A 225153-nucleotide genomic window follows, 5' to 3' on the forward strand; every position below is an offset into this window, starting at 1 on the left:
ACCTGGGCGCCGAGCTCGCGCAGGGTGGCCAGCCGGCGGCCGCCGATCACGCGCTCGGTGGTGTCGGTGACCGCGGTGAACACGGCCCGCACGCCGCCTTCGTCGTCGTGGAGCGGGCTGTAGGAGTACGTCCAGTAGGTCTCTTCCCAGTAGCCGTGCCGGTTCATCGGTAGCAGCAGGTCCTCCGACCAGGTCGCCTCGCCGGTGGCCATCACGCCCTCGAGCATCGGGCCGATGATGTGCCAGATCTCGGCCCAGACCTCGGCGCCCGGCTTGTCCAGCGCCGGGTGCTTGGTGCCGAGCAGCGGCAGGTAGGCGTCGTTGTAGAGGAACCGCAGCTCCGGCCCCCACCAGACGATCATGGGGAAGCGCGAGGTGAGGCAGATCCGCACGGCCGTCGCCAGGCTGGCCGGCCAGTCCGCCGGGTGGCCGAGCGGCGACGACGCCCAGTCGAACTCCCGCATCCGGGCGGCCATCTCGCTGGTCCCCGGGAAAACGGCGTGCTGGCCGGATTCCTCGCCGACGCTCATCACACTCCCGGTTCACGCGGCCCCGGCTGAGCCTACTCGACCCCAGGAGCCCTTGCCGGGTAGGCGACCCGGGTGCGGCCGCCCGGCCCACCCGGTCAGGAAACCGTGTCGTCCAGCCAGGTCATCGTCACCGTGGTGCCGTCCTCGCGGTGCACCTGCGCGCTGTGGTCGGCGAGGCTGTCGATGAGGAGCAACCCGCGGCCCCGCAAGCCGTTCGTGTCGGCCGGGGTGCGCCAGGCACCGTAGTCGGTGACCGTCACGGTCAGGCGGCCGTGCTGTGCTTCGGCCCGGACGTCGACCGCGCCCGCCGCACCTTCGGCGTAGGCGTGTTCCGCGGAGTTGGCCATCGCTTCGTAGCCGGCGAGGACGACGTCCTCCTGGCGTTCTTCGGTCAGGCCGAGCGTGCCCAGCCACTTCGCCAGCGCTTCGCGCAGTTCCGGCAGCCGGTCGGCGATCGCGACCGTGCGGCGGTGGAACGCCGCCGGGGGCGCGGGCGGCGCGCCCGGGGGGAGGGGGTCCGTCATGGTGCGTCCTCTCCGCGGTTGCGCACGTGGATCAGCGCGATGTCGTCGTCGTGGCGGCCGCGGGTCAGCTCGTCCACCAGCTTGTCCCACGCCGTGCCGAGGTCGGGCGCGGTCAGCACCGCGGGGATGCCCGCCAGCAGCCATTCCACACCCAGGGTGAGGTCGCGCGTACGGCTTTCGACCAGCCCGTCCGTGTAGAGCACCAGGTCCGCCCCGGCCGGGAAGCCGGTGGTGCGCTGGGGGAACTCGGCCCCGACGCCCAGTGGCTGTGCCAGCGCCTCGCCGATCTGCTCCGGCCCGGCGTCCGGGCGGACGAGGATCGCCGGCAGGTGGCCGGCGTTCGCGAAGGTCAGCGTGCCCTCACCGGGCCGGTGCACGGCGTAGAAGCAGGTGACGAAGCTCTCGCCGAACAGCCCGCCCGTCAGCGCGGAGACGGTGCGCAGCACTTCCGAAGGGGACAGCTCGAGCAGCGCGTAGCAGCGGATGGCCGTGCGGACCTGGGCCATCACGGTCGCGGCCGTGACGCCGTGGCCGACGACGTCGCCGATGACGAACGCGGTCGCGCCCGAGGGCAGCGCGATGACGTCGAACCAGTCGCCGCCCACCTTGCCGCCGGTCGCCGCGGGCAGGTACCGCGTGACGACGTCGAGGCCCGGCGGGGCCGGCGCGACCGGCAGCATGCTGCGCGACAGCTCCGAAGCGAGGTTGCGTTCGCGCTCGTAGAGGCGGGCGTTGTCCAGCGCGATGGCCGAATAGCCGGCGATGCCTTCGGCGAGGTACTCGTGCCGCGCGGTGAACCGCCCGGGCCGCGAGTGGCCGAAGAAGAACCCGCCGAGCACGTCTTCGGACGTCGGGCTGATCACCGAGACGGCCAGGTAGCTGCGCACGGGCAGGTGCCCCTCCGGCATCCCGTGGTACGGCGCGTTGTGCCCGAACCGCGGGTCCTGCGTGATGTCCGCGCTGCGGACGGTGCCGGTGCCGTCGAAGGTCGGCGCGAACACGTCGGTGTTGCGCGGCATCGGGAACCGGGTGAACGCCTCGCGCGGCACGCCCGAAATCGTGTAGAGCGTGTAGGACTCGCCGAGCTCGTCGATCAGGTTGTAGAAGAACGCGCCGAACTCCGCGCCGGTCGCCTCGGTGGCCGCGTCCGTCGCGCCCTGCACGATCCGGTCGATGTCGAGCTGGGCGGTCAGCTCGCGGCCGACCGAGTGCAGTGCGTCGAGCACCGCGGCTTCGGCACGGAGGCGGCGCACGACGCCGCTCGAGTGCGCGGTCGCCGCCTCGATCCCGGTGGCGACCGCGTGCGGGGTCCCGCCGACGTCCTCGGTGGTGTAGACCAGCACGTCCTGACCGTCGCCGGTGAGGGCCACCGCGCCGGTGACCGCCCGGTCCGGCAGCAGCTCCGCCAGGACCGCGCGGTCGGTCACGGCGGCCGCGACGTGGTCGCCCAGCACCGCGCGGGCTTCGGCCGGCTCGAGCGGCCGGACGTCCGTGGCCGCCGGGGTGCCCGTGGCGCCGACGAACGCCCGGCGCACGGCGTCGAGCAGCTCGTCGAACCCCGGGGCGGTCATCCGGTGGCCAGCGCCTCGGTCAGCGACGGGTAGATGGCGAGCTCGTCGGTCAGCCGGGTCAGTTCCAAGGGGCGCAAGGTGATCCGGCCGGTGGCGACCACCCGCAGCGGCGCGGACACCGTCCGCCCGCGGTGCGCGCGCACGAGTTCGGCCATCCCCGCCGAAGCCAGGAACGTGACGCCGGTCAGGTCGATGACGACCATCGTGGGGTCCTGGCGCGCCGCGCGTTCGGCCAGCTGCCGGAGCTTGGGCGCCAGCGCGAGGTCGAGCGCGCCGCCGACCCGGAGCACGGCCGCGCCTTCGCGGGTCTCCAAGGCCACCGTGCCCGCTGAGCTGGCGGCGTCGCCGAGGGAGTTCCCGGTCGCGTCCGTTTCGGCCATGATGACCATCCTGCCTGTTCGCGCACGCCGCGCAAAGCCGAAACGGATCCTGAACCGGCGGGGGGTGAGCGGGCCGGGCATGATGGGTCCCGGTTGAGCAGACAGCCTTCGTGATCACGCACGCCCTCCGGACGTTCCCCGGTGGCGTTGCCGAAGGCGAGGAGAACACCATGACGGAACACATCCACGGTGAAGGCCCGGCCACCGCTGTGCCATTCGGAGAGTTCCGGATCGCCCGAACGGAGCAGGACAGCGCGGTCGTCGTCGAGGTCGCCGGAGACGTGGACACGACCACCGCGCCGAAGCTCGTCGAGGCCGCGCAAGCGGAACTGGCGGGCGCCCCGGCGTTGCTGGTGGTCGATCTGACCAGGGTCGAGTTCCTCGCCTCGCCCGGTCTGACGGCGTTGCTGACGATCCACCGCGAAGCCGGTCCCGGCACCGCGGTGCGGATCGTCGCGTCCGGCCGGGCGACGCTGCGCCCGATCCAGCTGACCGGGCTCGAGGACAGTCTTTCGCTGTTCCCGACCAGAGAGGCGGCGCTGGCCGGGGCCTGACCGGTGCCGTCCCGGCCCGTCAGTCCTCGGCCGGGACGGCTTTCCGCTCGATGGCCAGCAGCGCGACGTCGTCCTGGGCCGGCCGGTTGCCGATCATCGCGGCCATCACCTGCGCGCAGACCCGTTCCGGCTCGCCGGCGCGCAGCGTGTCCGCGAGCAGCCGCATCCCGGCGTCCACCGGCCGGTCACGGCGTTCGACGAGGCCGTCGGTGTAGAACGCGAGCACGCTGCCCGGCGGCAGGGGCACCACGGTCGTGCGCCGCTGCGGTTCCCCGATGGTCAACCCGATCGGGGGATCCGGCGGCGCGTCCACCAGCCGGCCGGCACCGCCGGGCAGGGCCTGCACCGGCGGCAGGTGCCCGGCCAGGGACAGCGCGACGCTGTCGCGGCCCGGCTCGACGATCCCGTAGGCGACCGTGGCCATCGCGCCGTGCTCGAAGTGGTTGGCCTTGCGGTCGAGCTTGGCGAGCACTTCGGCCGGGCTTTCGCAGTCCAGCGCGTAGGCGCGCAAGGCGCTGCGGAGCCGGCCCATGATCACGGCGGCCTCCAGACCGTGGCCGGAGACGTCGCCCATCACGACGCCCAGCCGGTCGTCCGGCAGGACGAACAGGTCGTACCAGTCGCCGCCGATGCCGGTTTCCGCGCCGGGCACGTACCGGGCGCCGAAACCGAGGCCGGGCACGTCCGGCAGGCTGCTCGGCAGCAGGCTGCGCTGCAGCGCCATGGTGGCGGTGCGGTTCTCTTCGAGCGCCTCGACCTGGATCGCCATCGCCAGCCGGTCGGCGAGCAGCTGCAAGGTGACGACCTCGGTTTCGGTGAACTGCCGGGCCGCGACCGATCCGACGTGCAGCACCCCGACGAGCTCGCCGCCCGTGATCATCGGCACACCGAGCATGGAGTGCAGGCCGCGTTCCCACAGCAGGGAGTTCACGACGGTGGTTTCGTCGACGTGGTCGAGCGCAACGGGTTCCCGCTCGAGCGCGACCCGGCCGGCGAAGCCGCTGCCCACCGGCACCCGGACGCCCTGGTGGACCTCTTCTTCGATGCCGGACGCCGCGAACGCCACGAGCTGACGGCCGCTGGCCTGGTACCGCAGCACCGTCGCGGTGTCGACGTCCATGACCTCGCGCAGCCGCTGCAGGGTCCCGGCGAGCAGCTCGGGCAGCCCGAGGTGCCCGGCGGGCGCGCCGATGATCGCCTCCAGCTGCTGCAGCCGGTTCTGGGCGTCGAGACTTCGCGACATGGACAGACCCTAGCCGGAACTCCTTTGCGGGCCTAACCATCCCGGGTTTCGACGGCGGGTCCTCGGGGGTACCAGCCGGGCGTGAAGGTCGACTTGGCGTGGGTGGCCGTGCTGCGGCACGGCGAGAGCACCGGGAACGTCGCCCGCGAGGAAGCGGAGGCGGCGGGCGCGGATGTGATCGACATCGCCGAGCGCGACGCCGACGTCCCGCTGACCGACCTCGGCCGCGAACAGGCCGAAGCGGCACGGGAGCTGGTGGCCGGGTTCGCGCCGGACGTCGTCGTCACCTCGACCTACCGCCGGGCCTGGGACACCGCGCGCCTGGCCGCGCCGGCCGGCGTACCGGTCGTCCCGGACGAGCGGCTGCGTGACCGCGAACTCGGCGTGCTGGACCTCCTGACGTCGCACGGCGTGCGCGAGCGGTGGCCCGACGAGCTGCGCCGCAAGCGGCGGCTGGGGAAGTTCTACTACCGCCCGCCGGGCGGGGAGTCCTGGGCGGACGTCGTGCTGCGGCTGCGGTCCCTGCTGGCCGAGCTGAGCTCGGAACGGCCCGGCGCGCGCGTCCTGCTGGCCGCGCACGAGATGACGACCTTCGCCCTGCGCTACCTCCTCGAAGGCCTGCCGGAGCCGGACCTGCTGCGCGCGGCGGCCGCCACCGACGTCCCGAACGCCTCCCTGACCACCTGGGAACGCGACCCCGACGGCGGCTTCACGATGGTCCTGGCCCAGCAGACCCCGCTGTGTCGACCCTTCAATCACGCGTGATGCCCCTCCAATCACGCGTGATGCCTCCCTGATCACACGTGATGCCCGTCCGATCACGGCCGATGCCGTGCGGGAAGGGTCGACACGCGTGATTGACGGGTCGACACGGTGTCAGCGCTGGGCGGTCGGCCGGACCACCAGCTCGTTGACGTCCACTCCGTCGGGCTGGCCGATCGCGTAGGAGATCGCCGCGGCGATGGTGTCCGGGGCGAGGGTCACCGCGCGGTAGGTGCGCATCGCCTCCCGCGCCCCGGGTTCGGTGATCGTGTCGGCCAGTTCGGACTCGACGACGCCCGGTGAAACCGTCGTGACGCGGAGGCCGGGCTCGGCCTCCAGCCGCAGCCCTTCCGTGATCGCCCGGGCCGCGTACTTCGTGCCGCAGTAGACCGCGGCGGTCGGCACGACCTCGTGCGCGCCGGTCGAGGCGATCGTCACGAAGTGCCCGGACCCCTGCCGCCGGAAGTGCGGCAGGGCGGCCGCGATCCCGTGCAGCAGGCCGCGGACGTTGACGTCGATCATCCGGTCCCACTCGTCGACGTGCAGGGAGTCCAACCGCGACAACGGCATCACGCCGGCGTTGGCGACGAACACGTCGAGCCGTCCGTGCGCCCGCACCGCGGCGTCGGCGAACTCGGCGACGTCCGCGCGGTCGGTGACGTCGAGGCGGTGGACGTCGGCCGTGCCGCCCGCGTCGTGGATTTCCTTGGCCAGCTCGGTCAGCCGGTCTTCGCGCCGGGCGCCGAGCACGACGTGGTGGCCTTCGCGGGCCAGTCGCAACGCGGTGGCGTGCCCGATGCCGCTGCTGGCCCCGGTGATGAGGACGGTCTTCACGGATTTCCTTTCACGAACCGGGGAAGTCGGCGCCGAGGGTGACCTCGCGCCAGGTGTCGAAGCCGGCCCGCAGGGTGTCGAGGCGGGCGGTGGCGATGTCGTAGGCGGCCTTGCCGAGGAGCAGCCGCAGCGGCGGTTCGGGGGAGTCGACGGCGGTGAGGATCGCCTCGGCCGCGCGCACCGGGTCGCCGGGCTGGTTCCCGTACGTCGCCGTCGTGGCCGCGCGACGTGCGCCGGCCGTCGCCGCGTAGTCGTCGATGTGCGTCGCCGACTGCTTCATCGACGGCCCGGACCAGTTGGTGCGAAAGGCGGCGGGCTCGACGATCGTCACCTTGATCCCCAGCGGCGCCACTTCCGCGGCGAGCGACTCGGAAAGCCCCTCCACGGCGAACTTCGTCGCGTGGTAGTACCCGGTGGCGCCGAAGGCCGCGAGCCCGCCGAGCGACGACACGTTCACGACGTGCCCGCGCCGCCGCGCTCGCATCCCCGGCAGCACCGCCCTGGTGACGTCGGCGAGGCCGAAGACGTTGGTGTCGAACAACTTCCGGACCTCGTCGTCCTCGCCTTCCTCGACGGCGGCGAGGTAGCCGTAGCCGGCGTTGTTGACCAGGACGTCGATCCCGCCGAACGCGGTTTCGGCCCGCTTCACCGCGGCGGCGACCTGGGTGTGGCCGGTGACGTCGAGCGGCAGCGCCAAAACGCGGTCGCCGTGCGCCGCGACGAGGTCGCCGAGCTGCGCCGGATCACGAGCCGTGACGACGGCGCGCAGTCCCCGTTCGAGCACGGCCGTGGCCAGTGCTCGGCCGAGACCGGTGGAACAGCCGGTGACGAACCAGTTTTCGGGCATGACGAAGTACTCCGTCCATTGTGGAATGAAAAGAAGGTTCAGCTCGCGGCGAGACTGCCGAGCAACGCCAGCGCGGCTTCCGAAGGGCTGCCCGGCGCAGCCTGGTAGACGACCAGCTGCTGGCCGGGCGCGCTGTTCACGGTCAGCGCCTCGTAACTCAGCTCCAGCTCACCGACCTGCGCGTGGTGGAACCGCTTGGTTTCGTGCGTTTTCTGCCGGATGTCGTGGCGGGCCCACAGCCGGCGGAAGTCCGCGCTCTTGACCGACAGCTCGCCGACGGTCTCGATGAGCTGCGGATCGTCCGGGTCGATCCCGGCCGCCGCCCGCAGGCCGCCGACCGTGTTGACCGCGACGCGCTCCCACTCCGGGTAGAACGTGCGCGCGTCCGGGTCGAGGAACACCAGCCGGACGAGGTCGCCGCTGTACGCGTGCCCGCCGAACAACGCCTCGCCGAGCGCGTTGCTCGCGAGCACGTCGAGGCAGCGGCCGAGCACGAGCGCGGGCGTGTCCGGCCAGCCGTCCATCAGGCGCAGGAGGTTCGGGCTGACCTGCTCCCGCCGCCGCGCGCGCCGCCGGGTGGGCCGGGCCAGCCGGTGCAGGTGGGCGGTGGCGTCTTCGTCGAGGGCCAGTCCTTGGGCCAGCGCGTCGACGACCTGCGCCGACGGGTTCCGCTCCCGGCCCTGTTCGAGCCGGACGTAGTAGTCGGTGCTGACCCCGGCGAGCACCGCGACCTCTTCGCGGCGCAGGCCCGCGACCCGGCGCGACCCGCCCGCGGGCAGGCCCAGCGCTGCCGGGCCCACCTGTTCGCGGCGGGCCCGGAGGAACTCCCCGAGTGCGTTCTCCTTGGCCATGATCCGAGGCTAACCCGGAACGAGCCGACCAGGGTGGCCGCGCCGCACCCACCCTCAGGTGAGCCGGACGGTCTCCCCGTCCCGCTCCGGCTGCAGCAGCGTCGCGGTGGCCTCGCGCCCGTCGACGTCCAGCGTCATCACGGCGTTCCCGAAGTGCGGGCCGGAGACGCAACCCCAGGTCAGCGGCGCGGGCGGGACGCCGACGCGGCGGGCCAGCCCGGTGCTCAGCCGGGTCAGCCCGCGCGCCCAGCCCGCGCGGAACAGGCGGTTCATGTACCAGGGCACGGTGTTGTGGATCGGCGAGCAGGTCAGCTGGTGCACGGGCGCGCCCGGGAGGTCGGCTCGCGCGACGTAGGCGTGGTGGACGTCGCCCGAGAGCACGCTCACCGACGCGACATCGGTGTCGGCGACCCGGCCGATCAGCCGGGCCAGCCGGTCGAACGACTCGCGGAAGGCGGGCCAGTGCTCCAGGTCGGCGAGCTGCCGGAACCACTCCGACGCGCGGCCGACGAGCCCCGGCCGGGCGCACAGGCGCTCGTTGACCGACTGCGCGGCCGAGAGCGCGGTCGGCAGCAGCCACGGCAGCGACGTGCCGATGAGCAGGTGGTCGAAGTCGCCGTCGGTCTGCTCCTCGATCCAGCGGAACTCCTCCTCGCCGATCATCGAGCGCTGCCCGCCGTCGAGGATCCGGCCGGCGCGCGAGTCGATGACCAGCAGCCGGACCGGCCCGAAGTCACGCCGGTAGGACCACCGGGTGCCCTTGGCGCCGTCGGCCTCCCGGTCGGCGCGGTCGGCGAACTCGCGCAGCAGTGCGGCGTTGTCGGTCCCGGACTTCGTCACCTGCCGGTAGACGTCGTCCTCGGCCAGCTCGCGCGGCCCGAGGTTCCCCAGGTGCTGGTAGACCCAGTACGACACGAGCGCACCGCGGATCCGCTCCGGCCACCACGACGTGCGGGCCATCTCCGCGCGCCAGGCCTGCGAGGTGTTCCAGTCGTCGCGGACGTCGTGGTCGTCGAAGATCATCGACGTCGGCACCGTCGAGAGCAGCCAGCGCACCGCCGGCTCGCACCACGCCTCGAAGTACAGGTGGCAGTACTCCTCGAAGTCGGCGATCTCGGTGCCCGGCGGCTTGCTCGTGTCACGCCGGGAGGCGAGCCATTCCTGCGTCGCGTCGGTGGTTTCGTCCGCGTAGACCTGGTCGCCGAGCAGGAGCAGCGACTCCGGCCATTCGGCCTCGTCGAGCCCGGCCATCCGGTGGGCGTAGGCGGCGAGCGCGTCCGGGCCGAGCGCGTCCTGCTCCCGCGGCTTGCGGCAGGACCCGAAGACCAGCCGGAACCGCGGGTCGCCGGGTCTCAGCGTGCGGATCCGGCTCGGCGGCAGGGTGCTGTCCGGTTCGGGCCAGACGCGTTCGCCGTCCAGCCGGACCTCGTACGGCGTGCTGCGCCCGGGTTCCAGCCCGGTCAGCACGACCAGCGCGTAGTGGTGGCCGGCGACCTCGAACGTCCTTTCGGAGGCGTCGGCGACCCGGACTTCGCACGGCCCGGAGGTTTCGACCCAGATCGTCGCCGACGTCGCGTCGACGTGCCGGAGCAGGGGACCCAAGAGCAGCTCGGTCATCCCCGGATCCTTTCAGCAGTACGGCCGGTCGGCAGGTCGAAAGGTCCCGAAACATTCCGATAATCGTTGACCGGTTCCGGGCGGTGAACGAACGATCGTGACAGCTGCGCGCCCTGCCCCCGGAAAGGATTTCCTCGAGTGCGAAGAATCATCACGACTCTCCTCGCCGCCGTGGTGCCGATCGTCGCGGCCGTCGTCCTCGTCGTCGCCCAACCCGCGTCCGCGGCCAGTTTGACGCGCGTGACCGGCTTCGGCGACAACCCGAGCAACCTCGCCATGTACGCCTACGTCCCGGACCACGTCGCGGCCCGCCCGGCGCTGCTGGTCGCGCTGCACTACTGCACCGGCTCGGCGTCGGCGGTGTTCAACGGCGCCGCCCGCGACTACGTCACGGCGGCCGACCAGTACGGGTACGTCATCGTGTTCCCCGAAGCCACCCGCAGCGGGCAGTGCTTCGACGTCTCCTCGCCGCAGGCCCTCACCCGGGGCGGCGGCAGCGACCCGGTCGGCATCCTGTCGATGGTCGGCTACGCCAAGGAGCACTACAACGTCGATCCGTCCCGGGTGTTCGTCACCGGGTTCTCCTCCGGCGCGATGATGACGAACGTGCTCGCGGCGGAGTATCCCGACGTGTTCGCCGCGGGGTCGGCGTTCATGGGCGTGCCCGCGGGCTGCTTCGCCACCACGGACGGCTCCAGCTGGAACAGCCAGTGCTCGGGCGGCCAGCTGACGAAGACCGCCCAGCAGTGGGGCGACCAGGCCCGCCGGATGAGCGGCGGGCGCAGCGGCCCGTACCCGCGGATGCAGCTCTGGCACGGCACCGCCGACGACACCCTGCGCTACCCGAACTTCGGGGAAGAGATCAAGCAGTGGACGAACCTCGACGGGGTGAGCCAGACGCCGTCGTCGAGTGACGCGCCGCAGTCCGGCTGGACGCGCACCCGCTACGGCGGCACCGGCACGCAGGCACCGGTCGAGGGGATCAGCGTCCAGGGCGCCGGGCACGTGCTGCCGCAGAACGGGATGGTGGCCTACGCGATCGCGTTCCTCGGCCTGGACAGCGGTTCGACCACCCCCGCGGCGGGCACCACGCTGGGCGGCGCGGCGAGCGGCACCGGCCGCTACTTCGGCACCGCGGTCTCGGCGAGCAAGCTCTCCGACAGCGTCTACACCGGCATCCTCAGCCGGGAGTTCTCCATGATCACGCCGGAGAACGAGATGAAGATCGACGCGACCGAGCCCGCGCAGGGCCAGTTCAGCTACACCAACGCCGACCGGATCGTCGCCCAGGCGGCGAGCCAGGGTGCCCGGATGCGCGGGCACACGCTGGCCTGGCACGGGCAGCAGCCGGGGTGGATGCAGGGCATGGAGGGCGCCGCGCTGCGGTCGGCGATCCTGAACCACATCACGCAGGTCGCAACCCACTACCGCGGCAAGATCTACGCCTGGGACGTCGTCAACGAGGCCTTCGCCGACGGCAGCTCCGGCGCGCGGCGCGACTCGAACCTGCAGCGCACCGGCAACGACTGGATCGAGGCGGCGTTCCGCGCCGCGCGGGCGGCCGACTCCGGCGCGAAGCTCTGCTACAACGACTACAACACCGACGACTGGACCCAGGCCAAGACCCAGGCCGTCTACCGGATGGTGCAGGACTTCAAGTCCCGCGGCGTGCCGATCGACTGCGTCGGCTTCCAGTCGCACTTCAACAGCGCCAGCCCGGTGCCGTCGAACTACCAGACCACGCTGGCGAACTTCGCGAGCCTCGGCGTGGACGTCCAGATCACCGAGCTGGACATCGAAGGCTCGGGTACCACGCAGGCGAACAACTTCCGGACGGTCACGAACGCCTGTCTCGCGGTGGCGCGCTGCACCGGCATCACGGTGTGGGGCATCCGGGACACGGACTCCTGGCGGGCGTCGGGCACGCCGCTGCTCTTCGACGGCAACGGCCAGAAGAAGGCGGCCTACACCGCCGTGCTGGACGCGCTCAACGGTGGCACGACCCCGCCGCCGACCAGCACCACGCCGACCACGCCCACCACCCCGCCACCGGGCGGCTGCACCGCGGTCTACGCGACCACGGCGGAGTGGAACGTCGGCTTCAACGGCCAGGTGTCGGTGTCCGGGTCGGACAACTGGGTGCTCACGATCACCTTCCATGCCCCGCAGAAGGTTATCGGCAGCTGGAACTACACGGGCACCTGGGACAGCACCGGCTACGTGCTGACCGCGCGGCCCAACGGCAGCGGCAACGTCATCGGGTTCACCGTGCAGCATGGCGGGAACCTGACGGCGCCGACCGTGACCTGCGCGGTGGGTTAGAACAGCCGCCCGACCTCGTCCGCGGGCGGTTCTTCCAGGCTGAGGAGGAACCGCTTGCGGGCGAGGCCGCCGGCGTACCCGGTCAGGCCGCCGCTGGTGCCGACCACGCGGTGGCACGGCACGATGACGCTGATCGGGTTCCAGCCGTTGGCGTTCCCGACGGCCTGCGCGGCGCCGGGGTCGCCCAGCTCGGCGGCCAGCTGGCCGTACGTGCGGGTTTCGCCGTACGGGATCTTCGTCAGCAGCGCCCAGACCTGCTTCTCGAACGCGGAACCACGCGGCGCGAGCTCGAGGTCGAACTCGCGCCGCGTGCCGTCGAAGTATTCGCCGAGCTGGGCTTGCGCCGCCGGGAAGGCGTCGTCGTCGCGCGGGCCGAGGTCGGTGAGGCGAGGCGTGCGCAGGTGGCCGTCGAAGTACAGCCCGGCCAGCGCCTCGCCGTCGCCGGCCAGGGTCAGCGGTCCGATCGGTGACGCGATGACGGCGTGCTTCATGGCGTCAGCTTACGGGTCAGCCCTGGCTGGTCTTGACCGAGAGGGAGTCGACGCTCATCTCGGCGCCCGGCGTGATGTCCGCGGACGGGCTCGTGCAGCCGCAGACCTTGTTCGGGTACGAGCCGCCGATGGCGACGTCGAAGATGACGAAGAACCCGTGGTCGACCGCGGCCTTCCAGGTGCCGGCCGAGACTTGGTTCTGCTTCACCGCGTACGTCTGGTTGCCGTCGAGGTAAAAGCGGAGCTCTTCGGCGGCGGCGTCGCGGCGGTCCACGACCACGGAGTAGGTGTGGTAGCCCTCCTGGCAGCCGGGGCAGTCCTGGAGGTCGCTGGTGATGCCGTCCGGGTCGTGGCACTCGCCCTGCCACTGTCCACAGTGGAAGGTCGTGGAGTGCTTGCTCAGCGCGTTGACGTCTTCCATGATGTCGAGCTCGCCGATGCTCGGCCAGTTCGTCGCGCCGACCGGGCGCGCGTCGGCGCCCATCGCCCAGAACGCGGGCCAGTAGCCGAGCCCGCTGGCGGGGGAGGGCTGCTTCAGCGTCGCGCTGATCTCCAGCTGACCGCCTTCGGGCGCGGCGAAGTCGGTGCGCTGGGTTTCGATCCGGCCGGACGTCCAGTTGCCCGACGCATCGCGCAACGGCTTGATCGCGAGGTGGCCTTGGCCGTCGTGGTAGACGTTGTCCGTCGAGTCGGTCGACGTCTCGAGCTCGCCGGTGCCCCAGTTCGCCGCGCCGCCCGGATAGCCGGTTCCCTTGTCGTAGAGCCAGTCCTGGGTGTTCAGCCCGGTGCCGGCGGCGCCGTCGAAGTCGTCCTGGAAGACGGTGGTCCACTCGTCCGCGGCGTGGGCCGGGGCGGCCGTGACGACGAAGGGCAACGTGGCCAGCACGGCGGCCAGCCGGATGTGGGTGCGCATGGGTCCCGCTTTCTGTGGGATGAGCGGTGTTCTGGCCGTCCACCGACCTGCGCGGTCCTCCACTGTCGGCGGCGATCTCCGGTGGCGTCAAGGGATCTGCCCGATCGTCCGGGCCACTCGGGACGGACGGGCAGGATCACCGGGGATTGTTTCGAAATCCGTCCGGCGGGGAAACGCGCGGGCCGTTTGCGACGATGGTCTGGACCTCCTTGGGAGGGGTTGTCAGTCCCGGGAGTGGTGTGGTGCTATTTGTTTACGTCCACAACGAACTGCGCACCGCCCTCGGATGTCCTTTTCGGACTCCGCCGTCTCCTCAACGTGGAGGACGCCATGATCTCCCGCCGCTCGTTCCTCAGCTTCTCCGCGGCCACGCTCGCCACGGCCACGGTGCTGCCCCTCGCCGCGCGGTCGGCCTTCGCCGCCACGCCCGACACCTTCGGCCTCAAGCTGGTGAACAAGTCCGGCTCCGGCACCGTGTACGCCTACGTGACCGGTACGACCCCCGACGGCAAGCTGGTGCTGCTGCGCGCAGACGGCACGCCGTACTACCCGGACTCGCCGAGCGCGCCGACGACACCGCTGCCCGAGGACTGCGCCATCCCGATCGCCTCGGGCGCCCAGGTTTCGGTGCCCAAGATGGGCGGCGCGCGCATCTACGTCGTCACGGACGCGAAGCTGGACTTCTTCCTCGACCCGGGCCCGAACCTGGTCCACCCGAGCTTCCTCAACTCCGGCGACCCGAACTACGGCAAGAACTGGTCGTTCAGCGAGTTCACGTTCAACGACACGCAGCTGTTCGCCAACATCAGCTACGTCGACTTCGTCGGCATCCCGATGGGGCTCGAGCTGACGACCAAGGGCTCGGGGACCTCGACGGTGAACGGGCTGCCGGCGGGGGCGCTCGACCAGATCGCGTCGGAGCTGTCCGGTTTGGGCGGCGAGTGGCCGGGCCTGGTCCAGACCGGGGGCGGCAGCACCCTGCGCGTGCTGTCGCCGCACCACCACGCCGACCAGTTCGGCGGCTACCTCGACGGCTACATCGACCAGGTGTGGCAGAAGTACGCGGGCACGGACCTGGTCGTCGACTCGCAGAACCCGGGACTGGGCAAGTTCACCGGCCGCGTCTCGGGCGGCAACCTGGTGTTCGGGGCGGAGTCGTTCCCGAAGCCGGCCACGAAGGACGTGTGGAGCTGCGACAGCGGCCCGTTCGCCTTGGCGGAAGGAGCGAGCGACGCGCGCAAGAGCATCGTCCCGCGCCTGGCGGCGGCGCTGAACCGCACGACGTTGCTGGACAACCCGAACCAGCCGACGGACGAGGACCCCGCGCGCTTCTACCAGGGCGACACGACCAACCACTACGCGCGGATCGTCCACTCGAAACTCCCGGACAACCGGGGCTACGCGTTCCCGTACGACGACGTGAGCCCGGGCCCGGACTTCAGCGGTGCGGTCTTCGCGGGGGACCCGGACGTGCTGACGATCACAGTGAACGCCACGCACGGCTGAGGCAGTGCGAAAACTGTCGGTGGTGGCGGCTAGCCTCACTGCATGAACACGGACGACGCGACGGTCCCGGCGGACCAGCTGACCAAGGGCCAGTGGTTCTGGCACGAGCCGGCGCCGGGGCTGCCCGCGTGGCAACTGCAGGTGACCTCGGCGGAGTTGCTGGAGGACTCCGTCGAAATCTTCACCACGGACGAGGAGAGGGAGCTGGTTTCGTACCCCCGCACCCGGCTCGTGCGGCTCGCAGGCGCGGCCTGAGGTGCTTGTGAGGTAGGGCACGGCGCTTGGGGGCGGCTGCCCTGGGGGGTGTCCCTATGGGTTGTCAAGCCGCCGCGGGGGCCGGTTGGCCGACCGGTGCCCTGGGGCGGCTAGCCGGGCGGTTGCCCTGGGGCTGGTTGGGCCGGTGCCTGGGGCGGCTGGCCGGCCGGTTTGCCCTGGGGAGGGCGGCCGGGCGGTTGCCCTGGGGGAGGGCAGCCGGGTTGGTGTGCGCCGCGTGGCGAGCGGCTGGGACGGCCGCCGGTGCGGTGAGCGGGGTCCCAGGTTTGTTGCGCTGTGCGAAACCAGCCATCGGCTCGGCCCGCGGGCGAGGATTTCTTCCATCGTGCTGCGTAGTCATCGCCTGCGGAGGCTCCCAAGCCGGAGCCTCCGCAGGCGAGGGGTCTGCCGGAAATCCTTGCGCCGAGCGCAGCGCGGCTACCAGGAAGCGGGCTTGAGCCGGCGCACGATCACCGGCAGGCGGCTGCCCGGCTCTTCCTCGTCACGCCGAAACTCCTTACGCAGTGCCCGTGTCTCGCAGGGCCGCCGGGCGCCAGGTCATGCGGACCGTTGTTCCTTGGCTGCCCGAGTCGATTTCCGCCTGGTCCGTCACCTTGTCGATCAGCAGCAGACCGCGGCCGCCGGTGGTGCGCAAGCCTGGCTGGCGGGGGCGGGTTGGCGGGATTCCGCAGCCCGTGTCGGTGACCGTCACCGTCACCGTGTCGCCCTTGCGTGTGGCCGCCAAGCGGGCCCAGCCGTGGCCGTCCGGGTAGGCGTGGGACGCTACGTTCGCCAACGCCTCGTACGTGGCCAGCGTGATGTCGTGCGTGCTTTCCGGGTCGAGCGGGAGCTCGCCCAGCCACTGGGTCAGCTTGCGACGCAGGCCCGCCATCTCGTTCGGCAGGGCCGGTGCCAGTTCTTCGAACGTCGAAGTGACCACGGCGCCGGCGCTGGTGCGTGCCGGGGACGTGGTCCCGGTTTGGTCGGCGTCGACGCTCTCGCCCGTGTCGACGCCCGGGTCCGGAGTATGTCGGTACACGATCCGCTCCCATCCGTCAGCCGCTGTTCCCCCGTTGTCCGGGCTTCCCCTGTGAGCTACCCACCGCGGTGGAGTCTTACCCGTTGTGCTTTCGGTGACGTCGCGCTAACGTAAAAGTGCTCCTCGCGGATGTCGGCCCCTCGGCCGCCCGGAGGTAGCTCCCGGATCCAGGCCGATCGGCCTCTTTCCTTCGTTGGATCAACCCACCCGGCCGCGCCGTCCGCGCGGGCCGGTCACCTCATCAGGAGACACCCATGCCTTTTCACGGAATCCTTGACCTGTCAGGGAAAACCCCGTTCGTCCGCACCGGCTACCGCCCGGCGCCGGACGACGTCGCACTACCGCTTTCCGTCGTCCGCAAGCACAAGCTGCGCGCCGGCGACGAAATCACCGGCACCGCCGACGAAATCATCAGCGTCAACGGCGCCGACGCCGCCGAGCCGCGGCCGTTGTTCACCGACCTGGTCCCGCTGCACCCGGACCGGCGGCTGCTGCTCGAAACCACGCCGGAGCGCCTGCTGTCGCGCGTCATCGACCTCGTCACCCCGCTCGGCAAGGGCCAGCGCGCCCTCGTCGTTTCCCCGCCGAAAGCCGGCAAGACGACCGTGCTGCGCGAGATCGGCCACGGCATCTCGGTCAACCACCCCGAATGCCGGCTGATGGTGCTGCTGGCCGACGAACGCCCGGAGGAGGTCACGGAGCTGCAGCGCACCATCCGCGGCGAAGTGATCGCGTCCACTTTCGACCGTCCGCCCGCCGAGCACGTCGCCGTGGCCGAACTCGCCGTCGAACGCGCGAAACGCCTGGTGGAGCGCGGTGAAGACGTCGTGCTCCTGCTCGACTCCCTCACCCGCCTCGGCCGCGCGTACAACCTTTCGCTCCGCGCTTCGGGCCGCACGCTGTCCGGCGGTGTCGACGCGGCCGCGGTGCAGCCGATGAAACGCATCCTCGGCGCGGCCCGCAACATCGAGGGCGGCGGCTCGCTCACCATCGTCGCGACGGCGCTGGTGGAGACCGGATCGCTGGCCGACACGCTCTTCTTCGAAGAGCTGAAGAGCACCGGCAACGCCGAACTCAAGCTCGACCGCAAGACGGCCGAACGCCGCGTGTTCCCGGCCGTCGACCTGCCCGCGTCGAGCACCCGGCGTGAAGAACTCCTGGTCACGCCGGGCGAACTGGCCGCGATGCGCGACGTCCGCCGCGCGCTGCAGGGGCCGCACGCGATCGAGCAGCTGATCGACCAGCTCCGCAAGACCGGCTCGAACGCCGAGTTCCTCCTCCGTGTTTCGGGAGCCCCGCTGCCCGCCGCTGCCTGAGCAACGTCACCGAGGCGGCTGGTACGGGGTCGTACGCGGGTACGTCGTCCGTTCAGGCCCGCGATTCAGCGTCGCGACGAGAAAGCCGAGCCCGACGACGGTGACGACGAGCGGCCCGGCCCCGGGCGTGGCGGCCCACCACCCGATCCCGGCGGCAGCCACCACCCAGGCCGCGACGAGAGTGCGTTTCGCCGTCAGGGGATAGGGCTTGGGCAGTTCCGCCAGCGCCGACGCGCCGAGCACCACCAGCCCGGCGAGCGCCACGACAAGCACGGTCAAGTACATGGGGGATGTCCTCCTTCGGGGAGTCGGGCATCTCAGAGGTGATTACCCCCATGCGGGACGGCCATGCCGTGGCGCCGGGCACACCGCGCAGAAGCTCAGCTGCCGCGCCCGGTCGCGCGTTGCAGCTCGTCGATCCGCGCCGACGCCTCCGCTTTCGTCAGGTTGTCCGGCACCTCTTCGCCGGCCTCCTGGGCCAGCGTCTGCAGGTACGACTTCTGCGGACCGGTCATCGGCTCGTCGCCGGTCGTCCAGTCGCTCGGATCCTTCTCGGGGTTCGGTTCCACCTGCTCGTCCATCGTTCCTCCCAACGTGAGTCGAACACCTGTTCGCTTCGAAGTGAAGGGTAACCCCGGGGTCCGACAAAAACCGGTCAAGCGGGCGGGGTGCTGGGGTGGCCCATCTCGTGATCGGGCCGGCCCGGGGTGACGCGCGCTTCCTTCTGCCGCTGTTCCTGCAGGTGGCGGCGGCCGCCGACGAGGGCTTCGCACAGCGAGCGCGTGAACTCGCGGGTCGTGCCGTAGTAACCGTCGTCGTACTCCTCGACCACCTGGAACGTCCACCGCTCGGGCAGGACGTTGAGCCCGATCAGCTCCTCGGCGATCCGGTCGGCCCAGTCGTCGTGGCCCGCGTCCCGCAGCATCTTCATGGCGTCTTCGAACAGCAGGTCCGCGGTTCCGGTCAGCTGGTGGAAGGCGTAGAGGTGGCCGCGCGCACGTTCGATGGTCTCGAAGGCTTCGGTGGCCTTGCCGACGGCGTCCGCGGTCGGCTGGTCGACGTCCAGGTTTTCGGGCATGGACGCAGAATGCCCCGTTCCGGAGGCGCTACACCTGCCGGACGGGGCACTCTGGCCGGAGCGGTCAGGCCGTCGGCCGCGTAGCTCCCGCGTACTCGCTCAGCAGCGGCGAGATCTTGACGACGTCGCCGCTGGTCGGGGCGTGGACCATCTTGCCGTCGCCGATGTACATCCCGATGTGGGACACGGGGGAGTAGTAGGCGACCAGGTCGCCCGGCTGCAGCTGGCTGCGCGACACCGGGGTGCCGAAGCCGGCTTGCGCCGACGACGTCCGGGGCAGCGAGATCCCCGCCTGCTTGTAAGCCCACTGCATCAGGCCGGAGCAGTCGAAGGTGCTCGGCCCGGTGGCGCCCCAGACGTAGGCGCTGCCGAGCTTGCTCAGTGCCGCGTCGACGGCCTTCTGCGCCGCCGCGCTGGGCGCCTTGACGTTCGGGGCCGCGCCGCCCGTGTCCTGCTGGGCGGCCTTGTCGGCGCTGCTGAGGTTCTTGCTCTGCGCCTCGATCTGGTCGATCTGGGCCTGCAGGTTCTTCTTCTTGCCCTCGATGTCCGAGGCCAGCTTCGCCGCCGCGTCACGGGCGTCCTGCGCCTGCTTCGCCGCGTCGGTGGCGGCCTTCTGGGCGGCGGTGGCCTTGTCGGCCGCGCCGCTGAGGTTGTCCATCGCGCCGTTCTTCTCGGTCGCGATGACCTCGAGGGCGGCCGAACGGTCGAGGAAGTCCTGCGTGGACGTGCCCGCGAGCAGCGCCGACAGCTTGTTCAGCTGGACGCCGCTGGTGAACGACGCGCCGGCGAACTTGTCGACCTGCGTCTGGTACTTCTGCTTCGCCTCGGTGGCCTGGGCGCCGGCGTCCTTCGCGGCGGTGGCGTCGGCGTTGGCCTTGTCGAGCTGGCCCTGCTTGGCCTTGAGGTCGTCCTGGGCCTTGAGCAGGTCTTCGTTGAGCTTCTCGGCCTGCGCCGCGAGGTCGCGGTACTTGGCGAGGGCGTCCGACCCGGAGGGCGGGGCCTGGAGGGCGGGGATGGGGGCGGCGGTGGCCGGGGGCTGGGCCATGGTGACGACAGTGATCACCGAGGCCGCGGCGAGGGCACCTGACACCACGCGCTTGACGGGATGCGAACGCATTCTCGCGCGGGTCTCCTTTGCTGTTCGGCCGCCGTCGGGTCCGGAGCCGGCGAGTCGGGGGCCTCGCCGTACCCGGCGCGTGGTCGACCGCAACAGGAAGAGCACGCGGTGGGGTCCGGTACCCGGCAGGGGGGTATCGGCGGCGATCTCGCGTCGCCGTCTCATCGACGACCGGGGGCCGCGAGATCTCGAACAGGTTACGAAAGGAGTACGGAGACGTCCAGTCCGGGCCGCCGGAAACTCTCCGTGACGTCAAGAAACACGGCTGGACCAGTGTGAACCAGGCCAGGTGTGGTCGGGATTACACCTCGTGACCAGGCTTGATTACCCTACCCCCCTAGGGTATCCATGAGGCATGACAGACACCACCTACACCGTCACGGGCATGACGTGCGACCACTGCGCCCGCTCGGTCGAAGAGGAACTCCGCGAGCTCGGCGCCGTCACCGGCGTCGCGGTCGACCTGGCCACCGGCGCGGTGACCGTTAGCAGCACGCGCGAACTCGACCTCGCCGACGTGCGCGGAGCGGTCGAAGAGGCGGGGTACCGGCTGACATGAACACCGCAGCGAAGCTCTCCGCCCGCGGTGCGGCTCTCGCCCTGGTCGCCGCGGGTCACTACACCCTCACCCCGGCGCCGGTCATCTTCAAGATCACCGGCGCCGACGGGGTCACCGCCGCCACCGGGAAAGGGGACCGGCCATGACACTGCAGCTCGACGCGAAGAACGTCGAACTCGCCATCACCGGCATGACCTGCGCGTCCTGCGCCGCGCGGATCGAGCGCAAGCTCAACAAGCTGGACGGCGTCACGGCGACCGTCAACTACGCCACGGAGAAGGCAAAAGTCGTCTACGGCGGCGAAGTCGGCACCCAGGACCTGGTCGCGGAGGTCGAAGCGGCGGGCTACGGCGTGACGCTGCCCGAAGCGGAACCCGAGCAGCCGGCCGAGGATCCGACGAAGGCGGTGCGGCAGCGCCTGCTGGTCTCCGCACTGCTGAGCCTGCCGGTGATCGTCCTGGCGATGGTCCCCGCCTGGCAGTTCACGTACTGGCAGTGGATCTCGCTCACGCTGGCCGCGCCGGTGGTGGTGTGGGGCGCGTGGCCGTTCCACCGGGCCGCGTTCGCCAACCTCCGCCACGGCACCGCCACCATGGACACGCTCGTCTCGCTCGGCACGCTCGCGGCGTTCGGCTGGTCGGTGTACGCGCTGCTGTTCGGCACGGCCGGCACCCCGGGGCTGACCCACCCCTTCGAGCTCACCGTCGAGCGGATGGCCGGCGACGGCTCGAGCTACCTCGAAGTCGCCGCCGGCGTCACGACGTTCATCCTGGCCGGCCGCTACTTCGAAGCCCGTTCGAAGCGCCGCGCCGGTGCCGCGCTGCGGGCCCTGCTGGACCTCGGCGCCAAGGACGTCGCGGTCCTGCGTGACGGCCGCGAGCAGCGGATCCCGGTCGGCGACCTGGTCGTCGGGGACGTCTTCGTGGTGCGGCCGGGGGAGAAGGTCGCCACCGACGGCGTGGTCGCCGACGGCGGGTCCGCGATCGACGCGAGCCTGCTCACCGGCGAGAGCGTGCCGGTCGAGGTCGGGCCGGGCGACGCCGTCGCCGGGGCGACGGTCAACGTCGGCGGGCGGCTCGTCGTCCGCGCCACCCGCGTCGGCTCGGACACGCAGCTCGCGCAGACGGCCCGGCTGGTCGAAGAGGCCCAGACGGGCAAGGCCCGCGTGCAGCGGCTCGCTGACCGCGTCTCGGCGGTCTTCGTGCCGATCGTCATCGCGCTGGCCGTGGCGACACTCGCCTTCTGGCTCGGCGCGGGCGCGACGCCGTCGGCCGCCTTCACCGCCGCGGTCGCCGTGCTGATCATCGCCTGCCCGTGCGCGCTGGGCCTCGCCACGCCGACCGCGCTGCTGGTGGGCACCGGGCGCGGCGCGCAGCTCGGCATCCTCATCAAGGGGCCGGAGGTGCTGGAGTCGACCCGCCGCGTCGACACGGTGGTGCTGGACAAGACCGGCACCGTGACCACCGGGAAGATGACGCTGGTCGACGGGGACGGCGAGGTGCTGCGCCTGGCCGGCGCGGTCGAAGCCGCGTCCGAGCACCCCGTGGCGCGGGCGATCGCGGAGGCGGCGCGCGAGCGCTTCGGCGAGCTGCCGTCCGTAGCGGACTTCCGCAGCACACCGGGCGTGGGTGTCTCTGGGGTCGTCGAGGGACGCGAAGTCGTCGTGGGGCGGGCGGACGCGTCCGAAGCCGCGGTGACCACGGTGGCGGTGGCCTGGAACGGCGAGGTCCGCGGCACGCTGGCCGTCGCCGACACCGTCAAGCCGACGTCCGCCGAGGCGGTCCGGCGGCTGCGCGGGCTCGGCCTGACGCCGATCCTGCTGACCGGGGACCACACGGCCGTCGCCCGCGCGGTCGCCGCCGAGGTCGGCATCGAGCACGTGGTCGCCGAGGTGCTGCCGCGGGACAAGGCCGACGTCGTGCGGCGGCTGCAGGAGGACGGCAAGGTCGTCGCGATGGTCGGCGACGGCGTCAACGACGCGGCCGCGCTCGCCCGGGCCGACCTGGGCCTGGCCATGGGCACCGGCACCGACGTCGCGATCGAGGCCGCCGACCTGACGCTCGTGCGCGGCGACCTGCTCGCCGCGGCCGACGCGATCCGGCTGTCGCGCCGCACGCTGCGCACGATCAAGGGGAACCTGTTCTGGGCGTTCGCGTACAACGTGGCCGCGCTGCCGCTGGCCGCCGCGGGCCTGCTGAACCCGATGCTCGCCGGCGCGGCGATGGCGGTCAGCTCGGTCTTCGTCGTCACCAACAGCCTGCGGCTGCGTGCGTTCCGGGCGGGGTGACGCTTTTGTACGGTCCTTGTATCCGGCTGGGTGATCCTCCCGGACGTACTGATTCCGACCAGTGGAGGACAGGGATGTTCACGAAGGCCGCCGTGCTGACGGCAGTCACTTCCGCGGCGTTGACGGCGTTCGCCGTGGCCGCACCGGCTCAGGCCGCGCCCGCGGCCACGACGGCGCTGCCCACGGCGAACATGGAGGCCGTGCTGAAGGCGGCCCAGATCGACCCCCGCCGCGCCGACACCACGCAGACGCCGGGAGCGCACGACAGCGTCCTGCTGGTCGAGCAGGCGTTGCAGGCCAAGGGGTTGCTCGCCTCTGCCTACGTCGACGGCTACTTCGGCACCACGACGATCACGGCCTACTCCGAGTACCAGAAGTCGTTGGGGTACACCGGAATCGACGCTTCCGGACTGCCGGGCAAGACGTCGCTCGAGAAGCTGGGCGAAGGCCGGTACACCGTGACGTCGACGGTGTCCGCCGGCAGCCGGGTCTCCTTCCGCGGGGTCACGATCAACACCCGCACGAAGGCGATGCTGCTCGAGGCGGAGCGGATCTCGGGCACCACGGTCAGCCTGACGCAGGGCTCGTACAACCCGGGCGGCGTCGACGCGTCGGCCGGGACGCACGACGGCGGCGGCGCGATGGACATCTCGGTGTCGGGCATGTCGTCGACGACCCGGACGAACTTCATCAAGGCCCTGCGCCAGGTCGGGTTCGCGGCCTGGTACCGCACGCCGGCCCAGGGTTTCGCCTACCACGTGCACGCCGAGGCGATCTCCGACCCGGACCTGTCCTCGGGCGCCCAGCACCAGACCGGCGACTACTACCTCGGGATGAACGGTCTCGCCGGGCGCGGGGCCGACGACGGCCCGTCGGTCCCGAAGGTCACCTGGGAGGAGTACCAGCGCGGCTGACGCGCGTGGCGCGCCCGGCCGTGGTGGCACGGCCGGGCGCCCCGGTGGTTTGATCGAAGGACCGACAACCCTGGGGGTGCTCGATGGCCGAGAAGGCGTTCCGGTTCGGCGTGGTCGCGGCGGCCGCGGAGGGCGGCGCGAAGTGGCTCGCCACCGCGCGGCGGGCCGAGGAGCTCGGCTACGCCACGCTCCTCAGTCCGGACAACCTGAACCTGCCGACGCCGACCGCGTCGCTCGCGGCCGCCGCCACGGCCACCACCGACCTGCGGGTCGGGTCCTTCGTCTTCGCCAGCCCGTTGCGCACCGCGCGGGCCGCCGCCTGGGAGGCGCACAGCCTGACCGTCGTCACCGAGGGCCGGTTCGAGGTGGGGCTCGGCACCGGGCTGCCCGCGATGCGGCAGCAAGCCGCGGAACTGGGCCTGTCCTACGGCACCGGCCAAGACCGGCTCGACTCGATCTCCGAGACCATCGACCACCTCCGGCGGCTCGACGGGGACGTGCACACGCCTGTCATGGTCGCCGCCGGCGGCCCGAAGGCCCGGCGGCTCGCCGGGGCGAAAGCCGACATCGTCACCCTCGCCGGCGGCGTCCTGACCACCCGTGACGAAATGGCCGGGTACGTCGAGGAAATCCGGAACGCGGCCGACGGCCGGGACGTCGAGCTCGCGCTGAACCTGTTCGTCATCGGCGAGGTGGTGCCGCCGTGGATCAAGGGCTTCATCGGGGTCGACGCCGAAACCCTCATCGAGCACGACTCGCTCACCATGCTCCGCGGCGACTTCGACGGCATGGCCGCCGAGCTGGAACGGCGGCGCGACGAACTGGGCGTCTCCTACGTCAGCGTCAACAGCGCGTTCATCGAGGAGTTCGCGCCGCTGGTGGCGCGGCTGTCGGGGAAGTGAGCGTCGCGGGGTCGGTGTTGGCGCCGCACAGCAGGACCGCGACGCGCTCGCCGCGCGCGGGGCGGTAGGCGCCCGCCAGCAACGCGGCGTACGCCGTCGCTCCGCCGGGCTCGACAGCCAGGCGGTAGCGGTCCCACAACGCCGCCCTGGCCTCGACGATCGCCGCGTCGTCGACCAGCACCGACGCCGCGCCCGTGCGCGTGGCGACCGCGTAGGCGATGTCGCCGAGCCGGGACGCGCCGAGAGAGTCCGCGGCAACGCCGGACACCTCGACCGGCACCGGCTCGCCCGCGGCCAAAGCCGCGTGCAGTGTCGGTGCCGTCCGCGGTTCGACGCCGACCACCCGGGCCCGGCCCTCGGCCGCGGCCGCGATGCCGGCCAGCAGCCCGCCGCCGCCGACCGCGACCAGGATCGTGTCGACACCGCCCGTCTGCTCCAGCAGCTCCAGGCCGGCCGTGCCCTGCCCGGCGCAGATCTCCGGCTGGTCGTAGGCGTGGCAGAACAGCGCGCCGCGGTCCGCCGCGTCCTTCACCGCCGCGTCGTAGGCGTCGGCGTACTTCTCGCCGACCAGCTCGGCCGCCGCGCCCAGCTGCCGCAGCTTCGCCACCTTCACCGCGGGTGCGTTCACCGGGACGTAGACCCGCGCGGCCACGCCGAACTCGCGTGCGGCGTGGGCGACGGCGAGCCCGGCGTTGCCGCCGGAGGCGGCGACCACCCCGGCCGCCGACAGCTCGCCCGCGGCGAGGATCCGGTTGAAGGCGCCGCGGGCCTTGAACGAGCCGGTGTGCTGCAGGTGCTCGAGCTTGAACCACACGCCGTCGTCCGCGAACACCGGCGTGCGGCGGACCCGGCCCGCGATCCGGGCGGCGGCCTGGTCGACATCCGAAGTGCTGATCACCACCCCAGGATGCGGGGAGACAGCCGTAAGCACCAGCGACGTCTCCTATCCTGACTTCAGCGATGCTTACGGCTGGAGGTCCCGTGCTCGACGCCCACCGCCTGGCCCTGCTCGCCGAGGTCGCGCACGCCGGCTCGATCGCCGGGGCGGCCAAGCGGCTGTCCTTCACGCCGTCCGCCGTCTCGCAGCAGCTGGCGAAGCTGGAGTGCGACGTCGGCACGCCGCTGCTGCACCGCAACCCGCGCGGCGTCACGCTCACCCCGGCCGGGGAAGCGCTGCTCGGCCACGCCGAAACCATCGTCGGCGAGCTGCGCACCGCCGAGCGGACGGTCCGTGCGCTCCGGGACGAGGAGCCGGCGCAGCTCACCGTCGGCACGTTCGCGAGCGCGGGCATGACGCTCGTGCCCGCCGCGCTCGCCGGCTTCCGCCGCGACCACCCGGCGGTGGCGCTGCGGCTGCTGGACCTCGAGCCGCCCGACGGCTACGGGCTGGTCAGCTCGCGCGACCTCGACCTGCTGATCACCCACCGCTATCCCGGGGCGCCGCTGCCCGACCCGCGCGGGCTCGACCGGACGCTGCTGCGCTCGGAGCGGTTCCGGCTGATCCTGCCAGCGGGCCACCCGAAAGCCCGGGTCCGGCGGCTGACGCTGCGTGCCCTGGCCGGGGAGGACTGGATCTCCGGCAGCCCGGGCGTGCCCAACCGCGCCTGCCTCGACCAGCTGGCCGACGCCGCCGGGGTCGAGCTGGGTGTCGCCTACGAAACCCGGGACTACCAGGTGATCCTGGCGCTGGTCGAGGCCGGGCTGGGCATCGCGTTCGTGCCGGAAAGCGTGCTGGAGCGGGTGACGTCGGCGCGGATCGAGGTCCGAGACGCCGCCGACGCCCGGCCGGCGCGCGACGTCTTCCTGGTGCACCACCGGCGGCCGGGGAGGCTGGTCACCGAGATGGTCGCGCGGCTGAGCCGTCCGCAGTAGACACCTCAGCCGACCGGGCGCACGGTGCCCTCGAACCGCGCGGACGCGGCCCGCAGCGCGTCCAGGCACGCGCGGACCGCGCCGTGGTCCTCTTCGCCCGCCCGGCAGATCGCGTAGATGGTGCGCGTCAGCGCCGGGCGCGTGGCGAGGATGCTGACCCCGGCAGGCTGCCGCTCCCGGGCGAGCCGGGGGACCAGGGCCGCGCCGACGTTGCCCGCCACCAGTGCCAGCTGCGTCGGGTAGCCGCCGACCGTGCAGCTGATCCGCGGCTCCAGCCGTTGCTTGCGCAACACCTGGAGCAGCCATTCGTAGCAGCCGGACCCCAGGCTCCAGCCGATCCACGGCAGGTCGTCCACTTCGGACAGGTCGACCGTCTTGCGGTGCGCGAGCCGGTGCCCGGCGGGCAGTGCCAGGTCGGCGACGTCGGAGAACAGCGCGATCCGGGTCGTCGACGGCGGGATCACCGTCGGCCGGTCCTCCCAGCTCTCCAGCACCGCGACGTCGAGGTCGCCGGCCAGCACCCGGGGCATCGTCTGCTCCGCTTCGCCTTCGTGCAGCGTCACCGCCAGCCGCGGGTGCTGAGCGGCGAGCGTGGCCAGCGCGGGCGGCAGGAGCGCGTGCACGGTCGTCGGGATCGCGCCGACCCGCAGCGGCCCGATGACGTCCTCGCGCAGCAGCTCCAGGTCCGCCTTCGCGTCGGCGACCTGGGCCAGGATCCGCTCGGCGTGCCCGGCGAGCACCTGGCCCGCCTTCGTCAGGCGCACGCCCCGGCCACGCGGCTCGAGCAGCCGCTGCCCGGCCTCCCGTTCCAGTTTCGCCAGCTGCTGCGACACCCCGGACGGCGTGACGTGCAGGGACGCGGCCGCCGCGGCGACCGAGCCCTGCGTGGCGACCGCGTGCAGCGCGCGCATCCGCTCAAGTCCGAACACGGTAGCGATCCTACCGAATTCTCCGCAGAAACATTCGCTTGTCCTTGACAGTCGCCGCCCGCACGCTGGAGGCGTGACCACGACCGCGCCCCGCGCCACGACCACCACCCCCACGCCGTTGAGCCAGCGCCTCGACCCGCGCCTGCTCGCCGCGCTGGGCAGCTTCTGCATCTCCCTGTCGTCGGTCTTCATCAAGGTCTCGCACGCCAGCGGCAGCACGAGCGCGTTCTGGCGGTGCCTGCTGGCGCTGCCGGTGCTCGTCGCGCTCGCCGCGTGGGAACGGCGGAAGGCGGGCCCGGCGACCCGCCGCCGCGTGCTGCTGCCGCTGCTGGCCGGCGTCGGCCTCGGCCTGGACTTCGTGCTGTGGGGCGAGGCGATCCCGCGGGTCGGCGCCGGCATCGCGACCGTGCTGCTCGCCGTCCAGGTGATCATCGTCCCGCTGCTCGCGTTCGCCTTCCTGCGAGAGCGCCCGGCGAAGCGGTTCCTGATCGCGGTGCCCGTGCTGCTCGGCGGCGTCGTGCTGGCCGGCGGGTTCGCCGGCACCGGCTCGTTCGGCCCCGATCCGGTCACCGGCGCCGTGGCGGCGATGTTCGCCGGCGCCGGGTACGCCGTCTACCTGTTCCTGATCCGGCTGAGCGGCGGTGCCGGTTCGCAGGCGCAGCCCCTGGTGCTGGCGACGATCTCGGCCGGGGTGGTCGCCCTCGCGCTCGGTCTCCCGACCGGGACGCTCGACCTGAGCCCGAGCCCGGCGACGTTCGGCTGGCTGGTCGCGCTCGCCGTCGTCGGTCAGCTGATCGGGTGGCTCCTCATCTCGGCCGCGCTGCCCCGGATGTCGGCCACCACCGGTGCGACGCTCATGCTGCTGCAGCCGGTCGGCGCGGTGCTGCTGGGGATCGGCCTGCTCGGGGAGACGCCGAGCGTGCTGCAGCTGGTCGGCTGCGCCGGAGTGGTCGCGGCGGTCTGCTTCGCCGGGCGAACCCGGCGCGGATGATCTGCGGGCCGTGGCCCGCCCAACTACCGTCGCGGGTATGCGAGTGCTGGTGGCGGGAGCGTCGGGGTTCGTCGGCAGCCGGTTGTGCCCGGTGCTGGAGGAGGCCGGCCACGACGTCCTGGCGATGACCCGGCACCCGGCGAAGTACCGCGGTGCCGGGACGGCCGTGCGCGGTGACGTCGCCGACGTCGATTCCCTGCGTGACGCGCTCAAGGGCGTCGAGGCCGCCTACTACCTGGTGCACTCCCTCGACAGCGCCGACTTCAAGCGCCGGGACGCCGACGCGGCCCGTGCGTTCGCTCGCGCGGCGGCGGACACGGGCGTGCGCCGGATCGTCTACCTCGGCGGCCTCGGGGACGACGACGATGCCCTGTCGGAGCACCTGGCCAGCCGGCGCGAGGTCGAGCGGCTGCTGGGGGAGACCGGCGTGCCGGTGACCGTGCTGCGGGCCGGGATCGTCATCGGGCACGGCGGCACGTCGTGGGAGCTGACCCGCCAGCTCGTCGAGCACCTGCCGGCGATGGTCACCCCGCGCTGGGTGAGCACGCGCACCCAGCCGATCGCGATCGCCGACGTCGTCCGCTACCTCGCCGGGGTGCTCGACCACCCGGAGGCGGCCGGCCGGACGTTCGAGATCGGCGGCCCGGAAGTGCTGGCCTACAAGGACATGCTGCAACGGGTGGCCGCGATCGAAGGCCGTCCGCTGGTGATCGTGCCCGTCCCGCTGCTCTCGCCGCGGCTGTCGTCGTACTGGCTTTCGCTGGTCACCGACATCGACGTGACGACCGGGCGCGCCCTGATCGACTCCATGACGAACGAGGTCGTCGTCCGCGACGACGCCATCCGCCGGATCGTCGAGTTCGAGCCGATGGGCTACGACGATGCGGTGCTGCAGGCCCTGGGCGAGCGGGCGAAGAGCCGGCGGACCGCGTGAAGCCGTTCCTCGCCGGCGTCACGGCTCTCGGCTCGGGCCTGCTCGGCGCGTCGCTGGCCAGCGAGCCGGGATCGAAGCGGTTCCACGCGCTCACGGCGTCGGTCGCCGCGACCTGGTTCGCCGGGGCCCGCGCGGCCGGGCCCGTGCGGCGGGGCCGACCCGGTGTCGTGCAGCCGGTGCTGGCCGGCGCGGGCGCGTTCGGCGTGTTCTGCGGCGGTGCCCTGGTGGCCCGCCGCATCCCGCTGCTGCGCCGTGCGATCACCGGCGTCCTGGGCCACGCCCACCACGGCTCGACGGCCACGGTGGCGCTCACGACGCTCGTCACCGGCGCGGCCGAGGAGGTCTTCTTCCGCGGCGCGCTCTACGACAGCTTCGGCCCGCGCGGGTCGACCGCGGTCTACGTGCTCTCGACGACGGCCACGCGCAACCCGGCGCTGGTGCTGGCGTCGGCGCTGATGGGTGCGCTGTTCGCGGCGCAGCGCCACCGCTCGGACGGGGTGCAGGCGCCGCTGCTGACGCACGTGACGTGGTCGGCGCTGATGCTCGCCGTCATGCCCCGCTTGTTCCCGCCGAACAGTGGGGAAATCCCCGCCGAGAATGCTTTTGTGCGCGAAAAAAGATTATTGTGACATAACGACGCCGGCGCGTACTCTCAGGCCGAGAGAGGCACGCCATGAATCGTCTTCGTCTGCGTCGAAACGGTTTCGCCGTCTTCGGTTGTGCCGTTCTCCTGGCCGGGTGCGGCGCAAGCCCGACGGCGAATCCGCACCCGGTCGCCACGGTCACGACCACGGCTCCGGGGACCACCGCCTCCACGTCGAGTCCGCCGCCGGTCACCAGCAGCCCGGCCGCCGCGGCGGCTTCGCCCGGGCTCGCGGACGGCACCTACCGGCTGAGCGCCGAACCGCAGTGCGGGGAGTTCGCGATGGACGGCGCGAGCCTGGTGGTGCGAGGCGGAAAGGCCACCCTCACCCCGGGCCTCTGGACCGGTTCGGACACCCGTGGCCAGCCGGCGAGCGGAACCGTGACCACCACGGGGAACAGCGTCCGGATCCACGTGGCCAACGGGACGGCCGCGGTCGTCGACCTCACCGCGACGATCGGCGCGGCCGGCGGCCTGAGCGGCAGCGGCCAGTCCGGCGGCGTGCACCTCAGTGGCGAGACGGGCTGGGCCTGCCAGTTCACCTTCACAGCCACTCCGGGGGCGCCCACCGGGAGCACCGGGAACGTCGGATCGTTCTATTCCCCGACGAGGAACATCAGCTGTCAGATTCTCCCCGATTCCGTTTATTGCCAGACTTGGACGCCCCCGCGGTCGGTGACGATGAAAACCGACGGGTCGTACCAGACCTGCGAAGGGTGCTTGGGGGATCCGGGTGAGCACACGCCGGTGCTGGCGTACGGCAGCTCGACGCGGGTCGGCCCGTTCACGTGCGCGTCGGAATCCGGCGGGGTCACCTGCACGACCGCGGGCAAAGGCTTCGCGATCTCCCGTTCCGGCGTCGTCAAGGTGCCCTGACGCGGCAGGCTCCGGTCAGCCGTTGTCCGGAACGAGCCAGAACCCGTCGGAATCCTTCGGGATCCGGGCGGGAGTTCCTATGCTGGAGCGGACCCCGGTGCGTGGAGAGGGATGTCGATGCGGACATTGCTCGTGCTGCTGCTCGTCTTCGGTGCCCTGACCCCGATCCCCGCCGCCGCGGCCACCGCGGTGTGCGCCACCTCGTGCGACACCCTCGACCCGTCGCGGGCCGCGCGCGATAGCTTTCCCCTGCCCGACAAGGTGATCAACGGCCGGGTCGTGCGCCTGCACGCCTCCGACCCGGACGGCATGGCCTGGGCGAGCATCGACAACGGCGTGGCGAACGACGCCGTCTGGCTCGACCGCTCCTGGGACGGCGGTGCCACCTGGGAAGGCCTGCTCGGCAAGGCGACCATCCCCGGCACGTGGACCGGCACGCGCACGCTCATGTACAACCTGACCGATCCGGCGAACCACCGGCGTGGTCTGGTCCGGGCCTGCGGGGACGCGCAGGGCGTCGGCTGCACGGCGTGGATCTACCCGGACGTCTGCGACGCCGCGTGCGACCGCACCGCGCCCGCCGCCGGGGACAGCCAGCCGGTGGCGCCGACGACGTTGTCCGGCCGCACTATCCGGCTGCACTTCGACGGCCGCGGCATGGCGTGGGCCGGAATCGAAGCAGGCGGTGCGGGCGACGAGATCTGGCTCGACCGGTCGTGGGACGCCGGGGCGAGCTGGCCGGACGGCTCGTCGCTGGGCCGCACGAGCGTGCCCGCGGGCGCGACCGGCACCCACACGACGGCGTTCGCGACGCGCGACCCCCGCGGCCGGCTCTACGGCGGCGCGGTGCGGGCGTGCGGCCGCGAAGCCACGCACGCGCAGGGGAGCTGCACGGCCTGGGCGCGCCCGGCGACGACCCGCGCGGCGGGCGCCGTCGACGCCCTCATGTGGTCCTACGACCCGTACACCGCGTGGTGGCCGTCGAGCTGGTGGAACTCGGCCGTCGCGGTGACGGCGGTGGCCGACGCGGGCGGGTTCGACGCCGCGCTGGCCCGCACCTTCGACGTCAACCGGGTCGCCTTCCCGGCCGGGGTGAGGAGTTCCGACGCCATCGACGGCGACTTCGTCAGCCGGGCCATCGACGACAGCGCGTGGTGGGGCCTGGCCTGGATCGCCGTCTACGACCGCACGCACGACTCGCGGTACCTCACCGAAGCCGTGACGATCGCCGACTACGTCACCGGGTTCTGGGACACGGGCAGCTGCGGCGGCGGGGTCTGGTGGAACCGCGAGCGGACGTACAAGAACGCCGTCACGGCCGGTCTGTACCTGCGCCTGACCGCCTCTCTGCACCTGCGGATCTCCGGCGACACGGTCTGGGGACAGCGGGCCCGGACCGCGGGCGACTGGTACCTGAACAGCGGCCTGATCAACTCCGCGGGCCTGGTGAACGACGGCCTGACGGCGTCGTGCGCCAACAACGGCCAGACCGTCTGGACGTACAACCAGGGGCTCGGCATCGGCGGCCTGCTGGAGCTGTGGCGCGCCACCGGCGTCCAGTCCTATTTGGACGCGGCCGAGCGGCTCGCGGACGCGGCGATGACCCGGCTCACGGCCAACGGCGTGCTCGTCGAATCCTGCGACACCGGCACGGGCTCCTGTGACGACAACCAGAAGCAGTTCAAGGGCATCTTCATGCGCTACTTCGGCGACCTGGCCACGGCGACGGGCTCGGCGACCTACCGCGCGTTCGCCCAGAAGCAGGCGGACGCGCTGTGGGCGGGCGACCGCGACTCGCTGAACCGGATCGGGCAGCGCTGGACCGGCACCACGCCGAACGTGACCGACTGGCGCACGCAGGCGTCCGGGCTCGGAGCGGTCCTGGCGGCCGGGTAGGCACGCACGCCGCGCGCAGGGGCGACCGGACCCGCTGGACTGCCGAGGCGCGGCAGCTCGCGAAGCACATCGGGGGCGGCAGAGGCCTCAGCAGGTCGGCGGCAGGCCTTCCGTGCAGGCTTCGGTGTCGGTCTTGCTCGTCGCCAGGTGCAGGAGCTCGTAGAGCTGCTCGCGCTGCTCGTCGCCGAGCGCGCACAGCACCTCGTCCTCGACCGCGGCGAGCGCGAACTCGGCCCGCGCGAGCAGCTTCGCGCCGACGTCGGTGAGCTCGACCACGTGCCGCCGCCGGTCGACGGCCGAGCGGCGCCGCTCGATCAGGTTCTCGGTCTCGAGGTCGTTGAGCAGCCCGACGACGTTCGTGCCGTCCATCTGCAGGGTCCTCGCCAGGTCCTGCTGCGAGCTGCCACCCAGGTCGCGCAGGACCGTGAGGGCGATCAGGTGCCGCGGCCGCAGCCCGAGCGGCGTCAGCACGGACTCGCTGCGCAGCCGCATCCGGCGCGAGAGGTGGTCGAGCAGCGCCCCGCACCGGTGGGGCGGCTGGTTGACGACCGGCAGCGAGGTCATGCGCCCAGTATATGGGCACCTCAACGGTCGATGTGCTATTAATGGTTTGTCCTACACCAACGATCTATGGGCGGCTAACGACATGGCGCACCTCCTCCACATCGACTCGAGCATCCAGGGCGAGCGCTCGGTGAGCCGCCGGCTCAGCGCGCGGGCCGCCGCCGCGTGGCGGGCCGCACACCCCGGCGGCACGAGCACCTACCGCGACCTGGGCGCGAACCCGCTCCCGCACCTCGACGAGGCGACCGGGTCGGCCCGCGCGATCCCGCCCGAGCAGCACACGGCGGCCCAGGCGGCGTCGTGGGCACTGACCCAGGAGCTCGTCGGCGAGATCAAGGCGGCCGACACCGTGCTGCTGGGCCTGCCGGTCTACAACTACGGCGCGCCGAGCAGCGTCAAGGCGTGGGTGGACCACCTCATCGCGCCGGGGCTCTCGGTCGACCACGAGACGATGACCGGCCTGCTGGGCGGGCGCGAGTTCGTCGTACTGGCCGCCCGCGGCGGCGGGTACGGCGAGGGCACGCCCCGCGAAGGCTGGGACCACGCCGAGCAGTGGCTCCCGCACGGCGTCTCGCTGACGGGCCTGGAGCCGCGGTTCATCACGGCCGAGCTGACCCTGGCGCACGTGAACCCGGCGATGGCGGAGCTCATCCCGCTGGCGGACGCGAGCCTGGCGACGGCCGAGCGTCAGATCGACGAACTGTGGGTCCCGGCGCACGTCTGACGCACGGGCCGGGCGTCACGAATCCGCGGCGCTCGGCCCCACCGTCAGCAGCTGCTCGAAGAACCCGCCGATCTCCCGCGACCGGTCCACCAGGTGCACTTCCAGGATCCAGTGGGACGGCTGCCCGGTGCGGTCCGGCCGGCGCATCGGGCCGTCGCTGCCCGGGGCGATGTAGGAGTCGATCTTCGCGCCGTCGATCGTCTCGTGCGGGAACCGGCCGACCAGGTGCCCCGCGATGTCACCGCCGAACTCCCAGCCGGCTTCGTGCGCCAGCTGGACCATGTGCGCGTACAGCTGCGCGCCCGTGATGTCCGGGATGGCGGCGAAGTACGCCCTCCCGGCGTCGAAGACCGGGCCCAGCGAGTCGCGGAGCCGGTGCTTCACCGGGTCGTCGCCGAGGACGAACGTGCGGCCGAAGTCCGCTTCCCAGTCCTCGAAGATCGGGCCGAAGTCGGCGAACACGATGTCGTCCTCGGCGAGCACCCGGTCCGGCGGGTTCTCGCGGTACGGCCGCAGCGTGTTGACGCCCGCCCGGACGATCCGCTTGTGCCAGTAGCGGCGGATGCCGAGCAGGTCACCGGCCAGGTCGCGGATCGCGTCGCTCGCCTCCGTCTCCCGCACACCCGGCGCCAGGATGCCGCGCTCGGCGACCGCGTCGAACAGTTCGACGGCCTTCGCCTGCGCGTCCAGCAACCGTTCGGCGCGCAGTTCCTCACTCTCGACCAGCTCACCCATGGCCCCGACGGTAGCAACGCGAACCCGGCCGGTAACCTCCGCCGGAAGCCGGGTGGCATGATGCGGGCCCCCGGACGGTCCGCACCTGGGCGAGGAAGGTCAGGTTTGAGCGCGCACACCTCCCAGATGGACGATATCCGGCTGGTCGCGCAGCCCAGCGCGCTGCCGGTCACGGAACTGTTCGTCCGCCTGATTCTCACCGACTGGTCCCTGCTCCCGATGCTGGAGCACACGACAGCGACCGCGAAACGGCTGGTCGAAGCCGTGATCGAGGCCGGCGACCCGAGGTCGCCCGCCTTCGTCACGCTGCGGCTGCGGCTGCGCGCCGAGGTGCTGGTGGTCGAGGTCGACGACGACGTGCCCGGGCTGCCGGAGCCCAAGGTCGTCGGACCGGGCGAGCGCGTGGGCGTCACGCACGGCGCCGCCGGTGCCCGCACGACCTGGTGCGAGCTCGAGCTGCCGGGCGGGATGAACGCGCGGCAGGTGCGCCTGCCCCGGCGGCAGGAGCGCCGGACCCTGGTCGACGAGCCGGTCACCGGCGATCCGGTCGCCGCCGACCCCGAGGTGCTGGAGCGCCTGCTCAACCGCCTGAGCGGCTGGTCCGGCACCGGCTGACCCGCGGCCGCGCGCTGAACGGTTCCGCCCGGATGTCCGTGTTCCCAGCGGGGGACGGGTGGACACGAGGAGGCAGCCGCCGTGCGGATCGTGATCGCGGAAGAAGACGCCCTGCTGCGGGAGGGGCTGGTGCTGCTCCTGCGCAGCGAGGGGTTCCAGGTCGCCGCGGCCGTCGACCACCCCGAAGACCTCGTCGCCGAGGTCGGGGCGCAGGCACCCGACCTGGCCGTCGTCGACGTCCGGATGCCGCCGACCTTCACCGACGAGGGTCTGCGGGCCGCGCTGGAGGCCCGGCGGCGGGTGCCGGGCCTGGCGATCCTCGCGCTCTCGGCGTTCGTCGAAGACGGCTACGCGGGCGATCTCCTGGCCGCAGGCGGGGGCGGCGCGGGCTACCTGCTCAAGGAGCGCGTCGGGAAGCCCGACGAGTTCCTGGACGCCCTGAAGCGCGTCGCCGCCGGAGGCACGGTGCTGGACCGCGACGTGGTCGCCGTCCAGCTGGCCAAGCGCCGCCCCGGCGACCCGGTCGCCACGCTCACCGCGCGCGAACGCGAGGTCGTCGCGCTCCTCGCCGAAGGTCATTCGGTGCCGACGATCGGGCGGCTGCTCGGCATCGGCACCGACGCCGCCCGGCAGCACGCCGGGGACGTCAGCGCGAAGCTGCGCGTCCCCGACGAGGCCCAGGCGATGCTCAGCTACTTGCGAGCGTGAGGAGCTCGGCCTGCTTTTCCTTGTACCGCACGACGTTCGCCAGCTTCACGTCCTCGTAGCCGCGCACGAGGTCGGGCAGCTCGGCCAGGGCCAGCGCCCGGGCGCGGTCGACGTCGGCCGCGCGGAACGCGTCGAGCACCACGCCGCGGTAGTCCTCGATCAGTTCGCGCTCGACCTTGCGCACGTGCGCGCGGCCGAAGGGGTCCAGGCGGGTGCCGCGCAGCCGCCGCAGGGCGTGCAGCAGCCGGAACGCCGGGCGGAACCACGGGCCCAGGCTGATCTTGCGCTTCATCCCCAGCGCGCGCAGCACCGGCGGGTGCAGGCGGTAGGCGTACGTCGTGCCTTCGCCGAACTGCTCGGACAGGCCCTCGGTGAACGCCGGGTCGAGCGAGAGCCGTGCGACCTCGTACTCGTCCTTGTACGCCATCAGCTTGTACAGGTGCTTCGCAACGGCCTCGGTGATCTCCGTCGGCCCGTCCTCCAGCACCCGCACCTGCTCGACGAACGCCGCGTACGCCCGCGCGTACCGCTTGTCCTGGTACGCCACCAGATCCGGGATCCGGACGTCGAGCAGCCGGGCCAGCTCGGACCCCGGCTCGGCGTGCACGAGCTCGCGGGCGGCCGGCTGCGCGACCGGGCGCGCCGGGGTCTTCGGCGCCGTCGGGGTTTCCGGGTTCGCCACGAGCTGACGGCCGCGGCGGAACGCCTGCAGGTTCGCCGCCACCGCGGTGCCGTTCAGCTCGATCGCGCGCTCGATCGCCGCGGCGGGCAGGCCGATCGCGCCGGTCTGGAACGCCGCGCCGAGCTGCAGCACGTTCGCGAACTGGTCGTCGTCGAACAGCTCCTCGGCCAGGCCGCGCGCGTCCAAGGAGACCGTGCGGGCGGCCGCGGCCTCCAGTGGCGCCAGAACGCTGCCGGGGTCCGGGAAGGCCACCGTCGTGTCGACGACCATCCGGCCGGTCGGGACCTCGGTGGTCGAGACGACGGCGGTGGTGCGGGCGGCGTCGCCCATGCCGAGGATCGCCGCGTCCGCGCCGACGTGCGCGTCGCACGCCAGGTAGAGGTCGCATTCGCCGGTCGCGAGCTTCGGCGCCTGCGCCACCGGCCCGGCCGTCACTTTCAGGTCGGAGACGACCGCGCCGCCCTTCTGCGCGAGCCCGGTCTGGTCGAGCGTGCGGACGTGCCGCCCGTCGAGCACCGCGGCCGTCGCGAGGATCTGCGTCACGGTGACCACGCCGGTGCCGCCGATCCCGGTGATCCGGACGGTGAAGTCCTTCGCGCTCGCCGGAGGTGCGGGCACGGCGTCAGCAGCCAGTTCGCCGAGCTTGCGGCGCTGTTTCTTCCCGGTCGGCACCACGGTGACGAACGACGGGCAGTCCCCGGCCAGGCACGAGTAGTCGACGTTGCACGACGACTGGTGGATCGCGGTCTTGCGGCCGAACTCCGTCGCCACCGGCTGCACCGACAGGCAGTTCGACTTCGTGCCGCAGTCGCCGCAGCCCTCGCAGACGCGCTCGTTGATCACCACCCGTGTCGCGGGGGTCCCCTGCTTGCCGCGTCGGCGCTTCCGCCGCTTCTCCGCCGCGCACTCCTGCTCGTGGATCAGCACGGTGACACCCTTGACCACGGCCAGTTCTTCTTGCGTGGCGAGGAGTTCCGTGCGGTCGCGCACCTCGACGCCGGCGGGCAGCCTGCGGCGTCGCAGCTTCGCGGGCGCGTCGCTGGTGATCACGACCCGCTTCGCGCCCTCGATGAGCAGCAGCTCGGCGATCTTCTCGACGGGCAGCCCGCCGACGGCGTCCTGGCCGCCGGTCATCGCCACGGCCGAGTTGTAGAGCAGCTTGTAGGTGATGTTGACGCCGGCGGCGACGGCCGCTCGGACCGCGAGGCTGCCGGAGTGGGTGAACGTGCCGTCGCCGATGTTCTGGACGAAGTGCTCGGCCTCGACGAACGGCGCCATGCCGATCCACTGCGTGCCCTCACCGCCCATCTGCGTCACGCCGAGGACGGTGCCGACCTGGTCGGGCTCCATGAACAACGCCATGGTGTGGCAGCCGATGCCGCCACCGACCAGCGTGCCTTCCGGGACCTTCGTCGAGGAGTTGTGCGGGCAGCCGGAGCAGAAGTACGGCGTCCGCGCGAGCAGCGGCACCGAGATGCGCTCGCGGCGACGGCGCGCCCGGTAGGCGTCGACCGACGGGATGTCCGCGGGCAGCCGCCGGGCCAGGCCGGTGGCGATGCCGTCCGGGTCCAGCTCGCCCAGCTCGGTGAACAGCGTCCGGCCGTCGCGGTCCTTCTTGCCGGTGATCGCGGGGGCGCCGGGAACGCCGTAGAGGACTTCCTTGAGCGCCGCCTCGACAAAGGAACGCTTCTCCTCGACGACGACGATCTCGTCGAGACCGTCGGCGAACTCGCGCACGATCGCGGGCTCGAGCGGGTGGATCGCGCCCAGCTTGAGCACGCGGATGCCGTACCGGGACAGCGTTTCCGCGTCGAGGCCGAGGGAACGCAGCGCCTGCTGGAGGTCCAGATAGGACTTTCCGGCGGCGACGAGGCCGATCCGGTCGGCGGGCCCGCGGGTGACGATCTTGTTGACGCCGCTCACGCGCAGGTACTCGAGGGCGAGGGGCAGCCGGACGGTGAAGAGGCTGCGTTCCAGCTCCGCGAGACTGGTGCCGAGCAGCCGTGACGTCGGCTGGTGGCGGTAACCCTTGTCCAGCACCGGCGCCGTCCACCGGGGATCGACGACGGCGGTGCCGGACGCGTCGGCGACGTTGGCCACGACCTTCAGCGACGTCCACAGCCCGGCCGCGCGCGACAGCTCGACCGCGTGCATGCCGAGGTCGAGGACGTCCTGCGAGTCGGCCGGGAAGAAGATCGGCATGGCGAGGTCGGCGAGCGCGAGCTCGGACGCGCACGGCACGGTCGAGGACTTCGCGTTCGGGTCGTCGCCGACGAGCGCGACCGCGCCGCCGCGCGGGTCGGTGCCCGCGAGGTTGGCGTGGCGGAGGGCGTCGGTGGCCCGGTCGAGACCGGGTGCCTTGCCGTACCAGAACCCGGTGACGCCGCGGCGCCCGCCGGCGCCCGCGACCAGCTGGCTGCCCATCACCGACGTCGCGGCCAGCTCTTCGTTGAGGCCGGGGCGGTGGACGACGTCGTGCTTCTCGAGGAGCTTCGCGCGGCGGCCGAGCTCGAGGTCGTAGCCGGCCAGCGGCGAGCCTTCGTAGCCCGAGACGAACACGGCGGGGTCGCCGCCGAGGGCGCGGTCGTGCCGCACGCGGTCGAACAGCAGCCGGACCAGGGCCTGCACCCCGGTCAGGTGCACGGTCCCCGCTTCCCGCAGGTAGCGGTCCTCCAGCGTGAACGTCTCCACGGCGCGGGCCTCCTTCGCGTCGATGTGCTTCCGGGCACACTGCGACGCCGACCACAGCGACGCAACAGGCGATGCCGGTTCAGCATTCCAGACGCAAACTTCGGCGGAATTTCGCGTCCGCTGGCCCGGATTTTTGCGCGAGGTTACGCTCAGGCGCATGACCGAAGAGCCACTCGACGCGACCGACCACGAGATCCTCGGCCTGCTGCGCGAGGACGCCCGGCGCACGCTGTCGGACATCGCGGGCCGCGTCACGCTGTCGACGGCCGCGGTCAAGCGGCGCATCGACCGGCTGCGCGAGACCGGCGTGATCACCGGGTTCACCGTGCAGGTCGACCACGCGAAGCTGGGCTGGGGGATCGAGGCGTTCACCGAGCTGCGGTTCGTCGGGAACACCAAGGTCGCCGAAATCCTGCGCACGACCACGCGGATGCCCGAGGCGCAGGCGGTGTTCACGATCGCCGGCGACCCGGACGCGCTGGTGTGGCTGCGGGTGCGCGACATGGCCCACCTGCAGAAGACCATCGACGAGATCCGCCGTCACCACCAGGTCACCGGCACGAAGACGTTGATCGCGCTGGAGTCCTGGTCGCGGGGGAGCTGACGTGCTCGTCACGCTGGCGCAGCGGCCGGACCTCGCCGAGGCCGCCTACGCCATCCCGTACCCGCCGGACTCGCCGGAGTTCATGGCGGGCAGCCTCGCGAGCCTGCTGGTGCGCGGCCGCCGGGTCGCGCGGCGCTGGCCGCACCTGGTCGTCGTGCTCCTCGAAGACGGCGAGCCGGTCGCGCGCGGGATCATGGTGCCGTTCCGCGGCCGCGGCTCGCTCCCGGACCGCGGCTGGGACGAGGTGGCCGTCTGGGCGGCGGAAGACGCGCTCGACGCCGTCACCCCCGACACCGCGTGCGCCCTGGAGATCGCGGTGCACCCGGACCACCAGGGCCGCGGCCATTCCGGCACCGTGCTGGCGGGAATGCGCGACGCGGCGGCCGGGCTGGCGTCGCTCGTGATCCCCGTCCGGCCACCGGACAAGGCCCGGGTCCCGGCGGCACCGATGCGCGAGTACGCCGCCGAGACCCGGGCGGACGGCCTGCCCGCCGACCGCTGGCTGCGCACCCACGTGCGCGCCGGCGGCCGCATCGAGGCCGTCGCGCCCTGCTCGGCGACCGTCCAGGCACCCCTCGAAGCCTGGCGGCGCTGGACCGGGCTGCCGTTCGACCACGACGGCGCGGTGTTCGTCCCCGGTGCCCTGGCGCCGGTGTTCGTCTGTCTGGCCCAGGACTTCGCGGTCTACGTCGAACCGAACGTCTGGGTGTCACACCGCGTGGGTCAACCGTGGAGCAGGACCCCGGACGTCCGTTCCCGCTCGAAGAAGAACTCCGGCCACGCGAGCGCGTCCGGCGGCGCGTCGATGGCGGTCGCGCGGCGGCGCAGTTCGTTCATGTAGTCCGTGTCCAGGAGTGCCCGCGCCGACAGTGGTTCGCGCAGCAGCAGGTCGGCCGGGCCCGTGTACAGGTACGCGTCGACGCCGGGGAAACCCTTGGTGCCCGGCGGGTATTCGCGGCCGGTCGGGAAGTACGTCGTGTCGAGCGCGCCCAGCCAGGAATCCTGCAGGGGCACCAATGCCGGCCACGAGCCCAGCCGCCGTTCGAGCCGGGCGTTGTCCGAGGTGAACCCGTAGTGGTCGGCGATGACGTACGCCGCGCCGGGGTATTCGCGCTCCAGCCGCGCGACCGCCGCGCTGCCGCCGTCGTGCTTCAGGTGCCCCAGCCCGAACAGCATCAGGACCTTGCGGTGCTTCTGCAGCGACTGCGTCTTCACCACGGACGCGATCGACGCGTCCCGGTCGTCGAACGGTTCCACGTCGGCCGGGTGGTGGATCCGGCTCCAGTCGATCGGCGGGTCGCACGCGAGCACCCGGATCCGCCGCGCGGCCGGGAGCGTCGTGTTGACCTGCCGCACGAGCGCGAAAAGCTGTTCGTAGTACAGCGAAAACCCGCAGCTCGGCTGGGTCGTGTCCCGCCAGACCTTGCTGACGTCCGGGACGTCGCCACCCGCGGTGTAGGCGTCCAGGAGCGGCTGGTCGAGCGAGTTCCCGCACTCCACGGCGATGTCGTTCACCGTGGCGGGGAAGCGCGGGTCGCGGACGAGGTCGAAGACGAACGTCCCGGGCTCCGGGCTGGACTTCGCGACGATCGAGTGCGTGCCGAACGCGGCGAGGACGGCTCCGACGGGATCGGCCGGCGGCCGGGTCTGGCCCGCGTCGGCGGGTGCGGCCACCAGGGTCGCGGCCGCGAGCACGGCGAGGACGGTACGGAAGATGCGCATGACGGCTCCTAGTTCCCCCACTGTCTTACGACTATAAGACAACTCGGCCAGCATCCAGCTCCGCCCGGGCCGCTGTCAAGGGCGGGTCAGTGCCGGAACGCCTCCGCGAGCCACCACGAACCGCCGTCGTCGGCGATCTTCGCGTCGATCACCAGCGGCGCGCTGCGCGGGCCGGCGACCCATTCCCGCACCGCGAACAGGTCCTCGGCGGACCGCACGGTGACGCCCTCGGCGCCGAAGCCGCGGCCGATGGCGGCGAGGTCGGAGTCGGGGAAGCGGACGGTGGTCATGTCGGCGTCGCCGAAGTGGTGGACCTCCGCGCCGTACGCGGCGTCGTTGTAGACGACCACGACCAGCGGCAGGCCGAGCCGGACCGCGGTGTCCAGTTCGGACAGTGCCATGTGGAACCCGCCGTCGCCGGTGCCCAGCACGGGCAGCCGGTCCGGGCGGGCGAGCGCGGCGCCGATCGCGGTGCCCAGGCCGAGCCCGATGCTCTGGAACGCCTGCGTGAAGCAGAACCCCTGCTCGTCGGGCACCGAGAGGTACGCGCTCGGGTAGCCCATGAAGTTGCCGGAGTCGATCGAGACGATCCGCTCCGCGGGCAGCAGGTCGTCGAGGAGCTTGCTGAGCGTCCGCGGGTCGATCCGGCCGCCCGCGGACAGGTCGTCGTGCTCGACGTCGCGCCAGCGGCCGGTGGCGATGCGGGCGGCGACCTCCTCCGTGCGGTAGCCCTGCTGCTCCTTCGCCACGGCCAGCGTGTCCGTGGCCGTGGCGCCGACATCACCGACGACGCCGAGGTCGATCGGGCGGTGGGCGCCCAGCGCGCGCTGCTCGACGTCGACCTGGACCAGCTTCGCGTGCGGGCTGAGCAGCTTGCCGTGGCGGGTGGTCCACGTGTTCAGCGCGCAGCCCCAGCCGACGACCAGGTCGGCGCCCACGATCAGCTCGGCGGCCAGGGGTGACGCGAACCCGCCCGAGATGCCCAGGGCGAACGGGTCGCCGTGGAAGAGCCCGTGCGCGACGGCGGACGTCGCCAGCAGCGCACCACTGCGCGAAGCCAGTTCCCGCAACGGTTCCCGGCTCCCGCGGGCCCCGCGACCGGCGATGAACACCGGCCGTTCGGCGGCGGCCAGCAGCTCCGCCAGCCCGGCCACCGCCGAAGCGTCCGGGCGCACCACGGCGGGGCCCGGGACGTCCGGCAGGGAAGCCGGCTCGGGGGCGGGCGCGGCCTGGACGTCGAGGGGCAGGTTCAGCACGACCGTCCGGCGCTGCTGCCGGGCGGTGCGGAAGGCCCGCACGGTGTCGGCGAACGCGCTGGCGGCCGAGTGCACCCGCTCGGGCACCGCGCCGACCGCCGCGGCCAGGCCGGCCTGGTCGACCCGGAAGTTCGACAGCACCGACGCGCCCGCGGAGTCGGCGGTGAGCACGATCATCGGCGTCCGGCTCTTGGCGGCCTCGGTGATGCCGGTCATCGCGTTGGTCAGCCCGCAGCCCTGGTGCAGGGACAGCACCGGCACCCGGCCGCTCATCCGCGCGTAGGCGTCGGCCATGCTCGCCGCGCCGCCCTCGTGGCGGGCGGCGACGAACCGGACGCCGCCCGCGCGCAGCGCGTTCGTCACCTTGAAGTTGCCGCTGCCGACCACGCCGAACGCCGTGCCGGCGCCGAGGCCGGCCAAGGTCCGGCCGACCAGTTCCGCGACGTTCACCGCTCCACCAGGGCCAGCACGCGGGCGGGGCTGCCGGAGCCGCCGACGATCGGCAGCGGCGAGACGATCAGCAGCGTCCCGGTCGGCGGCAGCGACGCGAGGTTCCGCAGCTGCGTCAGGCCGTGCTTCCCGGCGCCCAGCAGGAGCTCGTGGCAGGGGAACATCGGCTCGAGCCCGGGTGCCTGACCGGCGTCGGTGCCGACGGTTTCGACGCCCAGCCCGGTGATCGGGGTTTCTTCGGCGAGCCACCGGGCGCACTCGGGGGAGACGCCGGGGGTGTGCGAGCCGGTGTCGTCGACGTTGAGGAACTCCGCCTGGTCTTCGCTGCGCGTGTCCCAGCCGGTGCGGTAGAGCAGCCAGCCGCCGTCGGGCAGCGGGCCGTGCTCGGCCGTCCACGCGCGGACGTCGTCGATCGAGAGCGGGAAGTCCGGGTTCTCGGCCGCCTTCGCCGAGAAGTCCAGCACGACCGCGGGCGCGACCAGCGTCTTCAGCGGCACCCGCGAGACGTCGTGACCGTCCTTTCCGGACACCCAGTGCACGGGGACGTCCAGGTGGGTGCCGGTGTGCTCGCCGGTGTGGATGTCGTTCCAGTACCACCTCGGGCCGCGCTCGTCGTAGCGGCTGATCTCCTCGAGCCGGAACGGGATGGTGTTGGCGAACGGCTCCGGCAGCTGCAGGATCGGCGTGCTCGAGCTCAGGGGCGCGGTGAGGTCGACGACTTCGACCGCCCCGCCGGTGATCGCCTTGCTCAGCCCGTCCAACAACGACATGCCTGCCTCCCGGTGCCGGTGTGCGTCTCGGTCGAGACCCTATGCCCGCCGGACCGGTTCTTGACAGCGCCGGGCTCCCGGTGTTGTCTTAATGTCGTAAGACAATAGAAGGGTGTCGGGTGATCGAGTTCGTCCTGGACGGCCGCTCCAAGGTCGCCACCTACATGCAGCTCGTGGTCCAGGTGAAGCAGGCCCTGCGGGTCGGCCTGCTGCGCCCCGGCGACCAGCTGCCGAAGGTGCGGGACGTGGCGCAGGCGCTGGCGATCAACCCGAACACGGTGCTCAAGGCGTACCGCGAGCTGGTGCTGGAGGGCCTCGCGGAAGGCCGCCCGGGCGTGGGCACGTTCGTCACCGGCAGCCTGGCCGGGCCGTCGCTCGGCAGCCAGGCGCGGCTGCGGGACGAGCTGGTGGCCTGGCTGGAGCGCGCCGAAGCGGCGGGGATGTCGGCCGACGACGTCGCCGCCCTGTTCGAGACCACGTTGCGCGGCACGCCGGTGCCGCGCGACCTTGCGTAGGGAGTTCCTGGATGGAACCGGCCGTACAGGCCCGGGCGCTGGGCAAGCGCTACGGGCGCACGTGGGCGTTGCGGGACTGCGAGCTGGAGGTGCCCGCCGGGCGGATCGCCGCGCTGGTGGGCCCGAACGGCGCAGGCAAGACGACGTTGCTCCACCTGGCCGTCGGGCTGCTGCGGCCCGACGCGGGGGAGGCCCGCGTGTTCGGCCGCGAGCCGCGGTCGATGCTCGCCGAGATCGGGTTCGTCGCGCAGGACACCCCGCTGTACCGGGACTTCACCGCGGCGGAGCTGGTCACCATGGGCGGCAAGCTCAACCGCCGCCGCTGGGACGCCGCGCTGGCCCGCGAACGGCTCGCCGTGCTCGGCATCCCGCCGGACAAGCCGGTGGGCAAGCTCTCCGGCGGGCAGCGGGCGCAGGTCGCGCTGGCGCTCGCGCTGGCCAAGCGTCCTCGGCTGCTGCTGCTCGACGAACCCATCGCGAGCCTGGATCCCTTGGCACGCCGCGAGTTCATGCAGGCGCTGATGGGCGCGGTAGCGGAGAGCGAGACGACCGTGCTGCTGTCTTCCCACCTGCTCGCCGACCTCGAACGCAGCTGTGACCACCTGATCGTCCTGCAGCGGTCCCGCGTCCAGCTGACCGGGTCGGTGGACGAGCTGCTCGAGACCCACCGCACGCTCGTCGGCCCGCGGGCCGGCAGCGCGTCCATCGCCGGCGTGGCGAAGGTGATCCGGGCGAGCCACACCGAACGCCAGTCGACGCTGCTCGTCCGCCGGGGCGACGGCCCGATCGATCCTTTGTGGACGGAGCACGAAGTGACCTTGGAGGACCTGGTGCTGGCCCACCTCGCCGAAGCGGAGACCCGGGTCGCCGCGGCCGCGTGGGAGGTGCCGGCATGATCTGGCTGACCTGGCGCCAGCACCGCAGGCAGGCGCTGTTCACCCTCGGCGCGCTCGTGGCGCTCGCCGCGGTCATGGTGCCCACGGGCCTGGCGATGCACACGAAGTTCGACGGCCTCGGCCTGCCCGCCTGCCAGGCCGCGCTCGGCAGCGCGTCGATGGTCACGGCGACCGAAGCCGCCGGGAACTGCGAGCGCCTCGGCCACCAGTTCCAGCAGCAGTTCGGCGGCATGGTGTTCGTCGCGGTCCTGTTCGTGGTGCTGCCGGTGCTGGTCGGCGTGTTCTTCGGCGCGCCGCTGGTCGCCCGCGAGGTGGAGCAGGGCACCCACCGTCTCGTGTGGACGCAGGGGGTCAGCCGCCTGCAGTGGGCGCTGGCGAAGTTCGGCCTGGTCGGGGCGATCACCGCGGTGCTGGCGGTGGGGTACGCGCTGGGCGTCTCGTGGTGGTTCCAGCCGCTGGTGTCCGCGTCGACGGGCCGGCTGACGTACCTGTCGTTCGACGTCCAGGGCGTCGTCCCGATCGCCTACACGCTGTTCGCGTTGGCACTGGGCATCTTCGCGGGGACGTTCTGGCGCAAGGTGCTGCCCGCCATGGGGATCGCGTTGGTCGGCTTCGCGGCGGTCCGGGTGGCGGTCGAGGTCCTGGCCCGGCCGCGGTACCTCCCGGCGCAGACGCTGTCGTTCGCCCCGACGGGCGGGCAGACGCCGAACCCGGCGTCGGGTGACTGGGTGCTGTCCGAGGGCGTCCGCAACGCGGCGGGGGAGATGGTGCTGCCGGACGCCCAAGTCGGCCCGTGCCCGCCGGGCGGCTGCGGCGACACCGGTGGCGCGGGGCCCGGCGCGTACGACTGGCGGGAGTTCCAGCCGGGCGACCGGTTCTGGACGTTCCAGGCCATCGAGACGGGCATCTTCGTCCTGCTCGCGGCGGCGCTGGTGTACTTCGCGCTCCGCCGCCTCCGCACCCTCGCCTGACCGGCCCCGAGGGGCACCTTCATGGACTTCGAAGCCAGGAAGGTGCCCTTCGTGCCCGTTGGCCGAGCACCGACGAACGGCGGATTTACAACGTTGTATCAGCACGGTAAGACTATTTTTACAACGTTGTAAAGACGAGCGGAGGCTGGTCCCGTGTCGCTGAGCCGCAGGCAGTTCGTCACCGGAGCCGTTGCCGCCACCCTGGTGACCGGCGCGAACGTCTCCACCGCCGCCACGCTTCGCCGGAAGGTCGCTCCCGCCGGCGGCGGGCTCTACACCCCGAACGCCGCGCCGCTGAAGCCCGCCGCTTTCCTCAAGCTCCCGCCCGGCGCCGTCACGGCGAAGGGCTGGCTCGCCGGGCAGCTGAAGCTCCAGCTCGACGGCCTCTGCGGGCACTACCCCGAGACGTCGCACTTCCTCGACTTCGCCACCACCGGCTGGGTCCACCCCGAGCGCACCGGCTGGGAGGAGGTGCCCTACTGGCTGCGCGGGTACGTCGACCTCGCCGCCGTCACCGGGGACGCCACGGCGAAGACCACCGCCGCCCGGTGGATCGACGGCATCCTCGCCACCCAGCAGTCCGACGGCTTCTTCGGCCCGACCGCCCTGCGCACGGCGCTCGACAACGGTCCGGACTTCTGGCCGTACCTGCCGCTGCTGCAGGCCCTCCGCTCCTGGCAGGAGTACACCGGCGACGCCCGCGTGATCCCGTTCCTGACTCGGTTCCTCGAGTACATGAACGCCCAGGGCAAGAGCGCGTTCGACTCCAGCTGGGTGTCCGTGCGCTGGGGTGACGGCCTCGACAGCGTCTTCTGGCTGTTCAACCGGACCGGCGACACGTTCCTGCTCGACCTCGCCGACAAGATCCACTCCTACGGCGCCGACTGGGTGAACAACCTCCCGAGCCTGCACAACGTCAACGTCGCCCAGGGCTTCCGCGAACCGGCCCAGTACGCCATGCGGTCCGGCAACGCGAGCCTGACCCAGGCCACCTACCAGGACTACGCCACCATCATGGCCACCTACGGCCAGTTCGCCGGTGGCGGCTTCGCCGGCGACGAGAACGCGCGGCCCGGCTTCGGTGACCCGCGGCAGGGCTTCGAGACGTGCGGGATCGTCGAGTTCATGGCCAGCCACCAGCTGCTGACGCGGCTGACCGGCGACCCGGTGTGGGCCGACCGCTGCGAGGACCTCGCCTTCAACTCGCTGCCCGCCGCGCTCGACCCGGCCGGGCGCGCCGTCCACTACATCACCAGTGCGAACAGCGTCGACCTCGACAACGTCCCGAAGAGCGAAGGCCAGTTCCAGAACGGCTTCGCGATGCAGGCCTACCTGCCCGGGGTCGACCAGTACCGCTGCTGCCCGCACAACTACGGCATGGGCTGGCCGTACTTCACCGAAGAGCTCTGGCTCGCGACGCCGGACAACGGGCTCGCGGCGGCGATGTACTCCGCAAGCAGCGTCACGGCGAAGGTCGGCGACGGCACCTCGGTGACCATCACCGAGGACACCACCTACCCGTTCTCCGAGCAGGTCACCTTCACGGTCCGGACGTCGAAGCGGCTGGCTTTCCCGCTGTACTTCAGGATTCCGGCCTGGTGCTCGGCGCCGCGGCTGGTCGTGGCCGGGGCGACGGTGGCGGCGAGCGCCGGGCCGACGTTCGTGAAGGTCGACCGGACCTGGGCCGACGGCGACGTCGTCACGCTGACCCTGCCGCAGCGCACGACCACGCGGGCGTGGCCGGCCAACCACGACTCCGTCTCGGTCGACCACGGGCCGCTGACCTACTCGCTGAAGATCGGGGAGAGCTACCAGAGCCTCGGCGGGAGCGCGCAGTTCCCGGAATACGCCGTGCACGCGACGACGCCGTGGAACTACGGGCTCACGGTCGGCGGCGCGCTGACGTTCTCCGCGGCGGGCGGGGCGTTGCCCGCCAACCCGTTCACCCCGGACACCGCGCCGGTCAAGATCACCGCGACCGCCCGGAAGATCGCCGAATGGACGGCGGACGACCAGAACGTCGTCACGCCGCTGCAGGCGTCACCGGCACGAAGTGACGCGGCGGTCGAGACGGTCACGCTGATCCCGATGGGCGCGGCCCGGCTGCGCGTCACGTCGTTCCCGACGGCCGACCCGAACGGCCACCCGTGGGTGCCCGGCGGCGGGGGCGCGGGTTTCCGGATCGTGAACCGCAACTCCGGCAAGGTCCTGGGCGTCGACCAGATGTCCACTGCGGACAGTGCGCGGGTGGTGCAGTTCGCGGACAACGGCACCGACGACCACGTCTGGCACCTCGTCGCGAACGGCGACGGCTGGTACCGCGTCCGCAACCACCACTCCGGCAAGGTCCTCGGCGTCGACCAGATGTCGACCGCCGACAGTGCGAAGGTCGTCCAGTTCAGCGACAACGGCACCGCCGATCACCTGTGGCAGCTCGTCGACAACGGCGACGGCTGGTGGCGGCTGAAGAACCGCAACTCCGGCAAGGTGCTGGGGGTCGACCAGATGTCCACCGCGGACAGCGCGCAGGTGGTGCAGTTCGGCGACAACGGCACGGCCGACCACGTGTGGCGGCTGGTCCCGGACGGCCGGCTGCGCGTCGAGAACCGCAACTCCGGCAAGGTCCTGGGCGTCGACCAGATGTCCACTGCGGACAGTGCGCGGGTCGTGCAGTTCGCGGACAACGGCACCGACGACCACCTGTGGACGTTCGAAGCCACGGCCGACGGCTGGTTCCTGATCCGCAACGTCCACTCCGGCAAAGTACTGGGCGTGGACCAGATGTCCACAGCGGACAGTGCGATCGTCGTCCAGTTCACCGACAACGGGTCCGCGGACCACCTGTGGCGGCTGCGCGACGACGGCAGCGGCTGGTTCCGGATCGTGAACCGCAATTCCGGCAAGGTGCTCGGCGTCGACCGGATGTCCACGGCCGACAGCGCCCAGGTGGTGCAGTTCGCGGACAGCGGGACCGCGGACCACCTGTGGCGCCTGCGCTAGTGCTTGACGCCGACGATCCCGGCCACGCACTTCGCCGAACCCGACAGGGGAGTGAGCCGGGGACCGTCCGGCCACCACTCGTCGCACACGGCCAGGCCGGGCGCCGACGTCGCGTTCGGCTGGACGAACTCCAGCCCGGGCAGCATCGCCTCGATCTCGACGCGGGTGCGGAAGCGGCCGGCACCCAGCGGGCCCTGGACCAGGATCTGCTCGATGCGCTTGGCGATCTCGGTCAGCTCCGGCACCTCGGGGTCGAAGAAGTGCGAAAGCACCACGTACGAGCCCGGGGCGAGCGCGTCGATGTACTCGCGCATGACGTCGACCGCGCCGTCGCCCTCGAAGTGGTGCATCGTGCCGACGTGCAGCAGCGCCACCGGCTCGGAGAAGTCGATGTGCTGCCGCACCTCGTCGCTCTCGAGCACCGCCTCCGGCTTGAAGATGTCCGCTTCGACCATGTGCGTGAAGTCGTTCTCCACGAGCAGCGCCCGGCCGTGTGCGAGGACCACCGGGTCGTTGTCGACGTAGACGACCGTGTGGTCCTTGTCGATGCGCTGGACGATCTGGTGCGTGTTCTCCGCCGTCGGCAACCCGGATCCGCAGTCGAGGTACTGCCGGATCCCGGTCTGGCTCGCCAGCATCCGCAGCGCGCGGTTGTGGAAGCCGCGGTTGCCGCGGGCGATGTCCACCGCTTCCGGGACCGCCGAGCGGATCTTCTCCATCACCACGCGGTCGACTTCGTAGAAGTTGTTCCCGCCGAGGAACCCGTCGTAGATCCGCGCGATGCTCGGCCGGTCGGGGTCGACGCCCACGGGTTTCTGGCTCGGGGACAGCGTTTCGGACATGGCGACCTCGCAGGACCTGGACGGGCGGTGGTGCGCCACCCAGAGTAGTAGCTCGGGTCCGCGCGGTAAACGCGAGGTCAGCCGCTGGGGCGAAGGCGCTGGTCGGGGATGTCGTCCCGGGCGCGTTCGGCGCGTTCGCGGCGCAGGCGGGCGAGGTGCTGCTCGATGCGGCGGTCGAGGTCGCGTGCGGCCTCGGACAGTTCCGTCAGGTCGCGACGGGACCCCGGGTGCCCGACGGCGCCCGTGTCCACTTCGTCCCCTGCCCTGTCCACTACCGGCACCTCCCGGATCGGATCGGATCAGCTCTGACCACCGTTCAAGGCGTTTACTGCCCCAACGGGCGCTTGCCAAAACACCCCCGGTGGTGATGTCGGGCACGCGGCCTCCGCCGTCCGGTGGAGCGGCCGGCAAATCCCTGGTGTCAATTTTGACCAAGTGGTAGAAATTCAGCATCTGCCCCGTGACCCAGGAGCCGGCGATGAGCGAGCTTTCCGTGCAGCTGTACTCGGTCCGCGACGCGTTCGCGGCCGATCCCGCCGACACGCTGCGGCGGCTCGCCGCGATCGGCTTCACGAACGTGGAGCCCTACGGCGTCGTCGAGAACGTCGAAGCCCTGCGCGCGGGCCTGCCCGCGAACGGCCTGTCGGCACCGACCGCGCACGCCCGCCTGCTCGGTGCCGACCAGCCGGCCGTCTTCTCCGCGGCCGCCGAGCTGGGCATCGGCCTGGTGATCGACCCGCTGGTCAAGCCCGAGCAGTGGCAGAACCCGGCCGACGTCGCGGCCACGGCCGACGCGCTCAACGCGGCCGCCAAGGTCGCGGCGGAGCACGGCGTCCGGGTCGGCTACCACAACCACTGGTGGGAGCTGGAGTCCCGGATCGACGGCCGCAGCGCGTTCGAAGTGCTCGCCGGCCAGCTCGACCCGGCCGTCGCGCTGGAGGTCGACACCTACTGGGCCACCGCGGGCGGCGAGGACGCGGCCGCGCTGCTGCGCCGCCTCGGCGACCGCGTCCGGGCGATCCACGTCAAGGACGGCGGCCTCGCCACCGACGCCACCGGCCAGGTCCCCGCAGGGCAGGGCCGGGTGCCGGTCGCCGAGGTCCTGGCCGCGGCGCCGGACGCGCTGCGCGTGGTCGAGTTCGACGCCTACGACGGCGACCTGTTCGAGGCCATCGCCGCCAGCCGCGCGTTCCTGGCCGGCCGGTGACCGGCGGGCCGGTCGGCGTCGGGGTCGTCGGCGCCGGCGTCATCAGCGGCACCTACCTCGAGAACCTGACGAGCTTCCCGGACGTCCGCGTGGTCCGCGTCGCCGACCTCGACGCAGACCGCGCCGAGGCCCGCGCGGCCGAGTACCGCGTGCCTCGCTCGGGCACCGTGGCCGAGCTGCTCGACGACGCCGAGGTCGAGCTCGTGGTCAACCTGACCATCCCGGCTTCGCACGTCGACGTCGGGCTGGTCGCGCTCGAAGCCGGCAAGCACGTCTGGGCGGAGAAGCCGCTGGCCCTCGATCGCCAGACCGGCCGCAAGCTGCTGGACCGGGCACGGGAGAAGAACCTGCGCGTGGCCGGCGCGCCCGACACCGTCCTCGGCGCCGGGCTGCAGACCGCGCGTCAAGCCGTCGAGGCGGGCCGGATCGGGCAGCCGCTCTCCGCGCTCGCCCTGTTCCAGGTGCCCGGGCCGGAGAGCTGGCACCCGGCGCCGGAGTTCCTCTTCCAGGCCGGCGGCGGCCCGCTGCTGGACATGGGCCCGTACTACCTGACGACGCTGGTGCAGCTGCTCGGCCCGATCGGCCGCGTCACCGGGGCCGGCGGGCGGGCGCGCGACACCCGCGTCATCGGCTCCGGGCCGCGAGCCGGGACGGAGTTCCCGGTGACGGTGCCGACCACGGTCACCGCGCTCGCCGAGTTCGAGCGCGGCGGCTCCGCCCAGCTCGTGCTGAGCTTCGACTCGGCCCTCAAGCGGACCGGGTTCGTCGAGCTGACCGGCACGCTCGGCACCGCCGTGCTCCCGGACCCCAACCGGTTCGACGGCTCCACGGCGCTGCACCTGCTCGGGCACGCGGAGCCGGAAGAGCTGACGCCCCGCGGGCACCGGGCGTCGCGCGGCACCGGCGCGCTCGAGCTGGCCCGGGCGATCCGGTCCGGCGTGCCGGAACGCGCGTCCGGCGAGCTGGCCTACCACGTCCTGGACGCGATGCTCGCCATCGACGAGTCCCTGACCCGTGGTCAGACCGTCGAGGTCGCGAGCACGGTCGAGGTCCCGCCCGCGCTGCCGGCGGGCTGGGACCCGTACGCGAAGACGCTCTAGAGCGGGACGGTGAGCAGGTTCTGGAGGTAGAAGCGCAGCGAACCGACCAGGTCGACGTCGCCCGGGACGGTCAGCCACTGCACCTGCAGGCCGTCCATCAGGGCGATGAACGTCAGCGACGCCATCCCGGGGTCGACGCCCGGCCGCAGCTCGCCGCGGGCGGCGAGCGCCTCGAACGACTCGTGGACGCCGTCGCGGGCGGCCCGATAGTGGCGCACGAAGTACTCGTGCGCCGGGTGGTCCGCCGACACCGCTTCGGCGGCGAGGCGCGAGTAGAGGTCGACGATCCCGGGGTGGCGGACGTTGTGCTCGGCGAGCGCGACGAAGTGGCGCAGCACGTCGAGCCCGGGCGGCACGGTCAGCTGCTCGCGCTCGGAGTCCTCGGCGTCGCGCCGTTCGAGGACGGCGGCGAGCAGCGCTTCCTTGGTGGGGAAGTAGTAGAGGAGCCCGGCGTGGGAGATCCCGACGCGCTTGGCGATCTCCCGCAGCGACGAGCCGTGGTAGCCGAGTTCGCCGTACGCCGCGGCCGCCGCCGTGATGATGTCCTCGCGGCGGATCCGGCCCTTCAGGTAGCCCCCGGTCACGGGGTCGCGGTGGTCTCGGCGGCGTGCACGGCACCATCATGCTGCAGCGGTGTTTCGCACAAGCGACGTGAGCGGTCGAACAAATCGGTTGTGCGAACGCGAGCGGCTTGCGAGCATCGCGACGTGAAGAGCGCGGAACGGCAACGGGTCATCGTGGAGCGGCTGCGCGGCGCCGACCAGGTGGCCGTCGCGGAGCTGGCCGAGGCGACCGGCGCGTCGGAGATGACGGTGCGGCGCGACCTCGACCACCTGGCGTCGCGGGGTGTCCTGCGGCGGGTGCACGGCGGGGCCGTCCCCGCGTCGCCGTCGGGGATCGAGCCGCCGTTCGCGGCCCGGGCCACGGCGGAGACGGCGGCGAAGCGGGCCATCGCGGCCGCGGCCGCCGAGCTGATCCGCGACGGCGAGACGATCGTCCTCGACAGCGGCACCACGGCGCTGGAGCTGGCCCGGCTGTTGCGCGGCCGCGCGGTCACGGTCATGCCGCTCTCCCTGCACGCGGTCCGCGAACTCGCCGACGACGAGGGAGTCCGGCTGCTGCTGCCCGGCGGCGAACCGCGGCCGGGGGAGCAGGCGCTCGTCGGGCCGCTGACGCTGGCTTCCCTGCGCGCCCTGCGGTTCGACGTCGCCGTGCTGAGCCCGTGCGCGTTCGACCTCGGCTCCGGGCTCACGGCCTTCGACCTCGGCGACGCCGAGGTCAAGCGGGCGGCCCTCGACGTCGCGGCGCGCGCGATCGTGCTCGCCGACGGCGCGAAGTGGGGCCGCGCCGCGCTCGCCCACGTCTGTCCCGCCGACCGGGCCGACGTCGTGGTCACCGACCCCGGCGCGCCCGAGGACCAGCGTGCCGCGCTGGCCGACCTCGGCGTGCTCGTCCACGTCGCCGTCCCCCTGGAGAGCCGATGACGACCGCTCCGTCCCACCCGCGCGCCGCCCGGTTCGCGACCTTCATGTTCTTCGCCCTCAACGGGTTCGGGATGGGCATGTGGGTCGTGCACATCCCGAACGTCGAGCGCCAGACCGGCATTTCCCACAGCACGCTCGGCGCGCTGCTGCTGGTGCTCGGCGGCGCGGCGTTCGCGGGCATGCAGGTGTCCGGCCCGCTCGTCGACCGGCTCGGCCACCGCCGGCTGGTCCCGGCGGCCGGGGTGTTCCTCGGCCTCGCCCTGTGCGCGCCGGGGTTCGCGAACTCGTGGTGGACGCTGGGGCTTTCGCTGATCCTGTTCGGGTTCGGCAACGGCGCGATCGACGTCGGGATGAACGCGCACGCGGTCGTCGTGGAGCGGGCCTACCCGCGCCCGATCATGGCGGCGTTCCACGCGATGTGGTCGATCGGCGGCGCGTTCGCCGCCGTGATCGGCGCGGCGACGCTCGGCGCGGGCGTGCCGACCGGCGTCACGCTCACCTGCACCGGGCTGCTGTGCGTGGTCCTTTCCCTGGCCTCGGCGCGGTTCCTGATGGAGCCGTCCGAACCCCCCGCGGAGGTCGCGTCGTCGGAGCCTTCGCCGGCGGCCCGCCGCCGCACACCGGGGCGCGTGGTGTGGCTGCTCGGCCTGCTGGCGCTGGCGCTGATGCTTTCGGAGGGCGTCGCGAACGACTGGGCCGCACTGCACATGGAAAAGGTGCTCGGCACGTCCGCCTCGACGGCGGCGCTGGCCTACGGCGCGTTCGCGGTGGCGATGACGACCGGCCGCTTCCTGACCGACCGCGTCGCGGCGTGGGCGGGCCCGGCGGCGATCGTCCGCTACGGCGCGACCCTCGCCGCGATCGGGTTGACCGTCGCGGCGGCCGCGCCGTGGGTCCCGGTCTCCCTGGTGGGCTGGGCGCTGTTCGGGCTGGGCCTGTCGGGCGGCGTCCCGCAGCTGTTCACCGCGGCGGGCAACCTGGACACGCGCGCGTCGGGCGCGTTGATGGCTCGCGTGGTCGGGCTCGGCTACGTCGGCCTGCTCGCGGGCCCGGCGCTCATCGGCGGCCTCACGCGGTGGATGCCGCTGAACGTCACCTTCGCGCTGCCGGTGGTGCTGTGCGTCCTGGCGGCGGTGTTCGCCGGGGTGCTGAGCCCGAAGCCGGCGCCGGTGGAGGAACCCGTCGGCGGTTAGGGCACTGGTTCGGTGTGGACGGTCACCGCCGCCAGGTGGGGCACCGTGTGCACCAGCCGGTGTTCCACCTGGTGCGCGAGCGTGTGGGCCTGCCCGACGGTCAGCTCCGCCGCGACCGTCACGGCCAGTTCGGCCCGCAGCTGGTGCCCGATCCACCGCATCCGGAGATCACGGGCGCCCAGCACACCGTCCACTTCGGACGCCGTCCGCTCGGCCAGTTCGACGGCCGCCGGATCGACGGCGTCCAGCAGGCGCCGGAAGACCTCCTTCGCCGTGTCGCGCAGGACGAACAGGATCGCGACCGTGATGCCCAGCCCGATGATCGGGTCCGCGGCGGGGAAGCCGAACGCCACGCCCGCCGCCCCGGCGACGACGGCCAGCGACGTGAAGCCGTCGGTGCGGGCGTGCAGGCCGTGGGCGAGCAGGGCGGCCGAGCCGGATTCGCGGCCGACCTTGATGCGGTACCGCGCGACGAGTTCGTTGCCGGCGAAGCCGACCACCCCGGCGGCGGCGACCACCCACGGGTGCCCGACCGGCTGCGGGTCGAGCAGCCGCCGCACCGACTCGTACCCGACGGCGACCGCGGAAGCCGCGACGACGAGCACCACGACCACGCCGGCCAGGTCTTCCGCCCGGCCGAGACCGTAGGTGTACCGGCGCGTCGCCGCCCGCCGGCCGAGCAGGAACGCGACCGCGAGCGGGACGGCCGTCAGCGCGTCGGCGAAGTTGTGGATGGTGTCGCCGAGCAGCGCGACCGACCCGGTGACCAGCACGAGCGCCAGCTGCGCGACGGCGGTGACCAGCAGCGCGGCGAACGACCACCCGAGCGTGCGCAGCCCGCGCCGGCTGGTTTCGAGGGCGTGGTCGACGCGGTCGGCGGAGTCGTGGCTGTGCGGCGTGAACGCGTGGCGCAGCCGGTGCCGCCAGGAGGGCCGGTGCCCGTGTCCGTGCCCGTGGTGCTCGTCGGTCATGCTGCGAGTCTATCTGCGCACACACGCAGATACGCAAGTAGTAGGGTAATTGCCATGCACGCGTCGCTGCCGGAGTTCGACATGCCCACCGACGAGCAGGTCCACCTGGCCGCGGAGTCGTTCCGCCTGCTGGCCGACCCGACCCGCATCAAGGTCCTCTGGGCCCTGCTGCAGGGCGAGTCCTCGGTGGCGTGCCTGGCAGAACTGGCGGGCGCCGCCCCGACGGCGGTCAGCCAGCACCTGGCGAAGCTGAGGCTGGCGGGCCTGGTGAAGGGCCGCCGCGAAGGCACGTTCGTCTACTACTCGGCGGCGGACAACCACGTGCGCGGCCTGCTGGCCCAGGCCCTGCACCACGCGGACCACCTGGACCGCGACCTGCCCGCCGAGCACGCCCACGGCCCTTAGCCGACAGCTCCGCGCTTCAAGCCGACCGCCAGCCGTGCGGCCAGTTCCTCGGCCACCTCCTCGGCCGAGCGGCGCAGTTCTTCGACGGGGAACGCCTCTTCGGTTCCGACCCGGATTCGCTGCGGCGCACCGATGGGCAAGGAAGCGCTGTTCGCGGAGGCCTCGGCCAGGCTTGCGAGGCGAGTCATGCCCACCGGTTCAAGGGCGACAGCAGGCGCGAAACTCTCCGGAAGGAGAAGGTCGATCTGCAAGAGCAGGCGGAGCCGGTCGGCGATCTTCACCGCCAGATCGTCGCGGTCGAGGATCCAGCCGATGGTTGCCTTGGGCAGAGCGAACCAACATGTGCGTTGCCCGCCTCGAAGCACCGCGAGGCCGCCCTCGCCCGCACGCCAATCCGTGGTGAGTGCCCAAGCGGCGTCAGCCGAGGAATCGATGGAGACGGATTGCGCCTGGGTGAAGAGCCGCTCGGACCTGCCGGAGGCGGCCAGTTCCTCAGGAATCCGTTCGAGCTGCACCACCCCGTAGCGAGCGAAAGGCTCAGCCGGGACCAGATGGACCTCGACCAGAGGACTCTGTGGCTGGTAGTGCCGCGAAAGGATGTCCGCTCGCCAGCTGACCGGTAGTTCATTCGAAAGGGTGGTCCGGGTTGATTGCGTCCTCGCGGGGGCGGAGCGTGGCGGCAGAATCGGCCGAGGACCGAGTGTCGGCGCGATATCGAGCGGCTGCCCGGTCAGAAGCCGCAGCAGGGAGTCCGCGCCTTCCGGTGTGAACGCTGTGACTTCGTACCAGTCGGCGGCGTTGGGCTGCAGGAAGATCGGGATCTCGCCCTTGTCGTGACCGGGCAGGAGCACCGGAAGGATCTTCGCGGTCCACTTCTCGCGGTCGCCTTGCTGCAGGTCTCGCAGTAGTGCGGCCTCGGCCTGACCGCCGAGGTTCCGGTCGTTGGGCCCGAGCCCGTCGCCCATCCGCCGATATCCCTCGGACGCGATCACCAGCACGTAGTCCGACTCCGTCACGTTCCGGGTCATCCAGGTCTGCCAGTCCCGGCGTTTCCCGGTCGCCCACCGGTCGAGGGTCACGTCGATGCCGTGCCTCACCAGAAAGTCGGCGAACATCAGCACGAGCTCACGGTGCTGCTCGCTGTCGTGGGTGTAGGAAACGAAGACCTTGGGGTGATCGCCGGGTTCGTGACCGTCGTACCGGTCCGCCTGTGCCATCCGGAATCCTCTGTGCTCGGCCGCTGGGCGGCATCGTCCAAGCGGAAAGATACCAACGCACGTGGCGTCGGGTCGCACGCAGGTGCGGGTGATGACCAACGGGAAGACGACAAATACCTGACAGTTTCCTCAAACGGCCGCGAGCCCGGTGATCATTGTGGGAGGGTCCAGGCCGCCGTGATCTTGCGGCGGAACGATCGGAAGGGCAGACGGTGGCGGAACCGGAAACGGCGGGAAACCGGCCCCGCGTCTTCGTGTCCTACGCCCACGATTCGGTGGAGCACGGCGAAGCGGTCCGTGAGTTCGCGACGTTCCTCCGGGAGAAAGCCGGTGTCGACGCTCACTTGGACGTCTGGTACACGGACGCCAGGCGGGATTGGGTGTCGTGGACGATCGACCAGCTCGGCCGGGCGGACTTCGTGTTCGCCATCGCGTCGCCTCAGTACCGGCGCATAGTCGACGGGAGTGTGACCTCGGCGGCGGGGAGGACGACCGACCTCGAAGCCGCCATGCTCCGCGACGACCTCGTTCGGGACTTGCCCGGGGAAACGCGGCGAATACTGCCGGTCCTGCTTCCCGGCCACATCGCGGGCGAGATCCCCGCGTGCTTGTGCGGCCATTCGACGACCCACTACGCCGTACCTGAGCTGACACTTACCGGTGTTGGAGGTCTCTTGTCGGCATTGACCGGTACTCCGCTCCACGAGATGCCCGCGCTCGCTCCGTTCGTCCCGCCGGAGCCCGGAGTCGTCCCGATCGTGGCTGGATCGCCGGCGGAGACGATGCGGACGACGTCGATTCTCACGGCGGAAGCCGAGGTCGAGATCGGCGGGAACCGGTATCTGCTCCATGGCGGCACGCTCGAGACGCGGCCGAGCGAGGACCTCGCGGCGATCGTGCGCCAAGCGCGCGCCTTGCGAATCGGGCCGCCCCATGAGCACGTCTGGGTGCGGCAAGTCGAGCATCGGAAAGAAACGGCCGTCGCGAAGGCCGCTGCGGCCGCGTTGACCCGTGAGCACGACCTCCTTGGCCGGCTTCGCTCCGAAGACCAGGGATTTCCGCAGGTCGAAGAGTTGGTCGACGAGGGCGGTGTCGTGACCTCCGTGCTCGGCTGGCCGAGGTCGCAGCCGGGCGGCGGACCCGCCGAAACCCTCGCCGCCTTCATCCCGCATCGTGGCGAAGCCGTCGACTGCTGGCGCGCCCGCCAGAATCTGCTCGGCTTGGCGGGTCTCTGCCGGACCCTGGCGATCCTGCACAGCCGTGGTGCGACGCACCGGCTGCTCACTCCGGCAAGTCTCATCCGGTTCGACGACGGCGGGATGGCGCTGCGGGACCTCGGGCTGGCCGCGACGACCTTCCGGCCGGGGGAAGGGGCGGAACCATACCGGGCCGCCGAGCAGCGGATTCGCAGCGCCGGCCGAGTCGGTCCGTGGACCGACGTCCACCAAGTGGCTGCCGTCGCCTACCACCTGGTCACCGGATCTCCGCCGGACCCGGCGATCCCGCTGCCGGTCCGCGGATTCGGCGCCGGACTTCCGGCGCGAACCGCCGATGCCATCGACGCCGCGCTCGCCACCGACCCGTCAACACGCCCCGGCATGCCGACCCTCGCGGAGGCTCTTCGGGCGGTCCGTGATCATCGTCAATGAGGGGTGTTTCGCTTGCTACGGGTTGTGGACCTGCCCTGGGTGGTCCTCGTGCCGGGAAAGGCGCTCGATGCGAAGCTGCTTCAGCAGGCCAAGGACCACTCCGGGTTGCCGTCCGGCGTCGGTCAGGTGGCCGCGGACTTGCGCGGGCGGCCGGAGGGGGTGCCTGCCAGGCTCAGCGAGCCGTACAAACAGGGCGGCGACTGGAGTCTGCTCCTCTACACCCACACCTACGTCGTTCGGCTGTTCGCCACCCCATACGGGGACGCCTACACGATCGCCGCGATAAACCCGCTGCGGCTCGAGGATCACGACCGGTTGGCGCACGGGTGCCTCCTGCTCCGGGCGAACTGGCACCTGGTCTTCGACCGTCGCCAGATCCCGGACCGGTCATCGGCGCACTGGCGGCGGATCTCGGCCGCGTGGGAGACGCTGCGCAGAACGCAGGAGGCGCAGCCGCCACCTCGTGAGGTGCCTGGCCACGCACAGTTCCTCGACTGGTTGGACGAGCTGATCGAGGCCGACCGCAAGCTCACCGAGAGCCGGGCGGAAGACACGCCGACCTACCCGTACCGCGCCGTGGAGTCGGTGGGTGAGTGGCGCTACAGCGGTTCGTCGGTCTACGTCTTCCGGATCGTGGGCGGGCAGGTTCCGGATCGCGACAGGTTCGTCCAGCTGCGGGGAGAGCCGGCGCAGCGCGGTCAGGTGACCAGGACCGAGGGAAACGAGGTCACGGTCCGCTTCGACCAGCCGATCAGCTGGGAAAGACTCGCGCAACAGGGAGAGCTCGAGCTCACGGCGAGCGATGTCGTCTTCGCGAAACAACGGGAGGCGGTCGCACGCTTGCGGGCCGGGCAGACCCGCAATCGATCGCTGCTTTCCGTGCTCGTCGACCACCAGGTGCGTCCGTTCCGGGCGGCCCCGGGGATGCCGGGCGAGGAGCTTGACGAGGACCAGCTCGCGGCGTTCCGGAACGCGCTCGCGAGCACCGACATGCTGGTCGTGCTCGGCCCGCCGGGCACCGGAAAGACCCGGACGATCAGCCAGATCGCTCGCGCGTGCGCGCTGACGCCTGAACGGGGCCCGGTGCTGGTCTCGTCGCACACGAATCGAGCGGTCGACAACGTCCTGGCCAAACTGCCGAAAGATGTAGTCGTCGTCCGCGTCGGAAACGAGGGGAAGGTCGACCCGGCCGGTCGGCACTTCCTGCTCGAACGACTGGCCGCTGACCTGCGATCGGAAGTCCTGGGCGCCACAGCGGCGTCCCGCACGAAGTACGAAAGCCTCCCGTTTGCCGTGCAATGGGCGACCGAGCTCGGTCGCCGGATTGCGGAACTGGGGACCGCGATCGAGGCGGAAAGGACAGCCGGTATCGAACTGGCGACCGCACGACGCCGCGCCGGCGGACCCGCGCAAGAACGCGTCGACGCCGCGGTGGCTGCGGTGACCCGGCAGGAAGCGAAGGTAGGCAAACGGCGGCACCGCCTGGACCGTCTCGCCCGCCGAGACGCACGAGCGAGTTCCCGGTCGGCGTGGCCGGGTTTCGCCGGGCTGGCCGCGGCACTGGCACGGAGGCGCGCTCGCCTGCTGGCAGCCGGGCAAGGCGAACTGGCCGGTCTGGTGCGGGTCGCGGACGGGCTTCGCTGTGAGGTCCGGCAGGCGGAACATCTGCTGGACATCGCGACCAGGGAGATCCCTGAGGTGCAAGCGGCCTTCCACGCCCTTCAGGAAAGCGCACGCCGGACGAAGGAACACCAAACGGAAGCGTCGCGGGCCGCGCATGCGACCCGAGCGGCGCTCGGGCCCGTGGAAGCCCTGCCGGATACTCCCGACGAAGGCCACGCCGCGGCGACGATGGCAGCACTGACCCAGCTGCACGCCTGGCTCGGTTCTCGCCTACCGTTGTTGCAGGCTCGCGCGCGGCTGCTCGAGGAGTGGCACGAAGAGGCTTCCGGTGCTGTCGAACAGCTCTACCCGGAGCTGATTCGCTACGCGGACGTGATCGGGGCGACGTGCATCGGGGCGGCGTCACGCTCCGAGATCGCCGAGGTGGAGTTCGACCTCGCGATTGTCGACGAAGCCGGCCAGATCAGCGTCAACAACCTGCTGGTTCCCCTCGTGCGAGCCGAACGCACGGTGCTGGTGGGTGACCATCGCCAGCTGCCGCCGTTCGTCGACGACGAGCTCGAAGCCTGGGCGAAGGAGAACGCCGACTCCGCCGTCCGGGATCTTCTCACGAAGAGTGCGCTCGAGGTCCTGGTGGAGTGCTTGCCGCAGAGCCACATCGTGCAGCTTCGCCAGCAGCGTCGGATGCCGAAGGTGATCGCGGACTTCATCTCGGAAACGTTCTACGACCGGACTCTCACGACCATGGTGGATCGAGTCCACGACGATGTTCTGTTCACGAGCCCGCTGGCCTATGTCGACACGTCAGGCCTGCCCGAGGCGCACAGAGCCGAAACCCCCGCAACGGAATGGGATCCCCGCCTGGCGGGTGGTTCGGTGAACCACGCCGAGGCGCGCATGCTCACGGAACTCGCGGCGTTCTACCACGGCCGGCACCAGGAATGGGCTCTGATCGTTCCATACGCCGCTCAGGTGAAACTGATCAAGCAGCTGCTCCGTGCGGAGATGACCGACCAAGATGCCATCGACACCAACGTGGGGACCGTGGACTCGTTCCAGGGCGGGGAACGTGACGTGATCCTTTACGGCTTCACCCGGAGCAACAACTCGAGGAACGTCGGCTTCCTGCGCGAACTGCGCCGGGCGAACGTGGCGTTCACCCGCGCCAAGCAGCAGCTGGTGCTGGTCGGGGACCTCGCAATGCTCCGCAAGGCCAGTGACCCGGACTTTCGCCGGCTGGCGCGCTCCTTGGGAGACCACGTCGCCGCGACGGGCGATGTCCGTCCGTACCAGGAGATGCGTCGTCTCTTGAACGAGTTCCGGCCGGGAGGCGGTGCCTCATGAACGGCCGAAAGAAGCTGATGCCCTATCCGGAGGAGCGCGCCCTGGAGGACGTGGCCTACGGTCACGGCCTGACGCCGGTTCGGATCTTGGCCGTTCTCCTGCCGATCTGGCAGGTCGAGGTAAAGGCGACGACGACCGACGGCAGGCCGTATGCGTTGATCGATCGGTATCTCGAGCGGGGAATCGTGGAAGCGGGGCTGGGAACGACCGCGGAACTGGCCGCGTTTTTCGCTCTGGACCACGCCTTGGTCGACCGGGCGCTGCGGGTCTTGCACGCGATCGGGCACGTCGAGGTAGCCGGCGGCAGGCTCGCGCTGACTGAGCTCGGCCGGCGTTCCCATCGGGACCAGGTGTGCTACGTCGTCGAGCGGGAGGACCGCCGAAAACTGTACTTCGACGCCTTCCGATCGTGGCCGTTGAGCCGCCCGCACTACGACTCCGGCGTAGCGACCTTCTTGACGTCCCACGAGATCCCGGCGGCGACAGCCGAGGAGCGATATCGAAGTTTCCGGATGCTGCACAGCACCCACGGGTTCCGACGCGAAGCACTGGCCGAACTCACGGCGCGCGCCGACCGCGACCACTACAACCTGCCGGTCCGGATCGACCACCCGGAAAGTCTCGGCGAGAAACTCGTCTACCTGCCGACATTCGTCGTGCGAGCCCTGGATCCCCGCGGACGAGTCCGGCACCTGGTCTACAGCCAGGCCTCCGACGTCGCGGATCCCGATCTCAGCAGCCTCTGTGAAACGACCCCGGAGATCGCCGGGGTGCTCGAGTCGGACGCCCAGGCCGAGAGTGCGGCGCGCGTGGAAACCCGGATCACCGAATGGCTGCGGCGCCGGGGCCTCGACGACTATCCCGCTGTGCGCACGCCGCAAGGTGGATGGCGCGTCGTGTTGCCGGCCGAGTGCTTCCAGCCGAAGGGACGCGTGCCCCTCGCGAAGATGGGATCGTTCGCGGTTTTGCGGACCGACCTGGTACACGTCTGGTGCGTGGAGCGAGACGCCCGTGAACGCGCACTGCTGGAGCGAAGCGACGTCTACTTCGGTCGCCGGACGAGCGGCGATGTGGTTCAGGCGAAGAACTGGATGGCTCGCATTGCGAACCAGTTCGACCTGCGCGAAATGGGTCTCGTCGAGCTTCGTGAGCTGGCGCTGAAGGCCGGGCGGCGCAGCCTGGCATCTCGGCTCAGTGACCTTTTGGACGGTGAAGTGTCGATGTCGTGACCGGGATTTGCCCGCCCCGGTCGACTCGCGCGAGTTGACACTTCCACGCCAGCTTCGCGAAGCCGGCCGGATTCCGTTGGATTTCGGCATTCTGCGGGCTAGCGTCTGCGAACCATGAACACGGGTCTTGAGAGCAACGAGGAACCACCGGAACTCCGCCTCGTCGACGTGAGTCCCTTTCTGACGATCACGGTGCTCGAATGCGTCGGTGACGACCTCGAAACGGGCTTTCAGTCGCTGGCTCGGTTCCTGCGCAGGACAGCGCGTGATCGCGGTCACTCGGAGGGGGTCCGGATCCGAGCCGAGATCACGGCCGCATCCCCTGATTCCATTGAAGACGTGGGGATCTTGGGTGACCTGGGCTTCGACGATCTGTACGGCATCGCCCGCGAGGTGAGCCGTCCGCCCACCTGGGCTGACAAGGACTCGGGCTTCGTCGATGTCAGCAACCAGCTGACCATCGCGGTGCGAAGGCGCCGACTGGTAGCGGTGTGTACAGGCATCACGAGCGAGGCGCAGATCGCGCGATGGATCCACCGTCAGGCCGCGCCGTTCCGCTACCTCCCGGCCGACGTGCTGACCAATACGTTCCGCGGCGACGGGAGGATGTTGTGGACCCGTGGAATGCACCGTCGGCGGACGACCAAGCCGGACAGCAAAGCCGTCTCGGGTCTCCGGGTTCAGGACACACTCACCACGATCGAGGACAGCACGTTCGCATTGACGGCCGTGAAGGTCGTGTACCTGCCGGAAGACGACGGCGCCGTCCTCCGCGATCTTCTCACCGTGTCCGCCGACAAGTCGCGTTTGTCGTGGAAACGGACCTCCTACTTCCCGATGTTCCTCGCAGCCGCTGGCGAGGCCCTCGACCTTCTCGAGAAGGCTTTGGTCGCCGAGGACGAGCCCGAGCCGCCCTTCGCCGAGCTGGCGGTTCGGGAGACCGACCTGAGCCGGGTGCGCGGCGCCTTCGACGTCATGGTCACCGATCCGGACCAGGTCCGCGGCGAACCGGACGCCGACGAAGACCGGGTCGAACGCGCGGAGTTGTTGCGCACGGCCGTGATCGAGGTACGGGGAACGGCGGATTCGGCCACCGCCGAGGTAGATGTCGGGTTCGACGATGCCGTGGCCGGGACCTTGCTGATCAAGCCGGTCGACGCAGGCGGCGCGGTCAGCCTCGACGTGCGGTACCAGGGGGATCCCTCGGCCGAGGCCGTTGCCCGGCAGATCAGGGACGCGGTCGCCGAGGGCGACGTGCTCACGGTGTACTACGAGTCCGGTCACGCTTTCACCGGCCACCAGGTCTTCAAGCAGCCGCTCGTGACGACGCCGTTCCCGAACTTCGACTTCCGGGACTTCACCGGCTTCACGATCAACAAGGAGAAGCCTGCCGCCCGTGGTGACCAGGCGATCCATGACGCGATCGGCCGCAACGGGGACAAGTCCTTGTTCGCGTGGGTCGCCCGCGAGTATGCACACGATTGGCTGCTCTGTGACGACGGTGCCGGCGAGATCGCGGACTTTCTGCATCTCTCGGCCGACGGAACCTTGACCGCTATTCACGTCAAGGCGGCAGGAAGCCTCACGACCACTCGGCGCATTGCCGTAACCCGCTTCGAACAGGTTGTGAGCCAGGCCGAAAAGAACATCCGTCAGCTCCACAACGAAATCTTGATCAACCGGTTGGCGGTGCCTCGGATCGCGAGTCCTGCCGCGTGGTGCGACGGCAAGCGGACGACCAGCGCCGAGTTCGTCGATCGGCTGCGTGGCCGAGCGGCGACAGCGCGGACCAAGGTCGTGGTCGTGCAGCCCCATCTGTTGGAAGCCACTTATCTCGACGCGCGTGAGGCGGTCGAGTCGGGCCGGTCGAATCGTGACACATGCAGTCTCGCCCTGCTGGACAACCTGCTGCACAGCACGCGGCGAACGGTGACTGCCCTCTGGGACGACCTGGTGGTGGTCGGCTGCGAATAGCCGTCAGCCGATCGGCTCCTGCAGCTCCGTCACCCAGCCCGCCGGGTCCGCCGGGCAGTCCAGGTACAGCTCCCGCTGCGGTCCGGCCGACCTGAAGCCGTGGTCGGTGGTCCAGCGGATCAGCGCCTGCCAGCTCGGCAGGACGCCGTCGATCGCGCCGTGGTGGACCAGCGTTGCCGCGCGGACCGGGGGGGGGTCCGCCACTGTCAGGCCGTTGAGGTCGCCCGGGCCGGCTGACGCCGGGACCGCCGCGTGCACCACGACCTCGTCCTCGGCGCGCGGCTCGTAGTAGCACGTCAGCCGGCCGGCCGGGGTGACGTCCGCGGCGGGCAGGCGGCGGCCGAGCTCCGCGCACAGCGGCCGGACCACCGGGCCGATCGCCTCCGGCGCGAACCCCGCCGCCACGCCGGTCAGTTCCACCACCCGCGTCGCGGGCAGCTCCTTGACCACGACGTCGGGGGCGTGCCCCTCCTCTTCGATCGTCCGCAGCCGGGCTTCGACCTGCGCGAGCCGGGCCGCGCCCTCGGCCAGCGAGGCCGCCAGCTCCGCGCGCCGCAAGGCGAGCATCCCGCGCACCTGCTCCACCGGGATCTCGTCGGCCAGCAGCGTCGCCACCTGCTCGAGCGTGAACCCGAGGTCTTTCAGCGCGACGATCCGGTTGAGCCGCGCCAGCTGGCCCGCCGTGTAGCTGCGGTAGCCGGTCGCGGGGTCGACGCGTGCCGGGCGCAGCAGCCCGAGCGCGTCGTAGTGACGCAGCATCCGGACCGACACGCGGCCGTGGCGCGCGAAGTCGCCGATGGAGAACACCGCACGATCATTCCGCAGGCGCCACGAACCCGCCGACGACGTCCGCGGCGAGCTCCGCGAACGTGATCGCCGTGTCGTCTTCGCGCGCCGGCCCGACCACCTGAAGCCCGGCGTCCCCGAGCGGCGCGCTCACGGCCGGCAGCCCGGGCAGCGACGCCTGCGCGATCCAGAACACCTGGTCCTCGTAGCGGTCCCGGTCGTCGTGGCGCGGCGCCGTCGTGAAGACCGTCGGGCAGAGGAAGACGTCGACTTCGGTGAAGTACCGGGCCCACGCCGCCGTCAACGCGAGCCGCCGCTGTTCCTCCTCGTCCGCGCGCGCCGGGGCTTGCGCGGCCAAGAACCACTCGACCTGGAAGCCGAACGCCTCGACCTGGGCCACCGGGTCGACGTCGTCCGGGCCGCCCTCGCGGACGTCGAGCCCGGCCGATGCCAGCGCGTCGACGGCGTCCGAGAACGCCTTGCCGACGTCGGACGTCACCGGGCAGGCCGGATCGTCGAGGACGACGCCGACGCGGAAGCCGGTGACCTTCGACCGTCGCGAGCGCTTCATCGCGCCGCCCGTGACGCTCAGCGCGAGCCGCAGGTCGGCGGCCGAGCGGGCGAGGGGCCCGACGGCCGACGGGAACTCGCGGCTGAGCGGTGTCGCCGGTCCTGGCGGCTGGAAACCCCGCAGTGACACGGTTCCCGGCGTCGGCTTGAGGCCGTAGACGCCGCAGTAGGCCGCCGGGATCCGGATCGACCCGGCCAGGTCCGAGCCGTACTCCACAAAGGACAGCCCGGCCGCGAGCGCCGCCGCGGCACCGCCACTCGAACCGCCGGGTGTGCGGGTGCGGTCCCTCGGGTTGAGCGTCCGCCCGTACACCGGGTTGGCGGTCTGGCCGAAGTCCGCGAGCATGCGGTGGACGTTCGACTTGCCGACGACGATCGCGCCCGCGTCCCGCAGCCGCCGGACGACCTCGGCGTCTTCCCCGGCGACGGCGTGCGCGAACGCGGGCTCGCCCCAGGTCGTGGCCATCCCGGCGACGGCGAAGGCGTCCTTGATCGTCATCGGGACGCCGTGCAGGGGCCCGCCGGTCGTCGCGTCGGCCTTCGACGCGGCTGCCAGCGCGAACTCGCGCCGGGTCGCGACGACGGCGTTGACGTCGGAGGCGTCTATGCGGGCGAAGAGCCCTTCGGTCAGTTCGCGGGACGACAGCGTGCCCCGGCGGATCTCGGCGGCCACCTCGGTGGCGGTGCGGAAGAACGTCATGCGTCCGGGATACGGCCTGACACGGTGTCAGGGTCAACACGACGACCCGGTACCGGCGCGCGACGTCGACGAGCAAACCCGGCTGCTCGCCTTCCTTAGCCGCCGGGGGTGGGCCGTGGTTTCCGTTTCGGGCTCCGGTGGTAACCAGCGGTAACGGCCGTCCGGTCCGCGGACGGCGTGGCGGAGGGAGACCGATGCCGACCGCAGCCCGCATGACCGCACCTCCGGTGCCCGCCGAGCCGGTCCCGCCGGACCCGGTCCCGCCGGATCCGGGATCGCCCGGCCCGGGGCCGGACCAGCCTTCGCCGGAGCCCGGTGTCCCCGTTCCGGACCCGCTTCCGCCGGAGCCGCAGCCCGAACCCGAACGACACTGAGTATGAACCACAGATCATATGAGTTTCATATGAACTGGTGTACGGTCGGGGCATGACAACAGCGCAGAGCTACCGGCGGATGGTCAACGCCGGCAACAAGATCGTCGTGGGCCTCCAGCGGCTCGGGGTGGCGTTCGGCCCGATGCAGCTGCTCACGGTGCCCGGCCGGCGGACGGGCGTCCCGCGCACGTTCCCCATCGCGGTCATCCCGATCGACGGCGAGCGGTACATCTTCCAGGCCTACCCGAAGGCGGCCTGGGTGGCGAACGCCCGGGCGGCGGCCGAGGTGACGCTCACCCGCGGCCGCCGCACGAAAGCCGCCCGCCTGACCGAAGTTCCGGTGGAGGAGCGGCGTCCCCTGCTGCACGAGCTGGTCGCGAGCAGTCCGGCGAGCGTGGGGAAACGCCTGGTGACAACGGGGCTCGCGGAAGCGGCCACCCCGGAAGCGGCCGCGGCCGCGGCGGAGCGCATCGCGGTGTTCCGCATCGACCCGGCCTGACCCGGCACGGTTCGTAGGAGACCTACCGAAGCGACAGCCAGGTCAGGCCGCCCGGCACCGGGCCGACAACAGCTCGAGCCCGGCGCCGGAAAGCCGTTCCAGTGCCGCCTCGCGGCCGGTCATCGCCATCACCAGCGCCAGCATCGGGCCGGTCACCTCGGGGCCACTGCCGGCCGACCACTCGGCGTCGTCCGCTCGGAGCGTCAGCCCGGACACCCGGTTCTTCGCGCCGATCAGCAGGTTGGACCGGCGGTAGAACTCGGCGACGCGGACCAGCGTCGCGGTCGGGAACGCGCGGTCGAGCCCGAGCGGCCACCGGATGTCCGTGCCGTGCACGACGACCTCGCCGAGCCACGAATCGGCCGGGCCCGGCGGGCCGGTGCTGTCGTCGGCGTGGGCGCGCAGCTCGGCGAGCGTCGCCTCCGGGCCGGCCGCGGTCTCGCGGGCGATGTTCTTCGTCGTCATCGAGGTGAACCGGAACCCGGCGCCGGCCAGCCGGGCGAAGAACGCCGGCGGGGTCAGCTTCGCCGTCGAAACGAGGTGCCCGAGTACATCGTGGACCGTCCACTCGCGACACAGCGAGGGCCTCGACCAGGTTTCTGCGGGGAGGCCGGCGAGGTCGTCGGCAAGGGCCGCGCGCTCGCGGTGGATCTCGGGCCAGGGACCGGAACCCGGCATCGGACCTCCTCGGGCCGATCGGGATCGGCGATCCCGATGCACGCAGGTCGTCGGCGATGCCCAGAGCGTTACAGCCGGTCAGCCCGACGTCAATTCGACGTCACGCTCGAACGCCTGCAGCACTTGCTCGGCGGCGGCGCGGGCCGCCACGCCCGGGTGAATCGTGCGCTCGCCGTCCGGCTGCGTTGCCGGCGCGCCGGCGAGCAGTTCCACCAGCGCGACGGCGAGCTCGCGCACCTTGACGTTGAACTGCTGGCTTGCCCGCCGCAGCGTCTCCCAGGCCTCCTCGGGGTCGCACCGGCGCAGCGCGATGACGATCCCCTTCGCCTCCTCCAGCGCCGCCCGCGACTGCAGGAGGTCCAGCATCTGCCCGGTCCCGTCCATTTCCGCGACGGCCAGCGCCGCGGCGGCCAGCTTTGCGTAGCGCTGCAACACCTTCAGCGTCTCTTCGGTGGCAGGGCGGCGGAGCGTCATGGACAGCACCGCGCCGCCCACGTCGCACGCCGCGGCGCCGCGGATGCGCGACCAGTCCACGTCGGAGTGTCGCTCGGCCAGAGCGTCCACGGTGAGCGACGGCCAGCGTTCGTCGGCGAAGACGTCGGCCGTGACGACCGGCTCGCCCGTGCCGGCCGCGACCAGGACCGGGCCGCCGAGCCCGTCCAGCTGGGCCGGGACGAAGGCGGCCGAGAGCCCGCGAGCGGCGGCGACGCGCGGCTTTCCGCCGTGGTACGGGGAAAGGGCCGCGCCGACCGCGTCGGGAACGTCGGCGGTGATCCGGTCCAGCAGCTCTTCGAGCAACGCGGTCACGGGCGCGCGGACGTTCGCCGGGGGTCTTTCGGAGGACACCTGCTCTCCCCGTCACAGTCCGCGGAGGAGCACGCCGGCCGGGATCATCGGGTTCACCATCGGGCTGCACCTCCAGGGGACGGGACGACACTGGTGTGAACACGCGTTCCTGTTCTAGCATGTCATCCGAATGACGACAAGTGTCAGGTCATCGAAAGGATGACGAATGCACCATATGGACCCCGCGGACGGGTTACGCCGGATTCACGAGGTGATCGCGGCCGCTCGCACTGGCACCGCCGGCCGGAACCAGCTGCTGGACGCGCTGGGCGGCCTCCGCGTGCTGCGGGAGGAGCTGGCCGGCTGGGAACCGGAGCTGATCACCGCGGCGCGCGCGGCGGGCGCCAGCTGGGTGGCGCTGGCCCCGGCGCTGGGCGTCGCGAGCCGTCAAGCGGCCGAACGCCGGTACCTGCGGCTTCAGCCGTCGGGCACGGGCGAGACGACGGGCGAGGCCCGGGTCGACGCGGAGCGCGACCGCCGCGCGGGTGACCGGGCGGTCGCCGACTGGGCGCGGCGCAACTCCGCGATCCTGCGCCGCCTGGCCGGGCGGGTGAGCGAGCTCGACGGGCTGGGCCCGGCGGCCCAGGAGAACGCGGACCGGCTCAGCGCGGCCCTGGGTGACGACGACCCGGCGACGCTGCTCCCGCCGCTGGCGGCGGCCCGGACGCACCTCACCGGCGACCACGGCGGGCTGGCCGACCGGCTGGGCGAGATCGCCGACGAGACCGACCGGCTCCGCCGCGCCGCGGCCGGCAACCGCCGTCCCAAGGGGAGTGTCTGAGACCGCCCGAGAACGGGTACGCCGCGTTCATGGACGAGCACGACGAGATTCCCGACCGGACGGAGACCCGCGCCGAACTGCTGCCCGAGGAGCAGGCGGCCGACAGCGCCGACCCCGAGGGCCAGGCCCGCGAGGTGCTGCGCGAGTCCGACCGCCGCACCGAGGCTCCCGAGCCCACGATGCGGCGCCGCCCGGAGGAAACGGCCTAGCCGGCCGAAACCGACGTCAAGGGTGCTTCCGCCGGCCGCCCACCCCGCAGCCACAGCACGGCGACCAGCCCGAGCGCGGCCACGACGGCGAAGAAGTAGAAACCCCACGGGTAGGCGACGCCGGCGGTGACCAGTGCGCCGGTGACGAACGGCCCGAGGATCGAGCCGAGCCGTCCCACCGCGGACGTCAGGCCGAGCGCTGTACCCCGGGCCTGCGCGGGGAACGCCTGCGCGACGTACCCGTAGATCAGTACCTGCGCGGAGAACACGAACACGCCGGTGAGCAGCACGACCGCGTTGAGCACGAACGCGTTCCCGATCTTGAGACTCAGCGCCGCGAGCAGCACCGCCCCCGCCCCGAACCAGATCCGGGCGATCGGCCGGATGCCGAACCGGTCGGCGATCGTGCCGGCCAGCACCAGCCCGAGCACCGCGCCGATGTTGAGCACGAGCAGCAGCGTGATCGACGTCGAGATCGGGTAGCCCGCGGTGCGCATCAGCTGGGGCAGCCAGGTGTTGAGCCCGTAGACCAGCAGCAGTCCCATGAACGAGCCGGTCCACACCGCGATGCTGATCCGCCGGAACCGGGTGCCCAGCAGGTCGCGGAGCCCGACGCGCTCGGCGTCTTCGCGAGCGGCGAGGTAGGCGGCCGATTCGGGCAGGCGCCACCACATCAGCGGCACGGCCAGCAGCCCGACGACGCCGCCGCCGTAGAACAGCCAGTGCCAGTCGTCCTTCACCGCCAGGGCCAGGATCGACGTCAGCACGGCGCCGACGTGGTAGCCGGTCATGGTGAACGTGCTCGCGCTGGCGCGGCGGCTCGCGGGCAGGTTCTCCGACATCACCGTGAGCGCCACCGGCATGCACGCGCCGAGGCCGAGGCCGGCGGCGAACCGGAAGACCCCGAACGTCGCGACGTTCGGCGCCAGCGGGGTGAGCAACGTGAAGAGCGAGAACAGCAGCACCGAGCCGATGAGCATGCCGCGCCGGCCGAACCGGTCGGTGACCGGGCCGAGGAACGCGGCGCCGACGGCGACCCCGACGAGCGAGACCGTGGCGACCAGCGTCGCGCCGGCCGCGGTGAAGCCGAGGTAGTGGCTCTTCAGCAGGGTCGGGATGGTGGCGCCGAGGGCGACCAGGTCGTAGCCCTCGAGCAGGACGGTCAGCCAGCAGAGGACCGCCGTCCACATCGGACGGGCGGGAGACGTCGTCATTGCCGTGCTCCTTAGAAGGGGTAGCCCGCGATGTCCGCGCGGACGGTCAGCCACTGGGTCTCGGTGAAGGCCTCGATGTTGGCCTGCGCGCCGCCGAAGCGGGAGCCGTTGCCGGAGTCGCCGACGCCGCCGAACGGGGCGGTGGGCTCGTCGCCGACGGTCTGCTCGTTGATGTGCACCTTGCCCGAGCGGACCTCGTCGGCCAGCGTCATCGCGGTGCCGACGTCGCCGAGGATGCCGACCGACAGGCCGTACTCGGAGTCGTTGACGATCCGCGCGGCCTCGTCCAGATCGCGGTAGGCGCGCACCGGCGCGACCGGGCCGAAGATCTCTTCGCGCCACGCGGGGTTCTCCTCGGACAGTCCGAAGAGGACAGTCGGCGGGTAGAACGGCGCGTCCGGCTTGCCACCGGCCACCACCTGGGCGCCGGCCGCGACACCGCGGTCGACGACGTCGGTGACGTGCGCGAGCTGCCGGTCGTCGATGATCGGGCCGAGCGCGACCTCCTCGGTGGCCGGGTTGCCGACGGGGAGCCGCCGCGCCTTCTCCGCCAGGGCCTCGACGTATTCGTCCACTTGGGACTCGTGCACCAGGTGGCGGCCGGTGGTCATGCAGATCTGGCCCTGGTGCAGGAACGAGCCGAACGCGCCGGCGGAGGCGGCCTTGGCGACGTCGGCGCCCGGCAGCACGACGAGCGCGTTGTTCCCGCCGAGCTCCAGGTGGACCCGCTTGAGCGCCCGCGCGGCGGCTTCGCCGACCTTGCGCCCGGCCGCCGTCGAGCCGGTGAACGACACGACCGACACCTCCGGCGCGTCGACCACCGCGGCGCCGACGCCGGCGTCGCCGGGCAGCAGGTGCAGCAGGCCGTCCGGCAGTCCGGCCTCTTCGAAGACGCGCACGATGCTCACCCCACCGGACACCGCCGTGCGCAGGTCCGGCTTGAGCAGCACGGCGTTGCCGAGCGCGAGGGCCGGCGCGACCGACCGGATCGCCAGGATCAGCGGGAAGTTGAACGGTGAGATCACCGAAACCACGCCGGCCGGGACGCGCCGGGCGAGCGACCAGCGCGGTTCACCGGTGCTCAGCACCTCGCCGCGCGGGTGGGTCGGCAGGGCCGCGGCTTCGAAGCAGATCCCGGCCGCCATCTCCGTCTCGATCCCGGCCTTCGGGCGCGTCGAACCGGCTTCGCGCACGATCCAGTCCTGCACCTCGGCGGCATGGGCCTCCCACAGCTCGCCGGCGCGGCGCAGCACCGCGGCGCGCTCGGCGGGCTTGCGCCGGGCCCAGTCGCGCTGGGCCTCCGCGGCGGCGCGGGCCGCGGCGGCGACGTCGTCCGGAGTCGCGACGCCGACGCGGCCCAGGGTTTCTCCGGTGGCCGGTTCGACGACCGGGTGGGTCCCGCCGGTGCCGCGGGTGAACTCGTCTTCGAGCAGGGTCATGATCACTCCGGTGTGGTCGGTTCCGTGTCGACCTGGAGCAGCCGCGGGCCGTCCGAGGTCGTCTTGAGTTCGGTGCGCAGGTGGTCGAGGTCGGTGACGGCGGTCGCGGGGACGCCGTAACCGGCCGCGATGGCCGTGAAGTCGAGGCCCGGGATCTCGGTGCCCGGCACGTCCGGCGTGCCGAGCAGCTCGCCGAACCACCGCAGCGCGCCGTAGACGCCGTTGCGGAGGATCACGAACGTCACCGGGACGCGGTAGTGCGCCGCGGTCCACAGCGCCGTGATGCCGTAGTTGGCCGAGCCGTCGCCGATCACGCCGACCACCGGGCGGTCCGGGCTGCCCATCGCCACGCCGACCGCGGCGGGCAGGCCGAAGCCGAGCCCGCCGGCCGCGGGGAAGAAGTACGAGCCCTCGCGGCGCAGGTCCATCTGCCGCCACCACGCCGAGTTCGTCGACGTCGATTCGACGACGTACCGGGTGTCGTCCGGTTGCGTGTCGCGGAGGGCGGCGAAGACCTGCTCCGGGTGCAGCGCGTGGTCGCCGGTCTTGGGCTCCGGGTTCTCGAGGTGGCCGCCTGCCGCCGTCCGGGCGGGCACCTTGGCGAGGAGCGCCTCGATCACCGGCGCCGGGTCGGCGACCAGCGCCTCGCCCATGGGCGCGCGGGCCGCCGCGCCGAAGTCGTCGGTCACCTGCACCAGCCGCGTCCCCTCCGGCAGGTACGCGCCGGGAACGTACTGGTGGTACCGGAAGACGGGCGCGCCGAGGACGAGCACGAGGTCGTGGCCGGTCAGCGCGGCCGAGACGGGCGCGATCCCGGCCGGCAGCACGCCGCGGAAGAGCCGGTGCCGGTTGGGGAAGGGCAGCCGGTGTGGCGACGGCGCCACCCAGGTCGGCAGGCCGAGGTGCTCGGCGAGGGCGACGGCCCGGTCGAACAGGCCGAGGGTGGCGAGGTCGCCGCCGAGGACGAGCGCGGGGTTCTTCGCCGCGGCAACGGCGTCGGCGAGGTCGTCGAGCTGCGTCCCGGACGGCGTCAGTCCTCTTTGGACGTTTCGGTCCAGCGTGACGGCCGCGGTGGCGTCCAGTTCGGCGGCCCAGTCGTCGTAGGGCACCGACAGGTAGGTCGGGCGCCGGTGCAGCTCGGCCTCGAAGACGGCCTGCGCGAGCGACCGCGGCACGTCGCCGGCGCAGCTCGGCTCGCCGGACCAGCCGACGAGCGGGCGCATCAGCTGCGTCGCGTCGACGTTGGCGAGCATCGCCTCCATGCCGATGGCCGCGCGCACCTGCTGGCCGGCGGTGAGGACCAGGGGAGAGCGCGAGTAGACGGCGTTGGTCAGCGCGCCCACCGCGTTGCCCGAGCCGGCCGCGGCGTGCAGGTTGACCAGCACCGGGCGGCCGGTCGCCTGGGCGTACCCGTCGGCCATCCCGACGACGGCGCCCTCGTGCAGGCCGAGGACGTAGCGGAAGTCCCGGGGGAGCCCGGTGAGGAACGGCAGCTCGTTCGACCCGGGGTTGCCGAAGATCGTGGTCAGGCCACGGCGGTCCAGGAACTCGTGGGCGAGCCGGCGGGCGGTGGGCATGCGCGGGTCCTCCTCGTGCGGGTTGGCCCAGACCCTAAGGAGCGCACCCGTCTGTGTTCCAATAAATGTTGACTCAGGCGTTCATAGATGGGATCGATGATGCGCGACTTCGACCTGAACCTGGTCCGCACGTTCGTGCTGCTCTACGAGACGCGCAGCGTGACCGCGACGGCCGAGTCCCTGCACGTCACCCAGCCGACGACCAGCTACAGCCTGCAGAAACTGCGGCGCCGGTTCTCCGACGAGCTCTTCCGCCGCACCGGCGGCGGCCTGGTGCCCACGACCACGGCCCGCGCGCTCTACGAACCCCTGCACAGCGCGTTGTCGGGCATCGAAACGGCGGTCAGCGGCGCGTGGACGTTCGACCCGTCGACGGCCCGGGCGGCGTTCACGCTCTGCCTGTCCGACCTGGGGGAGATCTCGCTGCTGCCGCGCCTGATGGCGGCGCTGCCCGCCCGGGCGCCCGGCGTGACGCTGACCGTCCGGCCGCTCGACGTCGACCGCGCGGCCGACCAGCTGGGCCGCGGCGAGATCGACGCGTTCATCGCGTCCCCGCTGATCAGTTCCCAGCGCGTCGCGCGGGTCCCGCTGTTCTCGGAGGGCTACCTGGGGATGGTCGCGCTCGACCACCCGCGGCTGGGGGCGCAGGTCTCGTTCGACGAGCTGGCGGCGGAGCGGCACGTGACGGTGTTCGGCCCGACCGGCCACGACGGCCCCCGCCGCGCCCTGGAGGGCCGCGGGCTGCTGGACCGGGTGGTCCTGGAGGTGACCCGCTTCGCGGCCCTGCCGTACCTGGTCCAGGACGGTGAGCTGGTGGCGATGGTGCCGCGCCTGGTGGCGGAGGTGTTCGCGGCCGAGCACCGGGTGCGGCTGTTCGAGCTGCCCATGGACGTCGAGCCGGCGCAGGTGTCGGTGTACACGCGCCACACGCACGCGCGCAGCCCCGCGCAGCAGTGGCTGGTGACATTCATGCGCGAAGTGCTCGGCTGATTTAACACACATTTTTCCTCGCGCCCATTTCACGCCGAAAGATCTGGGCCGAACGTGTAGTGCTTCGTGCCGAACGGATCCCGCGCTGCCTAATGTCGGTCACGGTCCTGACACCCGAGCTAGGGAGGAATCCGGTGAGGCTCGTCCGCCTGGTCAAGAAAGCGCTTCCCAAGAAGAGCCTGAAGGCGTACGCCTGGTACGGCTGGATCTGATCGCGCGGCCGGTCCCGGTGACCGGGACCGGCCCGTTCCCCCCGGAGGAGTGCCGAACGTGGTCATGGCCCCCGCCCACCGCGAGGTCGTCTTCGCGCCCCGCCTGGAAAACCTGCTGCGTGACCACGGTGACGGCGGCCTGTTCCGGCTCGAACCGGACACCGTCGGGATCGCGGACCCGGAGCTGATGGACGCCGTCCTGCGCGCCCGCCCGGCCAACGCCGAAGAACGGCCGACCTTCAAGCCGGTGCTGGGCCGCGCGGTGACCCGCGCCGAATCGGCCTCGCTGATGCAGGCACTCGGCGCCGACGTCCGGGCCGCCTTGAAGCGGCCTGCCGACACACCCGACCTCACCGGTGCGTGGCCGGCCGTGCCGCACGACTACCTGCGCCGGTTCGTCTTCGGGCCCGAGACGCGCCGGTTCCGCGTGCTCGTCGACCGCCGCCTGGAGCTGACGCCGAAGCTGACCTGGTCGGCCGTCGCCGCCGGGGCCGCGCTGGCCCGCCGTCCGGCGCCGGACGCCGAGCTGTCGACGCTCGCCCGGCAGGTCCTGGCCGCCGAGACCCTGGCCGAACGGCGCTTCCGGATGTACCTCTACCGCCGCGTCGCCGCGCCGATCTGCTTCACCGTCGCCGCGCTGGTGACCAACGCCGTGTGGCTCGGCGCGCCGTTCGACGACGACGTCCCGAACGAGCACGTCCTGAACGAAGCACTCCGGCTGCTGCCGCCGTCGTGGAACGTCCTGCGCGTGCGTTCGCCGGAGTACGCGGAGGTCGACGCCCGCATCACCGCGGGCGACGACGTCCTGCTGCTGCCGCTGCTGAGCCACCGGTCGCCGAAGCTCTGGGACGCCCCGGCCGAGTGGCGCCCGCGGCGCTGGACCGGGCTCGACGCCGACCGCCACCCGGGTTACCTGCCGTTCGGGCACGCCAGTGAGCGCTGCTGGGGCCGGCACCTGGTGCTGCCGCTGGCGAGCCGCCTGCTCGACGTCGTCCGGGCCGAAGGGCTGGTGCCCGACCCGCGCCGCACCCGCGCGCACGTCGAGCTCGACGGCCTGCTGGAGCTGGCCGACGTGAAGGTCGTCAGGTCGCGTCGCAGCGGGAGCCGTTGAGGGTGAACCCGCCGGGCTGCGGGTTCCCGCGGTCGAAGGCGCCGTTCAAGCCGGTCGTGACGGTCGCGCCCGGCGCGAGGGTGGTGTTCCACGACTCCGCGGTCACGGTGACCCGGGCGCCGCTCTGGTCGTAGCGGCCGTCCCAGCCGTGGGTGACCCGCTGGCCCGCGGGGAACGTCCAGGTGAGCGTCCACGGCGAAAGCGTCGCGGTGCCCTTGTTGGTGATGGCGACCTCGGCGGTGAAGCCGTCGTTCCACTGGTCCTGCACGGTGAACCGGACCGCGCACGTCGCGGCCTTCGGCGGCTCGGTCGTGGCCGGCGGTGGCGGCGCGGCCGACGACGTCTGCCGCAGCACGGTCGGGATCGGCGTCGGGCTCGGCCGGGCCGAGGTGGGCGTCGGCGGCCGCGGGGTCGTCGCGGGCGCGAGCGAGTCCGGGAGCACGGCCGCCTGCCGTCCGGGGGAGCTCTCGGACGTGACCGCGATGAGCACCAGGCTGCCCAGCACCACGACGGCGCCGGCGAACGCCGAGAACCACCGGATCCGCCGTCCCGCGCGTTGCTGGTCCGCCGCGGCTTCGCGGGCCCGTTGCTCGAGCCGCTCCCGGTAGCCGTCGCCGGTGTCTTCCTCGCGAACCGGCCCGGTTTCGGCAGGCCCGCCGAGCGATCGCGGCGTCGCCCCGGTCTCCCGGAGCAGCTCGGCGACGGAGATCTCGTCGTCCCGCCGCCGATCGGCGCGCGCCATCCGGAACCTCCCGTTCTGCGGCCCGACCGGCGAATCCTAGGAATCCGCGGCGGTCTTGTAAACCGCGTGCACGGCGCGTGCACCCGGCGTGCACAAGACGCAGACACCGCCGCGGTTACCTGGAGCCGTGGCCGGAGCAGCCGGCCCGGAATCCAGGAGGGAACCGATGTCCGACAAGAAGATCATCGCCGTCGTCGGCGCGACCGGGCAGCAGGGCGGCGGGGTGGCCCGCGCGATCCTCGACGACCCGGACGGCCGCTTCGCGCTCCGCGCGCTCACCCGCAACCCGGACTCCGCGGCCGCGCGCGAGCTCGCCGCCCGGGGCGCCGAAGTCGTGTCCGCCGACCTGGACGACGAAGCGAGCCTGACGAAGGCGTTCGAAGGCGCGTACGGCGCGTACCTGGTCACGGCGTTCTGGGAGTACAACTCCGTCGAGCGCGAGCAGCAGCAGGCCCGCGCGATGGCCGCGGCCGCTAAGACCGCCGGGCTGCGGCACGTGATCTGGTCGACCCTGCCCGACACCCGCCTGCACCTGCGCGACGACCGCGTGCCGACGCTGCACGAGCACTACAAGGTCCCGCACTTCGACAGCAAAGCCGAGGCCGAGGCGTTCTTCGTCGAGGCGGGCGTGCCGGCGACGTTCCTCTCGACGACCTTCTACTTCGAGGCCTTCGCGGACTTCTTCCGCCCGGTCCGCGACGAGGACGGCGTCCTCGCGCTGCACCTGCCGATGGCGGCCGGCCGCCTGCCGGGCATCGCCGCCGAAGACATCGGGCGGACCGCGTTCGGCGTCTTCGCGCAGGGCCCGTCCCTGGTCGGCGAGACGATCAGCATCTCCGGCGAGAACCTGACCGGCGAGGAGTACGCGGCGGCGTTCGCGAAGGAGCTCGGCACCGAGGTCGTCTACCGGCCGCTGGACGTCGAGGCGGTGCGCTCGTCCGGCGCACCCGGCGCCGACGACCTGGCGAACATGTTCTTCTACTACGCCGAGCACGAAAGCGCGTTCGCCGGCGCGCGCGACCCGGAGGCGGTGCGGAAGCTGAACCCGCGGCTGCAGGACTTCGCGACCTGGCTCGCCGCGCACCGAGACGCCTTCAAGGGGCTGTGATGCAGTTCGGGATCTTCGGGGTCGGGGACATCGCCCCCGACCCCGTGACGGGGCGGGCGCCGACCGAGCACGAGCGCATCAAGCGCATGGTCGAGACGGCCGTCCGCGCCGAGGAAGCCGGCCTCGACGTCTACGCGACGGGGGAGCACCACAACCCGCCGTTCGTGCCGTCGTCGCCGACCACGCTCCTGGGGTTCGTCGCGGCGCGCACGAGCCGGATCACGCTGTCGACGTCGACGACGCTGATCACCACGAACGACCCGGTGAAGATCGCCGAGGACTACGCGATGCTGCAGCACCTCGCGGACGGCCGGCTCGACCTGATGCTCGGCCGCGGCAACACCGGGCCGGTATACCCGTGGTTCGGCAAGGACATCCGCGACGGGATCGCCCTGGCCGTCGAGAACTACGCGCTGCTGCGGCGGCTGTGGCGTGAGGAGGTCGTGGACTGGTCGGGCCGGTTCCGGACGCCGTTGCAGGGGTTCACCTCGACGCCCCGGCCGCTGGACGGCGTGCCGCCGTTCGTCTGGCACGGGTCGATCCGCAGCCCGCAGATCGCCGAGCAGGCGGCCTTCTACGGCGACGGCTTCTTCCACAACAACATCTTCTGGCCGCCCGAGCACACCCGGCGGATGATCGCGGTGTACCGCGAACGGTTCGAGCACCACGGCCACGGCCCGGCCGACCGGGCGATCGTCGGTCTCGGCGGCCAGGTGTTCATGCGGCGCCGCTCCCAGGACGCGATCGCCGAGTTCCGGCCGTACTTCGACCACTCGCCGATCTACGGCCACGGGCCGTCGCTCGAGGAGACGATGGCGCAGACGCCGCTGGCGGTCGGCAGCCCGCAGCAGGTCATCGACCGCACGCTGCGCTTCCGCGAGGACTTCGGCGACTACCAGCGCCAGCTGTTCAACGTCGACGGCATGGGCCTGCCGCACGCGGCGGCCCTGGACCAGATCGACCTGCTGGGCGCGGAGGTGGTCCCGGTGCTGCGGAAGGAGTTCGAGCGGCTGCGCCCGGCGCACGTCCCGGCCGGCCCGCCGGAATAGCCGTCCCCGGTGGCGGGTTGCGCTGTGCGTGACCGATGCGATGCGGTTCGAAGTGCTGGGCCCGGTCCGCGCGTGGCGCGGCGACGCCGAGGTCGAGCTGGGCCCGCCCCAGCAACGCGCGGCACTGGCGGCGTTGCTCCTGCAGGAGGGCACCCCGCTGTCCCCGGCCCAGCTGGTCTCGACCCTGTGGAGCGGCACCGAACCGAGGGCGGCGGCCGGCATGGTCCGCTCGTACGTGTCCCGTCTGCGCCACGCGGGCGTCCCGATCGAGTCGGTCGGCGGCGGCTACGCCCTGCGCGTCGACGCCTTGGACGTCACGGAGTTCCAGCGCCTGGCTACCACCGGCACGGCTTCTTCCCTGCGCGAGGCCCTGCAGCTGTGGCACGGGACCCCACTGGCAGGCCTGAACGGCTTCGAGGCGGAGCGCGTCCGCCTGGAGCAGTTGCGCCTGACGGCCCGCGAGAACCTGGCCGCCGCGGACATCGAGGCGGGCAGGCCCGCGATCACCGAGCTGACGGACCTGATCACCGAACACCCACTGCGCGAACGTCCCCGCGAGCTGCTGATGCTGGCGCTGTACCGCGCAGGACGCCAAGCCGAGGCCCTGGAAGTCTTCGCGGAGACGCAGCGCCTGCTGGAGGCGGAGCTGGGCCTGTACCCCGGCCCCGAGCTGCGGGAGATGCAACGCCGCATCCTCACGGCCGACCCGTCCTTGACACCGGTGGCGCGCCCGACCCAGCTACCCCCGGACCTCCCGGAGTTCGTCGGCCGCACATCGGAGACGGCGACCCTCTCCGCAGCCCTTTCGCCGTCCGCAGCCCGAGTCCCGGTGGTGGGCATCGAGGGCCTGGCGGCAATCGGCAAGACGACGCTGGCCGTCCACATCGGCCACGGCGTGGCGGCGGCTTTCCCGGACGGCCTGCTGTTCCTGGACCTGTCGGCGTCGGCGGACCCGCTGTCGGAGCTGCTGCGGGGGATAGGGGTGCACAGCCTCCCAGAGTCCCCGAGCGAGCGCGCGGCGCTGTGGCGAACCCGCACGTCAACGCTCAGCCTGCTGACCGTCCTGGACAACGCCCGCACCGCCGACGAGGTAGCCCCCTTGCTCCCGTCCGCGGGCGGTTCAGCCGTACTGATCACAGCCCGCCGCCGCCTGTACGGCCTGTCACACGCCCACTGGACCAAACTGAGCGGCCTGAGCGTCCCGGACTCCCTAACCCTGCTGGGCCACCTGATCGGCCCGGCCCGGGTGGCGGCCGAGCCGGCGGAGACGCGAGAACTGGCCACCCGGACGGCAGGCTTCCCCCAGGTGGTCCAGGCGGTAGGAGCGCGCCTGGCATCCCGCCCGGACTGGACGATGGCGACGGCCCTGCAGCGCCTGGGCCGCCCGGCCCCGGGCGCCCCGGTGACACCCCCGGAGTGCGGCGCGATCGAGAAGCCGTACGAGTCGGTCCTGGCCGAGCTGACCCCACCCCAGGCCCGAGCGTTCAGCACCCTGGCCTGGGCCGACCCGGACTTCTCGGTGGCATCGGCCTCCGAGACCCTAAGCCTCCCCTTGACCGACACGGCAATGCTGCTGGAGTCCCTGGTGGACGCCCACCTGCTGGAACCAGCAGGCCCAGACCACTACGGCTACCAGGAGCCCCTGCGCACCTTCGCCCGCGGCCAAGCAGCTGAATCGATGCAGAACAGCTGATCATCCCAGACCCCGAAGGCATCGGATCCAGACCCCCCTGAACAAGGCCGACGGGGCGCCGTATACTCTTTCTTCAGCAGGTCCGAGTGGCGGAATGGCAGACGCGCTAGCTTGAGGTGCTAGTGCCCTTAACGGGCGTGGGGGTTCAAGTCCCCCCTCGGACACACACGTTACCCACACGGGGAGAGGCAGTCACAGTGACTGCCTCTTTTTTGTTGTCGTAGACCACCTGTAAGCCCAGGTCGCGGTAGACCTGCGTGATCCTCTCCGAGCTGCGCGAGTTGAGGTGCCTGGCGACGTCGCCGAGCTGGTCCAGCATCGCGTACACCTCCGCCACGTCGACCGCCTGTGTATCCGGTAGGTGCTTCAGCTCCTCCAACGCGGCCTGCCGCTCAGCCTGTGCGCGCTTCATCGGCTCGACGAAGTTGACGGGGTCCACGCCCGCCTCAATAGCCGCAAGGTGCCGCCGTAGCTTCTCCTCGGCACCCTTCAGCCGCTTTTCCGCATTGGCTCGACGGCCGTCCACCCGGCCGTCCTGCGACCCGGTGAGCAGCCGTACCGTCTCGTCGCGGTTGTCCGGGGCGAAGACCTGGCTCAGCCACTCGTTGATCGGCGGGACTACGACGTCCTCTCGCAGGTTCACCGTCTTCGGGTGATCGGCCAGCGCCGCCGATCCCGGCGTCATCGTTCGTGCGATGCACCGGTAGTAGACGCCCTTCCGGATAGCCGCACCCTGCATCTTTCGGGCGCAGATTTCGCAGCGCACCAGCCCCTTCAACAGGTACGTGTGCTTGGTGGCTGCGCGATTCCGTTCGAGCTTGGCAATGCCGGGCAGTCCGCCGGCCGCACGGGATCGGCGCATCAACTGCGCCTGCGTGAACGTCTCGACAGAAACAATCTCCGGGTGAGCAGGTCGCCGCGACCGAACAACGCGATCCGGCGCCGCCCGCTTGAACCGCACAACATGCCCCGCCCCGACGTCATCCGGATTCAGGAGCGTCTCGTGCTTGGTCCAGCGTCCGAAGATCGCGTACCCGGTGTACCGCGGATTCTCCAGAATGGACCGGACGGTGCTCCCTTGCCAGCCATCGGCGAGCCGGTGCCGGTTCTGCTCGGGCCGGCGTTCGGAAGGGCAGGGCACTCCGTCTTCATTGAGCCCCTTCGCGATCGCTCGATCGCCGACGCCTTCCATGTACTCGGCGAATATCCGCTGGACCACCTCGGCCGCGTCGGGATCGATGGCCAGTACGCGCAGCCGGAACCCCTCAGCGGCCTTTCGGGGATTCGGGTGTGGACCGCCGTCAACGACAACGTAGCCGTATGGCGCCCGGCCGCCCTGGTGTCGCCCTTCGTTGACAACCTGTGCGTCCATCGCGGCGCGGACGCGAGCCTGGACGTGCTGGCGTTCTGACTCGCTCATTCCACCGAGCACGCTCATGAGCATCTTGTGCGACGGGTTCCGCGCGTCGTACTTCCCGCCCAGTTCCGGCACCCACAGGTCGACGCCGTACGCGGCGAACCGGGGCGCGATGAGTGAGAACTGGTTGCCGAACCAACAGCGCGTGCCCTCGCCGACCACAACGGCGTTCCACGTCCGCCGCGGGTTCTTCAGTTCGGCGAGCAGCCGCGCAGCCTCGTCTCGACGCTCCCAGGGGACCGACCGCGACTGCCCAATGTCGAAGTATTCGGCGACCACCCGGCCGCCCAGCGGCTCGACGAACTTCCGAGCGTTCCCGAACTGCCAACCGCGAGAGGTCTCCGGGTCCTGGTTGTCTTCCGTCGAGCACCGGCCGTAGGCAGCGAGTTCACCGATCCCGTCGTCGACCGGCTCGGCCACCTCAAGGCCAAGGATGTCGTCCAGCGTCGACCACGGGTCGTTGCTGATTTCAGCCGTCACGGTTCCTCCTCTGCCGGTCCGTCCAGCACCGGCACCTTGGTAAGCTCGATCAGAACGGCCAGTAGTCCGCGTGCTACGGCTGGCGTCAACTCTGGCAATCCCGCAGGTAGGATAACCCGGATCGGTCGATCCTCGGAGTGAGTGGCGCTCATGACCGACCTTCCTGCCCGGTCAATTCGCCGCCTTCCTTCGCGCGGTCGATTGCGCTCCTGATTTCAGCCGTCCGGTACCCGCGAACCTGCCGAGTCTCGCCGTCCTCGCCGGTCACGCGGTCTCGCGTCGGCCGGCATCCCACCTCGGCCATCTGCTGCGCGAACGTCCGGGAGTCGACCTCCAGGACGTCCAGTAACTCGGCTGTCGGCACGAAGTCTCGGCCGTCCGGCCCGAGGTCGTCCTCCAAGTAGTCGACGAGCGACGCGAGCACCTCGGGTAGTTCGCCAGACGACTCAGCTGCGTGACCTGCACCGATTGCCTTGACCGCGGCCGCGTGGTCGAGCACCGGCATGGTGTCTTGCCCGGCCGCGTGCCCGGTGAGTGTCCCGGCTGCCTCGCGTAGCGTCCGGCCCTGCTCGCAGATGGTCCGCCAGTCCTCGTTCGGCATGTAGTAGGTCCGAACCGTCATGGCCAGCACATCGGCGCCGGCCGACGTGTCGCCGTCCGGCCGAAGGATGCCCACTCCTTTGTGCGAGGGCAGCAGCCGACTGGAGTCGAACCCACGCGTGTTCATCTGCTCGCCAAGCACGATGTTCGAGTCGCGCCAATCCATCACCCGCAGCGCGAACCGCGAGCCGAGCACTGCCCGTAACCCCGACGGGATCGTCTTCGAGTCCGGCCGCTGCGTGGCGAGCACCAGGACGATCCCAGCGGCCGGCCCCTTCTTCGCCAGCCGCGTCAACAGCTCGCCGACGTACTCACCCGCGGTGAGCTTCTTGCCTTGCACGTCGACGGGGGTGCGATCCTCCAGAGGAACCTGAACCTCATCGATGAAAATGGCCGTGATCGGCATGTCCAGCGCCTTGTCGCGGGACATCTCCGGCGTGACCTTCGATTCCGGACACGTGAGGTCGTCCAGGTCGCGCATCCGCCGAAACCGCGTCTGAACCTCGCCGACCAGCTCAATCAGCCAGTCCACAAGCGCCAGAACGTGTTCGGGTTCGTCGCCGGACATGAACCGATGCGCCACCAATCCGGCCGCGTCCCAGTCCTTTCCGGCCTTGAAGTCCGCCACGTACAGCCGCACCCAGGCGTCCAGGATGAGCCCGGCCGCCGCGAGCCGGGCGGCGAAGGTCTTGCCCTGCCGGGGAATGGCCCCGACCAGCAGGGACGTCCACACCAGCGGCAGGTCAATCCGCCGGTCCCGCGCATCCCGTCCGAACGGGATCGGCCGCCACGCGTCCCACTGCGTCACGCCGAGCAGCGGCGTCCGCAACGGCGGCGAGGCGTACGGGTCCTCATCAGCGACCCACATCGACACTCGCCCGGCGTGTCCGCCGTTGCCCCGGACGCGCTCCACAATGAGCTGTACCTCATCGACGGCAAGCGCCGATGCGAGCGCGTCCCGGTTCTTCACCACGTCGGCCGCCTTGCGGGTGGCGGGGAGATCGACGGTGACGGCCCAGCCGTCTCCGACGCGCGTCGCACGTTCGACGAGCCGCAGCGTCTCGTCCTTGCCGATCAGCTTCGCATCGCGGAACGCGTCCACCAGGACCTGCGGGTCCATCGTCCACGTCAACGTCCGTGGCCCGGCGAGCGCTGGCTTACGGCCAGGACTGCCGTCCTTCCTTCGCCCGAGGATCGCGAGCGCCACTGAGGCAGCGGCGCCGCAGATCCACAAAGGATCGGTTCCGTACACGAGATCGACGATGGCGACCGCCACAGCCGTCACGACCACGACAGCGCCGGTGACCTTCCACCGGAACAACGTCAGCGCCCGAATCTCGGTGAACTTGTCGGCAAGCTTCTCGGACTCCTCGGCGGCCGTCCGGTAATCCCGGACGGTCACCCAGCCCCGCCACCACCGCGCGCCGACCACGACGCCACGCACAACCGCACCCAGGAACCGCAAGGGCGATAGCACCAGCCACACCACGGCATCCTTCAGCGCTTGCCTCGCCTGAGGCTTGCTCTTGAGCCACAACGGGACTCGCGGCGAGTGCAGCCACCACAACACGAAGCGATTCCTCTTCGGCGCGCGCGGGCGCGGCTGCGGCAACGTGTCGTCGATCAGTTCGCCGTCGAGCACAGGATCGGCCTTGACCGGCAGTGAGTCAGTCATGGGCCACCTCTGCCCGTAGTGCCCGCGCCAGCCGGGGTGACAGGCCACGTGAGCACCCGGTTGCCCGCCGCACCCATGCCGGCGTGATCTCGACGTCCGGCGTCCACATCTCCCGAGCAATGGTGAGGTAGTCGGCGAACAGCACGCGCCGCCCGCCGGTCTCCTGCTGAACGGGGCGCCGTTCAGCAGCCACCAGCACGGCATCGGTGAGCTTGTCCCGCAGGTCGGTGATCGCCTCGACAGCGACGAACACGACGAGCGGCGGCACCGAGTGCAGCACGATCGAGGCGGCTTCCCCGGCCGCGAACGACGTCCAGGTGTTCATGACGTACGTAGCCGCGAGCGTGAACCACTTCGCCCGCCGCACCCACACGCCCGTCTTGACCTGGTACCGCGCGGTGACCTGCTCCGCCCGCAGGATCGCCAGCAGGACGAGCGAGACGGTCGGGTCCAGCACCCACGCGGCTAGCCACGGCAGCGACCCCGGCCGGGTGCCGGCCGACGCGAAGCCCTGCACGTTGGTCATCGTGAAGGCCAGCCCGAGCACGATCCCGGACCAGCACATCCAGTCGACCTGCCGCCGCACGCGCTCGATCCGCAGCGCGACGACGTCCGGATCGGTCTGATAGGCGCGCACCTCCGCGGCTTCGGCCGCGTCCTGCGCGAGCCGTTGCGCCCGGTTCATCGCCGACCACCCCGCTTCGAGGTATCGACGGTGGTCACGGTCATGGCACGGGTCAGCGCGTAGGACGCGAACAGCGCGGGCAGTCCGAGTACGACGAACAGCAGCCACGGGCTACCCGGATGAGCGATCACCACCCACTGGACCGCGACGATCAGCCCGGCATTGAACAGCACGCGCCCGGCCAGCGAGACGAGCCGCGCTCCAGACCGGGCAGCTTCCGCTGCGGCCTTCGCCCGGCGAGCACCAGCCCGCCAGACCCAGAACAGGACGATCAGCACGCCTACACCGGCGAGGATCTGCGTGGGCGTCACGGTGAGTCCGTTCATCGTGCACCCCGCTCGAAGCGCTCGCCGCGACGCAGCCAGTGCGGGTGCAGCGCGCGCCGGTCGTCGTCGGTCATCGCGCCCCAGACGCCGACCGTTTGGACGCCGGCCGTCCGAAGCTCCAGTTCAAGGCACTCGTCCTGGACCGGGCAGCCGCCGCACAGCAGCTTGGCGAACTCGCGGTCATCGCGAGCGTCCGGAGGGACGGCCTCCGACGGCGTCATGCAGGCTCCATCGCTGGTCACGACGTCGCGTAGGACATCGGCGGGCACCCACCGCAGGTGATCGAGCCGCCATGCGATGCCGATCAGCCAGAGGTCGTCGGCTTCCATGCCGCACCTCCGTCCTGAAGCGCCTTGGCCAGCTCGATGGACGAGACGCGCAGGCCCGAGCGGCACAGGGTGGCGCGGAGCATGCCAGTCCGGATCGCCCGGCTGACGGTGTTGCGGGAGACGCCGAGAATCCACGCGGACTCGGGAATGGTGTGAAAGGTCGTTTTGGTGTTCATGAGAGAACCATTCTGTTGATTTCAAGACTATGTTGTTGATTTCAGCTCTTCGTCGGACGTGTTTGTCCGACGCGCCGCAGGCAATGCGCTATGCGGCGCGGAGAAAGCTCGACGAACCGCTAATCTCGGCGCTGAGGCGGAGCGCGGAGGAATACGTGACGGAGGACTGGGCGGCAGTCGCCAAGGCCATCAACATGCGCGTGAACGAACTCGGCTGGCGACAACGCGAGCTGGCCGAGCGGTCGCACGTGTCGCAGGCGATCGTGCGCGAGCTCCAGCACCACACGGTGGAGCGTCGTCGGAGCGCGCGGACGCTTGAAGCCCTGTCGACGACGCTCGGCTGGCATCCGCAGCATCTGTTGGCCGTGCTGCAGAATCGCACACCGCCGCACCCGGACGAGCCGGCCGACGACGGTCATGAACTGTGGTCCCGGCTGGACGCGCTCGAACAGCGCCTGGCCGAGATCACCGACCGGCTGGAGGACGTCCAAACGAGCCTTGCGACCGTGGTCGAGCACGTGAAGCCGAAGCGTTAGTGACTGCGTGAGTGAGGTGTTTTTCATGCCTCTAATTCAAGGCCGGAACGGCGTCGCAACCCATGCACAAGCACCGCAGGACCACTGCACAACCACCGCAGATCAGTGACATTCGGGAGCGCGATGAGTCCGGCCGGGGGATGGACGGGACGAACAGCGGTCGCATTGCAGTCGGCATTGCGGCTCAGTCAAGAGCGGTTCGCCGAACACCTCGGAATCAGCGCGCGCACGGTCGCCTCCTGGCATAAGAAGCCGGATCTCCAGCCGCAGTCGGAGATGCAACAGGTTCTGGACACCGCACATGAACGAGCGTCGGAAGCTGAGCAAATCCGCTTCGCCGAGCTGATCGGCGAGGGGCCGGCCGTCGACACGACGGAGGCCGACCGACGGCTCACCGCGGACCCCCACATCGGCGCGGCTCTCGAATGGCTCGACCGGCACGCCCACTGGGCGCCCGGCACCGCGCGCCGTGCTGTCGCCGAGCGAGTCGCGAGCGTCAACGTCCAAGACCTCCACGACCGCGGCACGCGACGAGGTTGGGTCAGCCAACGTGACGTCGCGGAAGCGCTGGCCACCTACTACGGCAACCGGCTCGACGACCACGGCCTGTACACCGCTCAGTGTGGCGAGCTGGCCATGAACACCAGCGTCCTGACCTGCGCAGACTGGCTGGACCTGGACTGTGAACTGCGGCCGCCGCGCGACCGGTTCCGAGTTCCGAGCGCGCAGCCCGAAGCCGACTTGGACCTGGACGACCACGCCGCCGGCCGCGCTGTTCAGCGGCTCGTCGAGACGCTGTCCATGAACACCCGGCTGACGGACAGCCCTATCTACCGGCTGACGAGCACGGACATCCGTGAACACCAGCTCGGCGGGACGTTCGGTATGTCCCAGTTCGTGCACTACGCGCTGACGGTCGACCTGCTCGAAGGCGAGCTGGTGGACGCCGTCGCCACCGGCTCGAACGCCATGCCGCTCCGAGACCGCTACCTGCCGGATCTCCGGTCGGTGCTCGAAGTCGGCGACCGGCTGTGTGCGGGTGGCGTGCTCGCGCTCACCGCGATCGCCCGGCCTGCCGACCCGTACCGCGGTGACGCGGACTACCTGCTCCTGGTCCAGGAGCGGTCCGGCCACGTACTCAACGCCGCGCGCCGACTCGCGGTTATCCCGAAGGGCTTCCACCAGCCCCTCACCGACGTCCGCCGGGACGCCCAGGTCGGCATGACGCTCCGCCGCGAGATGGAAGAGGAACTGTTCGGCCGCCCAGACATCGACAACACCCTGGGCGACATGCTGGCAGCCGACCCGCTGCACCCGACCAAGCTCACCGAGCCGATGAGCTGGCTCATGGCGGAGCCCGGCCGCCTGCGGATGGAGTGCACCGGGTTCGGCCTGAACCTCATGAGCGGGAACTACGAGTTCGCCAGCCTGATCGTCATCGACGACGAAGAATTCTGGGCACGCTACGGGGGAGTGGTAGAAGCGAACTGGGAATCCGCGACTCTTCGTCAGTATTCGACTACCGACGCGGAACTCGTCACCGAGTTGCTGAGTGATGTAGCGTGGAGCAACGAAGGATTGTTCGCCATGACGCAAGGTCTTCGGCGCCTCGAGCAAATCGGCGGAGAGCGAGTGAAACTGCCCGAGATCGAATGGGAGATCAGCCAGTGAGCGACGGTTGGACCGCCGGCAACGCCAACGAGGACGCAGCCGACACCCGCGGCTGGCTGGTCGGACACTTCATCGACCCGTCGCAGGGTGTACGCGCCTCGAAGGACGTAGAAGTCAAGTGGGCCAACCATCCTGCGGGTGACAAGCGTCCTGAGTGGACGTCTGACGACCAGCGGACCACGCTAGTGATGCTCGTCTCCGGTGAGTTTCACGTGGAGGTTACCGGCGGCAGCAAGACCATGACCCGTCCAGGTGACTACGTGATGTGGGGTCCAGGAATCGACCATTCTTGGGAAGCGCTGGCGGATTCGGTCGTCCTGACCGTCCGCTGGCCCTCAGCCACCTAATTCGACTGCCGGAATCCGCACTCGATCGCCGCCGATCTCGGCGAGCCGACGCAATCCCTGGAGAAACGCGAACAGTCCTTCGTTGCTCCAGGTTTCGTCGCTGATCAGGTCCGCGATCAAGTCGCCGTCGAGCGTCGAGTACTGCCGCAACCCGGCGGCCTCCCAGTTCGCTTCGACGTCGCCGCCGAACCGCGGCCAGAACTCCTCATCCTCGATCACGACCAGGCTGGCGAACTCGTAGTTCCCGCTGACGAGGTTGAACCCGAACCCGGTGCACTCCAACCGCATCCGCCCCGGCTTGGTAAGCCATCGCATCGGCGCCGACAACCTGCTCGGGTGCATTGGGTCGGCCGCGCGCTGCGCTCCCGCCGTGTTGTCGACGTCGGTGCGCCCGAACAGTTCCTTCTCCAACTCTCGTCGCAGCGTCGTCCCTACCCGTGCGTCCGCCCGGTGGTCCGCCAACGGCCGGTGGAACGCTTTGGGGATGACCGCCAACCGGCCGGCCGCGTTCAGCACCCGCCCCGATCGCTCCTGGACGAGCAGCAAGTAGTCCGGTCCGCCGCGATGCGGGTCGGCTGGTCGCGCGATCGCGGTTAACGCGAGTACCCCGCCCGCGCACAGTCGCCCGTCCAAACCGAGCACCGCCGCGAAGTCGGGCAAGTACTTGTCCCGCAACGGTACATCCCCCGGCCGCAAGTGCTTCCCGGCCTCCAATCTGTCGGTCAACTCGCGCTCAAGCAGGTCCACGCTCAAGGCGTACTCGACGAATGGGGCCAACCCGACCTTGCCCACGATGGCGTCCCGCTGAGACTCGATTGCCGAGAGCCGGTAGATCGGCACGTCCGCTATCCGCACGTCATCCGCCGCAGCTTCCACGAGCCGCCGGACTGCCTCGTTCTCTTCGATGCCACGGCGCGGCCGCGCGAGGTCTGACAGCAATGTGAGCCGGTCAGTCTGAAACGTCAGAGGACACGCCAACTCCGTCCACTCTGGACGGCTCAGGATGCTGGTTCGTGTCTGGACCCCGCCGCAGCGGACCTGGTACATCGAATGCCCGGCAGGCGAATCACCGTAGTAGCCCGCCAAGGCGTCGGCGAGCTGGCGTCGACCGACCTGTGCCCGGACGCGTCGGCCTGCTGGTGCCCGTGCTTCCACTCGCTCGCGTGTCGTCCCCGGGCTCCAGCCGACCTGCCGATCCAGCCAGCTGAACGCAGGCTCAAGCGCCGATCCGAGCAGCGGCGTACCTGCGACCGGGCGCACGCCGATCAACTCGCGCAGCTCGTCGGCGGAGCGGCCGAGCACCTTAGCCAGCTTCGGCCATTGGTACGGCTGTGGCGCGTAGTCGCCGGCTTCCCACCTGATGACCGTTGATCGGTCGACGCGCATCACTTCGGCGAGCTGCTCCTGCGTCAGACCGGCCGCCTTACGAGCTGAAACAAGCTCCTCGCGCCGACGAACACTGACCACCCGACCACCTCGCTCTGGTTGACGATGATCGCAGCATAGCAGCATAGCAGCAGGTAAACGCGCCGACTGCCACATCTGTGTCACGAAACCCCGACGTTTGCGCCCTGGGCTCTGCTGGGTGCTCCGGATTGGATGATTTCAACATATCTGACAACCGGAGGGGCGACTGTGACGAGCGGCGAGCATGGCTCACGAGTGCCGCGTCTTTACGTGACCTGGTACCGCTGCGTCGCCGACGACCTGGACCACGCCGTCACGGACGAGGCGTTCGCGCACGGCGTCGCCCTCCACGAGGGTCGCTACCAGGCGCTCTGCGGACACGAAGTCTTCATCGACTCGTGTCTGGTCCCACCCGGTCGTCCCTGCGTTGCTTGCCTCGCACTGATCCGCGTCCGCAACCGCCCGGCCAATCCCACGCCGGCGCGCCGCCGGGAGCCGTCCCGGTTACGTCGCCTCTTCGGCCGCCTCAGGACTCCGGCCGTCCTGCCGCCGCGCCCGCCTCAACGCGTGCGGCTGATTCCCGAGCAGGGCGGCCGGACTACCACGTCGGCGGGAACGGGCGGCACCCCGACCGCGCCCGTTCCCGCCGATCACCACGCTCGGCGAGGCGCCCGATGACGGCCCGCCTGATCATCGCGCGTCCACTGCCCGGCACCGTGGGCGAAACCCGCCGCGTCGTGCACGTCTTCCCGCTGTCGCCAGAGGAGACCGCACCGGAGCGCCTGACCGCGTACTGCGGCGAGACGTTCGGCCCCGGCGAACTCGAGTTGCTGGACCGCCCGGTCGGGATGCCCTGCGTGACCTGCCTCCGCCGTTCGCCCGGACCTGGTACCGCCGAACTGCCGGCGGGGGATCGATGACGCCCGGCGAGCGGCCTAGCGTGCCTGCCTTTCAGCGAGACCTTGACCCGCTGCTGCTTCTGCCGGTGCGGCTGTTCGCCGCATGCCTGCTGGCAGACATGCGCTGGTGCGAGGACGTCGCCGTCCGGGGCGCGTTGCGTCTTGGCGAGCGGAGCTTCGCGCAGCACGTCGAGAGTCTACGCGCGGCTGGGTACCTGGTGACCCGAATCGAAGAAGGCCGGACCAAACTCCGCCTCACTGCCCTCGGACTCAACCGGCTGACCGAGCACGTGACTGCGCTCCAGGCGGTCGCGCGCGCGGCCGCCGAACTCGTTGCCGCCCGGCGCGCCGATCTTCTTCCACCAATGGGTCCAGAGTCGGGAGCGTCGCGGTAGCCGTTGTGGTCGTTCCCGCTTCGGTGGCGGTGCTCGGTGCTGGCGCGAGCGCGTTTCACCATTGGCTGGAAGCGGACCGCGTGACATGCGCCAGCGATGTCGGCTGCGTCGCCACGGACGCGGATCGGCTGAGGAGGGTGGCGATGATATGGTGACTGACGGTCACAGCGATGTGCGTCCGGCGGATCCCATTCCCACCGCGATCCCCGTTGACGTCGTCCGGGAACTCGCGGTCCACTACACCGCCGGAGACACCCTCGAATGTCTGGTCGCGCGCTACCCCTACAACTACCGCAAGATCCGCACCACTTGATTGACGCAGGCGTCACCCTGCGTCCGCCACGAATCCCGCTGCCACCGACTCCACCTGGGCTGGTCTACGCCTGCCACCACGGGCGTTCGATCCGGCAGCTCGGGACTACCCACGGCATGTCCTACAGCCAGACCCCCAACATCCTGCTCGCCGAGGGCGTAGACCTCCGCCGCCGCGGCCAGTCATGACCAGCCTCGGTTCGCCTGGGGTCGCGCCCAACCCGGTATGGCCTTGCCAGCTACATCCACGAAGGCGGGCCGCGGGACTCGTGGCTGCAATGCGCGCTCCGCGCGTCCGACTCGCTGTGACAGGCGTCCGTCGACGATTCAAACCCTGCGAGGGCTGTTCGTGACGACTGTGACGGGTTTCGGTGAACCCGTCACAGCCGTCACAGCTGACGTTCTCGCAGGCCGTCCAGTGTTTATGGCCGTCACGGGCTGTGTGACGGCGGACGTCTCGGGGGACGTATTGTGACAGCCATTTTCGTGACTGCATTCGTGACAGGAGGGGTATATCGTCATGGCATCGTGGTCGCGAAACCTAGGGAGAGCAGATTGGCTGAACCGGCGTGCGCGGGCTGCGGCGAGATGTTGCTTCCTCGAAGGGGCGGGGTTGCCGAGCGACATGCCACGGCCCTACCTGCCGCCAACGCACCCGCCGCCCGGCTCGACGCCGATCCTGCCCGTACGAGTCTGCTGGCCTTGCTCGACCGGGTTGGTGGGCTGTCGCTGGCGCGCGCCGTGACGTCCGGAGAGGACGCCCGCGCAGCACTCGCCGAGCTGGCCGACGTTGCCGACTTGGTCGAAGCCGCTCGGGCAACCGACCTTGCCGCCGCCGCGCCATCGGTTACGGCTGTCGAGTCGAGATGAGCTCGTCGCAGGCGTCACGCGCAACCTCTACGCAGATCAATCGACTCTTGCAATGTCGCGCTGACTGTCGACCATACTGGAACCTTGGCGCCCTTCGTAGGCCGTAACGGCCTACAGTTTAGATGCGACACTGTCTGGACGGGTGTAGGAGGCGTTGCCAGGCTGGAGTCGAGACTAACGCGATGGAGCATCATTCAACGGTCGGCGTCTCGGCGAACTATCTCGACAACGCGTCCTCGATATCCGGTAGATTTGTATACGTGAAGACTTATAGCTGGAGACGGCATGCCGTATAGCCATGCAGGTGCGAGTGAACTAAAGTCATGGTTCCTTGACGGATGGGTGAACGGCGGACCATCCGTCTGCATCCTCCAGGGCTTGAGCGGAGTCGGGAAGACGACGCTTGCGCGGCAGCTAGCGAAAGAGTGGGGCAAAGCCTCGGTTGTGGTGTCAACCACTGGAGTCAACCTAGGCGCGGAAGATCTCCTGTTGGAAATCGCGACAGAATTTGAGGAATCTGGCGCCACGGCAATGGCCGAAGCGGATTCTTTCGAAAGTGGCATGGTTGATGCTCTCTCGGAAGGTTCTCTGATTGCGATTACGAATTTTGACGAGGCATTGGATTCTCGGACTAGACTTCCGCATAAGTCCGTTATGGAGCTTTTATCTCGGATCTCCCGCCTGAATACGTCCGGGCGCATGCTGTTGGTGTGTAGTCAACGAGTATGCGAAGGTGAATGGTCGCGAGAAATCGACTTCCGATACCTGGGTGCCCCGGAGCAGCACGAAGCGGTAGTGTATCTTGGTGACCTTCTGCAAAGGCGCGGGCTCGAGGCGGAGCTGCCTGAGGAGAAGCGTGTCGATGTGGTTCGTTGGTTGGCGCACAATCCTCGTGCGATCCACACGCTGGTAATTTGCCTTCAGGAAGAGCCTTTGGAGTCGCTAATCGAGCTAGAGCCGGAAGCTTGGGCACTACGCGATGAAGTGGTATCCCCTGAGTTATTGAGGCGTCTTGAAGAAGCTTTTATGGCGCAAACGATTAAGCGTATGGATGCGAATGCTCAACTTTTCGTTGGGCAATTGTCGGTTTACCGAAGACCATTTCAAGCTGACGCCATGTCAAGGCTTGCTCCACTGGTTGCGGATGTGAACGCAGGGCGAAATTCCCTCTCGAATCGTTTTCTTCTGGGCCAGTCTTCTCCGGGGTGGTTTATTATTCATCCCGTGGTGCGTTATCTGGCGCGGAGTCGTCTGGTGGACAATCCTCGATTGCTCAACATCGCTCATGGGTATGCGGCCGACCATTATACTAGGCATTTCAAGGCTGCAGGGGGGCTACCTCGACGCCTTACTGCAGTTGGTAACTCATTTGTTGAGGCGCGATTCCACCTTGTCAAGTCGGGTCGCGAGGTGGAGTTTGATGATATTGCGAGCAGATACCGACAGCAACTGAGCAGCCACTATAAAAATGTGACTAGGCTGCCTAATGATGAGGCTGAAGCGAGAACGCTTCTTGTAGTCCTGTCAGCGGCGCTGTCACACGATGATGCGGGTTTCGACCGCTTGCGCACATTGTTGGCGCGCCTCCTTGTCAAGCGAAATAATCCCGGGGATCAGAACCTAGCGTTGCGTCAGGTGACAATAGCGACGCGCGCAACGAAGGATTTCCGAGCGTGGCGACTGCGGCTGGAGTTGTCGTGGGCCCTGGAAGGTGTGGCAAGTGCTCAAGTTGTTGCAAGGCAAGCTGTAGGTCAGGTTCCTCTCTCCGAAGTCTGGAAAATCTTTCATTTTCACGCTTCCAGGCTGTTCGAGGCGAATAAGAGCGCCGATGCTTTGATATTTCTCGAAGAGGGTTTCACTAAATCTCACCCGAACAATTTGTTTGGCTTATATTCGCTGGCTGGATTTATCTTGACCTCAACTGGTCGCCGGCGTGATGCCATTGAGCTTCTCATGTCGGCGTATACCATGTTGGGTCCAGACGGGTATCATCGTTCGAGGTTGTTTGAGCAAGCGGTCTTCATTGCTTATGCTCGTCAAGATGTCGTGGGCATAAGAAAGGTTATTTCTGCTGTTTCCGCGGATGGCCATCCAAGTCAGGTGGCGTTATGTGCTGCATTGATCCTGAGTTGTGAAGGTCGCTACCAGGAAGCAGCAGACCTGGTGGCCGCGACCGAAATGTCTCCCGCGATGGCTGGCCAAGCCGCCTTCCTGCGTCTGTGTGTGCATAATGTAAAGGGAGCGGCTGAGATTATTGCGACCGAGAGACTTGCTAGTAACCCTGCGACTTCCTGGATTCGCGCCTTGGTTGCATTGTGCGAAGGGAAAGACGAGGTCTATAATCAAGAGTTGCAACTCATGATGGGCAGGCCGTTGATGGATGAAGAGCGGCAGTCAACTAATCTTTGGTTGCGATTTTGGGCGGATGATCCGTCTGTGCAGAAGATTTTCCCTGCGTTCTATTATCCAAAATTGCCAAGGGTGTTGACGGGCCTATCTTTCGATCTGATGCACCATCGTGTGCAGCATGGCGAGATTGACGAAGAATTGTGCTCTAGCATCTGCCTGCCTAGAGGGGAACACTCGTCGGTGCCTCTTGAGGAGACACCAAAGTTGGTAGTCGAGTACATGGAGGTTAATATGGAAGGTAACAAGTCGTGGAACATCACCGGTTCGCAGATTGGTGTCGCTGGAGATCACGCCAAGGTGGACAAGGTTGAGTTTGCGCAGTTGGGCAGTGGCGACGATGTAGACCTTGATCCAAGCAAGCTTTCCGCAGAGCTCAAGCAGCTATTGCAGTCTATGAAAGCCGCTGCGAATCTTCCTGAGGAGTACGACTCGGTCGCTGAAGTTGCGCGCGCCGAGGCTGCGGCAGAGTCCGGTGATAGTTCGACAGCTGTCGGCCATTTGGTGAAATCAGGGAAATGGGCATTTACTGTCGCAACATCAATCGGCGCCACGCTTGCCGCTGCTGTTTTGAAAGCTCACCTCGGACTATGAAGTAGCTCTGCAACGGCCCGTGCGGTACTGCGGACACCGTGATGCATAGCCTCCTCTAAAGACGACGCCCGTGCGGGGGCCGGGCACGCTGCACAACCCTCGGCCCCGCCGGGTACTTAACGCTGCAGGCAATTCCGGGGTGATTGAGTCCCAAGTACTAGGCTGACTCCCAAAGCTCGAGAACCCCATCTGGATTGGGGGCCCGCGTCGAGTTGGCTGGTGCAGGAAATATGTTAGCAAGTGTCAGGTCTTCGAGTGTTATCAGAGGTTCAAGGATAATGTCCTCTAAGAGGTCGGACTGTGACGGATGTAGAGCTACGCAACGACCCAACACGTTGAGTACTTCAAGTAGTTCGGTGGTCATGGTCGGGGTCCACGTGGATCCGACCATGTCGTCAAGAGGTGATTTGCGAGCTCTAGTTGGTTGCTTCTTTCGGTACCCGAACCAATGTTTGACCACATGCATTCCCGCAACGTTGTACTCCCAAACTTCAGGTGCGACCGGCGAGATACGGCCATTGCCCACAGATAAGGTGAGGGTTTCTTCGTCGTAGTCTATGTACTCTGGCATCAATTCTGCTGTATCTGGAATCGTTACCCTTACCTTTGGCCTGTCGTGATGTAGTCGTGGCGACGACCGCGGACGACCAGCCTTTGGATCAAAGAAACGTTCGCCAAAGGTATGCAACCACAAGACCTCCTCGCCGATGGCTACAGCTCGTGACCATAGTTTTGAGGTTCGCGTGAGCGGTATCCGAACTCCGGGAAGTTTGAGATCATTGCTGAACATCTTGGTATATCCCGGATGGGACGTTACTGCAGCGACGTACGCAAGCAGGTCTGGCGCTGTTATGCTTAACCCGAGCGTCTCTGATAGGTAATTTGACAGGCCAGGAAGTATATTGGGCGTTCTTCCGTTTTTGTCGCGATAAAGCGGCATAGTGCGACCGGCGTGATGGCCCATAAAATGATGTTTGTCGGGTATGTATGCCGTAAAGGTCAGTCCTGGTCCGGATGTGATCGGATGTGCGTGCTGTTCGGTTATGTAGACCTGGTTGTCGCCGCGCACCGTCCATAGGGAAGGACGTGGCCTAGCAATCAGGCGTGAATCGGGAATTATCCATTGTCGATCGAATGATCGGTATCCTACTCGAAGGGGTTGTGCCTCCTCTGTTCTATCGTTCGATAGTGGAACACTGCCTCGTTTGAATCCCGGCAGTGGGGCCTTGGTCCTATGTAGGTTGACATCTGGACTTTCTCCTAGCAGTTCAGCTTTTTCTTCAGGTGGTGCACCTATGAGTCTCTTCCACCTTGCTTTCAATGTTTCAGGTTCTGGCGCGTATACCCACGTGCGATCAGGCATGACTCCAGGGGAAAACCACGGAAAAAGGTCGTCCAGTTTCGGGAAAGTCTGCCAATCGGCGCCGCTTTCTGTGTCGAACGGGGCTGACCAACTTTCGGAGCATCGTGTCCAGTTGGCGTCGTCTAATCGAAGATTTTCGAGGCTGTTAGTTTTCTCCTCTACGCTGCCGGTAACATTGGTCCGCCATATGGTGGCAGGATCTTTTTCGTTGCGTCGACGCTTGCAAATGAATACTGCGATGCAAATCGGCTGTTGGTTGGCACGAAAGAATCGGGTTTTCATTGGCGGCTGATGCCCCTCGGGACTTAGATCTACGATCCACCCCTCATCTGCCGTGCGACGGAGATACTCGCGCATGCCTGCGAACCCGGGTCCAGACAAGAATCCGGCAGAGCACACCAATGCGACTACGCCGGCAGGACTATTCGGATGCGCGTCGAAAACCTTCCATGTTGCCCAGCGCCAAAAGTAGATGTATTTGTTTGCCAGCACGTACTCAAGCCGGCCGCTGCCTTCTTTGCGAAAAGCACTAATGCTGGGATATTTGACTAGATCACTTCTGGGCGTTTCAATCCATTTGGACGCACCCTTTGCCTTGTCTGAATATGGCGGGTTGCCGATCACAACCATCACTGGTTCTTTTCGCTTGACTAAGTTTGCGCCTTCGCGAGATTGCTTTATGGTATCGTACATGCTACCAAGCGGAAGTATCTGTACGTCGGGGTCGTCTAGCGTGTCGGCCAGGAATCGCCGCTCTTTAAGGGGTACTTCGGCGCGATGGCGCTTCTTGAGAAGGCTGTGAATGCGAAGCTCGGCCACGGCGAAGGGTGCTGCTTGATTTTCAAATCCGATAAGGCGATTTGAAAGATCGTGTAGACGTGGGGTTACCACGCCTTCGCCTTCATCTTCTTCCACTGTCTCGGCGACTATGTCTATTACCTCAGCTAAGAAACTTCCGGTACCCATTGCTGGATCGACGACAATGACATCGTCTTGCGCAAACCCTAGCGGTCGCTTTAGGCGATTTCGCAGAATTTCGTCGACAAACCGGCTTAGGAAAGTTACGAGAGCGGATGGTGTGTAGTAAACGCCGCTTTTCCTGCGAAGGACTGGGTCATATTCGGCAAGAAATTTCTCGTAGAGCATCGCATAGGAGTCTTCGGGGAACTCTGTCCACTCTATTACTCCGAAAACCTTCAGCATTGTGTCGAGAACGACGCTGTGTTCTTCCTCGGACTGATCGGTTAGGACCGCTAGTGCCTTGCCCATTAGCGAATGCTTTTTGCCAAGGGCCCTGGCAATCTCGCTAATATGTTGCCCCTGAAACCCTACGCCTTCGACGCTGGCAAGCAGTAGTGCAAAAGTAACAGTTTGTGAATACTGGTCGGCGAACTGTTGATCTGTAAGATTTGGGAATAATAGCTGGCGCCAGTCGGTGGCTAGACCGCTGAATATTTGCTTTTTCGCGATCCCCGATTGTTCTCTCTTCAGCTCCGCGGAAACGTCCTCTCGCAATAGTCGGCATAGGTTTGCGGCGAGTCGGACAAGCTCGTCTAGCGTGCGAGGAGTTTCGGGCTCCCAGAGTAGGAACTCTGTGATGACTTTCTCGAAGGCAATGTCGACGGAATGAAGATTTTTGCCAGCTCGGTCGAGGTTTGGAGTGAGGCGCGCGATTCGTCCTTGGAGTTTGCCAAAGTTGAACCTTGCGAAGTTTTCTCCGTCGGAGTAGAGAACGTTGGGTAAAAGCTTGAATTTATCCCACTGCTTTTTGTCGTGGTCGCTTGGACTTCTCCATATCGTGGGGACTCCGTGTCCGGGCTTTTTCAGTTCAACGTATCCGATGCGAGCTCCGGAGGCGTTGACTGCATAATCTGGACGAATTGATAGCTCGGGCAAGCGGGTTTCGCCGATTAGTGTAGCGCTTAAACCCAGCTGCCGCGCTATCTCTCGCAGCATTCGTTCAAAAGGACCCCGGAGGTGGTCTTCGTTAGATCCTTGCCCAGTTCGCAGCTTCCGCGTGACCTCTTGGCCAAAGTTGGCGATAATCTCGTCCAGCGAAACGGCGCCGTGTCCGTGCATGCTCTTCTTCGCAACCATGACGACTCCTCAGGGCGCGCCGGACTGGTTCCTGATCAACAGCACACGCGAGCGGACCAAAACGCTGCCCGCCTTTTGGGTGAAATTGTGTACGTTTCGGTTACAAGTCGATGACCCTTGTTTGCGGACAACCGCCAAATGGGTCAACTTTGGTGATTGTATCGATGACGTCGTTGGTTGGCGCCGATCAAGTAGATGCATGGCCGGTTGTCGATCACGGCGATGTGGGATCGAAGGGTGGTTAATGGATCAATTTAAGTTCGATGGCGACTTGACAGCTTGCATGGCGGGCTTCGTGCCACGTAGTGCACGGGTGCTGCCGGAGCGGGTCATTAGCTCGTGGCGAGGTGGTGGACTCTGTAAGGCTGCCGGCGGTCGGTGGCAACCGAAGTTCGCGTCCGGCGCGATGTGGCCCTGCGCGCGCTCGCGTCGTCAGGTAGACAACGGCGGGCGTTTTGGTTAGCGAGCAAGATCGTCCACGATCTACCTTGGGTGCTAGCGACCGGGACTCGGAGTCGCTTCGCCGTGAAAACTCTTAGAAACTAAGAGTTGTTCCTATCGAGCAAGATCGTCCTCGGACATAGTGTTACCCCACGGATCGCGAAACGCGATCTTGAAGCTGGGGCGATTGTAGCCTAGCTCGAATCGATCTCCTCCAGTCGCCATCCGGCTCTGTCGTAGACGATGATCTTCCTTGATTCGCGCAGCGCTGCGGCTACATGTCTGCGTCGTGGCCGATCAAGCTCCGGTGCGGCCTGGCCGTCGTTGCGTTCTTTTCCGAGTCGGATGCTGATCTCGTCGACGAGATGGTCCTCGCGGATGTAGAGAGTTTTCGGCCGCGGCTGGCCCGGGGACTGGGTGCTGGTGTGGCCGTGGCGGCAGCGGTAGGTCGGTCGACCGTGGTTCCAGTGCGAGTCCAGTCGCCGGTCGCGGAGACCGCAGCGGATCAGCCTGGCCAAAGCGAATCGGCGAGTCCTGCCGTCGTTGGCGGAGCGCGCTGCTCGGATCTGCTGAGCGGTGATGAACTCCTGCTCCGTGACGAGCGGCGGATGCGCCATTTTCGCTGACAGCGCTGGTATTGACGCTGGGCCTTCGGTGCCCGTGGCGCGGCGGTTCCAGGTCTCCGGGCCGGTGTAGCGCGGGTTCGCCAGGATGACGGCGACGGTGCGGAGGGTCCAGGCGCCGCGGGTCCGGTGGCGGTTGCGGTCCGGATCGGCGCTGGACGGGCAGGGGGCACCGCGCTCGTTCAGTGCCGGGCGAGGCTGGCGACACTGTGGCCGGCGAGCCGTTGCCGGAACATCCATGCCACGTGTGGCGCGGTTCGGGGGGTCGGGGACGAGCCGTTGTAGCCGTCGGCCCCAGCGGGCGTCTGCTGGGTTGGGGTGCGGGCCTGCGTCGACGAGCTGGTAGCCGTAGGGTGGTCGTCCGCCGAGGTAGCGGCCTTGCTGGGTGACCTGGTTATGCATCGCCGCCAGCACCCGGTGGCGGGCGCGCAGGACCTCACGCTGTGACTGGGTGGCCAGCAGCGACAGTAGAGCTCGGTGGTCACGGTTGGCGAGGTCGACCGGGCTGCCGATTTCGGGCAGCCACAGCTGGATGCCGTGCCGCGTGCACCAGGCGTAGAGGGTGGCGAACTGGGTGCCGGTGAAGGCGCGTTCGTACTCGCCGACCACGATCGCATCGATCACGGATTCTGGGCTCGAGGCCGCAGTCATGAGCTGGGCGGCCTGGGGCGTTGTCGCCATGGGATGCGGCGTGAGGTGTCGGCGTCGAAGAAGGCGGCGACGACCTGGCCGTGGCCCGCGACCAACTCGTCGGCCATGTCCCGTTGCCAGCCCTGTGACGACACGCGGTCTTGATGGCAGGTGGTCGACGTGCGGCCGTAGAAGGCGAACCGCAAGCCACTGCCATGGTCGGGGTGGGCAGTAGTGGTTGTCGGCTTCTTGCTGTTCATCCACTGCGCCAGCAGGTCGGCCGTGCCGGCGGGTGGTGCGGTCACGTAACGCGGGGGCGGGTGCGGTGGGATCACGTTGGACGGATGTCGCGGCCGTGGGGTCATGACGGCGCGCTCTGAGCGGTTCATCCGATCAGTGCAGTCAGCGCGTCATTTAGCCCGAGGCGCTCCCGACGCACGCGTTTTCCGCAGCTCCGGATGTGAGGGTGGGTCGTGGTCTCGCAGGCTCACCGCCAGTCCGTGACAGTGAGTGCTCATGTTGTAACTCAGCTCCGGGCGACATCCAACGTCTCCTCTTGCTCCGAACGAGTGAACTTGAAGTTTCAATTTATTACCCTAGGTAACGGTGGTGAGTCAGTCGCTCGCTACGGTCACCAGCGGAAATGATCGCGAACGTCGTCGGCTGAGTCCTTTTCGTGACCGGAAGCGGCTTTCGGGCACTGTTACGCGCGGGATGCGGATGTCGACGAATGCCACAGAGCGTGACGCGTTCCGTTGCGTCGCCGCTGGACTGAAAGAGGCAGCCCGTGTCTTACGCCCCTATGCCGCCGTCGCCGCCGATGCCGGTGGCGAACCAGCCCAAGAACGGCCTCGGCACGGCCGGGTTCGTGCTTGGCCTGATCGGGTTGATCTTCGCGTTCATCCCGATCATCGGGATCGTCGCGTGGCCGCTGACGATCCTCGGGCTGATCTTCGGCATCGTCGGGACGCTGCGCGCCAACCGGGGCCAGGCGAGCAACAAGGGGCTGGCCATCACCGCCGTCGTGCTGTCAGCGATCGGGCTGGTCATCTGCGTGCTCTGGACCGCGGCCTTCGGCAAGGCGGTCAATGACGCCGCCAACGGGATGCCCGCCGCTGCCCTGAGCAGCTCGGTTGCCGCGCCCGACCACATTCAGACCACCAGCCCAAACCTGAACGACGCCGCCGCTTCGGCCGCGGCCACTGCTCCGGTCGAGCCGCCGGCACCCACCACGAGCGAAGCACCCCAGTTCCCGCCGCAGGTCGAGCAGGCCCGTGCCTCCGCCCAGAACTACCTGAGCTTCACCGCGTTCTCGCGCAACGGCCTGATCCGGCAGCTGTCGTCGTCGGCCGGCGACGGGTTCCCGAAGGATGTGGCGACCCAGGCCGTCGACAGCCTGTCGGTGGACTGGAACGCGCAGGCGGTCAAGTCGGCGGAGAACTACTTGAGCTTCACGTCGTTCTCTTGCTCCGGGTTGAAGCAGCAGCTGTCATCGTCGGCCGGTGACGGCTTCACGAAGGCCCAGGCCGCCTATGGCGCTGGCCAGACTGCAGCCTGCAAGTAGATCCGCCGCAACCAACGGGAGTAACGCACGTCCTCACCCATGCGACCTGTCGCGGAATTGGTCGCCGATCGTCGCCGAGCACGGGAAGTCAAGCGTCTCGCGCCGGGAAGCGGGTAAGGCGTTCCAGCTGGTGGCGGGCCGACGCTGCGGTAACCGTGGTGGAGAAGAACGCGATACAGGAGCGGAGCGTTGACGGGTGTGAGCGCACCGCCAAACTTCAGTCACTTCGTCGCTGGCACCCTCGAAGCCCTCGAGAGGCTGTCGAACCCCTGGCATCTGCTCCGCCGCAACCCTGACCCGGCGGCAATCGAACAGTGTCTCGCGGCGGCCTGCGACCTCGACTACTCAGCGCAGTGGCGACGGAAGTGAATCTGGACTGTCCAGTCTGATCTCCCTGCGAGGCCCGCTGGCACAGACTGAGGACGTCGGCTATCAAGGTCGCGGAGGAGCGGTCCCCGCCAGCTGAGGTCGGTGACTACCGTTCGGCCTTACAAGGTGGGCTACCCTGAGACGCCGAATCACCTCAGCGCCCGAGCCTTTCGTTTGCTGCTGCGGACACTAAGTAGAATCGGCCGTGCGATGCGTGCAACGTGGGACTGGGTCCGTTCGAAGGATGCCTCACGGTAAATGGTCTCGCGTGGACCGTATTTGCGGTTTGTCGCCAAGTATCGACCCTTAATTGTGACAAGCATAGACCATCGGCCCCGCGGCCTGTGCGAGTGCGTCGGCCGAGCTGATTCCTTCTGCGAGGTATCGGTGGTAGCCGTTCACTGCTGATTGGAGATTTTCCTGCGTCAGTCCGTTCGGGAGGTCGGCCCACGCGGCTTGATCCACGGTGGCTTCGCCGTCGACCACTTTGCGGAGTGCACTTAGGACAGCATCATCGCAACTCCAAGTTCCTGTCGGCTGCGCTGTGTGTGTGCTGGAGGATGGTGCTTGAGCTGAGTCCCGCGATGGCGTTGAGGCATTGGGCCGAGCTTCCGTTGAGTTCTGAGCCACGGCCGAAGACCGGTCAACGGCGGAAGTCGGCCGGGCCGACTGAGGAAGTCCCGCAACGTCGGCAAGCCGGTGGAACACCTCAAGGGCGGCCGCGGCTTGGCGCCGCGGATCACTGGGCCTGCTGACGTAGACACTTGCTTTGATCCGTGGGCTGTAGAACCCGATTATCACTCGGTCATTGAACGACGTGGTTGTTAGGTAACCATCGGCCGTGGGAATACACGACTGAGCGTTGGACTGTGCACAAGCTTGCGTGCTGGTGTCCAGCGGGTGGTCGGCACTCGGGAAAGAGAGCATCACGTCCCAATCCCAGGATCCACCATCCAAGGTTACAGAGTGCAGTCCGCATTGGAGCATCAGGCCGCCGTAGTCCTCGGTGGTCAGACCTGGGTTCGTGCTCGGCCACGGCTGATTGTTCGGCCACGAGACGGTTGCGTTCAGGATGATGGGCATGTCGGATGACAGCACGCTATTGCAGGAAGTGACCGTATCGGCAGGAACTGGGTTGCACACGTTGTGCACAAAGTGCCCAGTGCAGTCGTGCCACCACCGCTGGAACCTGGCAACTTCTGTGCCCGTCACTTGCGGCGCGCGCGGGTCTGACGGTGTCGTCGACGAGCATGCACTGACGCCGAGAAGCGCGAGCAGAAGTACCACCACCGACCTTTGCCGTCGGTACATCGAACCTTGCTGTGTCATCCACTGTCCCTCTGGCTGCTTGGGAGGACAGATAGGGTGTCGCTTCTGTGAACGATGGAGTTACGTCATGAACTTGTGACATTTGGAACCGGGTGACCGGAACGCTCGACAGAACCTCACGACGAGGACCCCAATAGCGCACCCGCGGTCGTGCAGGGAGCCGCGATCTCCGGAGCCGGCCACGTGATCGCCATCGATCTGCAGCCGACGAAGCTCGAGCTCGCCCGCAGGTTCGGGGCGACCGAGGTCGTCGACCCGGCCGGGGAAGCCGACCTCGTCGGTCGTGTGCGGGAGATCGTCGGAAAGGGCGGCGTCGACTAGCCTTCGAGGTGGTCGGCCTGCCGCAGACGGTTCAGCAGGCGATCGATATCACCGACACCGGAGGCTCGACCTACGTCGTCGGCAAGATGAAGCCGGGAACCTCAGCCGCACTCACCGCAGGCGACCTGCTGCGCGGGAACAAGAAGCTCAGTGGGGTCTACATGGGCGCGACGGTCGCCGGCGTCGACATCCCGCTGTACGCCAAGCAGCAGGGCCGGTTGAACCTCGACGATCTCGTCTCCGAGATCATCCCGCTCGATCGAATCAACGAGGGGTACGCGAAGCTGGAGAAGGGGGAGACCGCGCGCAGCGTGGTCGTCTTCGAGTGAGGCGCTGCACGGCCTGCTCGTTCTTCCGGGTTCGAGCGGCCCATCCTCGATCCGGTCAGCCGCGGGTCGTCCGGGCGGCGGGCCGCTTCCCGACGGCTGGTGGGAGGTGTTACCGGAGCCCCTCGAAGACTTCCGCGGTGTGCTGGCCGACCGCCGGCGCGACGCGCGGGGATGACCGGGTGCCGTCGACCTGGATGGGCGAGGATGGGGCCAGGTGCGGGCCCACCCCGGGCTGGTCGATCGTGGCGAACAGCTCTCGCTCGTCCAGCGTTCGGCTCAGCTCCTCGAACGTCCGGTAGCGCTGCCACAGGATCCGATGCCGGTCGAGCAGTTCGGCGGCTTCCTTGAACGGCGTTCGTGCGAACCAGCGGGCCAGCAGCGTCGAAATCACCTCGCGGTGTTCGTAGCGCTCGGATTCCTGGGTGAAGTCGATGCCCAGGGACTCGCTCAAGCTGGTGAACGCGTCGGTGAGGCCGGTTGCCGAGAGCAGCTTCGTCCAGTGGCGGGCGGTCAGCACGACCAGCATCACCCGGATCCCGTCGGCCGTGACGAAGTCCCGGCCGTACGTGCCGTACACGTCGTTGCCCGACTTGCCGCGGACGTGGTCGGTCACCTGGGCCTCCGCCAGGTAACCGAGGTTGCCTGCGGTGGCGAGGGCGACGTCTTCGAGGGCGACCTGGATCGAGCGGCCGCGGCCGGTGAGCTGGCGGTGCCGTTCGGCGGCGAGCAGGCCGATGGCCAGGTACAACCCGGCCGCGATGTCCCAGGCCGGGAGCACGTGGTTCACCGGCGCCGAGTCCGGCGCTCCGGTGATGTACGGGAATCCAGTCGCCGCTTGGACGGTGTAGTCCACCGCCGCGCCGCCGTCCGCGCGGCCGGAGAGCAGCACGTGGATCAGGTCGGGGCGCTGGGCGGACAACGCCGGGTACGCAAGCTCGGCGTGGCGGTCGGAGTTGCTGACCACCACGCACGGTCCACCATGGACGATCAGGTCGGCGATCCGTTGTCGGTCCACAGCGGACTCCAGATCGACAGCGACAGCGCGCTTTCCCTTGTTGAGCCCCGACCAGTACAGGCTCGTCCCGGAGTCGGCCAGCGGCCAGCGCGTGCGGTCGGCCGCGCCACCGAGCGGCTCGACACGCACGACGTCCGCGCCGAGCTGGGCCAGAGTGAGCCCGCACAACGGCGTCGCCACGTAGCTGGACAGCTCGACGACCCGCAGGCCGGACAGCAGCGCCGTCATCCCTGCCACCGCTTGGGGTCGGGCTTGCGACGTTCACGGTGGGACGCGAGACCTTCGCGGACCTCAGGGCCACCGAAGCCGTAGAACTCCAGCGCCAGCGAGGAGTCGAACAGCGCGCCCGCGACCTGGCGATACCACATGTTCAGCGACTGCTTGGTGAACCGGATCGCGTTCGGGGCACCGTTGGCCAGCTCCTGCGCGATCTCCCGCGCGGTCGGCAGCAGCTCTTCGGGCGAGTCCACGCAGAGGGAGACCAGGCCGATCCGCTCGGCCTCCGCGCCGGTCAGCGGGCGGCACGTCATCAGGTAATACTTGGCCTTCGCCATCCCGCACAGCAGCGGCCAGCAGATCGCGGCGTGGTCGCCGGCCGCAACCCCGAGGCGGGTGTGGCCGTCGACGATCTTCGCGTCCGCCGTCACCACTGAGACGTCGGCCAGCACGCCCGCGACCAGTCCGGCGCCGACGGCCGGGCCGTGGATGGCCGAGACAATCGGCTTCGAGCAGTCGATGACGTTGTAGACCAGATCCCGGGCCTCCCGCATCGTGCGGGTGCGGGCCTCGTAGTCCGTGGCCAGCTTCTCGACCAGCTCGAATGAGCCACCCGCCGAGAAACCCTTGCCTTCGCCGCGCAGCAGGATCGCCTTCACGGCCGGGTCGCGGTCGAACTCGCGCCAGATGTCGGCGAGGTCGGCGTGGGCGGCTTCGCTGACCGCGTTGAGGTTCGGCGCGTCGAGCACCAGCTCGAGCACGCCGTCTTCGTCCGGTCCGTCCACCCGCAGGTGTTCGAAACGCGCGTAGCGGCTCATGAGTTTCCCTTCCCGAGGAACAGGCCCTCGCGGTCGTACTTCCGGAGCTGCTTCACGTCATCGTCCGAGACAGGCGGCAGCTCCGCCAGGTCGTCAGCCACCGCGAGGTCCCAGCCACACCGTGACCGGACGTGCTCGACGTCGACGCCGGGCGCCAGGTGGGTGAGCACCAGCTCGCCGTCGCGGCGGGTCAGGATGCCGAGGTCGGTCACCACCGCCCGGACGCGTTCGCCCGGGCTGGTCACGTAGCCGCACTTCTCGATGAACCGGCGCGGGCTCATCGTGCCGACGACGAGCGTCTCGTCCGCGTTGGTGACGACGTCGTTCGCGCCGCCCGATCCGACGAGGTACGGGCCGCCGTCGATGCGGGTGGTGTTGATGTTGCCGTGCCGGTCGATCTGCGCCGCGCCGACGCACGCGATCGACCGCGTGCGGGGCCCGTTGATCACGTTCCCGAGCACCTGCTCGGTATCGAGGAGCATCGACGATGACGGGAAGTTGGCGAAGCTGAAGATGAATGGGTCGCCTTCGGTGGGGGAGTAGTCCCACAACCCGAGTTCCGCGGCGAGCGCGACTTCGTGGCCGTCTGCTTTCGCCTTCTTGACGCCGACCCAGGCCGCCAGGTTCGCGAGTCCGGCGCCGGCCAACACGGCGTCGGCGCCGGTCCGCGCGATCCGGGTCCGGACCAGGTCGCTCAGCCACGTCGCGGCGCGCTCGGCCGGGGTCACGGGACCGGTGTGCTCGCCTCGGCCGGTGGGCGGGGTGGGGGAGCCGAGGGTGCGGGTCAGCTCGTCGAGCCGGGGTTTGCCCAGCTTGGCGAGGTAGGCGTCGTGGTCGGCGGGCTCGAGGATCCATTCGCGGATCCAGTCGTCGAAGTCCGGTGACCGGCTCGCCTCGCGGGCGGCGATCCAGAACTCGACGTCCTCGGCGTAGCCGTCCACGGGCAGCCGCGCACCCTCGGGACCAGGGAAGACACCGCCGGGATGTGCTCCGAACGGCGCTTCGACGACGGCGAGGACGCGGTGGGCCGGGATCCGCACCAGCGGTGACCACGGCCGCAGGTCGTCGACGACTTTTTCGACGGTCGCCAGCACGCCCCGCCGGGCGGCGAAGGCGCCGATCGAGCCCTCGAACATCGGTGGCGCGATCGCGAGGTTGCCCTGCCGATCGGCGACGGCGGCGTGCACGAGCGCGACATCCGGCACCAGCGGCGAGACCAGGCCGACGCGGCCGAACCGGGTGTCGACTTCCTCGTAGCCGTCGTTCTCGGCCATCGACGAGCCGCGCACCGAGCCGGTCACCACGGCGGGCACGCCGGTGGCGGCTGCCCGGAGGCGTTGGATGTAGCTGAGGAACGACCAGTTCTCGACCTCGACCGAGCCGTCGGTGTAGGCCTGCTGGAACACCGGGTTGGGCGTGAAGACCGGGAACGAGTCTCCGGAGTAGACGGTGACGGCCTTCTCGACGCAGCCGGACCGGAACAGCACCGCCCCGAGCGACGACAGGCTGGCCATGATCAGCGTGAACCGCGACGGCTTCTGCCAGTGCTGCCGGGCGACTTCGCACACCAGCGCGCTCCAGCGGCTGTGGCCCATCATCACGTGCAGCGCGTCGCCCGGGCGGACGTGCCGGGCCACGGCGTCGTCGAGGCGGCAGAATTCGGTGCTCATCCGTGCACCACGACGAGCATTTCGGCGACGCACGCAGGTTTGGCTGCCCCGTCGAGTTCGACGACGTACCGGGTGGTCACGGTGTGGCCCGCCGGGCTGTCGGCCAGGTCGGTGAAGGTCGCGGTCGCGCGCAGGCGGGAACCGACGGGCACCGGTGCTGGGAAGCGGACTTTCCCGAGGCCGTAGTTGATCCGCGCGCTGCCGAAGTCCAGGTTGTACAGCTCGCGGGCGAACTGCGGGATCAGCGACAGCGTCAGGAAGCCGTGCGCGATGGTCGAGCCGAAGGGCCCGTCCGCCGCCTTCACCGGGTCGGTGTGGATCCACTGGTGGTCGCCCGTCGCCTCGGCGAACGCGTCGATCCGGTTCTGCTCGACCACCAGCCAGCCGGTCGGGCCCAGTTCCTCGCCGAGCGCGGCACGCACCTCGTCCGGCGAGCTGAAGACGCGCGTCACGACGTCACCCGCTCGAAGACCGCGGCCAGCCCTTGTCCACCGCCGATGCACATCGTCTCCAGGCCGTAGCGGGCTTCGCGGCGCTGCATCTCGCGAGCCAGCGTGGCCAGGATGCGCGTGCCGGTCGCGCCGACCGGGTGGCCCAGGGAGATGCCGGAGCCGTGGACGTTGAGCCGGTCGAAGTCGGCCGCGGCGAAGCCCCATTCGCGGGTGCACGCCAGGACCTGGGCGGCGAACGCCTCGTTCAGCTCGACGAGGTCGATGTCGGAGATCTTGAGCCCGGCGCGGTCGAGCGCCATCGCGGTGGCCGGGACCGGGCCGATGCCCATGACCTTGGGTTCGACGCCGGCGACGCCGTGGGACACCAGGCGCACCAGCGGGCGCAGGCCGAGCTTCTCCGCGCGGTCGGGGTGGGTGACGACGCAGACCGCGGCCGCGTCGTTCTGGCCGCTGGCGTTGCCCGCGGTCACCGTCGCTTCCGGGTCCTGCTTGCCCAGCACCGGCCGCAGCGCGGACAGGGACTCGGCGGAAGCGTCCGCGCGCGGGTGCTCGTCGGTGTCGACGACGACCGTGCCCTTCCGCGTCTCGACCGGCACAGGCACGATCTCCTCGGCGAACACCCCCGACCGCTGGGCGGCGACGGCGCGCTGGTGCGAAGTGAGCGCGAGCTGGTCCTGCTCGTCGCGGGTGATGCTGTACTCGCGGCGGAGATTCTCGGCGGTCTCGAGCATCCCGCCGGCCACGGGGTAGTGCTTTCCGCCGGGTGTCTGGCGGCCGCGGGTGAGCGAGTCGTGCAGCATGACCCCGGAGCCGCGAGCGCCCCAGCGCATGTCGGTGGCGTAGAAGATCGTGTTGCTCATGCTCTCCGCGCCCCCGGCGACGATCACGTCGCTGACGCCCGCCTGGACCTGCAGCGCGGCCTGCAGCACCGACTGCAGGCCAGAGCCGCAACGGCGGTCGACCTGCATGCCGGGCACGGTCACCGGCAGGCCGGCGTCCAGCGCGACGACCCGGCCGATCGCCGGTGCCTCGGCGCTGGGGTAGCAGTGGCCGAGGATGACGTCGTCGATCGCGGCCGGGTCGAGTCCGGTGCGCTCCAGCAGCGCGGTGAGCGCGACGGTGGCGAGGTCGGCGGCCGGCACGCTCTTGAGCGAGCCGCCGAACCGGCCGATCGGGGTCCGGACGGGTTCGCAGATCACGGCGTCACGCATGGGGAGTGCCTTCCTCGTGGAGTTCGACGGCGAGGCTGGTGCGGGGCTTGCCGTCCGGGCCGGTCAGTTCGAGGTCACCGGGCCGCGCGTGCAGCCGGGCCGGTTCGCCGCAGAACAGCGGCGCCTGGTTACGGTGGGCCAGCCGGGCGACGCGGACGCCGGGAGAGTCCAGTCGCAGGACCTCGGCCAGGGCGAGGGTCATCAGCGGGCCGTGCACGACCAGGCCGGGGTAGCCCTCGGTGCCGGTCGCGTAGGGCCAGTCGTAGTGGATGCGGTGTGGGTTCGCCGTCGCGGCGGAGAAGCGCATCAGCAGTGTCGGGTCGGTGGCGAAGTCCCAGACGCCCGGCTCGACCCGGTGCAAGGGCGTGCCGGCCGGGGCGAAGTTCGCCGGACCCGGCTCGGCGGGCGTGCCGCGCTCGCGGTAGATCACGTCCTGGCGTTCCTCGACGCACAGTCCGGCCGATCCGGACAACCGGATGCGGACGACCACGATCACCAGCTTCCCCGACCGGCCGGCTTTCTCAGTCGTGGACTCCACAGTGGACTCCCGGATGACGGTCTCGCCGACGCGCAGCGGCCGGTGGAAGACCACCTCACCGCCGGCGAACATCCGGCGGGGCAGGAGGCCGTCGCGGGCCGGGTGACCATCAGTGCCGAGCGAGGAGGACGCCGGCCAGCGGGGCAGCGCGACCCAGTGCCACAACGGCGGCAGCTCGTCGCCTGGACCTGGGGCGGGCAGGCCGTCGTCGAACAGCGCGGCCAGTGCCGCGACCGGCGCCGGGTCGACCAGTTCCTCGGTGCGGGTCACATGAACCGTCCGCCGGTCACTTCCAGCACCGTGCCGGTCATGTACGACGACAAGTCGGAAGCCAGGAAGAGAGCCACTGACGCGATTTCGCCGACCTCCCCGGCGCGGCCCATCGGGATCTCGGCCATCTTCTGGTCCCATGCCTTCGCCGGCATGGCCTCGGTCATCGCGGTCCGGATCAGGCCGGGCTGGATCGCGTTGACGCGCACGCCGTGGTGGGCCAGCTCCTTCGCCGCGGCCTTCGTCAGCCCGACGATCCCGGCCTTGGCGGCCGAGTAGTTCGTCTGCCCGACCATGCCGACCTTGCCCGACAGCGACGAGAGGTTCACGATCGCACCGCGCTTCTGCTCGCGCATGATCGCCGCGGCCGTGCGGACGCCGTTCCAGGTGCCCTTGAGGTGGACGTTGATCACCTGGTCGAACTGGTCTTCGGTCATCGTGCGCAGGGTCGCGTCCCGGGTGATCCCGGCGTTGTTGACCAGGACGTCGACGCCGTCGGCCAGCAGAGCGTCCACATCGGACGCGACGGTGACGTCGCAACGGCGACCGACACCGCCGAGCTTCTCCGCGGCGCGGGCGGCCGCGTCGCCGTCGATGTCGCCGATCACCACGCGGGCGCCTTCGGCGGCGAACAGTTCGGCGATGGCGAAGCCGATGCCTTGCGCGGCACCGGTGACGACCGCGGTCCGGCCGGTCAGCAGAGTCATGGTTCCTCAGATCTTGTTGCGGGCGATGAGCTGGGCGGCGATGACGTTGCGCTGGATTTCGTTGGTGCCTTCGCCGACGATCATCAGCGGCGCGTCCCGGAAGTAGCGCTCGACGTCGTATTCCTTGGAGTAGCCGTAGCCGCCGTGTACGCGGATTGCGTCCAGCGCCACCTGCATCGCGGTCTCGGAGGCGAAGAGTTTCGCCATCCCGGCTTCCATGTCGGCGCGCTCACCCGCGTCGAGCTTCTCGGCGGCATCCAGGGTGAGCAGCCGGGCGGCGCGCATCTTTGTCGCCATGTCGGCCAGGAGGTTGCCGACGGACTGGTGCTTCCAGATCGGCTTGCCGAACGATTCCCGTTCCTGCGCATAGCGAACAGCGTCGTTCAGCGCGGCCTGTCCGACACCCAGCGCCCGGGAGGCGACCTGGACGCGGCCCATCTCCAGGCCACGCATCATGTGCGCCCAGCCTTCGTTCGGCGTGCCGCCCAGAACGGCGTCAGCGGGGACGGTCATGGCGTCGAAGACGATCTCGCACGCCTCGACGCCGCGGTAGCCGAGCTTGGGCAGCTTCTTCGAGATCGTCAGACCGTCGCCGGGTTCGACGAGCAGCACGCTCATCCCGCGGTGGGCGGGCTTCGCCTCGCGGTCGGTGATGCACAGGAGGCCGATGAGCCCGGAGTGGGCGGCATTGGAGATCCAGGTCTTGGACCCCGTGATCGAGTAGCCATCGCCGTCGGGCGTGGCGAACGTCCGCATGGCCTGCAGGTCGCTGCCACCGCCGGGCTCGGTCAGCGCCATGGTCGCGCGGATCGTGCCCTCGGCCATGGCCGGCAGGTACTTCTCGCGCTGCTCAGGCGTCCCGAACGTCTTGACCAGGTAGGTGATGACGGAATGCCCGCCGATGGCGCCGGCGAGGCTCATCCAGCCGCGCGCGAGTTCCTCGGTGACGCGGGCGAAGCACGCCGTGCTGACGTCGACGCCGCCGTACTCGGCGGGAGCGAGGAGACCGAAGAAGCCGAGCTTCTTCATCTCGTCGATGAACTCGGCGGGGTAGACGTCGTCGGCTTCGAACTCGCGGACGCGCGGGCGGACCCGTTCGTCGACGAACTCGGCCACCAGGGCCACCATCTGCTTTTCGTCGTCGGTGAGCGTCATCGCCCGATCCTTTCTCGTGACTGCCGGAGGACGCGCCGCGCGCGGTCCAGCACCGGCTTGTCGACCAGCTGCCCGTCCACGGCGACCGCGCCGGTGTCCTCGGCCGCGGTGATCACCTTGTGCGCCCACCGCACCTCTTCGCGAGACGGGCTCAGCGCCTCGGCCGCGGTGGCCACTTGCCGAGGGTGCACGCACAGCTTCCCGGTGAAACCCAGCTGGCGGGCGTACCGGACATCTTCGGTGAGGCGGTCCTGGTTGTGCAGGTCCGCGGTCACGCCGTCGATCGGGCCGGGCAGTCCCGCCGCGGCCGACGCGAGCACGAGCGCGCCCCGGGACGTGACGAGGGCGTCCCAGTCCGCGGGGTCGACGCCCAGCTCGGCGGCCAGGTCGAAGCTGCCGAACGCGAGCCGCTGCACGTTCGGCACGGTCGCGGTCTCGCGGGCGTCGAGCACGCCGCGAGCGGTCTCGACCAGAGCGATCAGTGCGGGGAGGACGCCGAGCCGGCCGGCGACGGCGCGCGTCGTGGCCGGGTCGGCCTTCGGCAGCATCACCGTGCATCGCCGGTGGCTGACCGCGGCGAGGTCCTCGTCGTGCCACGGCGTTCCGGCCGCGTTGACCCGCACGGCGCAGTCCGGGTTGTCGCCCAGCCAGGCCGTGACCTGCTCCCGCGCGTAAGTCTTGCGGTCGGGGGCGACTGCGTCTTCGAGGTCGAGCACGACGAGCCCCGCACCGGCCTGGGCCGCCTTCGGGAACCGCTCCGGTCGGTCACCGGGGACGAACAGGAGCGTGGTGGCCTCCTGCGCCCGGGTCACCGTGCGGTGGACGCGCGTGGTCATCGCCGGGCTCCGCGGACCAGGCCGCCGCCGATGATGAGCCGCTGGATCTCGCTGGTGCCCTCGTAGAGCCGCAGCAGGCGGACGTCGCGGTAGATCCGCTCGACCGGGACTTCGCGCATGTAGCCGGACCCGCCGTGGATCTGCACGGCCAGGTCGGCGACCTTGCCGGCCATTTCGGTGCAGTAGAGCTTCGCGGCGGACGGTCCGATCCGGCGGTCCTCACCGGAGACGTAGCGCTGTGCGGTCTCGCGGATCAGGGCCCGGCCGGCCAGTACCCCGGTCTGCTGGTCGGCGAGCATCGCCTGGACCAGCTGGAACTCGCCGATCGGGGTGCCGCCCTGGGTGGCAGTGGCGGCGTAGGTGATGGACTCGTCGAGCGCGCGCTGCGCGGTGCCGACGGCGAGCGCGGCGATGTGCACGCGGCCGCGGGCCAGCGACGTCATCGCGGCGCGGTACCCGGCATCTTCGTCGCCGCCGACGAGGCTCGAGGCGGGCACCCGGACGCTCGCGAACGAGACGTTCGCGGTCCAGGCGCCTTCCTGGCCCATCTTCTTGTCCTTGACCCCGACGGTGACGCCGGGGGTGTCCGCCGGGACCAGGAAGACCGCGATGCCGGTGCCGGACGCGTCGGCCGGGCGGGTGCGGGCGAACACGACGAACAGGCCGGCGATGGGCGCGTTGGTGATGAAGCACTTCTCGCCGTCGATCACCCAGTCGTCACCGTCGCGGGCGGCCTTGGTGCGCAGTCCCGCCGGGTTCGATCCCGCGCCCGGCTCGGTGAGCGCGAACGACGCGACGACGTCACCTGACGCGATCTTCTCCAGCCATTGCGCCTTCTGTTCGTCGGCGCCGAAGTTGACCAGGACCTGCCCGGCGATGCCGTTGTTCGTGCCGAACATCGACCGCAGCGCGAGCGAGGTGTAGCCGAGCTCCATCGCCAGTTCGACGTCCTGCGTCAGGTCCAGGCCGAGTCCGCCCCACTCCTGGGGGATGGCGTAGCCGAACAGACCCAGCTCGGCGACCTGGTTGCGCAGGTCGTCCGGGATCGCGTTGCCTTCCATGATCTCTTGCTCGCGGGGGATCACCTTCGTCCGCACGAACTCGCGCACGAGCTTCAGGATCGGCTGGAAGTCCTCGGTGCTCACTGCTGGCATGTCTGCCACTATGCCCCATCTTCCTGGAGAAAACAAAATATATTTTATCAGGTACTGGCGAAGGGATGCGCTCGCCGGTTACGTTCCCAGGGTGAGCAGTGGCAATCTGAAGGCGTTCGCAGCCGAGGAAATCAGGCGCCGGGTCTTCGCCGGCGAACTGCGGTCAGGTGCCAAGATCGACCAGGACACCCTCGCCGAGGAGCTCGGGATCAGCAAGCTCCCGGTGCGCGAAGCGTTGATCACGCTCGACCACGAGGGGATCGTCGAGCACATCGCCCGGCGCGGCGCGTTCGTCGCCAAGCTGACCCGGGATGACATCCGGGACCACTACCGGGTGTTCGGCCTCGTCTCCGGCCTGGCCGCCGAGCGGGCCGCGAAGAACCTCTCGCCGGAAAGCTTGCAGGCGCTGCACGACATCGCCGACCGGATGGAGTCGGGCGTCGATCCCGCGGAGCAGGAGCGCCTCAACTTCGAGTTCCACCGCCGGATCAACCACGGCTCGGACTCGCGCCGGCTCATTTCGATCCTCGGCATCCTGGCCAAGACGGTGTCGCACGGCTTCTACGACGCGCACGAGGACTGGCCCGGCAAGGCGCAGGAGGATCACCGCCGGATCCTGACCGCGTTGTCGGCGCGTTCGGGCGCCCGGGCCCGGTCGGCGGTGGAGAAGCACTTCGCCGACGGTGCCGAGCGGGCCGTCGCCCTGCTCGAAGCCCAGGGGTTCTGGGACCACTGAGGCAGAACGCCGATGTCGGCGCGAGCCTTGCATCGTCAAAGTAAGCATTTTATATTGTGCTTCCTCGCCCGGCGGTTGCCGGGTGATCTCCGATGCCGGGATGAGGAAGACATGAGCGTACAAGGACGTATCGCCCCTCCTGAAGCGGCGACGAGGCGCCGCGGGAAGGTGCTCGCGGCCGCCATCGCCGCGCAGTCCATCGAGTACTACGACTTCCTGATCTACGGCACCGCGGCGTCGCTGGTCTTCAACCGGGAGTTCTTCCCGGCGGCGAACCCGGCAGCGGGCGTGCTGGCCGCGTTCGCCACCTTCGCCGTGGGGTTCGCCGGCCGCCCGGCGGGTGCGGCTCTGTTCGGGCACATCGGCGACCGGTTCGGCCGCAAGCCCGCGCTCGTCGCGTCGACGACGTCGATGGCGGTCGCGACCACTCTCGTCGGGCTGCTGCCGACGTTCTCCGCGATCGGTGCCCTCGCTCCCGTCCTGCTGGTCCTCCTGCGGATCGTGCAGGGTGTCGCGGTGGGTGGCGTGTGGGGCGGGGCCACCCTGCTGGCCGTGGAGCACGCGCCGGCGGAGCGCCGCGGCTTGCACGGCGCGCTTCCGCAGCTGGGGATCTTCGCCGGGATGGTCCTGGGAAGCCTGGTCTTCGTGGTGCTCACGACGTCGCTGACGGCCGGGCAGTTCGCGGCGTGGGGCTGGCGGGTGCCGTTCCTGCTCGGTGTCTTCATGTTCCCGGTCGTCCGCTACATCCACCGCTTCATCGAGGATTCCCCCGACTTCCGCGCGGTGGAGGAGAAGCTCGCGGCGGCGCCCCGGCGCTCGTCGGTCTTGCAGGTGCTGCGGCGGCCGAAGCAGGTGCTGCTGGTCATCTTCATCTTCCTGCCGGCGACGATCGTGTTCTACGCGACCGCGACCGGCCTGCTCGACTACGGCGTGCGCGACCTGGGCATCGCCAAGGGCACGATGCTCACGGCGGTGATGTTCTCCATGATCGCGACGGGCGTGAGCACCGTGCTCTGCGGCCGGCTGTCGGACATCGTGGGCCGCCGCCCGGTGTACGCGGGCGGGGTGGTTCTCGCCGGGGCGTGGTCCTTCGCGCTCTTCCCGCTGGCGGAAACGAGGAACTTCTGGTTCGTACTGCTCGCGATCGTCGTCGGCCAGATCTCGGTGGGTGCGATGTTCGGTCCCGGTGTCACGATGTTCGCCGAGATGTTCCCGCCGAGCGTCCGGTTCTCCGGCGCGTCGATGGGCTACCAGTTGGCCAACATCCTCGGCGGGGGACTGGCACCGTTCGTGATGGTGACGCTGATCGAGGCGACGCACACGACGGTGTCCGTGTCGGCGTACATCCTGGCTTCCTGCCTGGTCAGCCTGATCCCGCTGGCCCTGCTCGGCCGGAGCGGTCGGCCGAACAGTTGATGCCGGTCATGGCTGGTTCACGTTGAAAGCTCTGGTCCAGCCATGACCGACCCGACGTCTCGCGGTCAGTTGCCCGTGTTCCCGCCGCCGCTGCTCGTGCCCTTGCCATCCGCTGTCATGGTGAACCTTTCCGGGCACACAGGGCCCTATCATACTTGAGTGGACGGCCATTGGAACGCAATTCCATAGTTGTCGCGAGGGTGACAACGTTCGGTGAAGGTATGTTCGACGTGTCCATCGACGATCGAGAGGCGGCGTGGATCGCCCAGGGCGGGCGGTGTCAGCCGCTGGCGCTCGGTCTGTTCGGCGTACCACCAGCATGCCGTGGGGTGAACGGCCTCATCGAACCTGATCCGGATCGTCAAACCAGAGATCGGAATGTGGCCGTGCAGAAGCTTTCCCGGCGCGATGCCGTGGTGGTCAACCTCGACGTTGACCCAGCGACGTTCCTCCGTTATGTGATCATCAATGGCTTCGGAGACGAACAGGATTTTTTCGTTTCGCAGCAATGACCGAGGGAACCGAAGCTTCGTGATCTGCGATTCCCCGGGGGCAGAGGTTACAGGGGGGTCCAACCGGCAGTTCCAGAGGGGTCTCACGGGGATGTTAGACGGGTCGTCGAGCGACCAGTCCTTGCCTGTCAACGCGCGGGCTAGGTAGCCGTCGACGCCGTCTTCGCGTGCGGTCACCAGTCGCTCAGTGATGCGCCGGAAGGCCGTTCTGCGGCGCATGAACACCGTCGTGACGAAGAGCAGGAGGAAGACCGGCTGTGCTCCCTCCGTGGGTTGCCGGAAGCCGGTCATGAGATCTTCGGTCGAGGTTCCCGATGGCGCGTCAGGTTGATCAAGTTCGCCCGATCGGGCGATAAGCACGTAGGGTTCCCAGGCGGCGGGGTCAACACTGAGCTGATTGAGCCGTTCTTGTATTCGGGGTGCGAGCTTTTCCGCGACGCCGGCACGCCAGGCCCGGTGCATCGGCGTCGTCGTTGTCGGTGCCGGATCGCCGAACACGCCGGGCAGCGCCAGTAGCTGACTGAATCGTCCTTCGAGTGTCGACTTCCATGATTCGGAGATTTCCGGGCGTCGTTTCAATCGAAAAGCGGCGTAGAGAGCGTTGCGGCGACGGGAATCATCGTTCGAGCCGATTCGGCTTACCTCATCAATGATCAGACCCCATAGGGCAAGTGCCCGCGTCGGCGCGGTCGGCTCTGAGAGGGTCGAGGTCGCCGCCGTCAGGGGCGTCAGTTGCGCAGCGGAGTCGCTCCCGGGCTCTTCGATTGCGTGCTGGAGGAGGGCCAGAGGCTTCGCGTGCCTTCTGGTCGCCAGCCAACGCAGCGCTCGCTCGATCTCTGCGGTCAGGTTGGTTGGGGAAGCCTTGCTCGAACCTGTCGAGTCTCCCACCGTTCCTCCGAGGCGAGGCAAAGTCACGTCGCGGGTCAACGCCGACCATGGCAGGCAAGCCCAGGCGACGGTCGGCGAGCGACGACCGGGCTTCGGCGCCGAACAAACGCTCACGGCAGCGAAAGGCTGCAGGCGATCAAGCGGTTTCGTGTCCTGCCATCCCTACCGTGAAGCCAGCACAGTACCCGGTGAGTCGACCGGTTGTCTCAGTTTGTTACGCGGCGCTCGGTGGCTCGGCAGTCGAGAAGAGGAGTGGGGACCGCTGAGATGAAAAAGAGCACGAATCCGTCGAAGGCGGGTGGGTCACGCTGGCCCAAGCTTGGCCGAGCGAGAGCTGCCTTGGATGTGGCGAAGGGTGTCATGGTCGGAGTAGGGGCTCTGTATCTGACCACTGGATCCGCTCTCGTGACGGCAATCGGAGCCGCCGTCGCTGTCGTGATGGGTGCGTTGTACTTGGTAGCGCGCTGACTGCTGGACGCATGTCGCGTGCGGTGCCACGGCAGTGGGCGGGTCCCTTGACTACGATTCGACGCAAGCATAATATAAAATATTGTTAGTGATGGACGGAGGCCGAGATGACTCAGCGAACAGGTGAAGACCTGAACTGCCGGGCGCGAGCCATCCTCCGTGCCGTGGCGACCGGCCGCGTCGAGATCACCTGCAGCAGTGAGCCGGACCTGTTCGTGGACGGGCTGCCGTGCTGTGACCAGTACACCGCGCACCTGCTCGCCCATCGCGGCCTGGTCGTGCAGGCCGGCCCGGGGCGGCTGGGTCAGCGCCTCCGCGCTCGGCTGACGCCCGCCGGTGCCGCCGCGCTGAGCACTGTGGCCGAGGCGGCGTGAACCCCGAGAAGGACAACGGGCGATGTGGTGGCCTCGCAGGTCACCACATCGCCCGTGACTACTACTCCTCGCCGGCCCAGAGGCCGCGGTCCTCCAGCACCTTGATGACGCTGTCGGCGCCTTCGAGGATGTGCTGCTCGGCGATCGTCCTGGCCTTGCGCGCATGACGTCCGCGCAGGGCCTGGACCAGCTCGGCGTGGTCGTTACGGGTCGCCGTCACGTGCTCCTCGATCGAGGCGTAGAAGCGGTTCGGCAGGTGCTTGACCACCGAACTGAGCAGCAGGGTCAGCCGGTGCGAATCCGCGGCCAGGTTGATCTGGCGGTGGAAGTCGTGGCCGAGGCGGGCGACGGTCTCCTGGTCGCCGGCTTCGACGGCCTTCTCGAAGTCTTCGTTGATCGCCTCGAGCCGGTCGAGCTGCTCGGGGGTGATCCTCTTCGCCGCCCGGGCGGCAAGCTCGGAGGAGAACTGGGCCTGCGCCCAGAACAGGTCGCGAATGTCCTGTCGCGACACCGGTGCGACGACGAATCCCCGGCGGGGAACCAGTTCGACGAACCCCTCGCTGCGCAGGGACAACAGTCCTTCGCGGACGGGGGTGTTGCTGACGCCGACGGCTTCGGCGATCGGCTCGGTGCGGAGGAACTCGCCCGGCTTCACCTGCCCGGACATGATGAGCTCGCGCACGTAGGTGGCGACCTCTTCCGGCAGCTGCTGCCGGACGTCGCCGCGGCGGGGCCTGATCGAGTCGTCGGCCACCCGGCACCTCCCCAAGTCGTTTGCAAACATCATATACAACGTTCTGTCGATGATGCTGAAACCGTCCCGAAGGGAACCACGATGACCGGACCACTGGCCGGGGTGCGCGTCCTCGCGCTCGCCGGCATGGGACCGACGCCGTTCGCGAGCATGCTGCTGGCGGACATGGGCGCCGACGTCGTGCGTGTGACGCGGCCGGCGAACCGGCGCGGGCGCGCGCTGGGCCAGACCGAGGGCATGGCGCCCGAGCACGACCTCGCCAACCGCGGGGTCGCGACCGTGGCGGCCGACCTCAAGAGCCCCGCCGGGGTCGAGCAGGTGCTCCGCCTCGCCGACGCCGCCGATGTCTTCCTGGAGGGCTACCGGCCCGGCGTGGCCGAGCGGCTCGGCCTCGGTCCGGACGTGCTGCTGCGGCGCAATCCGGCTCTGGTGTACGCGCGGTTGACCGGCTACGGCCAGACCGGCCCGCTCGCCCAGCAGGCCGGGCACGACATCAACTACGTGGCCCAGACCGGGGCGCTGCACGCGATGGCCCGCGCGGGCGAAGCCCCGCGCCCGCCCATCAACCTGCTCGGGGACTACGCGGGCGGTGCGCTCGCGGCCGCTTTCGGCATCGTTTGTGCGGTTCTGGAGGCGCGGTGCTCGGGACGGGGCCAGGTGCTCGACGCGGCCATGGTCGACGGCGTCGCCCTGCTGACCGCCAAGCTCCAGGGGCTGCGCGCGGCGGGCCGGTACGACGACGAGCCCGGCACCAACTACCTGGACTCCGGCGCGCCCTTCTACGACACCTATTGGTGCGCCGATGGCGGGTACGTCGCCGTCGGAGCGCTGGAACCCGACTTCTACCGAGAGTTCGTCACCCGCCTCGACGTCGACCTCACCGGCTGGCCCGAGCAGGACGACCGTGCGGCGTGGCCCAAGCTGCGCGAACTCATCGCCGGAGCGTTCGCGGCCAAGACCCGCGACGAATGGGCGGCGGTCTACGCGGGTACGGACGCCTGCGTCACGCCCGTGCTCACCTTCGACGAAGCGGCCGAGCACCCGCACAACGCCGAGCGCGAGGTCTACCGCCGGGTCGGGGGAGTGCTGCACCCGCGTCCCGCGCCTCGGCTGAGCCGCACCCCGGGGCGAGAACCGAGCGCGCCGGAAGCGACGATCTCGGACATCGCCGACGTCCTCGCGGAATGGTCCACGGCGCGGCGGCGTACGGCCTGACTCAGCCTCGGGTGCGCCGGGCCGTTTCCGAGGGCAGCACCCCGAACCGTTCGCGGTACTGCTGCGCGAACCGGCCCGGGTGGAAGAATCCCCAGGCTGCCGCGACCTCGGTGACCGACCGGGACGGACCGGACACGAGCTCCAGATGCACGCGGTCGAGCCGGACGCCGCGCAGGTACGCCGTCGGGGACATGCCGACGACGTCCTGGAAGCCCGCCTGCAGCGCCCGCGCGCTGATGCCGGCCATCGCCGCCAGATCGGCCGTCGTCGTCTCGTCTTCGGGGTGGTGGTCGATGTGGTCGACGATCTCCCGGATCTTCGAATGCCGCGTGTGTGCGGGCCGGCTGTGAAGGCTCGCGCTCAGCTGGCTCGGGATCGTCATCAGCAGCTGGGTCATCAGGGCCGATTCCAGCTCGTGGCACGCGGCCGGGATCGTCGAGATCCCGCCGTCGCGGCTCAGCTCGGCGTAGAGGAACCCCGCGGTCGCGACGAGTGCTTGGCCGGAGCTCGACGCCAGGGGGAACGTCAGGTCGAAGCGGATTTCTTCACCGACCGGGTGCCCGGTCAGCTTGGCCGCGTGCGCCTCGAGCAGGTCCTTCGGCAGCTTCACGTGGTACTGCCAGGAGTCCGCGCTCCACCGCACCAGCACCGGCGCCTGGGGGACGAACGCGACGCCCGCTTCGCCGGCCGCGAAGTCCCGGCGCACGCCGTTCTGCTCCACCGTGCTGCGCCCGGTCACCGGCAGGTTCACGTGGTAGCACAGCCGCATCGGCGGGCCGAGGATCGTCGTGTCGGCGCCGTAGGACATCCGGCCGATCGTCAGCCGGGGCGCGGGCGCGATGTCCAGCCGGAACTTCAGGTCGCCGTTCTCCACGACGCTCACGTCGTGGCTGGCGAACGTCTTCGTCACCTGCTCGCGCGCGACGTCCAGGTCGGCCGTGCGGAAGTTGAGCGGCTGGGACACGCCACAAAAATATCATATTTGGACGCGCAAAGCTCCAACCTGCGGAAAGTGGACGCTCGGGTTCGCTCACGGGATGGTGCCGCCCTTCGCGGCGGGCTTACGGTCACCTCCACCCAGTGACCACGAGCACACCATCGGAGCTGTGCGATGAACGACGAAACCCCGGTCCTCGACCGGACCCCTGTGGACGGTGCGTGCCCCCGCTGCGGCGCCGCCGAGCTGAGCCGCTACCCGGTGGTTTCCGAAGGCGGCTGGTTCCAGGTCGTCAAGTGCCGGAACTGCCTGCGGTCGGTCGAGCGCGCGCCGTGGTCGCGCCTCGGACCGGTCCAGCTCCTCTCCGACCTGCTGTAGCGAAAGGGATCAACGATGATCGCAGTCGATGTCGGGGGCACGTTCACCGATGTGGTGGCCCTCCAGGACGGCCGGATCCGCACCGCGAAGGTGTCCACCGACTACACCGACGTCCACGGGCCGGTCCTGGAAGGCGCCGCCACTCTCGGCGTCGAGGACGCCCCCGTGTTCAACCACGCCAGCACGCACGGCCTCAACGCCGTGATCACCCGGCGGCTGCCCAAGATCGGGTTCCTGACGACCGAGGGCCACCGCGACATCCTCGACATGGGCCGCGTCTGGCGACCGGCACCGGCCATTCTCGACCCGCGCTGGCGGCGCAGCTTCGGCGACGCCGCCCGCCCGCTCGTCCAGCGCTACCTGCGTCGCGGCATCAGCGAGCGGATCACGGCCGACGGCGGTGTCCTGTTCGGACTGGACGAGACCCGGGCCCGTGCCGAGCTGGAGGTGCTCCGGCGCTGCGAAGTCACCGGCGTCGCGATCTGCCTGATCAACGCCTACGTCAACCCGGCGCACGAGCTGCGGCTGCGCGAGCTGGTCCGCGAGGTGCTCGGGGACGTCCCGTGCTCGATCTCCAGCGAGGTCTCGCCGCTGGCCAAGGAGTACGCGCGGGCCTCGACCACCGTGGTCGACACCTTCATGAAGATCATCTACTCGGACTACACCGCGAAGCTGGAGAAGGGGCTGGCCGGCCTCGGCTTCACCGGGCAACTCAACTTCGCCGACTGCGCCGCGACGCTCGTCCCGTCCGAGCGCGCCATGGAACAGCCGTTCCGGATCGTCTTCTCCGGCCCGGCCGCGGGCACCGTCGCATGCGCCCACTTCGGCGCGCTGATCGGGGAGCCTGATCTGCTCTGCGCCGACGTCGGCGGTACGTCGTGCGACATCAGCGTCGTGACGGCGGGGGAGCCGTTCGTCAACACGACGTTCGAGCTGGAGCACGACCTCGTCGTCAACGCGCTGGCCAACGACATCTCCAGCATCGGCGCGGGCGGCGGCAGCATCGTCGCGATCGGCCCGGCCGGCGAGGTCCAGGTAGGCCCGGACAGCGCGGGCGCGGCCCCCGGCCCGGCCTGCTACGGCCGAGGCGGCACCCAGCCGACCACCACCGACACCTGCCTGATGATCGGCATCATCGACCCCGAACGCTTCGCCGGCGGCAAGGTCACCCTCGATCCCGCACTGGCGAAGCAGGCGTTCGAAGGCCTCGACTCCGAGTTCACGCTCGCCCAGCGGGTCCGCTACGCCTATGAGATGGCCGTGAACAACATGGCCGAAGGCGTCTTCAACATCGCCATCAAGAACGGCGTCGACCCGCGCGACTACAGCCTCGTCGCCTACGGCGCGGCCGGACCGATGCTGCTGCCCGCCGTGCTCGACACCGTGCACTGCAAGCAGGTGATCGTCCCGCCGAACCCCGGCCTGTTCTCCGCGCTGGGGCTGCTGTCGGCCGACCAGGTCTTCACCGTCAACCGCAGCGCCTACCTCGTGCTCACCCCGGACGCCGCACCGCGGATCGACGAGCTGTTCGCCGAGATGGAGACGCAGTTGCGGGAGCGTCTCGACTCGGGCACGCGGGTGACGTTCCACCGCAGCATGGACGCCCACCTCGTCGGCCAGAGCTGGGAGACGCCGTTCGTCCCGGTGGCGGACGGCCCGGCCGACGTCGCCGCGCTGATCGCGGCCTTCCACGACACCTACGAAGGCCGCTCGGGCAACCGCTTCGAGATGATGCCGGTCGAAGGCGTCACCTTCCGGGTGCGAGCCGTCCTCGACACCCCGAAGGTCACCTACCCCGAGCTGCCGGAACGCGGCGACGAACCCCTGAAGCCCGACCGCACGACCGTCCTGCGCTACCTGGGCGACCACGAAGAAGGTCAGGAAGCCGCCGTTTACGACCGTGCCTCGCTGCGGGCCGGTGACGTGCTCGACGGCCCGGCCATCGTGGACGAAGGCCTGTCGACCACGCACGTCGGCGGCGGGCAGCGTGCGAGCGTCGGCCGCTACGGCGAACTGCTCATCCGGAGGAAGTGACCACTGTGGACAAACGTTTGCGCGACCTCTCCGACGGTGAATTCGGCACTGCCTACGGCAGCGACCGGTTCACCGCGGCCGTCATCCTCAACCGCCTGCGCTACGCGGTGGAGCACATGTCGACCGGCTTCATGCGCGAGGCGTTCTCGCCGATCATCCGCGACTGGTACGACTTCGCCTGCACGATCAGCGGCCCGCCGGACGCGGGCTACCCGATGCCCGTCGTCAGCAACAGCTTGGTCGTCTTCCTCGGCACGCTCGGCGACGCCGTGCGCAACACCGTCGAGGAGTACGGCCCCGAGAACCTGTCCCCGGGCGACGTGCTCATCTGCAACGACCCCTACCGCGGCGGCACGCACGTCAACGACGTCTGCTTCATCCGCCCGGTCTTCGTCGACGGCAAGATCGTCTCGTTCGTCAACATGCGCGCCCACCAGCTCGACATGGGCGGCACCGTGCCGGGCGGCTTCTCCGCGACGAAGTCCAATGTGTACGAAAACGGCCTGGTCATCCCGCCGGTGCTGCTGTGGGCGAAGGACGAGCCGGTGCGCTCGACGTTCAGCCTGATCTTCGACAACACCCGCTGGGGCGGCATGTTGCTGCCGGACTTCAAGAGCATCCACCAGCAGCTCAAGCTCGGCGAGCACCTCGTGCTGGAGAACATCGAGCGCTACGGCCTCGACGCCTACCTCGGCACCCTCACCTACGCCTGCGACACCTCCGCGGAACGCATGCGCGACGCGATCGCGCTGGTGCCCGACGGCGACTACACCGGATCGGCGCTCCTCGACGCCGACGGCCTGGACGACAGCGTCGACTACACCGTGCAGGTCACCCTGCGCAAACGCGGCCACGACATCGAGGTCGACCTCTCCGGCACCTCGGCCCAGGCGCGGACCTGCATCAACTGCGGCGTGCTGGACACCAAGACCGCCGTCGGCGTCGCCCTGACGATGCTGCTCGATCCCGAAATCCCGTTCACCTCGGGCACCTGGCGCACCATCGACCTCGCCACCCCGCCCGGCACGCTCGTGTCGTCGCTACCGCCCGACGGCGGGATCATGATGTTCTGGGAAGCCTCCGGCGCAGTGGTGTCGGCGATCTTCGACGCGCTCAACCCGATCTTGGGGGAGAAGGGCGTCGCGGGTGACTACGGCTCGACCAACACCCACAACGCATCCGGTCTGACGGCCGACGGCACACCGTGGACGAGCGCGACCCAGTGCGGCGGCGAGCACGGACCGTGGGGCGCCACCAAGGAAGGCGACGGCGACAGCTACACCGTCCTGTTCTTCCTGAACAACCTCGACCCGGCGACCGAGACGATCGAGCACGACGCCCCGATCGTCCTGCTGCGCAAGGAACACGCGATCGACACCGGCGGCGCCGGCACGTTCCGCGGCGGGGCGGCCAACCTGAAGGACACCCTCTGGCTGGCCGACGCGAACCACTACCTCTCGCCGTTCCGGACGAAGGTCCCCAGCGGCGTCGGCGCCAACGGCGGCCAGGCCGGCCCCACCGGCGCGATGTGGTTCTTCCCGCCCGGCGAGGACGGGCCGCGGCTGGTCGGCACCGGCGCCGACGTCTACGCCGGCAGCACCCCCGTCGCGGGTGTGCTCGACCCGGACACCAAAGCCTTGGACCCGCAGGGCGTCTACCACTACTTCGCCAGCCGGCCGGTGTGGCAGACGACGTCCGGCACGGTCCTGCGCTGCGTCACCAACGGCGGCGGGGGCTGGGGCGACCCCTTCGCCCGCGACCCCGGCCGCGTGCTCGCCGACGTGCGCAACGAGTACGTCAGCGTCGAAGCCGCGGCCCGGGACTACGGCGTCGTCGTCACCGGCGACCCGCACCACGACCCGGAAGGCCTGCGCGTCGACGAACCGGCCACCGCGCAACTCCGCACGAAGAGGACTGAAGCATGACTCGCACGCTGTTTTTCGCCTTCTCGACGTTCACCGGCGAACGAGCCGCGTTCGACCAGTGGTACGACGAAGAGCACATCCCGCAGGTGATGGACACGACCGGCATGGTCGGCGCCCAGCGGTTCGTGGTCGCGGACACCAAGCCCTTGTCGGGCACCGAGCCGGTCGACTTCGGGCACGCGGCCCTCTACGAGCTGGACGGCAGCCCGGCCGGTTTCCGCGAAGAGGTCAAGCGGATGCTGATGTCGGGCGACATGGTGCTGCCGGACTTCATGGTCCAGCCGTTCACCGCGCTGTTCCTCGAACCGGTCAGCGATCCGCACCACTCCGAGCGCAAGCCCGGCACCCTCGACGACCGGCACCTGTGGCTGGTCTTCAGCGAGCGTCCGGCCGACAGCGCCGACTACGACAAGTGGTACGACGAGGAGCACATCCCGCAGGTTCTCGCCGCGCCCGGATTCGTTCGGGCGCAACGGTTCGTGACCTCGGGCGTCAAGCCGCTGCCCGGTGTGGTGACGCCCGAGGTGAGCCATTTGGCGATCTACGAGACCAGCGGCGATCTCGGGCCGATGCGCGAGGACGTCAAGCGGCAGCTTATGTCCGGGGAGATGGTGCTGCCGGAGTTCATGAAGCTGCCGTTCGGCTCGATGTTCCTGCGGCCGGTCAGCCCGTTCTTCCCGGCGAAGGGCACGAGCTGATGGACGGGATTCCGCACCCGGACGAGGTGTTCGTGGCGGGGGAGTGGGTGCCCGCCGAAAGCACCTACGAGGTCGTCTCGCCCGCCACCGGCGAGGTGGTGGCCGAGGTCGGGCTGCCGGCGGAGAAGCACGCGCTCGCCGCCGTGCAGGCCGCGCGCGAAGCCCTCGAAACGTGGGCCGAACTGCCGGCGGCCCGCCGCGTCGAGATCTGCGGCCGGTTCTGCGCGGCGCTGGAGGAGCGGCTGGACGAACTGGGCACGGTGTGGGCCGTCGAGTCCGGCATGCCGGTCCGCTACAGCCGCACGTTGCACAAGTTCGCCGCGGTCGCCGCCTGGCGAACCCTCCTGGACAGCGCCGGCAACGTGCTGTGTGACGACTCCCGTGAGTCGGCGCTCGGCGACGTCGTCCTGCGCCGCGAGGCGGCGGGCGTGGTCGCCGCGGTCATCGCTTACAACGGACCGCTGGTCACCATCGCGAGCAAGGTCCTCCCCGCCCTGCTCGCCGGCTGCCCGGTGATCGTCAAGGCCGCACCCGAGTCGCAGCTCATCATGCGGATCATCGCGGACTGCGCGGCCGTGTTCCCCGCGGGCGCGCTGAGCATCCTCTGCGGCGACGCCGAGATCGGCCGGACGCTCACCACCAGCCCGTACGTCGACATGGTGTCGCTCACCGGTGGGCGCGTGGCCGCCCAGGCGATCATCGAAGCCACCCGGCACCGCTTCGCCCGCACCCACCTGGAGCTGGGTGGGAAGTCGCCGGCGCTGATCCTCGACGACGCCGACCCGACCGTCGTGCTCAAGACCCTCGTGCCCGGCGCGACCAGCGGCGGCGGGCAGGTCTGTGCGGCGCTCTCGCGGATCCTGGTGCCCGAGCGGCGGCACGACGAGTTCGTCGCGCTGCTCAAGCAGGCGTGGGAAGGGCTGGTCATCGGCGACCCCCTCGACCCGCGGACGCAGCTCGGGCCGCTGGCCTCGCCCTCGGTCGTCGACCGCACGGAAGGGTTTCTCTCGCGGGCGGTCTCCGCGGGCGCCCGGATCGTCACCGGTGGACGGCGGCCGTTCGACCGCGGCTGGTTCTTCGAACCGACGCTCGTCACCGACGTCGCCCGCGACTCGGACCTGGCGCAGAACGAGGTGTTCGGACCGATCACCGCCGTGTTGACCTACAGCGACCCCGAGGACGGCCTTCGGCTGGCCAACGACACGTCGTACGGGCTGTCCGCGAGCGTCTACACCGCCGACCGCGCCAAGGGCATCGAGTACGCCCGGCGGATCCGGGCGGGCTCGGTCGCGGTCAACGCGTTCGGCCCGGCGCTCACCGCGCCCTTCGGCGGCGTGAAGGGCTCCGGCTGGGGCCGCGAGGCCGGTCCCGAAGGGATCCTCGAGTTCACCGAGCTGAAACAGGTCCTGCTCGGAGGTCCGCGATGACGTTCCCCTGGATCCTCGACGCCGCCCCCGACCGCACGCGGGTCGCCATCAGCTTCGACGGCCGTGAGCGGCTCACCTACGGCGAGCTGGACGACTTGGCTTTGCGCTACGCGCGTGCCCTGCGGGAACTGGGGCTGCGCAAGGGCGACCGGCTCGGGCTGCTGCTGTACAACGACCCCGAATACGTGCCGCTGTACCTCGCGGCGACCCGGCTCGGGCTGATCACCGTCCGGCTCAACTTCCGCCTGGCGCCCGCCGAGCTGGCGTTCATCCTGGCCGACTCCGGGACGTCGGTGGTCATCGCGCACAGCAGCCTGGCCGACCGGATCACACCCGAGGCGGGCACCGTCGTGGTGCTGCCGGACGCCGGGCCGGTGCCGGAGTGGGCGCGGCCGTTCGACGTCCTGCGCGGGCACGAGCCGCTGTCGCGCGCGGAGCTGCCGGACCTGACCGAGCGGGACCCGATGAGCCTGCTGTACACCTCGGGCACCACCGGGTCGCCGAAGGGCGCGGTCTGGACGCACCGCAACACCGTCGCGGTCGCCACGGCCCAGGCACTGCGCTGGCAGTTCTCCGACGACACCGTGGCGCTCGTCCCCGGTCCGATCTACCACGCGGGCGGCTTCGAAGCCGTCGTCGCGCCCGCGTTGCTGATGCACGGCCGGGCCGTCTTCCTGCCGTCCGGGAACTTCACCGTCGACCGGCTCCTGGACGTGCTGCGGGCGGAGCAGGTGACCGACTGCCTGCTGTTCCCCTTCATGCTCAACGAACTCCTGCACCGTCCCGGCCTGGAGCTGCCGTCGTCGCTGCGGCGGTTCATCCTCGGCGGGGACACGCTGATGCCGTCCGTCGCCCAGGAGGTCAAGCGGCGGTGGCCCGGCGTCAAGCTCACCCAGGTGTACGGCCTGACCGAGGGCGGTGCGATCGCGACGACCCTGGAAGACGCGGACTTTCTCGCGCAGCCGAAGAGCATCGGCCGTCCGGTGCCGCTCGCCGAAGCCCGGGTGGTCGACGCGCTCGGCTCGGCGGCGGCCGTGGGGGAGGTCGGCGAGATCGAGGTGCGCGGCCCGGCGGTCAGCGAGGGCTACTGGAACCGGCCGGACGCCACCGCGGCGACCTTCCACGACGGCTGGTGCCGCACCGGCGACCTCGGCTACGTCAACGCCGACGGCTTCCTCCACCTGGCCGGCCGGGCGAAGGACATGATCCGCAGCGGCGGGGAGAACATCTACCCCGCCGAGGTCGAGAAGGTCCTCGCCACGCACCCCGGGGTGCTGGAAGCCGCGGTCGTCGCGGTTCCCGACGAGCGCTACGCGGAGGTCGGCTGCGCGGTCGTCGTCCCCGAGAGCGGTTCCGCGCCGGACGACCTGCGGGAGTTCTGCCGGGAGCGGCTGGCCGGGTACAAGGTGCCCAAGTACTTCGTGTTCGTGGCCGAGCTGCCGCGGAACGCGTCGGGCAAGGTCCTGAAATACCTGCTGCGCCAGGAATACGGAGAGAAGGTGGCGACATGAGCGAGCTGGTTCTGGTGAGCGGCGCGGCGGGCGGCGTCGGGTCGGCGACCGCCCGCCGGTTCGCCGCGGACGGCGCGAAGGTCGCCGTCACCGACATCAACGCCGACCGGCTCAAGGAGGTCGCGGACGAGATCGGCGGCATCGCGCTCCCCGCCGACGGCACTCGGCGGGACGCGGTGGGCGAGGTCGTCCGGCAGGCCGTCGCCGAGCTGGGCGGACTGGACACGGTCGTCGCCGCGCAGGGTGCCGCGGTCTCGGGCACCGCGAGTCCGAAGGCGGACGATGCGTGGTTCCGGGCGTTCGACGTCAACCTGCACGGCTCCTACTTCCTGGCCGGGGAGGTCCTGCCGCACCTGGTCGCGAGCCGGGGTTCGCTGGTGTTGTTCGCTTCGACGGCGGGGTTGTCGTCCGGTCCGCCCGGGACGGTCGGGTACAGCGCCGCGAAGGCGGGCGTGATCGGCCTGGTGCGGTGGCTGGCCCGGGACTTCGGCCCGCGAGGCGTCCGCGTGAACGGCGTCTGCCCGGGTTGGGTGCGCACCCCGCTGGGGGAGGGCGCGATGAAGTACCTCGCCGAGCGGGAGGGTATCTCGGTCGACGAGGCGTACCGCAAGGTGGCCGAGCACGTGCCGCTGCGCCGGGTCGCCGAGCCGGAAGAGATCGCTTCGGTGTGCGCGTTCCTGGCGTCGGCGGACGCGTCGATCGTCACCGGGCACGTCCTGGTGGCCGACGGCGGCGGCGCGGCGGTCGACCCGGCGACGACCGTCTTCGACCCGGCCTGATTCAGGCCAGGTCCTGGCTCAGGAAGTCCCGCAGGTGCGCGGCGAAGACGGTGTTGTCGTCGCCGGCGATCATGTGCCCCGCCGCCACCTGCACTTCCCGCGCCGTCGGGACCAGGGACAGGAACTCCGCCGCCGACTCCGCGGACAGGATGTCGGAGTACCGGCCGCGCACCAGCAGCGTCGGCACCCGGATCCCGAGAGCGGCTTGGCCGAGCCGGGCGGCGGAGTGGTTCCGCTCGTCCTCGGCGAAGGTCAGGAACCGCGGATCCCAGTGCCAGTACCAGCGCCCGTCCGAGCGCTGACGCAGGTTGCGCTTGAGACCGTCGAGGTTGCGGCGGCCGCCCGGCCGATAGGCGTCGATCGCCGCGGCCGCCTCTTCGAGGCCGGCGAAGCCGTCCGGTGCACTGGCCATGAACCCGCGGACCCGGGCGTGCCCGGACGGCTCGACGCGGTGGGTCATGTCCACCAGCACCAGCCCGGCGAGCGTCCCGGGACGCTCGCCCTCGGCCGCGAGCGCGGTGCGCCCGCCCAGCGACGCGCCCACCACGACCGGTTTCGCGTCGAGTCCGGCCGTGACGGCGTACAGGTCGGCGGTGAAGTCGTCGAGCGCGTAGTGGCCTTCGGCCGACCAGGCGCTGTCGCCGTGCCCGCGGTGGTCGAGCGTCCAGGCCTGCCAGCCGTCCTCGGCGAGGGAGCGCGCGGTGCGCGTCCACGAGTGCCGGGTCTGGCCGCCGCCGTGCAGCAGCAGGACGGTGCCGCGGTGCGGGCCCGGGCGTTGCCGCCGTTCCGCGGCGAGTTCGAGCGAGGGATGACAGCAAGGAGGCACGTAGTATATATTTTATATTCAGTGCAGGCGACGCCGAAGGAGACGCGCGATGAAACCGTACCGCTCGATGCTCTTCGTCCCGGGTCACAAGGGGACGTGGGCGGACAAGGGCGTCGCGTCCGGGGCGGACGCCCTGATCCTCGACCTCGAGGACTCCGTCCCGGCCGCGGAGAAGACCGAGGCGCGCCGCACGGTCGCCACCACGATCGACCGGCTGATCGCCGACGGCGTCCGCCCCGACCTCTGGGTTCGCGCGAACCCCGAGGTGAGCGGCCTGCTGGGCGCCGACCTCGAAGCGATCGTCCGGCCGGGTCTCGCCGGCCTGTTCCTCGCGAAAGTGTTCGACGCCCGGGAGATCGTCCGCCTCGACGCCGTGCTCACCCACATCGAGCGGCGTGACGGACTGCGGCCGGGGTCCGTGCGGCTGATCGTGAGCTACGAGACCGCGACGTCGATGGCGCATTGCGAGGAGATCGCCGGCGCCAGCCCGCGGGTCGCCTCGCTGCTGGGCGCGACCGGGCCGAACGCCGATGTCGGCCGCGAGCTCGGCTTCGAGTTCACCCCGGCCGGCCTGGAGACGCTCTACCTGCGCAGCCGGCTGGTCCTCGCGGCGCGGGCGAACGGTCTGCACCACCCGGTCGCCGGCGTCTGGCAGGACCTCAAGGACCTCGACGGCTGCCGCCGGTTCTGCCTGGACAACCGCGGGCTCGGCTACCGCGGCCTGGTCGTGATCCACCCCTCGCACGTGGCGATCGCCAACGAAGTCTTCTCGCCCTCGCCCGAACAGGTCGAGCACTCCCGCCGGATGATCGCCGCGTTCCGCGAGGCAGAGGCCGCCGGGAGCGCCGCCGTCGACTTCGAGGGGCAGCACATCGACATCGCGCACGTGAAGACCGCCGAAGGGGTCCTCGAGCTCGCGGACGCACTGGCGATCCACGCGTGACGCCGCACATATATAATATTTTTGAAAGGATCAGCTGATGGCTGGGTTGTACTTCGAAGAGTTCGAGCCGGGCATGGTCATCGACCACCCGACCCGCCGCACGGTCACCGAGGCCGACAACACCCTGTTCAGCGTGATGACGCTGAACCTCGCGCCGCTGCACCTGGACGCCGAGTACAGCAAGAACTCGATCTACGGGCAGCGGCTGGTCAACAGCCTGTTCATCCTCGGCCTCGTCTCCGGGGTCACCGTGCCGGAGACCACGCAGGGCACCACGCTAGGCAACCTCGGCTTCGAGCAGATCAAGTTCCCCAAGCCGGTCTTCCACGGCGACACCATCCACGTGCGCACCGAGATCGTCAGCAAGCGCGAGTCGAAGAGCCGTGACGACTCCGGCATCGTCATGTTCCGCCACCTCGGGCTCAACCAGCGCGACGAGATCGTCTGCGACGCCCTGCGCGCCGGCCTGATGCTGAAGCAGCCCGCTCATGTCTGACCCGGCCTGGGTCCCGGACGACGCCGTCCGGGAGCGCAGCAGGCTCCTCGCCGCCCTGCGGAAGTGGGACATCGCCGACGTCGCCGCGGTGAACGACCGGGCGATCGCCGACCCCGAGTGGTTCTGGCGCGCGGTCGTCGACGACCTGGACATCGCCTTCACCGCACCGTTCGAGCGCGTGCTCGACGAGTCCGCGGGCAAGCCCTTCCCGCGCTGGTTTCCCGGCGGCCGGATCAACGTCGCCGACGCCGTCCGCGGCGAACCCGGCAAGCTCGCCGTGGTCTACGAAGGCGACTCCGGCCGGCGCCGGACGCTCACCTTCGCCGAGCTGGACGACCAGGTGCGCCGGTTCGCGGCCAACCTCGCCGCGCTCGGTGTCTCCCGCGGTGATCGCGTCGTGCTGTTCATGCCGGTGGTGCCCGAGGCCGTCGTCGCGTTCCTGGCGATCGCCAAGCTGGGCGCCATCTCGGTCCCCGCCTTCAGCGGCTACGCGGCCGACGCGCTGGCGACCCGGCTGCAGGACTCCGACGCCGTCGCGCTCGTCACCGCGGACGGCACCACCCGGCGCGGCAAGGAGGTCCCGCTCAAGGCGACCGCCGACGCCGCGCTCGAGGACGCGCCGGACGTCCGCGCGGTGGTCGTCGTCCGGCACCTGGGCACCGACGTCCCGATGCGGGCCGGCCGCGACGTCTACTTCGACGAACTCGGCGAGGCACCGCCGGTCGACACCGCCGCGACCGAGTCGAACGACCCGCTGACGATCGTCTACACCTCCGGCACGACCGGCCGTCCCAAAGGGATCGTGCACTCCCACGGCGGGTTCGCCGTCAAGACCGCCACCGACTTCGCCTACGGCTTCGACGTGCACGCCGACGACGTCGTCTGCTGGATCACCGACCTCGGCTGGCTCGTCGGGCCGATGCTCATCACCGGCCCGCTGCAGCTCGGCGCGACCATCGTCATGGTCGAAGGCCTGCCCACGCACCCCACTCCGGACCGGCTGTGGGAGGTCGCCGAGCGCAACGGCGTCACCGTGCAGGGCATCGCCCCGACCGCGGCCCGCGCCCTGCGCACGGCTTCGGAACAGCCATCGCGGGCCCTGAGCACGCTGCGGTCGTTCGTCTCCACCGGCGAAGCCTGGGACGAACCGACCTGGTGGTGGCTCTTCGACCAGGTCGGCAAGCGGCGCGTCCCGATCGTCAACTACAGCGGCGGCACCGAGGTCGGCGGCGGCATTCTGGTCGGCTACCCGTTCCTGCCCGCCGCCCCCGCGGCGTTCACCGGCGCCCTGCCCGGCGTCGACGCGGCCGTCCTGGACGACGACGGCAAACCGGTCACCGGCACGATCGGCGAACTGGCCGTCCGGAACACGTTCCCCGGCATGACCCACGCGTTCTGGCACGACCGCGAGCGGTACCTCGAGACCTACTGGTCGCGCTTCGACGACGTGTGGGTCCACGGCGACCTGGCCAGTGTCGACAGCGACGGCTCGTGGCTGATCCACGGCCGGTCCGACGACACGCTGAAGCTCGCCGGCCGCCGCGTCGGCCCGGCCGAGATCGAGGCCGCGCTGCTGCGCGACGAACGGATCGCCGAAGTCGCGGTGATCGGCGCCCCCGACGAACGCCGCGGCCAGCGCGCGGTCGCGTTCGTCGTGGTCAAGGGCGAAGTGGACCGCGAGGACCTGAGCGCGACGGCGCTGGCGAACGCGGGGAAGTCGTTCGCCCCCGAGGTGCACGTCGTGGCGACGCTGCCGAAGACCAAGAACGGCAAGATCATGCGCCGCGCGATCCGGGCGCGGTTCACCGGCACCCCGGTGGGCGACCTGTCCTCTTTGGACCCGTCGACCCCGCTGGAAGCCATTCCCGAGAACCTGGAGAAGTCATGACCGACACCGAAAGCACGGTCGAGATCGTCCGGAAGGCCACGCGCGAGCTGGCCCGCAAGTTCGACAACGACTACTGGCTGGACAAGGACCGCAAGCACGAGTACCCGTGGGACTTCGTCAAGACCTTCGCCGCCGGCGGCTGGCTCGGCGCGATGATTCCCGAGGAGTACGGCGGAATCGGCCTCGGGCTCAAGGAAGCCGCCGCGATGATGACCGAGATCTCGTCGTCGGGCGCCGGGATGAGCGGCGGCTCGGCGATCCACTTCTACGTCTTCCCGCCGGCGCCGGTCGTCAAGTACGGCTCGGAGGAGATGAAGCGCGAGTTCCTGCCGCAGCTGGCATCCGGTGAGCTCCTGATGGCGTTCGGCGTCACCGAGCCCGACGCGGGCGTCGACACGTCGCGGATCAAGACCAAAGCCGTCGAGGTCGACGGCGGGTGGAAGGTCAACGGCCAGAAGGTCTTCATCACCAACGCCCAGAACGCGCAGAAGATCCTCCTGCTGGCGCGGACGTCCCCGAGGCGCGATGACAAGCCGTTGTGGGGCATGTCGTTGTTCCTGGCCGACATGGACCGCGAGCACATCGCGGTGCGGGAGATCGAGAAGCTGGGCCGGGCGGCGATCGACACGAACGAGCTGTTCATCGACGACCTGTTCGTCCCGGAAGACCGCCTGGTCGGTGAGGTGGACAAGGGGTTCTACTACCTGCTCGACGGCTTGAACCCCGAGCGGATCGTGGTCGGCCTGGAAGGCGTCGGCCTCGGCCGCGCGGCGCTGGAGCTGGCCACGGAGTACGCGAAGAACCGCGTGGTGTTCGACCGGCCGATCGGGCAGAACCAGGCCGTCGCCCACCCGCTGGCCGACTCCTGGATCCGGCTGGAGGCGGCCGAGGGCATGGCGATGCGCGCGGCGGAGCTGTTCGACGCGGGACAACCGTGCGGCCCGGAAGCGGCGGCGGCGAAGTACCTCGGCGCCGAGGCCGGGTTCGAGGCGTGCGACCGCGCGTTCTCGACCCTCGGTGGTTACGCGTACGCGAAGGAGTACCACATCGAGCGGCTGTGGCGAGAGGTCCGGCTGCTGCGCAACGCGCCCTTCTCCCAGGAGATGGTGCGCAACTACGTGTCGCAGCAGGTACTCGGGCTGCCGCGGTCCTACTGAGGTGCCACCGGCGCCGAACCGGGTAGCCGGTGGGGAACGGAAGGAGAGCACGATGGCAAACCAGACCGCGTTCGACGACTTCGTCCAGCTGTGGACGACCGGGACCACGGGCGGGCGCCGCGCGCCCGTGCTCCGCCGCCCGGACGAGGTGGGACTGGCGTACGAGGACGTCACGTTCCCCTCGATGGACGGCGTGCCGCTCGAAGGGTGGTTCATCCCGGCGGAGTCGGACCGGCTGGTGATCCACAACCACTTCCTGCCGGGCAACCGCTACGGCTATCCGGGGCACCTGCCCGAGTTCGGCGGGCTCGGCGGGTTCGAGGTGAACTTCCTGCCCGAGTACAAAGCCCTGCACGAGGCCGGCTACAACGTCCTCGCCTACGACATCCGCAACCACGGCCTGAGCGGCCAGGGCAACGGCGGGATCACCGGCATCGGCCTGCTCGAGTACCGCGACGTGATCGGCTCCCTGCGCTACGCCGCCGCGCGGCCGGACACCGCCGGGATGAAGAAGGTGCTGCTCTCGGTGTGCCTGGGCGCCGACTCGACCGCCGTCGCCTGGTCGAAACACCCGGAGGAGTTCTCCGGGATCCAGGCCATGATCATGCTCCAGCCCGTCTCGGGCCGCTACGTCGTCGAGGAGTTCGTCAAGGGCATCGGCATGGACGACGGCTACGCCGCGTTCGACAAGGCGGTGCACGAGCGGACCGGGTTCCACCTCGCCGAACAGTCGCCGCTCGAGCACGTCGAGGCCGTGACGGTCCCGACGCTCGTCGCCCAGGTCCACGACGACACCATGACCCGTCCGGAGGACGTCCAGTCGATCTTCGACGCGCTTCCGGTCGAGAAGGACCTGCACTGGATCGAGGGCACCGACCAGCGGTTCCGCGGCTACAACTACTTCGGCGAGCACCCTGAAATCGCGATCGACTGGTTCGACCGGCACCTCAAGTGACGGCGAGCCGCCGGACGAGCACCGCGAGGACCACGACCAGCAGCACGACCACCGCGTAGCCCGGCAGCCAGAACGCCGCCACGGCCGCCGCGGCGAGCGCTCCGGCGCCGGTGGCGCGCGGCAGCCAGCCCGTGCCGGTCTCCACCCGGAAGTAGATCGCCTGGGACAGCAGGTAGATCGCCGGCCCGGCGAGCGTCAGGACGCCGCCGGCGCCGGCCCGGGAGGCGTGGGCGTGGGCGAGAACCAGCTCGATCCCCGCGGCGAACGTGACCAGTCCGGTCAGCACGCCGTAGAGGATGTTCATGCCGATGTGGACCGACCGGACCGGGTCCTCCGTGGCTTCGGTGTGCTGCGCCACCAGCTCTTCGGCGCGGCCGAAGTAGAGCGCCCACAGGCCGACCAGCGAGGCGAACCCGCCGACGACGAGCAGCACGACGAGGACGTCCGGGGTGTGCTCGGTGAGCACCCGGCCCAGCGCCAGGACGGTCTCGCCGAGCAGGATGATGAGGAACAGCCGCATCCGTTCGAGCATGTGCCGGGCGTCGAAGAAGAGCTGCCCGGTCGCGGTCGTCCGGCCCGGGACCGGGTGCGCGGTCCAGGTGCCGGCCAGGTCGATCAGGGCCGCGCCGGCCCACCACCACAGCCGGGCGCCGGGGTCGACGGCCGCGCCGACGACCCACAGCGGCGCGGACACGGCGAACCAGAGCAGTACGCGGGCGAAGTGCCGGCGCAGCTCCGCGTCGGGTGCGGTGATCGCCGCGTAGCAGCCGGGGCCGATGAGCGCGAGCAGCATCGGCACGGCGAACAGCCACGGGCCGTCGTCGAAGGCGTGCGTGATGCCCGCGTTCATGAACAGCCCGAGACCCATGACCACGACCGTGATCACCCGCGTCGGCGCGCGTTCGACGTCGAGCAGCGTGACTTCGAACGAGGTGAACGCCCAGACGCCGCACACCGCGACCAGCGCCACCAGTGTCTCGGCGGCGCTGCGGAAGTCCAGGTGTGCGAGCAGGTGGTGGGTCAGCTGGCCGACCGCGAAGACGAAGACGAGATCGAAGAACAGCTCGAGCGGCGCGACCTCCCGGCGGATTCCCGGCACCCGGTCAGCCCGCGGTGTCCAGCCGCACGGTGGACCCGGCCGCGGCCGGCGCGAGCATCGGCTCCAGCGCGCTCGGCTGACCGTGGTACTTCGCCCGGTAGGCCGCGTCGACCTCGGCGTTGGCCGCTTCGCCCTCGATGGGGTGCAGCGTGACGTCGGTCTCCACGCCGTTCGCGCGCACCCGGGCGGTCCGGTTCTTCATCGCGTTGCGGTACCAGCCGCCCTCGGAGCCGTACGCCGAGCGGATGTACAGGTCGTCACCCACGCGGACGACCCAGATCGGGGTCCAGCGACGGGCGCTGCCGTCCGGCCGCAGGCTGGTGATGTGCAGCTCCGGCGTCGTGCCGAGGCGGTCGAGCAGGTCATTGTCCCAGGTCATGGCGTTCCTTTTCGGGTGCGATCTCGGTGGCGGTCCAGCTGGCCAGCAGCTGCAGGGCCTCGGCCGACGGCGAGCCGGGCTCCGCCGTGTAGCCGATCAGGGTGAACCCCGCGGCGCTCGTGACGTCGAGGGCGTCGAAGCGCAGGGTCAGCTCGCCGACCACGGGATGGCGGAACCGTTTGGTCCCGCGCCGGTGGGCGACGACGTCGTGGGCGGCCCAGCGCGTGCGGAACTCGTCGCTGCGGGTCGCCAGGTCGCCGACCAGGCCGGTGACCGCCTTCGCATACGGCGAGCGGGCCGCTTCGACGTGCAGCAGCGCCACCGAGTCGTCCGCGGCCTTCGCCCAATCGGGGAAGATCTCGGCCGCACGGTCGTCCAGGAAGATGAAGCGCGCCAGGTTCGGCACGCCGGTCGCGCGGTCGAAGACGTCGGCGTAGAGCACCCGGCCCAGCGCGTTCGCCGCGACGAGGTCGAGGTGGGCGTTCTGGACGATCGCGGGGGCGGTCACCATCGAGTCGAGGAGCGCTTGGAGGCTCTCCGGCACCGAAGACCGCGCCCGGGCGGGCCGCTTCCGCTTGGTGGCCGCGCGGGCCAGGTCGAACAGGTGCGCCGTCTCGACGTCGTCGAGCTGCAGGGCGGTGGCGATGGCGTGCAGGACCTCGTCGGACACGCCGGCGATGTGCCCGCGCTCGATCTGGACGTAGTACTCGGCGCTCACCCCGGCCAGGCTCGCGACTTCCTCGCGGCGCAGCCCGGTCACCCTCCGGCGGCCGCCCGCGACGAGCCCGGCCTGCTCAGGAGTGATCTTCGCGCGGCGCGTCATCAGGAACTCCCTGATGTCCTTGGCGATCTCCATGGCCCCGAGCCTAAGCCCGCACCGGCGCCTGATGCAGGGGCTGGCGGTACCCCCGATAGGCGGCCTCTGCCACGCGCACGCGAACCGCCGCAGGGTGGAAGGCGAACCACCACCGACACCACGAGGAGCGCACCGTGGACGCCATCACCTTCCCCAACGGCCCGATCACCATGGCCGGGAACCTCTACCTGCCCGAGGGCTTCGACCCGAAGGGCAGCTACGCCGCGATCGTCACCGTTCACCCCGGCGGGGGAGTGAAGGAGCAGACCGCGGGCCTGTACGCGAGCAAGCTGGCCGAGCAGGGCTTCGTCGCCCTCGCCTACGACGCCTCCTACCAGGGTGACAGCGGCGGCGAGCCGCACTTCCTCGAGGACCCGGCCGCCCGCGTCGAAGACGTCCGCGCCGCCGTGGACCACCTGCAGACCCTGGACTACGTCGACGCCGAGCGCATCGGTGTCCTCGGCATCTGCGCCGGCAGCGGGTACGCCGTCAGCGCGACCATGACCGACCACCGGATCAAGGCGCTCACCACGGTCAGCGCCGTCAACATCGGCAGCGCCTACCGCAAGGGCTGGTTCGGGACCGATCCCGACTCCGCCGCGGTGCCGACCCTCGACGCCGCCGCGCAGCAGCGCACGGCCGAAGCCCAGGGTGCCGAAGCCGCGTACATCCCTTACGTGCCCGCCGAAACCGACGAGAACACCCCGCGCGACATGGTCGAGGCGCACGACTACTACCTGACCCCGCGCGCGCAGCACCCGAACGCGCAGAACAAGAAGCTGTTCACCAAGAGCATCTCGCGGATCTTCGCGTTCGACGCCTTCCACCTGGTCGAGGACCTGCTGACGCAGCCGATCCTGATGGTGGCGGGCAGCGAGGCCGGATCGCTGTGGCACACCACCGAACTGCACGCGAAGGTGCGGTCCCCGAAGAAGCTGGTGGTCGTCGACGGCGGCACCCACATGGACTTCTACGACGTGCCGCAGTACGTGAAGCGGGCCGTCGAGGAGGCTGTGCCGTTCTTCACCGAAAACCTGTCCGCATAAAATATATTATTTGCTAGGATGGGTGGCATGGACTTCAGGAAGCTGGTCACCGAACGCTGGAGCTGCCGGGCCTACTTACCCGACCAGGTCCCCGACGACGTCCTGCGCGAGATGTTCGAGATCGCGCAGCAGACCGCCTCCTGGTGCAACACCCAGCCCTGGCAGGTCCACGTGACCAAGGGCGACGCGACCCGGCGGTTCGCCGAAAGCCTCACCGAGCACGCCAAGACCCACGACGAGACGCCGGACCTCGGCATGCCGAGCGGCTACCACGGCGTCTACCGGGATCGACGGCGAGCCGCCGGGTACGCGCTCTACGCCAGTTTGGGCATCACCAAAGAGGACTGGGACGCCCGCGTGGCGCAACGCCTGAAGAACTTCGAGTTCTTCGGCGCTCCCCACGTCGCGATCGTGACGACCGACCGCGACCAGGGCACGTACGGCGCGATCGACTGCGGTGGCTACGTGGCGAACCTGCTGCTGGCCGCCCAGTCCGTCGGGGTGGCCACGATCCCGCAGGCCGCGATCGCGATGCATTCCGGCCACGTGCGCGACTACCTGGGCCTGCCGGACGACCGCCTGGTCGTCTGCGCGGTGTCCTTCGGCTACGCGGACACCGCGCACCCGGTCAACCGGTTCCGCACCACCCGGGCACCGGTGGACGACGCGGTCGTCGTGATCGAAGACTGAAGGCCGGTGGGAACCTCGGTTCCCACCGGCCTTCTTCGTGGTCAGAACTCGATGACCGCCTTGCCGCGGACCTGCTTGTCGAACTCGATGTACGCCGCCGCCGCGTCTTCCACCCGCCACCGGTCGGTGAACAGCGCGTCGACGTCGATCCCGTGCCGGGCCACGAAACGGGCGCACTCGCCCATCCCCACGTTCGAGAACGTGTAGGACCCGATGATCGAGATCTGCTTGATCACGATGTCCGGCGAGACGTCGAGATCGAGGTTGCCACCCAGGCCGACGAGCACGATCCGGCCCCACGGGCCCAGGCACCGGGTCCCGGCGGCCCGGGCCGCCGGCGCGCCCGAGCTCTCGATCGAAACGGTCGCACCCCGGCCGCCGGTGATCTCGCGGATCGCCTCCACCGCGTCGGTGGCGCTGAAGTCGACGACGTGGTCGGCGCCGAGCTCACGGGCCCGCTCGAGCCGGTCGGCCGCGATGTCGACGGCGATCACCTCGGCGCCCATCGCGGCGGCGAACTGGATCGCTGACTGGCCGATCGGGCCAAGCCCGAACACCGCCACGGTGTCCCGCCCGGTGACGTCCGCGCGTTTGAACGCCCCGAACGCGGTGCCGGTGCCGCAGGCGATCGCCGCCCCCGCGGAGAAGCTGATCTCCTCGGGGAGCGGAACGAGCGTCTCGGCCGGCACCACCAGGTAGGTCGCGTGGCCGCCGTGCGCGGTGGCGCCGTAGATCGTCGCGCCGTGCACGCACATCTGCGTCCAGCCGGTGCGGCACATGTCGCAGAAGCCGCACCCCTTGTAGTGGAACACCATCACCCGGTCGCCCACCTGCCACGCCCGCGAATCCACGCCGGCGCCGATCTCGGCCACCACACCGCACGGTTCGTGACCCGCGATGACCGCCGGCACCTCGGCCAGCCCGCGCGAGGCGAAGTCCTTGAAGCCGAGCGCCTTCAGCGCGGCCTCGGGCGGGTCCCGGTAGAACTTCAGGTCGCTGCCGCACAGCCCGGACGCCTTGATCTCGACGACCACCTCGCCGGGGCCGGGCGCCGGGTCGGGGAAGTCGAGGACTTCCAGTTCGCGGTTGCCGCGGAAGACGACGCCGCGCATCAGCGGGTGCCCGCCATCATCGTGGCGACGATCAGCACGGGCTTGTCGGTGCGGTTGCTCCAGATGTGCTTGATCCCGCGGTTGACGATGGTGTCGCCCGGCTTGAGCAGGGTTTCACCGGTCTCGGTCACCGCCCACAGCTCGCCGTTCAGCACGGTCACCACGTCGATGGTGTCGGTGTGGTGCCATACGCCGCCGTCGCCGCTCGCGTCGCCGTCGTGGGAGTCGCCGCCGTGGAAGGCGTCGAGGGACTCCTTGTAACCCTCGGCGTCGAACTCCGAGTCCGGCGGGAAGCTCGCCAACCGGACGACGAGGCCCTTGCCCGGCGGGTCGATGACCGGGTCGGCGCCGAGCGTCGAGGGCGCGAGGACCGGGGCCGGCAGGTCGTCGAACTGCCAGACGTCCATGACGGTGAAGCCCGGCTGGGCGGTGCGGGTGGCGGTGTTGCCGTCCGAGATGATGGCCGACTTGCCGTCGGCGTCGACGCCGGTCAGCACGACGCGGGCCTCGGCGTTGAGGTGCTCGCTGGGCATGGTTCTCCTTGGTGTTGTGGGTGTTTCAGATCTTCAGCAGGGTCGCGAACTCGGTGGCCGGTTGCTCGGGGTCGACCGAGGTGATGGCCCTCAGCAGGGTGTCGCTGCGTTCGGCGCCCATCGCGGCGACCGTCAGGTCACGGAACTTCGCGTCCAGGTCCTCTTGGGACATCGGGTTTTCGGCGGTCCCGGTCGGGTTGTCGACGAACAGGGTCTCCGTGGTGCCGTCCCTGCGGGTGAGGGTGATGTCGGCGACCCAGCGGCCCGGGTAGTCGCGGTCCAGCTCGGGCCGTACTTCGATCTTGACCTTCCGGGCGACCGTGGCGACGTCGCTGTGGTCGCCGAGGTCGAGCCGGCCGGCCAGGTAGTCGTGGTGGGTGGTGAAGCCGTTGCCGTGGCCCAGCAGGGACAACGCGAACTGGAAGGGCAGGCTGTACTGCAGGTGCTCGATGATCTTCGGCGCGTAGGCGTTCGCGTTCTGGTTGCCGATGACGACGTCGCCGCCCGTCTGGATGCCGAGGGTCACCGAGTCGATGTCGGCCGCCTGCGTCGTGAGCCGGCGCGCGCCGTCGATGTAGGCGTGGTTGATGCCGCAGCAGCAGTAGGGCTTGATCCACACGCGGGTGATCTCGAACGACCGGTCGAGACCGAACGCCGCCGCGGCGTCCTCGGCCACCGGACGGCCGTTGAACGTCCGGTAGAAGCCTTTTCGGCCGGTGAGGAAAGTCGTCGGGCCGGTGAGACCGGCGGCGGCCAGCTCCGCCGCGCGGATCCCGTTGCGGGTTCCGATGCCCGAGTGTGCGCGCTTGATGGACCCGCCGGACGACGTGTACTCGGTGGTGCCCGAGGCGTGGCTGAGCGCGATCGCGAGGGCGTGGACGGTCGTGTCGACGTCGAAGCCGCGCATCGTGGCGACGACGGCGGCGGCGCCGAAGTTCGCGAGCAGCCCGTGCGGGTGGAAGCCGCGCTCCAGCAGTTCGGGGGCGGCCAGGTTGCCGATCCGGGTGTACACCTCGTAGCCCGCGACGATGCCGGTGAGCACTTCGCGCATCGTGACGCCGAGCTCCTCGCCGACGGCGAGCGCGGCGGAGACGACGCAGCTGCCGGGATGTGACGAGCTGGCGCGGTGCGCGTCGTCGTATTCGAAGCCGTGGCCGAACGTCGCGTTGACGAACGCGGCGTCGGCCGCGCTCATCGCGTCGCCGCTCGCGGTGACGTGCGCCCGGCCCGGGACGTGGGCGGCCCGGGTGACGTCGAGGATCGCTTGGCTCCACGGCAAAGCCGCGCACCCGACCTGCAACGCGAGCTGGTCCTGCAGGAGCCGGCGCGCGCCGGCGAGCGCGTCCGCCGGGATCGCGTCGTAGGTCAGGTCGGTGACGAGCCGCGCGGCCGCTGTTTCGAGAATTCCCATGCGTGAGTGCCTTTCAGGAGGGGAGGCCGTACGACTTCAGCTCGACGTAGGCGTCGAAGCCCTCGGGTCCCGCTTCGCGGCCGATGCCGCTGTTCTTGAAGCCGCCGATCGGGGCGGTGAAGCCCACGGGGTTGCCGTTGACCTCGACGGTTCCGGTGCGGATGCGCCGCGCGACGGAGAGGGCGTGCTCGGGGTCGGCGGCGAACACCGACCCGTTGAGGCCGTATTCGGAGTTGTTGGCGATGGCGACCGCTTCGGCTTCGGTGTCGAAGGTGTGCACCGTGAGGACCGGGCCGAAGATCTCCTCCTGGGCGATCTTCGCGGCCGGGTCGACGTCGGCGAAGACCGTGGGGGAGACGTACCAGCCGCGGTCGAGCCCGTCGGGACGGCCACCGCCGACGAGCAGTGAGGCGCCCGAGGCTTTGCCGTCCTCGATGTAGCCCTCGACGCGGGTGCGCTGGGCGGCGCTCACCATCGGGCCGACCTCGGTGGCCGGGTCGAACGGGTCACCGACCGGCATCGAGGTGATCAGGTCGACGAGCCGGTCGTGCAGCTCGTCCCGCCGCGATCGGGCGACGACGATGCGGGTCTTGTTGCTGCACACCTGGCCGCTGTTGCGCAGCGAGACCGCGCGGATCGCGGCGACCGCGGCGTCGAGGTCGGCGTCGTCGAGCAGCACCGCGGCCGACTTGCCGCCCAGTTCCAGCGTGACGCGGCGCAGGTCCTGGCCGCACAGGGCGGCGATGCGCCGGCCGGCCGCGGTGGACCCGGTGAAGGAGACCTTGTCGACCCCGCGGTGGCGTACGAGGTACTCGCTGACCTCGCGCTGCGCGGGGACGATGTTCACGACGCCCTCGGGCAGCCCGGCCCGCTCCAGCAGGTGGGCCAGCAGATAGGCGTCGAGCGGGGTCTCCGGCGACGGCTTGACGACCATCGTGCAGCCGGCGAGCAGCGCCGGGGCGAGCTTGATCATGGTGATGAGCAGCGGGGCGTTCCACGGCACGATCGCCGCGACGACGCCGACCGGCTCCCGCGTGACGAGCGCGTGGCCGGTGGCGGAGCGCCGGGTGTCGCTCCAGGGGTAGCCGGGGCCGAGGTCGAGGAAGGCGTCCAGCATCAGCCGTGGGCCGATGGCCTGCATCTTCGTCGACAGCGTGATCGGGCAGCCCATCTCGGCGCTGACCAGCCGGGCCGCGTCGGCCTCGTGCGCGGCGAGTTCCTTGCTGAGCTTGCGCAGGGTCGCGACGCGTTCGTCGAGGGGCAGCTGCGGCCATGGGCCGTTGTCGAACGCTTCGCGTGCCGCGCGCACGGCCGCGTCGACGTCGGTCTCGACGCCTTCCGGCACGCGGGCCACGACCTCTTCGGTGGCGGGGGAGCGGACCTCGAACACGCGGTCCGAGGAGGGCGGTATCCACCGGCCGCCGATGAACAGCTTGTCGTACGTGCCCTGCCACAGGTCTGTCGGTGCGCTCATCGGACTCCTTTGTCGTTCGCTCCGGCCCCGGGCTCTCTGGCCTTGACCGAAGGTACCGTAGATAATATAAAATATGTAGTGCTTACGGAAGGTGGCCAGTATGCAGCACAAGCCGCTCGACGGCATCCGGATCCTCGAGATCGGCGGCTACATCGCGCTCCCGTTCGGGACGTCGATGCTGTGCGCGCTGGGCGCCGAGGTGGTCAAGGTCGAACGTCCGGTGGTGGGGGAGGACTTCCGCCGGCACCAGAACGACCGCAGCCCGTACTTCCGGCAGTACAACACCGGCAAGCGCAGCCTCTCGGTCGACCTGAAGACGCCCGCGGGCATCGCGGTCGTCAAGGCGCTGGTGCCGCACTTCGACGTCGTGCTCGAGAACCTCCGGCCCGGCAAGGTCGCCGCGATGGGCCTCGGGCCCGAAGACTGCCGGGCCCTGCGCCCCGACGTCGTCTACGGCTCGATCACCGGCTTCGGACCCACCGGACCGCTGGCGAACCGCCCCGCGTACGACACGATCGGCCACGCCTTCGGCGGCCTCTACTCACTCTTCAGCGACGGCGACCACCCGCAGCTCGCCGGCGGCCTCAGCGCGGACCTCGTCACCGGGCTGAGCACGGCGACCGGCGTGCTGGCCGCCCTGGTCGGCCGGCTCAAGACGGGACAGCCGCAGCGGATGGAGACGTCGATCATGGAGGCGGTGAGCGTCCTGATCACCGACGGCGTCACCCAGGCCTTCGAGCTCGGCGCCGACCCGACCCGCACGAGCCGCCACCCGCAGGCCCAGAACTTCTGCGTACCGACAGCCGGCGGCGAGTACCTGGCCGTCCACCTGTCGTCGTCGCAGAAGTTCTGGACGTCGTTGTGCCGGGCGATGGATCGGATGGACCTCGCCGAGGATCCCCGGTTCGCCGAGTACCGCCCACGCGAGGCGAACTACTTCGAGCTGGTGCCGATCGTCGAGGCGGAGTTCGCGGCCAAGCCGAAGGATCACTGGGAGCGGGTACTGACCGAGAACGACGTCCCGTTCGCCCCGGTGCTGTCGATGAACGGCTACCTCGACCACGACCAAGTGCGGCATCTGGACCTGGTCGAGCGCCAGCCGGACGGCCTCGCGCTCCTCCGTCCACCATGGACATTCGACGGCGAGCGGCCCGACCGCGCCGGCCGGGCACCGAAGGTGGGGGCCGACACCCGTGCGGTCGCGTTGGAGGTGCTGCCGACCGAGCGGGTCGAGGAGCTCATCTCGACGGGGGTCCTGTACGCCGACGAGTCATGAACACCGGGGCTGTATATCGACCTACTCAGCCGCCGTTCGGTCGCCCAGAGCTGTCCAGCGTCAGGAACCGTGACACCTCACCGAGCGGTTCGCCAGCCGATGCGATCAATCAAGCTGCAGGTCGGTGGCGAACTTCAGCGTGGGGTTGTAGATCAACTCGGTCCTCGGACACAGTAGTATCCCACGGATCGCGGAACGCGATCTTGAAGCCGGGATCGATCAGAGCCTGGCTCGAATCGATCTCCTGTAGTCGCCGTCCTGTGTTGTCGCAGATGATGCGCTTTCCGGAGTCTCGTAGCGCTGTGGCGATCCTTGTGCATTGCGTTCGGTCAGGCTCGGGCCTCGCGGATGTAGAGCGTCTTGGCTCTCGCGTTGGGTGCTGGGTGTGTCCATGGCGGCATGGGTAGGTCGGACGCCCGTGGTTCCGGTGCGAATGATGTCGCTCTCTCGTGCCAGCTCCGGGAGCACTGAGAGCACCTCGTTGACGGCTTTTGATCCGCCCGCCGGCGAGCAGGGCCTCTACCACAAAGGCGACCCAGCGGTCCTGCGGTGGGTACGGCGCGGGGTGGAGCAGGTACGGGGCTCGATACTCCGCGTCGGTACTGCTCGCGCGCTGATCAGTCCACCGGCGGCGTGCCGTGCGTGTGGAACGACTCGATCGTCTTCAATCCCCACGCCTGCCCCTTGGCCCGCTCGGCCTCGGTCCAGGTGACCGGCTCCCAGTCCGGTGCGAAGATCAGCCGCCCGGTCGGGTTGCACAGCTCGATGCGGTTGCCGCCGGGCTCGTACAGGTACAGGAAGAATGTCTGCTGGATCGCGTGCTTGTGCGGCCCGGTCTCGATGTGGACGTCGTTGTCGAGCGCGATGTCCGCCGCGCGAAGGATGTCCTCGCGCGTGTCGGTGGCGAACGCGATGTGGTGCAGGCGCCCGTTCGACTTCGTCCAGTCGTTCGTGTAGACGATGTCGTAGGACTTCTGCGCGAAGTGCGTCCACTGCCCGGAAATGACGCCGCTGTCGAGCCGGATCTGCTCGGTCACCCGGCCGCCGAGGGCGTCGCAGATGAACCGGCCGTTGACCTCGGCCTCCTGCGCCAGATAGTTGATGTGGTCGAGTCGCCGGACGCCGACGCCGCGCCCCGGGTACGCCTGCGCCTGGTTCTTCAGTGCCGGCCGCAGGCGCTCCGGCGGCTGGTAGCGCTCGGTCTCCCAGTAGATCTCGAGCTCGTGGCCGTCCGGATCGCGGAACAGGTAGGTGGCGCCGATCCCGGTGTCGCCGTCGACCCAGCCGACGCCGAGGCCGCGTTCCTCCAGCGCGACCACGCGCCGTTTGAGGGCGTCTTCACTGAACGCGCGCAGCGCCGTCCGGCCGATCCCGGACGTCTTCGCCGCGGTGAGCTTCAGGCTGTGGTGCTCGTAGTCGTCCCAGGTGCGCAGGTACACCGAGTCGCCTTCGGTGCCGTTCTCGGTCAGGCCGAGGACGCGGACGAAAAAGTCGAGGCTCTTCTCCGGGTCCGGGGTAAGCAGTTCGACGTGGCCGAGGTGCGCGATCTCGTGGCGCGGGGAGGGATCGGACATGGTCGTGCTCCTCAGGGACGGGGGAAGACGGCGCCGTCGAGCAGCAATGCCGCCGATCGACGGGTACGGCTTGACCGGAATGAGCGCCCGGGTGCAGACCGCGCCAACGCCACGCCGCGACGCGAGTGGTCTTCGGGATCGGCGAGCCGCGCACGTCGCCGAGACCCACGGGGCGGATCAGTGACGACGACAGGCTTCACGGGAGACACGGTACGGGTCGGTCGACGAAATTGTCAACAATCTTGGCGTGGAAGTGCGACGCTGAGCAGGGGTGGGCGGCCGACATTGCCAACGTTTCCTGTGACCAACTCGCGCGCATAGCTGATTCACAGGATTGTTAACAATCTTGCGGAGAGTCTTGTGTTCAATATCTCCGCGGATGTAGCTTCGGACACCTTCGCTGCCTCGGTGACGAAAGGGACGAGGATGTCGACGAGAGAACTCGGCGGCTCGGCCGCCGCCACGGTCCGGCTGTCGATCCGGGTGACCGCGTTGTGCTGGATCCTGGTCCTGCTGGACGGGCTGGACCTGTTCGTCTACGGGGCGACGCTGCCGGGCGTGCTGGCCGACAAGAGCTTCGGCCTGACCGCGGTCACCGGCGGCACCATCGGCAGCCTGACGACGTTCGGCATGCTGCTCGGCGCCCTCGCGTCCGGCATCCTCACCGACCGCACCGGGCGCCGGAAGATCATCATCACCGGGGTCGTCGTCTTCTCGCTGGCCGCCGCCGCGTGCGCCGCCGCGCCGACGGTCGCGTTCTTCGGCGCGGCGCGGTTCGTCGCCGGGATCGGGCTCGGCGGCCTGCTGCCCTCGGCGATCGCGATGGTCATGGAGTACGCGCCGGCGTGGCGGAAGAACCTCGCCGTCACCACGGTGATGACGGCCCACCAGGCAGGCGGGGCGCTGGCCGGCGCGCTGGGGATGACGCTCGTCCAGTCGCTCGGCTGGCGCTCGGTGTACTGGATCGGCGCGCTGCTGCTCGTGGTGGTGCTGCCGGCGGTCGTCTTCCTGCTGCCGGAGTCGCTGACGTTCCTGCTGGCCAAGGGCAAGACCGGCCGCGCGCGGGCCATCGCGGACAAGTACGCGGTCTCACTCGACACGTTCGCCCCCGAACCGGCGGAGGACCGGCGCGGCGGCCTGCGCGGCTTGTCCACGCCGTCGGTGCGGATGACGACGTTGCTGTTCTGGATCGCCTCCTTCGCCGGCCTGCTGCTGGTGTACGGCGTCAACACCTGGCTGCCGACGATGATGCGCGGCAGCGGCTACAACCTCGGTTCGGCGATCAGCTTCCTGCTGGTGATCAACCTGGGCGGGATCGCGGGCATGCTCGTCGCCGGGCGGCTCGCCGACCGGTTCGGCGCGCGGCCGGTCGCGATCGTCTGGTTCGCGCTGACGGCGTGCGGCGTCGGCCTGCTGGCGATCCACCTGCCGCTGGCGGTGACGTACATGGTTGTGTTCCTGACGGGCGCGTGGCTGTTCAGCGCGCAGACGCTCATCTACGCGGCGGTCGGCGCGTACTACCCGGCCGACAGCCGGGCGACGGCGCTCGGCTGGGTGTCGGGCGTCGGCCGGCTGGGCGCGGTGTTCGGGCCGTGGTTGGGCGGCATCCTGGTCGCGAGTGGACTGTCCTCTTTGGGCTTCGTCGTGTTCGCGATCGCGGGCGTCCTCGGCGCGGCGATGGTGAGCCTGGTGCGCCGCGCCGGGAACCCGCTCAGTGCGGGCGAGGAGCGCACCACAGCGCGGTCGGCTTGACGATTGCGGGGAGGAGCGTCACGACGGCCGGGGCCGGCACCACGACTTTCTTCAAACACGTCTCCGTGGGCTGACCAGCAGGTTCTTCCCCTACATCCCCAACAACGAGGACCGGGTTCGGCGGCTCGGCGTTGCCGGCGTCCAGTCTTCCACGCCGACGCGGCCAGGCTCTGGCGCTGTGGGCGGAGGACCGTGGGTGCGCGCGGCGCCGGCGAAACCGTGGAGCAACGTCATCGACAGCTGGGGCCGCGACGCGAAGCGGGGTGGCCGCTCCGGCGGCCGGGGCGGAGTGGAGCAGCAGGAGTGCGGCCAGGACGGGGCGGCGGTAAACGGCGGACACGGGGCCTCCGGTTCAGAGCAGGCGGTAGAGGTCGTACCGGACTTGGTGGGCGGTGCGCTCGGCCCGGCCGAGCAGAACGCTGGTGGTGAGCCACCGGTACCGCGGCTCGGCCGTGGTGGCGCGCAGCACGAGCCGGAAGTAGTAGTCCGCGGGGTCGACGTCCTCGCCGCGAGCCAGCGCCGCGAGCACCCCGGGCGGCCCGGTGCGGACGCCGGTGCTGGTCAGCCCCACGAGCGTGGAGGACAGTTCGACGGTGTAGCGGGCTTCGACGAACACGGTGCCGTCGGGCAGGACGCGTTGCCAGTCCGCCCCGCCGGGCCGGACGCGGCCGGACAGCGCCGGACCGTCGAGGGTACCGCCGGTGATCGGCACCGTGCGGTGGTGGCCGTCGGGGCCCGGGCCGAAGTCCAGCGGGGGTGCCAGGTCGACGGCGACCGTCGCGAGCGCCTCCAGGCCGGGCGGGGCGAACCGCATCAGGCGGCCTTGCGGATCGGCAGGATCAGCACCGCGCCGAGCAGCCCGGCCACCGCGCCGAACACGAAGAGCGCCGCGAAGTTCTGAGGGGCCTCCGGCGTCGCACCGATCGCGAGGACCGCCGGGGCCACCGCGGGCACCAGTGAGGTGGGCAGGGTGTTGGCGATGTTCATCAGGCCGAGGTCCTTCGCCGGGTTCGCCGGGTCGGGGACGAGCTCGGTGACGAGCGCGATGTCGACCGCCAGGTAGACGCCCTGGCCGAGGCCGACCACGCCGACCGCGACCAGGAACGCCGGATAGGAATGGGCGAACGCGGCCAGCAGCAGGCCGACGGCGAAGATCAGCGCGGCGGCGATCACGAACGGCTTGCGGCGGCGGAGCCGGTCGGACAGCTTGCCCGCGAGCGGCGCGAACAGCGTGGCCGCGGCGGTCAAGACCAAAGTGGACAGGAACACCGCGCTCGCCACCCGCTCCGGCGGGAAGTGCAGCACCAGGATCAGGTAGAAGGTCTGGTACGCCTGGATCGCCGCGACGCCGAGGAAGACCAGCAGTCGGCTGGCCCAGGCCCACGCGAAGTCGGGGCGGCGGCGCGGGTTCACCCAGAACGTGCGCAGCAGCTCGCGGGTGTCGAACGGCGGACGCTCCGAGATCGGCGTGTCCCTCAGGAACGCGAAGAGCAGGAGCGTGCCTGCGATCGCCGCGGCGGCGGGCAGGAGGATCATCGCGGCGAGGTTCGGCGCCACCAGCTGCGCGCCGAAGAGGCCGATCACCGCGCCGAGGGGCAAGCTCAATCCGAGCACGGCGGAGGCGGGCCCGCGCCGGTGCGGCTCGAGCTGGTCGGCGAGCACGGCGGTGCAGGCCACGGTCACCGAGCTGAACCCGGCGAACGTGGCTACCGCGGACAGGGTCAGCACCAGGGTGCTGCCGGCGACGAGCATCACGACGGCGCCGACGGCGAACAACGCCGCGCCGAGCAGGAGGAACGGCCGGCGCCGGCCCAGCCGGCTGGTCGTGCGGTCGCTGAGGCGGCCCAGGAGCGGGAACGCGACCAGCGACGCCAGCGCCCCGACTCCGGCGACGACCGAGACGATGGTGGTCGCGCGGGCCGCGTCGAGCTCGGTGGCCTTCAGCGAGAGGGTCAGGACGGCGGGGACGAGGTTGGCCATCGCGGCGCCGATCGCCGCGAGGCCGAGGAAGAGCAGGAAGCCCCGGCGGGGGAGCGCCGAGCCCGGTCTGGCCGGGGTGGTTTCGAGGGAAGCACTCATCGTTGGGCACCTTTCGCCACGGTTGCCCGGAAGGATGACCAGCGACCTCGGGTACGGTCATCGGCTGTGCCAACCAATGGAAAGCGAGGCCGCCGCCCGCCGCACGGGGAGCCGGTGGTCGACCGCGCGCTGGCGCTGCTGGCCGCGTTCGACGCCGAACACCGCACGCTTTCGCTGGCCGAGCTGAGCCGCCGCTGTGAAATGCCGCCGAGCTCGGCGCTGCGGCTGGCGAACCGGTTACGGGAGTGGGGCGCCCTCGAGCGAGACGACGCCGGCCGGTTCTGCGTCGGCCTGCGCCTGCTGGAGGTGGCGACGCTCGCCCCGCGCGGGCACGGGTTGCGGCAGGTCGCCCTGCCGTTCATGAACGACCTGGCCGAGGTCACCCACCAGCACGTCCAGCTGGCCGTCCGCGACGGCATGCAGGCCTTGCTGGTGGAACGGCTGTCCGGGCACCAGGCGGCGCCGGTCGACTACCGCACCGGCGGGCGGCTTCCGCTGCACTCCACCGGCGTCGGCTTGGCACTGCTGGCGTTCGCGCCCCGGGAGGTCCAGGAGGAGCTGCTGGCCAAGCCGGTCTACGGCGAGCCGGACCACCGGCTGATCCCGGCCGACAAGCTGCGCCGCACCCTCGCCGAGGTCCGGCGAGAGCGGCTGGCGATCTTCCGCCGCCAGGACGAGACGGAGTCGATCGTGTCGGTGGCCGCGCCGATCTTCGGGCGCGACGAAGGTCTCGCCGGCGTCCTCGGCGTGCTCGTGCCCAAGCGGGTCGCCCGGCCGCGGCACCTGGGCTTGGCCGTGCAGACGGCGGCACGGGGCATCTCCCGGGAGCTGGGCGCGCGCTGATGTGCCATTGAATGGCACGCCGATGGGGTTTGCCGCCGGCCGCCGGTCATGATCGGCCGCATGCATCCCTACCAGGACCCGGGACGGCCGCCCGGGGAGCGCGTCCATGACCTGCTCGACCGGATGACCGTGCCGGAGAAGGCCGGACTCCTTTTCCACGCCCCGGTCGCCGTGACGCCCGACGGGGGATTCGTCGAGGCTTCGGCCGGGCCGTTGCCCACCGCACCGACGACGGAAGTCGTGCGGCACCGGCACGTCCGCTGCCTGTCGCTGATGGCGCCGGTCTCGGCGGGGCCTCTTGCCCGCTGGCACAACGACGTCCAGGGACTCGCGGCCGGCAGCCGGCTGGGGATCCCGGTGCTGGTGTCGTCCGACCCTCGGCACTCGGCGAACGAGAACCCGCTGACGTCGGTGCCGTCGGGCGGCTGTTCGCGCTGGCCCGAACCGCTCGGTTTCGGGGCGCTGGCCGACGAAGCCGCGGTCCGCGCGTTCGCCGAGGTCGTCCGCGCCGAGTACACCGCGGTCGGGATCCGGCTGGCGTTGCACCCGATGGCCGACCTCGCGACCGAACCGCGGTGGTGCCGCACCGCCGGGACGTTCGGCGCGGACCCGGCGCTCGTGGCCCGGCTGGCGGCCGCCTACGTCGAGGGGCTGCAAGGGACGGACCTCGGGCCGGACTCGGTCGCGGCGATGGTCAAGCACTGGCCGGGCGCGGGTCCGCAGGCCGGCGGTGAGGACGCCCACTTCCCGTCCGGCAAGGACCAGGTCTACCCGGACGGGCGCTACGAGGAGCACCGGGCCGTCTTCCGCCCGGCACTGCGGGCCGGGGCGGCCGCGGTGATGCCGTACTACGGCCGCCCGGTCGGTGTGCCGGGGCTGGCCGAGGTCGGGTTCGCCTTCGACCGCGAGGTCATCGCTGGGCAGTTGCGCCGCGGAGAGGGCTTCGACGGCCTGGTGTGCGCGGACTTCGGGCTGCTCACCGACGCGACCCTGCCGGACGGTTCCGTCTGGCCCGCCCGAGCCTGGGGCGCCGAGGACCTGACCGTCGAGGAACGCGTGCTGCGGCTGCTCGACGCGGGGGTCGACCAGTTCGGCGGCGAGTGGTGCCCGGACGTCGTCGTCGGGCTCGTCGAGGCGGGCCGCCTGCCGCAGGCGCGGCTCAACGAGTCCGCCGGCCGGGTGCTGGCGCTGATGTTCCGGCTCGGGCTGTTCGAAAATCCCTATGTCGACGAAGACCACGCGGTGACCACCGTCGGCCGGGCCGACTTCGCCGCCGCCGGAGCCGAGGCGCAACGCCGGTCGATGGTCCTGCTCGCGGGCACCCTGCCGCTGAATCCCGGAATCCGGTTGTACGTCGAAGGGATCGATCCGGAGGTCGCCGGTCGCTACGGGTCCGTTGTGGACAGTGTGGCCGAGGCCGATGCCGCGGTGGTGCGGATCGGCACGCCGTACGAGCCGCGTTCGCGTCTGCCGGAAGCGTTCTTCCACCAGGGCCGGCTCGACCTGCCGGACGACCGCCGCGAGCACCTGCTCGCGCTGGCCGACGCGGTGCCCACCGTGGTGGACGTCTTCCTCGACCGGGCCGCCGTCGTGCCCGAGCTCGCCGGACGGGCCGCCGCGCTGCTGGCCGACTTCGGGGCGGCCGACGACGCCGTTCTCGACGTCGTCTTCGGCCACGCGCGGGCCGAGGGACGGCTGCCGATCGAGCTACCGTCGTCGATGGCTGCGGTCGAAGCCCACCCGGAGGACCGGCCGGGCGGCACCGCGGACCCGCTGTACCCGATCGGGCACACCGCCCGCGTCCCCGAAAGGCACTTCTGATGCCCGTCCATCCGTTGCTGGCGGCGAAATTCCCGCTGCTGGAGGGTTTTTCCTCGTTCGGCGAGCTGCTCGCCGACCCGGCGTTCGCGGAGTTCCAACGCCCGCCGGTGCCCGATGCCCTTCCGGAGGTGTCCACTGTGGACGCCCAGGTGCCCGGGCCGCACGGTCCGGTGCCGGTGCGGATCTACCGCAGCGGCGATCAGGAGAGCGCGCCGTGCCTGGTGTGGCTGCACGGCGGCGCGTTCCGGATGGGCGACCTGGACATGCCGGAAGCCGACCGGGTGGCCCGCGAACTCGCCCACCGCGCCGGGATCGTGGTGGTCAGCGTCGACTACCGGCTGGCGGTCCGCGGAGTCTGCTACCCGGTGCCGCACGACGACGTCGTCGCGGCCCTGCGGTGGGTGCGCGATCACGCCGGCGACCTGGGTGTCGGCCGGATCAGTGCGGGCGGCGCGAGCGCGGGCGGCAACCTGTCGGCCGGTGCGGCGCTGCGCCTGCGTGACGACGACGGCTGGGTACCCGCGGCGCTCGCACTGGTCTACCCGGTGCTGCACCCGCAGCTGCCGCCACTGCCGGCGTCGCTGGTCGCGCGGATGGCGGAGGTGCCCTCGATCCTGCACTTCCCGCCGGCCGAAGTGCGGGCCACGACCGAGAACTACCTGGGTGGACCCGTGAGCCGCGCGGACGGTTACGCGATGCCGGGGCTGGCGATGCTGGAGGGCCTGTGCCCGACACTGGTGCTGACCGCGGAGTACGACGACCTGCGTGTCTCCGGGCAGGTGTTCGCCGGGCAGCTGGCCGAAGCCGGGGTGGACGTGCGGCACGTCGTGGTGCCGTCGATGCTGCACGGGTTCCTCAACCTGCCGCCCGCGATCGACGAGGTGGGGCGGGCAGTGGACCTGATCATCGAGTCGGTGCGTTCCGCAGGAACTTGACCGACGTGGCCACGACGGCCGCGGGATCGGCGCCCGCCCAGCGGTGGCGGGCGCCGGGCACCAGGTGCAGCTCGACCGGCGCGCCCGCCTCGCGCAGGGCTTCCGCGAGCCGGATGCTCTGCGAGGCGGGCACGAGGTCGTCGTCCTCGCCGTGCATGAGCAGGATCGGCGGCGCCCCGGCGTGGGCGTGCGTCAGCGGGCTCGCCGCGCGCGCCAGCTCCGGCACCGACTCCGGCAGCGCCCCCAGCAGGGCCGCTTCGCGGGAGACGTCACCGGTCAGGCCGAGCAGGTCGGTCGGCGGGAACCACGCCACCACAGCGTCCACTGTGGACCCGGTGAGGGCCGCGAGCAGACCGAGGTGCGCGCCCGCCGACTCGCCCCAGACGAACAGCGGCTTTTCGTCACGGACGAACTCGATGGCTGCCCGCACGTCCTCCAGCGGCGCGGGGAAGGTCGCTTCTCCGCTGAGCCGGTAGTCGGCCGCGGCGACCCGGAAGCCCTGGTGCACCAGCTCCTCGGTGAGATGCTCGAACCCGGGCAGCGGGGTCAGCCGGGACCCACGCCGCCAGCCGCCGCCGTGCAAGGAGAGGATCGTCGCGACCGGGTCGTCCGGCTCGGACACGTCCAGTTCCAGCGGCCAGAAGCCCGGGACTTCGCGGTAGATCACGCGGCGGCCTTGTGGAAGCGACCGCCCTGCATGATCACTTCGAGGTTGGCCGGGTCCTGCAGCAGCGTGACGTCCGACGTCGGGTCGCCGCGGACCACGAGGACGTCGGCGAGGTAGCCCTCGGTCAGCAGCCCCACCGGCAGGTCCATCACCTGGCCGCCGTGGAAAGTGGTGGCTCGCAACGCTTCGGCGGGGGAGTAGCCGAAGAGCCGGACGAACAGGTCCAGGTCGCGGGCGTTGCGGCCGATGGGGTTGTTCGGGAAACCGTAGTCGCCGCCGGGCAGCACCCGCAGACCGCGTTTACGCAGTTCAGGGTACAGCTGCTCCATCGCCGCCAGGGACTTCGCCGAGCCGGTCTTCTCGGCGTCGATGCCGAATTCGGCGCCTTCGTGGACGTTGGCCCACATGATGCCGACGGCGGGGGAGAGGAAGATCGAGTCCTTGTGCTCTTCCAGGAGATCGATGGCTTCGGAGTCGGCGTAGGAGCAGTGGTAGATCGAGCGGAACCCGGCCCGCACGGCCAGCTTGATCGACTCGGGTGCCTGGGCGTGGCAGTTGAGCCACACGCCGGACTCGCGCGCCTGCTCGCCGGCCGCGTTCGCTTCTTCCGCGCTGTACTGGGTGACCATCGAGCCGCCTTCGAAGAAGACGTCGTCGTTGCTCATCAGCAGCTTCACGCTGTCGAAGCCGAGTTCGGCCTGTTCCCTGATGAACGCGCGGACGGCGTCGGGCCCGGTTTCCTGCGGGGTGGGCCCGTCCGGGCCCATCCGGACGGGGTTGTTGTCGCGTTCGAAGGACGCCGCCCGCATCCGCGGCCCGGCCGCCAGCCCGGCGGCGATCCGGTCGCGCAGCCGGACTTCGGTGGGCACCGGCGTCAACGACCCCGCCGAGTAGACGCTGGTGAACCCGTGGTCGAGGAGGATCCGGGCGTTGCGTTCGGCGAGCGCCAGGTGCTCGTCCGGGGTCGGCAGGTGGTGGAAGAAGCTGACGTCGACCGGCGGGTTGAACGACCGGTCGAGGTGCCCGACCGCCGACGGGAACGTCAGGTGGCAGTGCGACTCGACCAGGCCCGGCATGACCGTCGCTCCTCGGCAGTCGACCACGCGGTCGTCCGGCGCCGGTTCGGCGCGGGGGCCCACGTGCTCGATCCGGTCGCCGCGGACGACGACGTCGGCGGGGAGCGCCGGGGAACCGCTGCCGTCGAAGACGCGGCCGCCCGTGAAGACCACTCGGGAAGTCATCATGCCCCCAGCATGGTGTAGCCGCCGTCGGCGACCAGGAAACCGCCGGTGATGTGCCCGGCGTCCGCGGTGGCCAGGAACAACGCGGCTCCGGCGAGCTCTTCGGGTTTCGGGATCCGCCCCATCGGGGTCGCGTCGCGCAGCTTCTCCGCGCGGCCGGTGCGCCAGTCCTCCCGGCCGAGCGTGGCTTCGGTTTCGATGAAGCCGGGGGCGAAGACGTTCACCCGGACGGTCGGGGCGAAAGCGTGCGCGTAGGACTTGGTCAGGCCGATGATCCCGGCCTTCGCCGCCGCGTACTGCGGGGCACGGGCGCTGCCCCGGGCGACCACGGTCGAGCCGATGTTCACGATCGCGCCGCCGCCCTGGGCCAGCATGCGGTCGCCGAACTCGTGCGTGCACAGCAGCGTGCCCTTGATGTCGACGGCCAGGACGTGGTCGACGGACTCCTCGGTGAGGTCCCGCCACGACATCTGCTCGCGGGCGACGTCGCCGACGTTGTTGATCGCGACGTCGACCCGGCCGAAGTGGCTCCACGTCTCGTCGGCCAGCCGCCGGATCTGCGCGTGTTCCGAGATGTCGGCCTGGACGAGGAACGCCTTGCGGCCCAGTTCTTCGACGCGCGCCGCGGTGCGTTCGGCACCCGCGCGCGAGCCGCGGTAGTGCACGGCGACGTCGGCGCCCTCGGCGGCGGCGCGCACGGCGATCTCGGCACCGAATCCGGTGCCGGCGCCGGTGACGAGGACGGTCTTGCCGGTGAAGCGCACGAAGTTCTCCTTCAGACGAGGGTGCGGCCGCCGTCGGCGTACAGGACGTGCCCGGTGACGAAGGCGGCTTGGTCGGAGCAGAGGAACAGGATCGGGCCGGTCAGGTCGGCCGGGGTGCCCAGCCGCCCGGCCGGCACCAACGTGGTGAGGCCGTCGCGGACGCCGGGCTTTTCGAGGTGGTCGTGGGTCAGGCCGGTCTCGGTGTAGCCGGGCGCGACGGCGTTGACCGTGACGCCGGACGCGGCCCATTCGCGCGCCATCACCCGGGCGAGCTGGTTGACTGCGCCCTTCGTGGCCGCGTAGGGCGCGTGGTGCGGGTGGGCGAGCAGGCCGGACACCGAGGACAGGTAGACGATCCGGCCGTACCCGCGGGCGACCATCAGTTCGCCCGCGGCCCGGCCGGTCCAGAACGCGCTGTCGAGGTTGACCGAGGTGATGGCGCGCCAGACGTCGTCGGGGGTGTCGAGGACCGGGCGCCGGTCGTTGACGCCGACCGCGTGGACGAACACGTCGAGGCCGCCGAGCAGTGCGTCGGCGCGGGTGACGCAGTCCCGGGCGCCGTCGGCGTCGGTCAAGTCGGCTTCGAGGGTGCGCAGGCCCAGTTCGCCGAGCCGCCGGGGGTCGCGGTCGGCGACGGCCACGTCGGCCCCGGCTTCGGCCAGCGCGCGGGCCGCCGATGCGCCGATCCCGCCCGCACCGGCCACCAGCGCACGCTTGCCCCGCAGACCCAGCCAGTCCACTCCCGCTCCTCGCTCTCGACCTGGCGGCGACGCTAAGCGCGTCCGCTGCCGATCAGGAACGGATGTTCCATTCAATGGCAGGTCCACGCTCGCTTGCGGGCCGCGCTGCTGCAATGGGGTATGACACGACTGCCCCGGCTGAACCCGGCCGACCTGTCCGCCGACCAGCGCGAGCTGTACGAGGCCATCGCCGGTGGCCCCCGGGCGGGCGGCCCGTTCCCGCTCATCGACGCCGACGGTTCGCTGACCGGGCCGTTCAACGCCATGCTGTTCTCCCCGCCGGTCGGCGAGGCGCTCCAGCGGCTGGGCGCGGCCGTGCGGTACGAAACCGCGCTGACCGACCGGGTGCGTGAGCTGGCGATCCTGGCCGTCGCGGCGCGCTGGGACTGCGCGTTCGAGCGGTACGCGCACGAGCCCGCCGCCCGCGCCGCCGGGGTCACCGAGGCCCACCTCGACGGGCTCGACGGGCTCGATCCCGTCGAGACGGCGGCCCTGCGGTTCGTACTGGCGCTGCTGGACGGCGACGTCGACGACGTGACCTACGCCGAGACTGTGCCGACCATTGGCAACCGCGTGGCCGTCGAGCTGACCACGCTGGTGGGCTACTACGCGACGCTGGCGCTTCAGCTGCGCGTCTTCCGAGTCACCGTCCCCGTGGAGCAGCCGTGAAGCTCGTGACCTTCGACGACGGCCTGGTCGGCCGTCTCGCCGACGACCTCGTCCTGGAACTCGACACCGCTTCGGCGCGCGAGTACTTCGAACGCGGCGGGAGCGTGCCCGAGACCGGGCGCCGCTTCCGCACGTCCGAGGTGCGCCTGCGCGCCCCGATCGTGCCGAAGAAGTTCTTCCACACGGCCGGGAACTTCCGCGAGCACCACGACGACCTCGCCCGGGTCAACTGGTCGCACCCGGTCAACAAGGGCATCGTGTTCTTCCAGAACGTCGACGCGATCATCGGCCCCGGTGATCCGGTCGTGTACCCGTCGCACCTGACGAACGAGCTGGACTACGAGCTGGAAATGGCCGTGGTGATCGGGAAGCCCGGCAAGTTCTTCACCGCCGAGCAGGCCGCCGAGCACATCGCCGGGTACCTGGTCTTCAACGACATCACCGCCCGTGACATCCAGCGCCGCGAGATGGAGTCGGGCGTCTTCTCCTTCTCCAAGGCGATCGACACGTTCTGCCCGATCGGCCCGTACATCGTCACCGCCGACGAGGTCGGCGACCCGCACGACCTGGACATGGAGCTGCGCGTGAACGGCCAGGTCCGCCAGAAGTCGAACACCGGCCGGATGTCCCTCACGATCCCGGAGCTGGTCGCGCACCACTCGCCGCAGGTCTACAGCGCGGGCGACCTGATCACGACCGGCACGGTCGCCGGGGTCGCCGCGAGCACCGAGGACCCGTTCGCGAACTACCTCAAGCCGGGCGACGTCGTCGAGGCCGAGATCGAGAAGCTCGGTGTGCTGCGCAACCGGGTCGTCTCGTGGGAAGACGCCTACGGCACGCCGTGGGCGCAGTGATGCGCCTGGCCAACCTCGGCGGCCGCGCCGTCCTGGTCACCGGCGACCGGGCGCTGGACGTCTTCGACGCCGGTGGCTTCGGCCCGGACCCGATGGCCGTCCTGGAGAACTGGGCGGCCTTCACGGCGTGGGCGCGGTCCGCGCCGGCCGGGAGCGCGTTCGACCCCGCGTCGCTGGGCCCGCCGGTCCCGCGGCCCCGTCAGGTCTTCGCCGTGGCACTCAACTACCCGCCGCACGCGGCCGAAGCCGGTTTCGAGGCACCGGCCGACCCGGTGGTGTTCACCAAGTTCCCGACCTGCATCGCCGGTCCCCAGGAGACGGTCGAGCTGCCCGGCGACCGCGTCGACTGGGAAGTCGAGCTGGTCGCGGTGATCGGCCGGGGCGGACACCGGATCGCCGAGACACGCGCGCTCGACCACGTCGCCGGCTACATGGTGGGTCAGGACCTGTCGGAGCGGCGGATCCAGGCGCTCGGGAAGCCGCCGCAGTTCTCGCTGGCCAAGTCGTTTCCCGGCTTCGGCCCGATCGGTCCGTACCTGGTCACCGAGGTCGACCCCGATGCCGCGATCACGTGCCTGCTCAACGACGAGGTGGTCCAGCAGGCCTCGCTCGCGGACATGATCTTCGGCGTCCCGGAGCTGGTCGCCCGGCTGTCGGCGGTGTGCCCGCTCCTGCCGGGGGACCTGATCTTCACCGGCACCCCGGCCGGGGTCGGCAACCGCCGCACGCCGCCGCGCTATCTCACCGCGGACGATGTGCTGACCAGCCGCATCGACGGCCTGGGTGCGCTGCGCACCGGTTTCCGGGCGGCGCCGCCCGGACCGGAGCCGGCCGGCCGCAGCGTTTCGTAGCTGAAGGTGCTGTAAGTGGTGAGCGCGCCGCAGAACCCGTGCCGGCCAGGTCGACGGTGAAGGTGTCCCACGGGAACAGGCTGTCGTGGCGCCTTCGCACGAGCTGGTCGGTGAGGTAGCGGGCCGGCGCGCCGATGAGGGCGCCGAGGAAGACGAGGGCCGTGGTCGTGCTGGTCAAGTAGGGACCGTTGGCGGGCGGGCCGCGGTTTTCCGGTGCTCCGGAGCGGCGAGCCCCAGCTAGACCGAGTGTGGATCGGGTACCGGCAGCGCCGGGAGTCAGGTGATCGCGGACCGGCTCGACGACCGCCGATGCGCACTCGCCGGGCGGCGCGGCCGCGCCGCCCGGCACCCGGCGCTCAGGCGTGGCACTCGTAGAGGGTTTGTTCGCCCATCGGTCCCCCCTGCTGCTGGGCTTGCCCGCCGTAGGCAGCCGGGTCGACCTCGGTGCAGTGCTGCGCGATCCATTGCTGCCGCCGCTGTCCGGCCCCGCCGTTCATGCCCGGCATGCCGCCGCCGCGTCCACCGGACCCGGTGCCGAGAACGAACTTCAGCTTGCCTTGGGCGGTCCACTGCTGCAGCTGTTCGACCGAGGGCGAGTCGTCGCTGCCCAGGAAGCCGCCCATGCCGATGACCGTCTCGTCGGAGCCGATGATGAAGCCCGCCGCCATGGTCGCCGAGCCGTCGACGGCCAGGGTGATCTCCGCGTTTCCCTTGTGCTGCCGGGCGTAGTCGAGGACGCGGCGTTGTTCGTCGGTGAGCTTGCCGTCCATGCCGCCGAAGCCGCCGCCCGCGCGGCCGCGGCCCGGGCCGCCCGACAGCTCGGGGAGGTCGCCGCCGCCGGGGAAGCCGCCGGTGCCGCCGGGCATCTGCGGCGTGCCGCCCGGGAACCCGCGGGTGCCGCCGGGCATCTGCGGCAGGTCTCCGGAACCGCCGGGGAACCCGCCCGGGCGCATGCCGCCGAAGCCGCCGCCGCTCGGTCCCGCGGCGGGCATCACGCCGAGGTTCTCGCCGGTCGCCGCGGTGGCGGTGGACCACACGGCGGGTACGAGCAGCACCGTCACCAGCCCGAACACCAGCGACACGCGCGAGACCGCCGGCCGGCGTGTCTCGACGAGCCGGGCACCGAGCAGCGCGGCCACGGTGACCACGCCCGCGACGAGGACCGCCCAGCGGGTCCAGCCGTGCCACGACGGATCGCGGCCCGCGAGCACGAACGCCCACACCGTGGTGAGCGCGACGGCGGCGGGCAGCAGCAGCCACGAGGACGCCCCGTCGCCGCGGTAGGCGCGCCAGAACCGCGCGAGCCCGGCCGCGGAGATCGCCGCGATCGCCGGGGCGAGCATGGTCGTGTAGTACGGGTGCCAGATGCCTTGTGCGTAGCTGAAGACAACCCCCGTCACGAGAAGCCAGCCGCCCCACGCGAACCAGCCGGCGCGCGAAGCCGGGTCGCCCGGTCCCTTCGCCCGCACGCCCTGGACCGCGACGACCACCAGCACGAACAACGACAACGGCAGCAGCCACGAGATCTGCCCTCCGACCGACTGACCGAACATCCGGCCGAGACCCGTGTCACCGCCGAACATGCCGCCGCCCATCCCGGACGGCGGGCTCATCCCTTCGGGCAGATCCGGCCGCGCGCCGCCACCACCGGGGCCCGAGTTGCCTTCGTCGCCGAAGATCCGGCCGAAGCCGTTGTAGCCGAAGATGAGGTTCCACGCGGTGCCGTCGGTGCTGCCACCCATGTACGGCTTCGATCCCGGCCACCAGTCGTGCAGCGCCGCCCACCAGAACGACGACGCGAACAGCACGATTCCCGCCCCGAGCAGGTCGAAGATCCGCCGCTTGACCGGCGCGCTCGTCCCGACCAGGTACGCCAGCGCGAAGCCGGGCACGACGATCCACGCCTGCATCATCTTCGTGACGAACCCGCACCCGACGAAGAACGCGCACCACAGCAGCCAGCGCGTCCGGGCGCGGCTCGCGTCCGCCTGCACCGAGCGTGTGAACGCGTACGCCGCAGCGATGAGCAGCAGCACCAGCAGCGTGTCCGGGTTGTTGTCCCGGTTGATCGCCACGGTGATCGGCGTGAGCGTGAGGATCAGCGCGGCCAGCAGGGCGACGTTCCCGCCCGCCCAGTGCCGGACCGTGCGGTGCAGCAGGAACACCGCGGCGACTCCCTCGATCACCTGCGGCAGCAGCAGAGCCCAGCCGTGGAAGCCGAACACCAGCACCGAAAGCGCCTGCGGCCACAACGACATCGGCGGTTTGTCCACGGTGAACACGCCGTACGGGTCGAACGAGCCGAACAGGAAGTTCGTGAAGCTGGCCGTCATGGACTTCACGGCGGCCGAGTAGTACGTGTTGCCCAGCTGGCCCGCGCCGATGCGCCACGCGTAGAGCACGGTGGCGGCGACGCAGATCCCGGCGAGCGCCCAGCCCTGCCACCGGATCCGGCGCGGGGCGGCGACGCGGCCGGCCGGTGCCGCTTGGTCGGCGGCGACTGTCATTCTTCGTCCTTTCCTCGGGATGTGCGGAAGACCCAGCCGCGCAGCAGCACGAACCGACCCGCGGTACCCAGCACCGAGGCCGCGAACAGCACGGTCAGCTCGAGTACACGACTCGGCGAGGGGGCGAATCCGTGCAGGGCGAGCAGTGCGGCGGAGGTGAACGCGTAGTAGAGCCCGAAGACCACGAGCCCCTGCAGGTGCGCCTTGCCGCGTGACGTGCGGGCGCCGGCGAAGGTGAAGCGCCGGTTGGCTTCGGTGTTGAACAGCGTGGTGACCACGAGCGCGACGAGGTTGGCGACCAGGACCGGCCACCACAGCCGGAACAGCCCGTACAGCACGAGGTTCGCGACCGTGGAGAGCACACCGATCACCGCGAACGACAGGATCTCCCACAGCCGCCCGCCGGTCGGCGGGCCCAGCACCGCGTCCGGGTGGGCCGCGCGGGGTGCCGGACGGCGAGGCAGATCGGGCACCCGTGCGGTGCCCGCGGCTTTGGCGCGGGCGACGCGGATCAGCCCGCGGATGTCGTCGAGCGCGGTCTTGGCGACCTCGACGCGGCTGTCGGTGTCCTCGACCCAGTCGACCGGAACTTCGTGCACGCGCAGGCCGTTGTGCTCGGCCAGAAGCAGCAGCTCGGTGTCGAAGAACCAGGCGTCGTCCTCGACGTGGTCGAGCAGCGGGCGGACGACGTCGGTGCGCGCGGCCTTGAAGCCGCACTGCGCGTCGGAGAACCGGGCGCCGTGGCTCAGCCGGATCAGGCCGTTGTAGCAGCGGGAGACGAACTCGCGCTTGGGCCCGCGGACCGTGCGCGCGCCCGGGGCGAGCCGCGAGCCGATGGCGACGTCGGAGTGGCCGTTGACCAGCGGGGCGACCAGCGGCAGCAGCGCGTCGAGCCCGGTGGAGAGGTCGACGTCCATGTAGACGACGACGTCGGCGGTGCTGGCCCGCCAGGTTTCGCGCAGGGCCAGGCCGCGGCCCTTGCGGTCGAGGTGGCGCACGCGGACGGACTCGTCGTCGCGGGCCAGGGCCTCGGCAACTTCGAGAGTCCGATCGGTGCTGGCGTTGTCCGCGATCACGATGGTCCAGTCGAAGGGGAACTGGTCGTGGAGGAAGTCGCGCAGCACGCGCACGCAGCCCGGGAGGGCCCGTTCCTCGTTGTAGACCGGGACGACTATGTCCACCGTGGCCGTGGTCGCACGGGGTCCGGGGGAGGTCGTGAGGCCTCCGGTCGCGCCGACCGACATGCTTCCTCCGTTCTGGGTCTCCTGCGGCCGAGCACGACGCTGTGTGACCGGTTACGTGGCTCTCACGGTGGGCTACCGGTCGTGAGAATGGCCTGGAATTAACCTGAGAGAATCATGAGAGGTGGATCTTTCACCTCACCCGGTGAGATCAACAGCTCGCGCACAGAATCGCCGCGTAACCTCTGGCCGGTGCGATTGCTGGTGGTGGACGACGACCCCGACGTGCGGGAAAGCCTGCAGCGGAGCCTGGAGTTCGAGGGCTACGACGTCGGCACGGCGACCTGCGGAAGGACGGCGCTGGCGGCTGTCGCCGGCGACGCGAAGCCCGACCTGGTGATCCTCGACGTGATGATGCCCGACATCGACGGCCTGGAGACCTGCCGCCGGATCCGGGCGGCGGGGGAGCGGCTGCCGGTGCTGATGCTCACCGCGCGCGACGCGCTCGGTGACCGCGTCACCGGCCTCGACTCCGGCGCGGACGACTACCTCGTCAAGCCGTTCGCGCTGGAGGAGCTGCTCGCCCGCGTCCGCGCGCTGCTCAAGCAGAACCGCCGCCGCCGGGGTGTCCCCGAGATCCGCCGCTTCGGTGACCTGGCGCTCGACCCGAGCACTCGCGAAGTCACCCGCGGCGGGCGGCGCCTGGACCTCACCCCGACCGAGTTCGACCTGCTGACCGCGTTCCTCGACGCGCCGGACAAGGTGCTGACCAAGCACCAGCTGCGGCAGGCCGTGTGGGGCCGGGAACCGAGCCGCACCAACAACCTCGACGTCTACGTCGGTTACCTGCGGCGCAAGACGGAGGCAGGCGGGGCGAGCCGGTTGCTGCACACCGTCCGCGGTGTCGGGTTCGTGTTGCGGGCACCGTGAGGCCGAGGATGCTGCGCAGCCGCGTCGCGTTGATCACCGCGGCCATCGTCGCGTTCGCGATCGCGTCGATCAGCACCGTGACCTACGTGTCGACCCAGCACAACCTGCGTGCGCAGCTGGACGAGACGCTGCTCGGCGGCTGGCCGCCACCCGGCGCGCAGGACCCCGCGGCGCCGAAACCCGACTGGGCCGACCTGTGCCGGGCGGTGAACCGGGGCCGTCCGCTGCAGCGGTTCCTCGAAGGCGTGCAGCTGCTCAAGGCCGACGGGACGACGTGCTCGCCAGCGGGCGTGGACTCGGTCGTGCTCCAAGACACCGATCGGACCGTGGGTGCGGTGACGTTGCGAGACGGCTACACGCAGTCCGGCACGCCGGTCCGGGTTCTGCTGGGCCCGGTCGGTGACGGGAACGTGCTGGTCATCTCGCGCAGTCTGGCCGAGGTCGAGAACACGCTCAACGGGCTGGCCAATGTCCTGATCATCGTGTCGTTCTTCGGGGCGGCACTCGCGGCCGCCGCCGGGCTGCTGCTGACCCGCCGGACCCTCGAACCGATGGCGCGGCTGACCGGCGCGGCCGAGGAGATCGCCCGCACCCAGGACCTCGACCTCCCGGTGGCGGTGTCCGGCCGGGACGAGGTGGGCCGGCTGGGGCGGGCGTTCGCGGCGATGACCGGTGCGCTCGCCGAGTCCCGGCGGCGTCAGCAGGCGCTGGTGGCGGACGCGGCCCATGAGCTGCGCACGCCGTTGACCAGCCTCCGAACCAACATCGATTTGCTCGCCCGCAGCGAGCACACCGGCCGCCCGCTCGGGGACGGGCGGCGCGCCCGGACACTGGACCGGCTGCAGGTGCAGGCGGAGGAACTGGGCGACCTCGTCACCGAGCTGGTCGTCCTCGCCCGCGACGAACGCGAGTTGGAGCACGCCGATGTCGCGATGGCCGCTGTGGTCCGGCAGGCCGTCCGGCGGGCATCCAGCCGGGCCCAGGACCACGAGATCGACGTCGAAAACGCCGACTGGCGGGTGCGCGGCGACGCGGCCGCGCTCGAGCGGATGGTGCTCAACCTGCTCGACAACGCGATCAAGTTCTCGCCCGCCGGGTCGGTGATCACGGTCCGCTCGACCCCCGGTCGGATCGCCGTGGCCGACGAAGGTCCCGGGGTCGCGCCGGCCGACCGGGTTTCGGCGTTCGAGCGGTTCTGGCGTGCCCCCGAGGCCCGGTCGCTGCCGGGATCGGGGCTGGGCTTGGCGATCGTCGCGGACACGGCGGCGGTCCACGGCGGCGCCGCACGGTTCGACGACCCACCGGACGGGCGGGGCGCGCTGGTCGTGGTCGACCTGCCGGTCTGACTCGTTCGCCGGTCGAGGGCACGGTCTCCGCTGGATGTCCGCTTTCCGGTCAGGCGAGCGTCAGGACGTTCTTTCCCCGGCTGGGCCTGGTTTCCTGGGCCTTGCCCGCCTCCGAGAGCGGGAAGGTCGCATCGACGACCGGGGTCAGCCGCTTGTCGGCGACGAGGCCGACGAGCGCGTTCAGGCCGGTCCGGTCGGCTTCGACGAGCAGGGTCGCCGTCCGGATGCCGAGCCGCTCGGCCTCGGCCTGCGCCGGGGGCAGCGTGCGGGGCGCGAGGGTGAGGAAGACACCGCCGGGCTTGAGCGTGGCGAAGGCGGCCACGGGGTTGCCTCCGGTGGTGTCCAGCACGACGTCGAGATCCCGGACTCCGGCGGTGTAGTCGCCGCTCGTGCGGTCGAGGACGTCGTCGGCGCCCAGCGAGCGCGCGAAGCCGGTGTTGGGGCCGGAGACGACGGCGGTGACGTGCGCGCCGAGGGCTTTGGCGATCTGCACGGCGAGGTGGCCGACGCCGCCGGCGGCGCCGTCGACCAGGACCCGCGTGCCGGTGGTGACGTGCGCGGTCTCGGCCAGCGCCTGCCAGGCGGTCAGCCCGGCCAGCGGCAGCGAAGCCGCCTCTTCGTGGGTGAGGGCGGCGGGCTTGGGCACGAAGGCCCGTGCGGGTGCCACGACGTACTCGGCGTAGGCGCCGTGCCCCGCGGGGAAGGGCAGCATGCCGAAGACTTCGTCGCCGGACTGGTGAACCGAGACCCCGAGGCCGACGGCCGCCACGGTGCCGGAAACGTCCCAGCCGAGCACGAACGGCGGTGCGCCGAGGAACATCCCGGTTCGGCGGTGGGCCGCGTCGATCGGGTTCACCCCGGCCGCGTGCACCCGGATGAGGATCTGGCCGATCCCGGGGGCCGGGACGGGGGCGGTGGTGAGCTGGAGGACCTCGGGTCCGCCGAGGCGGTCTTGGCTGATCACGTTCATGGTGTCGGTCATGACGACCATGCTCTGACCAGCACCGCTCCGGCGGCCATGGCAGAAACGTCAGTTTCCGATAGAATTCTGCCATGTCGTTCGCGCCGCACCGCGTCGCCGTGCTCGCTCTTGACGGCGTCTTCCCCTTCGAGCTGGGCATCCCGGCCCGGGTCTTCGGCGCGGCCGGTGCCGCTTACGACGTGCGGACCTGCACGGTGGACGGCGGCCCGGTGGACACGAACGCCGGTTTCGCCATCACACCCGAGCACGGCCCGGAGATCCTGGCGACGGCGGACACGGTCATCGTCGCGCCGACCCACCCGGCGCGGCTGGGGCCGCTGCCGGCCGAGCCGGTCGCCGCCGCGCTGCGGCAGGTGCGCCCGGGCACCCGGATCGCGTCGATCTGCACCGGGGCGTTCGTGCTCGCGGCCGCGGGGCTGCTCGACCGTCGTCCGGCGACGACGCACTGGGAGGCGACGGAGCAGTTCCGCGCGTGGTTCCCGCACATCCGGCTCGACGAGGACGTCCTCTTCGTCGACGACGGCGACGTCCTGACTTCCGCCGGGGCCGCGTCGGGGGTCGACCTGTGCCTGCACCTGATCCGCCGTGACCTCGGCAGCGAGGTGGCCAACCGCGCCGCGCGCCGCTGCGTGGTGCCCCCGTTCCGGGACGGCGGCCAGGCGCAGTACATCGAACGCCCGGTCCCGGACGACGTCGCGTCCTCGACGGGCCCGGCCCGCCAGTGGGCGATCGAGCACCTGGGCGCGCCGCTGAGCGTGCCCGCCTTGGCCGAGCTCGTGCACATGAGCCCGCGCACGTTCGCTCGCCGGTTCCGGGACGAGACCGGCGTGCCGCCGCACCGCTGGATCACAAGGCAGCGCCTGCACCGGGCGCGGCACCTGCTGGAGTCCAGCGATCTCTCGATCGATCAGATTGCCGCCGATGTCGGTTTCGCGACGGCCACGTCACTGCGCCAGCACCTCAATGCCGAGCTGGGTGTCTCCCCGAAGGCGTACCGGCGCACCTTCCGCAGCGACGACGTCGTCTCCTGAAAACCTCGCCGCCCTCCTCGGAGGGCGGCGAGGCGCTGGTCAGCTGCCCGGGGTCACGGGCGTTTTCGACACTCCCTTGCCGCCGGTGGCGGTGTTGGACGCGCCGATCACGTTCGGGGTCTTCCGGGAGACGCAGCTGCTCTGGTTGGTGGAGTTGATGCCGTAGCCCTGGGCGTTGGTCAGGGTGAAGGTGTTGCCGGTGAAGGTGTTGCCGCAGCCGGTGCTGCCCCAGACGTTGTGCGTTTGGAAGCCGTCGAGGTACGGGTGGGTCACCTTGTTGCCGGTGATCCGGTAGCCGTCACCCTTGACGTCGATGGTGGAGTCGCCGGAGTTCTGGTTCTTCTCGCCCGTGCCGTCGAGGGTGTTGCCCGAGACGACGCCGTCGTGGGTGCCTTCCTTGATGTCGATGCCCTCGGCCGCGACGCCGGGGCCGATCGTGTTGTCCAGCACCTGGACGTAGTCGCTCGCGTCGGGCCCGGTGCCGCCGCCGGTGCCGTAGCATTCCCAGTTGCTGTTGGCCGAGCCGAGGTAGACGCCTTCGCCGTAGCCGGGCTGCTCTTTGCCGGTGGTGGAGATCGTCGAGTTCTTGATGACGCCGTAGGCGCTGCTCTTGCGGAAGTGCACGCCTTCGTAGCCGATGTCGTGCACGGTGACGCCGTCGATGGTGACGTGCGAGGCGCCGTCGAGGACGATGCCCTTCTTCGAGTCCTTGACGGTGAAGCCCTTGAGGTTCCAGTAGCTCGCACCCTGCAGCCAGAGACCGTAGCCGGTCTGCCCGGAGGGGCAGTCGGTGTCACCGGGGTTGAACAGCGGATCGTGCAGCACGGCCTTCGCGCTGCCGGTGAGCGTGATCGGCGCCGAGGCCGTGCCGGGCTTGCTCGCCACGAACGCGCCGCTGTAGTCGCCGTCGGCCAGCACGATCGTGTCGCCCGGCTTCGCCGCGGACAGCGCCGAGGTCAGCTGCGCCGCCGTCGAGACGGTGATCGTGGTGGCCGCGGGGTGCACGAGCGGCCCGGCCAGGGCCAGCGCCGTGAGAAGCTTGATCATCGGTGGGTCCTTTCAGCCGATGTTCTTCAGGAACAGGGACTTCGCCGTGCTGGTCTTCGTGTCGTCGACGCCGTGGCCGTGGGTGTAGTCGCGTTGTTCGTTGTGGGCCCAGTCCGTGATCGGCTTGCCGCCGGCGTCGAGGTGGTGGAACGCGGCGCCGTCCCAGCCGAACTGGTAGATCTTCGTGTGGTCCGGGTAGTACGGCGTGAACGCCGCACCCGCGGTGATCTGCTTGGTCATGGTGTTGTCGAAGAAGACGTTGCGGGGCCCGGAAGACCCGGACCACTTGACCGCCTTCTGCCCGGTCGACCAGTAGATCGGGAACCAGCTCGAGTCGTCCGGGGCGTCGCCGCCTTCGTCGCCGCAGTGTGCGGTGCAGTTGCCCGATCGGTGGGCGTAGGAGACCTTGTTCGTGTTGTTCTCGAACAGGTTGTTGCGTTCGTAGCCGCCGTGGATGTTGAAGTCGGAGTCGATGTCGTTGCCGATCACGACGTTGCCCGACGCCGACCACTGGAACGTGAAGTGCCGCAGGTCGCGGGTCGTGTTGCCGGCGTAGAGCGAGTCCCAGACGCGGGAGCCGCGGAAGTAGCCGTTGCCGCCCTTGCCCTTGTTCCACGAGCCGTCCAGCTCGTTGTTCACGATCTGGAGGTTCTTGGCCTCCTCGGTGACGATCGGGTGCGAGCCGGTCATCGTCGCGTGCGTGTTGCGCACCCAGGAGTTCGCCGCCCACTTGAACACGATGCCCTGCATGGCCAGCGACGGCGCCAGGTTGCCGTAGTTGTCCTTGGCCTGCGCCTCGGTGATGCCCGGCGGGGCCACCTGGCCGAACGTGAAGTCCTCGAAGCCGACCCCGACCACCGGATCGACGATCGGCGCCGCCTTCGACGCGTAGACGCTGCCGTCGATCGCGGGCGAACCGTCCGAAGTGGAGTCGACCGGGATGTCGTATTCGAGCGGCTTGTCGATCGACACCGTGTGGTTCGTGGTGTCGATCGCGGTGATGGTGAACCACTGCTGGCGCATGTGCAGGTTCTCCAGCGGCCACGTCGTCGGGTACGCGCTCATCGACTTGTAGAAGTTGATCGAGTTCGCCGCCCGGATGTTGATGAAGCCGCCGACCTTCATGTTCGTCGTTTTCGCGCTGGTGGCCAGGTAAACGGTCTTGTCACCGGTCCGCGCCGCGAAGCCCTTGTCGCCGGGCTTCTCGCGCAGCTTCGCGCCGGCCTTCCAGTGCACGTTGATCGTGCCCTCGAAGATGTCCTTCCGGTTGGCCGGGGCGGACTTGTAGTCACTGGCGTAGCTCGGGTCGACGCCGCGCGACTGCACGCGGAAGAGGCCACGGCCCGGCCACAGCCAGCCGCCGGACGCGTCCCCGTAGTTCATGTTCTTCTGGTCCCACTGGTCGCCGTCCGGCGTGAGCACGTCGTACTCGGTGTTCCTGTCCGGGGCGTAGACGAACTTCGTCTTGTCCATGCCCGCGCCGCGCAGGATCAGGTAGTTCGCGTCGACGTGGATTTCGCGGCTGACGTTCAGCGTGCCGGCCGGAAAGGTGATCAGGCTCAGCTTGGTGTAGCTCGCCGAGGGCGAGCACGACGAGTGGATCTTGTCGACGGCCGCCTGGATGCCGGCCGTGTCGTCGACGCCGTCGTCCGGTTTGACCTGGTAGGAGGTGGCCAGCTGGGCGGCGGTGATCCGGCAGCTCGCGCTCGGGTTCACCGCGTCGGCACCGGGCAGGTCCTGCCCGCCGCGGAAACCGGCTTTGCTCCAGTCGTAGAGCCCCGGCACCGGCGCCGCGCGGTTGCTCGCCGAGGTGTCGAGGGTGGTCAGCGCACCCGGACCGGGCGTGGCGGCGGCGGACCACGACGGCCTGGTGACGCCGATGGTGGCGCACAGGAGAACCGCGAGGGATGCGGCTGTTTTTCGGCGTGACAAAGAGACCTCCGGAAGAGTGGGGGAAAGCGGCCACCGCACGGGTGGCCAGTGCTGCCCGGGTCGTGGGCGACGAGCGGGCTTGACGTCAGCGGCTGAGGGATTTCCCGACCGCGGCGAGTGCGAGGGCGAAGGCCGGTCTGCTCAAGGCTCCTCCATGGCTTGCTGGTTTTCACCAGGACTGCGTGAAGGCGGCGGTGAAGGAGACGCTACAGGCTGTCTCTGTGTTAGTAAAGTTACTTTCCAAACTAAGTGGGTAAGAGGTTCCCGGCCGTGCCGCCGGATCGCGGTGCTCCGCGAGGAGCCGATGGGCGGCCACCGGCAGCCGTTCGTGCTTCGCGCGCTGGAAGGGCATCCGCGGCGGGGTCGCTGCCGGCGGCCTCACCGGTGTCGACGGTGGCGGGCGCGCGGGCGCCGTGCTGCCCGGGCCGGGCGTGGTGTTTCGGCTCGGCGGCCGCGGGCGTCGCACCGGCGCGCGCTCGGGCGCCGCGTCGGCCACGGTGAACACCGCTCAGCAGGTCGGGGACCCGTGGGGATCGCCGTGCTGGCCGGCCTGTCGCTGTCGGCCACAAAGGACAGTGGCGAGTTCGCGGGCGACCACGCGGCTTTCGGCGGCGCCGCGGCTGCCTTGCTGATCGCCGCGACAGAAGTGCGCCGCGGTGGCGCCCGTGTCGCCGCACCCTTGGATCCCCGCAGGCCGGACCGAGCGCCGGTGCAACCGAAAGCGCGTGCCGTGGCCGATGGGGCACGAAGGCCTCCGGAGGCGTCACAGCTGGTCCAGCACCAAGCGGCCGTTGCGCATGAGGGTGCCGGACTGCTTGAGCTGGTGCAGCACGGGCACGGTCTCGACTTGGTGCACGGCCGGCAGCGCGCCGATCTTGCCGGTGACGTACAGGTACAGGTCCTCGGTGGTGCGGCAGGTGACGGTGACCAGGAGGTTGGCCGCGCCGGTGACGGCGGCGGAGAACGTCGTCTCCGGGTGCAGGGACAGGGCCTGGCCGGTGGCGTCGAGCTCGCCGGGGGTGACGGTGAGCCAGAGGTAGGCGCTGGCGTGGAAGCCGAACAGGGGAGGGGCGAGGTCGACGGCGATGTGCAGGGCGCCGGAGGAGAGCAGCTCGTCGAGGCGGGTGGACACGCGGGACTGGGGCCGGCCGGTGGCTTTGGCCAGCGCGACGACGCCGAGCCGGCCGTCACGGTTGAGTTCGGCGAGCAGCGGCGCGTCATCGGGGCGCAGGGTGGGGTCGGCCGTCGGGCCCGGTGCCGGCCGGCGTGGGCGCAGCACGGCGACCTGGGAGGGGGTGAGCGGATCGTCGTAGGCGAACCATTTGGTGTCGCTGCCGACGTGCATGTGCAGCACGGCGAACGCGGTGAAGCTCAGCACCTGGCTGGTGCGCGGCAGGCGGGCCAGCACGGAGCCGCGGGTGGCGTCGGGGTCGGTGAACGCGACGCAGACGATCTCGGAGCCGCCGGAGGTGACGCTGACCCACGACACGTCGTCACGGGCGGCGATCGCGCCGGCGAGGCCGTCGGCGGCGTCGGGCCGGCTCTGCACCCGGACGAACCAGCGCTGGGTCCGGGTGACGCGGTCGCCGAGGTAGGCCCGCACGCGCAACGCGCCGTCGTTGTGCAGGGCGCGATACCGCCGGGCGACGGTCTGCTCGGACACGCCGAGGGCCTCGGCGATGCGGCGGAACGGGGCCCGGCCGTCCCGTTGCAGGCATTGCACGATCCGTCGGTCGATGAGCTCCACGGTGGAAGATTACTCGCTCGGATGAGCCTCGCGTGGAGGCTTGGCGGCGGATGGCGCTCTTGATGCGTGGTCTGTCCGCTTGCCGGATGATCCTGGAACCATGAACGACAAGATCGACCTGGCCGACGACCTGAGCCTGACCCGGATGGGGTACGGGGCCATCCAGCTGGCCGGTCCGATGGCCTGGGGGCCGCCGAAGGACCGCGCCCAGGCGGCCGCGGTGCTGCGCGAGGTCGTCGCCCAGGGCATCACGCACATCGACACCAGCGACTACTACGGCCCGCACACGGTCAACGAGCTGATCCGCGAGACGCTGCACCCCTACCCGGAGGGCCTGCACATCGTCACGAAGGTCGGCGCGCGGCGCGGGCCGGACAAGTCGTGGCCGGCGGCGCTCTCGCGGGGTGAGCTGGTCGCGGCGGTGGAGGACAACCTGGCGCACCTGGGCCTGTCGTCACTGGATCTGGTGAATTTGAGAATGACCGACACCACCGCGGCGACCGACATCGCCGAGCCGTTCACCGTGCTGGCGGAGCTCCAGGAGCAGGGCCTGATCCGGCACCTCGGCGTCAGCAACGTCAGCACCGAGCAGGTGCTCGCGGCCCGGCGGATCGCGCCGGTACGCACCGTGCAGAACTTCTACAACCTGGCCGTGCGCAAGGACGACCCGCTGGTCGACCTCTGCGCCGAGGAGGGCATCGCCTTCGTGCCCTTCTTCCCGCTCGGCGGGTTCCGGCCGCTGCAGTCCGACACGTTGCAGCAGGTCGCCGACGGCCTCGGGCACACGCCGCTGCAGGTGGCCCAGGCGTGGCTGCTGCAGCGTTCCCCCACGATGCTGCTGATCCCGGGCACGTCCTCGGTCGAGCACCTGCGGGAGAACGTCGCCGCCGCCGACATCGAACTACCGGCCGAGGCCGTCGCCGCGCTGAACGCGGTCGGCAGCGCCGAGGCCGCCGCGCCGTGGGCGCGTCACTGAACCAGGAGAAAATCCCATGCGTGCAGTAACTTTCACCGATTTCGGCGGCCCGGAAGTCCTCGCTGTCGATGAGCGTCCGATCCCCGAGGTCCCGGCCGGCCACGTCCGGGTCCAGGTGCGGGCCGCCGCCGTGCACCCGCTGGACACGGTTGCCCGCGCGGGCCGGCTGGGTCCGATGGTGCCGGCCGGCCCGACGTACGTGCTCGGGGTCGACGCCGCCGGCACCGTCGACGAGGTCGGCTCCGGGGTGACCGGCTTCGCCGTCGGGGATGCCGTGCTGGCCATGTCGAACTGGCCGCAAACGAAGATCGGCTGCCAGGCCGAGTACGTGGTGCTGCCGGCCGGCTTCCTCGCCCCGGCTCCGGCCGGCGTGGACTTCGAGGCGGCGTCCACGTTGCCGCTCAACGGCCACACCGCCGCGCAGGCGCTGAAGATCCTGGGGCGTAAGGGCGGCGACCGGATCGTGATCACCGGCGCGGCCGGCGCCATCGGCGCCTTCGCGGTCCAGCTGGCCCTGCACCAGGGCCTGCGCGTGATCGCCATCGCCGCACCGGAGGACGAGCCGTTCGTCACCGGTATCGGCGCGACTTTTGTTGCCCGGGGCGGGAATTCAGCCGAGGCGGTGCGTGCGATCGCCCCGGAGGGTGTCGACGGCGTCCTCGACACCGCCGGGATCGGCTCCGGGGTGATCGGGGCCGTGCGTGACGGCGGCTCCTTCGTCGCCGTCACGCCGCCGGCCCGGCCGGCCGGCGAGCCCGGCATCACCGTCGGCCTCGTGCAGGCCGTGGCCGACGGCGCGGAGCTCACCGAGCTGTCCCGCCTGGTCGAGAGCGGCCGGCTGACGCTGCGCGTGGCCAGGACCTTCCCGTTCGAGCAGGCGGCGGACGCGCACGCGCTGCTGGCCAAGGGCGGACTGCGCGGTGGCGTCGTGCTCGTCCCGCACGCGCGGGAGTCATCGTGACGAAGGTCCTCGCCCGCCCGAAGATCGCGGTCAGCGTGGTCTTCGTGCTGGCGCTGTTCATGTCCATCATGGACACGGCCATCGTGAACGTGGCGCTGCCCAGTATCGGCAGCGAGTTTCAGGTCCCGCCGACCTCGGTCGGCGCGGTCTCGGTCGGTTACCTGGTCAGCCTGGCCGTGGTCATCCCGGCCAGCAGCTGGCGACCGGCTCGGCCGCAAACGCGTGCTGCTGGGCGCGATCGTGGTCTTCACGGTGGCGTCCGCGCTGTGCGGGGCGGCCGGCTCGTTCCCGCAGCTGGTCGGTTTCCGGGTGGTGCAGGGCATCAGCGGCGGCATGCTGATGCCGGTCGGCATGGCGATGCTGTTCCAGGCCTTCCCACCGGCCGAGCGGATGCGCGCCTCGGCCGTTCTCACCGTCCCGACCACGCTGGCCCCGGCCACCGGCCCGCTGCTGGGCGGCGTGCTGGTCGACGCGGCGAACTGGCGCTGGGTGTTCCTGGTCAACATCCCGTTCGGCGTCATCGCCCTGGTCTACGGCCTGCTCTTCCTGCGTGACGCCGACGAGCCGATCGCCGGTCGCTTCGACCTGCGCGGCTTCCTGTTGTCCGGCCTGGGGTTCGCCGCGCTGATGTACGGCGTCAGCGCCGGACCGGCACTCGGCTGGGGCGATCCGCTGATCCTGGCCACGCTCGCGGTCGGCGTGGTGCTGCTGGTCGCGTTGGTGAGCACGCAGCGGCGTACCCGCGAGCCGCTGCTGGCTCTGCGGCTGTTCGGCGATCGCCTGTTCCGGTCGATGACCGGCGTGATGGTGCTGACCATGGCGTCGTTCTTCGGCGTGATCTACCTGGCCGCCCTGTTCCTCCAGGACTGCCTCGGCGTCAGCCCGCTGGCCAGCGGCCTGTCCACGTTCCCGGAAGCGCTGGGAATCATGGTCGGCTCGACCTTCGCCGGCCGGTTCGTCCACCCGCGGCTCGGGCCGCGCTGGACGAGCGTGTGCGCGCTGGTGCTGGTGGCGCTGTCGATCGGATCGCTGACGTTGATCACCAGCACCGCCGGGCTGTGGCCGATGCGGATCATCCTGTTCGTGCTGGGCATCGGCATCGCGCACATCTTCGTGCCGGCCCAGGCCACCGCGTTCACCGACATCACCGGACGCGACACGGGGGCGGCCTCGACGTTGTTCAACGCACTACGCCAGCTCGGCAGCGCTCTCGGCGTGGCCGCGATCACGACGGCGCTGACCTTGGCCGGAGGGCGGCACAGTGTGCCGGGTGACGTGTATCCGTATCACGTCGCATTCACCGTCGCGGCGTTCATCGCGTTGCTCGGCGCCTTGGTCGCGATGACCATCACCACCAGCCACGCCGAACATTAGCGGGATTCCAGCGCCGCCTGTCGGATCCTGGGCAGCGTGGCCGACGCCGACATGGTTCGTCGCTGTGGGCACCGGAGGAATGAAGGCGAGTCACAGTGCGCCGCCTACCGCAGAACCCGTTCAGTGGTGGTGCCCTTGACAGTGGCTGTGAATCGGGCCACCGCCACGACGACTGCGCCGGGCTGTTCGTCGGGACCAGGCCGGCTCACGAATGGTCGAACCACGCGACGACGCTCTGCGGAGCCTCTTCGCCGAAGAAGACCTCGAGGCTGGTGCTGAGCGTTCGGCGACTTCGCGACTGCGGGGAAGAGCCGCTCTTCGTACGTCGCGAGCGCTGCCTCGACGTCGGAGTGCGCGGCCAGTTCGACGCCGTCGATCAAGGGCGAGAATCCCGCTCGGAGGCAACCGTCAGCTCAAACGCGCGTTCTTCCTGGCCGCGTTCGCGCGCTGTCCGACCCGGCCAGCCGGGTCGCACAGCGACCGCAAGCGAGCCGAGGGCAAGGAGCACAACGCCGCCCTGATGTGCCTGGCCTGCCGCTCCGACGTCCTCTACGCCATACTCCGAAACGGCGCCCACTACCGCCATCCCGACGTAGCTTCGGGTTTAGCGCCGCGGTACAGGCGGCTCAGGCCGGCGGTGGTTCCATCGGCCAGCGTTCCGCAGACGTCGCCGAGCTGATCAATCCTCGCGCAGACCTCAGCTCCTGTGGTTGAGTGTCACCGGTGCCACAGGCCTGACTGCGGCGGTCATCCGCCTGCATGAGGCAGGAATCGTTCCGTGAGGACCAGGGAAGCGGCGAAGACAAATCCTGCCCTGCGAATTAGTGCGGCAGTGCGGCCACGACGCCCTCGGCAAGTTGTCGCGCCTTCGCACATGAGGCGGTGACCGATTCGCCGGTCGGGCCGTTGAAGAGGATACCGACTCCCTGGCTCTGTGCGATGTCGACGATCATCTGGCAGGAGGTGAAGCTGCCGTCCGTGCCGGTGCTGAGCGCCCATTCGCCGGCGGGATACCCGTTGAGGGAGGTGGGCTTCACCTGGCTGCCGGGACCGGTGACGAGGGGGAGCGGCCGGGCTTTCGGGTAGAAGCGGACTTCCGCGGCGGCGGACAGGGGCGGGCCGCTTGAGAGGCGGCATTGGGCCTGGGCTCCGGCGCTGACAAGGACGGGTTCGCGGGCGTCTTCTCGTTTGGGCAACCCGAGTCGTGTGGTCAGCTCGGTCGGCACTCCCGAGCACGGCATGGTCAGGTAGCGCGAGACATCGAGTGGCGTCGCGGTGATCGGTGCGGGCGAAATCGAGCTGCTGGGTGCGGGCGGTTCGTCGGGGTCGGTGCAGGCTGCGGCGGTCAAGGCGACCGCGAGGACGCCCAGTGCGGCCAGGCGGATCGTGTCAGCCATCGAGGCGCCTCTGAATCGGTGTGTCGGGGCCCGTGATACCGGTCGGAGCGTGCTCCTCGACCAGTTTCCGGTGCTCTTGATCCACTTTGGGGTCGAACTCGGTGACCGGGCGGTCGACGGAGGAGAAGTCCTCGTAGTGAAAGCTCGGGGACTTGACGTCGATGCTCGGTGGCATCGGGGCGAACAGTTCGTTCTTCTCGCCGAGCAGGTCCCGCTCCGCATCCTGGATCTTGGCGAGGGCGCTGTGGACGATGTCCTGGTAGCTGGTCAGGACCTGGTCCTTGCCGGTCTTGTAGCCGGAGGCGACCTCGGCGAACTTGTCGCCGTCCACCGCGAGCTGCAGGCCGGCGGAGGCGGCGCCGATGATGACGCCGGCGCTGGCGGTGAACCAGGCCCCACCAGTCGCGACGCCGAGGACGGCGGAGACGACGCTCGCGCCGATCGAGATCGCGATCTTCGTGTCGGCGTCGTCGTGCTGCTTGAGGGCCTTGGCGACGGCGGTGCTGGTGGCGTCGGCGACCGCGACGTAGTCCCGCCGCGCCTGGACAGAGGCTGCCAGGAGGATCGCCGGCGATTCGACCGTCTTGACCAGGCAGCCGGCCTGCTGACCGATGAAGGCCTGGATCATCGAAATCTGGTGGCGGAACGCGTCGGCTCCGCCGCCTTCCCAGTCCTGCACCGAGTAGTCGATTTTCCGGAACGCGTCGATGATGTCGGACGAGGTGTCCTGGTCCAGGGCGCGTCCGACCTTTTCATGCGCTTGAACTCGTCGGTGATCTTCTGCGGGTCGAGGCTGAGCACGTTGTCGGCATCCTCGAGCAAGCTGCGTAGCAGCACTGCGCCGCCGCCGTCTGGATAGGCCTCCGGTGAGCCGAGCCACTTGCCGTCCGGCTGCTCCTCGTCGAAGAGGTCGATAAGCCGGCGGGCAGCCCGGTCGGCGGCCGACCGAACCTCGTCTTCGCTCTTCCAGTCACCCAGTGCTAGCCCTGTCCGTCCGCGCGGCGGTACAGCGTGACGATCGCCTTGGCGACCTCCGCCGTCGCGTCGACGACCTCGGTGCCGTGCTTCTGCCGGGCAGCGATCTCGTCGGTGAAGCGAGCGTAAGCCAACTGGTAGTCGTTGACCGCGTCCAGATGTCCAGGGCCGGCCAGGCCTTCGTGCGCATTCAGGACCGGGAGCTGGGTCCCCATGATGTCCCGCAGTGCCGGAAGGGCGCTGTCGCCGACGCGTTGCAGCTCGTCGAGCGCAACTTTGAAGCCATTCCCCACGGGGCCTCCCCACCCTCGTACGGATCATGAGCAACCCACGATAGCTGATTGGTCACGCACTGCAAGTGACCGATGTCGGCTGTTCAGGTGGATATCGCGGCCCGAGCGGATGATTTCGCTGGGACGTGCTGTGATTTGCAGCTGCATCTCAGCGCAGGTGGGCTGCCGCGAGTGCGCTGGATCGGCACTTCCACGTCGGTCGGATCCGTATGCTGCTGTGAGCGGCAAGAGTCGCTAGGGACGCTCCCGATCAAGGCATGCCTTCAAACGACCACTGGCCGGAACCGTAGGGTGAGTGTCGTAGGCCGAGCACGGTACATGGTCCGGTGATCGTCAACAGTCGAACTCGTATGCGTGCGCTTCCGGCAGCCGAATACCGTTTCCCCGACTGGTCGTAAACCGACATTGCTGCGGAGTCGAGGAAGCAAGCGGCGTCGAACAAGAACGGTTGTTCAGTACACGAAACTCTGGAGGATTTTCTGAAGTCCAGCCCGGCGCCGACGAGTTGGTAGCCGTAGGGTGGTCGGCCGCCTAGGTAGCGGCCTTGCTGGGTGGCCTGGCTCGGGGCGACGTCCAACGTCTCCTCCTGCTTCGAACGAGTGAACTTGAAGTTTCAATTTATTACCCGATGCCCCCGTGAAAACTCCAACGCTCATGTTGGAAGTTCGGTCACCGTACGCCCTGAACGCCGGATCGGCAACACTGGTGTTGGAGTATGGTTGCGCCATGGCCTGGGACGTCGAGGGTACGAAGCGGAGGATCCAGGAAGCTGCGCTCGCCGAGTTTTCGCGGTTCGGTGCGGCCGGGACGACGATCGACAGGATCGCCAAGCGCGCCGGGGTGAACCGGGAACGGGTCTACAAGTACTACGGCGACAAGGCGGCGCTGTTTTCGAACGTGGTCCGGGACGAACTCGACAAGCTCGCCGCAGACGTGCCTCTGCGCCAGGTGACGGGCCCGGACGACCTGGCGGACTTCGCCGGACTCTCGTTCGACTACTTGCGGGAACACCCGGATGTTGCTCGGCTCGTCCTGTGGGAGGGCCTCGCCGATTCGGGCGCTGTCCAGGACGAAACCGCACGAACCGGGCTGTACGTGGGCAAGGCGCGTGCGGTGGCCGAGGCCCAGCGGTCGGGGCTGATCGACTCGTCGATCGACCCCGCTCACCTCGTCTTCCTGCTCATCGCGCTGGCCGTCCAGTGGTGGGCGACGCCGCAGATGGCTCGCATGCTCGCGACCGGGCAGGAAGACGACTCCCCGGCTCGGCGCCGGGAGGCCGTCGTGCAGGCGGCACGGCGTATCGCGGCCGTCGGCAGGTGATGTGCGGTGGGTCGAGCACCACAGCCCCGGCCTACTTACCGTTGCGGGGTGGCTCCTCCGTGGCGGGGGCGAGTTCGAAGCCCGGGACGTCGGCGGCGACCAGCGCGGCTGCGGACCTCGTCAACGACCTGAACCACCGGTGGGCGTGGTCGTGGGTGTGGCGCGGGTGCCACCAGAACGCCAGCGTGAGTGCGTCGAAAGCCATCGGAAGCGGCAACGAGCGCAGGCCCGAGGTCAGTTCGGCGCGCAGCGCGAGGGATTTGTGGACGACCGCGACGCGATCGGTGCCGCGGACGAAGGACGGCACTGCGGAGAACGTCCCGACCGTGACCTCGACGCGCGGGTCGAGCCCGGCCAGTACCAGCTGGCGCATGATCGTGGAGGTGACGAGCGCCGCGGTCGCCGTGGACCGGTCGGCGTAGAGCACCCACGGGAGTGCCGCGAGCGTGTCCCGGTCGAGGACCGTTCCGACCCGGTCGTTGCGCGCGTCGACCAGCGCCCGCCATTCGGTGGTCAGCAGATCCACGTGCGGTGCCTCCGGCATGGCTCCGTGCGGCAGCAGGATGCCGTCGAGGGTGCGCAGGGTTTCCAGGGGATCGTCGAGGTCGGCGATGCGCAGCTGGTCGAACCGGGCCGATGACGCCGGCGCGGCCTCGCTGAGGAGCCGGCTGACGGCCGGGCCGACGGCCTCGAGCCAGAAATCACTCGTCAGGATGACGAACTGGCGACGGGTGCGTGCCGGGTCGAACCCCGCGCGGCCGAGGAAGACCCGCTCGCTGGTGGTGACCGCGTCAGTGACGAGGGGTTGCAGGGACGCGGCCAGCGGGGTGAGCACGTACCTGCTTCCCTGACGCGCCAGCAGCTCGTCACCGAAGTGCCGGCGGAGCCTGGCCAGCGCGGACGACACCGTCGGCTGGCTCAACCCGAGCTGCTGGGCCGCCCCGGAGACGCTGCGCTGGGCGAGCAGTGCGTCCAGGTGCACGAGCAGGTTCAGGTTGAGGTGCTTCAGCTCCTTCACGGGTGGCCCGCCGTCGTGGGTTCGTTCACAGCGCCATGACTACACACCCGGCCCGGCGACGGCAAGCGGGCCCGGGATAGAGCGGGTCGATACCGCCCATCGGCAGATCGAGCTTCCCCGGTCCGCTCCGTGCGGCGCATGGTGTTCCCGTTGTCGATCGCGACTGTCCACATTCGACCGGTGCCGAGAACAGGGAGGTTCTCCTCGATGGAGAAAGGTGAAGGGCGCCCCCGGCCGCTCGGGCAGCTGACGCCGAACGTGTACGTGGAAACCGGGACTCGCGGATGCGACCCCGGCTTCGTCGTGACGTCGGACGGGGTGGTCGTCATCGACACCCCTCAGCTGCCGACGCACGCGCTCGCCATGCGCCAGCAGGCGGAAGGCCACGGTCCCATCCGCTACGTCGTCAACACCGAGCACCACGTCGACCACATCTTCGGCAACTACTTCTTCGCCGGTGCCGGTCTGGTGGTCCACCACCAAGAGGTGTTCGACAACTTCATGACCGTCTACGACCTGGATCCGTTCGCCTTCGCGGTCAACGCCGCCGAGGACGACGATCCCGAGGGGGCGAAGCTGATTCCCGAACGCGGCGAGTACTACGGCGACCCCAACAAGGGCGACATCGTGTTCACGGGTGACCTGACGCTCAGGCTGGGCGAACACACCTTCGAGCTGCTGCACACCCCCGGGCACACGCCGGGCCAGATCGCCGTGCACGTTCCCCAGGAGCGCACGGTTTTCACCGGTGACACCCTCTTCTCCGGGTGCCAGACCTGGCTGATGACGTCCGACGTCGACCAGTGGCTGCGCTCGCTCGACCGGATCGCCCAGCTCGACGTCGACCACGTCGTGCCCGGCCACGGTGCGATCACCACCCTCGACGCCGTTCGGGAGCAGCGGGCCGTGCTGCTGGGCTGGCAGAGCGCCGTCGCGGACGCCGTGGCCAAGGGGTGGTCCCGCGAAGAAACGGTTCAGCGCGTCAACTTCGCCGAAGCGTGCCGGACCGACGTCGGCCTGGATCACCTGATGGACTACATCCAGTCGGCGAACGCGGGGGCGCTGTACGACAACCTCATCGGCTCGGAGCGCGAAGCATGCTGACGGCCGACGCTTTCCCGCTGGTGGTGGACATCCACGCCCACGCGCCGGTCGATGAACTGGTGGCCGGTCGAGAAGAGCGTGTCGCGCAGGAGCGCGCCCAGCTGGCGGTCTTCGGGCCGGACTCCGTCGCGGTCAACCACCGTCTGTTCCGGGACGAGTGGTACCCGGCGCTCACCGAACTGGACGTCCGCCTGAGTGCGATGGACCGGGCGGGCGTGGACATGCAGGCCGTCAGCGTCGCACCCACGCAGTACCACTCGTGGGCGGAGGAGGTCCTCGCCGACGAACTGACGTACCTGGTGAACGAGCACCTGGCCGACCTGGCGGCGAAGTCGCCCGGCCGGCTGACCGCCATGGCGCACGTCGCTTTCCAGCACCCCGACCGGGCGGCCGTTCAGCTGCGTGACGCGGTGGAGCGGTACGGGATGAAGTCCGTGCAGATCCCGACCCGCTCCGGTGAGCGCGAGTTCTCCGACCCCGCCCTGGACGTCTTCTGGGCCACGGCGGAGGACCTCGGGGTGCTCGTCTTCGTGCACCCGTGGGGATGCACTGTGGAGCAACGGCTATCGTCGTACTACCTGGGCAACGTCATCGGTCAGCCACTGGAAACCACGATCGCCCTGTGCCGGCTCGTCTTCGCCGGTGTGCTCGACCGGTTCCCCCGGTTGCGGATCTGCGGAGCGCACGGCGGCGGTTTCCTGCCGGTCTACCTCGGCCGGGCCGAGCACGCCTACGAGGTGCGCCCGGAGAGCCGCTCGATGGCCAAGCGACCCAGTGAGTACCTGTCCCAGCTCTATGTCGACAGTCTCGTCTACCGGCCGTCGGAGCTGGCGGCGCTGACGCGAGCGATGGGAGCCGACCGGGTCCTGCTGGGAACGGACTACCCGTTCGACATGGCGGTGAGCGACCCGCTCACCCGGCTTGAGCAGACCGGTCTGCCGATGGCCGAGTCGCGGCGCATCGCCGGGCTCAATGCGGCCGCACTGCTCGGTCTCAAGCAGCAAAGGGAGCCGAAAATGCCGGACAAGGCCGAACCCGGAATCACCATCACCGAAGGGGAGCAATGAAAGTGAAGTGGGCCACTTACCGCTCACCGGCGGACGACAAGGAACACGCAGCTCTGTTCGAGGGCGGAACACTCCACGGCCTCCGCGGCGACCGGCAGCTGATCGACCTCATCGGATCTCCCGCGGTCCTGGCGGAAGCCGCCCGCGAAGCCGGAGACGACCCTTTCGAGGTCGTCCCCGCCGGTGTCGCACAGCTGCTGCCACCGATACCGCGCCCACCGTCGATCCGGGATTTCATGGCGTTCGAGAACCACTACGTCACCTCGATGACCGCGATGGGGCTCCCCACGAACCCGGTCTATTACCAGCAACCGGTTTTCTACTTCCAGAACCCGGCCGCGCTCCGCGGGCCGCACGAGACGGTGCCGATCGCGCCCGGGAGCCGGCAGTTCGACTACGAACTCGAAGTGGCGGCGATCGTCGGTGCCCCGGCCACCAACGTCAGCCCGGCCGAAGCCCCCGCCCACATCGCCGGATACACGATCTTCTGCGACTGGAGCGCCCGGGACCTCCAGGCGGCGGAGATGACCATGGCGATCGGCCCCGGCAAAGCCAAGGACACGGCCACCAGCCTCGGGCCCTTCCTGGTCACCCCCGACGAAATCGAGGGAAAGCGCAGCGGCGAAGGGTTCGACCTGAAGATGACCGCCTCGGTGAACGGCGTCCTCTACAGCGAAGGGAACTGGGCCGACCAGTTCTGGTCCTTCGCCGACCTGCTCTCCTACGCATCCCGGGGGACGACCCTGCAGACCGGGGACGTCATCGGCTCCGGCACCGTCGGTACCGGTTGCATCCTGGAACTCGCCAAAGTCCACAGTGGAGCGGAGTATCCCTGGCTCGACGCCGGCGACCAGGTCACCTTGAGTGTCGAGAACCTCGGTGAGATCCGCGCTTCGATCACTCAAGCGGCTCCGTTTCACCCCCTCACACGACGGCGCAGCCCGCTCACCCAGCAATGACCGCGGTCTCGCAGCCAACTCCAACACTTGCGTTGCAGAACGTCGGCGGTAGGCGTACGTTCAAAACAGAAGCCAACACGACTGTTGGAGTTTGAAGGAGCACGATGAATCTCGAAACCATCGTCACAAGCCGTTGGTCCTCTCCACGCGAGGAAGACCGATTCGTCGTCGAAGACCCCGCCACCGGCCACCACCTCGCCACGGTTCAGGGCGGGGGAGTGGCAGAGGTCGAAGCGGCGGTCCGTGCCGCCCACGATGGGTTTCTCGCTTGGAGCCGCCGGCCCGCGGTGGAGCGCGGCCGGTTGCTGGTGGAGGTCGCTCGCCAGATCCGCCTGCACGCCGACGAACTGGCCGAACTGGAATCCCGGGAGAACGGCAAGCCGCGGAGTCAGGCGCGGGCTTTCGACCTCGAATCCTGCATCGCCGTGTTCGAGCTTTTCGGCAGTCTCACGCACGAGATGCCCGGAGCGGTCCGGGATACCGGCTATTCGCTGGACGTCACGACGCTGCAGCCCTTCGGCGTGATCGGCGCGATCATCCCGTTCAACTGGCCCCCGATCCACACCGCCGGGAAGACCGCACCGGCGCTCGCGGCGGGCAACGCCGTCGTGCTGAAGCCCCCGGAGCAGGCACCGCTCACCATCTTGCGGCTGGCCGAGATCATCCAGTCCGTGCTGCCCGACGACGTCGTCCACGTCGTCGCGGGCAAGGGGTCCGTGGGCGCGGCGCTCGCGGGGCACCCGCTGGTCCGGAAGCTGTCGTTCACCGGGGCTCCCACGACTGGTGTCGCGGTCTCGAAGACGGCCGCGGACAACCTCACCCCCACCCTGATGGAACTCGGGGGCAAGAACCCGCTCGTGGTCTTCGAAGACGCCGATCTCGACGACGCCGTGGCCGCTGCCCTCGAAGGCGGGTACTTCAACCAGGGCGAAGCTTGCACGGCAGCCTCGCGGTTGCTGGTGCACCGCTCGGTGCACGACGAGGTGGTCGGACGGCTGAGCCGGGCTGTGGCCGGGCTGCGGGTCGGGCGCGGCCTCGACGAAACCACGCACGTCGGCCCGCTCGTCACGGCGGCCCAGCAGCGACGCGTGCTCGACTACGTCGACATCGGCGTCCGGGAAGGTGCCGTCATCGCCGCGCAGGCCCCGTTGCCGGTGGATCCCGAGCTGGCCGAGGGGTTCTACGTCGCGCCGACGCTGTTCACCGCGGTTACCCCGGACATGCGCGTGGCCAAGGAGGAGATCTTCGGCCCCGTCGTGTGCGTCATCCCCTTCGACGACGAGGCCGAGGCCGTGGCCATCGCCAACAACACCGATTTCGGCCTGTTGGCCGGGGTGTTCACCGCGGACAATGCGCGCGCTGCGGGTCAGCCGCGGTATCGAAGCGGGCATCGTGTTCGTGAACAACTACAACCGCGCGGTCATCGGCACCCCGTTCGGCGGAACGAAGCACAGTGGTTACGGTCGCGAACACGCCGCCGAGACACTGCGCGAGTTCGGCTACAGCAAGACAGTGCGGCTTCCTTCCGGGATGAACCCGGTGCCGCGCTGGGCGGTCGTCGACGAACTGCTCGGCTGAACCGACAGGTAACCTCGCGCCACCTCCGGGCTGCAGCGAGATGGATCTTTGTGCTCAGCCCGCCCCGGGATCTGCCGAGTCCTTCGCCGGTGTCGGATCAGCCCTTGGCCAACCCCTCGAGCAGTGCCGCTGAGAACTCCTTCGGCTTCTCGATGTGCGGGCTGTGCCCGGTGTCTGCGATGACCACCTCGCGGTAGTGGCCGCCCGCCGCGGCGTAGCGGTCGAGGACGGCTCTGGTCTGGGTGACCATCGGCTGCGCGGGGTGGGTGTCCTCGCCCGGCCAGCCGGGCACCGCGCCGAGCCGGCCGAGGTGGGCGAGGTCGAACAGGGAGGTGTCGGAGACGATCTGGTCGTCGGCTCCCCGCACCCAGAGGATCGGGGGCTTGGGCTCGATCGCGTCGAGGTCGTCGAGGCGGAAGTTGCCGGGCGCCAGGGTGTTGAGCACGCCACGGGTGCCCGGCGCGACGCCCGGCCACGCGTCGGTCGTGGTGGAGTCGCCGGGGTAGTGGTCGTCGCCGACCCGGGTGGTGAGCATCGACTCGACGAGGTCGTCGAGGCGGGCGGGGTGGAACGGCGGTTCGACGTAGAAGGCCAGCAGCACCTGTCGCGGGGAGAACGGCGACTCGTCCGAGGTGTCGCCGGCCTTGAGCCGGGCGACAAAGTCCGGGTTGGCGCCACCGCCGCCCGAGCCGGCGCCCGCCGCGTCGACCAGCTCGCCGTCCGCGCCCTTGGTGCCGCCGAAGCCGTAGGGCGAGACGGGGTTGACCAGCGTCACGGTGCGCGCGAGTGCGGGGTGCTCGCGCAGCAGCTGCAGGACCACGCCGCCGCCCATGCTCCAGCCGACCAGGTGCGCGGCGTCGATGCCCAGCGCGGCCAGCGTGGCGGCCACGTCGTCGGCGTAGTCGCGCACGCCCCGCGTCGCGTCCACCGGCAACGGGTCGGTGCCGCCGAAGCCGCGCAGGTCCACCGCGATCGGACGGTACCGCGGCGGCAGGTCGAGCATCGCCTCCTGCCAGAAGGCGGCGGACGAGACGTTGCCGTGGACGAACACGACCGGTTCGCCGTGCTCGCGGCCTGCCACCTCCAGTACGTGCGCGGTCAGCCGGTCGGTCGGCACCTTCGCCGAGGTGATTCCGTCGAGGAGTGTGGTCACTGCCGTTCCTTTCACGCCAGCCAGCTGGTCACCTGGGACATCGACGCCGACGCCCAGCCCAGCTGCAGGTGGTTCACCGAACCGACCAGCGCGGTCGCGGCGAGGTGGCCGATGCCCGTGCTGTCCAACGCGCTGGCCACGAAGACGATGCCGTCGCTCGGGCCGCGGTTCTCGTTGAACACGCCGACGATGCTCGGCGAGCCGCCGGCCAGCAGGTACACCGAGACGCTTGCCGGGGTGCCGGCGGACTGGATGGTGGAGATCATCGACCCGGCGTCGATCGCGGCCTGGATGCCCGTCCCGTCGGTGTAGAAACCCTGGCCGCCGTAGTAGGTCGTGTACCAGTCCTGCTGCGAGCCGTCCACGCCGAACGCGCTGTCGAAGCGGGCCAGCATCTGCCGCTGCCCGGGGTAGGTGTCCCAGCCGGCTGTGGGGGTGATCGACAGTTCCGGGTGGTAGGTGTACGCGCCGTAGCAGGTCATCCTGGTGTGCGGGCTCGGCGCGTTGATGCCGACGCCGCACTCCGGCCAGATCGACAGGTCGTGCGCGTAGCCGTGCGCGAACGGGTAGTCGTAGCCACCGTTCGGTCCGCCGAGGGTGATCAGCTTGCGCACGTCACCGGCGTAGGAGCGTCCCCACGGGGGCTTCACCGAGGAGACGTACATCCGGGTGGACAGCTCGCCCTTGCTCCAGCCGACCAGGTCGACCTGGCTCACGCCCAGCCGTGACTTGATCAGCGCGATCGCGTCGCCGACCTGCTGCGCCTGCTGGCGGTTCTCGCCCTGCTTGTGCGCGAAGCCGATGGCGAACACCCGGTACCCGCGCGAGCTGAGGTACTGCATCAGCCCGGTCGACGGGCAGGTCGCCGAGCCGCATCCGAAGCCGCCGGATTCGTTCGGATTGGCCCAGGCCCGGTCGGGGTTGTCGTTGGCGCCGTGGACCAGCAGCACCGGCGTGGCCTTCGCGCCGGTCGACCAGCCGGGTGCGGAGTAGAGGAGGAACCGCGACGAGGACGGCTGCGGCACCCCGCCGAAGAAGGTCAGCCGCTGCCCGTCCTGGTTGCCCCGTCCGTCCGGCGGGTACTGCTCGTCGGCGAACCCCGGTGTGGTGTCGCGGTAGCGCTCCACCTTGTCCCACCCGTTGGCGACGGTGCCGAACGTCGCCTCCTTGGTCAGGTAGGCGGGATCGGCGGCGGCAACCGGCAAGGCAGGCGCGGCGACCTCCACACCGGCGACGATGGCCGCAGCGACCACCAGGCTGAGCAGGCGCACGACGGGCTCCTCACGACATCGGGAGAACTCCGCAACTATCGGCCACCGGACGAGCCGGGGCAATGTGCGCCGGCTACGTCCCGCGCGCCTCGGACATGGTCGTGGGCACCATATCGAGGGGTGCGGTCACGGGTCGCCGAACGTGCTCGATCCAGGGTGCCTCGGTGAGGGGCGGCCGCCGCGTCGACGCACAAGCAGTGCCCGCTCTGAACGCGCAACCGTGGGAGATTTCCCGCAGGGAGGCAGCTCAACTCGGGTCCTCGGACGCAAGCCGCAGAGCTGGACCCGCGGCCCGTTCACGTGGGCGCGGTTCCGGTCCGGTGGGCTACGCTGTGCAGCGATGATCACCGGGACGGCGTTGCGCCACACACGGATTGGCGACCCGGTGCTCTTCTGAGCGCCGAACGGGCCTGCGCGGGCCCGCTGTTCGATCGAGGGTCTCGCGCTGCTGCGAGGGCTCCGCCTCCGTCATGTTGATCCCAAGCTCAGCAGATCAACCACGACAGGAGAAGCCATGCCCATCAAGACTCTGACAATCCCCACGACCGACGGCCAAGCCGACGCCTTCGCCGCCTTCCCCGACCAGAGTGAGCAGCACCCCGGGGTGCTGATGTACGGGGACGCGTTCGGCATCCGGCCCGTGCTGCGGGAGATGGCCCTCGAACTGGCCGGGCACGGCTACTACGTGCTCGTCCCCAACTTCTTCTACCGGCACGGCCCGGCACCGGTGATCGAACTTCCGGCGCACATCGGCGAAGAGATCCGGCCCGCAGTCATCGCCCGGCTGATGCCCCTGATCCAGGCGCACACTGCCGAACGCGTCCGGAGCGACGCCGAGGCCTACCTCAGGTTCCTCACCACCCAGCCCGAGGTCGGCGCCGGGCCGGTCGCGGTGACCGGCTACTGCATCGGTGGCCTCCTGGCGACGCGCACCGCCGCGGCCCACCCCGACCAGGTGGCTGCCGTCGCCGGATTCCACGGCCCGGTGGGCGCCGACGGGCCCGGCAGCTTCTCCAACGTCACCGCCCCAGTCCACTTCGGCCACGCCGCAACCGACATCACACCCGAGGCTCTCGACGAGTTCAACCAGGGACTGGACGCCGCCGGCGTCGATTACACCTCCGAGATCTACCCCGGCACCGTCCACGGCTTCACCATGGCCGACACCGACGCCTTCAACCCCGCTGCGGTGCGGCGCCACTGGGACCGCCTGCTCGCCCTCCTCGACCGCACCCTGGGCAACGGCTGAGCACCAATCCGCCGTTTCGGCCCTTTCAGCTATACTGAATGCCATTCAGCAGGGCAGAAAGGGCCGGACGTGGCGGAATCACCGGTGCGCAGCGTGGACAAGGCGCTCGCGGTACTGCAGCTGCTCGGCGAGAAGGGGCCGGACGGCCTGTCCCTTGTGGACATCGCGCAGGCGCTCGGCAGTCCCAAGAGCGGGGCCCACCTCACCCTGTCCGCCCTGCGGCACCGCGGTTTCGTCACGCAGGACCGGGAAAGCGGCCGGTACCGGCTCGGTGGCGAGGCGTTGCGGGTCGCGGCGTCCTATGAGGAGAAGCTGAGCTTCCGCGCCAGCCTGCTGCCCTTGATCAGGCGGTTGTCCGAGGAGATCCGGCAGGTGTGCCACGTCGGCATCCTGGACGGCGCGGACATCATCTACCTGGAGAAGGTCGACGCCGACCGGTCGGTGACGGTGGGCTCGAAGATCGGCGGGCGCAACCCGGCGGCGAGCACCGCGCTCGGCCGCGCGGTGCTCGCCTGCCACGAGTGGGACAACGGGGCGTTGCGCGCCCAGTTGGGGGGCACGAAGGCCGGGCCGCTGCCCGGGCTCGGCTGGACCCACCTGCAGGACGCGCTGGCGCAGGCGCGGGCTCGCGGCTACGCGCTCGACCTCGAGGAGAACGAGCCCGGGATCGCCTGCGTCGCGGTTCCGGTGCTGCTCAACGGAGTTCCGTGCTGCGCGATCTCGGTCTCCACGCTCGCCGGGGAGACCGGTCCCGACACCTTCGCGGGCTACGTGGAGCGGTTGCACGCGCTCGCGGCGCAGTACCTCGTGCCGCCGCTCCAGCTCCCGCCGCGCCCGGTGGGTGCCCGGCCCCGCTGACTCGCGCCCCCGCGTTGACGGGCTGCTCGTGGGCCCGTAGTGTCTGACTGATACTGAACGGCGTTCAGTATCGCTGAACTCCGAAGTTGCTGAGGCATAAGGGGAAAAGCGTGACCCATCTTGTTCGATTCGCCGGGCCCGAGCGGCCGGCGGACATCCGCGTCGGGGTGCTGGACGACGAAGGTGAGCACCTGCGCGCCGTTCCCGTGGGCAGCATGGGCGAGCTCCTTGGCCGTCCGCTGGCGGAAATCCGGGAGCTGGTCGCCGCGGCCGCCGGCGCACCGGCCGTGCCCGCGTCCGATGCGCGGCTGCTGCCGCCCCTCGACGGGCGAATGGAAGTGTGGGCGGCCGGCGTGACCTACCGCCGGTCGGAGGAGGCCCGCCGCGAGGAAAGCGCGGACGCGGACATCTATGCCCGCGTCTACCACGCCCCGCGGCCCGAGCTGTTCTTCAAGTCCGCGGCCTGGCGGGTGGTCACCGAAGGCCAGCCGATCGTCATCCGGGCCGACTCGCCCAACAACGTGCCGGAGCCCGAACTCGGCCTGCTGCTGACGAGCCGCGGTGAGATCGCGGGCTACCTGGTCGTAGACGACGTCAGCTCGCGCAGCATCGAGGGCGAGAACCCGCTGTACCTGCCGCAGGCGAAGATCTACCAGGGCTCCTGCGCGGTGTCGGCCGGCGTGCGGCCGGCCTGGGAGATCGACGACCCGCTGAAGCTGGACCTGCGCATGCGGATCCTGCGCGACGGGCGGGAGGTGTTCAGCGGGCACGCGAACACCGCCGAGATGAACCGCAAGCCGGCCGAGCTGGTCGAGTACCTCTTGCGGGACAACGTCCACCCGGACGGGGCGGTGCTCTCCACCGGCACCTCGATCGTGCCCGAACTCGATCTCGGCCTGGCCGAAGGCGACGTGGTCGAGATCGAGATCGGGCAGGTGGGCACCCTGCGCACCCCGGTGGTCCGAGGCGCGGGCAAGCTCAGCCGGGAGTGATCGTCCGCTCCGGGACGAGGTCGGCGACCCCGAGCATCAGCGCCAGCGCGGCGAGGTAGTAGTAGTCGCCGTACGGCAGGGGTCCGTCCATCCCGAGCCGGTGGGGCGCCGAATAGCAGGCGTGGGCGAGCACGCCGACCTCGTCCTGGAAAAGCGCGTCGCGCCGTAGCGCGCGCAAGATGCGGGTCAGCCGTTCTTCCGCTCCCACCAGGCGAGCCAGGTCCGGGTCCTGCCGCAGCGTGAGCGCGAGGCCGTAGCAGACGATCGCGGCGGCCGACGAGTCCTGGATGCCGGTGTCCACGACCAGGTCGTACGGGGTCAGCGCGTCGATGTCGTGGCTCCCGCAGTAGTAGCCGAGCAGCCGCGCCGCGATCCGGCCGTACTCGGCCGAACCGGTTTCGCAGGCCATGGTGAGGTAGCCGGCGATTCCCCACGCCTGACCGCGGGCCCAGCAGGAGTCGTCGGCCGCGCCCTGGAACGTGCCCTGCCAGAACGCCTCGCCGTCGTCGCCGATCCGTGCCAGGTGGTAGGTGGAGCCGTCCGGGCGCAGCAGGCTCCGGGCGGTCCGGTCGGCGTGCGCGCGGGCGATCTCGGCCCATTCCGGTGCCCCGGTGTGGTGGTGCGCCCACCACAGCAGCGGCAGGTTCATCATCGTGTCGATCGTGCTGGTGGGCCGGGACCGGTCCTCGCCGACCGCGCCGAACGCCTGCAGGTGACCGGAACCGGGGACCCGTCGCTCCGCCAGGACCTCGGCGGCCCGCAACGCCGAGGACGCCGCGGCCGGATCGCCGAACAGCCGGGCGACCAGCGCCGCGCTCGGCCAGAAGATGAACCCGATGTCGTGCGTGCCGTGGTCGTCCACGCGGCAGTCCAGCTTGGCCGCCAGCGTCCGGGCCCGCTCGACGAGGCCGTCGTCGGCGCAGCCGAGCTGGGCGAGGTGCAGCATCGCCCCCGCCCAGAACCCGGTCGTCCAGTTGCCGTGGTCGTAGTCCGCGCCGACCCACCGGCTGGCCTCGTCGATGGGGCGGTAGACCCAGCGGCCGTGCTCGGCGTAGTGCGCGGCCCGGTCGGCGCCACCGCCGAGCACCGCGCCGGTCACCCGCCGGCCCATTTCTTCGATTTCTTCCGTGGTCGGCAGGAAATCGCCGGTGCTGTGACTGTCCATGACTCTCCTGTGGCTGAAGCGAGGTCGACGACGCGACGGATGTCGCTTTCCGGGAAAAGGGCGACCGTAGACAGAGTCGTTCAGCAATACTGAACGCAATTCGGTCGTGATGACCGAAGGCTAGGCAACCGCCACGGCCGAGTCAACCCGGTCAGCGGCCGCCGAGCGAAGGTCGAACTTCCTCTTGACAACGTCGGTGTTCGTCAGGGTATGGTCCACGCAATCCATTGCGCAACCGATTGCGGAGAGAGTCAGTGGACCTCAACGGAGTAATTCCGGCCAACATCCTCCCCCTCGACGACGACCTCTCGATCGACGTCGAGGCCTACCGCAGGCACCTGCGGCACCTGTCCGACGTCGACGGCGTCGTGGCGATCACCTGCAACGGGCACGCCGCCGAAGTGAGCAGTCTGGACCGGGCGGAACGGCGAAAAGCCGTCGCGCTCGCCGCGGAGACAATCAACGGGAAAGTGCCGCTGATTTCCGGCGTCCACGCGGACAATCACATCCAAGCGGTCGAGTACGCCCGGGACGCGAAAGACGAGGGCGCGGACGCGCTGGTCGTCTTCCCGCTGCCGGCGCTGGCGCTGGGCGGCAGTCAGGAGATGGCCTACCGGCACGTCGCCGAGCTTGCCGCCGCGGCCGGCCTGCCGCTCGTGCTGTTCTCCTACCCCGAGTTCACCGGGATGCACTACGACCTGGACACCCTGGCGCGACTCTGCTCGCTCGAGCAGGTCGTCGCGGTGAAGGAGTGGAGCCTCGACCTGCGCAAGCACGAGGAGACCCGCCGCGTGCTGCAGGGGCTGGGACGTCCGGTCTCGCTGCTCACCAGCTTCAGCACGAACCTGCTACCAGCGCTGGCATCGGGCGCGGACGGTATCCTGTCCGGGCACGGTAGCGTGATCGCCGACCTGCAGGTCCGCCTGCTGGCCGCGGTCCGGGCGCACGACCTCGCCGAGGCCGAGCGGCAGTACGCCCGCATCCAGGCGCTCACCAGGGTGGTCTACCGGGCGCCGATGGCGAACATGTACGCCAGGATGAAGGAGCACCTGATCATGCTCGGGCACGAGCTCACCCCCGCGGTGCGTCCGCCGCTGGAACGGGTGAGCGAGGCCGAACGCGGGCAACTGCGGCAGGCGCTCGCCGAGGCCGGGCTGCTGCCGACGGGCGCACGATGACCGCAGGCGCTCGACCGGGCACCGCCAAGGCGGTCGCCGAGCTGGCCGGGGTCTCGGTGACCACCGTTTCCCGGGTACTCAGCGGTCAGGCCTCGGCGATCCCGCAGGAGACGCAGGACCGGGTGTTCGCCGCCGCGCGCCAGCTCCGCTACCGGCCGAACTCCCTGGCGCGGGCCCTGCGCAAGGGTACGACGCAAAGCATCGGCCTGATCGTGCCGGACATCTCCGACGCCTACTTCCACCAGGTGGCCCGCGGGGTCGAGGACGTCGCGCAGGCCGCGGGCTGCGTGGTCATCCTGACCAACACCGATCGCGTGCCCGCCCGCGAGGAAGCCTGCGTGAACCTGCTGCTGGACAAGCGGGTCGACGGCATCGTGTTCGCCGGCGGCGGGATCGACGACGACACCCACCTCGACGGCTTCGACTGGAGCTCGACCAGGGTGGTCACGATCGGACCGCACCAGCTGCCCTTCCCGTCGATCACCGTGGACGACTCCGCCGCGATCTCCGACGCCGTGCACCACCTGGCGGAGATCTCGTGCCGCCGCGTCCTGTGCCTCGCCGGGCAGCCCAACTGGCTGGTCACCCAGCGGCGGCTCGCGGGCTACCGGCAGGCGGTCGCGGAACTGGGCCTCGACGCCGACCCGGAGCTCGTCGTGTACGGCGACTTCACCGAGTCGGCCGGCGAAGAGCTCACCGCCAAGGCGCTCGCCACCGGTTCGTTCGACGGCGTCATCGCGTTCAACGACTACGCCGCCATCGGCGCGATGCACGCGCTGGCGTCGGCCGGGGTCCGGGTGCCCGACGACGTCGCCGTGATCGGCTGCGACGACATCCCGGTGGCCCGGATGGTGCACCCGGCGCTGACCAGCGTCAGCTTCTCCCAGTACGAATTCGGCCGCAACGCCGCGGAGATGATCCTGGGCTCGGACCCGCTCCCGGCGGGCCAGCGCATCACGTTCCCGCACGAACTCCTGCGGCGGCACAGCACCGCCCGTCGCTGACGGTCCTTTTCGGACCGCTCCGCTCACCGCCGACCCCCGATCCACACCGACACTGCCCTTCAGTGTGGAAGGAGCACGCCCTCATGTCCTTGCAGACAGCCATGTCCAACCGCCGTTACCGGGTGGCCATCGCGATCTCTTTCGCGTTCTTCGTCGCCTACTTCGACCGGACCAACGTGTCGGTCCTCATCGCGAACAAGGAGTTCACCGACACCCTCGGCATCACCGGCAACAAATTCGCCCAGGGCCTCCTGATCACCGGGTTCCTGTTCCCCTACGGCCTGTGCAACTTCTTCACCGGACCGCTCGGCGACAAGATCGGCGGCCGGCGCGGGGTGATCTGGTCGATCATCGCCTGGACCGTCCTGATGTGCGCGATGGGACTGGTCTCGAACTTCGTCGTGATGCTCGTCCTGCGCGTCGTGCTCGGGCTGGGCGAGTCCATCATGACCCCGTCCTGCAACATGATCGTCGCCGAATGGTTCCCGGACCGGGAACGCGCCCGGGCGAACTCGGCCTGGCTGGGCGGCCTGTTCCTGGCGCCCGCCGTCTCCTTCCCGGTCATCGTGTGGATCGTCAACGTGTTCGGCTGGCGGGAGAGCTTCTTCGTGCTGGCGGCGGTCGGCGTCTTCGTCGCCCTGCCGATGATGTGGCGCTGGACCGCCAACCGCCCCGAGGAGATGGCCGGGGTGTCCCCGGCGGAACTGCGCCACATCCGGGACGGCCAGGCGAAACCGGCCGACCCCGAGCCGATCCGGGCCAGCCTGCGCCGGCTGGTCTCGAACTACCGGTACTGGATCTGTGTGTTCTCCTACATGGGCTACGGCCTCGGGTTCTGGGGCATCAGCACGTTCGTGCCGTCCTACCTGGAGCACGAACGCCACCTGGGCTTCACCTCGTCCGGCACCTTCGCCGTGATCCCCTGGCTGACCGCCGCCGTGCTGAACCTGGTCGGCGGGATGATCGGTGACCGGATGCCCCGCAGCCGGGTGCTGCTGTGGTCCGGCGGCTACGTCCTCGGCGCGCTGCTGTCCTACCTCGGCGTGGCCACCGGGACGGTCGGCATGTCGGTGGTGTTCATCTCCGCGGCGGTCGGCTTCCTCGGCTTCACGCTGGCGCCGATGTGGTCGGTCATCCAGGAGCTCACCCCGCGCGGCACCACCGGCCTGGGCACCGGCATCGCCAACGGCGTTTCCTACATCGCCTCGGCCTTCGGCCCGGCACTGGTCGGCGCGCTGGTGGACAGCTCCGGCTCCTACAACCTCGGCTTCTTCCTGCTGGCCGGCTTCCTCGTGGTCACCGCACTGGCGCTGGCGCCGTTGTGGCGCGGGCACGTCAAGCGCGGCGACCTGGCAGGAATCCCTTCCACCACAACCAAGACGGAGGCTCACCATGACTGACGGCACCGCTACCAAACTGGTTCCCATCTCGGCCGAACTCGCCGAAGGCGCCTTCGCGATCGGCCGCACGACCACCTTCACCAAGACCGTCGGCGAGAGCGACATCTACCTCTTCGCCGGTGTTTCCGGCGATCTCGGCCCGAACCACGTGGACGAGGAGTACATGAGCAAGACCCGGTACGGGCACCGGATCGCGCACGGCGTGCTCATCGTTTCCTACATGTCGACCTGTTCGACGAAGCTCATTGAGGAAGCGGGCAACGAACCCGCCGTGTCCTACGGCTACGACCGGGTCCGGTTCGTCAAGCCCGTGTTCATCGGCGACACCGTGACGGTGACCTACACCGTCGCCGAACGCGACGACGAACGCGGTGAGATCCGGTCCCAGGTGACCGCGAAGAACCAGCACGGCGACGTCGTCGCGGTCGCCACCCACATCCTGCGGAGGGTCTGAACCATGACTGCCACCACCGCCATCCCCCTCGGCGAGCTGAGCGGGGAACACGAGCTGCTGCGGCAGACCGTGCGCAGGTTCGCCGAATCCGAAGTCGCGCCACGGGCGTTCGAGATCGACCGCGAGGACGAGTTCCCGCACGACCTGTACCGGCGGGTGGGCGAACTGGGCTTCCTCGGCCTCAACGTGCCCGAGGAGCACGGGGGCAGCGGAGCCGACGAGCTGAGCATGTCGATCACCCTGGAGGAGCTCGCCAGGGTCTCCGGCACGGTCGCCAACGCCTGCCTGCTGGCGAAGCTGCAGTCCGAGCTCATCGTCAAACGCGGCACGCCCGAGCAGATCCGCACCTACGTGCCCCGGATCGCCGCCGGCGAGCTGATCTGCCTGATCGCGGTCACCGAGCCCGGCACCGGGTCCGACGTCGCCAACGTCAAGACCACGGCGAAGCGCACCGAGTCGGGGTGGAAGCTCAACGGCACCAAGGCGTTCATGACCGCCGGCGCGGTGGGCGAGCTGGCCGTCGTGCTGGCCCGCACCGATCCGGCCGCGGGCAGCAAGGGACTCACCACGTTCCTCGTGCCCAAGAGCCCCGACGGCGACCCGGCCAAGGGCTTCCTGGCCGACCACAAGGAACAGCTGATGGGCATGCGCGGCCTGGCCACGGCCGGGATCACGCTGCAGGACACGCTCGTCTCCGACGAGCACGTGCTCGGGGAACCCGGCCGCGGGCTGGGCAACGCGCTGGGCTCGTTCAACAACGGCCGCATCGTGATCGCCTCGCTGGCTCTCGGCCTCGCCGCGGGAGCGCACGACGCCTCTCTGCGGTATGCGCAGGACCGTGAGGCGTTCTCCCAGCGCATCGGCGACTTCCAGGCGGTGCAGTTCATGCTCGCCGACGCCTGCGTCGAGATCGACGCGGCGCGGCTGCTCGTCCGCCGGGCGGCCCAGCTCAAGGACGCGGGCGCGCCGTTCGCCCTGCAGGCGTCCCAGGCGAAACTGTTCGCCTCCGACGTCGCGGTGCGGGTCGCGACCAACGCCGTGCAGATCCACGGCGGGTACGGCTACACCAAGGACGCCGTGGTGGAGCGGATCTACCGGGACGCGAAGCTCACCCAGATCTACGAGGGCACCAACCAGATCCAGCGGGTCATCATCGCCCGGCACCTGCTGCCTAAGGCCGGCGGGAAGTGACCGTCCACTGCGGACTGGCAGGCGGCGTGGCCGAGCTGGTGGTGGACAACCCACCGCTCAACCTGCTCACGCTCGCCGTCCGCGCCGAGCTCGCGGCGCACGCCCGCCGGCTGGCGGGGGAGGAGTCCTGCCGGGTGGTCGTGGTGCGCGGGGCGGGGGACCGGGCCTTCTCGGCCGGGTCCGACGTCCGGGAGTTCCCCTCGGACGAGGCGGGCGGCTTCGAACGCGCCGATCTCGAACACGGCTGGTTCGCCGCGCTCGCCGACCTTCCGCAGCCGACCATCGCCGCCGTGCACGGCCACACCCTCGGCGGCGGCCTGGAACTCGCGTTGACCTGCGACATCCGGGTGGCCGACGAAGGAGCGCACCTGGGCTTCCCGGAGGCGGGGCTCGGGCTGGTCCCCTGTGGTGGTGGCACCGCCCGGCTGCCGCACCTCGTCGGCGCGGCCAGGGCGCAGCTGCTGTTGCTGTCCACCGAGCGGATCACCGCCGGCCAGGCGCTGGCGTACGGGCTCGTGGACAAGGTGGCGCCGGCGGGCCGGCTGCGCGAGACGGTGGCCGGGCTGGCGGCGTCGATCGCCGCCGCACCCGGCGCCACCACCCGTGCCATCAAGGCCGCGGTCCGGACGAGCCTGACCGAAGGCGTCGACGCGGGGCTGGCCGCCGAGCGGCGTCTCGGCGGCCCGCTTTTCGCGACCGAGCGCGCGCAGCAGGCCGTGCGCGGCTTCCTGAAGGAGAAACCATGAAACCCCTGCAGATCCTGCGTGACGTCAAGATCGTCGCGTTCACCCAGTTCCTCCTGGGCCCGGCGAGCGTGCAGTACCTCAGCGACCTCGGCGCGGACGTGGTCAAGGTGGAGCAACCCGGGCGCGGCGCGTACGAGCGGTCCTGGTCCGGCGGCAACACCTACGTCGAGGGGGTAAGCGCTTTCTTCCTGTTGTCGCACAGGAACGTGCGAAGCGTGACGATCGACCTGAAGTCGCCGGAAGGGCAGCGAGCCGCGCTTAAGCTCGCGTCGAGCGCCGACGTCGTGGTGGACAACTTCCGGCCGGGCGTGCTCGACCGCCTCGGCGTCGGTTACGAAAAGCTGTCGGAGCTGCGCCCTGACCTGATCTACGCCTGCGGGTCTGGCTACGGCTCCGACAGCCCTTACCGCGACCTGCCCGGGCAGGACCTGCTCCTGCAGGCGATGACCGGGCTGGCCGCGGCGACCGGCCGGGCCGGTGACCCGCCGACCCCGGCGGGCGCGGCCGTCGTCGACCAGCACGCCGCGGCGCTGCTGGCCATGGGCATCCTCGCCGCGCTGCACCACCGGCAGCGCACCGGCGAGGGCCAGCGGGTGGAGGCGACGATGGTGCAGGCGGCGCTCGACCTGCAGCTGGAGCCCGTGGTGTACCACCTCAACGGCGGCCTCGTGGAACGCCCGGCCGAGCCGCTCGGCTCCAGTTTCCACGAGGCGCCCTACGGGGTGTACGAGACCGCCGACGATCACATCGCGCTGTCGCTCAGCCCCGTCGCCAAGATCAGCGTGGCGCTCGGTGATCCCGCCGAACTGCGGGAGTTCCTGGACCCGGCGGTGAAGTTCAGCCGGCGCGAACAGATCCGGCGTGCGCTCGGCCCGGTGCTGCGCGACCGCTCCGCGAAGGAGCTGCTCGCGTTGTTCCGCGAGCACGGGATCTGGTGCGCGCCCGTCAACGACTACGACGCCGTCTTCGCCGACCCGGTGGTGACGCACCTGGATCCAGTGCTGGAGTTCGAGCACCCCCGGGCGGGGAAGGTGAAGATGCTCAAACATCCCGTGCGGTTCAGCTCGGGCGAACCGGAACTGCGGACCCCGCCGCCCGATTTGGGTGAGCACACCGATGCGGTGCTGAGCGAGCTCGGCTATTCGGCCGAGGAGATCACCGGGCTCCGGGAGGCCGGCGTTGTCTGAGGGCCTGTTTTCCCTGCGGGGCAGCGTCGCCGTCGTGACCGGTGGCGCGCGCGGAATCGGGAAGGCGGCGGCGCGGGCGCTCGCCCGGCAGGGGGCCGGGGTGCTGCTGGTCGACCGGCTCGAGGCGGAGCTGGCTTCGACGGCGGCCGAGCTGGCCGAGGCGGGCGCCGCGGTGGACACCCTGCTCGCCCACGTCACCGCGGACGACATCGTCGAACGGGTCCGCGCCGCGGCGACCGCCGCCGGGCCGGTCACGGTGGTGGTCAACGCCGCCGGGGTGATGGTGCGGTCCGCGATCACCGAGCTGACCGCGGCCGAACTGGACACCCTGTGGCGGGTGAACGTGCGGGGCACCGTGGAGGTCACGCAGGCCCTGCTGCCCCAGCTGATCGAGCGGGGCTACGGCAAGATCGTCAACGTCGGCTCGCTGGGTTCGGTCCGCGGCCTGGAACGGCGGACAGGGTACGCGACCACGAAGGGCGCGGTAGCGCAGTACACGATCAGCCTCGCCAGCGAGGCCGGTGCCTACGGGATCAGGGCGAACGTGGTGGCCCCCGGCTACGTCGCCACGGACATGGCGTCGCCGTGGATCTACGGCGACGCCGACCGCACCGAACGGCTCCGGGCCCGGATCCCGCTCGGGCAGTTCGCCACGCCCGCGGACCTGGCCGGCACGTTCGTGTTCCTCGCCGCCCCGGCGTCGGACTACGTGACCGGCCAGATCCTGCTCGTCGACGGTGGCTGGACCACCACCTGAGCCGGAGCCCCTGATCACTGAAGGAGTATCGTGACCGCCACCCTGACCACCGGACGAGACCCGCGCACCGGCGCCGCACTGCCCGGTGCGGAACCGCCGAGCGACGCCGCCGCCGTCGAGCGGATCGTCGCCGCGGCGGAGGCCGCCGCGCCCGCCCTCGACGCGCTCGGCCGCAGCGGCCGGGCCACGCTGCTGCGCGCGTTCGGCCACGCCCTGGAGAGCCGCCGCGACGACGTCGTGGCGATCGCCGACCAGGAGACCGCACTCGGCGCGGCCCGGCTCGGCGGAGAGCTCACCCGGACGATCTACCAGTTCGCCTTCTTCGCCGACGTCCTGGAGGAGGGCAGCTACCTCGAGGCGACCATCGACCACAGCGGCCCGACGCCGATGGGCCCGAGGCCCGACCTGCGTCGCATGCTGGTGCCGATCGGGCCGGTCGCGGTGTTCGGTGCGAGCAACTTCCCGCTCGCGTTTTCCGTGCCCGGCGGGGACACCGCGTCGGCGCTCGCCGCGGGCAACCCGGTCGTGGTCAAGGCCCACGGCTCGCACCAGGCCACCTCCCGGCTGGTCCACGACATCCTGCGGGACGCCGCCGCCGAAGCCGGCGCGCCCGAGGGCACGATCGGCATCGTGTTCGGCCTGACGGCCGGCAAAGCCCTGGTCCGCCACCCGGCGGTGCGGGCGGTGGGCTTCACCGGCTCGCTCAGCGGCGGCCGGGCCCTGCTGGACGCGGTCAACGGCCGCGACGACCCGATCCCCTTCTACGGCGAGCTGTCCAGCCTCAACGCCCTGGTCGTCACCGAGGCCGCCGCGGCCGAGCGGGCGGCCGAGATCGGTGCCGGGCTGGCTGCCTCGGTGACCGGGTCCGCGGGCCAGTTGTGCACCAAGCCGGGGCTCGTCCTGATCCCGGCCGGCGCCACCGGGGACGCCGTGGTCGCCGCCGCGGCGCAGGGGCTCGAGGACACCGACGTCGCGCCCCTGCTCAACGAGCGGATCCACGCCTCCTACCTCGCCGACACCGACCGGCTCCGCGCTGCGCCGGAGGTGTCCACAGTGGCCGAAGGCGAGGCCGGGAAAGGTGGCTTCCGGGTGGCTCCGCTGCTGGTGTCGGTCGAGGCGAGCGCCCTGCCCGAGCCGGCACTCGCGGAGTATTTCGGCCCGGCGACGGTGCTCGTGCGCTACCGCACCGAGGAGGAACTCACGGCCGTGATCGGGCGCCTGCCGGCGTCGCTGACCGCATCGGTGCACCTCGGTGCGCGGGAAGCCCCGCCACGGTGGATCGGCGCCCTGCGGGACACGGCCGGGCGGCTGGTGTTCAACGGCTACCCGACGGGTGTCGCGGTCAGCTGGGCCCAGCATCACGGCGGACCGTGGCCCGCCACGAACAGCCTGTTCACCTCGGTGGGCGCGACCGCGGTCCGCCGCTTCCTGCGGCCGGTGACGTGGCAGGACGCGCCCGGGCAGGCGTTGCCGGACGAGCTGCGCGACACGCCCGCCCGGCCGGTGCCCCGGCGGGTGGACGGCGTTCTCCGGCTACCCGGCTGACCTGCCAGCCAGGCCGGGTTTCCTCGGCGGAAGCCGCCAGGGCGCCGGGCGACGTCGGTTGGCTCGTCGTCGCCCGGTCCGTTCTCGGTTCGGGCCCCGCGGCTCAGCTCGTTCCGCGGGTGAGTGCGCGAGCGATGACGTTGCGCGAGTGGCGGAGCGGCCGCGGTCCGAACGGTTGTGCTGCGCAAATCCGGTCAGCCGTTCAGCGGCTGGTTGTCGTGTCGCAGCAGGAACGCGGTCAGGACCGCGGCGATGGTGGACGCGATGCCGAGGACGGCGAGCGCGCCCTGGAGTCCGCCGGTGCCGGCACCGATCGCGGCCAGCGCGAGCGGGCACGCGAACTCGCCGACGAACAGCGTGCCGGTCCACAGGCCGGTACCGCGGCCTCGCTGGTCGAAGGTGAGCCGGTTGACCGCCCACGTCAGCAGGGTGGGCAGCAGCATGCCGGTGCCGAAGCCGGTGAAGACCGAGCCGATCGTGATGACGACCGGTGAGGCGGTGGCGAACACGAGGAGGAGACCCGCGGCGGCGAGACCGAACTCGGCGGGCAGCAGGGTCCGGGGTGTTTTACCGGACATCCGGGCGAACGCGATCGCTCCCGCGGCGGTCGCCAGGGACATGACCGCGGAGATCGCGCCGATGGTCCCGGTGGCGGTCACGCCGACGCCGGTGAGCACAAAGGACAGTTCGACGATCAGAGCGTAGAAGACGACGCCGCCGAACAGGGTGACGAGGCAAGGCGCGGCCAGCTGCCGCCAGGGCAGCTTCGCCGGGTGTCCGCCCGGCTCGCCGGGCGGCGTGGGCTGCCAAAGCTTGAGCGCCATGGGGATCGCGAGCGGGGCGGCGAGGGCGTACAGCCAGAACGGCGTGCGCCAGCCGGACGCGCCGAGAACACCGCCGAGCGCCAGGAACGCGGTGGCTGACAACGTGGCGACCAGGGTCTGCAGGCCCAGGTAACGCGCCCGGCGTGCGCCGGACCAGTAGTCGCCGATGAGGGTGGTGCAGCAGGTCATGATCGCGCCCTCGCACAGCCCGACGAGCACCCGGCTCGTGAGAATCGCCCCGAGGGAGTCCAGGTAGAGGGGCGCGGTTCCGAACCCGGCGTAGGCCAGCATGGCCACGAGCAGCAACCGTTTCCGGTCGATCCGGTCGGCGACGACGCCGGCGAACGGCGCTGTCAGCCCGATCAGCAGGGCGGGCGCGGTCAGCACGATCGGGACGATGACCGCGACGCCGGGCGTGTCCGCGAATGCCCGGGACAGCTGCGGCAGGACGGGCGCGATGAGGACGGCACCGAGCACCGACAGGCAGCTCCCGGCCAGCAGCAGGAGCAGCTGGACCGGGCCGGCGGTCGCTCCTTGGCCGGTGGCAGAGGCTGCCGGTGACAGGTTCACGGCTGGGCTTTCGGGCATTTCGGCACCTGAATTCCGTCGTTGGTCCAGGGAAGGTGCCGAAAGTGTGAATTCCGCGGCGGGCAAGCGGAAATCACTTCTGGCGAACCGCGGTATCAGCGCAGTGGATGCCCGGCGACGCCGGCGGCGATCCGCGTCAGCAGTTCGCGGAGGTAGCGGTGCTCGGGATCGTGCTCGTACATCGGGTGCCACCAGACCGCCTCGAGCAGCGGCCCGGCGTCGAAGGGACAGGCCAGCGCCCGCACGTTCGTGTCGGCCGGGATGCGCTCGGCGAGCCGTCGCTGCAGCAGCGCGACCCGGCCGGTGCCGGCGACGAGGCCCGGCACCGTCAGGAAGTTCTCCGTGACGACCTGGACGTGCGGTTCGATGCCGAGCATCCGCATCTGCCGCACGACCGGGGTCGACGCGGTCGGGCTGTGGTAGGTGACCACCCACGGCATGGTCCGCAGCTGCTCCACCGTCAGCCCGTGCGCCACCACGGGGTGCCCGGCGTCCACCAGGCAGACCCAGTCGTCGCGGTGGAGATCCTGGTGCGGGAGGCCCTCGAGGAAGCCGTGCGGCAGGACCAGCAGGTCGACGCCGGTGAGTACCTGGCGGGCGTTGTCGACGACGGCCGGGGTGTTGGCGATGAACCGCACGCGCGCGCCGGGTGCCTCCCGTGCCAAGGCAGCGGCGAGCGGGGAGCCGAGGACTGCGACGCCGTAGTCGGTCATGGCGAGCGAGAACTCACGGGAGGTGGTCGCCGGGTCGAAGTCCGGCTCGGCGGCGAAGACCCGCTCGACGCCGTTGATCGCCGTTTGCACGCGGCCACGCAGCTGGACGGCCAGCGGGGTGAGGCGGTACTGGTTGCCGTAGCGGGCCAGCAGTTCGTCGCCGAAGTGCCGGCGCAGCCTGGCCAGCTGCGCGGAGACCGCGGGCTGGCTGAGGCCGACCTGCTTGGCGGCCCGGCTCACGCTGCGGTGCTCCAGCAACGCGTCCAGCGTCACCAGCAGGTTCAGGTCCAGGCTCGCGAGGTTCACCACCTGAGGTTATCCACCGGACTGATAGTCCGCATTAGCTATTTCGTCTTCCCTGATGCTGTGACATGCCGCACCGTGAGTGGCATGGACCGCACCGATCCCGAAGCCGCGATCGCCGCCGCCGCCAAGCGCTGTTCGAACTGGGGCCGCTGGGGCGCCGACGACGTCCTCGGCACCCTGAACTTCCTCGACGACGCCAAGCGCCGCGAAGGGGCCGCCCTGGCCAGGCGCGGCGTCAGCTTCTCGCTGGCGCAGCGGTTCGAGGCCGACGGCCCGCAGAAGGGCTGGCGCCGCCGCACGAACCCGGTGCACACGATGCTGGACACCGGCCTGGACGCCGAGCGCGGAACCCAGGGCTTCCCGCACGGGAACGGCGGGGCCGACGACGTCGTGTTCATGCCGCTGCAGGCGTCGACGCAGTGGGACGGGCTCGGGCACATCTTCGACCACGGCGTGGCGTGGAACGGCCGCCGGGCCGGGGACGTCGTGACCAGCGAAGGGGATCGCGTCACCGGGATCGAGACCGCGTCCGGCCGGATCGCCGGGCGCGGCGTCCTGCTCGACGTCGGCCGCGCGCTCGGCACGGACGGCGAGTTGCCGGACGGGTTCGCGATCACCGTGGCGCACCTCGAGGAAACCATGGCCGCGCACGGCGAAACCGCGCACGTCGGCCGCGGCGACCTGCTCCTGGTGCGGACCGGACGGCTCGCCCGGGCCCGGCGCGAAGGCTGGGGCGACTACGCCGGCGGGCCCGCGCCCGGACTGTCGTTCACCACCGCGGAATGGTTGCACGACAACGAGATCGCCGCGATCGCCACCGACACCTGGGGGTTCGAGGTCCGGCCCAACGAGTTCGACGACGCCTTCCAGCCGCTGCACCAGGTCGCCATCCCGCACATCGGGTTGTTCCTCGGCGAGATGTGGGACCTCGACGCCCTGGCCGCGGACTGCGCCGCCGACGGCCGGTACGAGTTCTGGCTGACCGCCGACCCGCTGCCGGTGACCGGGGCGGTCGGCGCGCCGGTCGCCCCGATCGCCGTCAAGTAGCTCCCGGACCGGACGAAGGAGTCCCATGCCCGCCGTGCACACCGTCCTCGTCGTCGGCAGCGGCCTCGCCGGCACGGCCGCCGCGATCCACCTCGCCGACCACGGCGTCGCCGTCGACCTGATCGAGATCAAGCCGGACACCGCGGCCATCGGCTCCGGAATCACCCTGCAGGGCAACGCCTTGCGCGAGCTGCGCAAGCTCGGCGTCTGGGACGCCGTGCAGGCGCACGGATACGGCTTCGACAGTCTTGGCCTGCGTGCCCCGGACCCCGCCGGGACGCTGCTCGCCGAGCTCCCCGACGTCCGGACCGGCGGCCCCGACCTGCCGGCCACGGTGGGGATGCCCCGGCCGGACCTGGCGCGGATCCTGCACGAGCGCGCCGGTTCGGCCGGGGTCAAGATCCGCTTCGGGTGCACGGTCACCGCTTTGGTGCCGGACGCCGGCGGGGTCGACGTCACGTTCTCCGACGGCTCGGCCGGCCGCTACGACCTCGTCGTGGGCGCCGACGGCATCCGGTCGACGGTCCGCCGGTTGCTGGGCATCGACCCGGCGATCCGGCCGACGGGCATGGGCATCTGGCGCGCGTTCGGACCGCGTCCGGCTTCGGTGACCCGGACGGATCTGTTCTACGGCGGGCCGTCCTACATCGCCGGGTACTGCCCGACCAGCGAGGACACGCTCTACGCCTACGTGGTCGAGGCCGCGCAGGACCGCAGCGGCCTGTCCCCGGCGGAACAACTGGCGACCATGCGCGAGCTTGCTTCGCCGTACCACGGTCCGTGGGACGACGTCCGGGCCACGCTCACCGATGCGTCGCGGGTCAACTACACCCTGTTCGAGACCCACGTCCTCCCGGCACCCTGGAACCGGGGACGGGTGGTGCTGATCGGCGACGCCGCCCACTCCTGCCCGCCCACCCTGGCCCAGGGCGGTGCCCAAGCGCTCGAAGACGCCGCGGTGCTGACCGAACTGCTGCTGGCGTCGGAAACCCTCGACGACCGCGTTTGGGCCCGGTTCGCCGAACGTCGCTGTGCGCGAGCGGCCACGGTGGTCGAGGCGTCCGTCCAACTCGGACAGTGGCTCCTGGACCGGGAGCAAGGCGACGTTCCCGGGCTGATCGCGCGGATCTCCGCTCTCGTCGTCGAGCCCGCCTGAACCCCTTCCGGAGGAGAACGAGATGATCACGCACCTGCGGCACGTCGACCTCGCCGTGCCGGACCTGTCCCGCCAGCAGGACTTCTACACCGGCGCCTGGGGCCTGAAGACCGAGCACACCGACACCGGCGTCGCGTTCCTCGCCGCGGAAGGCTCGCCCGAGCAGTACGTGGTGCGGCTGCGCCAGGCCGACGACAAGCGGATCGACCTGATCGCCTTCGGTGTCGCCACACCATCCGATGTGGACAGTCTCGCTGCCCGCCTGGCCACTGCCGGGGTGACCCTCGTCCACGAGCCACGGACACTGCACACCCCGGGCGGGGGCCACGGGTTCCGGTTCTTCGACAACGAGGGCCGCACCATCGAGATCAGTGCCGACGTCGCCGTCCGCGCCCACCGCAGGATCGAGGCCGGCGAGCCGATCCCGGTCCGCCTGTCGCACGTGGTGATCAACTCGGCGAACCCGGAGGCCACCCGGGCGTTCTACGAAAAGCACCTCGGTTTCCGGCTGTCCGACGTCCTCATGCACCCGCGCATGGGGGAGATGATGTGGTTCCTGCGGGTGAACTCGTGGCACCACAGCATGGCCATCGCCCGCTGCCCGCACCCGTCGCTGCACCACGTGTCGTTCGAGATGCGCGGGCTCGACGAGTACATGCGCGGCACCGGACGGCTCCTGCGCGCGGGCATCGAGAAGATCTGGGGACCCGGCCGGCACCTCGCGGGCAACAACACGTTCAGCTACTTCCTCGACCCGCACGGCAACACGATGGAGTACACCACCGAGCTGGAGCTGGTCGACGAGGACACCTGGCACCCGCACGTCCACGACTTCAGCGACCCCGAGGTGTCCGACCAGTGGGGCACGGCGAACGCGATGAACGAGTTCGTCGCCCGGAAGTCGTTCAACGACCCCGACAAGGGCCTGTTCGTGGCGCCCCCGGTCTGATGCGCTTCGCCACCTACGAGCACGGCGGAACCGTGCACGCGGGCGTCGTGGCCGGCGACGGCGTCCACGAGTTCCCGGCCGGGGTGACCGTGCTGGACGTGGTCCGCGGCGCCCGGCCTGTCGCCGGTGGGCCGTCCGTGCCGCTGGCCGAAGTGCGGTTGCTGCCGCCGCTCGACCCGCCGAGCGTCCGGGACTTCGTCGCCTTCGAGGAGCACGTCGAGGGCATGGTCGCGCCGGGTCCCGTGCCCCCGGAGTGGTACGAGGCGCCGACATTCTACTTCACCAACCCCGCCGCCCTGATCGGCGCGCACGACGACGTTCCGGTTCCGCCCGGCTCGCGACTGTTCGACTTCGAACTGGAGGTCGCCGCCGTCCTGGGCCCCGACGGGATCTTCGGCTACACGATCCTCAACGACTGGTCCGCCCGCGACCTCCAGCGCCGCGAGATGAAGGTCAACCTCGGCCCCGCGAAGGGCAAGGACTCGGCGACGACGCTCGGGCCGTGGCTCGTCACGGCCGACGAACTCGAGCCGTACCGCGATGCGGACGGCTTCCTGGCGCTGGACATGCGGGTGACGGTCAACGGCGTCGAAGCGGGACAGGACCTGCTGTCCAACATGGGCTGGCCGTTCGAGGAACTGGCCGCCTACGCCGGCCGGGGCACGCGGCTGCGCGCCGGCGACGTCCTGGGCTCCGGGACCTGCGGCAACGGCGGCTGCCTGGCGGAGCTGTGGGGCCGCGGTGGCACGCAGGAGCCCTTGTGGCCCGGTGACGTCGTGGAGATGACGGTCGAAGGCATCGGGACGATCCGCAACACCGTCGTTCCCGGCCTCGACCTGCCGCCGGTCCGCCCGGCCCGGCCCCGGCCGCGGAAGCGGTCGAGGTGACCGGCAAGGTCGTGGTCGTCACCGGTGCGGGCCAGGGCATCGGCGCGGCGACCGCGCGGCTGCTGGCCGCGGACGGCGTCCGGGTGATCGGGATCGACCGCGCCGAAGACCCCGGTCTGCCCGGCGTCGACATCCGCCGGCTCGACGTCACCGACGCCGCCGGCTGGGCCGGGCTCACCGCGGGCCTCGAGCGAGTCGACGGGCTCGTCGCGGCGGCCGGGGTCACCTGGCGGGCGCGGCTCGGCGAACTGGACCCCGCGGACCTGGCGCACGTGCACGACGTCAACGTCGGCGGCGTCCTGCGGGCGGTGCAGGCGGTGGTGCCGCTGATGCCGTCCGGCGGGTCGATCGTCGTGACCGGTTCGGCCGCGGCGCTGACCGGGCATTACCCGCTCGCCTACACCGCGAGCAAGTGGGCGCTGCGCGGCTTCGTCAAGGCCGCCTGCCTCGAGCTCGGTGGCCGGGGCATCCGCGTCAACGCCGTGCACCCCGGGTACATCGACACCCCGATGACCGCCTCGGCGCCACCCGGGTTCCGGGCCGCGAACGTCGCCGAGACCCCGCTCGGCCGCACCGGCACCCCCGAGGACGTCGCCGCGCTCGCCGCGTTCTTGATCAGTGACGCGGCCTCCTACATCTCCGGCGCCGAGATCCCCGTCGACGGCGGCATGACCGCGCACGGCGGCGTCAAGTCGATCAGCGAAGCCGCCCGAACCTGAAGGGAACCCCGTGTTCGAATACTTCCCCGGCAACTACGTGTGGAACCTCGGCGTGGTGGCCGCGCTCAACAGCGGCGGCCTGATCGACGAGGTCGACCGCGCCTGCCGGCCCCTCCGCGAAGCCGCGGCCCGGGGCTCGGATGCCGGAACGCCGGACTTCCTGCGGGCCTGGACCGCGCTCACCGACCAGCTCGTGGCCCAGGCCGGGCAGGCCGAGCAGGCCGGGCACACCCGCACGGCGGGCGACCTGTACTTCCGGGCCACCAACTACCTCTGCCAGGCCGAGCGCATGCTCGCCCACTCCGACCCGAACCGGCTGCCCACCTACCGCCGGGTCCTCGAACTCGCGCAGAAGGCCTTCGACCTGCGCGACCGGCGGATCTCCCGGGTGGCGATCCCGTACGAAGGCACGACGCTGCCGGCCTACCTTTCCCTCGCCCCGGCCACCGATGCCGGGCCGGCGCCGGTGATCGTCCTGGTCAACGGCCTGGACTCGACCAAGGAACACATGTACACCTCGGCGCACTGGCGCGAACTCGCCGACCGGGGGATCACGTGCCTCATGCTCGACCAGCCCGGCACTGGTGAAGCCCTGCGCCTGCAGGGACTCACCGCCCGCATCGACGCCGAAGCCTGGGCGGGCGCGGCCGTGGACTGGCTCGAGACGCGGTCCGAAGTGGACAAAGCCCGGATCGGGATCGTCGGCTGGTCCCTCGGCGGCTACTACGCACCCCGCGCCGCGGCGTTCGAGAAGCGGTTCGCGCTCTGCGTCGCCTGGGGCGCCAACCACAACTGGGGCGCGGTCCAGCGCCGCCGCCTCGAACGCGAAGGTGAACGACCGGTCCCGCACTACTGGGAGCACGTGCTGTGGGTGTGGGGCCACGACGACCTGGACACGTTCATCACCTTCGCCGACGGCGTGCACCTCGACGGCGTGGTCGAGAAGATCACCGTCCCCTTCCTGGTCGCCCACGGCGAGAACGACCGGCAGATCCCGCTGGAGTACGCCCACCGCTCCTACGACCAAGCCGTCAACTCACCCCGGCGGGAACTGCGGGTGTTCACCGCGGAGGAGGGCGCGACCGAGCACATCGGACTCGACCACCTGCCCCATGTCAGCACCTTCATCGCCGACTGGGTCACCGACACCTTCGCGACCGTCGGCTCCTGAAGGCGCCTCGGGGCTGTCCTCGGTCCCCTTCACGTCAGCTTCGAAGCCAGCACGTCGAGCTGCGCGATGTCCGGCGGCTTCGCGAACAGCTCGGCGGCCCTCGCCCCGAGTGCTTGGCCGACCTTGCCCTCCAGATGGGCCGTCCGGCCGGCGTCGTCGGGGAAGAAGTCCACGATCGCGTAGGTCGTCGGTCCGAGTTTGACGGCGAACCAGGGGTAGGTGGCCGGCTCGTCCTCGACCAGCGAGCGGCCGGTGTTGAGGAATTCCTCGACGTCGGCTTCCTTGCCCGGCTGCGCTTCCAGCGTCACCAGCAGCCCCTTTGTGACGGACATGTCGACCTCCTGCGGTGCGTTCGATCTCCGGACCGGATTCAGCATCGGGTGGTGTGGGCGGACGGCGCATCAGCCCGCCGGGCCCGATATTGAGCGTGGTTGTCGACCTGCCGGGCGGAGGCGCGCGGGGTCGGACGACACCAAGCTGTGGGTTCGCCACCGGTACGCACAGCAGGAAGGCCCTGGTCATGACCATCAAGACGGAGTCCGTGTCCTTGGAGGACGCCCGGCGAGTCATCGCCGTGGGGGAGGCCAAGGCCGCTGAGATCGGCTCGCCCAGCAACATCGCCGTCGTCGACGCCGGCGGCAACCTCGTCGCGCACATCCGGATGGACGAGGCTTGGATCGGGAGCGTCGACATCTCCATCAACAAGGCCTTCACGTCCCGGGCCTTCGACATCAGTACCGCCGACCTGGCCGCCAGCGCGGGTCCCGGTGAGCAGTTCTTCGGGATCAACGCCTCCAACAGCGGACGCGTCATGATCTTCGCGGGCGGGGTCCCGCTGCGGCACGGGGACCGGATCGTCGGCGCCGTGGGCGTCAGCGGCGGCAGCGGCGAGCAGGACCAGACCGTGGCCGACGCCGCGGCGACGGCCTTCTGACGACCAGCCAGACCGTGATCAGCGCCGCCGACGCGGCTACCGCTGCGTGCTGGCACCCGCCGCCCGGGTGGGGCCGGCAGGTCAGCTTCGCCGGTGGCGGAGCCAGTCGTCGAACTCGGTGGCGACGATGCGTTCATCGTGCACCTGGTCGGCTGCGGGCGAGCACAGCCAGCGCACCGGCGCGGCCATTACGTCCGCCGGGAGCAGCTTCGAGGTGTCGACCGAGCCGTCCGGGATCATCCCGGTGACCGTGGCGCCGCCGGGGAGCAGCAGATTCACCCGGACGGAGGTGCCTGCGAGATCGGCGGCCATGATCCGGGAGAGTGATTCGGCACCGGCACGGGACGGGCCATAAGGGACGAACCCGGCGCGGCGCATGGTCTCGTGGTTCATCGTGACGTTGATGATCCGGCCGTCCGGCGAAGCGAGCAGGTCGGGCACGAAAGCCTTCGCGACGAGGAAGTAGCCGGTCAGGTTCGTCTTGACCACTTCGTCGAACCCGGCCTCGGAGACCTCCCAGAACGGCTGCGGCTCGGTCAGGAACCGCGGGTTGACCGTGCGCATCCCGATTCCGGCGTTGTTGATCAGCACGTCCAGCCCGCCGAACAGGTCGAGGACCCGGTCACGCCCGGCCCGCACCGAGACCGCGTCGCGCACATCCATCGCGATCCCGTTCGCACCGATCTCGGCGGCGGTCGTCGCCGCGCGATCCGCGTCACGCCCGGTGAGCACGACGTGGTGCCCGTCGACCCGAAGCGCCTTCGCCATCGCCCATCCGAGACCGCTGGTTCCCCCGGTGATCAAGATCCGCATGCCGCCAGTATGGCCATCTCCTCGCCGTGCGCGCATCCGCGACCGCAGGGAGAACCTATGTGCGCTCGGCCACCGATCCTGCCCTGCTCCCCGGCCGGTGCAGAGTGATCGCTCGACTTGTCCTCAAGGGACTTTCACAAGTCTGGCCATCTGCATGAGACGGAGTTCACGCCCCAGCGGCGGTGATGACCGCGTCCGTGGCGAAACCCAGGAACAGGCCGAGAAACAGGCCCCACGTGGTGGTGGTCTTGAGATTTGCCTTGCGTGCCACCGAGAGCAGTTCGGTCACGACGTAGAGGATCGATCCGGCGGCCAGGCCGAGGAACGCGATCGAGAGGGTGTCGTTGACGAAGGCCTGCCCGACAAGAGTGCCCAGGAACGTGGGGCCGCCGCCGATGAGGCCGAGCAACGCGAGGTGGCCCCAGGAAGGTCGACTGCCGGTCAGCGGGGCCACGATGCCGAAGCCTTCCGTGGCGTTGTGCAGGCCGAACCCGATCACCAGCAGCACGGCCAAGCTCAGTTCGCCCGCGGCGGCCGAACTGCCGATGGCGAGGCCTTCGGCGAAGTTGTGCAGCCCGATGCCGGCGGCGATCGTCATGGCCAGCCGGGCGCCCGGGTCGCGCACGGCCGGCGCGCTGAGCTCGCCGACCGCCGCGGCGCCGGGACCGAAGGCCCGCCGTCGGGACGCGGTGCGGCCGGCGGCCTGATCGAAATGGACCAGGCCGAGCAGCCCGGCGCCGAACGTGACCGCCAGCACCGCGCCGTTCCCGAGCACGGAGCCGACTTCACCCTTGCTCAGCCCGGTGTCGATCGGTTCCCACGCGTGAGCGAGGACGTCCCAGAGCAGGAAGATCAGGATGCCGGTGGCCGTGCCGTTGAGGAGCGTCTTCGTGCGCGGCAGCTCCGCCCGCAGCCGGCCGAGCGGGAGGCCGAGGAAGATGGTCAACCCCGAGACGGCGCCGAGGAGGGCGATCTGGGCGGGCGACATGCGAGCTCCTGAAGGTGTCGAAACGGGCTGGCTCGATGACCGTAACTCAGGAAAGCCTGTCCTCAAAGAGGTGAGGCAAACCTTGTCTGTCCGGAATGGACGAAAGTGAGAACGAGGCAAGAGAATTGCTCACGGCAGGTAAACGTCTTGCGGGCAAGACTGTCCTTGCCGGTTGAAGTGACCGGACGGCCGGAGGCCATCGAACGGCTACCGAACTCCGGTGGAAATGGGTTGGCAGGGGGTGTCCTGAAGGGCGACTTCGCGGGCCGAACCGACCACGTTGTTCAAAGCGTCACCGGGTTTACGTGCGCCACCATCGCGCGGCGCGTGTTCACGCTGTCGCCGACGAAGGTTCAAGCACGGCCGCTGGCGAGCGCGCAACGTCTCCAGGGTGACGTACGCGGAAATCTCCGGGGTCGAAGCGGCCGATACGACGTTTCCGAATCAAAGCCAGAGCGCTCCGAAAGTTAGCGGACGCTAAAAATAGCGGCCACGGCAGGAATTCCAGACTGAGGGTGGTTGTGGTGGGCAGGTCCGGTCCGGACCATGCCATTTCGGCGGCCGTCGACCGCCGTTTCGCCGAGGACTCTGCCGGGGAGAACCCATGAACAGACGGAAGTCGCGGTTGGCGATCATCGCAGGTGTCGTGCTCTTGCTGGGCGGGCTCGGACTGGGCCCGGTCAGCGCGGGAGCCCGGCCGCACACGGGCGTCGGCTCGTGCACGCTCAAGAACTGGCAGCCGGGCGGCGACCCGGACGACGCCAAAGACCTTCCGGAAGGAAATCGGCCACAGTCCTACAAAGGGGACGACTACGACTGCAGCGGCGCGACCTTCGCGGCACCCGGCGTCGAATTCACGCAGTTCCCGCAACCGAAGAATTTCGCGAACCGGTCGGGCCTCGTGCAGCCGCTGGCCACGACCGCGTCGAATCCTCTGGCGCCCTACTTCCCGCCGTTCACCCATTTCGTCGTGCTGGTCCGGGAGAACCACACCTTCGACGACTACCTCGGTGACTGCGCCACCACCGTGCAGGCCGGCTGCCACGGCGCGGTGCAGAGCACGAACCACATCAGCTCGGTCCCGAACCTGCACACACTCGCCAAGAACAACGCGCTGATGGACGCCTACAGCACCGGCACGCAGCCGCCGAGCGGCCCGAACCACTGGTGGCTCTTCTCCGCCCAGTCCCAGTCCAGCTCCCAGCAGCAGCCCTACCCGGCCACCACCGGGACGCAGTTCGACCGCTTCCTCAAAGGCGTCTCGAGTCCGGGCGGCCTCGGCACGGACCCGTGCGCGACGCAGACCGGCACGACGACGGGCACGGGCCCGTACCCGTACGTCATGAACGGTGACTTCTACTGGATGCTGAGCAGCGGCAGCGGCGAGTGGAAGAACCCGGGTACCGGCAAGCCCGAGGTGCTCCCGGTCAACCGGCCGGGCACGTCCGTGCCGGAGTTGCTGAACTACAACAACTACACCTGCAAGGCGCAGAACGACGACGACCAGGTCATCGGCGACGGCTTCCTGAACTACGTCTCCACGAACGGCCTGCCCGCCTACTCCTACGTCGAGCTGTTCAACGACCACCCCGGGACCTACCAGGACATCCCGAAGAACGACGCCGTCACCAAACAGGTCGTCGACTCGCTCATGAACAACACGTCGTACAAGGACAACACGGTGATCGTGGTGACCGAGGACGACACCCAGAACGGCAGCAACGGCCCCGACCACATCAGCAACACCTACCGCGTGCCGACGGTCGTGGTCGCTTCGCCGAAGTACATGAAGCAGGGCTACGTCTCGCACGTCGCCTACAGCACCAACAACGTGCTGGCCGCGATGGAGCGCACCCTGCAGAACGTCTCGCCCGGCGCCATCGACCCGAACGGCAACCTCGGCCTGACCACCTTCCCCATGACCTCCGCGGACCAGGCCGCGCTCGGGGACCCGCTGGAGGACCTGTGGATCCAAGGCGCCACCCCGTTGTCGGCCACGGCCGGCGCGTCGCCGACGACCGGGAACGCGCCGCTGACCGTGTCGTTCACGGGCTCGGCGACCGGCGGCTCGGCGCCGTACGCCTACAGCTGGAACTTCGGCGACGGGTCGGCGGCCAGTACGGCGCAGAATCCCAGTCACACCTACAACGCGGCCGGTAACTACACGGCGACGCTCACCGTGACCGACAGCGCTTCGCCGCCGCACACGGCCACGTCGAGCGTCGCCGTGGCAGTCGGCGCGGTCGGACAGCCGCTCGCGGCCTCCGCGTCCGCCGCACCGACGTCCGGCCAGGTTCCGCTGACCGTCGCGTTCAGCGGAACTGCCACCGGCGGGACACCGGCGTACTCCTACAGCTGGAACTTCGGTGACGGCAGTGCGGCGAGCACGGCGCAGAACCCCGCCCACACCTACGACAACGCCGGCACGTACACGGCGACGCTCACCGTGACCGACAGCGCGTCGCCCGCGAAGACCGCCACCTCGACCGTGCAGGTCACCGCGTCGCCCATCGCCGGGGCCCCACCCGGCGCACCCACCGGTCTCACCGCCGCCCCGGGCAACGGCCAGGTGACGCTGAACTGGACGGCGCCCGCGAGCAACGGAGGCGTCAACATCACGTCCTACCGTGTGTACCGCGGTACCGCGAGCGGCGGCGAAACCTTGCTGACCACTGGCGGCTGCGGCAGCCTCGGCGCCGTGCTTTCGTGCACCGACGGCGGTCTCACCAACGGACAGCCCTACTACTACCGGGTCAGCGCCGTGAACTCGATCGGCGAGGGCGCACAGAGCGCCGAGGCGCCGGCCACCCCCAGCGGCTGCACATCCAGGCAGCTGCTCGGCAACCCGGGCTTCGAAACCGGAAGCGCGGCGCCGTGGACGACCACGTCCGGCGTGATCGCCAGCAAGACCGCCGAACCCGCCCACACCGGCAACTGGGACGCCTGGCTCGACGGTTACGGCTCGGCGCACACCGACACGCTGTCCCAGCCCGTCACCCTGCCGTCCGGGTGCTCCACGTACCAGCTGAGCTACTGGCAGCACGTCGACACAGCCGAAACCACGACGACCACCAAGTACGACACGCTCAAGGTGCAGGTGCTCACCAGCGCGGGAACTGTCGCGGCGACACTGGCGACGTACTCCAACCTGGATCACAACACCGGCTACAGCCAGAAAACCTTCGATCTGGCCCCCTACGCGGGCCAGCAGATCACCCTCAAGTTCACGGGAGCCGAGGACTACACGAGACAAACGTCCTTCGTCCTCGACGACACCGCGATCACCGTGAGCTGAGCGGAAGCAGACCGGCCGCCCCGGGGACCCGCGTCCCCGGGGCGGCTTCTGTTCGGATGCTCCCCGGAGGCGTCAGCCGGCATGGCGGCCAAGTTCGGCACCGTCTCATTGACCCGACGTCAGCTGGTACTCGACGAACGCGGTGGCCAGGCGATGTCGACCGGCTGAACAGCCGGTAATCAGCCGTTCAGGCGCCCGGCCGGACGGCGACCGTGCTCACGGTCCCGTCCGGTCGGGTGAGGCGCAAAGTCGTGGGAGTCTTGAGGATCTGCACCTGAGCCGCGGCGATGCGCTGATCGCGCGAGGCCGCCTGCCGAACGAGCACTGCCGAGCCGGCGGGGTCGACGGCGACCTCAACTCCGGTAGCGCAGTCCTGGGTGAATTTCAGATCGCCGCCCAGGCTCTCGGCATCGGCAAGCGCCAAGCCGAACGCGAGGCGGCAGCGATCCGGGCCGCCTGGGACGCATCGGGCCGGTAGTCGATGTTGTTGTGGTGCAGGTGATCACAGTGTCGTGGCCGGAGTGGATCGCCCGTCCACCGGACCGGAACGATCAGTGGGCCCTGATCGAGGACCTGCCTCCGGTCCGCACCGGCAGACGTGACCGCAGTTCACCGGCGAGTCGGCCGGCCCGGGACGCCAACCCGGGCAGCATCCACTCGGCCGGTTTGCCCCAGTGCCGGGCCGGAGTACTCGACTGGAGGAGGGCGTGCGGGCCTCGCCGATGGCGGACCCACGGCGTCACTCGGACCGGCAGTCAGATTTCGTGGACTACTTCCTCCCTGCCCGTCACGGCGTCCGCGCGGGCGGGAATGCCCCGCCAGGCCGTGCTCGCCGGGAGCATTTCTCCCTTCATCACCAAGGACATCGCGTCAACGGTGGTGTCGCTGCCGACCTCGCTGTCGTAGAGCACGACTGTGCGCGCGCCGATGCTCGCCCCGGCGCCCACGTCCACAGTGGACATCTTCATCACGCGGTCTTCGAAGAGGTGCGTCTGCAACGACGTCGCGGCACCGACACAAGAACCGGCTCCGAGCCGGACGAGGTCGAACTCCGTCAGGAACGTCGTCGCGATCCAGCACCGCTGGCCGATCTTGGCACCGAACAGCCGAAGCGCCGGGCCGAGCAGCGGCGTACCGGCCAGCGACGAGAGCAGCGCGGGCACGGCGGCCGTCTCGTAGAGCGCGGTCACGAACTCGGTGCGTCTCACGAACCGGCTCCACAGCGGCTCGACCCGAGGCCGGTAACGACCGACGACGAGCCATTTGACGGCGACGACCGCGAGAACCACCCCGATGCCGCCGAGCAGGCTCGCGACGGGGGTGGCGCCGACCGCCGCGACCGGTCCCGCCACGCGGGCCGCCCACAGCTGCACGAGCAGCACGAGATAACCCGCCGCGGCCAGCAGGCTGCCCGGCACGACGATGCGGAAGAACTCGATCACCAGTCGTTCGAGCACGCGCAGCCGGGTGGGCCGGAAGGTGAGCTCGTCGGCGAACGAGCCGCTGTCCTGGCGGCGGGGCAGCCGGATCGGCGGGGTGCCCAGCCAGGAAGTGCCGTCCGGGCTGCCGTCCTCCGGCGCGCGGGTGTGCACGCCGATCAGGCAACCGTCCCCGACGGCGGCGCCCGAACGCAGGAACGCGGCGTTGCCGATGAACGAGCGACGGCCGACGGTGGTGCCGGCCAGCGCCACGTGCCCGTGGCAGTAGGTGGCGGAGCCGACGGCGGCCATGTCGGCGACGAAGCTTTCTGCGCCGAGGGTGAGCAGGCCGGGGTCGAGCTGGGAGGCGGTCGAGACTTCCGCGCGCGGGCCGATGCGGGCCCCGAGCGCTCGCAGCCATCCCGGTGTGTACAGCGTCGAGTAGAGCGAGTTCGTCGCGGCGAGGCTCGCCTGCAGGAGTTTGTCCGCGATCCACTTGCGCACCCCGAACGACGAGGCCACCGGGTGGATGCCGGGCGGGGTCGTCGGCAGCACCAGCCGCTTGCCGGTGAACACCACCAGGCACGTGGTGCCCACCGACACCGGGCCGGCCAGCAGGCACGCCCACCAGCCACCCGCGACGCCGTCCGTCAGGTAGGCCCAGCTGCCGAGCGCGACGGACGGCGCGAGGAAGAGCAGCGGCACCAGCTCGACCAGCAGCCACGCCGCGCCGTATCCGGCCAGCAACGGCCGGGACGGGGCGCGGCTCACGCGTGAGCGCAACGCGGCGACCAGCGGGTCGGCCTGCGCGCGGCGTTGCGCGGGCGAACCGGACCAGTACTGCCCCGGCGGGATGCGCTGCCCGGCCGCGGCGGCGGACATCTCGGCCAAACCCGCGCCGGCGCCGAGCACCGCGCCCGGCCCGGCGACCGCGTTCGCTCCGACGAAGACGTGATCTTCGAGCACCACGGGCGCGATGTGCAGCCGGTTGTCCAGCACCCGGTACGTCTGCAGGTGCGCGCCGTAGCCGACGCTGACGTCGTCCCCGATCGTCAGCATCGACGGCAGTGACAGGTTCGCGCTCATGAGCTGGCAGCCGTGCCCCACTCGGGCGCCGAGCAGCCGCAGGTACCACGGCAGCAGTGGACTCCCGCTCATCGTGGTGAGCGGGGCCAGCGCGAGGAGCGTCTGGATGAGCCACACCCGGAGGTAGGCGGCGCTCCACAGTGGATAGTCACCCGGGCGCACCCGGCGTGACAGCAGGCGTACTCCGACCACCGGGAGCCCGAACCGCCCGACGACGTAGGTCGTGGCCGCGGCCGCGATCGTGGTCCAGATGGTGCCGAGGGACAGCACCCCGGCCGACGACCCGAGCACCACCGCGACCGGGGCACCGAGCAGCAGGAGCAGCGCGCCGAGCGCGCCGACCTGCGCCGCGCCGCACCCGAACAGGCGGGTCGTGGTCGTTCGCCGGTCCACGCGAGGCGCGGGATCACGCGGCGCCCGGGCCGTCCGCTCGGGCAGGGTGGGAGCGAGGGTGCGGATGGTGGGGTGTGCGTAGATGTCGGCCACGGACACGCCGGGAGCCACGCCACGGTCGCGCAGCATCGACACCGCCCGCGCGGCCAGCAGCGAATGCCCGCCCAGGTCGAGGAAGAAGTCGGCGGTGACCGAGACGTCGGTGGTGCCGAACAGCTCGGCCCACACCGTGGCGAGAGCCCGTTCGGCGTGGGTGGCCGCGGCCACCGACGGTGCGCGGCCGCGGTGGAAACGGGCGCCGGACGGGCGGGGCAGCCGGGCGCGGTCGACCTTGCCGCTGGGCATCATCGGGAGCTCGTCGAGGGTGTCGACGTAGGCGGGCACCATCGCCGGCGGCAGCCGCTGCCGCAGGGTGTCGCCCAGCCGGCCGATGATCGCGTCGCGGTCGTGTCCGGCGCGGGGGAGACCCAGGTACGCCACGAGGTCTTCGGTCGGCGCGTCCGGATGCGGGGCGACGGCCGCGACCGCCACCCGCGGGTGTTCCATCAGGACGCTTTCGATCTCCTGCAGATCGATGCGGTGGCCGCGGATCTTCACCTCGCTGTCGGCGCGGCCGAGGTACTCGATCTCGCCGTCGGCGAGCACCCGCCCGAGGTCGCCGGTGCGGTAGAGCCGGCCGCCGCCGGTGATCCGCGGGTCGTCGAGGAACCGCTCGGCGGTCAGCTCCGGCCGGTTCAGGTAGCCGGCCGCGACGCCGGGGCCGCCGATGCAGATCTCGCCGACCGTGCCGTCGGGGACCCGGTGCAGGTCCTCGTCCAGCAGCACGATCCGGTACGTCGGGAGGGCCCGGCCGATCGTCACGGCGCGACCGGGCCGCAGCTCGCACCAGGTCGCGGTGACGGTGGCCTCGGTGGGTCCGTAGGTGTTCAGCATCCGCCGGCCTGGCCGGCTCCAGCGCTGGACCAGCTCGGCCGGGCAGGCTTCGCCGCCGACCAGCAGGGTGCGGATACCGGGCAACTCGGCATCGACGGTGGCCAGCACCGTGGGGACGCAGTACAGGACCGTGATGCGGGCGCGGGCCAGGAAAGTGGCGAGGCCGGTGCCGATGCGGTCGGCCCCCGTCGGCCCGGCGACCAGCGTGGCCCCCGCGGCCCAGGTCGGCCAGATCTCCTCGATCGAGAAGTCGAACGCGATCGTCATGCCCTGGTACACGCGGTCGGTCCGCCGAACCCCGTAGATACCGGCGACGACATCGATGAAGTTGCAGATGCTCGCCTGGCCGACCGCGACGCCCTTGGGGCGGCCGGTGGAGCCGGAGGTGTAGATGACGTAGCACGGCTCGTCGCCGGCCGGCCACAGCCTCGGCCGGGCGGCACTGGCCTGGCGCAGGGCGGCGGCGAGGTCGCCGGGCCGCAGCACCGGGCAACCGGCGCCGCGCGCGGCGGCTTCCAGCTCGGGGGTGACCACCAGCAGGTCGAGCGCCGCGTCCGCCGCGACGTAGGCGACGCGGTCCGCGGGGGCCGCCGGATCGATCGGGACGAACGTGGCGCCGGTCTTCAGGGCCGCGAGCAGCGTCACGTACATCGGGACCGAGCGGGGTACCAGGATGCCCACTCGCGCGTGGGGGCCGATGCCGCGGCGGATCAGCACGTGGGCCATCCGGTTGGCGTGCGCGTCCAGTTCGCGGTAGGTGAGCCGGTGCGTGCCGCACTCCAGGGCGACGGCGTCCGGTGTTTCGTCGCACGCGCGCTCGAAGAACTCGTGCAGCCGTCCCGGTCGTGGCCTGCCGAGGGGGACCGTGCCGAAGCGCGCGGTGTCCTCGAGGGAGATCGAGAGGTCCTCGCTCACTGGGTTCCGTTCTGTGTGGCGGTGGTGCAACTGTCGGGAAAGGGCGATACGGCCCGTGCGGTCAGGTCCGCACCAGCCGTCGCACGAAGTCGAAGCCGAGCGCTCGGAGCGCACCGTCGGGCTGGTCGAGGTCGTACGCCCGGTACCAGTCGGCGGTCGCCTCCACGTGCGGACCGGACACGGCGACCAGCCCGCGGCCGAAGCGCGCGATCAGCGCGGCGGCGAGGCCGTTCGGGTACGTGGCGACGATCTCGGACGTCGCGGGGGCGCCGGGGAGGAACGCCGGTCCGTCCTGGAAGTACAGGCACTGCCGCCGGCCGTTCCAGTCGACCTGCACGACGGTGTCCTCTTCGGTGTGCACCGTGGCCGCCTCGGAGGTGACGTACTGGTCGACCGGGACCGGCAACAGGTCGAATCCGGGGTCGGCGCCGGCGAGGTAACCGCCGAGGCAAATCCCGAGATATGTCCCGCCGCCCTCGACATAAGCGCGGATCAGGTCGCGGTAAACCCGCATGTGCCGGTAACCGTCGTCGAGGTCACCGCCCCCGGGCTGTGCGTAGAGCCCGGCTTTGCCGAGAGTTTCCTCGGAGAGGCGAATTCGTTCCCCCGGACCGGCGAAGTGAACGTCGAGTCCGACCGGGGAATCGCGGAGGAGGCC

The 225153-nt window shown here is 70.2% G+C and carries 206 protein-coding genes, 1 tRNA gene and 3 pseudogenes (2 of these 210 cut by a window edge); 113 read left to right on the forward strand and 97 right to left on the reverse strand.

The window, feature by feature from the left end:
* The 4 genes from ACYVLJ_RS23475 to ACYVLJ_RS23490 all read right to left on the reverse strand — a co-directional run.
* Positions 1 to 530: the 5' portion of a SpoIIE family protein phosphatase gene (locus tag ACYVLJ_RS23475; protein WP_460440301.1), read on the reverse strand. The gene continues 3544 nt to the left of window position 1, outside the view; the window shows 530 of its 4074 coding nt (coding positions 1-530); its start codon is at positions 528 to 530; the stop codon falls past the left edge of the window.
* 95 nt (positions 531 to 625) lie between these two features.
* Positions 626 to 1054: an ATP-binding protein gene (locus tag ACYVLJ_RS23480; RefSeq protein ID WP_451984831.1), complete on the reverse strand. Its 429-nt coding sequence runs from the start codon at positions 1052 to 1054 to the stop codon at positions 626 to 628.
* A complete protein-coding gene (locus ACYVLJ_RS23485) occupies positions 1051 to 2625 on the reverse strand; it encodes a PP2C family protein-serine/threonine phosphatase (protein ID WP_460440302.1) in 1575 nt (524 codons plus the stop codon). Before ACYVLJ_RS23485 ends, ACYVLJ_RS23480 begins: the two co-directional genes overlap by 4 nt.
* The gene (locus tag ACYVLJ_RS23490; protein ID WP_451984827.1) at positions 2622 to 3005 is read right to left on the reverse strand and encodes an STAS domain-containing protein; all 384 of its coding nucleotides are present in this window, start codon (positions 3003 to 3005) and stop codon (positions 2622 to 2624) included. The genes ACYVLJ_RS23485 and ACYVLJ_RS23490 overlap by 4 nt, the downstream gene beginning before the upstream one ends.
* 170 nt (positions 3006 to 3175) lie before the next feature.
* Here ACYVLJ_RS23490 and ACYVLJ_RS23495 point away from each other — a divergent pair, with 170 nt between their 5' ends.
* Positions 3176 to 3559: an STAS domain-containing protein gene (locus tag ACYVLJ_RS23495; protein WP_460440303.1), complete on the forward strand. Its 384-nt coding sequence runs from the start codon at positions 3176 to 3178 to the stop codon at positions 3557 to 3559.
* A 19-nt stretch (positions 3560 to 3578) separates the two neighbouring features.
* Here ACYVLJ_RS23495 and ACYVLJ_RS23500 read toward each other — a convergent pair whose 3' ends face one another.
* The gene (locus tag ACYVLJ_RS23500) at positions 3579 to 4802 is read right to left on the reverse strand and encodes a PP2C family protein-serine/threonine phosphatase (RefSeq protein ID WP_460440304.1); all 1224 of its coding nucleotides are present in this window, start codon (positions 4800 to 4802) and stop codon (positions 3579 to 3581) included.
* 81 nt (positions 4803 to 4883) lie between these two features.
* On the opposite strand from ACYVLJ_RS23500, the gene ACYVLJ_RS23505 reads away from it, so the two are divergent.
* A complete protein-coding gene (locus ACYVLJ_RS23505; RefSeq protein WP_460440305.1) occupies positions 4884 to 5567 on the forward strand; it encodes a histidine phosphatase family protein in 684 nt (227 codons plus the stop codon).
* 111 nt (positions 5568 to 5678) lie between these two features.
* On the opposite strand, the gene ACYVLJ_RS23510 is transcribed toward ACYVLJ_RS23505, so the two are convergent.
* The 4 genes from ACYVLJ_RS23510 to ACYVLJ_RS23525 are packed head-to-tail and all read right to left on the reverse strand — an operon-like array spanning position 5679 to position 9713.
* Positions 5679 to 6398 carry an SDR family oxidoreductase gene (locus tag ACYVLJ_RS23510; protein WP_460440306.1) on the reverse strand — a complete coding sequence of 240 codons (720 nt, stop codon included), beginning with the start codon at positions 6396 to 6398 and terminating at the stop codon, positions 5679 to 5681.
* A 10-nt stretch (positions 6399 to 6408) separates the two neighbouring features.
* The gene (locus tag ACYVLJ_RS23515; RefSeq protein WP_460440307.1) at positions 6409 to 7245 is read right to left on the reverse strand and encodes an oxidoreductase; all 837 of its coding nucleotides are present in this window, start codon (positions 7243 to 7245) and stop codon (positions 6409 to 6411) included.
* 38 nt (positions 7246 to 7283) lie between these two features.
* Positions 7284 to 8096, reverse strand: a complete 813-nt coding sequence (locus tag ACYVLJ_RS23520; protein WP_451984815.1) for a helix-turn-helix transcriptional regulator — start codon at positions 8094 to 8096, stop codon at positions 7284 to 7286.
* A 54-nt stretch (positions 8097 to 8150) separates the two neighbouring features.
* Positions 8151 to 9713, reverse strand: a complete 1563-nt coding sequence (locus ACYVLJ_RS23525) for an alkaline phosphatase D family protein (RefSeq protein ID WP_460440308.1) — start codon at positions 9711 to 9713, stop codon at positions 8151 to 8153.
* Positions 9714 to 9851: 138 nt separating this feature from the next.
* Here ACYVLJ_RS23525 and ACYVLJ_RS23530 point away from each other — a divergent pair, with 138 nt between their 5' ends.
* Entirely contained in the window at positions 9852 to 12035 is a 2184-nt protein-coding gene (locus tag ACYVLJ_RS23530) for an extracellular catalytic domain type 1 short-chain-length polyhydroxyalkanoate depolymerase (RefSeq protein WP_460440309.1), read from the forward strand.
* On the opposite strand, the gene ACYVLJ_RS23535 is transcribed toward ACYVLJ_RS23530, so the two are convergent.
* Positions 12032 to 12526, reverse strand: a complete 495-nt coding sequence (locus ACYVLJ_RS23535; RefSeq protein WP_460440310.1) for a methylated-DNA--[protein]-cysteine S-methyltransferase — start codon at positions 12524 to 12526, stop codon at positions 12032 to 12034. The two genes, ACYVLJ_RS23530 and ACYVLJ_RS23535, sit on opposite strands and share 4 nt — an antisense overlap.
* A 16-nt stretch (positions 12527 to 12542) precedes the next feature.
* Positions 12543 to 13439, reverse strand: coding sequence for a glycoside hydrolase family 16 protein (locus ACYVLJ_RS23540; RefSeq protein ID WP_460440311.1), 897 nt, complete (start codon positions 13437 to 13439; stop codon positions 12543 to 12545).
* A 330-nt stretch (positions 13440 to 13769) separates the two neighbouring features.
* On the opposite strand from ACYVLJ_RS23540, the gene ACYVLJ_RS23545 reads away from it, so the two are divergent.
* Together ACYVLJ_RS23545 and ACYVLJ_RS23550 are read left to right on the forward strand one after the other, a co-directional pair.
* Entirely contained in the window at positions 13770 to 14945 is a 1176-nt protein-coding gene (locus ACYVLJ_RS23545; protein ID WP_460440312.1) for a glycoside hydrolase family 64 protein, read from the forward strand.
* A 42-nt stretch (positions 14946 to 14987) separates the two neighbouring features.
* Positions 14988 to 15200 (forward strand): hypothetical protein, encoded by a 213-nt coding sequence (locus tag ACYVLJ_RS23550; RefSeq protein WP_451984803.1) that lies wholly within the window; start codon positions 14988 to 14990, stop codon positions 15198 to 15200.
* A 514-nt stretch (positions 15201 to 15714) separates the two neighbouring features.
* On the opposite strand, the gene ACYVLJ_RS23555 is transcribed toward ACYVLJ_RS23550, so the two are convergent.
* On the reverse strand, positions 15715 to 16236 hold the full coding sequence (locus tag ACYVLJ_RS23555) for an ATP-binding protein (RefSeq protein ID WP_460440313.1): 522 nt from the start codon (positions 16234 to 16236) through the stop codon (positions 15715 to 15717).
* Positions 16237 to 16490: 254 nt separating this feature from the next.
* Between ACYVLJ_RS23555 and rho the strand changes: the two genes are divergently transcribed.
* Positions 16491 to 17552, forward strand: coding sequence for a transcription termination factor Rho (gene rho, locus ACYVLJ_RS23560; protein ID WP_460440314.1), 1062 nt, complete (start codon positions 16491 to 16493; stop codon positions 17550 to 17552).
* 6 nt (positions 17553 to 17558) lie between these two features.
* Here rho and ACYVLJ_RS23565 read toward each other — a convergent pair whose 3' ends face one another.
* The 4 genes from ACYVLJ_RS23565 to ACYVLJ_RS23580 form a co-directional block, all read right to left on the reverse strand.
* Positions 17559 to 17837 (reverse strand): hypothetical protein, encoded by a 279-nt coding sequence (locus tag ACYVLJ_RS23565; RefSeq protein WP_451984797.1) that lies wholly within the window; start codon positions 17835 to 17837, stop codon positions 17559 to 17561.
* A 95-nt stretch (positions 17838 to 17932) separates the two neighbouring features.
* Positions 17933 to 18133, reverse strand: a complete 201-nt coding sequence (locus ACYVLJ_RS23570) for a DUF3072 domain-containing protein (RefSeq protein ID WP_451984795.1) — start codon at positions 18131 to 18133, stop codon at positions 17933 to 17935.
* Positions 18134 to 18207: 74 nt separating this feature from the next.
* On the reverse strand, positions 18208 to 18630 hold the full coding sequence (locus ACYVLJ_RS23575) for a hypothetical protein (protein ID WP_460440315.1): 423 nt from the start codon (positions 18628 to 18630) through the stop codon (positions 18208 to 18210).
* Positions 18631 to 18694: 64 nt separating this feature from the next.
* Positions 18695 to 19747, reverse strand: coding sequence for a C40 family peptidase (locus ACYVLJ_RS23580; protein ID WP_451984791.1), 1053 nt, complete (start codon positions 19745 to 19747; stop codon positions 18695 to 18697).
* 355 nt (positions 19748 to 20102) lie between these two features.
* Here ACYVLJ_RS23580 and ACYVLJ_RS23585 point away from each other — a divergent pair, with 355 nt between their 5' ends.
* The 5 genes from ACYVLJ_RS23585 (at position 20103) to ACYVLJ_RS23605 (ending at position 24409) form a co-directional block, all read left to right on the forward strand.
* Entirely contained in the window at positions 20103 to 20306 is a 204-nt protein-coding gene (locus ACYVLJ_RS23585) for a heavy-metal-associated domain-containing protein (RefSeq protein WP_451984789.1), read from the forward strand.
* Entirely contained in the window at positions 20303 to 20452 is a 150-nt protein-coding gene (locus ACYVLJ_RS23590; protein ID WP_460440316.1) for a hypothetical protein, read from the forward strand. The genes ACYVLJ_RS23585 and ACYVLJ_RS23590 overlap by 4 nt, the downstream gene beginning before the upstream one ends.
* Positions 20449 to 22593 carry a heavy metal translocating P-type ATPase gene (locus ACYVLJ_RS23595; RefSeq protein ID WP_460440317.1) on the forward strand — a complete coding sequence of 715 codons (2145 nt, stop codon included), beginning with the start codon at positions 20449 to 20451 and terminating at the stop codon, positions 22591 to 22593. Before ACYVLJ_RS23590 ends, ACYVLJ_RS23595 begins: the two co-directional genes overlap by 4 nt.
* Positions 22594 to 22667: 74 nt before the next feature.
* Positions 22668 to 23507 (forward strand): peptidoglycan-binding domain-containing protein, encoded by an 840-nt coding sequence (locus ACYVLJ_RS23600; RefSeq protein ID WP_460440318.1) that lies wholly within the window; start codon positions 22668 to 22670, stop codon positions 23505 to 23507.
* An 83-nt stretch (positions 23508 to 23590) separates the two neighbouring features.
* Positions 23591 to 24409 (forward strand): LLM class oxidoreductase, encoded by an 819-nt coding sequence (locus ACYVLJ_RS23605; protein ID WP_460440319.1) that lies wholly within the window; start codon positions 23591 to 23593, stop codon positions 24407 to 24409.
* Here the strand turns inward: ACYVLJ_RS23605 and ACYVLJ_RS23610 are convergent.
* The gene (locus ACYVLJ_RS23610; RefSeq protein ID WP_451984779.1) at positions 24363 to 25307 is read right to left on the reverse strand and encodes a threonine/serine dehydratase; all 945 of its coding nucleotides are present in this window, start codon (positions 25305 to 25307) and stop codon (positions 24363 to 24365) included. The two genes, ACYVLJ_RS23605 and ACYVLJ_RS23610, sit on opposite strands and share 47 nt — an antisense overlap.
* Positions 25308 to 25369: 62 nt before the next feature.
* Between ACYVLJ_RS23610 and ACYVLJ_RS23615 the strand changes: the two genes are divergently transcribed.
* A complete protein-coding gene (locus tag ACYVLJ_RS23615; protein WP_460440320.1) occupies positions 25370 to 26281 on the forward strand; it encodes a LysR family transcriptional regulator in 912 nt (303 codons plus the stop codon).
* 5 nt (positions 26282 to 26286) lie between these two features.
* Here ACYVLJ_RS23615 and ACYVLJ_RS23620 read toward each other — a convergent pair whose 3' ends face one another.
* Positions 26287 to 27210: a LysR family transcriptional regulator gene (locus ACYVLJ_RS23620; protein ID WP_451984775.1), complete on the reverse strand. Its 924-nt coding sequence runs from the start codon at positions 27208 to 27210 to the stop codon at positions 26287 to 26289.
* A gap of 73 nt (positions 27211 to 27283) precedes the next feature.
* Between ACYVLJ_RS23620 and ACYVLJ_RS23625 the strand changes: the two genes are divergently transcribed.
* The 5 genes from ACYVLJ_RS23625 (at position 27284) to ACYVLJ_RS23645 (ending at position 32550) form a co-directional block, all read left to right on the forward strand.
* The gene (locus ACYVLJ_RS23625) at positions 27284 to 28201 is read left to right on the forward strand and encodes a DMT family transporter (RefSeq protein ID WP_460440321.1); all 918 of its coding nucleotides are present in this window, start codon (positions 27284 to 27286) and stop codon (positions 28199 to 28201) included.
* Positions 28202 to 28238: 37 nt separating this feature from the next.
* Entirely contained in the window at positions 28239 to 29135 is an 897-nt protein-coding gene (locus tag ACYVLJ_RS23630) for a Rossmann-fold NAD(P)-binding domain-containing protein (protein ID WP_460440322.1), read from the forward strand.
* Complete coding sequence (locus ACYVLJ_RS23635) at positions 29132 to 29764, forward strand: CPBP family intramembrane glutamic endopeptidase (RefSeq protein WP_460440323.1); 633 nt, start codon at positions 29132 to 29134, stop codon at positions 29762 to 29764. The genes ACYVLJ_RS23630 and ACYVLJ_RS23635 overlap by 4 nt, the downstream gene beginning before the upstream one ends.
* 44 nt (positions 29765 to 29808) lie before the next feature.
* Positions 29809 to 30654 carry a hypothetical protein gene (locus tag ACYVLJ_RS23640; RefSeq protein WP_460440324.1) on the forward strand — a complete coding sequence of 282 codons (846 nt, stop codon included), beginning with the start codon at positions 29809 to 29811 and terminating at the stop codon, positions 30652 to 30654.
* Between the two features lie 117 nt (positions 30655 to 30771).
* Positions 30772 to 32550, forward strand: a complete 1779-nt coding sequence (locus ACYVLJ_RS23645; RefSeq protein WP_460440325.1) for a glycoside hydrolase family 76 protein — start codon at positions 30772 to 30774, stop codon at positions 32548 to 32550.
* A gap of 87 nt (positions 32551 to 32637) precedes the next feature.
* Here ACYVLJ_RS23645 and ACYVLJ_RS23650 read toward each other — a convergent pair whose 3' ends face one another.
* Positions 32638 to 33114: a MarR family winged helix-turn-helix transcriptional regulator gene (locus ACYVLJ_RS23650; RefSeq protein ID WP_460440326.1), complete on the reverse strand. Its 477-nt coding sequence runs from the start codon at positions 33112 to 33114 to the stop codon at positions 32638 to 32640.
* An 82-nt stretch (positions 33115 to 33196) separates the two neighbouring features.
* Between ACYVLJ_RS23650 and ACYVLJ_RS23655 the strand changes: the two genes are divergently transcribed.
* Positions 33197 to 33838 (forward strand): FMN-dependent NADH-azoreductase, encoded by a 642-nt coding sequence (locus tag ACYVLJ_RS23655; RefSeq protein ID WP_460440327.1) that lies wholly within the window; start codon positions 33197 to 33199, stop codon positions 33836 to 33838.
* Positions 33839 to 33853: 15 nt separating this feature from the next.
* Here ACYVLJ_RS23655 and ACYVLJ_RS23660 read toward each other — a convergent pair whose 3' ends face one another.
* Positions 33854 to 34573, reverse strand: a complete 720-nt coding sequence (locus ACYVLJ_RS23660; RefSeq protein ID WP_460440328.1) for a M24 family metallopeptidase — start codon at positions 34571 to 34573, stop codon at positions 33854 to 33856.
* 105 nt (positions 34574 to 34678) lie between these two features.
* Between ACYVLJ_RS23660 and ACYVLJ_RS23665 the strand changes: the two genes are divergently transcribed.
* The gene (locus tag ACYVLJ_RS23665) at positions 34679 to 35188 is read left to right on the forward strand and encodes an ATP-binding protein (RefSeq protein WP_451984757.1); all 510 of its coding nucleotides are present in this window, start codon (positions 34679 to 34681) and stop codon (positions 35186 to 35188) included.
* A gap of 81 nt (positions 35189 to 35269) precedes the next feature.
* Positions 35270 to 35896, forward strand: coding sequence for a response regulator (locus ACYVLJ_RS23670; protein ID WP_451984755.1), 627 nt, complete (start codon positions 35270 to 35272; stop codon positions 35894 to 35896).
* Here ACYVLJ_RS23670 and ACYVLJ_RS23675 read toward each other — a convergent pair.
* Positions 35877 to 39269 carry an indolepyruvate ferredoxin oxidoreductase family protein gene (locus ACYVLJ_RS23675; RefSeq protein ID WP_460440329.1) on the reverse strand — a complete coding sequence of 1131 codons (3393 nt, stop codon included), beginning with the start codon at positions 39267 to 39269 and terminating at the stop codon, positions 35877 to 35879. The genes ACYVLJ_RS23670 and ACYVLJ_RS23675 overlap by 20 nt on opposite strands.
* Before the next feature lie 157 nt (positions 39270 to 39426).
* Between ACYVLJ_RS23675 and ACYVLJ_RS23680 the strand changes: the two genes are divergently transcribed.
* Together ACYVLJ_RS23680 and ACYVLJ_RS23685 are read left to right on the forward strand one after the other, a co-directional pair.
* A complete protein-coding gene (locus tag ACYVLJ_RS23680; protein WP_395930922.1) occupies positions 39427 to 39873 on the forward strand; it encodes an Lrp/AsnC family transcriptional regulator in 447 nt (148 codons plus the stop codon).
* A 1-nt stretch (position 39874) separates the two neighbouring features.
* Positions 39875 to 40714, forward strand: coding sequence for a hypothetical protein (locus ACYVLJ_RS23685; protein ID WP_460440330.1), 840 nt, complete (start codon positions 39875 to 39877; stop codon positions 40712 to 40714).
* On the opposite strand, the gene ACYVLJ_RS23690 is transcribed toward ACYVLJ_RS23685, so the two are convergent.
* The 3 genes from ACYVLJ_RS23690 to ACYVLJ_RS23700 form a co-directional block, all read right to left on the reverse strand.
* Positions 40597 to 41595, reverse strand: coding sequence for a hypothetical protein (locus ACYVLJ_RS23690; protein ID WP_460440331.1), 999 nt, complete (start codon positions 41593 to 41595; stop codon positions 40597 to 40599). The two genes, ACYVLJ_RS23685 and ACYVLJ_RS23690, sit on opposite strands and share 118 nt — an antisense overlap.
* A gap of 86 nt (positions 41596 to 41681) precedes the next feature.
* Complete coding sequence (locus tag ACYVLJ_RS23695; RefSeq protein WP_460440332.1) at positions 41682 to 43301, reverse strand: thiamine pyrophosphate-binding protein; 1620 nt, start codon at positions 43299 to 43301, stop codon at positions 41682 to 41684.
* Positions 43298 to 44071 (reverse strand): cyclase family protein, encoded by a 774-nt coding sequence (locus ACYVLJ_RS23700; protein WP_460440333.1) that lies wholly within the window; start codon positions 44069 to 44071, stop codon positions 43298 to 43300. The genes ACYVLJ_RS23695 and ACYVLJ_RS23700 overlap by 4 nt, the downstream gene beginning before the upstream one ends.
* 119 nt (positions 44072 to 44190) lie before the next feature.
* On the opposite strand from ACYVLJ_RS23700, the gene ACYVLJ_RS23705 reads away from it, so the two are divergent.
* The 4 genes from ACYVLJ_RS23705 (at position 44191) to ACYVLJ_RS23720 (ending at position 49453) form a co-directional block, all read left to right on the forward strand.
* The gene (locus ACYVLJ_RS23705) at positions 44191 to 44586 is read left to right on the forward strand and encodes a GntR family transcriptional regulator (protein WP_460440334.1); all 396 of its coding nucleotides are present in this window, start codon (positions 44191 to 44193) and stop codon (positions 44584 to 44586) included.
* An 11-nt stretch (positions 44587 to 44597) separates the two neighbouring features.
* On the forward strand, positions 44598 to 45482 hold the full coding sequence (locus ACYVLJ_RS23710; protein ID WP_460440335.1) for an ABC transporter ATP-binding protein: 885 nt from the start codon (positions 44598 to 44600) through the stop codon (positions 45480 to 45482).
* Positions 45479 to 46453, forward strand: coding sequence for an ABC transporter permease (locus ACYVLJ_RS23715; protein ID WP_451984739.1), 975 nt, complete (start codon positions 45479 to 45481; stop codon positions 46451 to 46453). The genes ACYVLJ_RS23710 and ACYVLJ_RS23715 overlap by 4 nt, the downstream gene beginning before the upstream one ends.
* A gap of 153 nt (positions 46454 to 46606) precedes the next feature.
* The gene (locus ACYVLJ_RS23720; RefSeq protein WP_460440336.1) at positions 46607 to 49453 is read left to right on the forward strand and encodes an RICIN domain-containing protein; all 2847 of its coding nucleotides are present in this window, start codon (positions 46607 to 46609) and stop codon (positions 49451 to 49453) included.
* Here the strand turns inward: ACYVLJ_RS23720 and ACYVLJ_RS23725 are convergent.
* Together ACYVLJ_RS23725 and ACYVLJ_RS23730 are read right to left on the reverse strand one after the other, a co-directional pair.
* The gene (locus ACYVLJ_RS23725) at positions 49450 to 50295 is read right to left on the reverse strand and encodes a class I SAM-dependent methyltransferase (RefSeq protein ID WP_460440337.1); all 846 of its coding nucleotides are present in this window, start codon (positions 50293 to 50295) and stop codon (positions 49450 to 49452) included. The genes ACYVLJ_RS23720 and ACYVLJ_RS23725 overlap by 4 nt on opposite strands.
* Positions 50296 to 50372: 77 nt before the next feature.
* On the reverse strand, positions 50373 to 50567 hold the full coding sequence (locus ACYVLJ_RS23730; RefSeq protein WP_451984733.1) for a hypothetical protein: 195 nt from the start codon (positions 50565 to 50567) through the stop codon (positions 50373 to 50375).
* A 206-nt stretch (positions 50568 to 50773) separates the two neighbouring features.
* Here ACYVLJ_RS23730 and ACYVLJ_RS23735 point away from each other — a divergent pair, with 206 nt between their 5' ends.
* Positions 50774 to 51502 carry a sugar phosphate isomerase/epimerase family protein gene (locus tag ACYVLJ_RS23735; protein ID WP_460440338.1) on the forward strand — a complete coding sequence of 243 codons (729 nt, stop codon included), beginning with the start codon at positions 50774 to 50776 and terminating at the stop codon, positions 51500 to 51502.
* Positions 51499 to 52602 (forward strand): Gfo/Idh/MocA family protein, encoded by a 1104-nt coding sequence (locus ACYVLJ_RS23740; RefSeq protein WP_460440339.1) that lies wholly within the window; start codon positions 51499 to 51501, stop codon positions 52600 to 52602. Before ACYVLJ_RS23735 ends, ACYVLJ_RS23740 begins: the two co-directional genes overlap by 4 nt.
* Here the strand turns inward: ACYVLJ_RS23740 and ACYVLJ_RS23745 are convergent.
* The gene (locus ACYVLJ_RS23745) at positions 52599 to 53186 is read right to left on the reverse strand and encodes a TetR/AcrR family transcriptional regulator (RefSeq protein ID WP_460440340.1); all 588 of its coding nucleotides are present in this window, start codon (positions 53184 to 53186) and stop codon (positions 52599 to 52601) included. The two genes, ACYVLJ_RS23740 and ACYVLJ_RS23745, sit on opposite strands and share 4 nt — an antisense overlap.
* A 123-nt stretch (positions 53187 to 53309) precedes the next feature.
* Between ACYVLJ_RS23745 and ACYVLJ_RS23750 the strand changes: the two genes are divergently transcribed.
* Both ACYVLJ_RS23750 and ACYVLJ_RS23755 read left to right on the forward strand, forming a co-directional pair.
* Positions 53310 to 54086 (forward strand): DeoR/GlpR family DNA-binding transcription regulator, encoded by a 777-nt coding sequence (locus tag ACYVLJ_RS23750; RefSeq protein ID WP_460440341.1) that lies wholly within the window; start codon positions 53310 to 53312, stop codon positions 54084 to 54086.
* On the forward strand, positions 54083 to 55279 hold the full coding sequence (locus ACYVLJ_RS23755) for an MFS transporter (RefSeq protein WP_460440342.1): 1197 nt from the start codon (positions 54083 to 54085) through the stop codon (positions 55277 to 55279). The genes ACYVLJ_RS23750 and ACYVLJ_RS23755 overlap by 4 nt, the downstream gene beginning before the upstream one ends.
* Here ACYVLJ_RS23755 and ACYVLJ_RS23760 read toward each other — a convergent pair.
* On the reverse strand, positions 55276 to 56250 hold the full coding sequence (locus ACYVLJ_RS23760; protein WP_460440343.1) for a cation diffusion facilitator family transporter: 975 nt from the start codon (positions 56248 to 56250) through the stop codon (positions 55276 to 55278). The genes ACYVLJ_RS23755 and ACYVLJ_RS23760 overlap by 4 nt on opposite strands.
* Before the next feature lie 54 nt (positions 56251 to 56304).
* Between ACYVLJ_RS23760 and ACYVLJ_RS23765 the strand changes: the two genes are divergently transcribed.
* Positions 56305 to 56655 carry an ArsR/SmtB family transcription factor gene (locus ACYVLJ_RS23765; protein WP_460440344.1) on the forward strand — a complete coding sequence of 117 codons (351 nt, stop codon included), beginning with the start codon at positions 56305 to 56307 and terminating at the stop codon, positions 56653 to 56655.
* On the opposite strand, the gene ACYVLJ_RS23770 is transcribed toward ACYVLJ_RS23765, so the two are convergent.
* Positions 56652 to 57872 carry a TIR domain-containing protein gene (locus tag ACYVLJ_RS23770; protein ID WP_460440345.1) on the reverse strand — a complete coding sequence of 407 codons (1221 nt, stop codon included), beginning with the start codon at positions 57870 to 57872 and terminating at the stop codon, positions 56652 to 56654. The two genes, ACYVLJ_RS23765 and ACYVLJ_RS23770, sit on opposite strands and share 4 nt — an antisense overlap.
* A 212-nt stretch (positions 57873 to 58084) precedes the next feature.
* On the opposite strand from ACYVLJ_RS23770, the gene ACYVLJ_RS23775 reads away from it, so the two are divergent.
* From ACYVLJ_RS23775 to ACYVLJ_RS23790, 4 genes are all read left to right on the forward strand, one after another.
* Positions 58085 to 59521, forward strand: coding sequence for an SEFIR domain-containing protein (locus ACYVLJ_RS23775; RefSeq protein WP_460440346.1), 1437 nt, complete (start codon positions 58085 to 58087; stop codon positions 59519 to 59521).
* Between the two features lie 24 nt (positions 59522 to 59545).
* Positions 59546 to 62488, forward strand: coding sequence for a DEAD/DEAH box helicase (locus ACYVLJ_RS23780; RefSeq protein WP_460440347.1), 2943 nt, complete (start codon positions 59546 to 59548; stop codon positions 62486 to 62488).
* A complete protein-coding gene (locus ACYVLJ_RS23785; protein WP_460440348.1) occupies positions 62485 to 63717 on the forward strand; it encodes a hypothetical protein in 1233 nt (410 codons plus the stop codon). The genes ACYVLJ_RS23780 and ACYVLJ_RS23785 overlap by 4 nt, the downstream gene beginning before the upstream one ends.
* A gap of 114 nt (positions 63718 to 63831) precedes the next feature.
* The gene (locus ACYVLJ_RS23790) at positions 63832 to 65691 is read left to right on the forward strand and encodes a hypothetical protein (RefSeq protein WP_460440349.1); all 1860 of its coding nucleotides are present in this window, start codon (positions 63832 to 63834) and stop codon (positions 65689 to 65691) included.
* Positions 65692 to 65694: 3 nt separating this feature from the next.
* Here ACYVLJ_RS23790 and ACYVLJ_RS23795 read toward each other — a convergent pair whose 3' ends face one another.
* Both ACYVLJ_RS23795 and ACYVLJ_RS23800 read right to left on the reverse strand, forming a co-directional pair.
* Positions 65695 to 66498, reverse strand: a complete 804-nt coding sequence (locus ACYVLJ_RS23795; protein WP_460440350.1) for a MerR family transcriptional regulator — start codon at positions 66496 to 66498, stop codon at positions 65695 to 65697.
* A gap of 7 nt (positions 66499 to 66505) precedes the next feature.
* Entirely contained in the window at positions 66506 to 67747 is a 1242-nt protein-coding gene (locus ACYVLJ_RS23800) for an amidase (protein WP_460440351.1), read from the reverse strand.
* A gap of 426 nt (positions 67748 to 68173) precedes the next feature.
* On the opposite strand from ACYVLJ_RS23800, the gene ACYVLJ_RS23805 reads away from it, so the two are divergent.
* Positions 68174 to 68620 (forward strand): nitroreductase/quinone reductase family protein, encoded by a 447-nt coding sequence (locus tag ACYVLJ_RS23805; RefSeq protein ID WP_451984715.1) that lies wholly within the window; start codon positions 68174 to 68176, stop codon positions 68618 to 68620.
* A gap of 42 nt (positions 68621 to 68662) precedes the next feature.
* On the opposite strand, the gene ACYVLJ_RS23810 is transcribed toward ACYVLJ_RS23805, so the two are convergent.
* Positions 68663 to 69298: a maleylpyruvate isomerase family mycothiol-dependent enzyme gene (locus tag ACYVLJ_RS23810; RefSeq protein WP_460440352.1), complete on the reverse strand. Its 636-nt coding sequence runs from the start codon at positions 69296 to 69298 to the stop codon at positions 68663 to 68665.
* A gap of 78 nt (positions 69299 to 69376) precedes the next feature.
* On the reverse strand, positions 69377 to 70144 hold the full coding sequence (locus tag ACYVLJ_RS23815; RefSeq protein WP_460440353.1) for an ANTAR domain-containing protein: 768 nt from the start codon (positions 70142 to 70144) through the stop codon (positions 69377 to 69379).
* A gap of 166 nt (positions 70145 to 70310) precedes the next feature.
* Here ACYVLJ_RS23815 and ACYVLJ_RS23820 point away from each other — a divergent pair, with 166 nt between their 5' ends.
* Both ACYVLJ_RS23820 and ACYVLJ_RS23825 read left to right on the forward strand, forming a co-directional pair.
* A complete protein-coding gene (locus ACYVLJ_RS23820; RefSeq protein ID WP_460440354.1) occupies positions 70311 to 70925 on the forward strand; it encodes an HSP18 transcriptional regulator in 615 nt (204 codons plus the stop codon).
* Positions 70926 to 70954: 29 nt separating this feature from the next.
* Positions 70955 to 71134, forward strand: a complete 180-nt coding sequence (locus ACYVLJ_RS23825; RefSeq protein ID WP_460440355.1) for a hypothetical protein — start codon at positions 70955 to 70957, stop codon at positions 71132 to 71134.
* On the opposite strand, the gene ACYVLJ_RS23830 is transcribed toward ACYVLJ_RS23825, so the two are convergent.
* From ACYVLJ_RS23830 to mdlC, 3 genes are read right to left on the reverse strand one after another with little or no spacing between them, the layout of a single operon-like run.
* Positions 71131 to 72348, reverse strand: a complete 1218-nt coding sequence (locus ACYVLJ_RS23830; RefSeq protein ID WP_460440356.1) for an MFS transporter — start codon at positions 72346 to 72348, stop codon at positions 71131 to 71133. The two genes, ACYVLJ_RS23825 and ACYVLJ_RS23830, sit on opposite strands and share 4 nt — an antisense overlap.
* Before the next feature lie 11 nt (positions 72349 to 72359).
* Complete coding sequence (locus tag ACYVLJ_RS23835) at positions 72360 to 73787, reverse strand: benzaldehyde dehydrogenase (RefSeq protein ID WP_460440357.1); 1428 nt, start codon at positions 73785 to 73787, stop codon at positions 72360 to 72362.
* A gap of 2 nt (positions 73788 to 73789) precedes the next feature.
* Entirely contained in the window at positions 73790 to 75364 is a 1575-nt protein-coding gene (gene mdlC, locus ACYVLJ_RS23840; RefSeq protein WP_460440358.1) for a benzoylformate decarboxylase, read from the reverse strand.
* Between the two features lie 99 nt (positions 75365 to 75463).
* Between mdlC and ACYVLJ_RS23845 the strand changes: the two genes are divergently transcribed.
* From ACYVLJ_RS23845 to ACYVLJ_RS23855, 3 genes are all read left to right on the forward strand, one after another.
* Positions 75464 to 76354 (forward strand): LysR family transcriptional regulator, encoded by an 891-nt coding sequence (locus ACYVLJ_RS23845; RefSeq protein WP_460440359.1) that lies wholly within the window; start codon positions 75464 to 75466, stop codon positions 76352 to 76354.
* Positions 76355 to 76446: 92 nt separating this feature from the next.
* On the forward strand, positions 76447 to 76566 hold the full coding sequence (locus ACYVLJ_RS23850) for a tryptorubin family RiPP precursor (protein ID WP_451984699.1): 120 nt from the start codon (positions 76447 to 76449) through the stop codon (positions 76564 to 76566).
* A gap of 64 nt (positions 76567 to 76630) precedes the next feature.
* On the forward strand, positions 76631 to 77677 hold the full coding sequence (locus tag ACYVLJ_RS23855) for a cytochrome P450 family protein (protein ID WP_460440596.1): 1047 nt from the start codon (positions 76631 to 76633) through the stop codon (positions 77675 to 77677).
* On the opposite strand, the gene ACYVLJ_RS23860 is transcribed toward ACYVLJ_RS23855, so the two are convergent.
* Positions 77649 to 78419, reverse strand: coding sequence for a cellulose-binding domain-containing protein (locus ACYVLJ_RS23860; protein WP_460440360.1), 771 nt, complete (start codon positions 78417 to 78419; stop codon positions 77649 to 77651). The two genes, ACYVLJ_RS23855 and ACYVLJ_RS23860, sit on opposite strands and share 29 nt — an antisense overlap.
* A 166-nt stretch (positions 78420 to 78585) precedes the next feature.
* On the opposite strand from ACYVLJ_RS23860, the gene ACYVLJ_RS23865 reads away from it, so the two are divergent.
* The 4 genes from ACYVLJ_RS23865 to ACYVLJ_RS23880 all read left to right on the forward strand — a co-directional run bounded on the left by ACYVLJ_RS23865 (position 78586) and on the right by ACYVLJ_RS23880 (position 82433).
* Positions 78586 to 79527, forward strand: a complete 942-nt coding sequence (locus ACYVLJ_RS23865; protein WP_460440361.1) for an NmrA/HSCARG family protein — start codon at positions 78586 to 78588, stop codon at positions 79525 to 79527.
* On the forward strand, positions 79527 to 80576 hold the full coding sequence (locus tag ACYVLJ_RS23870) for an LLM class oxidoreductase (RefSeq protein WP_460440362.1): 1050 nt from the start codon (positions 79527 to 79529) through the stop codon (positions 80574 to 80576). Before ACYVLJ_RS23865 ends, ACYVLJ_RS23870 begins: the two co-directional genes overlap by 1 nt.
* Before the next feature lie 28 nt (positions 80577 to 80604).
* Positions 80605 to 82269 (forward strand): AfsR/SARP family transcriptional regulator, encoded by a 1665-nt coding sequence (locus tag ACYVLJ_RS23875; protein WP_460440363.1) that lies wholly within the window; start codon positions 80605 to 80607, stop codon positions 82267 to 82269.
* Positions 82270 to 82349: 80 nt separating this feature from the next.
* Positions 82350 to 82433: transfer RNA gene (locus ACYVLJ_RS23880), tRNA-Leu, on the forward strand.
* On the opposite strand, the gene ACYVLJ_RS23885 is transcribed toward ACYVLJ_RS23880, so the two are convergent.
* From ACYVLJ_RS23885 to ACYVLJ_RS23910, 6 genes are all read right to left on the reverse strand, one after another.
* Positions 82415 to 84166, reverse strand: a complete 1752-nt coding sequence (locus tag ACYVLJ_RS23885; protein WP_460440364.1) for a recombinase family protein — start codon at positions 84164 to 84166, stop codon at positions 82415 to 82417. The genes ACYVLJ_RS23880 and ACYVLJ_RS23885 overlap by 19 nt on opposite strands.
* Before the next feature lie 148 nt (positions 84167 to 84314).
* Entirely contained in the window at positions 84315 to 86441 is a 2127-nt protein-coding gene (locus tag ACYVLJ_RS23890) for a cell division protein FtsK (protein WP_460440365.1), read from the reverse strand.
* Positions 86434 to 87126, reverse strand: coding sequence for a hypothetical protein (locus ACYVLJ_RS23895; protein ID WP_460440366.1), 693 nt, complete (start codon positions 87124 to 87126; stop codon positions 86434 to 86436). The genes ACYVLJ_RS23890 and ACYVLJ_RS23895 overlap by 8 nt, the downstream gene beginning before the upstream one ends.
* Positions 87123 to 87452, reverse strand: a complete 330-nt coding sequence (locus ACYVLJ_RS23900; protein WP_460440367.1) for a hypothetical protein — start codon at positions 87450 to 87452, stop codon at positions 87123 to 87125. Before ACYVLJ_RS23900 ends, ACYVLJ_RS23895 begins: the two co-directional genes overlap by 4 nt.
* Positions 87449 to 87781, reverse strand: coding sequence for a WhiB family transcriptional regulator (locus tag ACYVLJ_RS23905; protein ID WP_460440368.1), 333 nt, complete (start codon positions 87779 to 87781; stop codon positions 87449 to 87451). Before ACYVLJ_RS23905 ends, ACYVLJ_RS23900 begins: the two co-directional genes overlap by 4 nt.
* Positions 87757 to 87957 carry a helix-turn-helix domain-containing protein gene (locus tag ACYVLJ_RS23910; RefSeq protein ID WP_460440369.1) on the reverse strand — a complete coding sequence of 67 codons (201 nt, stop codon included), beginning with the start codon at positions 87955 to 87957 and terminating at the stop codon, positions 87757 to 87759. The genes ACYVLJ_RS23905 and ACYVLJ_RS23910 overlap by 25 nt, the downstream gene beginning before the upstream one ends.
* A 155-nt stretch (positions 87958 to 88112) precedes the next feature.
* Here ACYVLJ_RS23910 and ACYVLJ_RS23915 point away from each other — a divergent pair, with 155 nt between their 5' ends.
* The 3 genes from ACYVLJ_RS23915 to ACYVLJ_RS23925 all read left to right on the forward strand — a co-directional run bounded on the left by ACYVLJ_RS23915 (position 88113) and on the right by ACYVLJ_RS23925 (position 90511).
* Positions 88113 to 88493: a helix-turn-helix domain-containing protein gene (locus tag ACYVLJ_RS23915; protein WP_020640049.1), complete on the forward strand. Its 381-nt coding sequence runs from the start codon at positions 88113 to 88115 to the stop codon at positions 88491 to 88493.
* 123 nt (positions 88494 to 88616) lie between these two features.
* On the forward strand, positions 88617 to 90164 hold the full coding sequence (locus tag ACYVLJ_RS23920; RefSeq protein ID WP_460440370.1) for a helix-turn-helix domain-containing protein: 1548 nt from the start codon (positions 88617 to 88619) through the stop codon (positions 90162 to 90164).
* Entirely contained in the window at positions 90161 to 90511 is a 351-nt protein-coding gene (locus ACYVLJ_RS23925) for a cupin domain-containing protein (RefSeq protein ID WP_326950973.1), read from the forward strand. Before ACYVLJ_RS23920 ends, ACYVLJ_RS23925 begins: the two co-directional genes overlap by 4 nt.
* Here the strand turns inward: ACYVLJ_RS23925 and ACYVLJ_RS23930 are convergent.
* On the reverse strand, positions 90500 to 91978 hold the full coding sequence (locus tag ACYVLJ_RS23930) for a helix-turn-helix domain-containing protein (protein ID WP_460440371.1): 1479 nt from the start codon (positions 91976 to 91978) through the stop codon (positions 90500 to 90502). The two genes, ACYVLJ_RS23925 and ACYVLJ_RS23930, sit on opposite strands and share 12 nt — an antisense overlap.
* Before the next feature lie 614 nt (positions 91979 to 92592).
* On the opposite strand from ACYVLJ_RS23930, the gene ACYVLJ_RS23935 reads away from it, so the two are divergent.
* The 5 genes from ACYVLJ_RS23935 (at position 92593) to ACYVLJ_RS23955 (ending at position 97394) form a co-directional block, all read left to right on the forward strand.
* Positions 92593 to 92838, forward strand: a complete 246-nt coding sequence (locus tag ACYVLJ_RS23935; RefSeq protein ID WP_460440372.1) for a hypothetical protein — start codon at positions 92593 to 92595, stop codon at positions 92836 to 92838.
* Entirely contained in the window at positions 92835 to 93212 is a 378-nt protein-coding gene (locus tag ACYVLJ_RS23940) for a MarR family transcriptional regulator (protein ID WP_460440373.1), read from the forward strand. The genes ACYVLJ_RS23935 and ACYVLJ_RS23940 overlap by 4 nt, the downstream gene beginning before the upstream one ends.
* 148 nt (positions 93213 to 93360) lie before the next feature.
* Positions 93361 to 93525, forward strand: coding sequence for a hypothetical protein (locus ACYVLJ_RS23945; RefSeq protein ID WP_460440599.1), 165 nt, complete (start codon positions 93361 to 93363; stop codon positions 93523 to 93525).
* On the forward strand, positions 93474 to 93713 hold the full coding sequence (locus ACYVLJ_RS23950) for a helix-turn-helix domain-containing protein (protein WP_460440374.1): 240 nt from the start codon (positions 93474 to 93476) through the stop codon (positions 93711 to 93713). Before ACYVLJ_RS23945 ends, ACYVLJ_RS23950 begins: the two co-directional genes overlap by 52 nt.
* A 1059-nt stretch (positions 93714 to 94772) precedes the next feature.
* Positions 94773 to 97394, forward strand: coding sequence for a Rab family GTPase (locus ACYVLJ_RS23955; protein WP_460440375.1), 2622 nt, complete (start codon positions 94773 to 94775; stop codon positions 97392 to 97394).
* A 157-nt stretch (positions 97395 to 97551) separates the two neighbouring features.
* On the opposite strand, the gene ACYVLJ_RS23960 is transcribed toward ACYVLJ_RS23955, so the two are convergent.
* The 3 genes from ACYVLJ_RS23960 to ACYVLJ_RS23970 all read right to left on the reverse strand — a co-directional run bounded on the left by ACYVLJ_RS23960 (position 97552) and on the right by ACYVLJ_RS23970 (position 102937).
* Positions 97552 to 100854 carry a type ISP restriction/modification enzyme gene (locus ACYVLJ_RS23960; protein WP_460440376.1) on the reverse strand — a complete coding sequence of 1101 codons (3303 nt, stop codon included), beginning with the start codon at positions 100852 to 100854 and terminating at the stop codon, positions 97552 to 97554.
* Positions 100855 to 101489: 635 nt separating this feature from the next.
* A complete protein-coding gene (locus ACYVLJ_RS23965; protein ID WP_460440377.1) occupies positions 101490 to 102542 on the reverse strand; it encodes a recombinase family protein in 1053 nt (350 codons plus the stop codon).
* 23 nt (positions 102543 to 102565) lie between these two features.
* Positions 102566 to 102937: a hypothetical protein gene (locus ACYVLJ_RS23970; RefSeq protein ID WP_460440378.1), complete on the reverse strand. Its 372-nt coding sequence runs from the start codon at positions 102935 to 102937 to the stop codon at positions 102566 to 102568.
* A 431-nt stretch (positions 102938 to 103368) separates the two neighbouring features.
* Between ACYVLJ_RS23970 and ACYVLJ_RS23975 the strand changes: the two genes are divergently transcribed.
* The 3 genes from ACYVLJ_RS23975 to ACYVLJ_RS23985 all read left to right on the forward strand — a co-directional run bounded on the left by ACYVLJ_RS23975 (position 103369) and on the right by ACYVLJ_RS23985 (position 106460).
* Complete coding sequence (locus tag ACYVLJ_RS23975; protein ID WP_460440379.1) at positions 103369 to 104112, forward strand: Ltp family lipoprotein; 744 nt, start codon at positions 103369 to 103371, stop codon at positions 104110 to 104112.
* Positions 104113 to 105960: 1848 nt separating this feature from the next.
* Complete coding sequence (locus ACYVLJ_RS23980; RefSeq protein ID WP_460440380.1) at positions 105961 to 106131, forward strand: zinc-binding dehydrogenase; 171 nt, start codon at positions 105961 to 105963, stop codon at positions 106129 to 106131.
* An 8-nt stretch (positions 106132 to 106139) separates the two neighbouring features.
* Positions 106140 to 106460, forward strand: a complete 321-nt coding sequence (locus ACYVLJ_RS23985; RefSeq protein ID WP_460440381.1) for a hypothetical protein — start codon at positions 106140 to 106142, stop codon at positions 106458 to 106460.
* 109 nt (positions 106461 to 106569) lie between these two features.
* Here the strand turns inward: ACYVLJ_RS23985 and ACYVLJ_RS23990 are convergent, their stop codons facing one another.
* Genes ACYVLJ_RS23990 through ACYVLJ_RS24035 form a run of 10 tightly spaced genes read right to left on the reverse strand, consistent with a single transcriptional unit; the run spans position 106570 to position 116502 of the window.
* The gene (locus ACYVLJ_RS23990) at positions 106570 to 107703 is read right to left on the reverse strand and encodes a CoA transferase family protein (protein WP_460440382.1); all 1134 of its coding nucleotides are present in this window, start codon (positions 107701 to 107703) and stop codon (positions 106570 to 106572) included.
* On the reverse strand, positions 107700 to 108509 hold the full coding sequence (locus ACYVLJ_RS23995; RefSeq protein ID WP_460440383.1) for an enoyl-CoA hydratase/isomerase family protein: 810 nt from the start codon (positions 108507 to 108509) through the stop codon (positions 107700 to 107702). The genes ACYVLJ_RS23990 and ACYVLJ_RS23995 overlap by 4 nt, the downstream gene beginning before the upstream one ends.
* Positions 108506 to 110179 (reverse strand): CoA-transferase, encoded by a 1674-nt coding sequence (locus tag ACYVLJ_RS24000; protein WP_460440384.1) that lies wholly within the window; start codon positions 110177 to 110179, stop codon positions 108506 to 108508. The genes ACYVLJ_RS23995 and ACYVLJ_RS24000 overlap by 4 nt, the downstream gene beginning before the upstream one ends.
* Complete coding sequence (locus ACYVLJ_RS24005; protein WP_460440385.1) at positions 110176 to 110631, reverse strand: MaoC family dehydratase; 456 nt, start codon at positions 110629 to 110631, stop codon at positions 110176 to 110178. Before ACYVLJ_RS24005 ends, ACYVLJ_RS24000 begins: the two co-directional genes overlap by 4 nt.
* Complete coding sequence (locus ACYVLJ_RS24010; RefSeq protein WP_460440386.1) at positions 110628 to 111842, reverse strand: acetyl-CoA C-acetyltransferase; 1215 nt, start codon at positions 111840 to 111842, stop codon at positions 110628 to 110630. Before ACYVLJ_RS24010 ends, ACYVLJ_RS24005 begins: the two co-directional genes overlap by 4 nt.
* Complete coding sequence (locus ACYVLJ_RS24015; RefSeq protein WP_460440387.1) at positions 111835 to 112650, reverse strand: HTD2 family dehydratase; 816 nt, start codon at positions 112648 to 112650, stop codon at positions 111835 to 111837. The genes ACYVLJ_RS24010 and ACYVLJ_RS24015 overlap by 8 nt, the downstream gene beginning before the upstream one ends.
* Positions 112647 to 113357, reverse strand: a complete 711-nt coding sequence (gene fabG / locus ACYVLJ_RS24020) for an SDR family oxidoreductase (protein WP_460440388.1) — start codon at positions 113355 to 113357, stop codon at positions 112647 to 112649. The genes ACYVLJ_RS24015 and fabG overlap by 4 nt, the downstream gene beginning before the upstream one ends.
* A gap of 6 nt (positions 113358 to 113363) precedes the next feature.
* Entirely contained in the window at positions 113364 to 114512 is a 1149-nt protein-coding gene (locus ACYVLJ_RS24025) for an acyl-CoA dehydrogenase family protein (protein WP_460440389.1), read from the reverse strand.
* Positions 114509 to 115348: an HpcH/HpaI aldolase/citrate lyase family protein gene (locus tag ACYVLJ_RS24030; protein ID WP_460440390.1), complete on the reverse strand. Its 840-nt coding sequence runs from the start codon at positions 115346 to 115348 to the stop codon at positions 114509 to 114511. The genes ACYVLJ_RS24025 and ACYVLJ_RS24030 overlap by 4 nt, the downstream gene beginning before the upstream one ends.
* On the reverse strand, positions 115345 to 116502 hold the full coding sequence (locus tag ACYVLJ_RS24035; RefSeq protein ID WP_460440391.1) for an acyl-CoA dehydrogenase family protein: 1158 nt from the start codon (positions 116500 to 116502) through the stop codon (positions 115345 to 115347). Before ACYVLJ_RS24035 ends, ACYVLJ_RS24030 begins: the two co-directional genes overlap by 4 nt.
* A gap of 91 nt (positions 116503 to 116593) precedes the next feature.
* On the opposite strand from ACYVLJ_RS24035, the gene ACYVLJ_RS24040 reads away from it, so the two are divergent.
* Complete coding sequence (locus tag ACYVLJ_RS24040; RefSeq protein WP_460440392.1) at positions 116594 to 117238, forward strand: GntR family transcriptional regulator; 645 nt, start codon at positions 116594 to 116596, stop codon at positions 117236 to 117238.
* A 111-nt stretch (positions 117239 to 117349) separates the two neighbouring features.
* Entirely contained in the window at positions 117350 to 118654 is a 1305-nt protein-coding gene (locus ACYVLJ_RS24045; protein WP_460440393.1) for an MFS transporter, read from the forward strand.
* A 149-nt stretch (positions 118655 to 118803) separates the two neighbouring features.
* Here the strand turns inward: ACYVLJ_RS24045 and ACYVLJ_RS24050 are convergent, their stop codons facing one another.
* A complete protein-coding gene (locus ACYVLJ_RS24050) occupies positions 118804 to 120093 on the reverse strand; it encodes a hypothetical protein (protein WP_460440394.1) in 1290 nt (429 codons plus the stop codon).
* A 536-nt stretch (positions 120094 to 120629) separates the two neighbouring features.
* Here ACYVLJ_RS24050 and ACYVLJ_RS24055 point away from each other — a divergent pair.
* On the forward strand, positions 120630 to 120896 hold the full coding sequence (locus ACYVLJ_RS24055) for a hypothetical protein (protein ID WP_460440395.1): 267 nt from the start codon (positions 120630 to 120632) through the stop codon (positions 120894 to 120896).
* A gap of 61 nt (positions 120897 to 120957) precedes the next feature.
* Here ACYVLJ_RS24055 and ACYVLJ_RS24060 read toward each other — a convergent pair whose 3' ends face one another.
* Positions 120958 to 121650 (reverse strand): GntR family transcriptional regulator, encoded by a 693-nt coding sequence (locus ACYVLJ_RS24060; RefSeq protein WP_460440396.1) that lies wholly within the window; start codon positions 121648 to 121650, stop codon positions 120958 to 120960.
* Between the two features lie 81 nt (positions 121651 to 121731).
* On the opposite strand from ACYVLJ_RS24060, the gene ACYVLJ_RS24065 reads away from it, so the two are divergent.
* On the forward strand, positions 121732 to 122865 hold the full coding sequence (locus ACYVLJ_RS24065) for a CaiB/BaiF CoA transferase family protein (protein WP_460440397.1): 1134 nt from the start codon (positions 121732 to 121734) through the stop codon (positions 122863 to 122865).
* Position 122866: 1 nt separating this feature from the next.
* Here the strand turns inward: ACYVLJ_RS24065 and ACYVLJ_RS24070 are convergent, their stop codons facing one another.
* Complete coding sequence (locus ACYVLJ_RS24070; RefSeq protein ID WP_460440398.1) at positions 122867 to 123829, reverse strand: AraC family transcriptional regulator; 963 nt, start codon at positions 123827 to 123829, stop codon at positions 122867 to 122869.
* A 147-nt stretch (positions 123830 to 123976) separates the two neighbouring features.
* Here ACYVLJ_RS24070 and ACYVLJ_RS24075 point away from each other — a divergent pair, with 147 nt between their 5' ends.
* Genes ACYVLJ_RS24075 through ACYVLJ_RS24105 form a run of 7 tightly spaced genes read left to right on the forward strand, consistent with a single transcriptional unit; the run spans position 123977 to position 132554 of the window.
* Positions 123977 to 124180 (forward strand): hypothetical protein, encoded by a 204-nt coding sequence (locus ACYVLJ_RS24075; RefSeq protein ID WP_460440399.1) that lies wholly within the window; start codon positions 123977 to 123979, stop codon positions 124178 to 124180.
* A gap of 15 nt (positions 124181 to 124195) precedes the next feature.
* Positions 124196 to 126214, forward strand: coding sequence for a hydantoinase/oxoprolinase family protein (locus tag ACYVLJ_RS24080; protein WP_460440400.1), 2019 nt, complete (start codon positions 124196 to 124198; stop codon positions 126212 to 126214).
* A 5-nt stretch (positions 126215 to 126219) separates the two neighbouring features.
* Positions 126220 to 128139 (forward strand): hydantoinase B/oxoprolinase family protein, encoded by a 1920-nt coding sequence (locus tag ACYVLJ_RS24085; RefSeq protein ID WP_460440401.1) that lies wholly within the window; start codon positions 126220 to 126222, stop codon positions 128137 to 128139.
* Positions 128136 to 128837 (forward strand): hypothetical protein, encoded by a 702-nt coding sequence (locus ACYVLJ_RS24090; protein WP_460440402.1) that lies wholly within the window; start codon positions 128136 to 128138, stop codon positions 128835 to 128837. Before ACYVLJ_RS24085 ends, ACYVLJ_RS24090 begins: the two co-directional genes overlap by 4 nt.
* Positions 128837 to 130264, forward strand: a complete 1428-nt coding sequence (locus ACYVLJ_RS24095; protein ID WP_460440403.1) for an aldehyde dehydrogenase family protein — start codon at positions 128837 to 128839, stop codon at positions 130262 to 130264. The genes ACYVLJ_RS24090 and ACYVLJ_RS24095 overlap by 1 nt, the downstream gene beginning before the upstream one ends.
* A complete protein-coding gene (locus tag ACYVLJ_RS24100; RefSeq protein WP_460440404.1) occupies positions 130261 to 131775 on the forward strand; it encodes a class I adenylate-forming enzyme family protein in 1515 nt (504 codons plus the stop codon). The genes ACYVLJ_RS24095 and ACYVLJ_RS24100 overlap by 4 nt, the downstream gene beginning before the upstream one ends.
* Complete coding sequence (locus ACYVLJ_RS24105) at positions 131772 to 132554, forward strand: SDR family NAD(P)-dependent oxidoreductase (RefSeq protein ID WP_460440405.1); 783 nt, start codon at positions 131772 to 131774, stop codon at positions 132552 to 132554. Before ACYVLJ_RS24100 ends, ACYVLJ_RS24105 begins: the two co-directional genes overlap by 4 nt.
* Position 132555: 1 nt before the next feature.
* Here ACYVLJ_RS24105 and ACYVLJ_RS24110 read toward each other — a convergent pair whose 3' ends face one another.
* Positions 132556 to 133380, reverse strand: coding sequence for an alpha/beta fold hydrolase (locus tag ACYVLJ_RS24110; RefSeq protein WP_460440406.1), 825 nt, complete (start codon positions 133378 to 133380; stop codon positions 132556 to 132558).
* 49 nt (positions 133381 to 133429) lie between these two features.
* On the opposite strand from ACYVLJ_RS24110, the gene ACYVLJ_RS24115 reads away from it, so the two are divergent.
* Genes ACYVLJ_RS24115 through ACYVLJ_RS24135 form a run of 5 tightly spaced genes read left to right on the forward strand, consistent with a single transcriptional unit; the run spans position 133430 to position 138819 of the window.
* Positions 133430 to 134323, forward strand: a complete 894-nt coding sequence (locus ACYVLJ_RS24115) for an HpcH/HpaI aldolase/citrate lyase family protein (protein ID WP_460440407.1) — start codon at positions 133430 to 133432, stop codon at positions 134321 to 134323.
* A gap of 37 nt (positions 134324 to 134360) precedes the next feature.
* A complete protein-coding gene (locus ACYVLJ_RS24120; RefSeq protein WP_460440408.1) occupies positions 134361 to 134819 on the forward strand; it encodes a MaoC family dehydratase in 459 nt (152 codons plus the stop codon).
* On the forward strand, positions 134812 to 136707 hold the full coding sequence (locus ACYVLJ_RS24125; protein ID WP_460440409.1) for an acyl-CoA synthetase family protein: 1896 nt from the start codon (positions 134812 to 134814) through the stop codon (positions 136705 to 136707). Before ACYVLJ_RS24120 ends, ACYVLJ_RS24125 begins: the two co-directional genes overlap by 8 nt.
* On the forward strand, positions 136704 to 137864 hold the full coding sequence (locus tag ACYVLJ_RS24130) for an acyl-CoA dehydrogenase family protein (protein WP_460440410.1): 1161 nt from the start codon (positions 136704 to 136706) through the stop codon (positions 137862 to 137864). Before ACYVLJ_RS24125 ends, ACYVLJ_RS24130 begins: the two co-directional genes overlap by 4 nt.
* Before the next feature lie 52 nt (positions 137865 to 137916).
* The gene (locus ACYVLJ_RS24135; RefSeq protein ID WP_460440411.1) at positions 137917 to 138819 is read left to right on the forward strand and encodes an alpha/beta hydrolase family protein; all 903 of its coding nucleotides are present in this window, start codon (positions 137917 to 137919) and stop codon (positions 138817 to 138819) included.
* Here ACYVLJ_RS24135 and ACYVLJ_RS24140 read toward each other — a convergent pair.
* From ACYVLJ_RS24140 to ACYVLJ_RS24150, 3 genes are read right to left on the reverse strand one after another with little or no spacing between them, the layout of a single operon-like run.
* Positions 138812 to 139918: a low temperature requirement protein A gene (locus ACYVLJ_RS24140; RefSeq protein WP_460440412.1), complete on the reverse strand. Its 1107-nt coding sequence runs from the start codon at positions 139916 to 139918 to the stop codon at positions 138812 to 138814. The two genes, ACYVLJ_RS24135 and ACYVLJ_RS24140, sit on opposite strands and share 8 nt — an antisense overlap.
* 4 nt (positions 139919 to 139922) lie before the next feature.
* Positions 139923 to 140297 (reverse strand): DUF2255 family protein, encoded by a 375-nt coding sequence (locus ACYVLJ_RS24145; protein ID WP_460440413.1) that lies wholly within the window; start codon positions 140295 to 140297, stop codon positions 139923 to 139925.
* Positions 140281 to 141153 (reverse strand): helix-turn-helix domain-containing protein, encoded by an 873-nt coding sequence (locus ACYVLJ_RS24150; RefSeq protein ID WP_460440414.1) that lies wholly within the window; start codon positions 141151 to 141153, stop codon positions 140281 to 140283. Before ACYVLJ_RS24150 ends, ACYVLJ_RS24145 begins: the two co-directional genes overlap by 17 nt.
* A 134-nt stretch (positions 141154 to 141287) precedes the next feature.
* Between ACYVLJ_RS24150 and ACYVLJ_RS24155 the strand changes: the two genes are divergently transcribed.
* Entirely contained in the window at positions 141288 to 142199 is a 912-nt protein-coding gene (locus tag ACYVLJ_RS24155; RefSeq protein ID WP_460440415.1) for an alpha/beta hydrolase, read from the forward strand.
* A gap of 27 nt (positions 142200 to 142226) precedes the next feature.
* The gene (locus ACYVLJ_RS24160) at positions 142227 to 142889 is read left to right on the forward strand and encodes a nitroreductase (protein ID WP_460440416.1); all 663 of its coding nucleotides are present in this window, start codon (positions 142227 to 142229) and stop codon (positions 142887 to 142889) included.
* 41 nt (positions 142890 to 142930) lie between these two features.
* On the opposite strand, the gene ACYVLJ_RS24165 is transcribed toward ACYVLJ_RS24160, so the two are convergent.
* From ACYVLJ_RS24165 to ACYVLJ_RS24180, 4 genes are read right to left on the reverse strand one after another with little or no spacing between them, the layout of a single operon-like run.
* Entirely contained in the window at positions 142931 to 144001 is a 1071-nt protein-coding gene (locus tag ACYVLJ_RS24165) for a zinc-dependent alcohol dehydrogenase family protein (RefSeq protein WP_460440417.1), read from the reverse strand.
* On the reverse strand, positions 144001 to 144534 hold the full coding sequence (locus tag ACYVLJ_RS24170) for a cupin domain-containing protein (RefSeq protein ID WP_460440418.1): 534 nt from the start codon (positions 144532 to 144534) through the stop codon (positions 144001 to 144003). Before ACYVLJ_RS24170 ends, ACYVLJ_RS24165 begins: the two co-directional genes overlap by 1 nt.
* Positions 144535 to 144559: 25 nt before the next feature.
* Positions 144560 to 145945: an MmgE/PrpD family protein gene (locus ACYVLJ_RS24175; protein ID WP_460440419.1), complete on the reverse strand. Its 1386-nt coding sequence runs from the start codon at positions 145943 to 145945 to the stop codon at positions 144560 to 144562.
* Between the two features lie 13 nt (positions 145946 to 145958).
* A complete protein-coding gene (locus ACYVLJ_RS24180) occupies positions 145959 to 147419 on the reverse strand; it encodes an aldehyde dehydrogenase (RefSeq protein ID WP_460440420.1) in 1461 nt (486 codons plus the stop codon).
* 100 nt (positions 147420 to 147519) lie between these two features.
* Here ACYVLJ_RS24180 and ACYVLJ_RS24185 point away from each other — a divergent pair, with 100 nt between their 5' ends.
* Complete coding sequence (locus ACYVLJ_RS24185; RefSeq protein ID WP_460440421.1) at positions 147520 to 148695, forward strand: CaiB/BaiF CoA transferase family protein; 1176 nt, start codon at positions 147520 to 147522, stop codon at positions 148693 to 148695.
* Between the two features lie 617 nt (positions 148696 to 149312).
* Here ACYVLJ_RS24185 and ACYVLJ_RS24190 read toward each other — a convergent pair.
* On the reverse strand, positions 149313 to 150269 hold the full coding sequence (locus ACYVLJ_RS24190) for a catechol 2,3-dioxygenase (protein WP_460440422.1): 957 nt from the start codon (positions 150267 to 150269) through the stop codon (positions 149313 to 149315).
* Between the two features lie 426 nt (positions 150270 to 150695).
* Between ACYVLJ_RS24190 and ACYVLJ_RS24195 the strand changes: the two genes are divergently transcribed.
* The gene (locus ACYVLJ_RS24195; protein ID WP_460440423.1) at positions 150696 to 152021 is read left to right on the forward strand and encodes an MFS transporter; all 1326 of its coding nucleotides are present in this window, start codon (positions 150696 to 150698) and stop codon (positions 152019 to 152021) included.
* Positions 152022 to 152373: 352 nt separating this feature from the next.
* Here ACYVLJ_RS24195 and ACYVLJ_RS24200 read toward each other — a convergent pair whose 3' ends face one another.
* Positions 152374 to 152835, reverse strand: a complete 462-nt coding sequence (locus ACYVLJ_RS24200; protein ID WP_460440424.1) for a DUF3237 domain-containing protein — start codon at positions 152833 to 152835, stop codon at positions 152374 to 152376.
* Positions 152835 to 154100, reverse strand: a complete 1266-nt coding sequence (locus ACYVLJ_RS24205) for an MFS transporter (RefSeq protein ID WP_460440425.1) — start codon at positions 154098 to 154100, stop codon at positions 152835 to 152837. The genes ACYVLJ_RS24200 and ACYVLJ_RS24205 overlap by 1 nt, the downstream gene beginning before the upstream one ends.
* A 114-nt stretch (positions 154101 to 154214) precedes the next feature.
* Here ACYVLJ_RS24205 and ACYVLJ_RS24210 point away from each other — a divergent pair, with 114 nt between their 5' ends.
* The 3 genes from ACYVLJ_RS24210 to ACYVLJ_RS24220 are packed head-to-tail and all read left to right on the forward strand — an operon-like array spanning position 154215 to position 157699.
* Positions 154215 to 154943 carry an IclR family transcriptional regulator gene (locus ACYVLJ_RS24210; protein WP_460440426.1) on the forward strand — a complete coding sequence of 243 codons (729 nt, stop codon included), beginning with the start codon at positions 154215 to 154217 and terminating at the stop codon, positions 154941 to 154943.
* A gap of 60 nt (positions 154944 to 155003) precedes the next feature.
* Entirely contained in the window at positions 155004 to 156764 is a 1761-nt protein-coding gene (locus ACYVLJ_RS24215; RefSeq protein ID WP_460440427.1) for a glycoside hydrolase family 3 protein, read from the forward strand.
* Positions 156764 to 157699 carry an alpha/beta hydrolase gene (locus ACYVLJ_RS24220; protein ID WP_460440428.1) on the forward strand — a complete coding sequence of 312 codons (936 nt, stop codon included), beginning with the start codon at positions 156764 to 156766 and terminating at the stop codon, positions 157697 to 157699. The genes ACYVLJ_RS24215 and ACYVLJ_RS24220 overlap by 1 nt, the downstream gene beginning before the upstream one ends.
* Here the strand turns inward: ACYVLJ_RS24220 and ACYVLJ_RS24225 are convergent.
* From ACYVLJ_RS24225 to ACYVLJ_RS24240, 4 genes are read right to left on the reverse strand one after another with little or no spacing between them, the layout of a single operon-like run.
* Positions 157668 to 158366: an alpha/beta hydrolase fold domain-containing protein gene (locus tag ACYVLJ_RS24225; RefSeq protein ID WP_460440429.1), complete on the reverse strand. Its 699-nt coding sequence runs from the start codon at positions 158364 to 158366 to the stop codon at positions 157668 to 157670. The genes ACYVLJ_RS24220 and ACYVLJ_RS24225 overlap by 32 nt on opposite strands.
* Positions 158363 to 159610 carry an amidohydrolase family protein gene (locus ACYVLJ_RS24230; protein WP_460440430.1) on the reverse strand — a complete coding sequence of 416 codons (1248 nt, stop codon included), beginning with the start codon at positions 159608 to 159610 and terminating at the stop codon, positions 158363 to 158365. Before ACYVLJ_RS24230 ends, ACYVLJ_RS24225 begins: the two co-directional genes overlap by 4 nt.
* Positions 159607 to 160371, reverse strand: coding sequence for an SDR family NAD(P)-dependent oxidoreductase (locus tag ACYVLJ_RS24235; protein WP_460440431.1), 765 nt, complete (start codon positions 160369 to 160371; stop codon positions 159607 to 159609). Before ACYVLJ_RS24235 ends, ACYVLJ_RS24230 begins: the two co-directional genes overlap by 4 nt.
* Before the next feature lie 11 nt (positions 160372 to 160382).
* Complete coding sequence (locus ACYVLJ_RS24240; protein WP_460440432.1) at positions 160383 to 161111, reverse strand: SDR family NAD(P)-dependent oxidoreductase; 729 nt, start codon at positions 161109 to 161111, stop codon at positions 160383 to 160385.
* A 120-nt stretch (positions 161112 to 161231) separates the two neighbouring features.
* Between ACYVLJ_RS24240 and ACYVLJ_RS24245 the strand changes: the two genes are divergently transcribed.
* The 3 genes from ACYVLJ_RS24245 to ACYVLJ_RS24255 are packed head-to-tail and all read left to right on the forward strand — an operon-like array spanning position 161232 to position 163485.
* On the forward strand, positions 161232 to 161780 hold the full coding sequence (locus ACYVLJ_RS24245; RefSeq protein ID WP_460440433.1) for a carboxymuconolactone decarboxylase family protein: 549 nt from the start codon (positions 161232 to 161234) through the stop codon (positions 161778 to 161780).
* Entirely contained in the window at positions 161777 to 162634 is an 858-nt protein-coding gene (locus ACYVLJ_RS24250; RefSeq protein WP_460440434.1) for a fumarylacetoacetate hydrolase family protein, read from the forward strand. The genes ACYVLJ_RS24245 and ACYVLJ_RS24250 overlap by 4 nt, the downstream gene beginning before the upstream one ends.
* The gene (locus ACYVLJ_RS24255; RefSeq protein ID WP_460440435.1) at positions 162634 to 163485 is read left to right on the forward strand and encodes a fumarylacetoacetate hydrolase family protein; all 852 of its coding nucleotides are present in this window, start codon (positions 162634 to 162636) and stop codon (positions 163483 to 163485) included. Before ACYVLJ_RS24250 ends, ACYVLJ_RS24255 begins: the two co-directional genes overlap by 1 nt.
* Here ACYVLJ_RS24255 and ACYVLJ_RS24260 read toward each other — a convergent pair.
* The 3 genes and pseudogenes from ACYVLJ_RS24260 to ACYVLJ_RS24270 form a co-directional block, all read right to left on the reverse strand.
* Positions 163470 to 163663, reverse strand: a pseudogene (locus tag ACYVLJ_RS24260) (fluoride efflux transporter FluC); the annotation flags it as partial. The gene ACYVLJ_RS24255 and the pseudogene ACYVLJ_RS24260 sit on opposite strands and share 16 nt — an antisense overlap.
* Positions 163664 to 163841: 178 nt before the next feature.
* Positions 163842 to 165992, reverse strand: a complete 2151-nt coding sequence (locus tag ACYVLJ_RS24265; protein ID WP_460440436.1) for an ArnT family glycosyltransferase — start codon at positions 165990 to 165992, stop codon at positions 163842 to 163844.
* Positions 165989 to 167236 carry a bifunctional glycosyltransferase family 2/GtrA family protein gene (locus ACYVLJ_RS24270; RefSeq protein ID WP_460440437.1) on the reverse strand — a complete coding sequence of 416 codons (1248 nt, stop codon included), beginning with the start codon at positions 167234 to 167236 and terminating at the stop codon, positions 165989 to 165991. The genes ACYVLJ_RS24265 and ACYVLJ_RS24270 overlap by 4 nt, the downstream gene beginning before the upstream one ends.
* Before the next feature lie 189 nt (positions 167237 to 167425).
* On the opposite strand from ACYVLJ_RS24270, the gene ACYVLJ_RS24275 reads away from it, so the two are divergent.
* Positions 167426 to 168103: a response regulator transcription factor gene (locus ACYVLJ_RS24275; protein WP_460440438.1), complete on the forward strand. Its 678-nt coding sequence runs from the start codon at positions 167426 to 167428 to the stop codon at positions 168101 to 168103.
* A gap of 8 nt (positions 168104 to 168111) precedes the next feature.
* Positions 168112 to 169449 (forward strand): sensor histidine kinase, encoded by a 1338-nt coding sequence (locus tag ACYVLJ_RS24280; RefSeq protein WP_460440439.1) that lies wholly within the window; start codon positions 168112 to 168114, stop codon positions 169447 to 169449.
* Positions 169450 to 169498: 49 nt separating this feature from the next.
* Here ACYVLJ_RS24280 and ACYVLJ_RS24285 read toward each other — a convergent pair whose 3' ends face one another.
* The gene (locus ACYVLJ_RS24285; protein WP_460440440.1) at positions 169499 to 170431 is read right to left on the reverse strand and encodes an NADP-dependent oxidoreductase; all 933 of its coding nucleotides are present in this window, start codon (positions 170429 to 170431) and stop codon (positions 169499 to 169501) included.
* A 71-nt stretch (positions 170432 to 170502) separates the two neighbouring features.
* Here ACYVLJ_RS24285 and ACYVLJ_RS24290 point away from each other — a divergent pair, with 71 nt between their 5' ends.
* Positions 170503 to 171462 carry a GlxA family transcriptional regulator gene (locus tag ACYVLJ_RS24290; protein WP_460440441.1) on the forward strand — a complete coding sequence of 320 codons (960 nt, stop codon included), beginning with the start codon at positions 170503 to 170505 and terminating at the stop codon, positions 171460 to 171462.
* Positions 171463 to 171501: 39 nt separating this feature from the next.
* Here the strand turns inward: ACYVLJ_RS24290 and ACYVLJ_RS24295 are convergent, their stop codons facing one another.
* The 3 genes from ACYVLJ_RS24295 to ACYVLJ_RS24305 form a co-directional block, all read right to left on the reverse strand.
* Positions 171502 to 172509, reverse strand: a complete 1008-nt coding sequence (locus ACYVLJ_RS24295; protein WP_460440442.1) for a right-handed parallel beta-helix repeat-containing protein — start codon at positions 172507 to 172509, stop codon at positions 171502 to 171504.
* Positions 172510 to 172521: 12 nt separating this feature from the next.
* Positions 172522 to 174441, reverse strand: a complete 1920-nt coding sequence (locus tag ACYVLJ_RS24300) for a right-handed parallel beta-helix repeat-containing protein (RefSeq protein WP_460440443.1) — start codon at positions 174439 to 174441, stop codon at positions 172522 to 172524.
* A gap of 763 nt (positions 174442 to 175204) precedes the next feature.
* Positions 175205 to 176188 (reverse strand): Lrp/AsnC family transcriptional regulator, encoded by a 984-nt coding sequence (locus ACYVLJ_RS24305; RefSeq protein ID WP_460440444.1) that lies wholly within the window; start codon positions 176186 to 176188, stop codon positions 175205 to 175207.
* A 100-nt stretch (positions 176189 to 176288) separates the two neighbouring features.
* Between ACYVLJ_RS24305 and ACYVLJ_RS24310 the strand changes: the two genes are divergently transcribed.
* From ACYVLJ_RS24310 to ACYVLJ_RS24320, 3 genes and pseudogenes are all read left to right on the forward strand, one after another.
* On the forward strand, positions 176289 to 177164 hold the full coding sequence (locus ACYVLJ_RS24310; RefSeq protein ID WP_460440445.1) for an aldo-keto reductase family protein: 876 nt from the start codon (positions 176289 to 176291) through the stop codon (positions 177162 to 177164).
* Between the two features lie 16 nt (positions 177165 to 177180).
* Positions 177181 to 178125, forward strand: a complete 945-nt coding sequence (locus ACYVLJ_RS24315; RefSeq protein WP_460440446.1) for an NADP-dependent oxidoreductase — start codon at positions 177181 to 177183, stop codon at positions 178123 to 178125.
* A 207-nt stretch (positions 178126 to 178332) separates the two neighbouring features.
* A pseudogene (locus tag ACYVLJ_RS24320) lies at positions 178333 to 179499 on the forward strand (DHA2 family efflux MFS transporter permease subunit); the annotation flags it as partial.
* Between the two features lie 821 nt (positions 179500 to 180320).
* Here ACYVLJ_RS24320 and ACYVLJ_RS24325 read toward each other — a convergent pair.
* The 3 genes from ACYVLJ_RS24325 to ACYVLJ_RS24335 all read right to left on the reverse strand — a co-directional run bounded on the left by ACYVLJ_RS24325 (position 180321) and on the right by ACYVLJ_RS24335 (position 182164).
* Positions 180321 to 180896: a DUF3558 domain-containing protein gene (locus ACYVLJ_RS24325; protein WP_460440447.1), complete on the reverse strand. Its 576-nt coding sequence runs from the start codon at positions 180894 to 180896 to the stop codon at positions 180321 to 180323.
* Complete coding sequence (locus ACYVLJ_RS24330) at positions 180889 to 181776, reverse strand: hypothetical protein (protein WP_460440448.1); 888 nt, start codon at positions 181774 to 181776, stop codon at positions 180889 to 180891. The genes ACYVLJ_RS24325 and ACYVLJ_RS24330 overlap by 8 nt, the downstream gene beginning before the upstream one ends.
* Before the next feature lie 100 nt (positions 181777 to 181876).
* Positions 181877 to 182164: a hypothetical protein gene (locus ACYVLJ_RS24335; RefSeq protein WP_460440449.1), complete on the reverse strand. Its 288-nt coding sequence runs from the start codon at positions 182162 to 182164 to the stop codon at positions 181877 to 181879.
* 726 nt (positions 182165 to 182890) lie between these two features.
* Here ACYVLJ_RS24335 and ACYVLJ_RS24340 point away from each other — a divergent pair.
* A complete protein-coding gene (locus ACYVLJ_RS24340) occupies positions 182891 to 183484 on the forward strand; it encodes a TetR family transcriptional regulator (RefSeq protein ID WP_460440450.1) in 594 nt (197 codons plus the stop codon).
* 31 nt (positions 183485 to 183515) lie between these two features.
* Here ACYVLJ_RS24340 and ACYVLJ_RS24345 read toward each other — a convergent pair whose 3' ends face one another.
* Complete coding sequence (locus ACYVLJ_RS24345) at positions 183516 to 184502, reverse strand: LysR family transcriptional regulator (protein ID WP_460440451.1); 987 nt, start codon at positions 184500 to 184502, stop codon at positions 183516 to 183518.
* 207 nt (positions 184503 to 184709) lie between these two features.
* Here ACYVLJ_RS24345 and ACYVLJ_RS24350 point away from each other — a divergent pair, with 207 nt between their 5' ends.
* The 4 genes and pseudogenes from ACYVLJ_RS24350 to ACYVLJ_RS24365 all read left to right on the forward strand — a co-directional run bounded on the left by ACYVLJ_RS24350 (position 184710) and on the right by ACYVLJ_RS24365 (position 189210).
* Positions 184710 to 185606 (forward strand): MBL fold metallo-hydrolase, encoded by an 897-nt coding sequence (locus ACYVLJ_RS24350; protein WP_460440452.1) that lies wholly within the window; start codon positions 184710 to 184712, stop codon positions 185604 to 185606.
* Positions 185600 to 186673 (forward strand): amidohydrolase family protein, encoded by a 1074-nt coding sequence (locus tag ACYVLJ_RS24355; RefSeq protein ID WP_460440453.1) that lies wholly within the window; start codon positions 185600 to 185602, stop codon positions 186671 to 186673. The genes ACYVLJ_RS24350 and ACYVLJ_RS24355 overlap by 7 nt, the downstream gene beginning before the upstream one ends.
* 266 nt (positions 186674 to 186939) lie before the next feature.
* Complete coding sequence (locus tag ACYVLJ_RS24360) at positions 186940 to 187632, forward strand: fumarylacetoacetate hydrolase family protein (RefSeq protein WP_460440454.1); 693 nt, start codon at positions 186940 to 186942, stop codon at positions 187630 to 187632.
* A gap of 104 nt (positions 187633 to 187736) precedes the next feature.
* Positions 187737 to 189210, forward strand: a pseudogene (locus ACYVLJ_RS24365) (aldehyde dehydrogenase family protein).
* Between the two features lie 97 nt (positions 189211 to 189307).
* Here the strand turns inward: ACYVLJ_RS24365 and ACYVLJ_RS24370 are convergent.
* Positions 189308 to 190363 (reverse strand): alpha/beta fold hydrolase, encoded by a 1056-nt coding sequence (locus ACYVLJ_RS24370; RefSeq protein WP_460440455.1) that lies wholly within the window; start codon positions 190361 to 190363, stop codon positions 189308 to 189310.
* 11 nt (positions 190364 to 190374) lie between these two features.
* Entirely contained in the window at positions 190375 to 191634 is a 1260-nt protein-coding gene (locus tag ACYVLJ_RS24375) for an esterase/lipase family protein (protein WP_460440456.1), read from the reverse strand.
* A gap of 514 nt (positions 191635 to 192148) precedes the next feature.
* Here ACYVLJ_RS24375 and ACYVLJ_RS24380 point away from each other — a divergent pair.
* From ACYVLJ_RS24380 to ACYVLJ_RS24390, 3 genes are all read left to right on the forward strand, one after another.
* Complete coding sequence (locus ACYVLJ_RS24380) at positions 192149 to 192883, forward strand: dienelactone hydrolase family protein (RefSeq protein ID WP_460440457.1); 735 nt, start codon at positions 192149 to 192151, stop codon at positions 192881 to 192883.
* A gap of 69 nt (positions 192884 to 192952) precedes the next feature.
* Positions 192953 to 193741 carry an IclR family transcriptional regulator gene (locus ACYVLJ_RS24385; protein WP_460440458.1) on the forward strand — a complete coding sequence of 263 codons (789 nt, stop codon included), beginning with the start codon at positions 192953 to 192955 and terminating at the stop codon, positions 193739 to 193741.
* A gap of 110 nt (positions 193742 to 193851) precedes the next feature.
* The gene (locus tag ACYVLJ_RS24390; protein ID WP_460440459.1) at positions 193852 to 194733 is read left to right on the forward strand and encodes a fumarylacetoacetate hydrolase family protein; all 882 of its coding nucleotides are present in this window, start codon (positions 193852 to 193854) and stop codon (positions 194731 to 194733) included.
* On the opposite strand, the gene ACYVLJ_RS24395 is transcribed toward ACYVLJ_RS24390, so the two are convergent.
* The gene (locus ACYVLJ_RS24395; RefSeq protein WP_460440460.1) at positions 194720 to 195898 is read right to left on the reverse strand and encodes a hypothetical protein; all 1179 of its coding nucleotides are present in this window, start codon (positions 195896 to 195898) and stop codon (positions 194720 to 194722) included. The genes ACYVLJ_RS24390 and ACYVLJ_RS24395 overlap by 14 nt on opposite strands.
* A gap of 254 nt (positions 195899 to 196152) precedes the next feature.
* On the opposite strand from ACYVLJ_RS24395, the gene ACYVLJ_RS24400 reads away from it, so the two are divergent.
* The 9 genes from ACYVLJ_RS24400 (at position 196153) to ACYVLJ_RS24440 (ending at position 205360) form a co-directional block, all read left to right on the forward strand.
* Complete coding sequence (locus tag ACYVLJ_RS24400; RefSeq protein ID WP_460440461.1) at positions 196153 to 197076, forward strand: dihydrodipicolinate synthase family protein; 924 nt, start codon at positions 196153 to 196155, stop codon at positions 197074 to 197076.
* Positions 197073 to 198080, forward strand: a complete 1008-nt coding sequence (locus ACYVLJ_RS24405; protein ID WP_460440462.1) for a LacI family DNA-binding transcriptional regulator — start codon at positions 197073 to 197075, stop codon at positions 198078 to 198080. Before ACYVLJ_RS24400 ends, ACYVLJ_RS24405 begins: the two co-directional genes overlap by 4 nt.
* An 83-nt stretch (positions 198081 to 198163) precedes the next feature.
* On the forward strand, positions 198164 to 199480 hold the full coding sequence (locus ACYVLJ_RS24410) for an MFS transporter (RefSeq protein ID WP_460440463.1): 1317 nt from the start codon (positions 198164 to 198166) through the stop codon (positions 199478 to 199480).
* A complete protein-coding gene (locus tag ACYVLJ_RS24415; protein ID WP_451985776.1) occupies positions 199473 to 199934 on the forward strand; it encodes a MaoC family dehydratase in 462 nt (153 codons plus the stop codon). Before ACYVLJ_RS24410 ends, ACYVLJ_RS24415 begins: the two co-directional genes overlap by 8 nt.
* A 3-nt stretch (positions 199935 to 199937) precedes the next feature.
* Positions 199938 to 201125 (forward strand): acyl-CoA dehydrogenase family protein, encoded by a 1188-nt coding sequence (locus ACYVLJ_RS24420; protein WP_460440464.1) that lies wholly within the window; start codon positions 199938 to 199940, stop codon positions 201123 to 201125.
* A gap of 26 nt (positions 201126 to 201151) precedes the next feature.
* Positions 201152 to 201871: an enoyl-CoA hydratase/isomerase family protein gene (locus tag ACYVLJ_RS24425; RefSeq protein ID WP_460440465.1), complete on the forward strand. Its 720-nt coding sequence runs from the start codon at positions 201152 to 201154 to the stop codon at positions 201869 to 201871.
* Entirely contained in the window at positions 201868 to 203058 is a 1191-nt protein-coding gene (locus tag ACYVLJ_RS24430; RefSeq protein ID WP_460440466.1) for a CaiB/BaiF CoA transferase family protein, read from the forward strand. Before ACYVLJ_RS24425 ends, ACYVLJ_RS24430 begins: the two co-directional genes overlap by 4 nt.
* A complete protein-coding gene (locus tag ACYVLJ_RS24435; protein WP_460440467.1) occupies positions 203051 to 203815 on the forward strand; it encodes an SDR family NAD(P)-dependent oxidoreductase in 765 nt (254 codons plus the stop codon). The genes ACYVLJ_RS24430 and ACYVLJ_RS24435 overlap by 8 nt, the downstream gene beginning before the upstream one ends.
* Before the next feature lie 30 nt (positions 203816 to 203845).
* Positions 203846 to 205360 carry an aldehyde dehydrogenase family protein gene (locus ACYVLJ_RS24440; protein ID WP_460440468.1) on the forward strand — a complete coding sequence of 505 codons (1515 nt, stop codon included), beginning with the start codon at positions 203846 to 203848 and terminating at the stop codon, positions 205358 to 205360.
* A gap of 194 nt (positions 205361 to 205554) precedes the next feature.
* On the opposite strand, the gene ACYVLJ_RS24445 is transcribed toward ACYVLJ_RS24440, so the two are convergent.
* Complete coding sequence (locus ACYVLJ_RS24445) at positions 205555 to 206772, reverse strand: MFS transporter (RefSeq protein WP_460440469.1); 1218 nt, start codon at positions 206770 to 206772, stop codon at positions 205555 to 205557.
* A gap of 95 nt (positions 206773 to 206867) precedes the next feature.
* Positions 206868 to 207791: a LysR family transcriptional regulator gene (locus ACYVLJ_RS24450; RefSeq protein WP_460440470.1), complete on the reverse strand. Its 924-nt coding sequence runs from the start codon at positions 207789 to 207791 to the stop codon at positions 206868 to 206870.
* A gap of 84 nt (positions 207792 to 207875) precedes the next feature.
* Here ACYVLJ_RS24450 and ACYVLJ_RS24455 point away from each other — a divergent pair, with 84 nt between their 5' ends.
* From ACYVLJ_RS24455 to ACYVLJ_RS24480, 6 genes are read left to right on the forward strand one after another with little or no spacing between them, the layout of a single operon-like run.
* Positions 207876 to 208838 carry a cyclase family protein gene (locus ACYVLJ_RS24455; protein ID WP_460440471.1) on the forward strand — a complete coding sequence of 321 codons (963 nt, stop codon included), beginning with the start codon at positions 207876 to 207878 and terminating at the stop codon, positions 208836 to 208838.
* A gap of 25 nt (positions 208839 to 208863) precedes the next feature.
* Positions 208864 to 209994, forward strand: a complete 1131-nt coding sequence (locus ACYVLJ_RS24460) for an FAD-dependent oxidoreductase (protein ID WP_460440472.1) — start codon at positions 208864 to 208866, stop codon at positions 209992 to 209994.
* Positions 209995 to 210016: 22 nt separating this feature from the next.
* Positions 210017 to 210943: a VOC family protein gene (locus ACYVLJ_RS24465; protein WP_460440473.1), complete on the forward strand. Its 927-nt coding sequence runs from the start codon at positions 210017 to 210019 to the stop codon at positions 210941 to 210943.
* Complete coding sequence (locus tag ACYVLJ_RS24470; protein ID WP_460440474.1) at positions 210943 to 211830, forward strand: fumarylacetoacetate hydrolase family protein; 888 nt, start codon at positions 210943 to 210945, stop codon at positions 211828 to 211830. Before ACYVLJ_RS24465 ends, ACYVLJ_RS24470 begins: the two co-directional genes overlap by 1 nt.
* On the forward strand, positions 211827 to 212549 hold the full coding sequence (locus tag ACYVLJ_RS24475) for an SDR family NAD(P)-dependent oxidoreductase (protein ID WP_460440475.1): 723 nt from the start codon (positions 211827 to 211829) through the stop codon (positions 212547 to 212549). Before ACYVLJ_RS24470 ends, ACYVLJ_RS24475 begins: the two co-directional genes overlap by 4 nt.
* A gap of 10 nt (positions 212550 to 212559) precedes the next feature.
* Positions 212560 to 213720 (forward strand): alpha/beta hydrolase family protein, encoded by a 1161-nt coding sequence (locus tag ACYVLJ_RS24480; protein ID WP_451985802.1) that lies wholly within the window; start codon positions 212560 to 212562, stop codon positions 213718 to 213720.
* A gap of 29 nt (positions 213721 to 213749) precedes the next feature.
* Here ACYVLJ_RS24480 and ACYVLJ_RS24485 read toward each other — a convergent pair whose 3' ends face one another.
* Positions 213750 to 214052: a putative quinol monooxygenase gene (locus tag ACYVLJ_RS24485; protein ID WP_451985804.1), complete on the reverse strand. Its 303-nt coding sequence runs from the start codon at positions 214050 to 214052 to the stop codon at positions 213750 to 213752.
* A gap of 188 nt (positions 214053 to 214240) precedes the next feature.
* Between ACYVLJ_RS24485 and ACYVLJ_RS24490 the strand changes: the two genes are divergently transcribed.
* On the forward strand, positions 214241 to 214654 hold the full coding sequence (locus tag ACYVLJ_RS24490; protein WP_460440476.1) for a GlcG/HbpS family heme-binding protein: 414 nt from the start codon (positions 214241 to 214243) through the stop codon (positions 214652 to 214654).
* Positions 214655 to 214735: 81 nt separating this feature from the next.
* Here ACYVLJ_RS24490 and ACYVLJ_RS24495 read toward each other — a convergent pair whose 3' ends face one another.
* Positions 214736 to 215467, reverse strand: a complete 732-nt coding sequence (locus ACYVLJ_RS24495; RefSeq protein ID WP_460440477.1) for an SDR family NAD(P)-dependent oxidoreductase — start codon at positions 215465 to 215467, stop codon at positions 214736 to 214738.
* A 166-nt stretch (positions 215468 to 215633) separates the two neighbouring features.
* The gene (locus ACYVLJ_RS24500; RefSeq protein ID WP_460440478.1) at positions 215634 to 216455 is read right to left on the reverse strand and encodes a ZIP family metal transporter; all 822 of its coding nucleotides are present in this window, start codon (positions 216453 to 216455) and stop codon (positions 215634 to 215636) included.
* Between the two features lie 604 nt (positions 216456 to 217059).
* On the opposite strand from ACYVLJ_RS24500, the gene ACYVLJ_RS24505 reads away from it, so the two are divergent.
* Positions 217060 to 219750 carry a PKD domain-containing protein gene (locus tag ACYVLJ_RS24505; RefSeq protein WP_460440479.1) on the forward strand — a complete coding sequence of 897 codons (2691 nt, stop codon included), beginning with the start codon at positions 217060 to 217062 and terminating at the stop codon, positions 219748 to 219750.
* 187 nt (positions 219751 to 219937) lie between these two features.
* Here ACYVLJ_RS24505 and ACYVLJ_RS24510 read toward each other — a convergent pair whose 3' ends face one another.
* From ACYVLJ_RS24510 to ACYVLJ_RS24520, 3 genes are all read right to left on the reverse strand, one after another.
* A complete protein-coding gene (locus ACYVLJ_RS24510; protein WP_460440480.1) occupies positions 219938 to 220174 on the reverse strand; it encodes a hypothetical protein in 237 nt (78 codons plus the stop codon).
* Between the two features lie 331 nt (positions 220175 to 220505).
* Entirely contained in the window at positions 220506 to 224495 is a 3990-nt protein-coding gene (locus ACYVLJ_RS24515) for a non-ribosomal peptide synthetase family protein (RefSeq protein ID WP_460440481.1), read from the reverse strand.
* Between the two features lie 61 nt (positions 224496 to 224556).
* Positions 224557 to 225153 carry the 3' portion of a BPL-N domain-containing protein gene (locus tag ACYVLJ_RS24520; protein WP_460440482.1) on the reverse strand. Its footprint extends 321 nt past the window's final position, so the window shows 597 of its 918 coding nt (coding positions 322-918); the start codon falls outside the window, past its right edge; its stop codon occupies positions 224557 to 224559.

The sequence above is a fragment of the Amycolatopsis stemonae genome, assembly GCF_054781455.1.

Bases quoted from the DNA above. Each gene is read 5' to 3' on its own strand.
- ACYVLJ_RS23480 (WP_451984831.1), bottom strand. From the start codon at position 1,054: ATGACGGACCCCCTCCCCCCGGGCGCGCCGCCCGCGCCCCCGGCGGCG.
- ACYVLJ_RS23485 (WP_460440302.1), bottom strand. From the start codon at position 2,625: ATGACCGCCCCGGGGTTCGACGAGCTGCTCGACGCCGTGCGCCGGGCG.
- ACYVLJ_RS23490 (WP_451984827.1), bottom strand. From the start codon at position 3,005: ATGGCCGAAACGGACGCGACCGGGAACTCCCTCGGCGACGCCGCCAGC.
- ACYVLJ_RS23495 (WP_460440303.1), top strand. From the start codon at position 3,176: ATGACGGAACACATCCACGGTGAAGGCCCGGCCACCGCTGTGCCATTC.
- ACYVLJ_RS23500 (WP_460440304.1), bottom strand. From the start codon at position 4,802: ATGTCGCGAAGTCTCGACGCCCAGAACCGGCTGCAGCAGCTGGAGGCG.
- ACYVLJ_RS23515 (WP_460440307.1), bottom strand. From the start codon at position 7,245: ATGCCCGAAAACTGGTTCGTCACCGGCTGTTCCACCGGTCTCGGCCGA.
- ACYVLJ_RS23520 (WP_451984815.1), bottom strand. From the start codon at position 8,096: ATGGCCAAGGAGAACGCACTCGGGGAGTTCCTCCGGGCCCGCCGCGAA.
- ACYVLJ_RS23525 (WP_460440308.1), bottom strand. From the start codon at position 9,713: ATGACCGAGCTGCTCTTGGGTCCCCTGCTCCGGCACGTCGACGCGACG.
- ACYVLJ_RS23535 (WP_460440310.1), bottom strand. From the start codon at position 12,526: ATGAAGCACGCCGTCATCGCGTCACCGATCGGACCGCTGACCCTGGCC.
- ACYVLJ_RS23540 (WP_460440311.1), bottom strand. From the start codon at position 13,439: ATGCGCACCCACATCCGGCTGGCCGCCGTGCTGGCCACGTTGCCCTTC.
- ACYVLJ_RS23545 (WP_460440312.1), top strand. From the start codon at position 13,770: ATGATCTCCCGCCGCTCGTTCCTCAGCTTCTCCGCGGCCACGCTCGCC.
- ACYVLJ_RS23550 (WP_451984803.1), top strand. From the start codon at position 14,988: ATGAACACGGACGACGCGACGGTCCCGGCGGACCAGCTGACCAAGGGC.
- rho (WP_460440314.1), top strand. From the start codon at position 16,491: ATGCCTTTTCACGGAATCCTTGACCTGTCAGGGAAAACCCCGTTCGTC.
- ACYVLJ_RS23565 (WP_451984797.1), bottom strand. From the start codon at position 17,837: ATGTACTTGACCGTGCTTGTCGTGGCGCTCGCCGGGCTGGTGGTGCTC.
- ACYVLJ_RS23570 (WP_451984795.1), bottom strand. From the start codon at position 18,133: ATGGACGAGCAGGTGGAACCGAACCCCGAGAAGGATCCGAGCGACTGG.
- ACYVLJ_RS23575 (WP_460440315.1), bottom strand. From the start codon at position 18,630: ATGCCCGAAAACCTGGACGTCGACCAGCCGACCGCGGACGCCGTCGGC.
- ACYVLJ_RS23580 (WP_451984791.1), bottom strand. From the start codon at position 19,747: ATGCGTTCGCATCCCGTCAAGCGCGTGGTGTCAGGTGCCCTCGCCGCG.
- ACYVLJ_RS23585 (WP_451984789.1), top strand. From the start codon at position 20,103: ATGACAGACACCACCTACACCGTCACGGGCATGACGTGCGACCACTGC.
- ACYVLJ_RS23590 (WP_460440316.1), top strand. From the start codon at position 20,303: ATGAACACCGCAGCGAAGCTCTCCGCCCGCGGTGCGGCTCTCGCCCTG.
- ACYVLJ_RS23595 (WP_460440317.1), top strand. From the start codon at position 20,449: ATGACACTGCAGCTCGACGCGAAGAACGTCGAACTCGCCATCACCGGC.
- ACYVLJ_RS23600 (WP_460440318.1), top strand. From the start codon at position 22,668: ATGTTCACGAAGGCCGCCGTGCTGACGGCAGTCACTTCCGCGGCGTTG.
- ACYVLJ_RS23605 (WP_460440319.1), top strand. From the start codon at position 23,591: ATGGCCGAGAAGGCGTTCCGGTTCGGCGTGGTCGCGGCGGCCGCGGAG.
- ACYVLJ_RS23615 (WP_460440320.1), top strand. From the start codon at position 25,370: ATGCTTACGGCTGGAGGTCCCGTGCTCGACGCCCACCGCCTGGCCCTG.
- ACYVLJ_RS23630 (WP_460440322.1), top strand. From the start codon at position 28,239: ATGCGAGTGCTGGTGGCGGGAGCGTCGGGGTTCGTCGGCAGCCGGTTG.
- ACYVLJ_RS23640 (WP_460440324.1), top strand. From the start codon at position 29,809: ATGAATCGTCTTCGTCTGCGTCGAAACGGTTTCGCCGTCTTCGGTTGT.
- ACYVLJ_RS23645 (WP_460440325.1), top strand. From the start codon at position 30,772: ATGCGGACATTGCTCGTGCTGCTGCTCGTCTTCGGTGCCCTGACCCCG.
- ACYVLJ_RS23650 (WP_460440326.1), bottom strand. From the start codon at position 33,114: ATGACCTCGCTGCCGGTCGTCAACCAGCCGCCCCACCGGTGCGGGGCG.
- ACYVLJ_RS23655 (WP_460440327.1), top strand. From the start codon at position 33,197: ATGGCGCACCTCCTCCACATCGACTCGAGCATCCAGGGCGAGCGCTCG.
- ACYVLJ_RS23660 (WP_460440328.1), bottom strand. From the start codon at position 34,573: ATGGGTGAGCTGGTCGAGAGTGAGGAACTGCGCGCCGAACGGTTGCTG.
- ACYVLJ_RS23680 (WP_395930922.1), top strand. From the start codon at position 39,427: ATGACCGAAGAGCCACTCGACGCGACCGACCACGAGATCCTCGGCCTG.
- ACYVLJ_RS23690 (WP_460440331.1), bottom strand. From the start codon at position 41,595: ATGCGCATCTTCCGTACCGTCCTCGCCGTGCTCGCGGCCGCGACCCTG.
- ACYVLJ_RS23700 (WP_460440333.1), bottom strand. From the start codon at position 44,071: ATGTCGTTGTTGGACGGGCTGAGCAAGGCGATCACCGGCGGGGCGGTC.
- ACYVLJ_RS23710 (WP_460440335.1), top strand. From the start codon at position 44,598: ATGGAACCGGCCGTACAGGCCCGGGCGCTGGGCAAGCGCTACGGGCGC.
- ACYVLJ_RS23715 (WP_451984739.1), top strand. From the start codon at position 45,479: ATGATCTGGCTGACCTGGCGCCAGCACCGCAGGCAGGCGCTGTTCACC.
- ACYVLJ_RS23725 (WP_460440337.1), bottom strand. From the start codon at position 50,295: ATGTCCGAAACGCTGTCCCCGAGCCAGAAACCCGTGGGCGTCGACCCC.
- ACYVLJ_RS23735 (WP_460440338.1), top strand. From the start codon at position 50,774: ATGAGCGAGCTTTCCGTGCAGCTGTACTCGGTCCGCGACGCGTTCGCG.
- ACYVLJ_RS23755 (WP_460440342.1), top strand. From the start codon at position 54,083: ATGACGACCGCTCCGTCCCACCCGCGCGCCGCCCGGTTCGCGACCTTC.
- ACYVLJ_RS23760 (WP_460440343.1), bottom strand. From the start codon at position 56,250: ATGACCGACGAGCACCACGGGCACGGACACGGGCACCGGCCCTCCTGG.
- ACYVLJ_RS23765 (WP_460440344.1), top strand. From the start codon at position 56,305: ATGCACGCGTCGCTGCCGGAGTTCGACATGCCCACCGACGAGCAGGTC.
- ACYVLJ_RS23770 (WP_460440345.1), bottom strand. From the start codon at position 57,872: ATGGCACAGGCGGACCGGTACGACGGTCACGAACCCGGCGATCACCCC.
- ACYVLJ_RS23785 (WP_460440348.1), top strand. From the start codon at position 62,485: ATGAACGGCCGAAAGAAGCTGATGCCCTATCCGGAGGAGCGCGCCCTG.
- ACYVLJ_RS23790 (WP_460440349.1), top strand. From the start codon at position 63,832: ATGAACACGGGTCTTGAGAGCAACGAGGAACCACCGGAACTCCGCCTC.
- ACYVLJ_RS23800 (WP_460440351.1), bottom strand. From the start codon at position 67,747: ATGACGTTCTTCCGCACCGCCACCGAGGTGGCCGCCGAGATCCGCCGG.
- ACYVLJ_RS23805 (WP_451984715.1), top strand. From the start codon at position 68,174: ATGACAACAGCGCAGAGCTACCGGCGGATGGTCAACGCCGGCAACAAG.
- ACYVLJ_RS23810 (WP_460440352.1), bottom strand. From the start codon at position 69,298: ATGCCGGGTTCCGGTCCCTGGCCCGAGATCCACCGCGAGCGCGCGGCC.
- ACYVLJ_RS23820 (WP_460440354.1), top strand. From the start codon at position 70,311: ATGCACCATATGGACCCCGCGGACGGGTTACGCCGGATTCACGAGGTG.
- ACYVLJ_RS23825 (WP_460440355.1), top strand. From the start codon at position 70,955: ATGGACGAGCACGACGAGATTCCCGACCGGACGGAGACCCGCGCCGAA.
- ACYVLJ_RS23830 (WP_460440356.1), bottom strand. From the start codon at position 72,348: ATGACGACGTCTCCCGCCCGTCCGATGTGGACGGCGGTCCTCTGCTGG.
- ACYVLJ_RS23835 (WP_460440357.1), bottom strand. From the start codon at position 73,787: ATGACCCTGCTCGAAGACGAGTTCACCCGCGGCACCGGCGGGACCCAC.
- mdlC (WP_460440358.1), bottom strand. From the start codon at position 75,364: ATGCCCACCGCCCGCCGGCTCGCCCACGAGTTCCTGGACCGCCGTGGC.
- ACYVLJ_RS23845 (WP_460440359.1), top strand. From the start codon at position 75,464: ATGCGCGACTTCGACCTGAACCTGGTCCGCACGTTCGTGCTGCTCTAC.
- ACYVLJ_RS23850 (WP_451984699.1), top strand. From the start codon at position 76,447: ATGTCGGTCACGGTCCTGACACCCGAGCTAGGGAGGAATCCGGTGAGG.
- ACYVLJ_RS23855 (WP_460440596.1), top strand. From the start codon at position 76,631: ATGGCCCCCGCCCACCGCGAGGTCGTCTTCGCGCCCCGCCTGGAAAAC.
- ACYVLJ_RS23860 (WP_460440360.1), bottom strand. From the start codon at position 78,419: ATGGCGCGCGCCGATCGGCGGCGGGACGACGAGATCTCCGTCGCCGAG.
- ACYVLJ_RS23865 (WP_460440361.1), top strand. From the start codon at position 78,586: ATGTCCGACAAGAAGATCATCGCCGTCGTCGGCGCGACCGGGCAGCAG.
- ACYVLJ_RS23870 (WP_460440362.1), top strand. From the start codon at position 79,527: ATGCAGTTCGGGATCTTCGGGGTCGGGGACATCGCCCCCGACCCCGTG.
- ACYVLJ_RS23890 (WP_460440365.1), bottom strand. From the start codon at position 86,441: ATGACTGACTCACTGCCGGTCAAGGCCGATCCTGTGCTCGACGGCGAA.
- ACYVLJ_RS23895 (WP_460440366.1), bottom strand. From the start codon at position 87,126: ATGAACCGGGCGCAACGGCTCGCGCAGGACGCGGCCGAAGCCGCGGAG.
- ACYVLJ_RS23900 (WP_460440367.1), bottom strand. From the start codon at position 87,452: ATGAACGGACTCACCGTGACGCCCACGCAGATCCTCGCCGGTGTAGGC.
- ACYVLJ_RS23905 (WP_460440368.1), bottom strand. From the start codon at position 87,781: ATGGAAGCCGACGACCTCTGGCTGATCGGCATCGCATGGCGGCTCGAT.
- ACYVLJ_RS23910 (WP_460440369.1), bottom strand. From the start codon at position 87,957: ATGAACACCAAAACGACCTTTCACACCATTCCCGAGTCCGCGTGGATT.
- ACYVLJ_RS23920 (WP_460440370.1), top strand. From the start codon at position 88,617: ATGAGTCCGGCCGGGGGATGGACGGGACGAACAGCGGTCGCATTGCAG.
- ACYVLJ_RS23935 (WP_460440372.1), top strand. From the start codon at position 92,593: ATGACGGCCCGCCTGATCATCGCGCGTCCACTGCCCGGCACCGTGGGC.
- ACYVLJ_RS23940 (WP_460440373.1), top strand. From the start codon at position 92,835: ATGACGCCCGGCGAGCGGCCTAGCGTGCCTGCCTTTCAGCGAGACCTT.
- ACYVLJ_RS23945 (WP_460440599.1), top strand. From the start codon at position 93,361: ATGGTGACTGACGGTCACAGCGATGTGCGTCCGGCGGATCCCATTCCC.
- ACYVLJ_RS23950 (WP_460440374.1), top strand. From the start codon at position 93,474: ATGTCTGGTCGCGCGCTACCCCTACAACTACCGCAAGATCCGCACCAC.
- ACYVLJ_RS23960 (WP_460440376.1), bottom strand. From the start codon at position 100,854: ATGGTTGCGAAGAAGAGCATGCACGGACACGGCGCCGTTTCGCTGGAC.
- ACYVLJ_RS23970 (WP_460440378.1), bottom strand. From the start codon at position 102,937: ATGAACCGCTCAGAGCGCGCCGTCATGACCCCACGGCCGCGACATCCG.
- ACYVLJ_RS23975 (WP_460440379.1), top strand. From the start codon at position 103,369: ATGCCGGTGGCGAACCAGCCCAAGAACGGCCTCGGCACGGCCGGGTTC.
- ACYVLJ_RS23990 (WP_460440382.1), bottom strand. From the start codon at position 107,703: ATGACGGCGCTGCTGTCCGGCCTGCGGGTCGTCGAGCTGTCCAGCTAC.
- ACYVLJ_RS23995 (WP_460440383.1), bottom strand. From the start codon at position 108,509: ATGAGCCGCTACGCGCGTTTCGAACACCTGCGGGTGGACGGACCGGAC.
- ACYVLJ_RS24000 (WP_460440384.1), bottom strand. From the start codon at position 110,179: ATGAGCACCGAATTCTGCCGCCTCGACGACGCCGTGGCCCGGCACGTC.
- ACYVLJ_RS24010 (WP_460440386.1), bottom strand. From the start codon at position 111,842: ATGCGTGACGCCGTGATCTGCGAACCCGTCCGGACCCCGATCGGCCGG.
- fabG (WP_460440388.1), bottom strand. From the start codon at position 113,357: ATGACTCTGCTGACCGGCCGGACCGCGGTCGTCACCGGTGCCGCGCAA.
- ACYVLJ_RS24025 (WP_460440389.1), bottom strand. From the start codon at position 114,512: ATGACGCTCACCGACGACGAAAAGCAGATGGTGGCCCTGGTGGCCGAG.
- ACYVLJ_RS24030 (WP_460440390.1), bottom strand. From the start codon at position 115,348: ATGACCACGCGCGTCCACCGCACGGTGACCCGGGCGCAGGAGGCCACC.
- ACYVLJ_RS24035 (WP_460440391.1), bottom strand. From the start codon at position 116,502: ATGCCAGCAGTGAGCACCGAGGACTTCCAGCCGATCCTGAAGCTCGTG.
- ACYVLJ_RS24045 (WP_460440393.1), top strand. From the start codon at position 117,350: ATGAGCGTACAAGGACGTATCGCCCCTCCTGAAGCGGCGACGAGGCGC.
- ACYVLJ_RS24055 (WP_460440395.1), top strand. From the start codon at position 120,630: ATGACTCAGCGAACAGGTGAAGACCTGAACTGCCGGGCGCGAGCCATC.
- ACYVLJ_RS24065 (WP_460440397.1), top strand. From the start codon at position 121,732: ATGACCGGACCACTGGCCGGGGTGCGCGTCCTCGCGCTCGCCGGCATG.
- ACYVLJ_RS24075 (WP_460440399.1), top strand. From the start codon at position 123,977: ATGAACGACGAAACCCCGGTCCTCGACCGGACCCCTGTGGACGGTGCG.
- ACYVLJ_RS24080 (WP_460440400.1), top strand. From the start codon at position 124,196: ATGATCGCAGTCGATGTCGGGGGCACGTTCACCGATGTGGTGGCCCTC.
- ACYVLJ_RS24090 (WP_460440402.1), top strand. From the start codon at position 128,136: ATGACTCGCACGCTGTTTTTCGCCTTCTCGACGTTCACCGGCGAACGA.
- ACYVLJ_RS24095 (WP_460440403.1), top strand. From the start codon at position 128,837: ATGGACGGGATTCCGCACCCGGACGAGGTGTTCGTGGCGGGGGAGTGG.
- ACYVLJ_RS24100 (WP_460440404.1), top strand. From the start codon at position 130,261: ATGACGTTCCCCTGGATCCTCGACGCCGCCCCCGACCGCACGCGGGTC.
- ACYVLJ_RS24105 (WP_460440405.1), top strand. From the start codon at position 131,772: ATGAGCGAGCTGGTTCTGGTGAGCGGCGCGGCGGGCGGCGTCGGGTCG.
- ACYVLJ_RS24115 (WP_460440407.1), top strand. From the start codon at position 133,430: ATGAAACCGTACCGCTCGATGCTCTTCGTCCCGGGTCACAAGGGGACG.
- ACYVLJ_RS24120 (WP_460440408.1), top strand. From the start codon at position 134,361: ATGGCTGGGTTGTACTTCGAAGAGTTCGAGCCGGGCATGGTCATCGAC.
- ACYVLJ_RS24125 (WP_460440409.1), top strand. From the start codon at position 134,812: ATGTCTGACCCGGCCTGGGTCCCGGACGACGCCGTCCGGGAGCGCAGC.
- ACYVLJ_RS24130 (WP_460440410.1), top strand. From the start codon at position 136,704: ATGACCGACACCGAAAGCACGGTCGAGATCGTCCGGAAGGCCACGCGC.
- ACYVLJ_RS24135 (WP_460440411.1), top strand. From the start codon at position 137,917: ATGGCAAACCAGACCGCGTTCGACGACTTCGTCCAGCTGTGGACGACC.
- ACYVLJ_RS24145 (WP_460440413.1), bottom strand. From the start codon at position 140,297: ATGACCTGGGACAATGACCTGCTCGACCGCCTCGGCACGACGCCGGAG.
- ACYVLJ_RS24150 (WP_460440414.1), bottom strand. From the start codon at position 141,153: ATGGAGATCGCCAAGGACATCAGGGAGTTCCTGATGACGCGCCGCGCG.
- ACYVLJ_RS24160 (WP_460440416.1), top strand. From the start codon at position 142,227: ATGGACTTCAGGAAGCTGGTCACCGAACGCTGGAGCTGCCGGGCCTAC.
- ACYVLJ_RS24165 (WP_460440417.1), bottom strand. From the start codon at position 144,001: ATGCGCGGCGTCGTCTTCCGCGGCAACCGCGAACTGGAAGTCCTCGAC.
- ACYVLJ_RS24170 (WP_460440418.1), bottom strand. From the start codon at position 144,534: ATGCCCAGCGAGCACCTCAACGCCGAGGCCCGCGTCGTGCTGACCGGC.
- ACYVLJ_RS24175 (WP_460440419.1), bottom strand. From the start codon at position 145,945: ATGGGAATTCTCGAAACAGCGGCCGCGCGGCTCGTCACCGACCTGACC.
- ACYVLJ_RS24180 (WP_460440420.1), bottom strand. From the start codon at position 147,419: ATGAGCGCACCGACAGACCTGTGGCAGGGCACGTACGACAAGCTGTTC.
- ACYVLJ_RS24185 (WP_460440421.1), top strand. From the start codon at position 147,520: ATGCAGCACAAGCCGCTCGACGGCATCCGGATCCTCGAGATCGGCGGC.
- ACYVLJ_RS24190 (WP_460440422.1), bottom strand. From the start codon at position 150,269: ATGTCCGATCCCTCCCCGCGCCACGAGATCGCGCACCTCGGCCACGTC.
- ACYVLJ_RS24195 (WP_460440423.1), top strand. From the start codon at position 150,696: ATGTCGACGAGAGAACTCGGCGGCTCGGCCGCCGCCACGGTCCGGCTG.
- ACYVLJ_RS24200 (WP_460440424.1), bottom strand. From the start codon at position 152,835: ATGCGGTTCGCCCCGCCCGGCCTGGAGGCGCTCGCGACGGTCGCCGTC.
- ACYVLJ_RS24205 (WP_460440425.1), bottom strand. From the start codon at position 154,100: ATGAGTGCTTCCCTCGAAACCACCCCGGCCAGACCGGGCTCGGCGCTC.
- ACYVLJ_RS24215 (WP_460440427.1), top strand. From the start codon at position 155,004: ATGCATCCCTACCAGGACCCGGGACGGCCGCCCGGGGAGCGCGTCCAT.
- ACYVLJ_RS24220 (WP_460440428.1), top strand. From the start codon at position 156,764: ATGCCCGTCCATCCGTTGCTGGCGGCGAAATTCCCGCTGCTGGAGGGT.
- ACYVLJ_RS24230 (WP_460440430.1), bottom strand. From the start codon at position 159,610: ATGATGACTTCCCGAGTGGTCTTCACGGGCGGCCGCGTCTTCGACGGC.
- ACYVLJ_RS24245 (WP_460440433.1), top strand. From the start codon at position 161,232: ATGACACGACTGCCCCGGCTGAACCCGGCCGACCTGTCCGCCGACCAG.
- ACYVLJ_RS24255 (WP_460440435.1), top strand. From the start codon at position 162,634: ATGCGCCTGGCCAACCTCGGCGGCCGCGCCGTCCTGGTCACCGGCGAC.
- ACYVLJ_RS24265 (WP_460440436.1), bottom strand. From the start codon at position 165,992: ATGACAGTCGCCGCCGACCAAGCGGCACCGGCCGGCCGCGTCGCCGCC.
- ACYVLJ_RS24270 (WP_460440437.1), bottom strand. From the start codon at position 167,236: ATGTCGGTCGGCGCGACCGGAGGCCTCACGACCTCCCCCGGACCCCGT.
- ACYVLJ_RS24280 (WP_460440439.1), top strand. From the start codon at position 168,112: ATGCTGCGCAGCCGCGTCGCGTTGATCACCGCGGCCATCGTCGCGTTC.
- ACYVLJ_RS24285 (WP_460440440.1), bottom strand. From the start codon at position 170,431: ATGACCGACACCATGAACGTGATCAGCCAAGACCGCCTCGGCGGACCC.
- ACYVLJ_RS24290 (WP_460440441.1), top strand. From the start codon at position 170,503: ATGTCGTTCGCGCCGCACCGCGTCGCCGTGCTCGCTCTTGACGGCGTC.
- ACYVLJ_RS24295 (WP_460440442.1), bottom strand. From the start codon at position 172,509: ATGATCAAGCTTCTCACGGCGCTGGCCCTGGCCGGGCCGCTCGTGCAC.
- ACYVLJ_RS24310 (WP_460440445.1), top strand. From the start codon at position 176,289: ATGAACGACAAGATCGACCTGGCCGACGACCTGAGCCTGACCCGGATG.
- ACYVLJ_RS24315 (WP_460440446.1), top strand. From the start codon at position 177,181: ATGCGTGCAGTAACTTTCACCGATTTCGGCGGCCCGGAAGTCCTCGCT.
- ACYVLJ_RS24325 (WP_460440447.1), bottom strand. From the start codon at position 180,896: ATGGCTGACACGATCCGCCTGGCCGCACTGGGCGTCCTCGCGGTCGCC.
- ACYVLJ_RS24340 (WP_460440450.1), top strand. From the start codon at position 182,891: ATGGCCTGGGACGTCGAGGGTACGAAGCGGAGGATCCAGGAAGCTGCG.
- ACYVLJ_RS24350 (WP_460440452.1), top strand. From the start codon at position 184,710: ATGGAGAAAGGTGAAGGGCGCCCCCGGCCGCTCGGGCAGCTGACGCCG.
- ACYVLJ_RS24355 (WP_460440453.1), top strand. From the start codon at position 185,600: ATGCTGACGGCCGACGCTTTCCCGCTGGTGGTGGACATCCACGCCCAC.
- ACYVLJ_RS24360 (WP_460440454.1), top strand. From the start codon at position 186,940: ATGACCGCGATGGGGCTCCCCACGAACCCGGTCTATTACCAGCAACCG.
- ACYVLJ_RS24380 (WP_460440457.1), top strand. From the start codon at position 192,149: ATGCCCATCAAGACTCTGACAATCCCCACGACCGACGGCCAAGCCGAC.
- ACYVLJ_RS24395 (WP_460440460.1), bottom strand. From the start codon at position 195,898: ATGGACAGTCACAGCACCGGCGATTTCCTGCCGACCACGGAAGAAATC.
- ACYVLJ_RS24405 (WP_460440462.1), top strand. From the start codon at position 197,073: ATGACCGCAGGCGCTCGACCGGGCACCGCCAAGGCGGTCGCCGAGCTG.
- ACYVLJ_RS24410 (WP_460440463.1), top strand. From the start codon at position 198,164: ATGTCCTTGCAGACAGCCATGTCCAACCGCCGTTACCGGGTGGCCATC.
- ACYVLJ_RS24415 (WP_451985776.1), top strand. From the start codon at position 199,473: ATGACTGACGGCACCGCTACCAAACTGGTTCCCATCTCGGCCGAACTC.
- ACYVLJ_RS24420 (WP_460440464.1), top strand. From the start codon at position 199,938: ATGACTGCCACCACCGCCATCCCCCTCGGCGAGCTGAGCGGGGAACAC.
- ACYVLJ_RS24430 (WP_460440466.1), top strand. From the start codon at position 201,868: ATGAAACCCCTGCAGATCCTGCGTGACGTCAAGATCGTCGCGTTCACC.
- ACYVLJ_RS24445 (WP_460440469.1), bottom strand. From the start codon at position 206,772: ATGCCCGAAAGCCCAGCCGTGAACCTGTCACCGGCAGCCTCTGCCACC.
- ACYVLJ_RS24455 (WP_460440471.1), top strand. From the start codon at position 207,876: ATGGACCGCACCGATCCCGAAGCCGCGATCGCCGCCGCCGCCAAGCGC.
- ACYVLJ_RS24460 (WP_460440472.1), top strand. From the start codon at position 208,864: ATGCCCGCCGTGCACACCGTCCTCGTCGTCGGCAGCGGCCTCGCCGGC.
- ACYVLJ_RS24465 (WP_460440473.1), top strand. From the start codon at position 210,017: ATGATCACGCACCTGCGGCACGTCGACCTCGCCGTGCCGGACCTGTCC.
- ACYVLJ_RS24470 (WP_460440474.1), top strand. From the start codon at position 210,943: ATGCGCTTCGCCACCTACGAGCACGGCGGAACCGTGCACGCGGGCGTC.
- ACYVLJ_RS24485 (WP_451985804.1), bottom strand. From the start codon at position 214,052: ATGTCCGTCACAAAGGGGCTGCTGGTGACGCTGGAAGCGCAGCCGGGC.
- ACYVLJ_RS24490 (WP_460440476.1), top strand. From the start codon at position 214,241: ATGACCATCAAGACGGAGTCCGTGTCCTTGGAGGACGCCCGGCGAGTC.
- ACYVLJ_RS24495 (WP_460440477.1), bottom strand. From the start codon at position 215,467: ATGCGGATCTTGATCACCGGGGGAACCAGCGGTCTCGGATGGGCGATG.
- ACYVLJ_RS24500 (WP_460440478.1), bottom strand. From the start codon at position 216,455: ATGTCGCCCGCCCAGATCGCCCTCCTCGGCGCCGTCTCGGGGTTGACC.
- ACYVLJ_RS24505 (WP_460440479.1), top strand. From the start codon at position 217,060: ATGAACAGACGGAAGTCGCGGTTGGCGATCATCGCAGGTGTCGTGCTC.